The organism is Virgibacillus sp. LDC1 (assembly GCF_025792345.1).
In the GTDB taxonomy this organism is placed as follows: domain Bacteria; phylum Bacillota; class Bacilli; order Paenibacillales; family Paenibacillaceae; genus Paenibacillus_AQ; species Paenibacillus_AQ lautus.
In genome coordinates this window covers 346,027-576,712 of record NZ_JAOXLZ010000002.1, presented here as the reverse complement: position 1 = coordinate 576,712, position 230,686 = coordinate 346,027, and the positions used below count along the sequence as shown (strand labels likewise).

204 protein-coding genes, 1 pseudogene and 2 riboswitches (2 of these 207 running past the window's edge) are annotated in these 230,686 nt (G+C 51.7%); of the genes and pseudogenes, 77 read left to right on the top strand and 128 right to left on the bottom strand.

What is annotated here, in order from left to right:
• Nucleotides 1-251, bottom strand: partial view of an oxygen-insensitive NADPH nitroreductase gene (gene nfsA / locus OHJ21_RS23190; protein WP_326119075.1) — the 5' portion only. The gene continues 490 nt to the left of window position 1, outside the view; 251 of the gene's 741 nt are visible here — the first part of the coding sequence; it begins with the start codon at nt 249-251; its stop codon lies beyond the left edge, outside the window.
• Nucleotides 252-439: 188 nt separating this feature from the next.
• The gene (locus OHJ21_RS23185; RefSeq protein ID WP_100539966.1) at nt 440-643 is read right to left on the bottom strand and encodes a cation transporter; all 204 of its coding nucleotides are present in this window, start codon (nt 641-643) and stop codon (nt 440-442) included.
• Between the two features lie 299 nt (nt 644-942).
• Here OHJ21_RS23185 and OHJ21_RS23180 point away from each other — a divergent pair, with 299 nt between their 5' ends.
• The 8 genes from OHJ21_RS23180 (at nt 943) to OHJ21_RS23145 (ending at nt 8,377) form a co-directional block, all read left to right on the top strand.
• Nucleotides 943-1,560, top strand: a complete 618-nt coding sequence (locus OHJ21_RS23180; protein ID WP_100539965.1) for a DUF5317 domain-containing protein — start codon at nt 943-945, stop codon at nt 1,558-1,560.
• A 268-nt stretch (nt 1,561-1,828) separates the two neighbouring features.
• Nucleotides 1,829-3,685 (top strand): bifunctional diguanylate cyclase/phosphohydrolase, encoded by a 1,857-nt coding sequence (locus tag OHJ21_RS23175; RefSeq protein WP_100539964.1) that lies wholly within the window; start codon nt 1,829-1,831, stop codon nt 3,683-3,685.
• Between the two features lie 99 nt (nt 3,686-3,784).
• Nucleotides 3,785-4,015 (top strand): hypothetical protein, encoded by a 231-nt coding sequence (locus OHJ21_RS23170; RefSeq protein ID WP_100539963.1) that lies wholly within the window; start codon nt 3,785-3,787, stop codon nt 4,013-4,015.
• A gap of 178 nt (nt 4,016-4,193) precedes the next feature.
• Entirely contained in the window at nt 4,194-5,294 is a 1,101-nt protein-coding gene (locus OHJ21_RS23165) for an ArnT family glycosyltransferase (protein WP_326111416.1), read from the top strand.
• Nucleotides 5,295-5,467: 173 nt separating this feature from the next.
• Nucleotides 5,468-6,094 carry a hypothetical protein gene (locus OHJ21_RS23160; protein WP_486021248.1) on the top strand — a complete coding sequence of 209 codons (627 nt, stop codon included), beginning with the start codon at nt 5,468-5,470 and terminating at the stop codon, nt 6,092-6,094.
• A gap of 145 nt (nt 6,095-6,239) precedes the next feature.
• Nucleotides 6,240-6,434 (top strand): stalk domain-containing protein, encoded by a 195-nt coding sequence (locus OHJ21_RS23155; protein WP_486021317.1) that lies wholly within the window; start codon nt 6,240-6,242, stop codon nt 6,432-6,434.
• Nucleotides 6,435-6,632: 198 nt separating this feature from the next.
• Nucleotides 6,633-7,133, top strand: coding sequence for a sigma-70 family RNA polymerase sigma factor (locus OHJ21_RS23150; RefSeq protein WP_486021246.1), 501 nt, complete (start codon nt 6,633-6,635; stop codon nt 7,131-7,133).
• Nucleotides 7,130-8,377 carry an anti sigma factor C-terminal domain-containing protein gene (locus tag OHJ21_RS23145; RefSeq protein ID WP_486021245.1) on the top strand — a complete coding sequence of 416 codons (1,248 nt, stop codon included), beginning with the start codon at nt 7,130-7,132 and terminating at the stop codon, nt 8,375-8,377. Before OHJ21_RS23150 ends, OHJ21_RS23145 begins: the two co-directional genes overlap by 4 nt.
• A gap of 202 nt (nt 8,378-8,579) precedes the next feature.
• Here the strand turns inward: OHJ21_RS23145 and OHJ21_RS23140 are convergent, their stop codons facing one another.
• The gene (locus OHJ21_RS23140; protein WP_100539958.1) at nt 8,580-8,774 is read right to left on the bottom strand and encodes a hypothetical protein; all 195 of its coding nucleotides are present in this window, start codon (nt 8,772-8,774) and stop codon (nt 8,580-8,582) included.
• A 289-nt stretch (nt 8,775-9,063) separates the two neighbouring features.
• Between OHJ21_RS23140 and OHJ21_RS23135 the strand changes: the two genes are divergently transcribed.
• The 4 genes from OHJ21_RS23135 (at nt 9,064) to OHJ21_RS23120 (ending at nt 14,564) form a co-directional block, all read left to right on the top strand.
• Nucleotides 9,064-11,547, top strand: coding sequence for a UvrD-helicase domain-containing protein (locus tag OHJ21_RS23135; protein WP_486021315.1), 2,484 nt, complete (start codon nt 9,064-9,066; stop codon nt 11,545-11,547).
• A 274-nt stretch (nt 11,548-11,821) separates the two neighbouring features.
• Complete coding sequence (locus OHJ21_RS23130) at nt 11,822-12,229, top strand: VOC family protein (RefSeq protein ID WP_486021243.1); 408 nt, start codon at nt 11,822-11,824, stop codon at nt 12,227-12,229.
• Nucleotides 12,230-12,475: 246 nt separating this feature from the next.
• Nucleotides 12,476-13,978 (top strand): MDR family MFS transporter, encoded by a 1,503-nt coding sequence (locus OHJ21_RS23125; protein WP_100539955.1) that lies wholly within the window; start codon nt 12,476-12,478, stop codon nt 13,976-13,978.
• A gap of 4 nt (nt 13,979-13,982) precedes the next feature.
• On the top strand, nt 13,983-14,564 hold the full coding sequence (locus OHJ21_RS23120; protein WP_394058015.1) for a PadR family transcriptional regulator: 582 nt from the start codon (nt 13,983-13,985) through the stop codon (nt 14,562-14,564).
• A 106-nt stretch (nt 14,565-14,670) separates the two neighbouring features.
• Here OHJ21_RS23120 and OHJ21_RS23115 read toward each other — a convergent pair whose 3' ends face one another.
• Nucleotides 14,671-15,501 carry an aldo/keto reductase gene (locus tag OHJ21_RS23115; protein ID WP_326119070.1) on the bottom strand — a complete coding sequence of 277 codons (831 nt, stop codon included), beginning with the start codon at nt 15,499-15,501 and terminating at the stop codon, nt 14,671-14,673.
• A gap of 209 nt (nt 15,502-15,710) precedes the next feature.
• On the opposite strand from OHJ21_RS23115, the gene OHJ21_RS23110 reads away from it, so the two are divergent.
• Nucleotides 15,711-15,902 carry a hypothetical protein gene (locus tag OHJ21_RS23110; RefSeq protein ID WP_100539952.1) on the top strand — a complete coding sequence of 64 codons (192 nt, stop codon included), beginning with the start codon at nt 15,711-15,713 and terminating at the stop codon, nt 15,900-15,902.
• Between the two features lie 104 nt (nt 15,903-16,006).
• On the opposite strand, the gene OHJ21_RS23105 is transcribed toward OHJ21_RS23110, so the two are convergent.
• Together OHJ21_RS23105 and OHJ21_RS23100 are read right to left on the bottom strand one after the other, a co-directional pair.
• A complete protein-coding gene (locus OHJ21_RS23105) occupies nt 16,007-16,378 on the bottom strand; it encodes a hypothetical protein (RefSeq protein ID WP_100539951.1) in 372 nt (123 codons plus the stop codon).
• 101 nt (nt 16,379-16,479) lie between these two features.
• Nucleotides 16,480-17,064 (bottom strand): nitroreductase family protein, encoded by a 585-nt coding sequence (locus tag OHJ21_RS23100; RefSeq protein ID WP_100539950.1) that lies wholly within the window; start codon nt 17,062-17,064, stop codon nt 16,480-16,482.
• Nucleotides 17,065-17,364: 300 nt separating this feature from the next.
• Between OHJ21_RS23100 and OHJ21_RS23095 the strand changes: the two genes are divergently transcribed.
• A complete protein-coding gene (locus tag OHJ21_RS23095; RefSeq protein ID WP_100539949.1) occupies nt 17,365-19,365 on the top strand; it encodes an alpha/beta hydrolase family protein in 2,001 nt (666 codons plus the stop codon).
• 107 nt (nt 19,366-19,472) lie between these two features.
• Here OHJ21_RS23095 and OHJ21_RS23090 read toward each other — a convergent pair whose 3' ends face one another.
• The 13 genes from OHJ21_RS23090 to OHJ21_RS23030 all read right to left on the bottom strand — a co-directional run bounded on the left by OHJ21_RS23090 (nt 19,473) and on the right by OHJ21_RS23030 (nt 34,670).
• Nucleotides 19,473-20,633, bottom strand: coding sequence for an N-acetylglucosamine-6-phosphate deacetylase (locus tag OHJ21_RS23090; protein ID WP_486021241.1), 1,161 nt, complete (start codon nt 20,631-20,633; stop codon nt 19,473-19,475).
• Between the two features lie 14 nt (nt 20,634-20,647).
• The gene (locus OHJ21_RS23085) at nt 20,648-21,385 is read right to left on the bottom strand and encodes a glucosamine-6-phosphate deaminase (protein WP_326111428.1); all 738 of its coding nucleotides are present in this window, start codon (nt 21,383-21,385) and stop codon (nt 20,648-20,650) included.
• A 45-nt stretch (nt 21,386-21,430) separates the two neighbouring features.
• A complete protein-coding gene (locus OHJ21_RS23080) occupies nt 21,431-22,705 on the bottom strand; it encodes a Gfo/Idh/MocA family protein (RefSeq protein ID WP_486021240.1) in 1,275 nt (424 codons plus the stop codon).
• Complete coding sequence (locus tag OHJ21_RS23075) at nt 22,698-24,818, bottom strand: alpha/beta hydrolase family protein (protein WP_486021239.1); 2,121 nt, start codon at nt 24,816-24,818, stop codon at nt 22,698-22,700. Before OHJ21_RS23075 ends, OHJ21_RS23080 begins: the two co-directional genes overlap by 8 nt.
• Nucleotides 24,815-26,056, bottom strand: coding sequence for a Gfo/Idh/MocA family protein (locus OHJ21_RS23070; protein WP_100539944.1), 1,242 nt, complete (start codon nt 26,054-26,056; stop codon nt 24,815-24,817). Before OHJ21_RS23070 ends, OHJ21_RS23075 begins: the two co-directional genes overlap by 4 nt.
• Nucleotides 26,057-26,072: 16 nt before the next feature.
• Complete coding sequence (locus tag OHJ21_RS23065; RefSeq protein ID WP_009591862.1) at nt 26,073-26,903, bottom strand: carbohydrate ABC transporter permease; 831 nt, start codon at nt 26,901-26,903, stop codon at nt 26,073-26,075.
• The gene (locus tag OHJ21_RS23060; RefSeq protein ID WP_090910407.1) at nt 26,896-27,777 is read right to left on the bottom strand and encodes a carbohydrate ABC transporter permease; all 882 of its coding nucleotides are present in this window, start codon (nt 27,775-27,777) and stop codon (nt 26,896-26,898) included. Before OHJ21_RS23060 ends, OHJ21_RS23065 begins: the two co-directional genes overlap by 8 nt.
• Nucleotides 27,778-27,856: 79 nt before the next feature.
• Complete coding sequence (locus OHJ21_RS23055) at nt 27,857-29,170, bottom strand: ABC transporter substrate-binding protein (protein WP_486021238.1); 1,314 nt, start codon at nt 29,168-29,170, stop codon at nt 27,857-27,859.
• Nucleotides 29,171-29,504: 334 nt separating this feature from the next.
• Entirely contained in the window at nt 29,505-30,542 is a 1,038-nt protein-coding gene (locus OHJ21_RS23050) for a LacI family DNA-binding transcriptional regulator (RefSeq protein ID WP_100539942.1), read from the bottom strand.
• Between the two features lie 315 nt (nt 30,543-30,857).
• Nucleotides 30,858-32,078 carry an asparaginase gene (locus tag OHJ21_RS23045; RefSeq protein ID WP_486021237.1) on the bottom strand — a complete coding sequence of 407 codons (1,221 nt, stop codon included), beginning with the start codon at nt 32,076-32,078 and terminating at the stop codon, nt 30,858-30,860.
• Between the two features lie 470 nt (nt 32,079-32,548).
• Nucleotides 32,549-33,364: a hypothetical protein gene (locus OHJ21_RS23040; RefSeq protein WP_100539939.1), complete on the bottom strand. Its 816-nt coding sequence runs from the start codon at nt 33,362-33,364 to the stop codon at nt 32,549-32,551.
• Nucleotides 33,354-33,896, bottom strand: coding sequence for an RNA polymerase sigma factor (locus tag OHJ21_RS23035; protein WP_486021236.1), 543 nt, complete (start codon nt 33,894-33,896; stop codon nt 33,354-33,356). The genes OHJ21_RS23040 and OHJ21_RS23035 overlap by 11 nt, the downstream gene beginning before the upstream one ends.
• A 159-nt stretch (nt 33,897-34,055) precedes the next feature.
• Nucleotides 34,056-34,670: a TetR/AcrR family transcriptional regulator gene (locus tag OHJ21_RS23030; RefSeq protein WP_486021234.1), complete on the bottom strand. Its 615-nt coding sequence runs from the start codon at nt 34,668-34,670 to the stop codon at nt 34,056-34,058.
• Nucleotides 34,671-34,899: 229 nt separating this feature from the next.
• Here OHJ21_RS23030 and OHJ21_RS23025 point away from each other — a divergent pair, with 229 nt between their 5' ends.
• A complete protein-coding gene (locus tag OHJ21_RS23025) occupies nt 34,900-35,106 on the top strand; it encodes a cation transporter (protein ID WP_100539936.1) in 207 nt (68 codons plus the stop codon).
• Between the two features lie 25 nt (nt 35,107-35,131).
• A complete protein-coding gene (locus OHJ21_RS23020; protein ID WP_394057991.1) occupies nt 35,132-35,470 on the top strand; it encodes a TipAS antibiotic-recognition domain-containing protein in 339 nt (112 codons plus the stop codon).
• Nucleotides 35,471-35,543: 73 nt separating this feature from the next.
• On the opposite strand, the gene OHJ21_RS23015 is transcribed toward OHJ21_RS23020, so the two are convergent.
• On the bottom strand, nt 35,544-36,935 hold the full coding sequence (locus OHJ21_RS23015) for an MATE family efflux transporter (protein ID WP_394057989.1): 1,392 nt from the start codon (nt 36,933-36,935) through the stop codon (nt 35,544-35,546).
• 156 nt (nt 36,936-37,091) lie between these two features.
• Between OHJ21_RS23015 and OHJ21_RS23010 the strand changes: the two genes are divergently transcribed.
• Both OHJ21_RS23010 and OHJ21_RS23005 read left to right on the top strand, forming a co-directional pair.
• Nucleotides 37,092-37,961 (top strand): AraC family transcriptional regulator, encoded by an 870-nt coding sequence (locus tag OHJ21_RS23010; protein WP_127593753.1) that lies wholly within the window; start codon nt 37,092-37,094, stop codon nt 37,959-37,961.
• Nucleotides 37,962-38,144: 183 nt separating this feature from the next.
• The gene (locus OHJ21_RS23005; protein WP_164817478.1) at nt 38,145-38,297 is read left to right on the top strand and encodes a hypothetical protein; all 153 of its coding nucleotides are present in this window, start codon (nt 38,145-38,147) and stop codon (nt 38,295-38,297) included.
• A 144-nt stretch (nt 38,298-38,441) separates the two neighbouring features.
• Here OHJ21_RS23005 and OHJ21_RS23000 read toward each other — a convergent pair whose 3' ends face one another.
• From OHJ21_RS23000 to OHJ21_RS22985, 4 genes are all read right to left on the bottom strand, one after another.
• Nucleotides 38,442-38,843, bottom strand: coding sequence for an ester cyclase (locus OHJ21_RS23000; RefSeq protein ID WP_100540248.1), 402 nt, complete (start codon nt 38,841-38,843; stop codon nt 38,442-38,444).
• A gap of 68 nt (nt 38,844-38,911) precedes the next feature.
• Nucleotides 38,912-39,259, bottom strand: coding sequence for an ester cyclase (locus OHJ21_RS22995; RefSeq protein WP_326119056.1), 348 nt, complete (start codon nt 39,257-39,259; stop codon nt 38,912-38,914).
• Between the two features lie 49 nt (nt 39,260-39,308).
• Nucleotides 39,309-40,358 carry an SGNH/GDSL hydrolase family protein gene (locus tag OHJ21_RS22990; protein WP_486021232.1) on the bottom strand — a complete coding sequence of 350 codons (1,050 nt, stop codon included), beginning with the start codon at nt 40,356-40,358 and terminating at the stop codon, nt 39,309-39,311.
• 270 nt (nt 40,359-40,628) lie between these two features.
• The gene (locus OHJ21_RS22985) at nt 40,629-41,180 is read right to left on the bottom strand and encodes an NADPH-dependent FMN reductase (RefSeq protein WP_326111446.1); all 552 of its coding nucleotides are present in this window, start codon (nt 41,178-41,180) and stop codon (nt 40,629-40,631) included.
• Nucleotides 41,181-41,431: 251 nt separating this feature from the next.
• Here OHJ21_RS22985 and OHJ21_RS22980 point away from each other — a divergent pair, with 251 nt between their 5' ends.
• Nucleotides 41,432-42,199 (top strand): ArsR/SmtB family transcription factor, encoded by a 768-nt coding sequence (locus OHJ21_RS22980; protein WP_486021231.1) that lies wholly within the window; start codon nt 41,432-41,434, stop codon nt 42,197-42,199.
• 151 nt (nt 42,200-42,350) lie between these two features.
• On the opposite strand, the gene OHJ21_RS22975 is transcribed toward OHJ21_RS22980, so the two are convergent.
• From OHJ21_RS22975 to OHJ21_RS22925, 11 genes are all read right to left on the bottom strand, one after another.
• Nucleotides 42,351-43,934, bottom strand: coding sequence for a response regulator (locus tag OHJ21_RS22975; protein ID WP_486021230.1), 1,584 nt, complete (start codon nt 43,932-43,934; stop codon nt 42,351-42,353).
• Nucleotides 43,909-45,834: a cache domain-containing sensor histidine kinase gene (locus tag OHJ21_RS22970; RefSeq protein ID WP_486021229.1), complete on the bottom strand. Its 1,926-nt coding sequence runs from the start codon at nt 45,832-45,834 to the stop codon at nt 43,909-43,911. The genes OHJ21_RS22975 and OHJ21_RS22970 overlap by 26 nt, the downstream gene beginning before the upstream one ends.
• Before the next feature lie 183 nt (nt 45,835-46,017).
• Nucleotides 46,018-47,682, bottom strand: coding sequence for an extracellular solute-binding protein (locus tag OHJ21_RS22965; protein ID WP_326111451.1), 1,665 nt, complete (start codon nt 47,680-47,682; stop codon nt 46,018-46,020).
• A 137-nt stretch (nt 47,683-47,819) separates the two neighbouring features.
• Complete coding sequence (locus OHJ21_RS22960; protein WP_326111453.1) at nt 47,820-48,701, bottom strand: carbohydrate ABC transporter permease; 882 nt, start codon at nt 48,699-48,701, stop codon at nt 47,820-47,822.
• Nucleotides 48,702-48,732: 31 nt separating this feature from the next.
• On the bottom strand, nt 48,733-49,722 hold the full coding sequence (locus tag OHJ21_RS22955) for an ABC transporter permease (RefSeq protein WP_100539925.1): 990 nt from the start codon (nt 49,720-49,722) through the stop codon (nt 48,733-48,735).
• 337 nt (nt 49,723-50,059) lie between these two features.
• Nucleotides 50,060-50,233: a hypothetical protein gene (locus OHJ21_RS22950; protein WP_165789739.1), complete on the bottom strand. Its 174-nt coding sequence runs from the start codon at nt 50,231-50,233 to the stop codon at nt 50,060-50,062.
• Nucleotides 50,234-50,421: 188 nt separating this feature from the next.
• Complete coding sequence (locus tag OHJ21_RS22945; RefSeq protein ID WP_071222231.1) at nt 50,422-50,658, bottom strand: cold-shock protein; 237 nt, start codon at nt 50,656-50,658, stop codon at nt 50,422-50,424.
• Nucleotides 50,659-50,754: 96 nt separating this feature from the next.
• Entirely contained in the window at nt 50,755-50,955 is a 201-nt protein-coding gene (gene cspD / locus OHJ21_RS22940; RefSeq protein ID WP_006207896.1) for a cold-shock protein CspD, read from the bottom strand.
• A gap of 303 nt (nt 50,956-51,258) precedes the next feature.
• Nucleotides 51,259-51,723, bottom strand: a complete 465-nt coding sequence (locus tag OHJ21_RS22935) for a pyridoxamine 5'-phosphate oxidase family protein (protein ID WP_100539924.1) — start codon at nt 51,721-51,723, stop codon at nt 51,259-51,261.
• A 28-nt stretch (nt 51,724-51,751) separates the two neighbouring features.
• Entirely contained in the window at nt 51,752-53,392 is a 1,641-nt protein-coding gene (locus OHJ21_RS22930) for a glycoside hydrolase family 5 protein (RefSeq protein ID WP_100539923.1), read from the bottom strand.
• Between the two features lie 225 nt (nt 53,393-53,617).
• The gene (locus tag OHJ21_RS22925) at nt 53,618-54,799 is read right to left on the bottom strand and encodes an acyltransferase (RefSeq protein ID WP_100539922.1); all 1,182 of its coding nucleotides are present in this window, start codon (nt 54,797-54,799) and stop codon (nt 53,618-53,620) included.
• Between the two features lie 147 nt (nt 54,800-54,946).
• On the opposite strand from OHJ21_RS22925, the gene OHJ21_RS22920 reads away from it, so the two are divergent.
• From OHJ21_RS22920 to OHJ21_RS22895, 6 genes are all read left to right on the top strand, one after another.
• The gene (locus OHJ21_RS22920; RefSeq protein WP_100539921.1) at nt 54,947-55,720 is read left to right on the top strand and encodes an amino acid ABC transporter ATP-binding protein; all 774 of its coding nucleotides are present in this window, start codon (nt 54,947-54,949) and stop codon (nt 55,718-55,720) included.
• A gap of 105 nt (nt 55,721-55,825) precedes the next feature.
• Nucleotides 55,826-56,635: a glutamate ABC transporter substrate-binding protein gene (locus OHJ21_RS22915; protein WP_100539920.1), complete on the top strand. Its 810-nt coding sequence runs from the start codon at nt 55,826-55,828 to the stop codon at nt 56,633-56,635.
• A 136-nt stretch (nt 56,636-56,771) separates the two neighbouring features.
• Nucleotides 56,772-57,431, top strand: coding sequence for an amino acid ABC transporter permease (locus tag OHJ21_RS22910; protein WP_100539919.1), 660 nt, complete (start codon nt 56,772-56,774; stop codon nt 57,429-57,431).
• Between the two features lie 42 nt (nt 57,432-57,473).
• A complete protein-coding gene (locus OHJ21_RS22905; protein WP_100539918.1) occupies nt 57,474-58,124 on the top strand; it encodes an amino acid ABC transporter permease in 651 nt (216 codons plus the stop codon).
• Between the two features lie 266 nt (nt 58,125-58,390).
• Complete coding sequence (locus OHJ21_RS22900) at nt 58,391-58,888, top strand: hypothetical protein (RefSeq protein ID WP_100539917.1); 498 nt, start codon at nt 58,391-58,393, stop codon at nt 58,886-58,888.
• Between the two features lie 146 nt (nt 58,889-59,034).
• A complete protein-coding gene (locus tag OHJ21_RS22895; protein ID WP_100539916.1) occupies nt 59,035-59,469 on the top strand; it encodes a DUF6376 family protein in 435 nt (144 codons plus the stop codon).
• A gap of 84 nt (nt 59,470-59,553) precedes the next feature.
• Here OHJ21_RS22895 and OHJ21_RS22890 read toward each other — a convergent pair whose 3' ends face one another.
• From OHJ21_RS22890 to OHJ21_RS22805, 18 genes are all read right to left on the bottom strand, one after another.
• Nucleotides 59,554-60,660: a hypothetical protein gene (locus OHJ21_RS22890; protein WP_243390911.1), complete on the bottom strand. Its 1,107-nt coding sequence runs from the start codon at nt 60,658-60,660 to the stop codon at nt 59,554-59,556.
• Between the two features lie 167 nt (nt 60,661-60,827).
• Nucleotides 60,828-61,457: a nitroreductase family protein gene (locus OHJ21_RS22885; protein WP_100539915.1), complete on the bottom strand. Its 630-nt coding sequence runs from the start codon at nt 61,455-61,457 to the stop codon at nt 60,828-60,830.
• A gap of 22 nt (nt 61,458-61,479) precedes the next feature.
• Nucleotides 61,480-61,884 carry a DoxX family protein gene (locus OHJ21_RS22880; protein WP_090910112.1) on the bottom strand — a complete coding sequence of 135 codons (405 nt, stop codon included), beginning with the start codon at nt 61,882-61,884 and terminating at the stop codon, nt 61,480-61,482.
• A gap of 290 nt (nt 61,885-62,174) precedes the next feature.
• Nucleotides 62,175-64,580 (bottom strand): arabinan endo-1,5-alpha-L-arabinosidase AbnB, encoded by a 2,406-nt coding sequence (gene abnB, locus OHJ21_RS22875; RefSeq protein WP_100539914.1) that lies wholly within the window; start codon nt 64,578-64,580, stop codon nt 62,175-62,177.
• 276 nt (nt 64,581-64,856) lie between these two features.
• On the bottom strand, nt 64,857-66,080 hold the full coding sequence (locus OHJ21_RS22870) for a family 8 glycosyl hydrolase (RefSeq protein WP_100539913.1): 1,224 nt from the start codon (nt 66,078-66,080) through the stop codon (nt 64,857-64,859).
• A 324-nt stretch (nt 66,081-66,404) separates the two neighbouring features.
• The gene (locus OHJ21_RS22865; RefSeq protein WP_100539912.1) at nt 66,405-67,430 is read right to left on the bottom strand and encodes a zinc-dependent alcohol dehydrogenase; all 1,026 of its coding nucleotides are present in this window, start codon (nt 67,428-67,430) and stop codon (nt 66,405-66,407) included.
• A gap of 21 nt (nt 67,431-67,451) precedes the next feature.
• Entirely contained in the window at nt 67,452-69,692 is a 2,241-nt protein-coding gene (locus OHJ21_RS22860) for a helix-turn-helix domain-containing protein (RefSeq protein WP_100539911.1), read from the bottom strand.
• Between the two features lie 65 nt (nt 69,693-69,757).
• Nucleotides 69,758-70,639, bottom strand: coding sequence for a carbohydrate ABC transporter permease (locus OHJ21_RS22855; RefSeq protein ID WP_009595681.1), 882 nt, complete (start codon nt 70,637-70,639; stop codon nt 69,758-69,760).
• Nucleotides 70,633-71,598, bottom strand: coding sequence for an ABC transporter permease (locus OHJ21_RS22850; protein ID WP_009595687.1), 966 nt, complete (start codon nt 71,596-71,598; stop codon nt 70,633-70,635). The genes OHJ21_RS22855 and OHJ21_RS22850 overlap by 7 nt, the downstream gene beginning before the upstream one ends.
• 79 nt (nt 71,599-71,677) lie before the next feature.
• Nucleotides 71,678-73,285 carry an extracellular solute-binding protein gene (locus OHJ21_RS22845; protein ID WP_009595683.1) on the bottom strand — a complete coding sequence of 536 codons (1,608 nt, stop codon included), beginning with the start codon at nt 73,283-73,285 and terminating at the stop codon, nt 71,678-71,680.
• 510 nt (nt 73,286-73,795) lie between these two features.
• On the bottom strand, nt 73,796-74,728 hold the full coding sequence (gene sdaAA / locus OHJ21_RS22840; protein ID WP_100539910.1) for an L-serine ammonia-lyase, iron-sulfur-dependent, subunit alpha: 933 nt from the start codon (nt 74,726-74,728) through the stop codon (nt 73,796-73,798).
• Nucleotides 74,725-75,408, bottom strand: coding sequence for an L-serine ammonia-lyase, iron-sulfur-dependent subunit beta (gene sdaAB, locus OHJ21_RS22835; protein WP_100539909.1), 684 nt, complete (start codon nt 75,406-75,408; stop codon nt 74,725-74,727). Before sdaAB ends, sdaAA begins: the two co-directional genes overlap by 4 nt.
• A 39-nt stretch (nt 75,409-75,447) precedes the next feature.
• Nucleotides 75,448-76,530 carry a dihydrodipicolinate synthase family protein gene (locus tag OHJ21_RS22830; RefSeq protein WP_100539908.1) on the bottom strand — a complete coding sequence of 361 codons (1,083 nt, stop codon included), beginning with the start codon at nt 76,528-76,530 and terminating at the stop codon, nt 75,448-75,450.
• Complete coding sequence (locus OHJ21_RS22825; RefSeq protein ID WP_100539907.1) at nt 76,530-77,546, bottom strand: NAD-dependent epimerase/dehydratase family protein; 1,017 nt, start codon at nt 77,544-77,546, stop codon at nt 76,530-76,532. The genes OHJ21_RS22830 and OHJ21_RS22825 overlap by 1 nt, the downstream gene beginning before the upstream one ends.
• A gap of 205 nt (nt 77,547-77,751) precedes the next feature.
• A complete protein-coding gene (locus tag OHJ21_RS22820; protein ID WP_279300474.1) occupies nt 77,752-77,886 on the bottom strand; it encodes a hypothetical protein in 135 nt (44 codons plus the stop codon).
• Between the two features lie 171 nt (nt 77,887-78,057).
• Nucleotides 78,058-79,152 (bottom strand): DUF4349 domain-containing protein, encoded by a 1,095-nt coding sequence (locus OHJ21_RS22815; protein WP_100539906.1) that lies wholly within the window; start codon nt 79,150-79,152, stop codon nt 78,058-78,060.
• A 467-nt stretch (nt 79,153-79,619) separates the two neighbouring features.
• On the bottom strand, nt 79,620-80,951 hold the full coding sequence (locus tag OHJ21_RS22810; protein ID WP_100539905.1) for a hypothetical protein: 1,332 nt from the start codon (nt 80,949-80,951) through the stop codon (nt 79,620-79,622).
• Between the two features lie 352 nt (nt 80,952-81,303).
• On the bottom strand, nt 81,304-81,756 hold the full coding sequence (locus OHJ21_RS22805; protein ID WP_100539904.1) for an SRPBCC family protein: 453 nt from the start codon (nt 81,754-81,756) through the stop codon (nt 81,304-81,306).
• Nucleotides 81,757-81,967: 211 nt separating this feature from the next.
• Here OHJ21_RS22805 and OHJ21_RS22800 point away from each other — a divergent pair, with 211 nt between their 5' ends.
• Both OHJ21_RS22800 and OHJ21_RS22795 read left to right on the top strand, forming a co-directional pair.
• Nucleotides 81,968-82,768 carry a helix-turn-helix domain-containing protein gene (locus OHJ21_RS22800; RefSeq protein ID WP_100540246.1) on the top strand — a complete coding sequence of 267 codons (801 nt, stop codon included), beginning with the start codon at nt 81,968-81,970 and terminating at the stop codon, nt 82,766-82,768.
• Nucleotides 82,769-82,787: 19 nt separating this feature from the next.
• Entirely contained in the window at nt 82,788-83,246 is a 459-nt protein-coding gene (locus OHJ21_RS22795) for an SAM-dependent methyltransferase (protein WP_100539903.1), read from the top strand.
• A gap of 128 nt (nt 83,247-83,374) precedes the next feature.
• On the opposite strand, the gene OHJ21_RS22790 is transcribed toward OHJ21_RS22795, so the two are convergent.
• The gene (locus OHJ21_RS22790; protein WP_486021227.1) at nt 83,375-85,006 is read right to left on the bottom strand and encodes an ATP-binding protein; all 1,632 of its coding nucleotides are present in this window, start codon (nt 85,004-85,006) and stop codon (nt 83,375-83,377) included.
• A 411-nt stretch (nt 85,007-85,417) separates the two neighbouring features.
• Between OHJ21_RS22790 and OHJ21_RS22785 the strand changes: the two genes are divergently transcribed.
• Complete coding sequence (locus tag OHJ21_RS22785) at nt 85,418-85,855, top strand: hypothetical protein (protein WP_486021226.1); 438 nt, start codon at nt 85,418-85,420, stop codon at nt 85,853-85,855.
• Nucleotides 85,856-86,021: 166 nt separating this feature from the next.
• Here the strand turns inward: OHJ21_RS22785 and OHJ21_RS22780 are convergent, their stop codons facing one another.
• The 3 genes from OHJ21_RS22780 to OHJ21_RS22770 form a co-directional block, all read right to left on the bottom strand.
• Nucleotides 86,022-87,452 carry an aspartate ammonia-lyase gene (locus tag OHJ21_RS22780; RefSeq protein ID WP_486021313.1) on the bottom strand — a complete coding sequence of 477 codons (1,431 nt, stop codon included), beginning with the start codon at nt 87,450-87,452 and terminating at the stop codon, nt 86,022-86,024.
• A gap of 249 nt (nt 87,453-87,701) precedes the next feature.
• Complete coding sequence (locus OHJ21_RS22775) at nt 87,702-89,066, bottom strand: sensor histidine kinase (RefSeq protein ID WP_326111484.1); 1,365 nt, start codon at nt 89,064-89,066, stop codon at nt 87,702-87,704.
• Nucleotides 89,063-89,782 (bottom strand): response regulator transcription factor, encoded by a 720-nt coding sequence (locus OHJ21_RS22770; RefSeq protein ID WP_100539898.1) that lies wholly within the window; start codon nt 89,780-89,782, stop codon nt 89,063-89,065. Before OHJ21_RS22770 ends, OHJ21_RS22775 begins: the two co-directional genes overlap by 4 nt.
• Before the next feature lie 162 nt (nt 89,783-89,944).
• Between OHJ21_RS22770 and OHJ21_RS22765 the strand changes: the two genes are divergently transcribed.
• Entirely contained in the window at nt 89,945-90,676 is a 732-nt protein-coding gene (locus OHJ21_RS22765) for a hypothetical protein (RefSeq protein WP_486021225.1), read from the top strand.
• A 102-nt stretch (nt 90,677-90,778) separates the two neighbouring features.
• On the opposite strand, the gene OHJ21_RS22760 is transcribed toward OHJ21_RS22765, so the two are convergent.
• The 10 genes from OHJ21_RS22760 to OHJ21_RS22715 all read right to left on the bottom strand — a co-directional run bounded on the left by OHJ21_RS22760 (nt 90,779) and on the right by OHJ21_RS22715 (nt 101,741).
• Nucleotides 90,779-91,705, bottom strand: coding sequence for a polysaccharide deacetylase family protein (locus tag OHJ21_RS22760; RefSeq protein WP_411829531.1), 927 nt, complete (start codon nt 91,703-91,705; stop codon nt 90,779-90,781).
• Complete coding sequence (locus OHJ21_RS22755; RefSeq protein WP_326111487.1) at nt 91,671-92,993, bottom strand: MFS transporter; 1,323 nt, start codon at nt 92,991-92,993, stop codon at nt 91,671-91,673. Before OHJ21_RS22755 ends, OHJ21_RS22760 begins: the two co-directional genes overlap by 35 nt.
• A gap of 145 nt (nt 92,994-93,138) precedes the next feature.
• Nucleotides 93,139-94,170: a copper amine oxidase N-terminal domain-containing protein gene (locus tag OHJ21_RS22750; RefSeq protein ID WP_486021224.1), complete on the bottom strand. Its 1,032-nt coding sequence runs from the start codon at nt 94,168-94,170 to the stop codon at nt 93,139-93,141.
• 166 nt (nt 94,171-94,336) lie between these two features.
• Nucleotides 94,337-94,936 carry a TetR/AcrR family transcriptional regulator gene (locus tag OHJ21_RS22745; protein WP_243390909.1) on the bottom strand — a complete coding sequence of 200 codons (600 nt, stop codon included), beginning with the start codon at nt 94,934-94,936 and terminating at the stop codon, nt 94,337-94,339.
• A 28-nt stretch (nt 94,937-94,964) separates the two neighbouring features.
• Nucleotides 94,965-96,413: an MDR family MFS transporter gene (locus OHJ21_RS22740; protein ID WP_411829534.1), complete on the bottom strand. Its 1,449-nt coding sequence runs from the start codon at nt 96,411-96,413 to the stop codon at nt 94,965-94,967.
• Nucleotides 96,414-96,777: 364 nt separating this feature from the next.
• The gene (locus OHJ21_RS22735) at nt 96,778-97,497 is read right to left on the bottom strand and encodes a glycerophosphodiester phosphodiesterase (RefSeq protein WP_100539891.1); all 720 of its coding nucleotides are present in this window, start codon (nt 97,495-97,497) and stop codon (nt 96,778-96,780) included.
• Nucleotides 97,498-97,742: 245 nt separating this feature from the next.
• Nucleotides 97,743-98,603, bottom strand: coding sequence for a carbohydrate ABC transporter permease (locus tag OHJ21_RS22730; protein ID WP_100539890.1), 861 nt, complete (start codon nt 98,601-98,603; stop codon nt 97,743-97,745).
• Nucleotides 98,593-99,549: a carbohydrate ABC transporter permease gene (locus OHJ21_RS22725; RefSeq protein ID WP_486021223.1), complete on the bottom strand. Its 957-nt coding sequence runs from the start codon at nt 99,547-99,549 to the stop codon at nt 98,593-98,595. The genes OHJ21_RS22730 and OHJ21_RS22725 overlap by 11 nt, the downstream gene beginning before the upstream one ends.
• The gene (locus tag OHJ21_RS22720) at nt 99,549-100,886 is read right to left on the bottom strand and encodes an ABC transporter substrate-binding protein (RefSeq protein ID WP_486021222.1); all 1,338 of its coding nucleotides are present in this window, start codon (nt 100,884-100,886) and stop codon (nt 99,549-99,551) included. Before OHJ21_RS22720 ends, OHJ21_RS22725 begins: the two co-directional genes overlap by 1 nt.
• Nucleotides 100,887-101,186: 300 nt before the next feature.
• Entirely contained in the window at nt 101,187-101,741 is a 555-nt protein-coding gene (locus tag OHJ21_RS22715; protein WP_100539887.1) for a glycerol-3-phosphate responsive antiterminator, read from the bottom strand.
• A gap of 581 nt (nt 101,742-102,322) precedes the next feature.
• Between OHJ21_RS22715 and OHJ21_RS22710 the strand changes: the two genes are divergently transcribed.
• Together OHJ21_RS22710 and OHJ21_RS22705 are read left to right on the top strand one after the other, a co-directional pair.
• Nucleotides 102,323-103,384 carry a LacI family DNA-binding transcriptional regulator gene (locus tag OHJ21_RS22710; RefSeq protein ID WP_326119645.1) on the top strand — a complete coding sequence of 354 codons (1,062 nt, stop codon included), beginning with the start codon at nt 102,323-102,325 and terminating at the stop codon, nt 103,382-103,384.
• A gap of 13 nt (nt 103,385-103,397) precedes the next feature.
• Nucleotides 103,398-105,095 carry an NPCBM/NEW2 domain-containing protein gene (locus OHJ21_RS22705; RefSeq protein WP_486021221.1) on the top strand — a complete coding sequence of 566 codons (1,698 nt, stop codon included), beginning with the start codon at nt 103,398-103,400 and terminating at the stop codon, nt 105,093-105,095.
• Nucleotides 105,096-105,237: 142 nt separating this feature from the next.
• Here OHJ21_RS22705 and OHJ21_RS22700 read toward each other — a convergent pair whose 3' ends face one another.
• The 9 genes from OHJ21_RS22700 to OHJ21_RS22660 form a co-directional block, all read right to left on the bottom strand.
• Complete coding sequence (locus OHJ21_RS22700) at nt 105,238-105,708, bottom strand: DinB family protein (RefSeq protein ID WP_486021220.1); 471 nt, start codon at nt 105,706-105,708, stop codon at nt 105,238-105,240.
• A gap of 148 nt (nt 105,709-105,856) precedes the next feature.
• Nucleotides 105,857-107,932 carry an amylo-alpha-1,6-glucosidase gene (locus OHJ21_RS22695; protein WP_486021219.1) on the bottom strand — a complete coding sequence of 692 codons (2,076 nt, stop codon included), beginning with the start codon at nt 107,930-107,932 and terminating at the stop codon, nt 105,857-105,859.
• Nucleotides 107,933-107,957: 25 nt separating this feature from the next.
• Nucleotides 107,958-110,087, bottom strand: a complete 2,130-nt coding sequence (locus OHJ21_RS22690) for a glycoside hydrolase family 3 N-terminal domain-containing protein (RefSeq protein WP_486021218.1) — start codon at nt 110,085-110,087, stop codon at nt 107,958-107,960.
• Between the two features lie 26 nt (nt 110,088-110,113).
• Entirely contained in the window at nt 110,114-110,938 is an 825-nt protein-coding gene (locus OHJ21_RS22685; RefSeq protein ID WP_100539881.1) for a carbohydrate ABC transporter permease, read from the bottom strand.
• Between the two features lie 5 nt (nt 110,939-110,943).
• Entirely contained in the window at nt 110,944-111,888 is a 945-nt protein-coding gene (locus tag OHJ21_RS22680; protein ID WP_326119641.1) for a carbohydrate ABC transporter permease, read from the bottom strand.
• 186 nt (nt 111,889-112,074) lie between these two features.
• On the bottom strand, nt 112,075-113,322 hold the full coding sequence (locus tag OHJ21_RS22675) for an ABC transporter substrate-binding protein (protein ID WP_100539879.1): 1,248 nt from the start codon (nt 113,320-113,322) through the stop codon (nt 112,075-112,077).
• A gap of 173 nt (nt 113,323-113,495) precedes the next feature.
• Nucleotides 113,496-115,052 carry a response regulator transcription factor gene (locus OHJ21_RS22670; protein ID WP_486021311.1) on the bottom strand — a complete coding sequence of 519 codons (1,557 nt, stop codon included), beginning with the start codon at nt 115,050-115,052 and terminating at the stop codon, nt 113,496-113,498.
• 7 nt (nt 115,053-115,059) lie between these two features.
• Nucleotides 115,060-116,862 carry a sensor histidine kinase gene (locus OHJ21_RS22665; protein ID WP_486021216.1) on the bottom strand — a complete coding sequence of 601 codons (1,803 nt, stop codon included), beginning with the start codon at nt 116,860-116,862 and terminating at the stop codon, nt 115,060-115,062.
• Between the two features lie 38 nt (nt 116,863-116,900).
• Nucleotides 116,901-117,644: a helix-turn-helix domain-containing protein gene (locus OHJ21_RS22660; protein ID WP_100539877.1), complete on the bottom strand. Its 744-nt coding sequence runs from the start codon at nt 117,642-117,644 to the stop codon at nt 116,901-116,903.
• A 111-nt stretch (nt 117,645-117,755) separates the two neighbouring features.
• Between OHJ21_RS22660 and OHJ21_RS22655 the strand changes: the two genes are divergently transcribed.
• The 4 genes from OHJ21_RS22655 to OHJ21_RS22640 all read left to right on the top strand — a co-directional run bounded on the left by OHJ21_RS22655 (nt 117,756) and on the right by OHJ21_RS22640 (nt 122,584).
• Nucleotides 117,756-120,047 (top strand): glycoside hydrolase family 65 protein, encoded by a 2,292-nt coding sequence (locus OHJ21_RS22655; protein ID WP_486021215.1) that lies wholly within the window; start codon nt 117,756-117,758, stop codon nt 120,045-120,047.
• Nucleotides 120,048-120,233: 186 nt separating this feature from the next.
• Entirely contained in the window at nt 120,234-120,908 is a 675-nt protein-coding gene (pgmB, locus tag OHJ21_RS22650; protein WP_100539875.1) for a beta-phosphoglucomutase, read from the top strand.
• 166 nt (nt 120,909-121,074) lie between these two features.
• A complete protein-coding gene (locus OHJ21_RS22645) occupies nt 121,075-122,037 on the top strand; it encodes a phosphotransferase enzyme family protein (protein WP_486021214.1) in 963 nt (320 codons plus the stop codon).
• 25 nt (nt 122,038-122,062) lie between these two features.
• The gene (locus tag OHJ21_RS22640) at nt 122,063-122,584 is read left to right on the top strand and encodes a hypothetical protein (protein ID WP_486021212.1); all 522 of its coding nucleotides are present in this window, start codon (nt 122,063-122,065) and stop codon (nt 122,582-122,584) included.
• A gap of 58 nt (nt 122,585-122,642) precedes the next feature.
• Here the strand turns inward: OHJ21_RS22640 and OHJ21_RS22635 are convergent, their stop codons facing one another.
• Complete coding sequence (locus tag OHJ21_RS22635) at nt 122,643-123,749, bottom strand: GIY-YIG nuclease family protein (protein WP_486021211.1); 1,107 nt, start codon at nt 123,747-123,749, stop codon at nt 122,643-122,645.
• A 275-nt stretch (nt 123,750-124,024) separates the two neighbouring features.
• Nucleotides 124,025-124,891 carry a helix-turn-helix domain-containing protein gene (locus OHJ21_RS22630; RefSeq protein ID WP_486021210.1) on the bottom strand — a complete coding sequence of 289 codons (867 nt, stop codon included), beginning with the start codon at nt 124,889-124,891 and terminating at the stop codon, nt 124,025-124,027.
• Between the two features lie 125 nt (nt 124,892-125,016).
• On the opposite strand from OHJ21_RS22630, the gene OHJ21_RS22625 reads away from it, so the two are divergent.
• The 8 genes from OHJ21_RS22625 to OHJ21_RS22590 all read left to right on the top strand — a co-directional run bounded on the left by OHJ21_RS22625 (nt 125,017) and on the right by OHJ21_RS22590 (nt 135,685).
• Complete coding sequence (locus tag OHJ21_RS22625; protein ID WP_394057899.1) at nt 125,017-126,306, top strand: Gfo/Idh/MocA family oxidoreductase; 1,290 nt, start codon at nt 125,017-125,019, stop codon at nt 126,304-126,306.
• A gap of 116 nt (nt 126,307-126,422) precedes the next feature.
• Nucleotides 126,423-128,240 carry a cache domain-containing sensor histidine kinase gene (locus OHJ21_RS22620; protein WP_394057897.1) on the top strand — a complete coding sequence of 606 codons (1,818 nt, stop codon included), beginning with the start codon at nt 126,423-126,425 and terminating at the stop codon, nt 128,238-128,240.
• A complete protein-coding gene (locus tag OHJ21_RS22615) occupies nt 128,215-129,813 on the top strand; it encodes a response regulator (RefSeq protein WP_486021209.1) in 1,599 nt (532 codons plus the stop codon). The genes OHJ21_RS22620 and OHJ21_RS22615 overlap by 26 nt, the downstream gene beginning before the upstream one ends.
• Nucleotides 129,814-129,935: 122 nt before the next feature.
• The gene (locus OHJ21_RS22610; protein ID WP_009595490.1) at nt 129,936-130,850 is read left to right on the top strand and encodes a carbohydrate ABC transporter permease; all 915 of its coding nucleotides are present in this window, start codon (nt 129,936-129,938) and stop codon (nt 130,848-130,850) included.
• A gap of 5 nt (nt 130,851-130,855) precedes the next feature.
• A complete protein-coding gene (locus OHJ21_RS22605) occupies nt 130,856-131,695 on the top strand; it encodes a carbohydrate ABC transporter permease (RefSeq protein WP_486021208.1) in 840 nt (279 codons plus the stop codon).
• 69 nt (nt 131,696-131,764) lie between these two features.
• A complete protein-coding gene (locus OHJ21_RS22600) occupies nt 131,765-133,081 on the top strand; it encodes an ABC transporter substrate-binding protein (protein ID WP_486021207.1) in 1,317 nt (438 codons plus the stop codon).
• A gap of 21 nt (nt 133,082-133,102) precedes the next feature.
• Nucleotides 133,103-134,749 (top strand): MGH1-like glycoside hydrolase domain-containing protein, encoded by a 1,647-nt coding sequence (locus tag OHJ21_RS22595; RefSeq protein ID WP_486021206.1) that lies wholly within the window; start codon nt 133,103-133,105, stop codon nt 134,747-134,749.
• Nucleotides 134,750-134,773: 24 nt separating this feature from the next.
• Entirely contained in the window at nt 134,774-135,685 is a 912-nt protein-coding gene (locus OHJ21_RS22590; RefSeq protein ID WP_394057890.1) for a glycoside hydrolase family 43 protein, read from the top strand.
• Between the two features lie 144 nt (nt 135,686-135,829).
• On the opposite strand, the gene OHJ21_RS22585 is transcribed toward OHJ21_RS22590, so the two are convergent.
• Complete coding sequence (locus OHJ21_RS22585; protein ID WP_071222294.1) at nt 135,830-136,849, bottom strand: Gfo/Idh/MocA family protein; 1,020 nt, start codon at nt 136,847-136,849, stop codon at nt 135,830-135,832.
• 25 nt (nt 136,850-136,874) lie between these two features.
• Entirely contained in the window at nt 136,875-137,648 is a 774-nt protein-coding gene (locus tag OHJ21_RS22580) for a sugar phosphate isomerase/epimerase family protein (RefSeq protein WP_100539863.1), read from the bottom strand.
• A gap of 139 nt (nt 137,649-137,787) precedes the next feature.
• On the opposite strand from OHJ21_RS22580, the gene OHJ21_RS22575 reads away from it, so the two are divergent.
• Complete coding sequence (locus OHJ21_RS22575) at nt 137,788-138,615, top strand: helix-turn-helix domain-containing protein (RefSeq protein WP_486021310.1); 828 nt, start codon at nt 137,788-137,790, stop codon at nt 138,613-138,615.
• Nucleotides 138,616-138,734: 119 nt separating this feature from the next.
• On the opposite strand, the gene OHJ21_RS22570 is transcribed toward OHJ21_RS22575, so the two are convergent.
• From OHJ21_RS22570 to OHJ21_RS22525, 10 genes are all read right to left on the bottom strand, one after another.
• Nucleotides 138,735-139,166, bottom strand: coding sequence for a hypothetical protein (locus tag OHJ21_RS22570; RefSeq protein ID WP_486021205.1), 432 nt, complete (start codon nt 139,164-139,166; stop codon nt 138,735-138,737).
• 142 nt (nt 139,167-139,308) lie between these two features.
• Nucleotides 139,309-140,559, bottom strand: a complete 1,251-nt coding sequence (locus tag OHJ21_RS22565; protein WP_486021204.1) for an MFS transporter — start codon at nt 140,557-140,559, stop codon at nt 139,309-139,311.
• 192 nt (nt 140,560-140,751) lie between these two features.
• Nucleotides 140,752-141,627: an arylamine N-acetyltransferase gene (locus OHJ21_RS22560; RefSeq protein ID WP_326111523.1), complete on the bottom strand. Its 876-nt coding sequence runs from the start codon at nt 141,625-141,627 to the stop codon at nt 140,752-140,754.
• 139 nt (nt 141,628-141,766) lie between these two features.
• On the bottom strand, nt 141,767-142,834 hold the full coding sequence (locus tag OHJ21_RS22555; protein ID WP_394057884.1) for a bifunctional transcriptional activator/DNA repair enzyme AdaA: 1,068 nt from the start codon (nt 142,832-142,834) through the stop codon (nt 141,767-141,769).
• Nucleotides 142,835-143,246: 412 nt separating this feature from the next.
• Nucleotides 143,247-144,116 carry a carbohydrate ABC transporter permease gene (locus OHJ21_RS22550; RefSeq protein ID WP_071219105.1) on the bottom strand — a complete coding sequence of 290 codons (870 nt, stop codon included), beginning with the start codon at nt 144,114-144,116 and terminating at the stop codon, nt 143,247-143,249.
• 18 nt (nt 144,117-144,134) lie between these two features.
• Nucleotides 144,135-145,010, bottom strand: coding sequence for a carbohydrate ABC transporter permease (locus OHJ21_RS22545; protein ID WP_076322415.1), 876 nt, complete (start codon nt 145,008-145,010; stop codon nt 144,135-144,137).
• A gap of 45 nt (nt 145,011-145,055) precedes the next feature.
• Nucleotides 145,056-146,381 carry an extracellular solute-binding protein gene (locus OHJ21_RS22540; protein WP_100539857.1) on the bottom strand — a complete coding sequence of 442 codons (1,326 nt, stop codon included), beginning with the start codon at nt 146,379-146,381 and terminating at the stop codon, nt 145,056-145,058.
• A gap of 98 nt (nt 146,382-146,479) precedes the next feature.
• Nucleotides 146,480-148,051 carry a response regulator transcription factor gene (locus OHJ21_RS22535; RefSeq protein WP_486021203.1) on the bottom strand — a complete coding sequence of 524 codons (1,572 nt, stop codon included), beginning with the start codon at nt 148,049-148,051 and terminating at the stop codon, nt 146,480-146,482.
• A 22-nt stretch (nt 148,052-148,073) separates the two neighbouring features.
• The gene (locus OHJ21_RS22530) at nt 148,074-149,852 is read right to left on the bottom strand and encodes a sensor histidine kinase (RefSeq protein ID WP_486021202.1); all 1,779 of its coding nucleotides are present in this window, start codon (nt 149,850-149,852) and stop codon (nt 148,074-148,076) included.
• 416 nt (nt 149,853-150,268) lie between these two features.
• Complete coding sequence (locus tag OHJ21_RS22525; protein WP_394057875.1) at nt 150,269-151,339, bottom strand: copper amine oxidase N-terminal domain-containing protein; 1,071 nt, start codon at nt 151,337-151,339, stop codon at nt 150,269-150,271.
• A 310-nt stretch (nt 151,340-151,649) separates the two neighbouring features.
• On the opposite strand from OHJ21_RS22525, the gene OHJ21_RS22520 reads away from it, so the two are divergent.
• The 4 genes from OHJ21_RS22520 (at nt 151,650) to OHJ21_RS22505 (ending at nt 157,890) form a co-directional block, all read left to right on the top strand.
• Complete coding sequence (locus tag OHJ21_RS22520; RefSeq protein WP_394057873.1) at nt 151,650-151,802, top strand: hypothetical protein; 153 nt, start codon at nt 151,650-151,652, stop codon at nt 151,800-151,802.
• 431 nt (nt 151,803-152,233) lie between these two features.
• Nucleotides 152,234-153,124 carry a streptogramin B lyase Vgb(C) gene (gene vgb(C), locus OHJ21_RS22515; protein WP_326119615.1) on the top strand — a complete coding sequence of 297 codons (891 nt, stop codon included), beginning with the start codon at nt 152,234-152,236 and terminating at the stop codon, nt 153,122-153,124.
• Between the two features lie 159 nt (nt 153,125-153,283).
• The gene (locus tag OHJ21_RS22510) at nt 153,284-154,933 is read left to right on the top strand and encodes an SWIM zinc finger family protein (RefSeq protein ID WP_486021201.1); all 1,650 of its coding nucleotides are present in this window, start codon (nt 153,284-153,286) and stop codon (nt 154,931-154,933) included.
• Nucleotides 154,930-157,890, top strand: coding sequence for a DEAD/DEAH box helicase (locus OHJ21_RS22505; RefSeq protein WP_486021200.1), 2,961 nt, complete (start codon nt 154,930-154,932; stop codon nt 157,888-157,890). The genes OHJ21_RS22510 and OHJ21_RS22505 overlap by 4 nt, the downstream gene beginning before the upstream one ends.
• A gap of 1,003 nt (nt 157,891-158,893) precedes the next feature.
• Here the strand turns inward: OHJ21_RS22505 and OHJ21_RS22500 are convergent.
• The gene (locus OHJ21_RS22500; RefSeq protein WP_486021199.1) at nt 158,894-159,733 is read right to left on the bottom strand and encodes a helix-turn-helix transcriptional regulator; all 840 of its coding nucleotides are present in this window, start codon (nt 159,731-159,733) and stop codon (nt 158,894-158,896) included.
• A 136-nt stretch (nt 159,734-159,869) separates the two neighbouring features.
• Here OHJ21_RS22500 and fabF point away from each other — a divergent pair, with 136 nt between their 5' ends.
• The 4 genes from fabF to OHJ21_RS22480 all read left to right on the top strand — a co-directional run bounded on the left by fabF (nt 159,870) and on the right by OHJ21_RS22480 (nt 163,998).
• On the top strand, nt 159,870-161,111 hold the full coding sequence (gene fabF / locus OHJ21_RS22495; protein ID WP_326111536.1) for a beta-ketoacyl-ACP synthase II: 1,242 nt from the start codon (nt 159,870-159,872) through the stop codon (nt 161,109-161,111).
• Nucleotides 161,112-161,312: 201 nt separating this feature from the next.
• The gene (sigV, locus tag OHJ21_RS22490; protein WP_326111537.1) at nt 161,313-161,825 is read left to right on the top strand and encodes an RNA polymerase sigma factor SigV; all 513 of its coding nucleotides are present in this window, start codon (nt 161,313-161,315) and stop codon (nt 161,823-161,825) included.
• The gene (gene rsiV / locus OHJ21_RS22485; RefSeq protein ID WP_486021197.1) at nt 161,825-162,706 is read left to right on the top strand and encodes an anti-sigma-V factor RsiV; all 882 of its coding nucleotides are present in this window, start codon (nt 161,825-161,827) and stop codon (nt 162,704-162,706) included. Before sigV ends, rsiV begins: the two co-directional genes overlap by 1 nt.
• A gap of 176 nt (nt 162,707-162,882) precedes the next feature.
• Entirely contained in the window at nt 162,883-163,998 is a 1,116-nt protein-coding gene (locus tag OHJ21_RS22480) for a DUF3298 domain-containing protein (protein ID WP_486021196.1), read from the top strand.
• 179 nt (nt 163,999-164,177) lie between these two features.
• Here OHJ21_RS22480 and comJ read toward each other — a convergent pair whose 3' ends face one another.
• From comJ to OHJ21_RS22460, 4 genes are all read right to left on the bottom strand, one after another.
• On the bottom strand, nt 164,178-164,663 hold the full coding sequence (gene comJ / locus OHJ21_RS22475; RefSeq protein WP_486021195.1) for a competence protein ComJ: 486 nt from the start codon (nt 164,661-164,663) through the stop codon (nt 164,178-164,180).
• A 34-nt stretch (nt 164,664-164,697) separates the two neighbouring features.
• On the bottom strand, nt 164,698-165,348 hold the full coding sequence (locus OHJ21_RS22470; protein WP_486021194.1) for a hypothetical protein: 651 nt from the start codon (nt 165,346-165,348) through the stop codon (nt 164,698-164,700).
• Between the two features lie 85 nt (nt 165,349-165,433).
• Nucleotides 165,434-166,033, bottom strand: a complete 600-nt coding sequence (locus OHJ21_RS22465; protein WP_100539843.1) for an SMI1/KNR4 family protein — start codon at nt 166,031-166,033, stop codon at nt 165,434-165,436.
• Nucleotides 166,034-166,373: 340 nt separating this feature from the next.
• Nucleotides 166,374-167,012: a carbohydrate-binding family 9-like protein gene (locus tag OHJ21_RS22460; protein ID WP_486021193.1), complete on the bottom strand. Its 639-nt coding sequence runs from the start codon at nt 167,010-167,012 to the stop codon at nt 166,374-166,376.
• 195 nt (nt 167,013-167,207) lie between these two features.
• Between OHJ21_RS22460 and udk the strand changes: the two genes are divergently transcribed.
• On the top strand, nt 167,208-167,843 hold the full coding sequence (udk, locus tag OHJ21_RS22455) for a uridine kinase (RefSeq protein WP_127596504.1): 636 nt from the start codon (nt 167,208-167,210) through the stop codon (nt 167,841-167,843).
• A 294-nt stretch (nt 167,844-168,137) separates the two neighbouring features.
• Here the strand turns inward: udk and OHJ21_RS22450 are convergent, their stop codons facing one another.
• The 6 genes from OHJ21_RS22450 to OHJ21_RS22425 all read right to left on the bottom strand — a co-directional run bounded on the left by OHJ21_RS22450 (nt 168,138) and on the right by OHJ21_RS22425 (nt 175,572).
• Nucleotides 168,138-170,459 (bottom strand): histidine kinase, encoded by a 2,322-nt coding sequence (locus tag OHJ21_RS22450; RefSeq protein WP_486021192.1) that lies wholly within the window; start codon nt 170,457-170,459, stop codon nt 168,138-168,140.
• Between the two features lie 2 nt (nt 170,460-170,461).
• Nucleotides 170,462-171,088: a potassium-transporting ATPase subunit KdpC gene (gene kdpC, locus OHJ21_RS22445; RefSeq protein ID WP_486021190.1), complete on the bottom strand. Its 627-nt coding sequence runs from the start codon at nt 171,086-171,088 to the stop codon at nt 170,462-170,464.
• A gap of 81 nt (nt 171,089-171,169) precedes the next feature.
• Nucleotides 171,170-173,203, bottom strand: coding sequence for a potassium-transporting ATPase subunit KdpB (kdpB, locus tag OHJ21_RS22440; protein WP_394057853.1), 2,034 nt, complete (start codon nt 173,201-173,203; stop codon nt 171,170-171,172).
• A gap of 21 nt (nt 173,204-173,224) precedes the next feature.
• Nucleotides 173,225-174,904, bottom strand: a complete 1,680-nt coding sequence (kdpA, locus tag OHJ21_RS22435; RefSeq protein ID WP_486021189.1) for a potassium-transporting ATPase subunit KdpA — start codon at nt 174,902-174,904, stop codon at nt 173,225-173,227.
• A 30-nt stretch (nt 174,905-174,934) separates the two neighbouring features.
• Nucleotides 174,935-175,003 (bottom strand): potassium-transporting ATPase subunit F, encoded by a 69-nt coding sequence (locus OHJ21_RS22430; protein WP_353057785.1) that lies wholly within the window; start codon nt 175,001-175,003, stop codon nt 174,935-174,937.
• 158 nt (nt 175,004-175,161) lie between these two features.
• Nucleotides 175,162-175,572, bottom strand: a complete 411-nt coding sequence (locus OHJ21_RS22425) for a hypothetical protein (protein WP_100539837.1) — start codon at nt 175,570-175,572, stop codon at nt 175,162-175,164.
• A gap of 130 nt (nt 175,573-175,702) precedes the next feature.
• Nucleotides 175,703-175,870: riboswitch (cyclic di-AMP (ydaO/yuaA leader) on the bottom strand.
• A gap of 541 nt (nt 175,871-176,411) precedes the next feature.
• A riboswitch (cyclic di-AMP (ydaO/yuaA leader) is annotated at nt 176,412-176,585 on the top strand.
• Between the two features lie 133 nt (nt 176,586-176,718).
• Here OHJ21_RS22425 and OHJ21_RS22420 point away from each other — a divergent pair.
• Nucleotides 176,719-177,183: a hypothetical protein gene (locus OHJ21_RS22420; protein ID WP_486021188.1), complete on the top strand. Its 465-nt coding sequence runs from the start codon at nt 176,719-176,721 to the stop codon at nt 177,181-177,183.
• A 60-nt stretch (nt 177,184-177,243) separates the two neighbouring features.
• Here the strand turns inward: OHJ21_RS22420 and OHJ21_RS22415 are convergent, their stop codons facing one another.
• Nucleotides 177,244-178,164: a proline dehydrogenase family protein gene (locus OHJ21_RS22415; RefSeq protein ID WP_100539835.1), complete on the bottom strand. Its 921-nt coding sequence runs from the start codon at nt 178,162-178,164 to the stop codon at nt 177,244-177,246.
• Nucleotides 178,165-178,367: 203 nt separating this feature from the next.
• Here OHJ21_RS22415 and pruA point away from each other — a divergent pair.
• Nucleotides 178,368-179,905, top strand: a pseudogene (pruA, locus tag OHJ21_RS22410) (L-glutamate gamma-semialdehyde dehydrogenase).
• Between the two features lie 67 nt (nt 179,906-179,972).
• Here pruA and OHJ21_RS22405 read toward each other — a convergent pair.
• The 7 genes from OHJ21_RS22405 to OHJ21_RS22375 all read right to left on the bottom strand — a co-directional run bounded on the left by OHJ21_RS22405 (nt 179,973) and on the right by OHJ21_RS22375 (nt 187,612).
• Nucleotides 179,973-181,382: a serine hydrolase domain-containing protein gene (locus OHJ21_RS22405; RefSeq protein ID WP_486021187.1), complete on the bottom strand. Its 1,410-nt coding sequence runs from the start codon at nt 181,380-181,382 to the stop codon at nt 179,973-179,975.
• A 75-nt stretch (nt 181,383-181,457) separates the two neighbouring features.
• Complete coding sequence (locus OHJ21_RS22400; RefSeq protein WP_326111559.1) at nt 181,458-182,219, bottom strand: polysaccharide deacetylase family protein; 762 nt, start codon at nt 182,217-182,219, stop codon at nt 181,458-181,460.
• On the bottom strand, nt 182,216-183,052 hold the full coding sequence (locus OHJ21_RS22395; protein ID WP_100539831.1) for a carbohydrate ABC transporter permease: 837 nt from the start codon (nt 183,050-183,052) through the stop codon (nt 182,216-182,218). Before OHJ21_RS22395 ends, OHJ21_RS22400 begins: the two co-directional genes overlap by 4 nt.
• Nucleotides 183,052-183,927, bottom strand: a complete 876-nt coding sequence (locus OHJ21_RS22390; protein WP_100539830.1) for a carbohydrate ABC transporter permease — start codon at nt 183,925-183,927, stop codon at nt 183,052-183,054. Before OHJ21_RS22390 ends, OHJ21_RS22395 begins: the two co-directional genes overlap by 1 nt.
• Nucleotides 183,928-184,090: 163 nt before the next feature.
• Complete coding sequence (locus tag OHJ21_RS22385) at nt 184,091-185,344, bottom strand: ABC transporter substrate-binding protein (protein ID WP_100539829.1); 1,254 nt, start codon at nt 185,342-185,344, stop codon at nt 184,091-184,093.
• 164 nt (nt 185,345-185,508) lie between these two features.
• A complete protein-coding gene (locus OHJ21_RS22380; protein WP_100539828.1) occupies nt 185,509-186,468 on the bottom strand; it encodes a LacI family DNA-binding transcriptional regulator in 960 nt (319 codons plus the stop codon).
• A gap of 232 nt (nt 186,469-186,700) precedes the next feature.
• Nucleotides 186,701-187,612, bottom strand: coding sequence for a DMT family transporter (locus OHJ21_RS22375; protein WP_486021185.1), 912 nt, complete (start codon nt 187,610-187,612; stop codon nt 186,701-186,703).
• Between the two features lie 123 nt (nt 187,613-187,735).
• Here OHJ21_RS22375 and OHJ21_RS22370 point away from each other — a divergent pair, with 123 nt between their 5' ends.
• A complete protein-coding gene (locus OHJ21_RS22370; RefSeq protein WP_486021184.1) occupies nt 187,736-188,593 on the top strand; it encodes a LysR family transcriptional regulator in 858 nt (285 codons plus the stop codon).
• Nucleotides 188,594-188,660: 67 nt separating this feature from the next.
• Here OHJ21_RS22370 and OHJ21_RS22365 read toward each other — a convergent pair whose 3' ends face one another.
• The 4 genes from OHJ21_RS22365 to OHJ21_RS22350 form a co-directional block, all read right to left on the bottom strand.
• Nucleotides 188,661-189,485, bottom strand: a complete 825-nt coding sequence (locus OHJ21_RS22365; protein ID WP_100539825.1) for an alpha/beta fold hydrolase — start codon at nt 189,483-189,485, stop codon at nt 188,661-188,663.
• A gap of 14 nt (nt 189,486-189,499) precedes the next feature.
• On the bottom strand, nt 189,500-190,009 hold the full coding sequence (locus tag OHJ21_RS22360) for an SRPBCC family protein (RefSeq protein ID WP_486021183.1): 510 nt from the start codon (nt 190,007-190,009) through the stop codon (nt 189,500-189,502).
• A 78-nt stretch (nt 190,010-190,087) separates the two neighbouring features.
• Nucleotides 190,088-190,420, bottom strand: a complete 333-nt coding sequence (locus OHJ21_RS22355) for an ArsR/SmtB family transcription factor (RefSeq protein WP_326119593.1) — start codon at nt 190,418-190,420, stop codon at nt 190,088-190,090.
• Between the two features lie 279 nt (nt 190,421-190,699).
• Complete coding sequence (locus OHJ21_RS22350; RefSeq protein ID WP_326111565.1) at nt 190,700-192,349, bottom strand: glutathione ABC transporter substrate-binding protein; 1,650 nt, start codon at nt 192,347-192,349, stop codon at nt 190,700-190,702.
• A 160-nt stretch (nt 192,350-192,509) separates the two neighbouring features.
• Between OHJ21_RS22350 and OHJ21_RS22345 the strand changes: the two genes are divergently transcribed.
• The 4 genes from OHJ21_RS22345 to OHJ21_RS22330 all read left to right on the top strand — a co-directional run bounded on the left by OHJ21_RS22345 (nt 192,510) and on the right by OHJ21_RS22330 (nt 197,584).
• Nucleotides 192,510-193,406, top strand: a complete 897-nt coding sequence (locus OHJ21_RS22345) for an ABC transporter permease (protein ID WP_486021181.1) — start codon at nt 192,510-192,512, stop codon at nt 193,404-193,406.
• Between the two features lie 19 nt (nt 193,407-193,425).
• Nucleotides 193,426-194,349, top strand: coding sequence for an ABC transporter permease (locus OHJ21_RS22340; protein WP_012818632.1), 924 nt, complete (start codon nt 193,426-193,428; stop codon nt 194,347-194,349).
• Between the two features lie 1,220 nt (nt 194,350-195,569).
• A complete protein-coding gene (locus OHJ21_RS22335) occupies nt 195,570-196,583 on the top strand; it encodes an ABC transporter ATP-binding protein (RefSeq protein WP_394057841.1) in 1,014 nt (337 codons plus the stop codon).
• The gene (locus OHJ21_RS22330) at nt 196,580-197,584 is read left to right on the top strand and encodes an ABC transporter ATP-binding protein (RefSeq protein ID WP_394057839.1); all 1,005 of its coding nucleotides are present in this window, start codon (nt 196,580-196,582) and stop codon (nt 197,582-197,584) included. Before OHJ21_RS22335 ends, OHJ21_RS22330 begins: the two co-directional genes overlap by 4 nt.
• Nucleotides 197,585-197,712: 128 nt before the next feature.
• Here OHJ21_RS22330 and OHJ21_RS22325 read toward each other — a convergent pair whose 3' ends face one another.
• From OHJ21_RS22325 to OHJ21_RS22310, 4 genes are all read right to left on the bottom strand, one after another.
• Nucleotides 197,713-199,032 carry an FtsW/RodA/SpoVE family cell cycle protein gene (locus OHJ21_RS22325; RefSeq protein ID WP_394057837.1) on the bottom strand — a complete coding sequence of 440 codons (1,320 nt, stop codon included), beginning with the start codon at nt 199,030-199,032 and terminating at the stop codon, nt 197,713-197,715.
• A 314-nt stretch (nt 199,033-199,346) separates the two neighbouring features.
• Nucleotides 199,347-200,669 carry an FtsW/RodA/SpoVE family cell cycle protein gene (locus tag OHJ21_RS22320; protein ID WP_486021179.1) on the bottom strand — a complete coding sequence of 441 codons (1,323 nt, stop codon included), beginning with the start codon at nt 200,667-200,669 and terminating at the stop codon, nt 199,347-199,349.
• Entirely contained in the window at nt 200,669-200,998 is a 330-nt protein-coding gene (locus OHJ21_RS22315) for a PadR family transcriptional regulator (protein ID WP_486021178.1), read from the bottom strand. Before OHJ21_RS22315 ends, OHJ21_RS22320 begins: the two co-directional genes overlap by 1 nt.
• 442 nt (nt 200,999-201,440) lie before the next feature.
• Complete coding sequence (locus OHJ21_RS22310; RefSeq protein ID WP_394057833.1) at nt 201,441-201,977, bottom strand: NAD(P)H-dependent oxidoreductase; 537 nt, start codon at nt 201,975-201,977, stop codon at nt 201,441-201,443.
• Between the two features lie 164 nt (nt 201,978-202,141).
• Between OHJ21_RS22310 and OHJ21_RS22305 the strand changes: the two genes are divergently transcribed.
• The 7 genes from OHJ21_RS22305 to OHJ21_RS22275 all read left to right on the top strand — a co-directional run bounded on the left by OHJ21_RS22305 (nt 202,142) and on the right by OHJ21_RS22275 (nt 209,602).
• The gene (locus tag OHJ21_RS22305; protein ID WP_486021177.1) at nt 202,142-202,843 is read left to right on the top strand and encodes a dihydroorotate dehydrogenase electron transfer subunit; all 702 of its coding nucleotides are present in this window, start codon (nt 202,142-202,144) and stop codon (nt 202,841-202,843) included.
• Complete coding sequence (locus OHJ21_RS22300) at nt 202,824-203,756, top strand: dihydroorotate dehydrogenase (RefSeq protein ID WP_394057831.1); 933 nt, start codon at nt 202,824-202,826, stop codon at nt 203,754-203,756. The genes OHJ21_RS22305 and OHJ21_RS22300 overlap by 20 nt, the downstream gene beginning before the upstream one ends.
• A gap of 158 nt (nt 203,757-203,914) precedes the next feature.
• Nucleotides 203,915-204,823 (top strand): FMN-binding protein, encoded by a 909-nt coding sequence (locus OHJ21_RS22295; protein ID WP_100539814.1) that lies wholly within the window; start codon nt 203,915-203,917, stop codon nt 204,821-204,823.
• A gap of 50 nt (nt 204,824-204,873) precedes the next feature.
• Nucleotides 204,874-206,757, top strand: a complete 1,884-nt coding sequence (locus OHJ21_RS22290) for an FAD-dependent oxidoreductase (RefSeq protein ID WP_486021176.1) — start codon at nt 204,874-204,876, stop codon at nt 206,755-206,757.
• A gap of 106 nt (nt 206,758-206,863) precedes the next feature.
• A complete protein-coding gene (locus OHJ21_RS22285) occupies nt 206,864-207,301 on the top strand; it encodes a hypothetical protein (protein ID WP_326111585.1) in 438 nt (145 codons plus the stop codon).
• 32 nt (nt 207,302-207,333) lie between these two features.
• Complete coding sequence (locus OHJ21_RS22280) at nt 207,334-208,338, top strand: polyprenyl synthetase family protein (protein WP_486021175.1); 1,005 nt, start codon at nt 207,334-207,336, stop codon at nt 208,336-208,338.
• Between the two features lie 85 nt (nt 208,339-208,423).
• A complete protein-coding gene (locus OHJ21_RS22275) occupies nt 208,424-209,602 on the top strand; it encodes a PCYCGC motif-containing (lipo)protein (RefSeq protein ID WP_486021174.1) in 1,179 nt (392 codons plus the stop codon).
• A gap of 108 nt (nt 209,603-209,710) precedes the next feature.
• Here OHJ21_RS22275 and OHJ21_RS22270 read toward each other — a convergent pair whose 3' ends face one another.
• The 5 genes from OHJ21_RS22270 to OHJ21_RS22250 are packed head-to-tail and all read right to left on the bottom strand — an operon-like array spanning nt 209,711 to nt 213,149.
• On the bottom strand, nt 209,711-210,502 hold the full coding sequence (locus OHJ21_RS22270; protein ID WP_326111590.1) for an energy-coupling factor transporter transmembrane component T family protein: 792 nt from the start codon (nt 210,500-210,502) through the stop codon (nt 209,711-209,713).
• A 36-nt stretch (nt 210,503-210,538) separates the two neighbouring features.
• Nucleotides 210,539-211,396 carry an ATP-binding cassette domain-containing protein gene (locus tag OHJ21_RS22265; RefSeq protein WP_486021173.1) on the bottom strand — a complete coding sequence of 286 codons (858 nt, stop codon included), beginning with the start codon at nt 211,394-211,396 and terminating at the stop codon, nt 210,539-210,541.
• Nucleotides 211,345-212,217 carry an energy-coupling factor transporter ATPase gene (locus tag OHJ21_RS22260; protein ID WP_486021172.1) on the bottom strand — a complete coding sequence of 291 codons (873 nt, stop codon included), beginning with the start codon at nt 212,215-212,217 and terminating at the stop codon, nt 211,345-211,347. Before OHJ21_RS22260 ends, OHJ21_RS22265 begins: the two co-directional genes overlap by 52 nt.
• Nucleotides 212,218-212,233: 16 nt before the next feature.
• Nucleotides 212,234-212,779, bottom strand: coding sequence for a Gx transporter family protein (locus OHJ21_RS22255; RefSeq protein WP_486021171.1), 546 nt, complete (start codon nt 212,777-212,779; stop codon nt 212,234-212,236).
• Complete coding sequence (locus tag OHJ21_RS22250; RefSeq protein ID WP_486021170.1) at nt 212,763-213,149, bottom strand: NusG domain II-containing protein; 387 nt, start codon at nt 213,147-213,149, stop codon at nt 212,763-212,765. Before OHJ21_RS22250 ends, OHJ21_RS22255 begins: the two co-directional genes overlap by 17 nt.
• A gap of 153 nt (nt 213,150-213,302) precedes the next feature.
• Here OHJ21_RS22250 and OHJ21_RS22245 point away from each other — a divergent pair, with 153 nt between their 5' ends.
• Complete coding sequence (locus tag OHJ21_RS22245) at nt 213,303-214,367, top strand: FAD:protein FMN transferase (protein WP_486021169.1); 1,065 nt, start codon at nt 213,303-213,305, stop codon at nt 214,365-214,367.
• A gap of 22 nt (nt 214,368-214,389) precedes the next feature.
• Nucleotides 214,390-215,139: a Crp/Fnr family transcriptional regulator gene (locus tag OHJ21_RS22240; protein WP_486021167.1), complete on the top strand. Its 750-nt coding sequence runs from the start codon at nt 214,390-214,392 to the stop codon at nt 215,137-215,139.
• A 120-nt stretch (nt 215,140-215,259) separates the two neighbouring features.
• Here OHJ21_RS22240 and OHJ21_RS22235 read toward each other — a convergent pair whose 3' ends face one another.
• A complete protein-coding gene (locus OHJ21_RS22235; RefSeq protein ID WP_486021166.1) occupies nt 215,260-215,766 on the bottom strand; it encodes a hypothetical protein in 507 nt (168 codons plus the stop codon).
• Nucleotides 215,767-216,095: 329 nt separating this feature from the next.
• Between OHJ21_RS22235 and OHJ21_RS22230 the strand changes: the two genes are divergently transcribed.
• From OHJ21_RS22230 to OHJ21_RS22215, 4 genes are all read left to right on the top strand, one after another.
• Complete coding sequence (locus tag OHJ21_RS22230; protein ID WP_394057817.1) at nt 216,096-218,900, top strand: glycoside hydrolase family 3 protein; 2,805 nt, start codon at nt 216,096-216,098, stop codon at nt 218,898-218,900.
• A 269-nt stretch (nt 218,901-219,169) separates the two neighbouring features.
• The gene (locus OHJ21_RS22225) at nt 219,170-219,703 is read left to right on the top strand and encodes an RNA polymerase sigma factor (RefSeq protein WP_326111597.1); all 534 of its coding nucleotides are present in this window, start codon (nt 219,170-219,172) and stop codon (nt 219,701-219,703) included.
• Complete coding sequence (locus tag OHJ21_RS22220; protein WP_394057815.1) at nt 219,690-221,339, top strand: DUF4179 domain-containing protein; 1,650 nt, start codon at nt 219,690-219,692, stop codon at nt 221,337-221,339. The genes OHJ21_RS22225 and OHJ21_RS22220 overlap by 14 nt, the downstream gene beginning before the upstream one ends.
• Before the next feature lie 217 nt (nt 221,340-221,556).
• Nucleotides 221,557-222,003 (top strand): carboxymuconolactone decarboxylase family protein, encoded by a 447-nt coding sequence (locus tag OHJ21_RS22215; protein WP_009593821.1) that lies wholly within the window; start codon nt 221,557-221,559, stop codon nt 222,001-222,003.
• Here OHJ21_RS22215 and OHJ21_RS22210 read toward each other — a convergent pair.
• Nucleotides 221,972-222,871: a sigma-70 family RNA polymerase sigma factor gene (locus tag OHJ21_RS22210; protein ID WP_486021165.1), complete on the bottom strand. Its 900-nt coding sequence runs from the start codon at nt 222,869-222,871 to the stop codon at nt 221,972-221,974. The two genes, OHJ21_RS22215 and OHJ21_RS22210, sit on opposite strands and share 32 nt — an antisense overlap.
• Before the next feature lie 306 nt (nt 222,872-223,177).
• Here OHJ21_RS22210 and OHJ21_RS22205 point away from each other — a divergent pair, with 306 nt between their 5' ends.
• From OHJ21_RS22205 to OHJ21_RS22195, 3 genes are read left to right on the top strand one after another with little or no spacing between them, the layout of a single operon-like run.
• On the top strand, nt 223,178-224,053 hold the full coding sequence (locus OHJ21_RS22205; protein ID WP_326111600.1) for a GGDEF domain-containing protein: 876 nt from the start codon (nt 223,178-223,180) through the stop codon (nt 224,051-224,053).
• 44 nt (nt 224,054-224,097) lie between these two features.
• The gene (locus OHJ21_RS22200) at nt 224,098-224,241 is read left to right on the top strand and encodes a hypothetical protein (protein ID WP_326111602.1); all 144 of its coding nucleotides are present in this window, start codon (nt 224,098-224,100) and stop codon (nt 224,239-224,241) included.
• Nucleotides 224,234-225,529: a glycosyltransferase family 2 protein gene (locus OHJ21_RS22195; protein ID WP_486021164.1), complete on the top strand. Its 1,296-nt coding sequence runs from the start codon at nt 224,234-224,236 to the stop codon at nt 225,527-225,529. Before OHJ21_RS22200 ends, OHJ21_RS22195 begins: the two co-directional genes overlap by 8 nt.
• Before the next feature lie 117 nt (nt 225,530-225,646).
• Here the strand turns inward: OHJ21_RS22195 and OHJ21_RS22190 are convergent, their stop codons facing one another.
• Nucleotides 225,647-225,874, bottom strand: a complete 228-nt coding sequence (locus tag OHJ21_RS22190) for a DUF896 domain-containing protein (protein ID WP_326111604.1) — start codon at nt 225,872-225,874, stop codon at nt 225,647-225,649.
• A 329-nt stretch (nt 225,875-226,203) separates the two neighbouring features.
• Here OHJ21_RS22190 and OHJ21_RS22185 point away from each other — a divergent pair, with 329 nt between their 5' ends.
• Nucleotides 226,204-227,559 (top strand): sodium-dependent transporter, encoded by a 1,356-nt coding sequence (locus tag OHJ21_RS22185; RefSeq protein WP_326119579.1) that lies wholly within the window; start codon nt 226,204-226,206, stop codon nt 227,557-227,559.
• Nucleotides 227,560-227,684: 125 nt separating this feature from the next.
• On the opposite strand, the gene OHJ21_RS22180 is transcribed toward OHJ21_RS22185, so the two are convergent.
• The 3 genes from OHJ21_RS22180 to OHJ21_RS22170 form a co-directional block, all read right to left on the bottom strand.
• Nucleotides 227,685-228,398 carry an ABC transporter permease gene (locus tag OHJ21_RS22180; protein ID WP_394057807.1) on the bottom strand — a complete coding sequence of 238 codons (714 nt, stop codon included), beginning with the start codon at nt 228,396-228,398 and terminating at the stop codon, nt 227,685-227,687.
• A gap of 8 nt (nt 228,399-228,406) precedes the next feature.
• Entirely contained in the window at nt 228,407-229,255 is an 849-nt protein-coding gene (locus OHJ21_RS22175) for an ABC transporter ATP-binding protein (protein ID WP_326119577.1), read from the bottom strand.
• Between the two features lie 162 nt (nt 229,256-229,417).
• Nucleotides 229,418-230,686: the 3' portion of a LytTR family transcriptional regulator DNA-binding domain-containing protein gene (locus tag OHJ21_RS22170; RefSeq protein WP_411829530.1), read on the bottom strand. It continues 69 nt past the right edge of the window; 1,269 of the gene's 1,338 nt are visible here — the last part of the coding sequence; the start codon falls outside the window, past its right edge; it ends in the stop codon at nt 229,418-229,420.

The window sequence follows — 230,686 nt, the reverse complement described above, 5'->3', positions numbered from 1 at the left end:
TACAGATCCGCGCACCACACCAGAAATACCGGGCATTCCACAATATACGCCTGATTTCCCGCTAAAGCGGCCAACCGCTGCTTCTTCTCCGGATTGGTAACGGCAATCACGCTGTATGCCTGGACGTTGCTTGAGGTTGATGCCATCTGACCTGCTGCCACAACTGTCCTTAGCTGCTCCTCGGACACGGGCCGATCCGAATATTTACGAATCGATCGATGGTTCATCAGAAGTGATATGGTATCATTCATCGGGTATCCACTCCTTAGGCTCTTAAAGAATTGTTCCATCTATTATGAAACTTCGGCTTGGGCAGTGCAAGCTTAAGGCGGCCAGCGACCGAAGCGCAAAAAAACCGGCTTGCTGTCGATCGCCTTCAGCAGCCGGCTCCTATTTTAGCCAAAACTCGCGGCTTTGGATTGTTCCAGGGAATCTTACGTTAGGACACGATATCGTAGCCTTGCTCTTCAATCGCTTCTTTCAATGCTTCAAGGGTGACCTTGGTTTCGTCGTATTCGACGGCCACTGTATTGGATGCAAGATCGACTTTACCAGAAGCTCCCGCATTCTTCAGCGCGCCTTCCACCGAGTTCACGCAATGGTTGCAGGACATGCCTTCCACTGTCAATGTCACTTGTTTCATGTTGTCGTCCTCCTATCATATAATGTTGTACCATTTAACCTTACTATACCCCCCATAGGTATGTAAAGTTCAAGAATTTGCTCTTTTCTGCAACAGAAACACGAAAAAAGTAGGAAGATTTATCCTTTTAATCTGTTATAATGTACATAATTCATTAGATTCATACAGGAAGGGACAAGCTTTTTATCAGACCCTTACATTTTTTTCATAAAATTTGATTTTTGTTGAAGGAATTTCCAATTCGCTGTCGAACTATCTTAATTACAGAGATAATGAACTATGAAAGTAGGAATTCTATCATGGTATTTGACGGCATTATACTCGGGTTAATTGTCGGACTGATACGTGGCGGACTCCGTCATGGACTGCAGCAATTCAGTAAGATTCGTCTGAAGGGCGGCTTAATCTTCCCTATACTCCTGATTGTGCAGCTGCTGATATTCCGCTTTCAAGTGAACTCTGATTGGTTGGCAGCCGCAAGCGGCTACGTCTTTATGTTCATCTATGTTGCCGGCATGATCTTTCTCTGGATGAACCGGGATCAGAAAGGTTTTGGCAGCATCTTGGCAGGTGTCTTTCTGAATTTCCTTGTCATGGCAGTGAACGGTGGCAGAATGCCCGTTTCCATGAGCGCAGCTTCCGTGCTGGATCCCGTTTATGTGGACATGCTAATGGATGCCACAGCTACTACCAAGCACTATCTTATGGACGCTTCTACCCGCCTGTCCCTTCTTGGTGACATCATTCCATTATCTCCACCCTATCCAAGAACGCAGGTAATCAGTATCGGAGATATTATCATGAATATCGGTATATTCCTCTACATTGTCCATTTTATGACTTCCGGGAAGAATACCAATGTTCAAACCTTAATGCGCAAATCCGATACGACTGAACATGCTGAACCGCAGAATTAATCATACATCATACCACCTGGAAAGGAGGGAGAACTATGAAGAAAACTGATAAAATTAAGTATTCCCGCATCGTATTGAATGCGATCATCGTTGCTTCCGTTGTTGTCGCTCTGACTTCCGGATACAGATTGGGATAACATAAATATCTAAAAAAACAGGCTGGAATGCTCAGCCTGTTTTTTTACATCTTTTTCGTTGTTTTGCGACGCAATATATCTTAAAATGTGGAGAATACACACCATGCTTTTTTAATTGAGGAGAAACCGTTATGTCCATATTCAAGCGTCCTAAGATTTCCAGGGAACTTCCGGGACAGCTGTACTTTGTGTTCATTTCACTTATGGGCTGTATAACCTTTCTACTAGTACATCAAGGAGAATTTATATACTACTCTCCTTCACAGTGGGTATGGGTTTATGCAATGTTAGGCGCCGCCCTAATATTAAATTACTTCACCTTCCAGCTGCCGCCTGAGGGTAATTTGCAATCTATGGATTCTTCCGTTTATTTAGCTTGCATATTTATATATGGCGCCCCCTTTGCTCTTTCGGTAATCCTATTCAATACTCTAGCAACAGCACTGTATGACAGGAAGATCCCTTTTTGGAAGCATTTTGTCAACTTCTCCATATATACACTCATGATCGTTGGTTCCTCGCTTGTTTTTAAGGCTGCAGGAGGACAACCGGGCCCCATCATCAATGATCATTTTGGTGCTTATCTTGGCGCCCTGCTCGTCTATTTTATTATTAACGTGTTTCTGCTTGGATTTTATTATTACTTGTTATATCGGGGATCTTTATACGACATTCTGAAGTCCTTCATTAAAGACACCCTGCTCGTGTATTTAAGTACACTCATACTGTCGCTCGTCCTCTCCGTTCTTATCGTACATAACGGCGTATTCGGTCTCACCTTATTCATAGGCCTGAGCGTGATGCTCTCTTATTCCTTTAAACAGCTATTCACGATGTATAACGAAGTACAGGAAAAAGCAATCAAGGATCAACGGACAAGCCTGTATAATCACAGTTATTTTGAAAGCCTGCTGGAAGACGAGATCAAGAAAGCCAAGGCTAATGAGACGCCATTGTCGCTGGCTATGATCGATATCGATGATTTCAAGAAATACAACGATCAATTCGGACACCTGAAAGGGGACATGCTGCTAGGATTTCTCGGCAATTACCTCAAGGTGGAATCCGAAACGGCCGAGGTGGTGGCTTCCCGTTTCGGCGGTGAGGAATTCACGATTCTAATGCCGGGTTACGATGACAATAAGGCCCGTTCCTTCATTAACAGGCTCCGCAAAAAACTGAACGATACCTATTTTGACGGCGTCGAGATTTTCCCCTCCGGGTGTCTCTCCTTCTCTGCCGGCGTTGCGTCCTATCGGATTGATATCCATGACAAGTCACAGCTTGTCGAGCTTGCCGATCAGGCGCTGTACTATGCCAAGAAGCAGGGTAAGAATAATGTGCATGTATACGGGAGCGGCGCCGAAAAAGAATCCGAGATCGACTTCGCGGAAGATGTCCGCGATATTGAGCAGCAGCTGAAGCTGTTCTTGTATAAAGATGTAGATACGTTCAAACACTCCAAACGGGTATTCCGCTATGCCATGGACATCAGCGAAGTGCTCGGGCTTGATAGTGTGGAGCGACGCAATTTTGTACTCGGCGCACTCATTCACGATATCGGCAAGCTGGAGATTCCTTGGGGGATCTTGAACAAACGGGACAAGCTCACGGCCGGCGAATGGGAAACCGTCAAACGGCATGTCAGCTGGGGTAAACGCATTGCGGAAACGAACGAGAAATTCAAGGAACTGGTTCCTTACATCGAATTGCACCATGAAAGATATGATGGCGGCGGATATCCGCACGGCTTCAAAGGCAGCCAAATCCCCAAGCTGTGCCGGATGCTGACCATTATCGATTCCTTTGACGCGATGACAACGGAACGGCCTTACCAAAAAACGAAAACCTTCGAGGAGGGAATTGAGGAATTGCTCCGCTGCTCGGGCACGCAATTCGACCCGGAGCTTGTTGAGCTCTTTATCCGTTATTTAAGACTCAAAGCAGAAGCGCAGCAGCAGCCTGCAGCCGGTTCGGAGACGTCTTAATAAGACCTATGCCCCCTCCCGTTATCACCTCTCCATGTTTGATACTTCCCCAAATAAGGTATAAAGGTAGTATCACAACGATAAATGAGGTGAGCAACGGTGGCTGACAAGAAAAAGGATCTACCGCTTCACAACGGTCCCGGCAACATGGATCACCCTGAACAATATCCGACGGAACAAGAAAGCCTGTTCGATATGCACGAGAGCGAGCAGCATGTGGACCCCATTCCGATGGAGGACGCCAGGCTGGAGCGCCAGGAAGAGAAGCAGCGGGACGGGACGTCAAAGAATCGTTCATCCAGTAACGATAAGTATCACAGCGGCTTTTAATAGTGGGCTGACCCTGTCGCTGCAGCTTAACTTGAACTTATGGGCTCCGTTTTGGCGGAGCCTTTTTATTTCATCGTTTTTTCTTTAATATATAAGAGTATGTATGATGATTTGAACCCTAGAGATTATATAAAAGAGTGGAGTGGACCCTTTGTTTTCCATATGGACGTTAAACCGTGTGCAGCGAAGGATGCTGCTGGTACTGATTGCAGCGGTTCTGGTTATGTCATGTCTGCTGGTTCTTACCGGTCTTCATGAACGTTCCCCGAGCATAAGCAGCGTGATTGAAGAACGATATATTCAAAGTGCGGCCATGATCAGCCACCCCGGTGGAGACCTGGAAGTCCATGCCTCCAGCGTCATGCCCGGTGTGCCGCTTATGATTGCCGGACTTACCGCCTTATTCGGAAGCATGGATGCTGCCCTGATTGCCTACCAGCTGCTCCAATGCGTCTTTCATGCAATTTCCGTCTACTTGGTTTTCGTGCTGTCCCGCTACATGTTTAATACGCGAATCGCTTTTCTGTCATGTTTGATTTACGCGCTGTTCTGGCCGGCTTACGGCGCAGTCCGGCTGATCCTGCCGGATACGACCATGCAAACCTTGATGCTGCTTCTGGTTTGCGCCGTCATCGGAGCGCTTGAATTGAAGCAGGCTGGCTGGTACGCGGCTGCCGGCGCGCTTACGGCGCTTATGGCATGCTACAACCTTCAGGCGCTGCTGTACCCTGTACTGTTCATTCCCTTTTGGATCAAGTACCGCAGTCCGGTCAAAATCGTAACCGGCGGGCTCGTTCTTATTAGCGCGGGTTATTTGCTCATCTTGTCTCCATGGTGGCTGAACATCCCGCTGTTCAATCGTTTGATGTATATGTCCGGTCCGTGGAACCTTGCCTCGCTGTGGCTGGAATCGAGATACATCGAAGGCAACCCTCTGGTTCATCTCTTCCGGAGTATATTTGCCGGCCGTACCTCCAAATATGCAGCAGCGATCGGAAATGAGGAGGCAAGAAAGGTCGTACAATCCGCATTGGACGCCGTCCGTCTCGTCATGCTGTTTGCCGGGGTTGCCGGCGTTATCTGGTCGGTTTGGAAATATCGTCTGAAACGGCAGCTCCCGGTGCTGCTGACCCTACTGTATTTTATTGCCGCCGAATGGTTGGTTCCCAGCCTGGACGGTACCGGATTTCCTTATTCGGTCTTCCTGCTCCTCTACGCTGCTTTTCTCACGGACAAAGCGATTATCTATGCACATAAGACCCGCCTGCTTCGTAAGTAAGCTTCAACGCGAAGTCTATCATTCCATCATCATGAGCCTTCTGCGCCTGAAAGCACTTTGATCCGTGCCTTCAGGCGTTTTTTCATATTTATCCAGAACCTTTCAGGCTGATGAAACGTCTATAATATAACTTCGTTTTCATATATCCCAGCCAAGAGAGGTGTCAGGTAGGTATGAAAATAAACCGTAAATATATCACCATTCTCAGCATCGCTGTGGCAAGCGTCCTGACGGTAAGCATCATACTATTCTTTACGGATGCTTCGCATCGCTCGGGCCAGAATGACCGCATGAACGACACTATGAACGGACAGGCGCTGATTCAAGTCGGTTCCACCTACATCACGCATACCAATTTAACTGCCTATAAGAATAACCTCGCGCATAGCACCGCGCCCCTTCCTGATGACTCCACGCTTCTTAAAGAAATGGCAACAAAGGAATTGATGCTTCAATTGGCCGACGAACAAGGCGTCGCGGCGAGTCTGGAGGATGGAATTCAAAGGGCCAACGCGCTTCGGCAAACGCTCCAGACCCAGCCGCGACAGGTGCAAGAACAGCACCTGCGCATACTGGATACGATGGGCATCAGCGAAGATCAGTACTGGGAAGACTACTCTCCGCCGGAATATCGGGATATGTTATCGATCGAACGATTAGTGAATAAACTGACGACGGATATGAAGACAAACCAGTCTGACGTCATAACCAGCACACAGCAACTGAAGGATGAACTGCTGCACACCGCGTTGGATGAACAGCGGATTATCGTGTTGGATCCAGATATTGAATTGAGGTAACGCCGAATTGGTATATAATAGTGTAAAAGTCTACCGCCATGGGAGGATAATATGAAAAAACGTTTCTTGTCGGCGTGGCGGTGACAGCCGGCACGGCCGTTGGCGCTGCTGCTGTTTTCTAAAAGCCGTACCGTCCCATTCCAAAATCCTGGTCAACGGATCGGAAGCCAAGCTGTCCGAGTCCCCCGTTGTCATTCAGAACAAGCTCTACGTCCCCTTGCGGGACTTCTCGGAAGCGCTTGAATATCAGATCGGCTCTGTCGGTGCCGATGCGATCGGGATGATTCCCAAATCCTCGAATGGAGAGGCAACAGCTTACATAAACAAGAACAGCAAGTGATTTCCGAATGCTGCACGGCGCGTGAGCCCCCAATTACCGCATTCCCCCTTTCGATGCAGCACTTCATATTCTATCGGAAGCCCGCTCACCTGGCGGGCTTTTACTTTTGCGGTTTTCGGGATAAACCCAGTACCATGTTTCACAGCCTAACTGTAACTTTATGCCCTGGTTATACGTGTGTTACATAGAGGGGAGGACATGAAACTGAACAGTCTGGAATCGATTTATCAATATTACGTGAAAGACGTTTATCGTTACTTGTACTCCCTCTCTTACGATCACCATACGGCCGAAGACCTGGTACAGGAAACCTTTTACCGGGCATATCTGTATCTCGAGGATTGGAAGGAAGAACGAATCAAGCCATGGCTATTTCGGGTTGCCCATAACGCTTATGTGGATTATCAGCGCAAAGCGAGCCGAAGCATCGTCAAGGATGCTGTTTTTTTCGAGCAGATGGTTGACCGGAACACCCCGGAGAATGCGCTGCTCCAGCAAGAAGTCCAAAGAGAAATCGGACGGATGTTAACCGATATTCCGGAGAAGCAGCGGCAAGCGGTGCTACTGGTGGATTTTCATCAGTTCTCATACCAGGAGGCGGCGGATATTATGGGCATCACCTTATCCCATATCAAAATCACGTTATTTCGGGCCAGGCAGCGGCTGCGGGACATGAAACGAAAGGACGGGACGTTATGAGCGAAGAATTCAAACAGCGGCTGAGGGATTATGCAGATGGCAAGCTGTCTGACGAGGAAAAAATCGAAATCGAACGGGAAATGGAGAAGCTGGAGGAATACCAGTCTTACGTGAACGAAATGATGGATAACGAAGGTTCGAGCGATGCCAGCCCTCCACATGCCGCTGACGATCAGACCGGCCTTTCGCCCAAGAGAGAAAAGCGAATCGTGCGCCGGGGCAAATGGCGAGCTCGGATTTCTAATACGATGACGGTGATATCGGCGTTTCTGGCTATATTGGTCATCAGCTCGATCATTACGGCGCTTTTTTACGGGGTCGGCGATCCCAGCCGCAACGATAAATACCGGGATGCCATTGCTTCCGCCATCTCAATCTCAAAACCTAATATCGACGTTCGTCTAAACAGTCAGGTCAGAACCTTCTTCCGTCAGGAAGTGTACGGGGACATGGACAAACAGGTGGGGAGCGAACGAGTAACTATCGGCGAATACACCGTCAACTTCCTGTTCGGGCTGCCCACCGTCGATGTGGATTGGAATAATGGCAGCTCGGGTTCATCGCAGATTTTCTACCGTCCGAATAGTCAACCGGAGACTTCGTCTGCGAATCCGGAGAAAGCTCGTAAAGAACAGTCAAAAGAACAACCAGATTCCTCTTCCGCCAAGAGCGGGGACTGGGCCAGGCTTGAAAAGCTCCCCGAGGGTACCGTGGCCGAGGCTTATGTATCGTTTAACCGCTTCTTCACGACCGACGAGCTGCTGAAGCAGTTCGAGAACCGGAATATGGAGGCCGTCTGGTTTGCCGTAGATACCGGACCGGATGAACGATTCGGCGGCGGAGACGATGTGATCTCCAATCCTGTCGGCTTTCCGTCTTATCCCGTCTGGCATCATGATGATTTGACGATTACCTCCTATAAGGAAGAAAAACGCGGTTGGTTTGGCAAAATCGTGTCCAGCGGCGGACATTACCCTTCAATAGAAACCTATGGAGACGGGGAACTGCGGAATGAGCACTTCATCAAATCGCTGCGGCTGCTGCAAGAGTATGACCTGATTGCCAGCGGGGTGGCTCCGTTTGTTGACGTAGATGCTTCGTTAGCTTACGTGGAACAAAACGGCGTTCGTCTCTATGGTGCCGTCATTACCGGCCCTGTTAAGGAGCTGTTGACCCTGCGTGAGGTATCCTGGGTCCGCGACCTGCGGGTCGGAGAAGTGCGGCTGTGGAACTGGACCCAGTGATGGTCTTCTGGCGAATGCCGTATACTTCAACAGGCTTGCTGACATAAATAATGTCAACAGCCATCCAGGCCTCCCCCCGACCACGCACCGTGCACCACAGGGAGCCGTGCACACGATGTGGCAAATCACATAAGGGCAACAGCTATCCCGGACTCCCCTATTTTGAGCCCGGGATTTTTGTTATTCATATAAATGATTCAGGTCATGAATGATCTGCGCTGCCTGCGCTTGCCTCATGTGACCATAACTCCATTTGCTGCTTCCTCTCCCGCTCCTCCCGGATCCGGCGGTCCCTCTCCATCGCTTCAGCCATATAGTCTCGCGGCTTCAGCTTCCCGTTGATGTTCAGCAAAATGCCTATCATAATGAGCTGCAAAATAGCAATAACAACCAGCATAAGAGTCCTCCTTGAACATGGTCTGTTCTTTTTTTGCTCTTCTAAAAGCATTCCTAAATGATATAACACTTTCCCCGGGTGTAAAGTTGGTTCGTATCCATGGGTTGGGCTGACAGATGTGTCGGAACAAATCAGCTCAATTCTGGCGTGCGCCTCTGAAATTCACATCATGAATTCATAAGTGTTCGCATCCCGGGGTTCTTATCCATATCCTGCGCTTTGCCAGACTTCCGAGAATCCGGTAAACTGGTAGAACGATAACCGAAATACGAAATGATTGGTGAATTTCATGACATCCATACCCTTTTATAAACGCCCATACGGCGGTGAGCGTCAGGATATTCCGTTTGCCAAGCTGGCTACCTTCGAGAACAGCCAGGACCTGATCAGCGATGACGCGCCGGATGCGGCTTTTTTTCGCGGCTTGGAATCACAGGGGCTGCTGCTTAATCGCGCCCAAGTCCAGGCTGTACGACATACGCAAGGACCGCTGCTTACGCTTGCAGGCGCGGGTTCCGGGAAGACCTCCGTGCTGGTCAGCCGGACAGGCTACCTCATTGCGGCCAAGAAGATCGATCCGTCTTCCATCCTGCTTGTCACCTTCTCATCCAAGGCGGCAGCCGAGATGAAGGAACGCATCATGGCGCTTCCCGGTTTACGGGCTAGCGAAACCGCCAAAGTAACGGCAAGAACCTTCCACTCCTTCTTCTTGTACTTGCTGCGCACCCGCGGCTACAGGCAGGAAATCCTGAGCAACGCCAGGCATCAGCAATTTATTATGAAGCGGATCCTGCGGGAAATGGGCTTGCAGGATAGCTACGAAGCCGAGACGCTGCTATCGCTCTGGTCGGCCCATCGAATGAGTATGACCGGACTTGACGAGCTGCCTGTCAAAACACCTGCGGAAGTGGAGCAAAGGCAAATCTTCGCCCGTTATGAAGCGTGGAAGGAAGACCACGGCCAGATGGATTTCGATGATATTCTGGTCATGTCCCACCGTCTGCTGTCTCAGGATCCCGGATTGCTGGCCTCCCTTCAAAGGCGGTACCGTTATGTGATGGTCGACGAGTTTCAGGATACGGGACTGCTGCCCTATGAGCTGCTAAAGAAGATGGTCGCCCCGCATCGCAACCTGATGGTTGTCGGTGACGATGACCAGACCATATATGGCTTCAACGGGGCGCGAAACGAATTCATTCTCGAATTCGACCAGACGTTTCCCGGGGCCAAGGTGGTGACACTGGATATCAATTATCGTTCCCTCTCCTCGATTGTCGGGCTGGGGAATGAAATAATCCGCGTCAATGAACGCCGCCGTCCCAAACAGCTGCGGTCTACCCGCAAGAGCAGCAGCGTACCGCTATACCTTCGTCCAGGCGATCCCGACCAAGAAGCGGAGCTGCTGCTGACTCATATTACCGAACAGATCCGGGAGCACGGAAAGCAGTACCGCGATCATGCGATTCTGTACCGAACCGCGAACAACAGCCGGGCTATTTTCGAACAGCTCGTGATGCGGGAGATTCCGTTCATTCATTACGAGAATGGAGATCTGTTCTACGAGCAGTGGATTGTCAAACCGCTCATGGACCATCTGCGGCTGTCGCTGGACCGGCGCAATTTTACGGCAATGGAGGGCATGCTCCATACGCTGTACATGAACCGGGACAAAGGCATGGCTTTCATTCGGCAGCAGGATGCCCCGCGTCCCAAGAAGGGCCCTCTATCTCATCTTCTATCCTTTCCTGGCCTGAAGGATTTCCAGGTCGAGAATATTAAAGATCGCACAAAGCTCATTAAGGGACTAAAGGCGATGGAGCCCCTTCAGGCTATACAGGAAATGAGACGGCAATTCTATGACAAGTTTCTGGAAGCAGACGAGCGGCAGGAAATCACCCTCCATAAAGAATTCATACAGGAAGGACTAGATGAGTTGGAGGCTTCGGCGAAGCGCTTTGGCGATATAGCTGAGTTCGTCGAATTTGTTGATCGACTGATCATCATTCATAAGGAAATGGCGGCTATGAAACGGGACGAGCAGGCCGATGCCGTCCGGTTAATGACGATCCATAAATCCAAAGGGCTGGAGTTTCCCTCGGTATGCCTGATCGGGGCAAGCGAGGGCATTCTGCCGCATACGTCCGCTTTGGACGCCGAACGCAGGGACGATCAGCGTCCGCTGTCGGACAAAGAGGATAAGGCACTGGATGCGCTGGAAGAGGAGCGCAGATTGGCTTATGTCGCTATCACGAGGGCACGGGATGAACTGATTGTCAGTTCGCCGGGCTTTTATCGGGGGCGAAAAGCGGAGGTTTCCCGCTTCTTCCGCGATGTGTTTGTCACGGACGAGCAGAGCAAACAAGGCAACAGCATACAAAGCAAAAGCATACAAAGCAAGGGCGGCGGGTCGACGGCGCGCTCGTCGTTTACGCCAAAACGCACGATCCGCATAGAGACCTCTACCTCAGCCTCAACCTCAGCCAAGCGCTCATCCCTGCCTTCATCTGCTGGGCGGACAACGGTGAGCGCGGCCAGTCAGAGGAGCCAACCCATCGGTACAGGCTCCTCTCCCAGCTCACAGCATCAGGCTGCACCCGCTGCGACGGAGATCGTCGACGTGTGGTTATGCACCAGCGCCAATTGCAAAGGCTGGCAGCGAGTCAACCAGAGAATCCCTGCTGGTACACGGGATCGGGAGAGCAAGGCCTGTCCTTTATGCCAGTCGCCTATGAAACAGGGGCGTAAAGAAGTTCCGGTGCATCAGAGGCGTTAGGGACCAGTAGTTCCTTGAATTACCGAAAATCATGACATCGATCATTTTTCTGCAATCATGAATTCGTATCCTAGTAGATTGCTATCCAATATACAAATAAGGACCGACCCTTTTCGTTCTTCAGCGAACGTATCAGGTCGGTCCTTTTACTCTTCATTGTTTTATTACCCCGATTTTGTAAATATATATGGAAGCGTATACAGAATAAGCTACAATAGACTTATGAATACGTCTGATCCTTAAGCTTCAATGCATACCAAGGAGGAATGCCGTCATGATTAAAGGTATCGCCCATCTGGCGTTCGATGTCGCCGATATGGAGAAGTCTCTGCATTTTTACTGTGATATTCTTGGTTTCACCCGTGCTTTTGATATTCCTAACGATCAGGGCGAGCCCTGGATCGAGTACATTAAGGTGCGTGAAGGACAGTTTATCGAATTGTTTTACGGTGGGCAAAAGAAACCGGAGCAAGTGGAGCGGCCCGTCGGATTCTCCCATCTCTGCCTCGAGGTGGAACATATCGAGCGTATCGCCGAGCATCTCCGCGATCAAGGTGTGAAGCTGGACGTCCCGCCGGTCCAAGGAAAAGACTTCAACTGGCAGTGCTGGGCAAGGGATCCGGACGGCAACCGGATCGAATTCATGCAGTTGGATCCCAAATCGCCGCAGATGAACAGTTAGAGCCTTAATTGGCACAGCTAGCAGCGCGTTTGGCGCGAAGGCTTTCCGGCAGCTGACTCTTTATGATCGCAAGGTCATCCCGTAAGCTTTGGGTTGGCCTTGTTTTTTCTTGTCCAGAATGTAGAGAAAGGCTGTGTCATTAAACATCTTGCCAACATCTGTTAATCCGGCTACAATATAACCACCGAATTATTCAAATTTGAATAATATGTACATAGTTGAATATGGAAAAGGAGTATCCTTAACATGAATGCACAACAAAGCAACATCAAATTGGTTGTGGCTGGTCTGCTGCTCGGCATCTTCATGGCCGCCATCGATAACACGATTGTAGCGACCGCGTTATCGACGATTATCCGCGATCTCCAGGGCTTCGACCAAGTCGTCTGGGTAACCTCGATTTACATGGTTGCCGTTATGGCCGGCACGCCGATCTTCGGCAAGCTGTCCGATATGTACGGACGGAAGCGGTTCTTTATATTCGGGCTGGTTGTCTTCCTGATTGGTTCCGCCCTCTGCGGGATGGCGAACAACATGACAGAGCTTATTATTTACCGGGCGATTCAAGGAATCGGCGGCGGTGCTCTTATGCCGATTGCGTTTACCATCGTCTTTGACCTGTTCCCGCCGGAGAAGCGCGGTAAAATGACGGGATTGCTCGGTGCCGTATTCGGTACCTCCAGCATTATGGGACCGCTGCTGGGTGCTTTTATTACCGACAGCATCGGCTGGGAATGGATATTCTATGTCAATGTTCCGATCGGGATCGTATCCTTTATCTTCATCATGACTTCCTACAAGGAGTCTCGTTCCCATGCCAAGCAAAAGATTGACTGGACGGGGGCTGCAACGCTTGTAGGCGCGATCATCTGCCTGATGTTCGGTCTGGAGCTGGGCGGGCAAACCTATCCATGGGATTCACCGCAAATTCTGGGCTTGTTCGGGGGATTCATTGCTTTGTTTATCGTGTTTCTATTCGCAGAGACCCGAGCAGCCGAACCTATTATTTCGTTCCAAATGTTCCGTAAACGCCTGTTTGCTTCGAGCAATATAGTTGCATTGTTCTATGGAGCAACCTTTATCGTGGCAACCATCTACATTCCGATTTTTGTGAGCGGAGTGTACGGTGGATCGGCAACCAATTCGGGCCTCATTCTGATGCCGATGATGCTCGGCAGCGTATTCGGCAGCCAAGGCGGCGGTATGCTGACGACCCGGACTTCGTTTAGAAACATCATGATTCTGTCCGTCTTGTGCTTTATCACTGGCATTTTCTGCCTGAGCACGATCAGCCCGGATACGCCGCGCTACCTGTTAACGCTCTTCATGGTCCTGACCGGCTTTGGCGTCGGGTTCTCGTTCTCCACGCTCAGCATGGCCTCCATCCATAACTTTGATGCCAGACAGCGCGGCGCGGCAACATCGACGAACTCCTTCCTTCGCTCCTTCGGCATGACGGTGGGGATTACGATCTTCGGGATCATCCAGCGCAACGGCCTGAACAACCGGCTCGCGGAAGCCGGAGGAAACGCGCCGGCCGGTGCCGAGTTAAATGCGGATGCCGTCCTTTCACCTGAAGTGATGGGGCAGCTCCCGCCGAACGTGCGTGAACAGATCACGGCTTCCTTGGCGGATTCCATTGCGAATACGTTCTTGTGGGCGCTTGTGCCGGCGGTGCTGGCTCTGGTGTTCGTGCTCATGATGGGCAACGAACGGGTGACCGTTCCTGCCAAGGCCAAGGGAGCCTAATGGCATGTCAATGAAGCTGGCCATCCTGGGCTTGCTGCTGGAAGGAGACCATCATCCGTACGAGATCCGGATCAAGATGAAGGATCGCGGCATGGATCAGTATACAAAACTCCAGATGGGCTCTCTCTATTACGCGGTAGACCGGCTTGCCGAGGACGGATATATTGAGGCAGTGGAAACCATACAGAGCGATAGCCGCCCGGACAAAACCATCTACCGGATCACGGATGCCGGACGAAAGCTTTTTGAGCAGCTGCTGCTCAAAAAATTCAGGGACATCGAGCCCGTGCACCACCCGCTCTATATTGCGCTGCCGTTCTCGCGGCACGCGGACCCGGCCGTTCTTGCCCCGATCCTGCAGTCCCGTATCCGGGAGGCAGAGCATCGGGTGAACCAGTCATATCAATTATACGTGGAACACCAACATATCGTCCCCCGCAGCGCCCAGCATCTGATGATCGGGATGTATGAACATGCCAAGACCGACCTGAACTGGCTGAAAAGATTGCACGAAGATCTAGTACAGGGAAAGCTCGGTACGATTGGTGAACCATTGTTTCCGGAGGATGGGCCCGAAGATAGATAACGGTAAGAGTTCTCCATCCTGATAATGAAATCTCTGAATGCGTAAAAAAAGAGCGGGCACTTCCCTCATTCCGGGTTGTGCTCGCTCTTTTTATAGGGAAACGAAATTAGAACAGGACTTCATCCGGATTGGAGCCAAAACGTTTGTTTTGGTTCAAGCCGTCAATAGCTGCCATATCCTCCGCCGAAAGCTCAAAATCGAAGATGCCTGCATTTTCGCGAATACGATGCTCTTTAATCGATTTCGGAATGACGATGACACCGTTTTGAATATCCCAGCGCAGAATGACTTGCGCCGTGGTTTTTCCGTATTTCTCCGCGATCTGCGCGAGCACCGGTTGATCAAGATTGCCCTGCATCAACGGACTCCACGCCTCCAGGACGATACGGTTCTCACGTGCATACCCCAGCAGCTCCTTCTGGGAGAGCAGCGGATGCAATTCGACTTGGTTGACAACCGGTACGACACCGGTTTCCTCGATGATATGCTGCAGGTGGCGAATCTGGAAGTTGCTGACGCCGATGGAACGAACGAGTCCTTCTTTTTGCAGATGAATCAATGCTTTCCACGTGTCGAGGTATTTATCTTTTCCCGGCCAGTGCACGAGATACAAATCAACGATATCCAGCCCGAGCTTCTTGCGGCTCGTCTCAAACGCTTGCAGCGTCTTCTCATACCCCTGGTCATCGTTCCACACCTTGGTGGTGATGAACAGCTCGTCCCGCGAAACTCCGGATTCGCGAATGGCTTGCCCTACGCCCTCTTCATTGCCGTAGATGGCAGCAGTATCAATGCTGCGGTACCCTGCAGCGATTGCTGATTTTACGGACTGAATAACCTCTTCGCCTTCTTTGGTCTTCCATACGCCAAGGCCCAGCCATGGCATTTTTACGCCGTCATTCAAAGTAGGTCCATCGGTAAAAGTTTGATTGGCCATTCTGAAATCCCTCCTGTTTATGTAATGCAGCGGTTGTAAAGCCGCTTTCTACAGTATATCAAAATCCCAGTATCCCGCTCAACGTTACGCTACTTAACAAGGTTGCTTTCATTTTTTAACTACTTTTAACCGGGGTTTAAACTTCATCCGTTACAATGGAATCTATCTTATACACCATTAGCAGCTTAAACAGGAGGATTCACAAACACATGGAAACCGTTACGCTCATCGTTGCGATCACCGCACTCGCTCTCATCCTCATTCTATTCATCGGTAATATCATCAACAACGGACTCTCCGCCGCCTTCAACCTGAACATCCGTGCCAAAAAGTACGCCGTGGTGCTGTTAATCATGTACGCGGTGTCGATCAGCGGCTTTGTCCTTCTCACCCGGTGGTGATCCGTCTCCAATAGAAAAAGGGCCGTCCCTGTCAGAGGTATGTCGCCTCCGGGTTCAGCCCTTCATCCCTATCACTCCATATGCAAAAGCAATGCGCCGCGAGTCTAGTACTTGCGTCTAAAAATACCGAAGCTCAGCAGTCCGCATGATGCCAAGAACAGATACGGCCCCGCGGCCGCCCCTCTTATCGTCTGGCCAAAGAATTCTACGGTCTTGGATGACACGTACATCATCGTCAAAAAAATTGCGACCAGCGCAAAGGCGTATGCTATGATTTTATTCATCTTCTTCTCGCGAACCACTTTCAAAAATGGATAGATAAAACATACGATAAAAAACACGCCGCCCTGCAAAAAACCATTCTCTGCAGCCACGCCGATATCCAGCCATTTAAAAAAGAAAGAGGCCATCGCTAAACAGGTGGCTATAAAAATCAACTTGCTCCCCAGATCCCACTGCTTGAACCGAAATTTCATCCATGTACACTCCCCTAGTGTCAATCGCCCGGATGCCATAACATCCTTTAAACAAACTTAGGGTTCATTATACCGGATTTTTGCGGCTGAGGGTAGATCAACTACAGGTCTGCAGCACTATTCAGCCATACCGTTTTGTTCGCTGCCGGTTGACGTTTCCCCTGCTTAGGTTCCATATCCGGATATCCGATGTACAGGAAACCTAGCATCTTATCTTCAGGCTTCAATCCGAACGCTTGATTCATCAGCGTATGGAAACACGGCTCGCCCGTTCTCCACACGGCACCCAGACCCAGCTCATGAATTTGCAGGAGCATATTCTGAATGCCGGCGAATACCGCTCCGTACTCTTCAAGCTCGATCACCTTGGGATCCGGGGACGGTTCAACCGCCACACCGATGACAACCGGAGCCCGGTATGCCTTCGTACGTCCCGACTCGCGCGCTGCATTTACAGCCTCTTCACTCGTATCATCGCCGCCTGCCGCCTGTATGTCACCAAGGGCGTTGCCGAGCACGTCGCGTCCCTCCCCTTGCATGACAAAGAATTTCCACGGCTCCGTGAGCTTGTGGTTTGGCGCCCAGGTTCCTGCTTCTATGATCTGTTCAATCCATTCCTGCGGCACGGCGTCAGGCTTGACCTTGCCAAGGCTGCGGCGCGTGCGGATCGCTTCACTTACGTTCATATCTCATTTCCTCCCGAGCTATATATAGTTGGTGTAATTTGCATACTCCTAATTGAGAGCCTGTCTCAATTATAACAAAAAGCACACCATATCGCTTCTAAATTGACCAGTTGAAAATTAATGAGCTGTTTTCACTTCTAAATCCTCCTATTACAATCTAGAAATATTGTAATTAACCCTCTATTTTACTAGCATTTGGTACGAAACATTCACATTTGCTCTCTCATTTTTTATCTAGATTTCCATGCCATTATCTGGGATAATGAGGTTTAACTCACAAGAAGATTAGGAGGATGATTCATGACTGATAAGCGACTCATAACGCCAGAGGATTTGTACCGGATGCATTGGGTAAATGACCCTGTCGTCTCCCCAGCTAGTGGAGCCATAGCCTATGTACATAAATCCGTCAGCGAAAAGTTCGACGGTTACCGTTCCCATATCCGTCTGCTTCCTCCAAACGGAGACCAGGACGTTCCCTTCACGTCCGGCGAGGCGGATACAGCACCCGCTTGGTCCCCTGACGGGTCGGAGCTTGCCTTCTTGCGCAAAAAAGGCGATAAGCCGCAGGTATGGATCATGCCTGCCAACGGAGGGGAAGCAAGGCCGGTTACCGACATGAAGCACGGAGTCAGCGCCTTCAGATGGTCTCCGGACAGCGCACGCCTGCTCGTTAGAAGCGAGGTAGAAGCTGCAGAACCTACGGAAAGCCAAGAATCAGACAAAGACGGTAACAACAAGCTGCCTGAGGAAAAGATCATTAATCGCATTAAATATAAAGCCGATGGCGCCGGATTGTGGAATGAACGTCGACATCATCTATACCTCGTGAATCCGGCAACGGAAGAGTCCAAGCAAATTACAGAAGGAGATTTTGACGTATATGCCTTCGCCTGGTCACCGGACGGTGCCCGCATCGCATACAGCAGCAGCCTTGCCACGGAGCAATTCCCGGATCCGGATCTTCGTTTGACCGGCGATGTGTTCGTCATGGACCTTGCCAGCGGATCCGTAACCGAATTGACGGATGGAACCCTCTCGATCGGCTCCATTGCATTCACCCCGGACGGGCAGTATATGCTCATGCTTGCCAGCGATCTCAGCTGCGGTTTTGCCACGCTGACCAAAATCCACCTGGTCCCGCTCTCGGGCGGAGCATCCCGCGTCCTCTTCACGGACATGGATATTCAGCTGGGGCACGCCGCGGTCAGCGACATGAGAGCCGGAGCCGGAACGCCTCCTCTGTTCAGTAAGGACGGTCAATCCGTATACATCCAGCTCAGCCAGGATGGCGGCGTCCATATTGGACGTTTTGCCCTGGATGGTTCTTCTTACGAGCTGGTGGTATCGGGTGAACGCGAGGTGTACCAATTTGCTCTGACATCGGAGGAGAACGTGGTGTTCGCCGCTGCCGACCCGCTGCAGCCCGGCGATCTGTTCAGCTTCTCTATCGCCAAGAACGAGGAGAAACGTCTGACAAACTGCAACGAGGAGCTGTGGAACGAGCTTACGTTAAGCACGCCGGAGTCCTTTACGTTCCGGACGTCGGACGGCTGGCCGATCCAAGGGTGGATCATGAAGCCAGCCGGCTTCACGGAAGGCGCGAAAGTCCCGGCCGTGCTGGAAATTCACGGCGGTCCGCAAGCCATGTACGGACATACGTTCATGCATGAGTTCCAGCTGCTTGCTGCAGCCGGCTATGCGGTATTCTACACCAACCCTCGGGGTGGCCACGGGTACGGTCAGGTACACGTCAATACCGTTAGAGGCGATTACGGCGGTCGGGATTACCAGGATCTGATGGAAGCGGTAGATTATGTTCTGGATACCTACACCTATGTCGATGCCTCCCGTCTTGGCGTAACCGGCGGCAGCTACGGCGGCTTCATGACCAACTGGATCGTCGGTCATACCGACCGGTTCCAGGCTGCGGTAACCCAGCGCTCGATATCGAACTGGATCTCCTTCTACGGCGTCAGCGATATCGGCTATACCTTTACACAGGATCAAATCTGGGGCAATCCTTGGGACGATCTCGAGAAGCTGTGGAAGCACTCCCCGCTCGCTTATGTGAAGGACGTCAATACACCGCTGCTCATCCTTCACGGCGAACAGGACCTCCGCTGCCCGATCGAGCAGGGAGAACAGCTGTTTATCGCGTTGAAGCGACTGGGCCGGGAAACCCAGCTGATTCGCTTCCCTGGCGCGGATCATAACTTGTCCCGAAGCGGCCATCCTCATCTGCGGGTTAAACGCTTGAGTCATATCGTCCGTTGGTTTGTGGAGCATATCGAAAAATAACATAAAAAGAAAAACCATCCCTGTGCGAGCTGGCGCAATGAATGCTCGCATCAGGATGGTTTTTTTATATTGGTTTTGCGCAAAACCATGCTCCTCTTGATCTTTCATCAAACAGGACCGTACACCGTCTCGCCCGCTACAACGGTCTCCCTGACCAACATGCCCGAACCGTCCGCACCGCAGTCGAACAGCGTCAGGTTCGCCGGGTTCCCGATCGCAAGACCGCCCAACTGCGGCATATCCAATACCATAGCCGGGCGGTCCGTGACCGCGCTTACCGCTTCCGCCAGCGTCATATCCGTATAGCGGATCGCATTCGCAATGCCAACGTCCAGCGAAGAAGCGGATCCGGCCAGTATCGCCGGATTCGCTACCGTATGCAGGCGCCCGTCTGCCGTCAGCTCCACTTCGCCTCCGATGAGGCTGCTGTAGCGACCGGGAGCCATGCCGCCGAACATGACGGCATCGCTGACAAGCACCGCTTTGTCCCGTTTCGCCCGCAGCATCGCTTTCAGCACAGGGGGCGCCAGATGGTGGCCGTCCGGTATAAAGGTGGCCCATAACCGGTCGTCCGCCAACTGATGCCAGATATAATTGGGGTGGCGCGGCATAACGGGCTGCGAACCGTTTCCCAGGTGCGTCGAAAGCGTCGCCCCCGCCCGCACCGCTTGATCGATCTGTTCCCCTGCAGCCATCGTATGCCCGATCGCCACGACCACGCCCGCCTGGACCAGCTTCTCTATAAAAGGAACCGAGCCTTCGCGCTCCGGCGCGAGGGTCACCATCCGGATAAGCCCGCCGGCTGCATCCTGCAGCCGCTGAAACTCGTCCCAATCCGGATTCCGGATATACTCCCTCGGATGCGCCCCTCGACTTCCATCTTCACCGGATAGATAGGGGCCTTCCATATGAATGCCGGCAATCGAGGCGCTTCCAAGCTGTTTGGACTCGGCATACTTGTACAATCCTCGAAATGCCTGACGCATCCGGTCATAGCTGCCCGTGATGACCGTCGGCAAGTATGTGGCAACCCCTCTGCGGTGCAGCGCCCGCGTAACGCCTTCAATATCGCTCGGCGACGTCACGGTTCCATTCAAATCGTATCCGCCGAAGCCGTTAACCTGCACATCGATCCAGCCGCTGCTGATCCAGGGCAGCGCCGCCGTCTTCTCGTCTTGCCCCAACCGCCGGATAGCCGTAATCCGACCGTCTAACGCTTCTACCTCCACCGGCTCACCGGTATGCGGGAGCTTTCCACGCCACATCATAGGCATCCCCCTAACTAAGCCCATTGATAAATCGGCGCTGCCGATGCTTTATCCAGATATAGCATCCAGCTGGGATGCGTCTTCAGGATGGTAGCCGGCACCCGGTTATCCACCCCGCCTTGAATCGTATTCTGAATGGCTGCCGCTTTCGCCTGATGGGGCACGACCGATACGATATGCCGGCTCTTCAAAATCTGTTTGACCGTCATCGTAATCGCCTGTTTAGGCACATCCTCATTCGATGCAAACCAGCCTTCCCTTACCTGCTGGCTCTTGCATGTATCGCTGAGATTCACGATCGTATAAGGCGAATCGTTATCAAAATCGGCCGGCGGATCATTAAAGGCAATGTGCGCATTCTCCCCGATTCCGATCAGGGCCAAATCCACGGGCGCTTCGACGATCTCCTCATTCAGCCGCTTCACCGTTTCCTCGGGATCGCCCTCCCCGTTGATGAGCCAAGCTTGGCCGACGCTCACATATTTCAGGAAGCGCTCCCTCAAGTACTTGCGAAAGCTCGCAGGATGAGATTCCGGCAGCGCGATATATTCGTCCAAATGGAACATTTCGATTCTTTCCCATTCCAGATTCAGCTTCACGAAGTGCGACAAAAACTCGAATTGCGACGCGCCCGTCGACAGGACGATGCGCGCTTTTCCTTTGTCCGCGATCGTATCGCGGAGAATGGCCTCGCAAGCGCGGGCCGCCTCCAAACCTGCTTGATCCGCATGTTCCAAGATGTTCAACTGCATAATGATAATTCCTCCTTGTTGTACAGCGTTATCGAACGGCAAGCCTTAAACGAGAACGCTGCTATTCAGAAACTCCTCCAGCCTCACCATGCGCTTCTCTACGCGGGAACGCTCGGCGGCAAAGGCCATCAAATGACTCTGTATCGACGCTTGGGCAGAGGTTGAACTGTTATGCCGTCCCTGAGATTGGACCGACTTCACAAAATCCGCAATCAAACGCATATCCCCGCCGCCATGGCCTACATGACCTTCGGGATCGACGAGTCGGATGACTTCCTGCTTCCCGCTGCCGAAGCGGCGGATCTCGATCTCGTTGGTTTCCATTGTGGCCCGAATCTCGCCCTCGGTCCCCATTAGCTTGATGGTACGGTTACATTTCTCCGTGAACGCGCTCATCGTGAACACCGCCGTTATGTCATGCTCGAATTCCATACTGACGACCTGATGATCCACGACATCGTTATCGCAGTGGTAGACGCACCGGCCAAAAGGGCCCTCCAGCATCGCTTGGTAACGCGCTTCGTAACTCGGGTCGTTGCTCGCGGCCTCGCCTTTCCAGCCCGCATTCTCGATCAAATACGTATTCGGCGCATAATACTGGCATTCGTGCGATACCGGGCATCCATCCAGGCAGCGCTTCGGCGCGCCCGGCGGAGCCGATTCCGGTCGAAAATGGGACAGATGTCCATAAGAGGCCACGCTTAGGCATTGGCCCCCCGCCAGCCATTGCATAATGTCCAAGTCATGGCAGGATTTGGCCAAAATCATCGGGCTGGATGACTCACTGTTATTGAAATATCCCCGCACATACGAGTGGGCCTGGTGCCAATAGCCGACGTTCTCATTGTGCTGGATCGACATCAAGCGGCCGATCCTTCCCTCATCAAGCAGACGTTTAAGCTCTTGGAAAAAAGGCGCATACCGGAGAACATGGCAAATCGTTAAGGTGCGTTCGTAGGCTTCCGCCTGCCGGCCCATATCGATGCATTCCTGCCATTCCGGCGACATCGGCTTTTCCAGCAGCACATGGTACCCGGCTGCCAGCGCCTTCATGGTCGGCTCATAGTGGTCACGGTCCCTCGTACAGATGAAGACCGCATCCGATTGACGGGGTCCGGCAAACAGGTCATCCCAGCTCGTGAAGCACTTCTCATCCGCTATCCCGAACTTCGCTTGGCAGCGGCTGCGCCGCACCTCATCCGGATCGGCAACGGCAACAATCTGCATTTCCTCCGGCCGCTGGATCGCATAACCGCTGTAGATCATGCCGCGAAGGCCGGCCCCGACCAGCGTGACCGTCAATGGTTTTGGTTTACTCATGTTCTTCCACTTCCTTTCCCTCTAGTCGCCTGCGACTTTCTCCCCGCGATTGGTTCAGCTCGGAGGGATCAAGCACCTTGAAAATACCGGGAAACACGACGCTCATCGCTTCCTCCTCCTCAAGCTGCCGTGCCCTGACCAGATCAGCCGCGCTGCTCACAGGATGAACGGCCGTAATCTTCCCGATTCTTCGGTCAACCTCCGCGGCAAGCTGCACATACAGCCCTTCCCGACCCACGGTATAGAACGGGATCGCTCCCGCCTGCCACTCATCAAAATGCGAGATGACCTCCATACACCGGAGGACATCGTGTGTGCGCAGCGCAGCCAAACTGTCCCCGAGCCAGATCAAATCATCGGCAAGCTTATGCAGCACGCCAAAGTAGGAATGCGCTGGTTTCCCGTATATCGGATAAGGCTCATGGGGACCGACGCCGGACGTATTCAGCACCAGTACCGCACGGCCGGATCGGCAGGTCTCCCGAATCCAGGCCCAGTGATCCTTCAAGCGGCGGGTTCCACCACGCCAAACCGCAACGGTCAGCGGCTGCCTTCGTTCGACTGTAACCCCGGCCAGTCGGAATACATAACCGCTGTTCATGATGCCTTCCTGCGACCACCACAAGCGATAATCGGCCTCAAGGCCCTCCACTGCGCCCAATCCAATAATGCGCGGGTTCAATTCGCAAGGCTTGCGGAAGGCACAGATTTTCTCCAGCAGCCACTGCCTTGCTTGATCCTGTCTTTGCTGCGTCGGCAGCAGCGAACGGGCTGCTGCCAGTTGGTCGTAGCGATCTGCATTGAAGTCCCGGATCGTCCTTGCATCAGCATTATCCCGATACACCTGACCGCTGGGACTGCACCACAGTTGTTCCGGAGGCAGCGCCTCTATCTTCATGGCATCGTTGGGAGCAGCCTTCACCTCAAGATGCCGGACGAAGAATTCCGCCGCCGCCGCGGCCAGCCGGTCCGTATAGCGGTGCGTCGAGGCATCGGTCACAAGCTGCAGGTCATTCGGGTGACCGAGCAGCTCCCAAAAGCGCCTGCAGCGATCAACGGTGCGCCGCGTGCCTTCGATCGGGAAAAAATCGTATTCCGCCGCCAGCACGATTAACGGCTTCGGCGCAAAAGCGATGAGCAGATCCTCATGGTCGTAACCCAGCCCGGACAGGCCCGGCCATACCTGCTCGGCATCCTGCACGCCGCCAGCATGCATGTACAGCTGCCGGTTCATGATGAAGGTGGCCGGAGCCGCTGCCGCAATACGTTCATCGCTGACCATCAGCATGGCCGTCTGCGTTCCGCCGCCGGAGTTTCCCGTTACGCCGATCCGCGACGAATCGACCTCGGGCCGCTCGCACAAGTAGTCGATGGCACGCATGGCATCGTGAACGAAATAACGGGCTACGCTGTCGCCGAGCATATGGCACTGAACGCCGTACTGCTGATGCTCCTTCGTTCCCCATACGAAGCCCCCTTCCCGATCCTCGAAATCATGAAGGCTGAGGCGCTCGCCCTGCCCGATCGGATCAATGGCCAGCACGATGATGCCTGCCCGGACGAAGTGCTGGATGACGCGCTGATAATAGGCATCATGCTTCGCCCCCAGCTCGTGCCCGCTCAGAAACAGGACGGCCGCGGAGCGTTCTTCCCGGTGATCGGGCAGATACAGATTCGACGTGACATCATACCCCGGAAGGGACTCGAACATGACCTTCTCTACTTGAAAGCCGGTTCCGCGAATACTTCCCGTCGTGCGTCCGTTACGAAGGGAATCGGTTCTACCACCTGACATGTTACCGGCGTTCCCGGCGAACCAGTGCGAACGCTCCTTAAGCGGAGAGTTGTCAGGCGATGTTTCCTCCCCGAAAACCGGCCCTTCCTCCCTTTCCGGGTTCGCGAATGCATTGGGAAGACCACCGATGGATCCCAGGAAGGCCGCCCTTATGTCCTCCTGCCGCTTTCTTGCCGCCTCGGCCGTGACGATGGCGTCCCGAATGGCATCCCCGGCGGCAAATGCGGCATCGGAACGCTCGAACACATGCGCCTTCAATTGATCCCGCGTGTCGTATAACGTGCAGATATACTGCTCCAGTTCCTGAACGCTGTTCATCTCGATGAACTCCCGTTGACAAACGTCGGCGAAACGTCCGGAAGCTTCATCGCCCGGCCTTCGGCAATGGAGCGATTGGCTGTGGCGCCAATCAGAAGGGATTCCGCGCCTACCGAGCTGTCGGCTTGTTGGCCTAGCGGATCCTCGATCCCGCCTTCGAACAGTGCCTTGCGCAGCTTCGCATCCCCGCCGCCATGACCGGCGGCCGATGTATTGACCTCGACCAGCTCTTCCGTGCCATCGGCTCTGAAGATATGGATCCGGCTCGCTTCCCCTTGCTTCATATCCGCGTTGCTGTATACATTCGAAACCTCGATCCGGCCTTTGCTGCCGTTGATCGCGGCGCGCCAACCCTCATACGGGCTATAGGCGACGAGAGAATAGGTCAGCATCGCATCATTGTCATACCGGACATTGACCGACATCGTGTCACAAATGTCGATACGGCCGTCAAACAGGCACCGGTCCCGCAAATAGCCGTCGGCTTCTTCCGCCTGGCGATAGTATTTTTCAAGAAACGGATCCTTTTCGATATCCATATAGAACTCGCACTCGCCTTTCCGGTGGCAAGTCAGGCACCGTTCTCCGTGATCCTGCCGGTCGTCCCCGTACACCCGTCTCGTCCCGAACGCATGAACTTCCGCGGGACGGCTGTTCATCCACCAGTTTACGATGTCGAAGTGATGCGTGGACTTGTGAACCAGCAGCCCGCCGCTGTTCTTCATCTCGGCGTGCCATCTGCGGAAATAGTCCGCGCCATGCCGGCGGTCCAGAAACCACTCCAGATCAATATGGTAAACATCTCCGATGACTCCTTGCAGCAGCAGTTCCTTCACGGTCGCAAAATAAGGCGCAAACCGAAGGTTGAACGTGACCGTCACCTTCTTCCCGCTCTCCGACTCCGCCTGCAGGATCTCTCGGCACTTGTCCTCGTCAATCGTCATCGGCTTCTCACTAATGACGTCGCAGCCTGCCCTCAAGGCTTGCACGATATAGGTATGATGCGTGTAATCCGTACTCGCCACGATTACGACATCCGGCTTCGCGGCGGCGATCATTTCGTCAAAATCATCATACACGGGTATTCCCCCGCACTCCTCGCTCAGAAAGCGCGCCCGCATGGGATTGGCATCATACACGCCTTCAAAGGCAAGGACGCCTCTCCAGTCAGTAACCATCGGCTTAGCAAACATATACAGCGCTCTCGATCCAGCGCCGACCAGCACGTACTTCTTCATGTCGTAAGTTCCTCCTTCAGCCTTTCATCCCTGTCGAAGCGATGCCTTGAACAAATTGCTTCTGCGCGAACAGATAGACGATAACGACCGGCAGCGTCGTAATAACGGCCCCCGCCATCAGCAGCGCTTGATTGACGTTCTCCGATTTCAGGTAGAGCAAGCCGAGCGGCAAAGTGTACAATTCCTTGTCTTGCAGGTAAATCAGCGGGCCCAGCGTGTTGTTCCACGCGCCCATGAAGGTGAATACGCCCAGCGCCGCCAGCGCTGGCTTGCACAGCGGCAGATAAATTTTGAAGAATATGCCCGGCGGGCTGCAGCCGTCGATCGTAGCAGATTCATACAGCTCTTTGGGCAAGGATTTAATGAACTGATGCATCAGGAAAATACCGAACGCCCCGCCCAGAAAGCTGGGGACGATCAAAGGGTAATACGAATTTAACGCCCCGAATTCCTTCCAGATGAAATAGGTCGGGATCATGGTCACTTGCGACGGAATCATCAGGGTAGCCAGCATGATCATATAAATGAGCCCCCGCAGCCGAAAGGTAAACATCGCCAGCCCGAAGGCCACGAAAGCGCTGGAGACCAAGGATCCCACCATCTCGATCGAGACGATGAAAAAGCTGTTCAAGGTATATCGACCGAAGTCGACTTTATTCCATATCGTCACATAGTTATCCCAATTCAGTGGATTCGGGATGAGCTGCGGCGGCATCTGCGAGATGGCGCCAACCGTCTTCAGCGATGTGGACAGCATCCATATGAACGGGAACACCATGAAAACCGCACCGGCAATCAGCAGCAGGTACATCAGCACCTTAAGCAAGGGGTGAGTCGTCTTAGTCATAGTGCACCCACTTTTTCTCGAAATACTTCTGAAACAACGTGAAGCTCAGGATGATGACAAACAGCAGCCAGGCCGTTGCCGATGCCGGTCCCATTTTGAAGAGCAGGAACGCGTCCCGGTACACCAGCAGATTCGGCACCATATTTCTCTCCGGTATGCCCGTGGTGATGGAACCGAACAGACCGAGGAACACGTCGAACGCCTGGAATGCCGAGATGGTAGACAAAATCATGACGAGATACACCATCGGCGTTACCATCGGGAATACCACCTTCGTCAGCTGCTTCCAGCCATTGGCGCCATCGATCTGCGAGGCTTCCAGCACCTCTTTCGGAACGTTCTGCATGCCGGCCAGAATCATGATCATGGATTGGCCCACGCCCTTCCATACCTGAACGATCGCGATGCTGGAGATGACCATCAGCCAATGGCTGCTGTCAATCCATTTGACGGGGGCAAGCCCGACAGACTCCAGCACCCAGTTGATCACGCCGTATTGATAGTTGAACATCCACACCCAGACCACGCCGCCGGCGATCCACGGAGTCACAACGGGCAGGAAATAGAACAGCCGGAACAAGCCCTTGGCCCGGATGGCCTGATTCAGCATAAAAGCGATCACGAACGCCATTAACGTCTGAATCGGCACGAAGATGAGCGCAAACACAAACACGTTCCGGATGGACACCCAGAACTCGTGCTTGTTCAGGACCCGCACCCAGTTGTCCAGCCCGATCCACCGCGGCGGGTTAAACAAATCCCACTCCGTGAATGAAATATACGTGGAGAAGAGGATCGGAAATAAGAGAAACACCACGACATTGATGACAAATGGCAATGTGAAGATATAACCCCAGTATCCTTGTTTCTGCATGACACACCTGCCTTTCGTTAACGGAGCAGGGATGCAGTCCGATACGTCGCCAAGACTGCATCTCCCTGATCCATGAAAGTTATTTACCGGAGTCCAGCACATCCTGAACCTTGGCATGAATATCCTTCACGCCGTCTTCCACCGAAACATTGCCTACCATGATTTCATTGACCACCTGCTGCACCAGAATGCGCCATTCGCTCCAGGTAGCATTCTCATCCAGGGTAACGCCGCCTTCGTTAATGCCGTCCGTGAAAGCCGCTTTGTTCAGAGGTTTGGCGGTGCTGTTCTTCAATTGATCCAGCGCCGACTTTTTTACGGGCAGCGTGGATCCCGTCTTGACGATGATATCCTGCACTTCATCGCTGAGGTAATATTTCAGGAACTCCCAGGCGGCATCCTTCGATTCCTGCTTCGCTCTGGAGGAGACCAGCCACGTGTTGGCTACCATCGGAACATAGCGCTTGCCGTCAACCCCTTTCGGAATTTTGACGACATCCCAGTTCGTATCGGCAAAGCTCTCGTTCATATTCACCTGCAGGCTGTATTGAAGGAAATACATCGCGGCCTTGCCGCTCGCGAATACTTCGAGCTCGCCGCCGTTCGCTTTCAGGAAATCGATATCGGCAAAATAGCCTTGATCCAAACCGTCATACAGCTGCTGTAATCCGGCCGCGGTTTTGGGGTCGTCAAACCGCGATTTCGTCAGGGTGTCGTCCAAGGCGGAGCCGCCTGCCTGCTTGATCCAAGGAAACCAGCCGTTGGTTATGGAAAAGGAACCGATGAATCCGAATTGGCTGGTTTGGTCTCCTTCCTTGATCGTCAACTGCTTGGAGGCCTTAATGAGGTCGTCATAGGTCCAGTCGTCGGTCGGTACCGGCACGTCGGCCTTCTCGAAGACATCCTGGTTATACGCCAGCGCAATCGGGTTAATGCCGTGGGGGACACCCCAGATCTTCCCTTCCGGCGTTTTGGCGGAGAACAGGCCGTCGATGTATTCGTCCGCTTTCAGGTCGGCATCAATGTAGGAGGACAAGTCCTCTGCCACGCCTCGTTCCCCGTAGCTAAGTATGGTGGCGTTCTCCTGGAACCAGACGTCCGGCATCGTGTTGCCTGCAATTTGCGTGGCGATCTTGGACGTAAAGTCCCCCCAAGGCGCCTCTTGGATTTCAACGTTGATGTGGGGATGGGACGCAATAAAGCCGTCGATAATCTCCTTACTCGTCACCTCGTAGCTGCCGGGTAGCCCAATTTTGAGCGTCACTTTGTCCTTGCTGCCTCCCGGTTCGCCCGGCGGAGTTTCCCCGTCGGTTGACCCGCCGGATGAGGAGCACGCGGTGAACACCATCATAAACGCAAGCATCAGGGTGAATACCTTTACCTTTTTTGACATTGAAAACCCTCCTTTTTGAGTTACAAATAGAGATTGCGTGTTTTCTGCTCCAGCTCATTCCAAAGGTATCCATTTTATAGTAATCGATTTCTGTAACGAGTATAGCATGGAAGCCCTTTCTTGAATAGCGTTTTCTATGCTCCCAACGATTATTTTTACAATAAAAGTCTGAATTCAAGCGCTATATAAGGCATTCCAAGGTTCAGCATGAATTGTTTTCCATTCGCTAAATCAAGAAACAGATAGGAAAAAAGTTAGTAATCGATATCTTTTACTACAAACAAATAAAGCCCGAGCAGTTGTGTTATGCCCGGGCTTTATGCCATCCTTGTATTTACTTGATCTCCCGGATATCCCGGACCGATTTTCTCTCCAGCAATTTAGGCTGCAGCATCACATCAAACATCGGACTATCGTCGCCCTGCATCATATCCAGCAGCATTTTGCAGGCCATCTTCCCCATCTCGTAATCGGGCTGCTTCATCGTTGTGAGCGGCGGATGAATCATCTGTCCCACATCAATGCCGTCAAAGCCCATCACCGAAATTTGCTCCGGCACCTGGATGTCGCGCTGCGACAATTCGTTGATCACCCCAAAGGCCATCATGTCGTTGCACGCAAATATCGCCGTCGGCTGCGGCGAATGTTCCAGTAGTCTCTGCGTGAGCTGCTTACCCGTGTCGAATTCGGTGATAGCATTATACACTTCCTCGGTCGGGGACTCGACCACCAGCGGCTTGAGACCCGCGTCCTTCATCGCCGACATATAGCCCTGATGAATGCTTCGGCGGCTTGGGCGATCCAGCTTGGAAGTGACGTAACCGATGCGCGCATGCCCCTTCTCCTGCAGATGCTTGGTTGCGATGTAACCAGCTTTGTGGTAGTCGAACTCAATCTGGTTAATGTTGTCCTCATCGATCTTCTGATCGATGGCGATGACGTTCAGGCCAAGCTTCATCAACTGGATCAACTGGCTCTTATCCTTGGAGATCGAGGAGATGATCAGGCCTTTGACCTGTTTCTCCATGATCGTCCTTAGATACTCGTCTTCCAGCGATGGATCTTGCAGGGAATTGCATACGATTACCGTAAAACTATTCTGCCGAGCCACCTCTTCGATCCCGAAAATGACGGAAGAATAAAATGGGTTCACAATAGAAGGAATGATGACTCCGATCGTATTACTGCTATTCTTCTTCAGCTGCTTGCCAAGCATATTCGGAATATAATTGGACTCCTTCGCGATTTTCTGGATGCGCTCTTTAAGCTCCTTGCTGACAGGATAACTGCTGTTGCTTAACACGCGCGAAACCGTCGCCGAAGAAACATTTGCCATCTTCGCTATATCATGTATCGTGGTCGGCTTCTTCATAGGATCCCTCACTTATAGTAATCGTTTACTATTGTAAAGTATACAAATAGCTGACATAGAAAGCAATAAACCGATGAAAATATCCTTAACGCTCATGCCCGATCCGCAGATCCCGCATTTCTCGGCTATAATCCCATTGGCAGAAACGTTATATTTAGCCGCTGAATGTGACGAACGCCAATATCGATTAGTTTTCCGTGCCGCTTGCAAACAAAAAAAGACCGCCGGGTCATCCCCGGCGGCAAATATATTGGTGGAAGGAATTTCATGGTTCAGTAGGAATAAGGAGCAGCTAAAAAATGACTGAGACTGAGATTACACTTCAGGTGTTCCGTAGGTTGCAAACCAACCCTTAATGGTATTGAAATCATCCGTAAAGGACAGGGAGAGCAGCAGCAGAACGCGGGCTTGCTGAGGACTCAGGTTGTCACCTGAAATGATGCCTTCACCGCCGCCGTATACGCTGCCGGAGCCTGTACGGGTCGTTGTTACGAAAACCACCCCCTTCTCAATGGCTTCCTTGCGGGCCGCGCTCATCTCTCTCGAGATGCCGCCTGCACCGGTACCGGAAGTAACAATGCCTTTAGCTCCGTCTGCCACAAAGCCTCTAATCGCACCACCGCCGGCTTCCTGATAGGAGATTGCAATTTCAACCTTCGCCAGGTCCTCTTTCGTGATTTTGCTCAGATCAAATACCGGTTTGCCTTCCCCTTCCGCCTTCATCGCTCGAAGGGGAGCACGGTATATTCGAATATTCTCATCATCGATATATCCGACGGCGCCCAGCATAGGCGTTTCAAACGTGTCGGTACGGTAGTCATTGGTCTTGGTTACGCCGCGCGCCAGATGAATCGTATCATTCAGCATAAGCACCGTGCCGAAGGATTCCGTGCGGCCGCTTCCAGCCAGCTTGATGGCATTGTACAAGTTCGCCTGCGCATCGGAGCCGATTACCGTCCAAGGCCGCATGGAGCCGGTAATGACTACAGGCTTGTCGCTTTGCACCGTCAGATCAAGGAAGTACGCAATCTCTTCCATCGTATCCGTCCCCGTCGTTACCACGACACTGTCATAGACCTCAAGCGCATGGTCCACCGTCTGGGACAGATCATACAGGTCCGCCATCGTATACGCGCTTGATCCGGAATTGCCGAACTGGAGCGTGCTGATATCCGCGATCTTGTCCGTATTGGGAAGCTCGCCCACCATATCTTCGATCTTCAGCGTACCTGCCCGATAAGATTGGAAGCTGGTGGCATCCGTCGATTGGCCCGCCAACGTGCCGCCAGTCGCAACCACCAGCACGTTGGGCTTGGTCGATTGCTTGGAAACTTCCGATAGAGGAGGTACCGTCGTATTCCTTCCCGGCGCTGCAGAGGTCTGTACGGGTGCAGCCGTACTAACCGTGCCTTTCACTTCCGTTACCGTGGTAGCATGTGCCGCATAGGTTCCAAGAGGAGATAAGGAAATAACAAAAGCGGTGAATGCAGCGGTACTCCAGACCGCTAAAGGACGTTTGGACTTTGGTTTCATCATGGCACTCTCCCTTAATGTTATAATATGTTACATATAAATATGTATTTGTTAGAGTTATTCTATTTAATGTTATTTAATATAACAAATCGAACATATGATAGAGAAAACGTTTACAATTAAAGATAAACATCAATATCATTGAATTTTCACACTTTTTCAATGAATTTAAAATATTATATTCCAGAATAAGGGAGTGCTTAAATGATATGATAGATGCGGATTGTGTAACATAACATTACATATGGATTAGCCACTCAACTTTTTAAACCGATCCTTTGAACACAAAAAAGGATAGCCCCTCATCATACGATTGGACTATCCTTGTACATACTGTCGTTGGTTATCGATCTAAGTTCATACCGGCATCATCATGCGTCATAGGCCATAATGTTATCAACCACGATGTGACTGATCGAATAGGAGCTCGCTACCGCGCGTTCTCTTAAAAGAAATCAATGAACTTAAGCTCCCTACGCACCGTCAGACTCTGCATTGGTATGGGTCGTTATATGGAATTCCTTCATCATGTTATGGAAGCGTGCACCGAAGCCTTCGGCGGCCTCCAGGAAATACTGCTGCTTCACGACAAAGCTGCCGCCCTGCCCGTTATCAAAAACGTAATATCGTATCACCGGATCATCCCACGCTTTACCGCCGGTTCCGCCTACTGCACGCACCTCCCAGCCTTGAATCGGTTCATCCACCAGATTCGTCTCGACCTTCGGATACTCTTGCAGTTCCGCCTGGATCTGCTCCGCAGCGGTCTTCGGATCCATGCCCGCCTGCGAAATTTCCATGAACACGTCCGGATAGCGGTCATCCGTCGGTTTCTCCTTCAATTCGATGCGGTCCACGCCCGATTCATGGACCATTTTAAACCGGCTCTCATCAATATAAATCACATAATCCGCACCCTCATGCAGCTGATCTACGCTCGTTTCCGGCGTACCCTCAAGCTCCTGCTCGACCGTTTTCTGAGGAGCAAACCATTCCTTCACCTGATCAATAAACGCCTGAACCGGTGCCGTCTGGAAGCTGACGGTCAGCACAATGGCTGCCGCAGCGGCGGTTCCCGCAATCCATCCTGCCGATCTTCGACCGGAACGGCGGCGTCCTTTCGATTCCCGCGGAGCAAAGGCTGTTTCGGCTTCCACTGGCCGCTGGGCTTGCTCGCTATGAATCCGCTCCTTAATCGCCGTCCAAATTTCGTCTTTTTGTCGCATCGCGTCATCCGTACCCTTTTTCAAGCCGTCTTTAATCTCTTGATCCAATGGATCACGTCCCATGCTGATTCCCTCCCCTATTCTGCAGCATCCATTCCTTCAACTTCTTTCGGGCTTTGAACAATCTGGACTTCACCGTGTTAACATTCAGCTCCATCATGTCCGCGATATCCTTCTCGGCAAAATCATTCAAATATTTCAAGATCATGGGAATCCGGTGCTGGTCATCCAGCCGCTGTACCATCTCATATATCTCGCCGTGCCGGTCAAAATCGTAGGTGTCGGTTTCCGCGGGAAGATCCCTCTCCTCCGATATCTCGGAAGGCACCACTCTCGCATGTTTCTTCAAATATCGGTTGCACTCGTTATAGAGAATCCGGTTGAACCACGGGTCAAAGGGTTTGCTTCCATCATAGGCACCGAGGTTTCGGTAAACCCGGATAAACGTTTCCTGGACCACGTCGGCAGCGCTTGCCGGACTTCCGGTTACTGCGGTAGCCGTTCGAATCGCCCGATCCGCGTATAACCGGTAAAGTTCTTCGAACCATTCGTCACTGTATTCCGTCTTTAGTCGTTGTATAAGGTCGTGTACCAAACCGCGCTTTCCTCCTTTCACTTGGCCAATCACTTACAATACCCCGCCATGCGGGTAAAAAGTTTTCGAATGCGTCATTTTTATAGTATGGCAAAAAAAGGATACCCCGATTACACGCTGTTCGGAATATCCTCTACACCATATCGATCCTTATACAGATTAAACCTTCCCCGCTTCAATGCCATACAACTGCCTTACTGCACTGCCAAGAATATGGGTAATCATCAGGGCAATGCTGCTTGGAGACTGTTGCATCCCGCTTTCTATCCAATGCAGGAGAATGCTAAGGTTCGAGGCAGCAAAATAAGCGATCATAAAATCCTTCGGCACAATCGTCTCCGCTAAATCGGGCCTGAGATCAAGTATTTTAGAAATATGCTGGGTCTGCAAAAACTCCTTGATTTGTACCGCAAAAGCAGGGTCGCCCTTAGGACCGAGAATCACCCGAAAAAAATCGGCATGTTCCGCATAATATTCGATCACGTTCACCATGGCGGGATCCGGCTCGCTCCTCGCTGCATAGGACAAATATTCATAAGGATTCAGCTTTTCCATTCTACTCCTCAATCCCTCCCACACTTCACCTTTAACTTGTGAGAGCAGATCGACTGCATCCGTATAATGCAAATAAAAGGTGCTGCGGTTAATGTCGGCTTTTTCAGTCAAATCGCTTACGGTGACACGGTCCGGCCCCTTCTCCTCCATGATCTCAATTAATGCTTTACGCAGTTGCTCCCTTGTCCTTGCTTTACGGCGATCCAGTTTCTCTGACATGGCGCAATCTCCTCTTTTAAAAAAAGTCATTTATAAGAAATTAGACAGTTCCGGATGAATGTATCTACTATGCAACACATTGAAAAAGATTGCGGATTGATCCCATGTATTCCCTATTATATGATCCCATTGTAGTCAATAATCAACATCAATGTCGATTAATTCGATTAGAAAAAGCAAATACCTGAATGTTCGAATGTCCAAATCTTCGATGAAGGAGGGGCAGGTTATGAAAAAAGCTGCATTACAAATTGAAGGTATGAGCTGTGAACTGTGTGTCATGTCGATCGAATCCGCGCTGCGGGAGCTAGGGAGCAAAGGTTCTGCAGATTTGGCAAGCGGTACAGTAACGGTAGAATATGATGAAAGCCAACAATCCCTGGAGAAGATAAAAGAAGCGATTGAAGAGCACGGATATAAAGTCCTGCAGTCATGAAATCAATCCAATGGAGGTGACCCGGATGAGCAGTCCGTGGGAATACTTTACGCCGGAGCAGCAGAACAAATTAAAACAGAAGTTCGAGCAATTCGACCCGGAGCAGCTGAAGCGAATGAGAAAAGAATCCAATGAAATCCTTGGTAAGCTGCGAGCCGGATTGGAAGCAGAGATACCGCCAACCGACCCAGCTATCGTCTCATTCGCTCGGCTTCTTGAGGAGCAGAAAGCGCTCTTTCATGATCATGATCCTGAATATGAACGAGCCATTGAACGTTTTCATCTAGAACACCCCCATCAGGAAGATCACGGAATCGACTTAAGGTTTTATCAATATATTCAAAAGGCCGCATCAGCCCGGTAACGTTGTGAAACAAAGGGATATCTCGAGCCAAAACTCGGATATCCCTTTGTTGTTTCGTATAGATGGTTAATACTCAAGCATGGACTGGGGCAGGTTCCATCGGCTGTGCCTGATGGCTCACCGGCTCGACCTGCTCTGCCTTTCTCAAGTGCTTCTGCCCGCGCCAGCGGAAGAAGGACAGCACGCCCCGCAAATACTCGTCGGCAATCATGCAGGAGTATATGCCGATGAGCCCCCACCCCATGTGAATACCGAGTACATAAGAGAGCACGGTCGCGACCAGCCACATCGAGCCAAGGGAAATATACATCGTAAACCTTGTGTCTCCGACCGCATTCAGCGAGTTGCCGAGTGCCATGTTGAGCATTTTGCCAGGCTGGAGAATCAGATTCATGCCCAGGAGCGATGCACCGATCGCAATGATGGTTTTATCGTCCGTAAACAGCCCCAGCAGCTGCTTCCCGAACACATACAGCAGGAAGGCATTGACGACAACGTAAATAGCCCCGATGCCCAACGCGCGGTACGCGCTCCGATAAGCCTCCTTGATCCGGCCTGCGCCGAACAGATGCGCGATCTGAATCTGGGCAGCCATCGCGATCGATGAGCCCAGCAAGAAACAGAAGGATTCCAGGGTATTCATATACGTACGTGCTGCCAGCTCGGCAGCGCCCAGCGTTGCAATGAAGGAATAAATGATCAGCTGCGTAAACACCCAGCAAGACATATTGATGCCGAGCGGCCATCCAATCTTAAGGATTTCGCCGAACAGCGGACGGTCAAACACCCGGAATTCGTTCCATTTGATCCGGTATTCAAATGAACGAAGGAATATATACAGCAGTAAGAGCACAGCGAGCAGCCGGCTGACCACCGTCGAAATGGCGACGCCGGTAAGTCCCCACTGCGGGAAGCCGAAAGCGCCGAAAATAAACCCATAGTTCATAATGACGTGAATGATATTCATTCCGATCGCTACATACATCGGCGCACGCGTGTTGCCGGTGTTCCGGATGACGGTGCTCATCGTAGCCATCATGGCAATCAGCACCATCCCGCCGCCGACAATGGAGATATACGTTCCGGCTAGCGGAAGCAGGTGATCCGGCAGCTGGAGAATCGAAGCGATGGCCTCCGGCATCGCAAACAATATGACGCTGCACACCAATCCGATGATCGTGGTGGCACTCACCGCCATGATGCCGATCGTTCGGGCATCGCCCGTTTTATGCGAACCGATCTTCTGGGCGATGAGAATGCCGGCACCGCTGGCAACCGTCATGAACAGCGTTGTCATGGCTTGAAACAGCTGATTGGAGAATCCGACCACCGCAACCGCATCATCGGAAATCCGGCTGACCATCAATGTATCCACCGCTCCCAGCAAAAACTGCAGGAACAGCTCGATGAATATGGGCCATGCAAGAACCCATAATGTAAATTTGTTTGTGTTTTTATCCAACATTCCAACCTCCACCCATGATGTAAGGGTTAAACACAATTCATGATGAAACGGTCTTTAACCTTCTCAAATTATAGATGGTATACTGGAGTTATAATATCATTTTCCGAACGAAAACTATCAAAATTCAAACCTCACGAATCACGAAAGGGCTTTCTTATGACGATCCTGAATTTTACCGTTCCGCCGCTGCCGGAATACATCAATAGCGGGCTTACCCGGGCCCCCATTCACAGTGGACATCCCAACCGCAAGAACATTGGCATCTTTGATCTGCTCGTGGTCATGAAGGGGCAGCTCCATGTCACGGAGAATGGCAATCCTTATGAAATCAAACCTGGCATGTTCCTCATCCTGCGTCCCGATACGCATCATTTCGGCACGAAGGGATGTACGGAGGAGACCGATTATTACTGGCTTCATTTCCAAACCTCCGGGGACTGGCACGCGGACGAAGCCTGCCAATCGCCTAGAAGAGAAGAGGCTCCGGAACTGAAGGCGATGACGCCGAACTATTTTTCCGTCAACATCCCCCAATTCGGTACCCTGCCTCAACCGGAAAAGGCCTTGGAGCTTCTGGCTACCATGTCTTCGTTGGTTCAGTACGGTCACCAGGCCAAATTTCTGTGGCGGCAGCAGGTGGTGTTCCAAGAGCTCATCGAGCAGCTGGCCGCCGCACTGGATACGCCGGTGTCCTCCCCTTCCTCCGCTTGTGCCGAGCGGGCCGCGGCTTATCTGCGGAAGCATTATCGCGAAGAGTTCAAGGTGCAGGAGCTGGGTGAACGTATTAACTTCCACCCTGTTTATATCGCACGCTGTATGCAGAAGGAATTCGGCTGTTCGCCCGTTGAATATTTGCAGCGTTACCGGATCGAGCAGGCCAAAATGCTCCTCATGCAGACCGACTTCAGCATCAGCCGGGTTGCTGAAGAGGTTGGTTTCAATCATGCAGCGTACTTTACCTCCTGTTTCACAAAGCAGGAAGGGATCTCACCGCGTAAATACAGGCAGCGGTTCTTCATGAATTAATTCATTTTTACGCAAAATCTTAGAAAGTGGCTTGCAACCTGTGCGGGAAGTCTTTATAATGAGAATTAACCATATGATAATGATTATCATTACCGGACAAGTGAGAATGTGTTGAGAATGGACGTTTAAGCTCCTACACGCTTCGCTTGGAGAGTTTATATATAAAGGAGAGCCGATTGACTTATGAAGACGACTTCCCGCCGCTGTTCTCTGCAAATCGATGATTATTTGGACCTGCTGAACCTCGCCATCCAGCTTGGAGACGTGAAATGGCAGAAAGAAATCACCCGCAAAATGGAAATGACGCTGTCTACGCTGGAGACTGCAACTCAATAAATAATATCATAGGGATTACATAATCCTGCATATAGGAAGACACCCGATCGCGAATTCCAGGCATGTCCCAGGAAAGCCGATCCGGTGTCTTTTTTTCTGCGAATAGAATAAACGATCCAGTCACGGGACTGGATCGCCGGTTCTTTAGCTGCCTCGAATTTGGCGCCACATCGTCACCATATCGATCCAACCGCGATGTTCGGTTATTTTACCATCGGATACCCGATATTGACGGTACAGCGTGACATCAATGGTATTCCCTGTTGGAGAGCTGCCAAAAAACATGCCGGTATGCGTACCTTTTACACCCATTCTGACTAATACCTTATCCCCTTGGGCGATCATCTGTTCCACGTTATAGTGTTTATCCGGAAATGCCCCCAGTATGGTTAAGGCAAATTGTTTCAGACCTTCTTTCGATTGATAAGAATGCTCTTGATAATCGGCCGATAAAAATTGATCCGTGCTGTCCATATCACTCTGATTCCAGAAACTCTCGATAAACGCGGATACCGTTTCCATATTGTTCTGTTCTATTGTTTTCATCATATAACATCTCCTTTGTTCGTTGGGCTTTCCGATTGCTATGCCTGCTATGCCGTTAACATCCGCAGCTACTTTGCCTGGATTTGGGGCAGCAGCGTCCCTGTATCGAACCAACCGCTTTGATCTGCAATCTTCCCATCTACGATATGAAATTCCCGGAACTGGGTAATCTGAACGGATTTGCCCGTCGGCGGGTTTCCTGCAAAGTTGCCGTTATGCGTTCCTGTAATAACGATCCTTGCTATGACCTTCTCCCCTTGGGCTAAGGTCTCGGCTAGTATATAGTGTTGATTCTCGAAGGCTTCTGCCATCTGTTCAGCAAAAAACTGATCCGTATGATAAATATCCCCTTTATTCCACATCTCCTCAATCTTTGCGGTCACCATTTCGATATTGTTCTGCTCTATGGTCTTCATGAAAAACATCTCCTTTGTTGGTTATTTGCATTATGAAGCAGGCTGCTCTTTATCCCTCAAACAGAGACAATGGGATACTATCAGCTAATGCCTTATATCCTTCATCGCTAAGATGCAGATGGTCGCCAAAATCATAGGCGGGAAGCAGTTCGTTGGGAGCTTCGGGATTAGCTAATGCCTTGTCAAAGTCAAGCATTCCATCGAATACATGTTGAGTACGGATCCACTGGTTCACTTCTCGGCGAACCCGTTCCTTTTCCTCTGAGTAATACTCTGCTTTGCCAAACGGAGTGAGGGTACCTATATAAATGCGCACCCCCTTCCTTTTCGCTACAATAGCCACCTCTGTCATGCCTGCCACAATTTGATCTGCGGTCGCATCCCCAGAGCCGATATCGTTAATGCCCTCAAAAAAGATCATGTCTGTAATTCCCGGATGAGAGAATACGTCGCGATCCAAGCGTGAAAGCACATGTTCTCCAGCTACGGGTAGACCAACGTCTGGACCGCTCTTTAGAATCTGATTCCCGACGATGCCGGAATTAAGGACCGAAATTCCCCGGTCAGACCATTCCTGAACAAGACGATCGTAAAAAAAGTCGGGCCAACGGTGGTTAGCATTTGAGGTGGACGTGCTCCCTTCTGTAATCGAGTCGCCCAGGGCAACAATCACACGTGAATCCCATTCCTGTGACAAAACCTCCATACCGGATATCCAGTAGCAGGAGTGGGTCTTTTGCTTAAAGAAATCGGCACTGCTATCCGAAGCGTGGTCCCCATCGGCAATATAGGTCGATTGAGGTGGAGAAAAATGCCACGTGGAAGTTTTAGTTGGTTTAGGTACATATATACTTATGGCCACATCCACAGCTCCGCTCACGTTAAGATCCACGGGGTCGGTATAGATTTCTTGACCGGCCGGAATGATGATTGTGGCTTTCCCATCGATTGTGACATGTCTATTGCTGCCTGGAACCGTATGCCCATCTTTAATGGAAAGCGCTACGTTAACACTGCCGAATAAAACCTGTTCGGAACCATACAGATTGGATAGCTTTAATCGTATGGTCGAGCCGGCTGAATGGGGGTGTACAATCATGCGGATGGTCTGGTTATCAAATGTGTCGATGGCGAATCTTGCATCGTAGTAGGTCTGACTTGCAAACCAAGCCCAACCAACGATTGCCCGACTCTACAATGGCTGCTCCCGTCTTCCTTATGCTTGGTTGAATAACCTCCAAATGAATCCTCCTTTCCGCTTGATACGTTACTATATAGTCACGTATTGGGCGCGTCGTTATCAAGTTACCTGTAAATGCGCAGTTACCCTCAGCACGATTCGCGGATTTGGAATCCGCCAAGTCCTGTTTTACCGTAGTGACATGACATCAACAGTAAGCATCCGGGTCAGGTCCAGGAACTTCTCCACAGCACCTTCAACCCTCTCCCTCATCCCCGCATCTAACGGAACACCATCCGGATCAAAACCGTGGGATCCCGCTCCGATAGAGATCCACTCCGGACTGTTAACCCCGTGCAAATTGCGTATAATACTCTGTAGATGAGTCAGCGAACTCACTCCGACCGGTCCGCCCGCAGAACTCACGGAAAGCACCGGCTTACCCGATACATGACTTGCATTCATGTAATCCAGGGCATTTTTGAGCACCCCTGAAATCGAGCCATGATATTCCGGCGTTGCGAGGATCAACCCATCCGCGCTTTTGACCATTTCCAATACATACTGGACGTTGGGATTCAGTTCCTCAGTGTCAGGCGAATATAACGGTAACTCCAATTCCTTCAATTCAATACATGTGACTGAAATTTGGTGACCTTGCAGCAGCCTCCCGATATAGCGAAGTAAAAACGTACTTGTGGCTCCTGCGCGATTACTGCCCGCGATCATAACAATTTTCATATGTTTCCTCATCCTCCCTGTACTTTTTAACCCATATGGATTCTTAATCATCCAGACCTATGCAATTTGCTATTCTGCTTCGTCACTTTCTTACCTCCCTATTAGTCCATTCAAATGCCTTAAGCTGACAAATGATTCGGTGTATGATAATATGTGACTATACTGTCACGTTTATAATACGTTACCATTTAGTCACGTGTCAATAGCCATTTAAATTTTCTTAGCATGCTGTTAAGAAGGAGATGTCACGATTGGAAAATGAAATCTTTAAAGCACTGGCGGATCCCAGCCGGCGAATTCTCTTGGATCTGCTGTATAAATCAGATGGGCAAAGTTTAAGCGAACTGTGTGTTCCCCTGGAGATGACCCGATTCGGTGTCATGAAACATCTTCATATACTGGAGGAAGCCGGTCTTATCACAACGAGAAAGGTCGGCAGGGAGAAGCTGCATTATCTGAACTCCGTGCCGATCCGTCAAATATACGACCGGTGGGTCAGCAAATACGCTGAGCCCTGGGCCCTGGAATTAACATCCCTTAAAAATGAATTGGAGCGTGAGCCGAATATGGAACAGAAACCCCGGCATGTAAACCAGATTGCTATTAAAGCAGCACCCGCGCAAATATGGCGCGCCATTACCGATCCGGCCAAGACATCAAAGTTCTGGTACAACTGCTCCATCCAATCCACCTGGGAAATCGGTTCTCCTTTCGAACTTAAGAACCCCGAGGGCAAGGTACAAGCAGAAGGGAGCATTATAAGCTTAGATCCTCCGCATAAGCTGGTCCTGAGCTGGAGGATGTTAATAAATGATGATACTGCCAGCGAGAATCCCTCACGCATTACGTGGGAAATTGATCCCCATGCTGAGCTTGATGGTGTGACCCTTGTAACGGTTATTCATGATGAGTTTGAGCAGGCCAAACATACGGCGAATACGCTCAAGCTAGGCTTGCCGATTGTACTGTCGGGATTGAAAACCTTACTTGAAACGGGTTCAACGCTTACTAGTCCATAATGGCATCAACGGTGAAAAACGGATTCGAATGTAAAATAACAGACGCCATTTCATATTAGAGGGAGAACCCTGCCGCTTGACGGTCAAGATTCTCCCTCCTTGTATAAGACAATATGATTATTGCTGCCATGTCCTCCCGGCATTTTCCAAACTACCCCTGCTGCAATCCCGCACCCGTTTGTACCTTGATCCGGTATTCATGCGGCGAGATCCCTTCCAGCTCTTTGAATACGCGCGAGAATTGCTTGGTGTTCTCGAAGCCGACCGCTTTGCCAATGTCCGCAAGCTTCATGGTACCGTCCAGGAGCAGATCCTTGGCCTTCGTAATCCGCAGCTTTTTAAGATAAACCACAAAGTTCTCACCCGTATGGGCCTTAAACGCTTCACTGAAATAAGAATAATTCAAAGACACATAATTGCTGACCATCGCCATGTTCAGCGGCCTGTGATAATTCTCCTCCATGTAACTCACCGCTGCCTTGATCTCGGAATGCTCACTGTGGGCGGAACGAATCCCTTTAACATATTCATTCACATGCAGCAGCAGATGCTCCAGATTCCTGAAATACGTATGGAAATGACGGTAATTGTCCATTGTCCCTACCTTGCGGTACAGCTTCAACACTTCTACCATGGATTCCCCGTACACGCGGAACACCTCATCCAGCACCTGCTCATTGATTTGCTTGCTGACATGTTCCAAATAATCGATAGCCACATGCGGCATATCCCCGATATGAAAAATATCCAGCAGCAGCGCCTTGATCTCCCGCTCCCGCTCCGTGCCGAGCATGTTGCCCAGCTTGCGGATGCTCTCTTCCGGCACTGGATACGTGCGCAGCTCCCCCTGAATATCATCATGGCTCATCAGCCTGACGTTGGGATGGATGAACGTATAGCTCAGAGCGGTCAGCGCCTGAATGTAACAGATCCGAATATCTTCGATCCGGAAGCCTTCCCGGCTAATGCCCACGAAAAGCCCGTCCATCTCCCGTTCGGTAAACTGCCGTGCCAACTCCTCGAATTGTCCGTCCGGACTGCCGATGAGCACGATCCTCCCCTTGCTGTCCAGAAAGCAAGCGTTGATCCGTCCCTCCACTGAAGCCCTCATGTTATCAATCAATTGCTTCAGCTCATCCTTGTTCATGGGATTGCCGTCTTCGTACTTATATTTCATCACAGCGACTCGGAATGGCTTCACGAACGAATCAAACCCGATTTCGTTCGCAGCAGCCCCCATGTCCATCCCCTGCCCTTGGGGCAGCTCCAGCAGCTCCTTCAGCCGATGGGTCTGCAGCTGCTGAAGATACACCTCGCTGGCAGCCACCCGGTTGTGCACTTCCGCTTGCCGGATCAAAACTTCTTCTGTCTTTCGGAGGGCAGCGAACAGCTCATCCCGTCGAATCGGTTTAAGCAGGTACTCCTTCACCTGGTAGCGGATCGCCGCTTTCGCATATTCAAAATCGTCATATCCGCTCAAGATCAGAACGACGGGTTTCATCTCCAGTGTTCCTTCCAGTTCAGCAAGTGCCTCAATGAGGCGGATTCCGTCCATGACCGGCATCCGGATGTCCGTAATGACGATATCGGCCGGTGCCTCGCGGAAGGAATCCAGCGCTTCCTGCCCCTGGGCAGCCATGCGGATCTCGTACTGATCCGGGAATTCCCGTTCAATCATCGTTTTCAATCCATATCGGATATTCTTCTCATCATCCACGATCATCAGACTTCTCATGTCCACTGCCTCCTCCTGTTAACAGAACTTTAGGGAATGTCATGGTCACCTGCGTGAACTCCCCCTCTTGACTCTTCACTTCGATTCCATATTCATTCCCGTAGAACAACCGGATTCGCTGGTGCACATTCCGAAGCCCGATTCCTCCAGCCTGCACGCCGCCGCGCCCGTAATCTACGGAGGGGAGTTCCTCATTGTCCGCCGTTCTCAGAATCTCGCCCAGCCTGCCCAGTCGATATGGCTCGATCCCGATGCCGTTATCCGTGACGTTAATCGTGATCCGGTTCTCTTCCCATGCAATGGCATCAATCTTGATTCGCTTCTCCTGATCCGGGAACTCGGGCCAGGCATGCTTGACGGCATTTTCCACGATGGGCTGCAGCGACATTTTCAATACCTCGAGCTCCATGAATTCGGACGGAATGTTGAGTTCAAGCCGAATCGGCTCATCGAACCGGATATTCATCACATCGATATAGTTGCGAATATGGCGAAGTTCATCCCTAAGCTTGACATACTCCCCCGACCATTTGAAGTTGTAGCGCATCATCCCGCCAAGGGAGGTCAGCGCGTCCGAAATCGTGCGCTGCCCTTCGATTTCGGCCAGCATCTTAATATTTTCAAGCGTATTGTATAGGAAATGGGAGTCAATCTGGCTGTGCAGCGTTCGCAGCTCCGCTTCCTTGGTCACCGCTTGCTTGCGGATCCCTTGGGCAATCAGTTCATTAATGGTTCGGATCAGTTTGTTAAAATGATGCGCCAGTTCTCCCACCTCGCCGCCGCCTCGAATGGCAATAGTCGCGGTCACTTCTCCCTTGCGGACTCTCTTCATCGTTTCCGTTAAACGACGCAGGCTCTTCAGGATAATGGAATTTAGATAATAAGTAATGATCGACAGCAGAAAAATCAATACAATGTTCGCCGCTATAATCTGCCACTGGGCCTTGGATACGTTATTCAGTGCCCCCTCCAGGGAAACGACATTCAGCACGTGGGCATGAAGCCGCTCCATCGGCGTCGCAATTAGCAGGAACGAGGAACCGTCCAGGCTGAATCTGGCATGTATGGTCTCCTCCGTGTCGCCCCCCTGCAACTTCAGCTTTGCGAATTGAAGCTCCACCTCGTCCCGGAGTCCCTCGTGACTGGTCATGAACGATTGGCTTCGGTCCATGAACAGCTGCCCTTCCTGATCGACAATGACCATCTGCGAGCTGTCATCCACGATACCGGCAAAGGTCTTCGGAGCAAAATACTTGAGCAGCATATCCACCTGGATCACGCCACTGTAACTCCCGTTAAGGACTTGGCGAATCAAGGACACCTTCGGCAGCTCCTCCGACACGTCCGCTGCATAGCGCTGCAGGATATCAGGATCGCGGTGGTTGAACACCCACAGTTCTCCGCCATCCAAATCCTTGACTTTAGGGAACCAAGGCTCTTTAGCGATCCGTTTCTCCTGGAAAATAATCGGCCACATTTCCGTCACGTTTGAGTTGTTTGTATATAACCGAAGGTGCGTAATATTCGGATTGTTGGTTTGGATCCGCTGGATATCCTTAAAAGGCCCCCAGGCCAAATTCATCAGCCACGCCGGCTCGGGTTCTTCATGGATTCGGAGATAATCCTTGATGCCGTCATCCGAGATCGCCAGCTGTGCCGCCATTTCAATCGCCTCAATCTGATTCAGCATGTTCATCTTCTCGATTTCCAGTAGGAATGAGTTCTGGTTGAGCGCATCGCTGATATAGGTATCCCGAATCTGCTTGAAAAAATAGTTCGACACGATCATGCTCGGAATGAGCAAAATCAAGATATAGGCAGCAACCAAACGGCTCTGCATCGACCTGCGACCAAACCAATACGTAAACGATTGAATAAGCGATCTCATTCGCGTGATCATGACTGTCACATCCCGTTTTCATGAAATGACCGTAACCGAGTCCTGGATGGAAAGGCAGCATAGCTGATCGGATACCATCCTATATTAGCTCGTGATGCGACAAAAGGCACCCTATTTCGACAAAATCGATCATAGGGTACCTTGCGCCTGCATTCTGTTTTTTTCACGCTCGAGCGAAAATCCTTACTTCAGGAACTCCTCAAGCTTCTTGACGTTCTCTTCGTATTCTTTCTGTCTGTATTCCTGAACCTTCGCGAAACCGAGGGATTCACGTTTCGCTTGGTAATCGTTCCAAATTTGGTCGAACTCGGCATCGGTTTTGGCAAAGATCAGCTTCGGCAGGATTTTACCCCACTCGTTCAATACCTTGTCGTTAATGATGCCTTCCTCGGAGCTTGCATCCGGATCCAGTTGATCGAATTGCGAGAAGCTCTGGGTCTTGCCGCGAGTCCAGTCTTCCATCTGCTTGAACGGCTCCACGGCCGGAGGCGCCCAAGCCGGCGTAATGTTGGTATCCATCATCATCCAGAAGGTATGGGATGCGCCATACTTCTTGTCGAACGCGCCGCGGTCGCTGTTCAGCAGTTCTGCAACCTCAGGCAGGAATTGATCCTTGCCGTCAATCGTGTCCCATGTCACGCCTTTTTCACCAAGATAGGTATCACGCTGACCTTCTTCGGAGATCAGGTAATCCAGGAAGCGGATGGCGCGCGCTTTGTCTTTGACGTTCTTGGAGATCAGGGTAACCGTCCAGCCGGAGATTGAAGGACCCGACAATGTCGGCTGATCCAGATTGGAGTTAGCCGGTCCGTCCACTGCGATGTACACGGAGTTCGGATCGTTTGCATACAGCGCGTTCTGCTGGTTCGCCATATCGCTGCGTTGATATAGCATGGCGAAATAGCGGCCCTGTGCGATTTTTTCTTCCATCTGCGGACGTTTATCCACGAAAATATCCTTGGACATCAATCCTTTTTCATTCGCCATACGGAACGTCTTCAACCATCTTACATATTCCGGATCCGTGCTGCGGTCATACAGCTTTCCCTCTTTATCCTGCGGAATGGCGAGGAAGTTCTGCAGGTAGCCCTCGAGGGAACTGTTGCCTTTTTCATGGAAATCATGCAATCCAAACGGAATGAGCGGCTGTCCGTTCACGTCCGGGAACATTTTCTTGGCGTCCTCAAGCGCTTTCAGGAAACCTTCCGGCGTACGCATATCCGGGCTTCCGAGCGCCTCATACATGTCTTTGCGGACCAGGAACGTTTGGTTGGAGGTAATGTTATCGCCAAACTTCTCATAGTCCTTCGGTGAAGAGGAGGCATTCGGGTAACCGTAAATGTTGCCGTCATCCTTGGTGTACCACGACACCTTCGCAGGGTCGGTGACTTTATAGAAATACGGATCGTATTGGTCGGCCAGTTCGTTCAGCGGCAGAACGAGGTCTCCTTCGATCATTTTTTTGACAGCGTCTTCATACCATCCCAGCGTAATAAAATCAGGCAATGTGCCGGAAGCAATCATCGTATTCATCTTCTCAGCTTCGTTCCCTGCCGGTACGATGAAGTTGACATTCACTCCCGTCTTCTTCGTTACGTATTGGGAAGTAATGTCCTCGCCCCATTTGTTCGGGAACCAGGCAAAGTTGATGTACCAGTCAAATGTAATCGGGGATGTGTCGACTTCCCATCCCGGCTGATCCTGAGTCAATTTTACTTCTTCTGCCGGTTTGTCTTCCTCTTTTTCCGACGCGTTATTATCACCGCCGGACGAGCATGCTGTTGTAAAGGCCATGACCAGTGCGAACATCAACAACAGAAGGCTCTTTGGCTTAAGCATCTTGCTCATGTGTTTACCCCTTTTCTTATTTAGAAATATGATTATATAGAACTCCCGCCGGATTAGGCAAGAGAAGCTACCTGTAAAATATCCCCTCTCCCGGATGTTCCCGGGAGAGGGAATGCTGCGTTATCAGAGACCGAGAATTAACCTTTAATGGAGCCGATCATCATCCCTTTAACGAAGTATCGCTGCAGGAATGGATAAACGAATACGATCGGCGCCGTCGTTACGACCATGGTTGCCATCTTGATCGATTGGGAGGTGACTGTTTTGGCCACGCCGCCCGGCACCTGGGCCATCATCTGATTGGAGCTGGATTGAGCGACGACCTTATACAGATACGTCTGAATCGGCTGCAGATCCGTATTGTTGATATAGATGACGCCGGTGAAATAGTCGTTCCACTGAAACACCCCATGAAACAAGGCAATCGTCGCGATAACCGGCATGGATACCGGCAGCACGACCCGGAGGAAGATGGACCAGTCATTAGCCCCGTCAATCTTCGCCGCCTCCTCCAGACCGTCCGGAATTTCCCGGAAGAAGGTCATGAAGATGATGAGGTCAAAGAAACTGAACATGGCCGGTATGATGTAAACCAGGAAGCTGTCGAGCATATTCAAATCCTTGATCAACAGATAAGTCGGAATTAGTCCGCCGGTGAAAAACATCGTCACCGTTCCGAGCAAAATATAGAATTTGCCGCCGATCAGACCCTTCCGCGAGAATGCATAAGCCACCATGGCGGTGAAGAGGACATGGATGAACACACCAATGACGGTTTTGGCTACGGTAATGCCCATCGCCGTCATGATGCCGGAGCTCTGGAACACCGCGCTGAAATTCTCAAGGCTGAACATCCTCGGCCACCAGTAGATTCCTCCGCGCATGGCGTCCTGCCCGTCATTGAAGGCATTTACCAGCACGTACCAGATCGGGTAGATCGTCAGAAAGCATACGATCAGCATGCCGAAATTATTGAATATATCGAAGAAGGCTTCGCCTTTGGTTCTGCGCTTAAACATGGATTATTCGTCTCCCTTCTCGCTGCTCTCGCTAGAATAGTGATGTGTCGTTCAGTTTTTTGGTTACCTTGTTCGCGATCAACAGCAGGATAATCGCAATGACGGATTTGAACAATGCGACGGCTTGCGCATAAGAGTACCGTCCGTTCTGCATCCCGGTGTGGTACACAAAAATATCGATGACGTTGCTCGCGCTTTCGTTCAGCGAGTTTCGGAGCACCAAAATCTGATCGAAGTTGGAGTTCAGCACACCACCAACCGCAAGAATGAAGAGGATGGATATGGTCGATTTGATGCTTGGCAGCGTGATATACCACATTTTCTGAAACCGGCCTGCGCCATCAATCGTCGACGCCTCGTACATTTCAGGCGAAATGCTGGCAATGGCTGCCAGATAGATAATCGCGGACCAGCCAAGCTCCTTCCATATATCCGAAGTGATAATAATTCCCCAGAAGTATTTCGGTTCGGCCAGATAGGTGATCGGCTCATCGATAACATGTAGAGCCAGCAAGATATTGTTGATAATCCCGATATCCGCAAGCCAGGTCATCAGAATGCCGCCCAGAATGACCCATGACAGGAAGTGAGGCAGATAAGAAATCGTTTGAATGGTCCGCTTGTAGCGAACGGACCGGATTTCGTTCAGAAAGAGTGCAAAAACGATCGGAAGCGGAAATCCGATAAACAGCTTCAGCAAGCTGATCCCGAGCGTGTTCCGCATGACGTTTGTAAAGTCCTCGTCCGAGAAAAACTCCTTGAAGTGCGCAAGCCCTACCCATGGAGCTTCGCCAATGGACTTCACGATATTGAATTCTTTAAATGCAATGATGACACCGTACATGGGAATGTAGTTAAAGATGATCATCCACGCAACGCCGAGCAGCGCCATAATTTGGAGATGTCGTTGGCCGTAGAGCTTTCTGAGCCATCTTTTTCTGTCAAGCTTCTTCTGTACAGAAGGCTCCATTGAGGGACCGACACCGGTTTCGGAAACGTCGGCATGAAGTTGATTTTGCATGGTTATGACCTCCAGGTTGATCCTATCATTTTGAAAACCTTTACATTCTCTATGTTTATATTGTAGATCGTCCTTTCTCTGCACGAAAGGTTTCAGATTTCGTTTCAAGGGGCTCATTTTTCGGGTAGACTGCGGCATTTACGAAAAAATATTTCCCCAAAAGCGAAATATTGCGCCCTGCGCTCATTCAAAGGCACAAAAAAAGGCATGAACAGCAGCCTCCATAGCTGCCATTCATGCCTTCCCTCTTACTAACGATCTTTCGCCACAAGCGATCCATCGGATCGTCTCACGGCGGTATCATTTTTTTCCTTACGTATATCAAACGGTTTCCCCGTTATTCCCCTTTGTCTTCCCCGTGCTGTTCCTGTTTGCTTTCGTGTTCCTGTTGGTATTTCTCACGCATCAGCTTCTGCATGATGAATTTCTCCTGATCGTTCAAGCCGCCTTGGTTATCCTGGATGATCATGTTGTCAATGTTTCGCTTCAGTACCTCGGTTTGCGTGTTCAATACATTTCACTCCTTTGAATTTTGCGTCCCTTATGATGTAACATCATTCTGAATCAGAATGAAAGGGTACACGTATTACTAACCATTCTCCTTCCAATGAAACAGAAATAGACGGATTTACCATAAAATCCGAAGGTAGCTTCAAGAAGAATTTGTGTTTGCCCAGCGCTTTCTCTAGGTATTAGCTGCTATTTGCGCTCGATCTGAATCCCCTTAGCCAGAGATTTCTGTTGTTTATTGGTATTAACTAGCTGCGGCAGGCTTCTCGTTTCCTTGACCATGGGGGATTGACACAAATGGCATACCGGTTCCGTGTCGAACGCAAAATCGTCCCGCATCCACCCTTTGCAGTCTTCCTTTGTGCATGCCCAAACTTCCGTTATTTCTTCAGGAATACTCTCCATCGAGTTTTTACGCGAATACATGAACGCTCCTCCTTATTCTCGTCTTAGAAAATAGAAACGCCGTATAAAAGAAAACTGCCCTTAATGTCACACATTAAGGGCAGTTTTCAATTGTAATTACAATTTAACAACGTTCTCAGCTTGTGGTCCACGGTTTCCTTCAACGATGTTGAATTCAACGCGTTGGCCTTCGTCAAGCGTTTTGAAGCCGTCGCCTTGGATCGCGCTGAAGTGAACGAATACATCGTTACCGCCTTCAACTTCGATGAAACCAAAGCCCTTTTCAGCATTAAACCATTTAACAGTTCCTGTTTGCATGGGGGAATCCTCCTTGATATATATTTACATGACCTTTTTTCTTCGCAGACGGAATAAAAAAATTCACATATTGCACAAGGTTACCAGAAATGACAACCCTCTACAATATGTGAATTCAGGTCGATTTCGATATTCATATCTTAACACATTTGACTGCCGATAGCAAATACCAAAGCAAAAGATTCTGCGGAAAAATTAAAGTTATTTTATTCGGCATCATTCCGATTAAGCACAAGCAGGCATATACAACTCCCGGCATATGCCGGGAGCTGGATCCGGAGCAGGTTTTTTACGCGTAAACGTTTACTTTCGCAATTCCTCCAGCGTTTCCTTCCAGCGCTGCAGGACTTCATCCGGGTCGTGCAGCTGAAACTTCACGGCCGATATAATATCCGCATACTTCGCGATATCCTCGCGAACAGCCACTACCTCGGCATCAAAACGCTGCAGCGGATGCCGGGCGTCCGGCAGATCGGGAAGCGCTTGAAGACGCAGCCGAACATAATGGGCCGCTCCATCATGGATCGCCACCAACGTGCCCTGTCCGGTGCGAAGAAGATTGCCAGTCGTAACCGTTCCCTGCCATAATGCAAGTCGAAGCCGGCTCCGGTCTAAAGCCAGCACCTCCCCCACGCTGAGCATGGCCGTATTCGGCCATCCATCCTCGGTTACGCTCAATAGCATCATCGCTTCATACTGTTTCGACTCCAGATCCGAGCCATCCAGCCATTGGCACAACCCTTCTGATATTGCCGCCTGTTCCGTCACAGCGCCCTCTCCCCTTCAGCTAATAAATTTAACGCGCTTCGGTAAATTCCAGCCAATCCAGCTCGATTCGGCCCTTATTCACCATCAACACCAGATCCACAGGGCCTTCCTCCATCGGCATAGCCTCAGCCACCCTATGGATGTCCCACTGTCCTTCGCCAGAGTCGGACAAGGAGATAAGCTCAGGCTCCCGGTCCCCGATCTGGAGCATAATATCCACCGTTCCCTCGGGAATCAGGGCCCGCATGTCCAGATGAAAGACATCTACAGAAGCGCAATACGCATCATAAGCAAGCCAATCGCCTTCCCGGAGCTGAACGCATACCAGGTTATCCTCTACCCATGGCTTGCCGCCTTCCGGAGCGTAGCTTGGTTTCTCCGCCTTGCCCGTCATCATCCGCATCGGAACGCCGTCAGAGATCCGGAAGCCGATATCCTGGCTGGCCTTCGTTTCAATATGATAAGAAATGCCCTCGCCCCGATATCCGTAAAACTCCGCCGGAATCTGAATGGGCAGCCGGCGCAGCAGCGACCGGGATACGTTCGGGTAAGCATCGCAGGCTGCCAGCGGAAGACGGTCCAGGTATTCGTCAAGAATCGCTTCGGCTTCGGCTGAAGACGGCTTCTCACCGCCTTCCAGGTAACCCGTCAGTTTATCCCAGCCTTCCGGCATGCGGATCGAGAACGGCGAATTCTGGGTGTTCATCTTCTTCCAGGTCCAGAAGTTCCAGGATATGTTGTGGTCCTCGAACATCCGGAAGGCCCCCGTATACCACTGCGGGTTGTTCTCCCCGCCTTCTCCCATGAAGATCGGCACATTCCACTCCTCGCGCAGATCGATATACTTCTGAATGCTCTCCGTGTCGGGATTGTTCCAATACTTATGGAACTGCAGCATCAGGTTATCATCGAATGTATCGTCAAAAATGCTCCAGTCCGTAGACCAGTGCACGCCTTCCAGAATGATCATATGACGCTTGTCCACTTCGCGTATAGCCGCGGTGATTTCCTTATACAGCGGCATCACCCGGTCATTATACTTGCTGAACCAGTCAGGCAGCGGTTCGTTAAGCAGGTCGTAACCGGCAACGATCCACTCGTCTTTATATCGTTCCGCCAGCATACGCCACAGCGCTACGGTCCGCTCCGCGTTCAGTCGATCCGTGAACAGCTCCGGCAAATCCCGCTCGGAATCGTCGATATTGGCGCCGGTCTGTCCGCCGGGCGCGCCATGCAAATCCAGAATAACATACAGCGAATACGTCCTGCACCAATCGATCACCTGATCGATGAGCTTCAAATGTCCTTCGTGGAATACAAAAGGTGGCTGCTGTCCTTCCTCCATCATAAACCTGGCATTGATCGGTACCCGAATGGAGTTAAAGCCCTCAGCAGCGATCTGCCGGATGTCGGCTTCTGCGATATACCGCTCGTAATAGGTCTCCCAGAACACGGATGCCTTCTCCTCGCCGATCAGATCCCTGATCATGCCTTCGATGCGCCGCGGGCGGTCCCCCTGCTCCGGCATTTTCCACATGTATCCTTCCGGCAGCAGCCAGCTGCCAAGTCCGACTCCCTGCAGCAGAATTTCCTGCCCGTCCCCATTCACCACGCGTTTGCCGTCTGCCTTAACAAAACCGCTTACCAAAGGATTTCTGCTATCATTCATATTGGCATTCCCTCGCTTCCATGTCTGTAACGAATGTAATTGACCTGTCCATACCAATGACGACATGCGTCCTACAGGCCAAACATCAAACAAAATATAACATGTCATGCCGGGCAATAAACCTCATTCCGAAAATCAGGGAACCAATCTGAAATATCGGCCACCGGCCAAAAGAAAAAGGCGCTCTCCTCTTATCGAGGATAACGCCTTTCCCGTCTACCAAGATTATGATGATACCTCCGCAACCGGCTTGGCCGGAACTGAAGGACTTGATGCTTTACCCTTCTGCAAGCTGCCCGGCAGTTTACCGAAGAAGATCCAGGTCCAGCCTCCCAGGCGGCTCATGCTGTAGACCACTATATAAGAAACCGCCACCGCGCTGACAAGACCGCCGGCATACCACGCGAGCAGCAGCCAGGAGTTCTCCGTCTGCGGAGGAAAATCCCGGTAGAGGAGCAGCACCAGCGGATGCACTAGATAAACGCCAAAAGAATACACCCCGAGCCGCCGGAACCCGTTCAACCACCAAACTCTCTTATTCCCGAAGAGCAGCGCGACCTGAAGCATGACCAGGGCGGTGGTTAACGTATGCACATTCCAAAAAGCATCGTAGAGCAGCGGATGATATTCCGTCCCCAGCAGCCTCTGATTATATCGAAGGCCGATATGCACCAGCGCGGCGCCCAGCCATACCGCCCAGAGCGAGATCCAGCCCAGCTTGCGCAGCGCCGGTCTTGCAGCATGCTGCGCAGATGTCAGCCAATCCTTGACCCGGTCATAATAAATGCCGGTCCATGCTCCGAGAAAATAATACGACAGAAACGACAGCGACCAGCTGTTTCGGTTCGTTACGTCCCACCAGGCATCATTGCCGAAATAGAAGAGCCACTGCAATGCAATGCCCACCAGCACGCAGACCGCCGCGAAGCCGCGGAATCGCTTCAGCAGCATCAGCACGAGCGGGAACAGCACGTAGAACTGAATGTTAATGAAGATGAAATATAAGTGCGTGTAGGATTTTCCCGTTGCCAGCTTGGGCCAGAAGCTCTCCAGCATCGCCGCCAGATCGGGCTCGCCCCCGCGATGATACCAGGCCACCGTAAAGAACAAAACCGAGAACAGCAAATACGGCACCAGGATATACATCAGCCGGTTTTTGAAGAACCGCGCAAGGTCACGGCCCTTGAACGGACGGTGATAATAATTATAGAACAGCACGAAGCTGCTCAGAAATATAAAGGTCGTCGTTCCCACCTTCGAAAATATGTTCAGGAAGTTATACAAGCCAAAAAAATCGTCCCCGCGCATCTGAACTGTGGCGAACGACGTTGCATGCACCATCAGCACGCCCATCATCGCAAAGCCCCGAACCAGGTCGATTTCGGTTAATTTTGTACGTTTCTCCATGTTGCCTCCTCCATATGATTACGCCCCCTATTATATCTCACTCCCCAACGCTTGGATACTAAATTTTCCTAAAAGTGGCATGGAACAAGCTCCCTTTGCCATACCAGTGTAAAAAGGGCCTGGCACCCAAACAGGACAATAGCTTACATGCATGCAGGCGTCCAATTCGAAGTGAATAGGAGGGGATTTCTACTGATTGAATTTAGCCGCGTCAATAAATTTTTCGGAACCTTCCATGTTCTGAAAGAAATCGACCTGACCATTTCCCAGGGGGAGGTCGTTGTCATCGTTGGACCTTCCGGCTCCGGTAAAAGCACGCTGCTGCGGTGCATCAATCGGCTCGAAAGCATTACGGATGGGGAGCTTGTCGTGAATGGCGTCAAGCTGCATGAAAGAAAGATCGACATTAATACATTCAGGCGGAATATCGGGATGGTCTTCCAGCATTTCAACCTGTACCCGCACAAAAAGGTGATCGACAACATCATTCTCGCCCCCATGAAGGTGCTGGGGATGTCCAAAGCGGAGGCGACGGAAAAAGCGATGACGTACCTGCAGCGGGTCGGCATCGCGGACAAAGCGGACAGCTATCCATCCCAGCTCTCGGGCGGCCAGCAGCAGCGGGTTGCGATTGCCCGCGGATTGACCATGAACCCAAAGATTATGCTGTTTGATGAACCGACGTCCGCACTCGACCCGGAGATGATCGGCGAAGTGCTCGACGTCATGCGCTCACTCGCCCACCAAGGCATGACCATGGCCGTGGTTACCCATGAGATGGGCTTCGCCCGCGAAGCCGCGGATCGAATCGTCTTTATGGACGAAGGCCGGATTATCGAGGATGCGCCCGCCTCCGATTTTTTCAATCAGCCGCGGGAAGAAAGAGCACGGGCCTTCCTGAGTCGTCTGCTGCATCACTAACCCGGACTTCGTGCGTAGGGGCGGAAAGGATTGAACTTCCGCAATGCTGCTCTTCAGGGGCTTGCTCATGAAGAGAAACTATACTTTTTAGGGGGAACTGGGGATATGAAAAGAAAATTTACGAGGACCTTCAGGTGGAGCGCGGCTTTATTAGCGTTAGTGATCATGCTGATCGCATCCGGATGCGGGGGCTCCGGCAATACGGACACCCTCGAGGCGATTAAGAAACGGGGCAAGCTTGTAGCCGGCGTAAAATATGATACCAAGCTGTTTGGACTGCAGGACCCTGCCACCGGCAATGTGGAGGGTTTCGATATCGACATCGCCAAAGCGCTGGCCAAAAAGATTCTCGGTGACGAGACCAAGGTCGAGCTGAAGGAAGTTACCTCCAAAACCCGGATCGATATGCTGAAGAACGGGGACATCGACATCATTATCGCCACGATGACCATAACGGAGGAGCGCAAGGAGCAGGTGGACTTCAGCGATGTTTACTTTGAGGCCGGCCAATCGCTGCTGGTGAAGAAGGGAAGCCCGATCACGGGTCTGGAAAGCCTGAACAAGGATACGAAGGTGCTCACGGTAAAGGGCTCTACCTCTGCGCAAAATATCCGCGAGAAGGCGCCCGACGCGGTCATTCTCGAATTCGAGAATTATCAGGATGCCTTCACCGCGCTTAAAGCGGGACAGGGGGACGCCCTGACCACCGACAATTCCATCCTCCTCGGCATGCAGCAGCAGGACCCGAGCTTTGAGCTGGTCGGCGGCAACTTTACGGATGAACCATACGGCATGGCCATCAAAAAAGGAAACCCGGAGTTTGTGAAAACCGTCAACGAGCTGTTGAAGGAGTTGAAGGATAGCGGCGAATACGACAAACTGTATGAGCAATGGATGGGCGTGAAACCGGAATGACCGCAAGCATGTAATGGTCGGGCCGGTCCTAAAGTGTCATGGCTCCAATCAGGTTCCTCCCTTTTACCCGGGCGGGACTGCCTGGCTGCTTTCGACCGGCTAAACGACCATCATCCCCCATAGGAGGTGAAGCATAGTGACCTTGTGGGATTTCAACATTCTGGCCCAGCATTGGGATCAATTCATGGCTGGCCTGGGCCAGACCATTCTCGCCAGCCTGCTTGGGCTGATCGGCAGCTTGGTGCTGGGCACCTTGATCGCCATCTTGCGGATTGCCCCATTCCGCATATTGAAAGCCATCGGCGCCATCTATGTAGAGTTTATCCGCAACATTCCGCTCTTGGTGGTTGTCTTTTTCTTTTTCCTGGGCCTGCCCTCTCTCGGGATACCGGTTGATCCGTTCACCTCGGGTACGCTCGGGCTGATGGTGTATACGGCTGCCTTCATTGCCGAAGCCATTCGGGCGGGGATCCAGGCGGTACCCTCCGGACAGTCGGAGGCTGCTCGCTCCTCCGGGCTGAGTTATATCCAGAACATGCGCTACATCATTCTTCCGCAGGCGATCAAAATCGTACTGCCGGCCATCGGCAACCAATTGATCAATTTGGTCAAGAATTCCTCGGTCCTGGGCGTTATCGCCGGACTCGACCTGATGTATTACGCCGATCTGATTAACTTGAGCACCTTCAAAGGCATTCCCGTCTATACGTTTGTAGCCCTGTTCTACCTGCTCCTGACCATACCGCTCAGCTTGGCCGTCCATTACATGGAGCGCCGCTTTGCGAGAAGCAATTGACGTTAACACGAAGTTTGCCTAATAAACAGGAGGTGGCATGAGATGGATTTTATCGGTGCGTACTCCTGGCCGAATCTGCGATATCTCCTTCAAGGCTTTTGGATCACGGTGCAGGTTGCCGGCTTATCCATTGTATTCAGCTTTATCATCGGAACCGTGCTCGGGACCGTGAGGTATACGAAAACCCCCTTCCTGTCGAGGACAACGGCCATATTTGTGGATATTATCCGCAATTTGCCGCTGCTGCTGATCATATTCTTCATCGGCATGGTTCTGCCCCAGACCGGGATTCGAATCCCCACCTTCTGGGCGGCCGTCGTCGGCCTGAGCATTTTTGAAGGAGCCATGATCGCCGAAATTATCCGCAGCGGCCTCGTATCGGTGGATAAAGGCCAGATCGAAGCGGCCCGGGCCTCCGGTCTCTCTTATATGCAGACACTGCGGCACGTGATTCTCCCGCTGGCGCTGCGCCGAATGTCCCCGCCCATGGTGAGCCAGTTCATCTCGCTCATTAAAGACACATCGCTCGCCGTGATCATTTCACTGCCTGAGCTGATGCGCAACGTGCAAATTCTTAGCGGTTCCAGCTATGCCTATGTTATTCCTGCCCTTGTTTTTGCGTCCTTGCTGTACTTCACGCTGAATTATCTTCTGTCCATTATCGCCAAACGGCTGGAAGCAAGACAGATCTAACCTGGTCTGCTGTTCCCGCTCCTGTCCTGGACTACTAACCATTATCGTAAAAAAACAAACGGCCCGCCATAAGCGTTTACGTCCAATCTGCTCCGCAGCCATTTTGGCTTGCGGAGTATTTGCATTTCTGGAGCACCTGCGAATTCTAGAACCCAAGCTTCCCGCAATGCAGCCATATGGGCATCGGATTTATTTCCAAGTACGCTGCAACAATGGCGAAACCCTCCTCGTCTAAATACATAATCATCCCGAAAGGAGACGCCGATATGAAAAAAGGCTTTATCGCCATGATCGCTCTTTCCCTTACTGTTGGACTATGGCTTGGCGCAGATCAATCCACGGTATCCGCCTTGTCATGCGCGGAGCCTCGAAAGGCTACCGAGGAGTTAAAATCCTCGGACGCAGTATTCAGGGGGACGTTGGCCTCGTCCAATCCTAAAGCCGATATATCCAAAAGCAAATATGTATTCCTGGTTACCGAGTGGTGGAAAGGAGAATCGGATTCACCAACCGTCACCCTTTATTCCAATGGCTGGGAATCCTTTGCTACAGGCAAGGAATATATCGTATTCGCCGAGAAAAGCGGGGAAAAGCTCAAACCCCGTCTATGCGGAAATACCGGTCCCTCCTCATCCGTTGACGTGACTTCGCTGGGGGAAGGCATCCAGCCCGAGAAACCGGCTCGATCAGCCGAAAGCCCAAAGTCCGGCAGTATCCTGGCGGGTTTGATTGAGCTTGTTCGCTACCTGCTGGGGAAATATTAATCCCTTCCCAGCCTTCTCAGGAAATGTTGGCTGTTTCAGGGTTGCTTGAAAATACCTGCTCCTTCGCGTGAAAAAAATACAACCATTCTCCATGCCATACGTATACAACGTATAAGAACTGCTTTTAAACGACAGGAGGATGAGAAATGATCAAAAGATTATTGTTGATATCACTTGTTCTGGGAGTTCTCTCCGGCTGTTCCTTGGTGGACAGCGTGAACAATTCCTTGGATTATACGAAAGAAGCCACCACTTTTATAAATGATGCCTCCCAATTTGCCGAGTCCATTCCGGAGCTGGCCCAACAGGCCGCCACGAATACAGATGCCAAGGAAACGCTGACCCAAGAACTCGAAGCGATGAAAACCCGGATCTCGGAGTTTAATGGCATCGAAGCCCCTGCTTTTGCACAGACCATCCATGAACAGCTGGTCGCTTTAAACGACACGCTGCTGACCGACATCAACGGCTATATGGATCAAATCCAGAACGGAGTGACCGACTTCCAGAATTCCAACATCGTTCAAACCATCAATAAAATTAACGAAACGATGGATATGCTCCAAAATCTTCAGCCGTAATCAGGCAAACTCTTGCCGACAATATAGCAGCCCTGCTCTTCATGAGCAGGGCTGCTATATTTGTCTTTGCTATGTATGTATTCCTCATTTAAAAAAGGATTCGAGGTTGGCGGTAAGCGTCTGCTTTACGACATATCGCGTTCCGTCTTCGCTAGGCGCCATAATCCAGTATGTCCCTTGGTAGCCCGCTTCATCCTTCGGGTCCCAAGCCACAATGAATTGCCATGCATCGCCAAAGCGTTCATTATATTCTTCTCTATAACTCGCGGCCATATTTTCCCGCGGAACCGATTCGATTGGAATATGCTGCACGCTTTCAAAAGACTTCATCCATTCCGTAAATTCCACCATGTCCCGGGCGTACTGACCCGAAAAGTATCCCTCGCTCCCACCCGACATCGCGTAAAAGGTATCCGCATCCTCCGCCTGCGCTGCCTGATACAGCAGAGAAACGGTCTGCACCGGCTTCCATACAGGCTGCTTCGCTTTTGCGGCAAGAAATGCCCGGTCTTCAGCCGTATGCTGAATCTCTATAGCGATAAGCTCTTCCATCGTCGCTTCCCTTCCAAGCTCGTAAGCCCCGGGATAAACCGTGGATTGCTCCACCACTTGAAGTCCATCCGTGAACGCCGTCACAAACCACAGGTTATGATCGCCCTGACTGAGCTCCTCCAGCACAATCTCGGCTTGGCTGCCGTACGTGAGAGATAACAACTGGCGGCTTTCCCGATCCAGCCCCTCTCGATCAAAAAGCTTGAATCGTTCCGGTCTCACTTCACGCTTGCCGGCCTCTTCGAATAACACCTCCAGCTTGGCAGGGGACATACGGACGCTCGGAATGTCAGCATGGCGGAAATACGTGGCGGAATCGTTAGCCTGAAGCGCCTCATACATGTCGAGAACCGCTTCAATCGGATTGTGGTTGGACTCCCCCTCCGACGGCTCCGGTTCTTGCTTAACCTGGTGATTGCTTTGATCTTCCGGCTGGAATGCCATACGCAAACTTTCCGCTGCTGCTGGCATTTCCGATTGATTCCCGACTTCTCCTACACTCGGCACGGCGGCAGTCGATCTATTTTGCTGTATGGATCCCGGCACCTCCTTCGTGCATGCGACCATTAGCATAATCGTCATGAAAGTCAGAACCAGGATCTGTCCGGATCGCTGATTCGGCTGCTTCCTCGTCTTCATTTCGTTCACCCCCATATATAACGAGTACAAATGTATTTTAGGATTGGCGCTGCACCGATCTCTTTATATTCATCATCGTCATAATAGAGAGGAATGTTTATCATTGCGGATGAAAAAAGCTCCCGCCAGATCTAAAGACCTGAAGCGGGAGCTCCTTCTCATATGCATTAATTAAATTGATTATAGCTTACAAATTCCAATACTGGCTTGCGATAGCCCCGGGGACGAGGTTTTCTTACATCTTCCTTGCCAATCGCGATCAGCATGGCGGGCACATAAGAGTCCGGAATGCTCAGATCCTTCTGCAGAACCTCGGGATCAAATCCGATCATCGGGCAGGTATCCCATCCCTTGTCCTTGGCTACCATCATCAATAACATGGCGGATAGACTGGCATTGCGAATGGCTTCATCCCTCATAAAGGTTTCTCCGCCCGCTTCATAAAAGTTCGTGACCGATTCAACCGTCATGTCATATTCAAGCTTGTCGATCACGCCCAAATTCAGAAAGCCCTCGTTCATTCTTCCGATATCCTGGTAGGCCTGCTTATTCCCCAGCACCACGATGACGGCCGACGCGGTGAGTATCTTATGCTGCTTGTTGGCGGCTTCGTAAACCTTGTGCTTGATATCGGGATCCTTAACCACCACATAGTGCGTGTGCTGTAAATTAAATGCCGAAGGAGCATATTTAACTTCATTAAAGATATCATTCAAATCCTGATCCGGGATTTCAATCCCTTCCATAAACAGATTAGCCGATCTCCGGCTCTTAATTAATGTTGTCAGATCATTCATATCTGCACGCCCCCATCATCGATTAGTTAAAGATTACCGCATCCAGTGAATATGCGCCTGCACCCGTGAGTGCCAGTGCAACGGCCACTGCGATCAACAGCAAATTATACTCGTATCCATTCGCTGTGGACCAATACCCGTTCCGGCCATGCACCTTCACAATTGCGCCCAGCATCGTCAGCGTGATCAGCGCGGCGCCGAGCACCGTGAGAAATCCGGCCGCCAGCAGCAGCCCGCCAACCAGCTCCATCAAACCTGACAACACCGCGATCGCGACCCCAGGCTTAATGCCCACCGATTCCATCCAGCCGCCTGTCCCTTTCGGCCCGTAACCGCCAAACCATCCAAACAGCTTCTGCGCGCCGTGCGCCATGAACGACAACCCAACCACCAAACGAAGTATCAACAATCCAATATCTATAGCCATTTTGTACGCCTCCATATTCATGTTCATTATTTATAGAAATTCATCGACCCTGTTCATTAATATCTTAATATAAAGATATATAGGTGTAGAATGATTAACCTGCTTTACTTTGCTAACGTTTATACACTTTATACTTACTCCTTTCAATTGACTAACTTTTATATAGTCGCTTAACTTAATATCAAGATATATGATATCGGTTCTCCTGTCAACCGTTATTTTTAAACGCCATTACAAAAAGCGTGCAGACCGTAGTCTACACGCAAAATTCATGATTGCTTTTTATAAAGTCATTCCGCCAGCTTCCTGATTTCATTGTCGGTCAGCGCCTTGTTATACATCCGCACCTCATCCAAGCTTCCGTTAAAGTAAGGGTCGGCCGCAAACCGGCTTTTACCTAAATAAGCTTCCGTTGTCAGCAGTTCATTCGGATTCAGCTTCATATGATCTCCGGCTGCCACGACTTGACCGTTCACGTACAATTTGCCCGTATCCCCTTGAAGGGTCACGGCTACATGCGTCCATGCATTTACCGGAAGCGGCGCGCTGCTAAGGAGGCTCTGGTCTCCGCCATTACCGTGAATCGTAAACTGGAGGACGCCGGCGTGCTGGGTTGGCGTCAGGAACATATGCCTAGCGAGCCCGCTGCCGGCATCCAGCACTCGCTGCCATGGTGCTCCACCCTTCCAATATACCCAAGCAGCAAAGGTAAAGTCCTCTGTATCCGTAACCCGATTCGGCAGTTCAATATAGCCGTCCGAGCCGTTAAAGTCCATTCCGCCTCCCTGCCAGCTCTTCTCATTCCACTGGACCCCACCATGAACCTTCCCATGAAATCCGTTATCCGAGGTGTCGAACACCGTGCCTTCTTTATTCTCGCTGAATGGATAGTTCAGCAGCAATGGCCCTGCCGACTGCTGCAGCACGGTCACGTCAAAGGCTTTGGAAGTTTTCGCTTTGCCTTTCGTAATCTGGGCGATCAGCGTAACCTTCGCGTCCCCCGCCCCGGCTGCAGGACGATTCAGCTTACCCTCCGTCGATATGACCTCGGGATGAGAGGAGGTCCAGCGAATGACGGCACCGCCGGAAGCTTCGGACGGCAAAGCCAGATCGTAGAAAATTCCGCTCACATCCCCAAGGGACAGGTCCTTCTTCACGGCATCCACGAGTTCCCTGTCGCTACGATCAAGCTGACGCGCACCCCACACCGCTGTACCGTCCGCCGAAAGGGCCGTAAAGGTCATCACCTGCCGCTTCGCCTCCGGGTCCCACTGCAGAGTCAGTACGCCTTTATAACTCTTCCCATCCAGATTAAGCATTACATCCCGCTTTCCACTGATCTTCCATGTCCCGGATGCCCCACCCGTCACTTTACCGTTCTTATGAAGCTCAATCGGCACTGATTCTTTGATGACGGACGAAATATCTTTACCGTGTTGAATCAGCTTGTAGTCTCCAGCCGCATCATTCGGCGTAATTTTCTTGGATTCCTTGGCCTCCTCGCCCGCATAGCGGTATGGAGCCGATACCGGCCAGCCGTCCTGGTTCATATACAATTCATGCACCCGGATTTCATGCTCTTCTCCCCGCTGCGGGAAGCGGCTGTGAAAGATAAGGAATGTCCTTCCTCTCCGCTCATCGTAGTAGACGGAGTTATGGCCCGGCGACACGGCCCCGGTGCCGATCCCCGTTCCCGGATCGCCAATCAAGCGCTTGAACAAGTAATTTCCCATCAGCTTTACGCCATACGGCTCAATCGACCGGTCATCAAAAAGCGGAAGGGACGGATCGGCCTTCACCTCTGTCATATCGTTGCCCTCCGCATCGTAGAAAGGACCATCCGGATTTTTGGAGCGGACGACCCGCATATTGTAGCCGCCAACTGCATCCAATCCCCCGTAGGACAGATACAGGTAATAATAGTCCGTGGCAGGGTTATAAAGCATGTAAGGCCCTTCGATCCGGCTGTGGTTCCCCCCCAGCAGCTTCTTGCCGTATCCTTGCCCAGGCAGCGGTTTTCCGGTCTTGGGATCCATCTCCATAATGAAAATGCCACCGGAATAGGAGCCGTATACCATCCACAGCTTGCCGTTCTTATCGAAGAACACATCCGGATCGACGACATTCGGGTGCTTTGTTGCATCATAGATGGTTCCATCTTCACTGATCTCGTCCCACATGCCGGATTTCAGAATGATGCCGGTATCCTTATACGGGCCTTCGATCTGATCGGCAACGGCGATCCCCATGGCGGATCGCGGGGAATCCCCTTTGCAGGCGTTATAGTACATATAGAATTTGCCATCTGCCAGCTGAATCACGTCAGCCGCCCACAACGTATCGCTTTGCGCCCATTCCAGCGTTTCTTTTAGCTCTTCCGTTACGTTCGGAATCAGTGGATTGCCGGTTGCGACTCCGGACGCGACCATATCCCAGCTCATCAGGTCCTTCGATTTGGCCGCAGCCAGATGGGAACCGAACACATAGTATGTATCTCCTGTTTTGATCACGGACGGATCGTGCACGGAAGCCTCCCGGAATACCGGTGCCTTCTCCCCCTTCTTCAGCGGGGCTGCCTCCGCGTAAACGTCCGGACTGCTTGATGCGGGCCCTTGGCCTGCAGTGCCTAAGCCCCCAGCCATCAAAACTGCGGCTATCCCTGCCGCAGCCGTCTTGCGCAGCATGCTCTTGTTCATACGCTTCTCCCTTCGTTTCGCTCTTTTTTGTAAACCCTTTCATAAATAAAAAACAAGATGTCCATTACGATAAAACCTCTGGTTGTTTAATTTAGAATAATATAAAATGTTTTATATTTGATAAGATATTAACACTGCTCAACATAAAATATCAATGCGAATTTTTATCATTTTTTGCTATAAATCAATTATTGGTAGGAAAGTCCTAAAAAACCCCGATCCAATACGGATCGGGGTTTTATTTTATATTTACATGAAGTTAAACAGCGTAATGTTTTAATATGTCCACCAGTTACCCGACATGACGATCATCGAGAACAGCTTAATGCTTTCCTCATAATATCCCTCTGCAGATGCGTTCGCCGTGTAACTCCATACCGAATTCAGCCAGCTCTGGTGGCTGGACGAAGTCATCGCACTTACGCCAAAAGGAGCATAGAACGCCCCACTGTTATAGGTCACCAGCGCGGTGCCGTTCAGGTTATACCCTGCCTTGACGTTGGCAGGATTACTGCTTGTGGCTGATTTAATGAATGTGTTCATCTTGTTCAATTGATTCAGCGCGCGCGTATCGCCGGTCATCAGATAGTCGGTCGTAATCCGCCAAGGTGTCCGGGACGAATTGTAATAGTATTTTCCATCATTCGCCCCTTCCAGGAATCCCCCTTCCGCCGGCTGATAATTGCTGCCCGACATGACGACGAAATCCGGAAGCAAGCCGGTATTGGAGCTGTAGCCGTTATAAATGGAGTTGATGATGGTATAGGTTTTGTTAATGACGTTATCCCAACGGGCATCGCCGGTAGCCGCACGGAATGCCTTCATATGGTTCAGCATGAAATCCGATGGCCGCGTGGCGGTGTCGAAAATGCCGCTGGTTGCCCAATCGCCTAAGCGCAGCGTCCACTGCGACTGATTCACGTCATTGCTCATGATCGCATTGATTATATCCTTAGCTGCCTGGAGGTAATTAATCGATCCACTGCTTCCCCACTGCTTGTCCGCCAGCAGGAGTGCATAAGCAATGTCCATATCGCCGTCCGTTGCCGAATTGGCTCCCCCTATATTCTGAAAGCTGCTGTTCTGCTTCCAAGCCATCAGGTACGGATTGTTATTACTCGGATGCGCCTTGTAATAGCGATAAAGTCCGTCGAAATACGACTGTGCGTTACTGTCGTAACCCGCCATCAGAACAGTGAAGAGCATCCCGTAGCCATGAGCCTCGGACACCGTCTCGCCCGCCGAATTGTATTTTACGTAATATTGCCCTGTCGCTGCAGGCTTCAAGAAAGACCCTTTCCAGCTGTTCCATTTGCTCTTGACCGCATTGTCCATCGCTGACTGCGTCACATGGTTTGGTTTAATCGAACCGCTCGTATACGACGTATGTTGGGGAAACGGCTTGTTGGCCGCCAGAGACAATCCGGCTGGCAAGATCAGTAGAACAGCACAGAACAACACAGCCGACTTACGGATGATCGAATTTCGGAATACTTTCATCACGCTTCGCTCCTTTGTTTTTCGAATTGGAAAGCCATTACCACTACAGTCTGGTAAACCGGTTTCGAATAAACCACCACCCTTCCAATGATCGATGGAAACGAGGGAACTGCCGCTTGTATGTATGAACAAGAAGAATAGATATGTAACTGTCTCCATATAAAATGAGATATTATCCATATCTACTACTAGTATAATAGAATTGTATATTATTGTAAATTAATAGTTTCGCAGACAGGATTCGTCCACAAGCAAAAAAGCCGCCTTTCCGCTAGCAGTATTCACTGCCCGGAAAGACGGCAATCACTATTCCGCTTGGCCTCTCTAGTCGGTCCCCGCACCGACCGCCTCCGAATCGTATCTAAATATCGTCCCCAGCGTCGTTGATCCGGGGCCATACCGCTCATAAGCCTTGCCAGCTTCATCCACGGGGACCACATGCGAGATCAGCGGTTTGACCGAGATTCTCCCCTCGGCCAATAAACGGATATATTCCGCGATGTTGCGACCTTCCGTCCAGCGCACAAAGCCGATCGGATAATCCGTGTTACGGAGTTCATAACTTGCGTCGTACCGGCCCGGACCGCCGGCCCGCGATATGAGCACCTGCGCTTCCTTGCCAAACATCCGGTCCCGCGCGTACGTCATGGATAAATCGCCAACGATGACGATTTTCCCCTTATCCCGAATCCATGTCATCGACGCGTTGATGAGCTCTTCCCCGGGACCGCTTGCGCACAGAATGACGCTGTCGGCTCCATGCCCGCCCGTCATTATGCCAATCTGCTCCTCAAGCCGTTCCTGATTGTCATAGGCATAAGGAATATGCCGCTTCAATCCCTGAACCCGCTCCGGATTCAGATCAAATCCCGCAACGGGACAAGCCGCCGCGTGAGCGATCTGGGCAATCATCTGCCCCAGGATGCCAAGCCCGACCACCACGGCCGATTCGCCGAAGCGCAGATCCGCTATCCGCAGGGCATGGATCGCAATCGCTCCCAGTCCCGCAAACGCGGCTTCCTGCGGGTCTACTCCATCCGGAACGATCGCCGTCAGGTTCGAAGGCACGGTAAGCCACTGGGCATGGCGCACGTAAGGTGCTCCATAGCAGGCCACCCGTTGACCGACGGCAAGTCCCTTCACGCCTTCTCCCAAGTCTTCGACGATCCCCGCGGCGCTGTAACCCATAATGACTTTTTGATCCGATGCTCTTCGTATAAAGATCATCTCCGTGCCCGGGCTGACCGCCGAGTATTCGGTACGAATCAGCACATGACCTGCCGGCAATTCGGCCGGCTTCTCGATTTGATCAACGATCACTTTTCCATGAATCGTGGCAACAGCCTTCAATATGAACCCTCCTGCTCCACCTTATTTTCCTGATGCTTTTCGATATTCGCTCGGCGATACGCCGCTATACTTCTTAAACGTTGTCGTAAATGTGGAAGAGTTCGAATACCCCGTTTTCTCTCCGATTTCGGCAATGCTGAGATCCGTGTTCCGGAGATATTCACGTGCGTGCGATAGTCGGACCTTGTTCAAATACTCCACATAATTCACGCCGAATGTTTTCTTGAAATAATTCGAGAAATATTTGGAGCTTGTATCCAGCACCTCGGCCATATGGTCCAAATACAGATTCTCCATATAATGAAGTTCGATGTATTGCGAGATGAAGGCGGGATTCAGCTTGCTCCGCGGATCATGGTTCCGCGTGTTGGCCACCACGCGCATCACTTCCATCAGCGCCTTCTGAATCTCTTCATAGGTAAAGGCTTGGTCAACCTTGCGGATGAAATCACTCTCCAGCAAAAACAGCTCGTTGCGGTCAACGGACGGCGAATCCGCCTGCTTCATGACCAGAAAGAACATGCTCTTGGCAATATGCACCATCTGATGATGGTGGATGTGAAGATCCGCATTCTGCTGAAAAATGTCACTCACGATCTGCAGGCCTTCATCCACCTTGCCGCTCAGCATGCAGTTGCTCAGCTTCTCAATCTTCTGAAGCGGATAATAAATATCCGGGACATAACGGATTTGCTCCGTATCGACCATATCCGTGTCCGCATTCACGTTCCGGTATAACCGGCCATCCTTAATGTTCCGGTATGCCTCGCAGCAGTTGCTGATCTTGGATTCATACGTACGGCTTACGCAGCCCCACACCGTGAACATATCCGTATACTCCTGGTTGCACAGGCGGATATACTCTTCGAATTTCCGTAGCAGCTGTTTGCGGTCCGAGGGCTGATCCAAACCGATGAGCGCGAGGAACCTCAGCTCTTCGACATGATAAACCACCACATGTTCATAGCGTCCCTGCAGGCTGCTTCGGATCTGGGCCGTCAATTCCTCCAGGACAAAATCCGCCTTGGATGCTCCCTTGCCGGCAGGCTGCAAATACACGGCCGCCATCATGAAATGCCGGCACTGAAAAAAATGCGTGTAATGCTTCTGCATCTGCATTTCCTGCTCGCGCGAATGGTGATGGCCGTCCAGCGTTTGCAGAAACACGCCGCGGCGAATATCTTCATCCACCAGGTCCATCTGCTTCTTCAGGGATTCATTCTCCCGTTGGACCTTGATGATGCCGCTCTGGATTTTTACAAAATCATTCCCTTTCAGAGAACTTCCCCCGAGCAGCTGCACGATGTTCTTCACGGGCCGGTACAGATAAATGCTGAGCAGCACCGACAGAATGACGTTCAACGCAATCGCGCCGTACATGATCCACGTATTGGCATTGGTAACGGAATCGATATTTTGAAACTTGTACGGCAGCTTGTTGATATATATAAAACCGTTATAGTCCGACTTGTAAAAATTGTACTCAAAATCGTCATGCGTGAGGGAGGCTTCCTGCGACGGGTTAAAGTATACGTCGTTTAGAATCCCTACCAGATCCAGATCCTTCTCGGTGCTCAAGATGACGTTCCGGTTCGCATCCAGCACGATGAGCGAGGCTCCCGGAATCATCGAATTCAGATCGATCCCTTTAAGCAATCGGTTCACGTTAATCAGGATCATCAGGTTTTTGTTCGACATTCTGACCTTGTTGCCGTCTACGGCAATCATCAGGTTCCGGCCGTACCCGCTGCTCTGATCCGCATAAACCTCCGCTGGAAAAACCGTAAGCTCGTGCTCCGATCGGGTAAACGTCTTCCAGAACATCGAGTTGAACTTCTGGGATTTGTATCGCCTGTCAAACAATGCGTCCAGATTGCTGGTTCCGCGTGTCGTAATGGCCAAATCGTGATTGTCGAACGAAATGACCACATCTTCCACGATATCCACGTTGGATACGATGCTGGTGACGCTGTCCTGCAGAGAGATAACTTTCTCCATGTCAAGTTTGCCGTTATCCAACTGCATCCGGTCCGAAGGAAGCGCATGAATGTTAAAAATCAAATTGTTAATGGAGGAGAAACTGGTATCAAACGACTGAATAATATTTCTGATCACCATCCGGTTGTTCTCGCTCACCTTGTCGTAAATTCCGGTAATGGAATTCTTGTACACGATGTAATTGAATATGAACATGATGCCGATGACCAGTTGCAGAGCGAAGAAAATCTGGAGCAAGCCTCTGTTGGCGATCAATCGATTCATACGGATTCACCTCTCTTGGATGTCATCCCTTCATATTCAACATGATAGCCCCCGGCACCTTCCCATCACCCCTTTTCGGAACCGAGCATGACCCCTTTGGCAAAATACTTCTGGGCAAACGGATAGATCAGCAGCACCGGAATCATCGACAACACGATCGTTGCGTTCTTCATGGCCTGCGGAGCAAGCGCCGACGCATCCACCAGGCTCGGATTGCTTCCGTTCTCGCTGAAAATCAGCATATCGCGAAGCACGACCTGAAGCGGGTACATATTCGCGTCGTTCAGGTAAATCAGCGGGATAAAAAAGCTGTTCCAATGGCCCATGAAATAAAACAATCCGATCGAGGCCAGCGCCGGTTTGGACAGCGGAAGCACAATCTGGAACAGGATGCGGTACTCGGAAGCGCCGTCGACGACGGCTGCCTCGCGCAGGGATTCCGACATGTTCTCGTAGAAGCTTTTGAGGATTAACAGCTCAAAGGTCCAGATCGCATTCGGAAGCACGAGTGCCCATACGCTGTCCAGCAGGCCAAGCTCGGATACGATCAGGTAGTTCGGAATGATCCCCGGATTCAGGAACATGGTCATGATGATTGCCAGCAGGAAAAATTTGCGCCCGAAGAAATTTTTGCGAGCGAGCGGATAAGCCGCTACCGCCGTAAGCAGCAGGTTAATGGCCGTACCGAGCGCTGTATAAAAAATCGTATTCAGATAGGCGCGCGGCACCCGGTCGTCGTTCAGCACCTGGGCATAGGCGTCGAGATTAAAACCCTTGGGAAACAAGGTGATATTCCCCTGCACCACTTCGGAGGTCGCGCTGAGGGAAACGGCGGTGATATAGACGACGGGGTACACGGTAATAATGGCAAGGCATGTCAGAATCAGCGTGTTGATAATGCCGAATAACGAGATGTTTCGAAGGCTGAATCGTTTGTTGTTTACCATAGTCCGCTACCTCCCAGTCGCTTGCTGAAGTAGTTGGAGGACAGCAGCAATATCATGGCGACAACGGCTTCGAACAAGCCCACGGCCGCGCCATAGCTATAGTTGCTCTCCAGAAGGCCTTTCCGGTAGACATAAGTCGAGAATACGTCCGCCACCTCGTAAGTCATCGGATTGTAAAGCAGCAATACCTTTTCGTATCCGATCCGAAGCATCGACCCGGTCTTCAAGACAAACATGATAATAATCGTTGGAAGAATGGCGGGAATCGTGATTTTAAAAATCATGTGGCGCCTTTTGGCACCATCCACCTTGGCCGCTTCGTAAAGCGACGGGCTGATCCCTGCAATCGCAGCCATATAGATGATAGCCTCATAACCGACGGTTGCCCAGATATCCGATGAAACATAGATGGTTCTAAACCAGCTCGGCTCAATTAGAAAATAGGTCTTCTCGAAACCTAACGCCGCGATCAGCTGGTTAATGATCCCCTGATTGGGCGACAGGAAGTCGATAATCATGCTGCTTATAATGACCACGGACAGGAACGAAGGCAGATAGCTGAGCGTTTGAACCGACTTTTTGAACCATTTCACTCTGACCTCGTTAAGGAGAATCGCCAGAATGATGGGAAAAGGAAAGCCGAAAATCAAATTGTATACGCCAAGAAGGAGCGTATTCTTGAACAACAGCCAGAAATCCGGACTGCCGAAAAATTTCTCGAAATGCTTGAGCCCTACCCATTCGCTCTCCATGATGCCGGTAAATACGCTGTAGTCCTTGAAGGCAATGATCAAGCCGTACAGGGGCCCGTATCGGAAAATAACATAAAACAACAGGCACGGGATAAACAGAATCAACAGCTGTCTGTCCCGCTTCATATGCTGAAAGGCCGAAACCATTCTTCTCCCAAACCCGCCGCGGGGTTTGGCGAGATTTGTCTCTGTCCCTGCACTTGACATGGTGTTCCCTCCTTTAGATGATGAGCAGCACCCGAGCGTTGTACCCGGATGCCGCCATCACTCCTATTTCTTCTGCGGATTATTTCGTGGCTTCATCCAATCTCTTCTGGGCTGCGTTGAAAATATCGACGATTTGCTTGGCTCCCTGCTTCTCAGCCTGTGCCTGCCATTGCTGCCACTGCGCATCGCCGTAGTTTTTGTTGAGAATGTATTTGGCGTTAAATTCATCCGCCAATTTCTTCAGCGAGGTTTGGATTTCCGCAATCGTTGCGGTTTCGTCATCCGTAAAGTTCACGACCGGATCCAGCGGCTCGAATTTATTGCCGTTCAGGAGCTTATCCTGAGCCTCCTGCTCCTTCTCCGTATAGTTGAAGTACACGCTGCGCTTGTCGGAATTGACATACACTCCTTGCAGCCACAGGCCATAGCGGTCCTCCAGCACGCTGATATCCACCAGAGGCACGTCGGTCAGCTCCGGATAGACGGCTTTATCGCCTTCCATCTTGAACGTCTCGCCTTCCACGCCCATCGTCACCAGCGTGGCGCCGGACGGGCTCGTCAGGTAATCGAGCAGCTTCAGGGAAGCTTCCTTGTTGTCATTGTTGGCTACCGCGATGCTGAAGCCGTTCGTAATGCTCTCAATCGTCTTGCCGTTTCCGGTCGGCCCGACCGGATTGCCGTATCGCAGATCATAGTTCGGATTTTGGTCCTTGACCTGGTTGTAGAACAGGTCCAAACGTCCGATCCAGTCATAGGTCACAAAGGATTTGTTGCCTGACGTCATTTTCGCCGTCCAGGAATCGTCGGTGTCCGTCATGAATTCCGGATCGAGGAGTCCCTCGTTGTACAGCTTCTTCATGAAATCGAGCATTTCTTTATGCTCGGGCTGTATGGTAGCGTACTTCCATACCTTGGCCGTCTCGTCGTAATACGTCGGATAGTTGGCTCCGCCGATTCCCCAGCCGAAGGCCCAATCGCGGAAAATGTGCTCTTTCGTTTTGGAAGCATAAGGATAGGAGTCGGGATAAGCTTCTTTCAATTTTTTGAGAGCCTGGTAAAACTCATCGGTATTCGTCCATTCCTTGATGCCCAGCTCATCGAAGATGTCTTTGCGGTACAGGAAGCCGTGGTTCACGTCACGGTTGATGTTTGCAACCGGCCAGGTATAGATGTTGCCGGATTCGTCTCCGTAGGACGGAATGACCCAAGGATTCTCGTCCACATACATTTTTTTGAAGTTCGGCAGCATGTCGAGATATTCGTTAATAGCAACGACAGCTTTCTGTTTGCCGATCTTCTTCAGCTCCGGAGGCGTCAATCCGTGGATGATGTCCGGGAGCTTGCCGGATGCAACGGTTACTTTCAGCTTGTCTTGAAACGTAGCCGAAGAATAAGCTTGGAAATTCACTTTGATTCCGGTTCGCTTCTCGATCTCCTTGGCAAACAAGGAATCATTCAGGTTGGTTTTCTCGCTGACGACCATCCAATTGATCGTTGTCGGTTTATCGACCAGCGGAAGCGCGAGACCGCCAGTATCCCCATATTGATCTGGATCTGCCGGTGCCGTTGGAGGTGCTGTTTCTCCGTCCGTTTCGGGAGCTGCCTCTTTATTTCCTCCGCTGCATGCGGCCAAGATCGAAATGATTAATGTGAACACGAGTGCCATACGAAACCACTTCTTTGTCATGTGCGTTCCTCCTCTAAATCCATCATTTGATTGTGGCTGACTGAATCTGTGCGATCGCTACTCTACCCCCGTCATTTCTTCTCATCTGTGTGTCTTTGCTTACTTATACGGTCCTCGTTACAAATTAAGATGCTCCCTATCATTCCTCCTTGTTGACGAAGATCCCAAGCTAAAGCGCAGGGAATATTCTAAAATGATCGGGTATCCGATACCGATCGTCCGGCACGGAATTTTCTACCCATCCACATCATAAAAACGCTTCCACGATTCGTAAAGAAGCGTATTTCGGCGAGATGCTGTTTTTTCTCATCCAAGCGGATAAAATGCCGAAAACCCGCATAGTATCAGGCTTTTTGAGCGTGTGGAAATTGCTAAAGCGGTAGAAATAGATAAAAAAATAGAGGGATTTCATAACGAAATCCCTCACGGAGCATGTTAAATTTCTTCTCTTCCTCATCGTACCTTAAAGAAGCAGAACGTCTTAGGCGTTATAGGAAAATGGGTGTGAAATCAATCACCAGTTTCATCTTTCTTGGCTTTGGCACCCTTTTCCCTTAATTTCTTGCCTTCCTTGCCGTACAGATCCTTCAGGATCTTCTTGCCGGTCGGCGTCTGCGCAAGTCCGCCTTTCGCCGTTTCCCTGTGCTTAGACGGCATGGCCGTGCCGACTTCCAGCATCACGTCGATCACTTCGTCGGATGGAATGACGCTGCGCACGCCGGCCAGCGCCATATCCGATGCCGCCAGCGCCGTCACGGCGCCGAAGCCGTTGCGCACGATGCAAGGAATCTCGACCAGCCCGCCAACCGGATCACAGATGAGTCCCAAGGAATTCTTGAGCGCGAGCCCCACGGCATGAACGGCCTGCTCCGGCGTACCGCCCCGCAGCTCTGTCAATGCGCCTGCCGCCATGCCGATAGCCGATCCAACCTCTGCCTGACAGCCGCCCTCCGCGCCGGAAATAAACGAGTTGTTGGCTATGACGTAGCCGATCGCGCCTGCGCTGAACAGCCCCATCACCAAATGCTCGTCTTCCCAGCCGAAGCGTTCCTGGGTGCTGACGAACACCCCGGGAATAATGCCGCATGAGCCCGCTGTCGGCGTCGCCACGATGCGCCCCATGGAGGCATTTACCTCGGACACGGACAGGGCGTAGGCCAGCGCCGTGCAAGCGTCGGTACCGAGCGCGGGTACCCCGCTGCTCATATATTGATGGACACGCACGGCATCGCCGCCGGTCAGGCCGCTTTTGGAAGGGACGGGTTCATGGATCCCCCGGTGCACCGCTTCCTTCATGATGCCGTAGTAATCGGCCATTTGCTTGAACGTCTCGTCCCGGCTTTTTCCCGTTTCCTTGATCTGTTCATTCAGCATCAGCTGGCCGATCGTAACCTGATCCTCCTGGCAGCATGCGATGATCTGCTCCAGCGTAGAAAACTTCATGACTGCGCCTCCTCTACTGTCAAATCCGCAACGACGACGCGGTGCACGCTCGGCAGTCCTTCGATATGCTTCATCAGCTCGGCCGGAACCGCTTCGTCCGACTCCACCACCGTCATGGCATCGCCGCCCCTTCCCTTGCGGTCCACGTCCATATAGGCAATGTTGACGCCGCCGGCCTCCAGGAGCCGGGTGATATGCGCGACCATGCCCGGCGTATCATCATGAAAGACCAGCAGCACCGGATAATTCATCGTAAACTTGACGTCAAAGCCGTTCACGCGCAGCATTTCCACGCTGCCTCCGCCAATGGAAGCGCCTGCAATGACATCGGTATGATCACCGTCCGTCAGCCTCAGCTCCACGGTATTCGGGTGAAAAGCCACATTCTGTGCCGTCTTGAATGTAAGTTCAATGCCTGCCGCTTCGGCAAGCTCGATCGAATTCCGGATGCGCATATCGTCCGTGGCAAAATCGAGCAGTCCGCCCACCACAGCCAGATCGGTGCCATGGCCGCGGTAGGTTTCGGCAAAGGATCCATAGAATACAATTTCCGCCTGATCGGGGAATGCTCCAAATATGCGCCGCGCAGCTCTTCCGATCCGCACGGCCCCAGCGGTATGAGAGCTGGACGGCCCCACCATGCTGGGCCCAATAATAGAAAACACATCTTTAAACCGCATGCGCGATTCCCCACTTTCGACTATTCTGCCCTCATTGTATCAGTCCGCCAGCCAACTTTCCAAGTGCTCCCGAATAAAATCGTCATCGTTCAGATGCGGATAGTCTCTGTAGACTCTGTCAATCTCTTCTGATTGGCCGGGAGACAACGTTTCATGCGGATTCAGGCACCATGTGCCTTGCAGCAGCCCCTGCCTGCGGAGCACCTCATGGATGCCCGGAATACAGCCTGCAAACTGATGCGCGGGATCGAAAAAGGCGGCATTGGCGTCGGTAATCTCCACATTGCGTGTCAGCCATTCCTTTGCGAATCGATCCTGTGTGCGGGCCTCCTTGATCTCTTCCAGCAGCTCCACCGCCTTCTTGGTCCAGACCGCCCAGTGACCGAGCAGACCGCCGACGATAGGCTTGGCGACCAACGTTCCGTCCACCTGGAATTGATACGTCGTAAGCAAATCATTGACGATGTTATCATCGTTCCCCGTATAGAGCGCAATGTCATCTCTGCGGCTCGAATAACAGACGGCACGAACGACGTCAATCGTCTGGTAGCGGTTGAAGGGAGCCATCTTGATCGCAACGATATTCGGAATTTCGGCGAAGGACCGCCAGAAGTCAAAGGAGAAAATCTTGCCGCCAACCGATGGCTGAAGATAGAAACCGATCACCGGCATCCTCTTCGCAATCTCCTCCGTGCGCTCCAGAATATCCTCTTCGCTCCAGCCGCTTAACCCGCCCATGCTGAGGAGGACGGCATCATAGCCGAGCTTGCGGGCGATCTCCGTTTCCTCCACGGCCTGATCCGTTTCGCCGCATACGCCGGCCACCAACATGAAGGGCCGGTCAAGCTCTGCCTTGCGGACCTCTTCCGCCGCGAGCCGCAGCACGGGTTCATACAAGTCAATGCCTTTGTCGCGGATCTCGAATTGGGTCGAATGAACGCCGACCGCCACACCGCCCGCACCGGATGCCGCATAATAGCGGGTTAATGCCCGCTGGCGGCGTTCATCCAGCTTCCGGTTCTCGTCCAAAGCCAGCGGGTGCGCCGGAATGACGAGCCCTTCGTGAAGGGCTTTAAGCTTCTCGGGGGCCAAACGTTGAGTTACAGGAACCTGTCCGCTCATTAGAATTTCCCCTTTCTCTCTTGGAAGTGAGTCGGCTTATTCCAGCTCTCACCGCCGGATTGCACCCATGCTGCGGTCCAGTCCAGCATCTGCAGCAGAGACACCTTCGGATAACCGAACAGCTGGTGGGATTTCGCAGCATTGTTCAGAAGTGCGGTCTCGGATTCCGTACCCGTAAAGGTCACTTCCTTGCCCATCCGTGCCGCCAATTCCTGTGCCGCCCAGCGAATCGACATCGTCTCCGGTCCGGTGATGTTGATGATTTCGGGAGGCGAGCTGCAATGCAGGAGCGAACGGAGCGCCATCTCGTTGGCATCCCCTTGCCATATAATATTCGCATGCCCCATCGCCAGGTGAATCGGGCGGTCCTCGTGGATCGATCTGGCGAGCTCATGCAAAACGCCGTACCGCATATCGATGGCGTAATTCAGACGGTAAATGGCCATCGGCGTACCGTTCTGGTGGGAGAAATATTCAAAGACGCGCTCTCTGCCGAGACAGGATTGCGCATATTCCCCGACCGGCTCCGGCGCAACGGATTCGTTGACTCCGCCGCTGCCCACCGGCGAGAACGGATACACATTCCCCGATGAGAACACCACCATGCGGGATTGCTTGAATTTCTCGGCCACCCGGCCCGGCAAATACGAGTTCATCGCCCAAGTAAAATATTCGCGGCCGGTCGTGCCGAATTTGTTCCCGGCCATATAGATCACGTTCGGAGCCTCGGGCAGCTGCTGCAGCTCCACGTCGTTCAGCAGGTCGCACGAAATCGTCTGTACACCCGCCTCCTCCAGCTCGCGCCTGGCCTCCTGGTTCGAGAACCGGGATACGCCGATGATCCGTTTGCCGCCACCGCCTTCGCGTACGGCGTTGGCAGCCAGCCTTGCAAGACTTGGACCCATTTTTCCCCCGACACCCAGGACAAGGATATCCCCCTCCAAAGACGCCAGATCGGCAACAAGCTGTGCTGAAGGCTCAGCCAGCTTCGCTTCTAATTCTGCAACGGTTAACATGAACAATCTCCTCCTCCGATTAATGATTCATCTTCATCATACGGCCCCGCTTGATATAAAGACAAATCTTTAAATCGTCTTTAAATAGATAGAGATGCACTAATCCGTTTCGGCGGCTTACCAGCGAGAAATGGGGATTTTACCGGGACCGCTGCTACAGACTCATGACTCATCATGACAATACATAAAAAAAAGCCCCCTGATGTCAGGGAGCAAACGAAACGTTCAGCACGATGTATCGAAGCACGAAGAAGGCAATGATAAAGGAGGCTGCCAATCCCAGCATCGTGAAGATGACCATTTTCTCAAACCGAGTAAATTTGACCTTAATTTTATTCATCACGATCACCTCACCTTCCATTATAGTACATATCTGATATCCTATTCCAGAAAGTTGAATCTGAATATTTGCCTTGGCCGCCTTCCCCTGGATTTTCGGCTGTTTCTAATTTCGCAAACTAGAGGTGATTGCCACAATGAAGCTCAAGTCGTATTCGAATCTGCTCCTGCGTTATTCGTCTTCCAATCGTTTTTCCTCGTTCTCATGGCCTTCCACACGCCCTTGCTCAGATGTCGGCCCGTTATTGAGCAACTTTCGTATTCGGGCTGCCTCTTCCCTTTTCCGCTGACCCGATTTTCGCGCCAGCCATAGGATGATCAGAACGAAGGCCGCGATGACCAATACGGGAAGCGAGCCTGAAAGGATGACGATAATCCATTGGACGATGATGGTGATCACGTCGATGCTGCCCTGAAAAGCTTCGGAAACCCGCTGCCCGAGCGGCGCCTGAATGGCGGACGGTTTGGGATCATCCTTTTTTTGAGGCGTCTCGTAAAGCCGGATTTCCACCGTGGAGTAAGACACGTTTTGGTCAATGTAACGCATCCGGCCTTTCATCTGCTCGATTTCCGATTGAATACGCTCCAGCTCGTTGGCAAAAGCGACAAGGTCAGTCGTTTTGGTCGCTTTTTTCATGAAGGCGACGAACTGCTCCTCCATGATTTGCTTTGCCTTGAGCCTGGATTCCAAATCGACGTATTCCTCGGTCACGTCCTGCCCTTCGATGCTTCGCTGCAGGTTTTCATGCGCAATGTTCTCCAAACGGTTTAAAAAGGAGGAGAAACCGTTTGCAGGAACTTTCACAATAAACGTGCCACCTTTTTCGCTGCTGGACTGGGTTTCGCTGAAATTAACGATATAACCGCCGGAGAGCGTCACCGAGTTCCGGACTTCCGACTGCGCTTTTCCATAGTCCTGAATCTCCATCACGATATTTGCTTTGTACATCAGCTTTTGGTTGAGTCCGCTTGACAAATCCTGCGAGTTAAAGCCAGTGCCGGAAACCTGGGCAGACGATGGCATATTCGGAAGCTGGGCATCCGCCGATGCCGGCTCCTCGACGCTGGTCTTGCTCGTAACCGCCGTTTCGCTTTTGGCTTCCGCCTCACCTCCATCTGTTTTGTTTGAGGCTTGATCGGCCGATGTTGCTTGCGGTTCGACGACCGCGGCACCTCCGGCGCTTTTGTCTTGAGAACCCGAAGAGCAGCCGCTGACCAGCAATACGATAAGCATCAAAGCAGCAATCCATGAACCCCGCTTTCCCATACTTCAACCCCCTGTAGATAAATATTTTCCATTTTATCTACTAACGGTTCCATCATCTGGAAGGTTGCGAGCACGCTAAAAAAATTATTAAAGCGGGGCCATTACTTCGAGAAACCCTTGCCCGCTCCATGTATCGCTTCGCCGTATACGGTAAGTACGAAGGTCATTGTCAATGCACACCGGCATGTTCAAACTGGCCTGCAGCTTTTCCGGAACTCTCCTGGCAGATAGCCTGTCATTTCGCGACTTTGTTTCCGAACAATCGGCATCAAGCGATAGAGGAGGAAAATCATGAAACTAGAGTTTATCGCGACGAATTAACGGACACCATATTGGCCGACCTGGACCGTATTTGACATGTCGATATGGCACCACCGCGCCTTTTTCGTTAGAAAAACGGTGCAGGAAAAGCGCCTCCTCCGTCGCATAACGGAAGAGGCGCCCGTTCCCAAAGCAATTTCGCAGCGCTACTCCAAAAACGTAAATCTGAAGATTTGCCTTGGCCTTCCTCTAGGCACCTTCTCGATTCCGGCAACCTCGACCAAATCATTGTCGGTCCACAGCTGGAGCAGCCGATGTGCACTGCGGACGGTAATGTCCAGCAGGTGAGCGAGCTCATGGACCTTGTATTCATATTTACCCGAACGGGCACGCTGGTTCAGCAGCTTGCTTAAATAGGCACTCGTCATTCCGGCATCCTCTGCCCGCTTGATCAGCTCTGCATCCGTAAAAGACAGTACTTCCTGTACAGGATCTGCCATCTCCAGCGGTCCTATCAGCGTTCCATCCTCTCGGACAATAAAGCAGGCGTTGCCGCCAACCTCCTTTGATTTCCGCATCGCAATGCGTGCATTGGTTCCCGCCATGCTCGCCGATTGGCCGAAACCCATGCCGATACTGAGCGAAATACCATAGGTTTTGTTCACGTCTTTGGCCAAGGGAATCGTTTTGTAGCCGCCGGTTTCCCGTTCAAAGATGCCGCGCGTCGTGAAGAACAGATACTCGTCCCCACCCAGATGGGTCAAATAACCATCCAGCGATTCCACATAATCGAGCACCATCCGGTGAATATCCAGCTTCAGCTTCTGCACCTCGTGCTCATTATTCCGTCTTAACGCCTGGGTTCCAAAATCATCTATATTGATCATCCCGACCACGATCTGACCTTCCCTGCTCCGGCGGGATGCCGTGGACAGCAAAGCCCGCTCCAGCGATACCACGATATCCTGATCGGAAGGCAGCAGCCACTCATTAGGGACCCCGAGCCTCGTCAGCTCATGGGCCACCGATTCCACACCCGTGAATGCAACGGAGCACCCGCCGGATTCATATTGAAGACGGTGAAAATCAATCAGCTTCCCCTTCGGGGCATAAGCCGGTCCATCGTAAATAACAGCTTGTACAGCTGGGATACCCAGATCCCTTATCGTCCGGACCACCATCGTCTCCGTTAAAGTATCCACCGATATGCCGCCACCCAGTCTTCCCCGCTGCCCGGCATGAAACAGCGCTTTATATAAACCCGCGTCCGTGACGGGGACATAATGCACAGGGATCGAGACCTGCCCAAGCTCCTTCACCTTGCGCTGAGACAGCGGATCCGAGAGGAACAACACCTCAACCTCGCCTCCGATCCGCTCAGCCAATGCCGGCGCTTCGCCATCATCCTGAAAAACAAGCGGCACGGGGTCAAAGGAGGGAAAGGATTCAATAACCTTCAAGATTTTATCAACGATCGTCTGGGTTCCGATAATACCGATACGAATTTGCTGGACAGGAAGTTGCCTCCGCTCCGTCACGTTTCCTTCACTCCCATCTTTCCCATTTCCGACAGGCCGCTTATCGGCAAGCCGGCATGGATACCTAAATCATACCCGCTATCGAAAATTTGGCAAGTGAAACGCGGTCCTCCCCGCATAAACGAATGCACCCTGCGTACTGCCCGAGCGTTGACTTGTTGTCTCATGCGATAACCATCATGACACCGCGAGCCAGAACAAACACATACCCAAAAGCAACAAAAAAGAGCCATTACGGCTCTTTAATAGGCTTACTATCCTGGATATATATCGAATTCATGAATCATGGCAGGTGCACGGTCCGGGTATGCTTGGATGCTATTGACCATATGCCGATTATTCACACATGAGGCTACCAGCCCAGATCCAGAGTCTGTCCCGTCTCCGCATAGGTCTTCAAAATGCTCATGACCATCCACCAGCTGTCCGCTGCCTTGGCGCGGGACGGATGATCCGGCGTGTATTGATCATTGACGAGCGTCAGCTTGGTACAATTCCCAACCGGCTCGAGGGTGAACGTAATGCGGGACTCCAACTCCTCATGATTCGCGTAATACGACGGACCCGGATGCTCGGAGAGACTCAGTGTCTTCTGCGGCTCATAAGCCAGAACATTCCCATAGACATGAACCGTCTCCTCCCCGTCATTCCCCGGTCCCACATAAGCGTAAGGCTCCCCTACTTGAAAAGAAGACCTCAGCTCACTCCCGAAAAAGGTGGCCCGCGTTCCCTCCGGCGAAGTTAAGACATCCCATACCTTCTCCGGCGAAGCTCCGATATAAAACTCATATTGTAACGGCTCCATGCGGCTTTCTCCTCCTAATATCCATAAAATGTGCAGGAAGACCGGCTTGTCCTCCTGTGATATGATGATGTTATCAAGCAGCTGTGATCCAAGTATTGTAAAAATGCGACAATCTGCAACCTGTGGAATCACTTCAAGCTCAAGTCACATACGCGGGCTAGCGGTCCATCGATTTAGATCTGCTACGGAGATATTGGAGGTGTTTATGTCCATGATTCAGCATCCTCATCAGCCCAGTCTCGGCATCTTGAACATGAAAAGAGCCGAAGAGAAGTTCCAGCTCCTGCGAGTTCCCCCATCCAGGGACCTTTCCTATTTCATCAAGCATTACTGGATCATTCATTGGGATTTAACCGATCAAGAGCCTCATCTGCAGGATGTTGTTCCTAATCCTTGCGCCAACTTGGTTGTTCAGCCTTATCGAACCGCTTTCTATGGCGTATCCAGCACCAGGCACTCCCACCATCTGGAGGGCAGAGGGCAAGTATTCGGAATCAAGTTCAGACCCGGCGGATTCTATCCGTTCGTGAACACGTCCATGGACCGTCTGACGGATTCCTCCATAGGAACCATGGAGATTCTCCAAGTCGAGCCCCATACGCTGGAGCAGCAGCTATTGACCGCAGAGGAGCCGGAGCAAAAGGTTAGGTACATGGAGGAGCTTATTCGCCGCATTCTTCCCGAAGAGGATGAACAGATCGAACGGATTCATACCATGATCGATCAAATTCATCACAACCGGGACATCATTCGGGTCGAGCAGGTTAGCGAATGGTTCCAGATGAGCCCGAGATCACTCCAGCGCCTGTTCAAGCAATACGTTGGAGTAAGCCCTAAATGGGTGATTCGCCTGTACCGGCTGCAAAACGCCGCTGAAATCCTCGAAGGCCTTGATCATCAGGATGTGCTGGAGTTGGCCATGGATATGGGGTATTATGACCAGTCGCATTTTATCCGGGATTTTAAAGCGGTGATCGGTAAAACGCCGGAAGTTTATATGAAGGAACGATAAATCTGAAGGAGGTAACCGCATGTATACGATACAGGCGATCGGAACGATCCATAACGAAAGAAAGGCGATTCAGGATGATTACTGGGGGGACGTCATCTCGGAGATCAAGCTGGGCGAAGAATGGGATGAAAGCTCCCTGGATGGGATTGAAACGTTCAGCCACCTTGAAATCATCTATGTATTCCATCTCGTCCAGGACGACAGCATCCAATACGCGGCGAGACATCCGCGAAATAATCCGAGCTTTCCCAAGGTCGGTATCTTCGCCCAGCGCGGCAAGAACCGCCCCAACAAGCTAGGAGCTACCATAGTGGAGTTGGTAAGCAGAGAGGGCAGGTCCGTTTTCGTTAAAGGGCTGGATGCCATAGACGGGACTCCCGTCGTTGATATCAAACCTGTCATGGAAGAATTTTTGCCGAAGACGAAGACCAAGCAGCCCGAATGGGCTACAGACATCATGTCCCGTTACTGGGAATAATGATGAAGTACTTCATCCTACAGAAACAACAGCGCTGCCGCGCCTGTCCTTGAGGTTCAAGGGACTGGCTTGGTCAGCGCTGTTTCTGTTGATCACATCATTCTGCATAACCTTAATCGTTAATCAGCTTAACTAGACGGGCTCTGACTCGAGATCGGCAGACTTATCTCAACCGATGTCCCCCGCTCTTCCTCGCTCCGGATGACGATCCGGCCATTGTGGCTCTCCATGATCCGGTGGACAATCATCATGCCAAGGCCATTGCCGTCCGGCTTAGTCGTATGAAAAGGCTCCCCAATCCGCTGAAGCACATCGTCCGTCATGCCGGAGCCGTTATCCGTAAAGATCACGCGTTGATATCCTTCCTGCACATCCAGATGAATGTGGATGTTCCCGCCATGCGGCAAGGCTTCCATCGCATTCTTCAGAATATTAAGAAAAACCTGCTTAATCTGGTTCCGGTCACATAGAATCGTTGCATTCTGCCCTATGTTTTGGGTCATCTCGATCCCGCCAAGCTCCGCCTGAATGGCAAACAAGTGAAGCACCTCTTCCAGAATTTCACCGCAATCCTCAAGCTTACAGACCGCAGCCTGGGGCTTGCCCAGAATCATAAATTCCCCTACCATCAGATTGGCCCGCTCCAGCTCGGACATGATCAGGTCATAGTGCCGAAGACAGGCGTCCTTATTCGCTAGCTGGAGTAATCCCTTCACCGTGGTGAGGGGATTGCGCACTTCATGGGCTATGCTTACGGCAACCTGTCCGGCAAACACCAGCTTTTCCGTATTCCGCAGCACTTCCTCCGTACGCTTCATCTCTGTAATATCACGAAGAAAACCGACCACCCGCATGAGCTGTCCCTCACGGCCATATGCAGGCTGAACATCAAGTATATAGTGATTCATGGTTCCCGATATCTCAAGCGAAAGCTCTTCTCCGATGCAGATTTGCTGCCGGTGTATCACCCGCTCGTAATACTCGCCAATCGGCTTAATACCGAACACCGTGCGGCCCACATATCGAGTGCGGTTCCGGGTGCTGTCGTCCGGGCACAGCAGGCTTAAGCTCGTTTCGTTCATCTCCAGAATCTGGCCCTTTGCATCGGTAATGATCACGCCATAATGATTCGTTCCGAGGAGCACCTGATTCAAGGTTTGCAGCTGCGTGTTCTGTTTGCGGGTAACCATCTCCCGTTCCAGGGAATCGGCCATCGTGCACAACAAAGCATGCAAATGCGGGTGAACAAACTCCCTGTTCGTCATTAGAGAGATCGTTCCTACGATCACCTTCCCATCTTCACCGTGAAAGGGGGCCGAATAACATGCCATGCGGTGAAGAATGTGATGAAAATGGTCCTCTCCTATCAACGTAAACGGCCGTTCGTACCGGAGACAGAGATCAATTGAGCTTGGACCGTCTTCTTTGGAATAGCCTTTGCCCTCGATGATCCCCAAATACCGGGCTGTTTCGATGATGGTCGGGTCCCCTTCCATATCAAGAATGAACCCCTCGTTATCCGTAATCGTAATCACGACAGGATTTCCTGATCCGGAGGAAAGGAACTTATTCACGAAAACTTGAATCACTTCGATGTATTCTTTATATTTTGCACGCCTTGCGGCCAATACCTCATCATTCAATCGATTCGTATGTGTTGGAAGAAGCTCCGGGTTCATCCCCTTGTCTATACACTGCTGCTTAGTTCGCTGAATGATCTCCTGATCGGTTATTTCACCACATCGATTATCCAAAATCACATACCCCTTTTTATCATACTGCCACTTAATGTAACCTAACGTTTATTCTATCACTTTTATCGGCAGATGGAGCCTGCCAGTAAACTTAATCGAATGTGAATATGGCAGCCTTCATCTTACCATTTATGAAGATATACGGGATAAGCAGGCGATTGGAATTATATTCCTATCCTTTTCTCCTGTTTATGTAACTCTTTACTGGAAATATCCGTTTAGGATGTAAAGGAGATGAGAATCCATGTTCAAACCCAATATGGCTTATTTGTTCCTCATGGCCGTTCTATTTCTTGTAACAGCCTGTTCGAGCAATCAAGTCGAAGCCCCGGCTCCATCATCTGAACTCCGACAACTGCAGTGACGGACTACAACAGTACGGCGGAAAACGTATTTTCATTATATGAAGGAGAAGACATGAGTACCGAGGATAAAGTCACGAACATGCTTGCTCGATTGGAAGGCATGGACTGGACAGAATACAACCGCCTGAGCAATGGCAAAACATTGGAGACTCTGGAGCTGCTGTATACCCACCGGTCCCTTATCAAACCCGAACACTACAGGAGCCTGTTCATGGCAACCACCAATCTCGACGGTGCCTCTGCCGAGCAATATGCCGCCATCGCAGGAGAATTGTTTACCAAAGACATGGAGGGCGTAGTTCAAACACTCGCCGATTTGAGTGACGATGCTAACAGGCAAAGCGTCATTTCCAGTATTGCGTATCAGCTCGGTTACCAGGATGTTTCACAGGTGAAACAAAAACTCGATCAGTGGCAAACGGAAAAGGAGCTGGATGATCCCGAGAAGAACGTCATCGCCTCCCTTATATCTGCAATCAACCATCCATAATACCATTCCCCTTAACCTGCCGGTATTATCTTTCAACTGGACTCAATCGGTTTCATAAGCCCTTATCTATGTCATCCGCCAAAGATAACCGACAGCACCAAAAAAAGAGCCGATCCAAGATCTACATCTTGGTCGGCTCTTTGTATCGATAAAACAATGGTACACGTTATTGATTTAGCAGGAACTCTTCTCCGGCAATGCCCGGGGATGTCATATGGTAAGGGTCCAGAATGACCTGGATCTGTTCCTCTGTCAAAAGACCCTGCTCCAGAATAATCTCCTTGATGCTCTGGCCTGTCTTCTGCGCTTCCTTCACCAGTCTGGAGGCTACGTCATAACCCAGATGCGGGTTCAACGCCGTAATAATGCCGTAGCTGTTATCGACGAAGTACTTGCAGCGTTCCTTATTCGCTGTAAGATCGACCATCAGATCCTTGTAGAACACATCCATGCCGTTCTTCAGGATTTTGAGGGAATGCATCAAGTTGTTCGCTGCGACCGGAACCATGACGTTAAGCTCAAATTGCCCGGCTTCGCATGCCAAACTGATCGTATGATCATTGCCGATAACCTGAAACGACACCTGGTTCATGACCTCGGCCATCACCGGATTGACCTTGCCCGGCATAATCGACGAACCCGGTTGTCTTGCCGGTACGTTCAATTCGTTCAAGCCCGCTCTCGGACCGGAAGCCATCAAGCGGATATCGTTGCACATTTTCGAGAAGTTCACGGCACACACTTTGAGCGCAGCCGACAATTCCATATACGCATCGGTGTTCTGGGTGGCATCGACCAAATCTTCGGCTTGCTTCAAGGAGAAGCCTGTCTGCTCAATCAAATGCTGGACGACGCTGTGCATATAGTCCGGTGTTGCATTAAGCCCCGTGCCTACCGCGGTCGCGCCCATATTAACGACTAACAAGCCTTGCGCGGCACGCTCGATCCGGTTAATGTCACGCGTCAGAACATTGGCATAAGCCCCGAACTCTTGTCCGAGTCGAATCGGTACCGCATCCTGCAGATGCGTGCGCCCCATCTTGATGACATCGTCAAATTCCTTGGCCTTCTCCTGAATGCCGGCAACCAGGGTCCGGAACACCTCAAGCAGATCCTGCGTCAGACGGTAAGACGCGATGCGGATCGCCGTCGGGATGGCATCATTCGTGGACTGCGACATATTAACATGATTATTAGGATTGCAGTAGAAATACTCGGCCTTCTGTTTTCCCAAAATCTCCAGCGCTCGGTTTGCCAACACCTCATTCATATTCATATTGATCGAAGTGCCTGCTCCGCCCTGGATGGAATCGACAATAAATTCGGAACGAAGATTGCCCGCGATGATCTCGTCTGCCGCCTCTATAATGGCACTGCCTATCTTTTTCGGCAGCAGGCCAAGCTCCATGTTCGCCAGGGCTGCGGCTTTCTTAACTTCGCCCAGTGCAGATATCAATTCTGCATGGATGGGTACCCCGCTGATCGGAAAGTTCTCTACCGCCCTAACCGTATTAATCCCGTAATAGGCTTCCACAGGAAGCTGTTTTTCCCCCAGAAAATCTTTTTCAATTCGATACTGCGTATCCATGGACAACATCACCATCGCCTTTTGATTATTTTGTATCATGCTTGTCACCTGTTATCATCCAGCTTGCCCGGATATATACAGAATTCTGCCTTCCCACTTGAAATCCTCTATAGCTTACGCGTTTTGTTAGAGAATATTGAATGTTATGTGCGAATGCGCAAAAAAAGAGACCATATCTAAGTATAATTACCCAGAAAAGGCCCCTCTTACCCCATCGTGATGATTCTGTCTGTAGACCATGATGGGGACACACCTGAACTAGAAGACGGCGGTCTTCCTAAGCGGAGGGAAACCTACCGAGATGACGGCCCCTCCCTCTGTTCGATTCCCTGCCGTGATCAGACCTCCGCAGCGCTCCACAATGGCGCGAGCAATGGCCAGACCCAGACCGGACTCCCCATTCTTGCCCTTCACAAACCGGTGGAACAAATACGGAAGCAGTTCCTCGGATATGCCTTCGCCATCATCGGAAACGGTGAGGAATACCCGGCCATTTTGGATACCGGCTTGAATGTATATATGCTTGCTCGCGTGCCTTGCTCCATTCGAGACGATGTTCAGCAGCGCTTGCAGCAGCTTATCCCGGTCAGCATACACCATTAACGATTCGTTATCGCCATAGGAAGGATGCACGAACAATCCTTTTTTCACCAAGACCGGATTGACTCTTTCGATCGTTTCCTCCACGAGCTCCTTCAAATTGACCGCCGTTGCCTTAAAGATGTCGTCCTCGCTGTCCAGCTTCGCGAGCAGCGTCATCTCGGTCACGATATTGGTCATGCGGCTGCTCTCACTCATAATGATATCCAGGCCTTTGCGAATCTCCTCCCCTTCGAATACCCCGTCCCGAATTCCCTCCGCATACCCGGAGATGGACATGAGCGGCGACTTCAGCTCGTGGGATGCGTTCTGGAAGAATTGCTTCTGCACATGATTGTACCGCTCCAGCTCACCCGCCATTTCGTACACAGACTCTGCAACTACGCCGATCTCTCCGCTTGCCGACACCCGCTGAACCTCGGAGAACTGACGCTCTTTCACCTTCTTCAATTCCTCCCGCAGCAGCATGAGCGGCTTAATCAATCTCTTGGTGATGAACAAGCTTAAGATAACCATGATTACGCCCCCCACAGCAAATACGAGCATCAAACGCCCCATCAGCGCCTGCTCGATGGCCTTGATCTTGCTGATCGGCGTGATCAGCGTCATCGTCCCTTGGGGAACCGCCGTCACCTCGGTGAGGAATTGTCCGCTCCTCGCTGCAGATGAGTACGAAGCCACATAGTCCGGACGGATCGCCTGACTTACCATGAACTGGGCGGAGGGAGTTACCGGAGTCGAGCTGACCACATTCCCTTCGCTATCCTGGATGATTACGCCTACCTCCGCAACCTGTGCCGCGGTCAACCCGCTAACAGCCAATGGAGCACTCTCTATAGGAATGCTCTGGGCGGCCGCGGTTTCGAGTTTTGCCGTCAGCTCAGCCCCTATGGTCTGCATGTCCTTTCTCTGCGTACCGATAAAATGGTCCATCAGCACATAATGAATCACGACCGCCGTCACAGAGAGCACGAGTATTAGCGATAAGGCAAACGCAAGATTGATCTGATGCACCAGCTTCATATCGATGATTCCTCCCCATCCATTCTCATTCGATATCCATGCCCCCAGATGGCCTCGATCGGAAGCTGCTCCACCTTCTTGCGAAGCCTTTTAATGAGATGGTCGACCGCACGGTCGCTACCAAAGTAGTCGTCGCCCCATACGGAGGTAAGCAGCTCATCCCTTGTAAACGCACGGTTCGGATGCTCAGCGAACACTTTCAGCATCTCGAATTCCTTGTTGGTCATATCCACTTCTTCCCCATCCCAGAACACGCGCCGCTCCTCCAGCATTAACTGAAGCCTTCCGTTGCTAAGCTCCGGGGAAGCCGCAGCAAGCCGCGGAACACGCTCCTCCTGATGGAATTTGTACCATCGGTTTAGCTGCCGTTTGATTCGGGCAACCAGCTCGCGGGGGCTGAACGGCTTGACCATGTAGTCATCGCTTCCCAGCTCAAGCCCCAGTATTTTATCCACTTCGCTATCCTTCGCAGAGATCATGATGATCGGGACCTCGGCCTCTGCGCGTATCCGCCGGCACAATTCGAAGCCGTCCATGCCAGGCAGCATAATATCCAGCACCCACATATCCGGCGGGGTCGTTCTCCACATCTCCCAGCCTTCCTCTGCCGTTGCAAGGCCCACCGTCCGATAGCCTTCCTTCCGCAAATAAGCTTCCACCAAATTTCGTATATGCTGATCATCGTCAACCACGGCGATGAGATAATTTTGGTTCATATATATAGACCTCCGGGCTTCATCTTCCCTCAGTATACCAAGCTGCGGGAATCGAATGGGGATTGCCATTATTTTTCCACAAATACACCAATGTTCTGCCAATGCTGACTCGTACACTGGGTACTGTAAGACAAACCAACCCGATAAGGAGTGTTATATTCGATGAAATACAAACTGTTTGGCAAGCTCGCCCTTTCCGCCGCCCTGCTCGGTACAGCCGCTCTCCCCGTACATGCTTCAGGCGCTGACACAAGTGATGTGCCGAAACCACCAAGCAAAAGCGCACCCGTTGCAACCACTGCCACCATTTCCGTTATGCCGAATCCGCTGGAATTGGCTGAGAAATACGCGCCGGAAACGGTTCAGGACTGGAAGGAATCGCTGGAGAAATACGGAAAGCTTGCCGGAGCCGAGGGAACATTCTTTTTCTCGGAGGCTACGGCTGTCGCTGCAGATAACGGTGATGCAAAGCCGGTTACGGCAGATGGTGAATTCGGAATTGCAATTGCCGTGAGGGCTACTCCGGCTGCAGATATCCAAGGGTCCGTGGACAGCGGGGATATTAAGCAATTCAAAGCAGCCCAGATCAAGGAGTTTTCTCCACTGGAAGGTACGGCAATAGAAGTGGCCGAAGTCGTTAAAACCGATGCCGGCGTAGTGAAACACGACGTGATCCATGGCGAGGCAGCAATTTTGGAGGCCGTGAAGATCAGCGATGCAGCAAGTTTTGATGCAGTGAAGATCAGCGATGAAGATCTGGCGTTCATCCATGCCAGAATCGACCTCTTTAAAGCCGTGGGTTCCAAGGACTCGGATGCTATTAAAGAAGCACTGGCGAAGCTGCTGAACCAATACAAGGAGCAGATCGCCAAGCTGGAAGCTGAAGCGAAGTAACTTATACGGAGTTGCATGTGCCGGCGAAAGCCAATCGTACTTAAAACACAAAGCAACCCTGCCGGTGCCGCGGCAGGGGTTGCTTTGTGCTTACTAGGGGACTTATCGGGTTTTCTTCGCCATAACCTTTATCAGCTTAACGGCCGAGCGCACGCGGGGCCGCTTCAAGTTCTCCTCCACATAGCGGTAATCCGTCAGGATCACTTTGGCATCCCGCAGTCCGTAAGCAAAATCGTCATCGAACAGCAGCCGGTACTCCCATACCCGCTTCTCCCAATTCGGAATATTCGCCAGCATCCATTCATCCTCCGCTCCGGGATGGACATAGGTTTCGCTGACCCCTTCTGGGAGTCTGTACAGCTTATCAATCAGCGATTGCTTGAAGCTCTCATAGCTCTCCCCCTCGACAACAGGAAACGGATGCGAGAGCAGATAATCCGGGATCGGCACGCCAAACGTATCAGCAAGGCCTGCGGCGAGCGCGACCGGACGCTCGATATTCGGCAGCGAGCTGAGCAGCGGGTCCTCCGGGTGGATATAGCGGAATAGTCGTGCGGGGAGGCGCCAACGCGAAGTCTTCCACAGCATCTGCGGAATGAGGCTCCGTCCCGTTTCCATCCCGTACAGGCTGCCCATATGATTATCCACATGGCTGATGCGGATGCCGGCCTTGCTCGCCAGCCGGTACTGCGCCTCCAGCTCTTTTAGCACAGCCCCCGGCTCCGCTCCCCGTTCAAACTCCTGAACGGTCCGGTATTGATGACCGCTGGCATCATGAAGGGAGGGATGCCCCGTCAAGCTGCGCCATCGCAGAGCCTCAAATTCGCTCGTCAAGGTCAGATGCAGCCCCACATTGGGTTGGCGCCGGCGTGCGGCCCAGGAGGCTGCCTCTTCAAAGCCGGGAGCCACGGTCATGATGGTTGCCGAGGAGACTTTGTTCTCCTCCAGCAGATGCCGGATCGCCTCATTCATGGCCTTGCTTTGTCCGAAATCGTCACAGTTGATGATCAGTCTTCGTTCCATGTTCATGCCCGCCTCCTATGGTTTTAGAGAATTCGATTTTGGTTGCAAACGATAGCAGGAAGGAAATGGCCAGCAAGCACAATGGAACGACACTGATCAAATACCTGAAGGTCGATTCCGGGTCGTTTCCCGGATTGTCACCGCTTTCATACCCGAATATCATGCCGACAACAAAAAATGCCAGGGCAGAGATCAATCCGCTGGAACGCGTAATAAATCCGCTGACAGCCGTATAGATCCCCTCTCGGCGCAGCCCCGTCCGCTCCGCATCCTCATCGATAATGTTGCCGCTAACCATGGCCGGCGTTACCAGAAATCCCGCCAGACCGAACCCAACGCCGATGCCTGCCAGAATCCCGCTGATCAGATCGTAACCAAACCAGAGCGGAATGACCGAAAGACCATACACGCCAAGCGACAACCGCCAAGCTCTCACACCATCCATTCTTCGGATCATCCAATACCAGACGAATACCAGCGGAATGACCGATACAAACACGGCTGCCAGCAGAATGGATACTTGATTGTCAGGGATCCTGAGCACGTATTTTGCATAAAAAGGGATCGTCGAGCTTATTAGTCCGTTTACCGTCTGGGCAAATGAATTGGCGATATTAAACACCCAGAACTTCTTATTGCGCAAGGTTTCGCGGAATGCTTGGACAAGCTTTAGCGGTTCGCTTGCACTGTACACCTCTTGCTCCCGCACGCTCATCATGCAGAGGAACATGAACACCCCGAACAGCAGCGCGTACAGAATCGCCATATTCGAAAATCCCATGGCGTCATAAATAATCGGGGTCAGCGCGGTACCGATCAATAGCGCCACAACCTGGTAGCCCTGCTGGATGGCCGAGGCTTTCGCCCGGATGCGGTCTCCGCGGAACAGTTCGGGGAACAGTGCTCCATAGTTGACCCATAATACGGTCGCTACCGCTTCATACAGGATAAGGGCAACCAGGAACCACATGAACAGTCCGTTCTGCGATAATCCTTCCGGCGGCGAGAACACCAGCACGAAGGTCAGCATGAACAGCGGAATGGCGCCGAACACCCACGGCCTGCGCCGCCCCAGCCGGGTCTTGGTGCGATCGGACCAATACCCCATCAGCGGATTGTTAACCGCATCCCAGATGAGAAATACCGTGCGTGCCAAAGAAGCCAATCCTATGCCAAGACCCAAGGTATCCACGTAGAAAAAGATGTAAAAGGAGCTGAACGCCTGGCTCGGGACCATCATGGCAAACATGCCAAGCGAAAATGAATACGGCGAATTCACCCAACTGCGCTTCATCCGTTTCCCTCCATCCGTTATGGACGATTTTGTTGTACAGTATTCTGCGCATGGCAAGAATATACCTGCTCATCAGGAAGGTAAGGAGGTCGTCAAACGACTAAAGAAGCCTGGCGTCATCCGCCAGGCTTCTTATTTACATTCCTTATTGAAGAACGATTTTGATAGCATTGCCAATTGGCGGCAGACTCTTGGTCAGTACCGGGCTGTAGTATCCGATAATCTCCGCCTCTCCAGTCAGTTCACTGGACTTCATAGTTTTACCTTCTTTATTTACGATCACCGTCTCCGGCGTCAGATTCAGGATCACTTCGCTCGGCGATTGTTCCGTTAATCCCTTGCCCTTAATCGTTACGCGCAGGTTACCGCCATCGGCGTTGATATCCGTAATGGCACCAGCTGTAGCGAGCTGCTCCGTCTCTTCATTGTCCGGTTTCACGCTGATTTCATAAGCATAGGTCTGAGGAGGCAGGCTCATGGTCATCGCCATGCTGTGAACGGCTTCAATCTCCATCCCTTTCGCAAGATCCTTTAACTCGATCTTCTTGCCTTCCGCATCGCGGATGATCGTGCTCTCATCCACATTCAGCACGATTCCCTCGGTTCCCGTGCCGTTAATGTGAACGGCTTTGCGATCTTCATTATTCATAATTTCACTGATTGTACCACTTACGGTTTCCTTCTTGATCTCTTCTTCGGACGAGATGCTCACCTTCGTGCCATCAACCGATACGTTAGCATGGAGCACTTCGCTGAAGAAATTAGCCGGAACATAGAGCGTGCTCTTCACGTTTACCGGCGCAGCACCGAGGGACTTGTACATTTTGTTAATCGTATACTGGTCTTTACCTGTTTGCACAAGGGTCCAGATCGGGGATCCCGATTTTGTCAGCTCCGCAGAGCGGTCCTGTTGATTCCACTCCAGTTCGAATCCGAGCGCCTCGGATACGCTGCGCAGCGGGATCATGACCTGCTTCGCATCGGCGTTCATATAACCGGCGCCCGCCACTTCCTTACCGTTAACCAGAACTCCATAATCAATGACAGCCGAGATCACGACTGGTTTTTGTTCCTGGCTGCCTCCAGCCTGGGGTGCTGCATAAGCCGCTGCGCCACCGGAAACTGCCATGGCCGCAACCATCAGCGTCGCCGCTTGCTTCTTCCATTGTTTGTTCATGTTCATCATCCTTTCTAGGTGCCTTAAATGATCGTGTACTACTATACTGACGGGCTGTATTTGCCAAATGTTGCAATGAAATGATAAGTAAACGTACCGATAGACGCGAAAAAGGCCGCTCCGGGATAGACTTATCAAGTCTCCCAAAACGGCCTCTTTATCTGGCTTAGCGATGGATAAACAGCGGGTCAACAAAGCTTCTGCAATATTCCTCCGCAATCTGCTCCGCGCTGTATCCCATATCACGCATGTACAGAATGATATCCGCGCGCGGCAGAGATGCGAGCATCACAGAGGTAAACTGAGGGTCAAGCGGCATCAGTACTCCCTGCTCCGCCGCAAGCTCCAGCAGGCGCTTGATCTGTAATCGCAAAAACGTGAAGGGCGGGTTCTCGCACATAATGTTCTTGGTGTCCTCCAGACGGTCAGAGGTCAGCATCACCCTTAGCCACTCCAAATCTTCATTGAAATGCAGAATGACCTTTGTGATCACCGTACGCAGCCGATGAGCCACCGGTTCACCATCGCTGCTCTGAAGGTAAACGTCCAGCCCTTCCATAAACCGATCGATCTTGGCTTCCATCAGTGTGAAGCAAATCTTGCTCTTGCTGGGGTAACGGCGGTACAAGGTGCCTTGCCCGATCCCGGCCGTTTTCGCCACTTGATGCATGGAGACGTCCTCGACTCCGTATTTATTAAATAAAGCCTGAGCCGTATCCAAAATCTTTTGACCCAACTCGTCATTCTCTTTCGGCAATGCACGCATCCCTTTCTAATTTGAACACACGGGAACCTTATGCAGCAGACTGTTCTTCTTCAACGGGTGAAGTTGTACGTTTAACAAATAAGCCCAGTACTAAGGCGATGATTGCAAGAACGAGTCCGATTACGAAAGCATTATGAAGACCGGCAACCATGCTCTCTACCGGATTGAGATCCCCGGTTGTTTCAACGTAATTTTTAGCACCTGCTGTCATGATGCTGATAAATAGCGCCATACCTACGGCCCCGGCTACCTGCTGCAGTGTATTCATGATGGCTGTTCCATGCGGATACAGCAAGCGCGGCAGCTGATTCAAGGCTGTAGTCTGGGCCGGCATCATAACCATCGAAATCCCTATCATCATCATAACATGAAGGAAGATGACATAACCACCAGTCCATGAAGAGTCGATGCCCGAGAACAGGAAGATGGCGACGCTCAAAAGAGCAAGACCAGGGATAATCAGAACCCTAGGTCCGAATTTATCGAACAGCTTTCCTGTGATCGGCGCCATCAATCCGTTGATGATACCGCCAGGCATCATGACCAAGCCTGCTGCAAGCGCCGTTAAGCCCAGTGCGTTCTGCAGGAACAATGGCAGCATGATCATGGTGGAGAACATGCTCATCATCAGCACCAGCATCAGCACGGTTACGAGCGAGAACATCGGAAATTTGAAGGTGCGCAGATCCAGCATCGGTTCCTTCATCTTCAGTTGGCGCCATACGAAGAGCAGCAAGCTGATAGCCCCTGCCGTAATGCACCATACTACCTTCGGATCAGACCAAGTGCCTTCTCCGGCACTGCTGAATCCGTATACGATACCCCCAAAACCGATAGTAGACAGAATAATCGAAATATAATCGACCTTCGGCTTGGTCAGTATCGATACGTTCTTAAGGAAAGCCGCTGCGAATGCAATGGAGAACGCAGCAAGCGGAATGACCAGATAGAACAACCAGCGCCAGTTCAGGGCGTCCACGATCAAACCGGACAGCGTCGGTCCGATCGCCGGGGCAGTCATGATGACAAGACCGATCATCCCCATGGCGGCTCCGCGATTCTGAGGCGGATAAATACTAAGTATCGTGTTCATCAGAACCGGCAGCATAAGCCCCGTTCCGATCGCTTGCAGGATACGTCCTACCAGCAGCACACCAAACACCGGTGAAAATCCGCAGACAATCGTACCTATAAGAAATAGCGACATGGCGCCTATAAACATCTGTCTTGTCGTGAACCACAGCTGCAGCAGCGCCGTGACCGGCACCAGAATACCGACAACCAGCATGTAGGAGGTTGAAAGCCACTGCACCGTCGACTCCCCAATACCAAACTGCTCCATCAAACTTGGGAAAGCGATGTTCAGCAGTGTCTCATTCAAGATGGAAACGAACGCGCCAATAATCAGTGCGGCAACAATCGGCCCTCTCTTTATTTTGCTTAAATCAATCTTGGCCGAACTTGGCCCCACTCCCATATCCAAGACCTTATCCTCCCTTATCTCTGTATACGGACAATTGTCCGGTAATGCGTTTTTCATTTTAACGGACAATTGTCCGCAGGTCAACTGAAAATTTTCATTTAATTTTCAAAATTGGCAGCAAAGATGAATCCTGCAGCGTTATTTGCTGGGTTCAGTAGCAGAAACACGCAGGATATCGGATATTCAAGCTATTAATAAAAAAAGATCTGCCCCTAATCGCGACTAAGGACAGATCCTTATTCTATACACATGCCGACTGTAAGGTTTACTTCTAAAGATCCCTGACGTTTCAAATGCAAGTGTCCTGTATACGCTATACGTCACTCAGGTAAGCAAGTCAGCCCCTGGAACCGTTACGTTACGCGTTCAGCGCATTCTTCTCCTTGTAAACTCTGGCCCAGCCCTCCAGATTGTTCGTTACAATCAACAGGTCGGGGTACTGGGCAAGGGAAGCCAGCACGGCCTCATCATCCGGCGTCCAGACAATGAGCTGGATCCCCCGCTTGCGCGCCTCCTCCATAAACGAAGGGGTCACGTACACATATTTGACGGAAACATAGCGAGCGCCGATCTCCTCCAGGTAAGGAAAGACCGATGGCGTGGCCCCATATATCACTAGACCCAGCTCGATGTCAGGATCAAGCGTGCGAGCCCGTGCAATGGAATAATGATCGAAGGAGGTCAGGAATACCTGCTTCTCCATGCCCGTTTCCTTTATCACGTCAATGACCTTCTGTTCCAGGCCGGGGTAGGTATCCCCCATCTGCTTCAGTTCAATGTCAACGATCATCCGATCCTTGGCAAAACGCAGTGCTTCCTCCAGAGTGGGAATGACTTCTCCCTGGCCTGCATCCAGCTTGCGTATTTCCTCCAGCGTGAAGTCACTGATTGCTCCTGTTCCGTTGGTCGTCCGGTTTACCGTCGGATCATGGATCACTACGGGCACGCCGTCCTTCGTCAGCTGGACATCCAGCTCCAGGTGCGAGAAGCCAAGCTCCAACGCTTTCCGAAAGCCCAGCATCGTGTTCTCCGGGTATTTCAGCGGATACCCTCTATGGGCCAATCCACGTACTTCCATGTGCCATTCCCTCCATATATAAGTCGATTGATGGCCTCGATCACACTGTCGCCACAAAAGGGCGGACTTACGTGATCGAATCGCCGTTTGAAGCTCTATAGAACTGTTCGCCATGAACTTTCCGATCCCTGCTGTCTGCAGCAGATCATAACCTTCGGGAGAAAACGAAGAGACGGTATGGCGGTGTATCCTTACCCACCATTTCCACACCGTCTGGGATACCTGCTTAATCACGGTTATACGAATTATTTAAACGTCGAATTCGCCATCGCGGCCACGATATGCTTCTGCATGACCGTAAAGACCAGCACGATCGGGATAATCGCCATGACGCTGGACGCCATAATGACATTGAAGAACATGGCTTCATTTCCGGCGATAGAATCCCTCAGCATCGCAATGCCTACGGTAAGCACGCGCATGTCGTTGTTGTTGGTCATGATCAGCGGCCAGAAATACGAGTTCCAGGACGAGATGAAGATTAACACGCCCATGGTAACGATCGTTGGCATCGCCATCGGGAACAACAGCTTGTACAGAATGGAGAAACGACCGGCTCCATCCACGCGCGCCGCTTCCAGCACGTCGTTGTTAATCGTTTTGAACGCCTGCCTGAGCAGGAATATCGCGTAGGCGGAAGCCCCGTGAGGCACAATGAGCGCCCAGAACGTATTCAGCCAATCCAGCTTGGACATCATGACGTATACCGGAACGAAAATAACCTGCTCCGGCACGATCAATGCGGCGAGAACGAGCAAGAACAGCGCGTCCCGTCCCCAGAACTTCCCCTTTGCAAATGCAAACGCCGCCATAAGCGCCACATTCAGCTGCAAAATAATGGTTCCAACCGCCATGAGCAGCGTATTGCCGAAAAATCTTGCATAAGGGATAACCCGGAAGGCTTCGGCAAAGTTCTGCCAAGCAAAGGTTTCCGGCCAGAATGTAGGTATGGCCATCCGCATCTCAGACTGCGTCTTAAGCGCGCTGATCAGCAGCCAATACACCGGAAAGAACATAAAGAGCGTCACGATCACGGCTCCGATCATGCGGAGCGTCATCAAGGTCTTTCGGTTCTTTGCGGATCCGGCCATATAATTATCCTTCATAGTGCACCTTCTTCCTGCTGACCACCCATTGTACCAATGTTAACAGCAATATGATTACAAACAGAATCATGACAAGCGCCGATGCTCTTCCTGTTTTGAATTCATCAAAGGCCATCGTATAGATCCAGTACACAATCGCATTCGTTGCCTTGAGCGGACCGCCGCCTGTCATGACGTCGATCGACTGGAACACCTGCATGGAGGAGATAAAGCTGGTGATGACAAGAAACAGGGTCATAGGCGACAAGAGCGGCAGCGTAATGTTGCGGAACTGTCGGAACTTGCTGGCTCCATCAATCGAAGCTGCCTCATAATACTCGGCCGGAATCCCGCGCATGCCTGCAATAAAGAGAATCATGGCAAAGCCGACGCCCTTCCAGACCGAAACGGCAACCAGTGCCGGCAATGCCGTCGAAGGGTTGGTCAGCCACTCGACCGGCTCCATGCCGAACCAGGAAACAATGGAATTCAATAGCCCGTATTGTCCATTGTAAATCCATGTAAATACCATGGCCGCGACAACCATTGAGATGTAATAGGGCATAAAAATGACGCCGCGCATGAAACCGAACAACCGTGACGACGACACGTTGAGCAGCAGGGCCAGCAGCAGCCCGATGACAAGCGTGAATACAACGTCCATGACGGTATACAAGAACGTGACCTTCAAGGAGTGATAGAAATCCGGGTTCGACAGCAAGCGCGTATAGTTATCGACACCCACGAACTTCTTCAGGGGTCGCGTCATGTTCCAGTTCGTAAAGCTGATGTACACGGAATAGCCCAGGGGATAATACAGAAATACGCCCATGAATAACAACGCCGGGACCGCGAACGAAAAGTCCTTCCACTTCTCGATCAACGTATGGGACATCCGTTTAGAGACCGAAGCGGTCGCCCGATTGGACGCCGCCTTTGTCACTTGTTTATTGGTCTCCATAGGCATCACTCATAGTCAGCCAGAATATCGTTGATCTTCTTGGCTGCATCCTGCATAAGTGGTATCGGATCTTTTTTGTTCAGCACCATTTCCCCTATGACTTCTTTGTAAACTTCGCTGAATTCAGGGTAAGCCGGGTGCTGCAGGCGCGGCGTTACTTCGTCGAAGTGCTCGTATACCGCTCTGTATTGCGGCCATCTTTCGAAATATTGATCGCCCTCTTCAGACTCGATCGCGGATTTTCTTGTCGGCAGGTATCCAACGGATTCAGCCCACTTAATGTTATGCTCCGCCGAAGTCATGAACTCGATGAATTTCCAAGCCGCTTCTTTCTCCAGATCCTCGGCACCGTCCATCATGACGATCCCCGCGCCGCCAATGTTGGAGGTCCGCACTTTATCTCCAGGGATAAAGGATACGCCAACCTCAAAGTCCGCATTCTCGCGGTACATCTTGAGCAGAGCCGATGAATGCTGCACCATGGCGATTTCTCCGTTCAGGAACATCTGGCGCATATTATCGGAAGCTCCTTTACCGAAGCCCATATGCATACTGCCTTCATTTTGCCACTTGTAGAAGTTCTGGAGGTACCGGAGAGAATCCTCGGTCTCAACGGCCGAAGCACTCAGGTCCTCGGTCAGAATTTGTCCGCCGCCGTTAATGTTCCACGGATCGTAGTACCACGTATCCCAGCCTGGAACGGAGAAGGCATAACGCGTCGTTTTGTCGCCTTCTTTTTTCGTTACCTTTGCATTAAAGTCATCGATCTCATCCCACTTCTGCGGCGGCTCTACACCCAGCTCGTCCAGCATCGTTTTGTTGTATACAAACACGCTGGTACTGACGATCAGAGGGAATCCATATTGCTTGCCATTGAATGCATATGCATTCAGCATCCCTTTGGCGAAATCGTCCATCTTCACTTCATCGCGCTTAATCCATGGGCCCAAATCAGAGAACACGCCGCTGTCCGCAAAGTTTGGCAAGGACGCAACCTCAACATTTGTTACAGCAGGCACGTCATTCGCAGCCACGGCAGCCGACAATTTTTTGTGAAGATCAGGATAACCGCCTTGGAACACCGGCTCTACCGTAATATGCGGATACTTCTTCTGAAACTCTGCGATCATGTAGTTCAAGCCTTCCAGCTGGGCATCCGCGTGGGCATGCCAGTACTGAATTTTAACAGGCGTTGTATCATTCTTCATATCCATCGAAGCGGCTTCCACATCATCGAGCGAAACCTCGCCTCCGGCACTTTCACTACCACCCCCGCCTCCGCAAGCCGTGGTAATCACCATAAATATGGTCAGTAACATTAACAACCATGTTTTCTTTTTCATAGATGATCTGTTGTCCCCTCTCGAATCTATTCACCATTCATCCTTCATCACTGCTGTCTATCCACTTCATCCAATAGCCGGTTCAACGGCACGCGGATCCTAAAGGAATGAGGGAATTCTCCCATCCAATCAACCCGTCTACCCTTTAAAAAGCGCACAAAAATAGAGACGTCAAAAGAGCGCAACCTAAGAGCCACCACCTCCTATAAAAGCTAAAGTAGCTGCTACTCGGGTTATCTCATCGTCTCCACCCCTAGCAAATATGTAATTATAGTTAATCCATCAACCGTACAGGGAACCTTACGTCCAAAAACGGGTATCGCCTGTAGATACGAGGTCTGCACCGTTGGCCAGCGCCTCATCGATTTCTTCCTCGCTTCGTAAAAAACCTCCCACAATAAGCGGACAGTGAATCTCCTTTTTCAGGTCGCGGATTACACGGGGCATGAGTCCCGGCATTAATTCCACCTCATCCGGACGGGCTTGTCCGATCATTTTCACTGCGGTTCTTAAAGCAGTCGTATCAATGGCAAACACTCGCTGTATCGAGCTAATGCCCGCTTGGCGCGAAGCCAACACCGTATTGGTCTTCGTCGTAATGATTCCGTCGATCTTGTACGAATCCGCCAAATACTGTACAGCCGAATGATCCCGGCCAATGCCGCTTACCATCTCCAGATGAACAAACACTTTTTTGCCTGAGGAGTGTAGTCGATTAACGATATCTCTGAGTTTTAAGATATCGCCTGTCATCAGGTTCACCCGTTCCACCGTGCTGTTCACAGCCGCATCGATCTGTTCCAGCTTGGTAATCGAAGCGATTACGGGAAGACGCCGTGTCCTTTGATCTGCCATAAGTGCGTGTCCCCCTTTTACCGAACACACTTTATGATAAGGCGATAAGATCATGACAGTATTAACGATTTGTAAAACCTGTGTTAACGACGCTCATTAGGACTTCGATGTATCATGTATACGCTTACCATTCCGTCAACAACAGATTCTACTATATCCCTGGTTTGGTGGATTCCCCCTAGTCTTAGGATCATTCGATTCAGCGAAGATTAGGATAGCGCTTTCAGAATAGCTTGCCAATCTATTTAATATCTATCATAGAGGAATGATTTGGCCATAGTCTATAGCGAAATTTGTATTATTTTGTCGAATTTAAAAGAATATCAACTCAATGTAACAAATATCATGGCGCGAACGGCGAATTCATGATACCGCATCAACTTAAAGACCACGCTAACACCATCTCACTTCGATACATTCCCGGACCGGCGGGATCTGCCAAGGTTATCGGGGACATTTGCAGCAAAAAAATGAAAAATTGCGCAAAAAAATGTTGAATAATTTTCCAATGTAGAATAAGATGGCGACAAAGGGAACGGTAAGCGCTTTCCAAAATTTCAATAGACAGGTGTTATGCCGAAATGAAAATAACTTTAAAAGACATTGCCGACCATGCAAATGTATCTATTTCTTCTGTATCGAGGGCTTTAAACAACGCAAACTCAACAGCACTTGTAAACGACCAAACGCGTCTGCGCATTATTCAAGCTGCCAAGGACCTGGGTTACCATAAGTTTAACAATTCACTGCAAAAAAATGAAAATTTTTCAGTGAATAAAAAAGTTCCAAAGAGAATAGGACTCGCTTTATATGATGTAAAAGATAAATACCAAGATCCGTATTTTTCAGAGATCATTTACGGGATCGAAAGTGAATTGCTTGATCAAGAATGTATATTGGACTTTACATTTGAGGTGCAAGATATTTTCAATTTCAATTTATTTGGGGATATGAACGAGATTGACTTAGGAGTTATTTGTATCGGACCGCTTAAGCATGATTTCATAAATGAGCTTAATAAGCGGGTTCCATTTGTCATATCGGTGGGCGGAATCCCTAAGCTGGACATTGATTATGTTACGGTGGATTTTCGCAATGCGGCAATGCAAGCAGTTCAATATTTGGTGGATCTTGGTCATCGCAATATTGCTTATATTGGCGGAAGCTCTCAAGTTGGAATGCCGATTGATCAAGAAGAACGTTTCTATGGTTTTAAAGAAGCGATGGAGTTGAACCAACTTGACATTGTTCCGGAGTGGGTTCAAGACGGCTGCTTTGATCTGACCAGGAGTTATGAAGCCATGAAAAAAATTTTAAACACGCAGAGTCCGCCCTCGGCCGTATTTACAGCTAGCGACAAAATGGCATTTGGGGCGTATAAGGCAATTGGTGAATATGGGCTATCGATTCCAAATGATATATCTGTTGTTTCTTTTGATAATGTCGAAATGTCAGAATTCATTAACCCTCCGTTAACAACGGTACAGGTCCACAAGGAGGAAATGGGGAGAATCGCAGTCAAATTGCTGCTTCAGCGCATGGAAGGGGGGATACCTTTGCCATTGATCAGCTATTTGCCGACAAAACTAATGGTCCGCAGTAGCTGCCGAGAAAAGCGAAGTGAAAACTATATGAACGTTTGAGGAGGGTATAATAATGAAAAAAGTAATGGCTTGTCTCGGTTTAGCCGCTTGTATGCTTTTCCCCTTGAGTGCTCCGGTGCACGCGCAATCAGCCCAAGAGGACATCCATGCAAATGAAAAAAAACCAAAAGCAACCTTTCAAGTGATCAGTGACCTGCATATCAGGGATACATCGTTCTCTCATAACAAGCTTTCGAAAGCGCTTCACGACCTGCATTCCATTGACCCGCTGGCGGATGCTTTGGTCATCAACGGAGATATAACGAATAACGGTTTTCCCGAAGAATATGCAAAGGCTCGCGAGCTTCTTGATCAATCGCCTAAACCGATGAATCTGTATATGACCATTGGGAATCATGAGTTTTTTAATGGAGCTGGAAATGAAGTGAACACCCGTCGGTTCGCAGACTTTATCGAAGAGGAGCAGGTGTATTACGAGAAAATGGTGAACGGCTATCCTTTTATATTCCTTGGCTCTGAAAGCTGGGGGCCTGTCGATTCTCCCGCCAAAGACGATGCCTATCTGAGCGACGAGCAGTTGAATTGGCTGGAAGATACTTTGGAGAAACGCAGCAAGAGCGAAAAGCCTATGTTTGTTTTTCTTCATCAGCCCCTTTCCGCCGTATATGAAGCAGCAGAAAAGCGTCTAACCGATCTCTTCTCGAAGTATCCGCAAGTTATTTTATTCTCTGGCCATACCCATCGGGATATGCGACTGCCAAATATTAACCTAATCCAGAATGAATTTACGAGCATCAATACAGCTTCTGTCTATTATACAACCTTCGCACCGACAGTAAACTGGGACGAAAGCCAAGGATTGTATGTGCAAATTTACGATGACAGGGTCGTAGTCCAAGGACGTGACTTTTACCGTAAGCAATGGATTCCCGAAGCGCATTACACGATTGATGTCCAATCGGCAACCACATTTTCTTATCGTAATCACTACGTTATTCCGGGTGAAACCGCCCTATTAACCACGAAATTTACAAATTATGGACAAAACACAATCGAGGCCATCCAATTGGACTTAACGGCCCCTGATGGTTGGAGTGTAGAGGCAGTGACGGATCCTCTGGTCACCCATCTTTCGCCTGGAAGTTCGATTGAAACAGATTGGCGTGTGACGCCCCCTGATACTGCTGAGCCTGGATTCGCAAAATTAGATGCAGCCGTCTTATTTGAATATGGGGAAAATAATAAGCAAACAGAATGGAGTGCCGACTCTATAGTCTGGATACCAGAACGGCTCCCAGCTGCCGATTCTTATGTAAGTGATGTGGAATGGATTCATTCCGCAAATCATTGGGGGCCCGTGGAACGGGATCAAAGCAACGGTGAAAAAGCAAAAGACGACGGAAAAACCATAACGATTGGCGGCGTAGAATATACGAAAGGCTTAGGTGTGCATGCGAATGCTGAAATTGCTTATTATATAGGCGGCAGCTTCTCTACATTTACTGCAGATATCGGAATCGATGATGAAGTGGGAAATAGAGGATCGGTCGTCTTTCAAATTTGGGCAGACGGCGAGAAGGTCTATGACAGCGGGCTTGTTACCGGATCTGATTCCGCCAAAAAAGTTCATGCTGATATCTCCGGCGCAAACGTACTGAAACTGGTCGTCACTGATGGCGGAGACGGCACTGGCTACGACCATGCGGATTGGGCAAATGCCCATATTGCCAAATCCGATGTAAACAGCTAGAAAGGCTAATAAAAAGGGTTAAAAGGCACCCCATTTCCGGTCATTTCCGGATTTGGGGTGCCTTTTGCATACCTTGAATTACATACGAATCCCATAGGATTCGTTGCGTGTTCCCTCCTTTAGCTCCTCTTCCGGGCAAAAACTATTCGAATAACGGTACCTTCGGATCCTTCCCGTTACAATGAACCAGCATCGCATGCAGCTGCCCTCTGTGGTGATACATATGCGCCACGATTTCGAGCAGCCATTCGTACCTCGAATAGGTGGCACCCCAGTAGGACGTCATCTCCTGATGGAGCTCTTCTTCCGTCATCTCTCGATAAGCCTGCTCCAGATTAGAATAGTTGCTTAATAATTCAGCCTGTAAATCCTTCAGGTTATTTAACGATACACCTGCATAATAGGCGCTCATCTCCTCTTGCGTGGCTCCTCCGGATATGTGAAAATCGGCCCGGCAGATTACGGCGATATGCTTGAGCAGCTCTCCAACGGAATGCTTGCCCTCCGTCGGCTTGACGAGCAGATCCGCTTCATCCAGCCTATCGATGATCGCGACAATCGAGACGACAGCCACCTCAATCTGATGTAAGGTATATGTACAATAGGAATTCATATGTTCTCTCCAATCCAATATGTATACACTAATATGTTCGAACTCGCTCCATCATTATAGAACATACGTTCCTCATATTTCAACAAAAAAACAACCTGCCCCTTAAACACTAAGAGACAGGTTGTTCCGCCATACGTCTTATGACCGATCAGCCAACGAGATGAAATCCTGTTGTGTTCTCAAGCACTTCCACGTGGAACGCGCTGCTGCCGTCAGCCTCGCGCACGACGCTAACCGAAAGGTGCCCGTTTCCGATCGCAATCTTCTCGGCCTTCAGTTCGTTCATCCCTTCCGGAAGGAACGGGGACAACGCGATTTCCTTCTTCGCCCCGTTCGGATACAATCCGAGCATCGTCTGCAGGAAGACGATCGAGGTTCCGGCCGCCCAAGCCTGCGGCGAACAGGTTGTCGGATACGGAACCGGATGGCCCAGCTTCGCATCATGCCCGCAGAACAGCTCCGGCAGACGCTGGTACTCAAAATGAGCCGATGCCTGCAGCAGGCCGGAAATCACCTTCCCCGCCTCCTCCTTGAACCCTTGCTTGCCGAGTCCCAGCAGAATCATTGCATTGTCATGCGGCCATACGCTGCCGTTGTGGTAACTCATCGGGTAATATCCGGCGGAGTCCGTGCTCATCGTGCGGATGCCGTAACCGTTAAACATGTCGTTTCTAAGCATCCGCTCGGCTTGCGCCTTCGAGCGGCTCTCTTCCGGCAAACCGCTCATAAGCAGATGCCCGGGATTCGAGGACACGCTGCGTACCTGGCGCAGATCCTTATCCAGCGCGATGGCGTAACACTGCTCATCCTCCATCCAGAAGCTCGCTTCGAAACGGACGCGAAGCTCCTCGGCTTTCGACTCCAGCTTGCGGGCCAGTTCCGGCTCGCCCAGCTCCGCGAAGACGGGTACCAGTGACTGCTTCGCTTGATACACATAACCCTGGACCTCCGACAGTGCGATCGGGGATTCCGCATACTCGCCGTTCTCATGGATGATCGAGTTGGCGGAATCCTTCCAGCCTTGGTTCGGGAAGCCTTTCTCGGCTTCCTGCTTGTAGGCCATGAAGCCGGAGCCCGCTTCCAGCGCGGCATCGATATAATCCAGTGCCCGCAGCATGTTCGGCTTGAGCTCCTCCGCCAGGGAGAGATCGCCCGTCCAGCGGTAATACTCGCCGATCAGCGCCAGGAACAGCGGCGTGGAATCGATGGTGCCGTAGTACGGCGAGAACGGGGACTGATTCGTCGTGACCAGCTCTCCGTAGCGAATCTCATGCATGATTTTGCCCGGCTGCTCATCCCGCCATGGGTCCGTCTTCTCGCCTTGATAAGCCGCCAGCGTTCTCAAGGTTCCTTTGGCAAGCTGCGGGTTCACCGGAAGCATGAACAGCGCCGTGATCAAGCTGTCTCTGCCGAATGGAACCGCGAACCACGGCAGTCCCGCGACCGTTGTATCACCGAAGCCCACATCGGTCGTCAGCATGCGCAGATCCTGCAGTCCTCTCTCGTACAAGCCGCTGAACAGCGCGGAATCCGATTGGACCCGCGAGCTGTTCGCGTACCAAGCTTCATAGGAGGCTTCGAGTTTCTTCAGCCCCTCTTCGTAGGTCAGCGGCGTCCCTGCGGAATGCTGCTCCGTCATCGGCGTGACAAAGAACGTAATCACCTTCTGCTCTTTGGCTTTCAGGGACAAAGGGAACGAAACATTCCCGGCTTGATCCATTTGGCCGCCGTCCGCATCCCAAGCAATGCGCGTCTGTCTTCTCAGGTTGTCAGCGCCGACATAAGCCAGTGTCATCTCTTGATCGCCTGTCTGTATACCCTCCATCTTGCCGACTTCCCCTGTACGGTATTTGCGCACCAGGAACATATCCTGAAAATCGGCATCAAAGGACGCGGCAAACTCGATATTCGAATCGGTCACAAAGTAATTGGTCAGCGTGCAGCGCTCATACAGGACGCCATCATAGATGAAACGCTCCCGAAGTACTTCAATCGCCCCTTCATCCTTGGCATCCTTCATCAGGCGGAAGGAGGCCACATAGCTTTTATCCCCCGTGGAGGACAGGAGCGAAGGCTTCTGGCCATCGATGAACAGCTCCATGCGGCTCAGGAAACGGGTATCCTTCGTATACAAGCCATGGCCCTGATCGTCCCCTTGGACGATATCTCCGTTAAGTCCAGTCAGAAAGAATAAATCTCCTTCTTTAATTACACGGTAGTCCATGTTTAAATCCCCCTTTGATTCCGGTTTATTCAACAACCGCAAGCTCAGCCTGCAGTCCTTCTTCCGAATGCGGTCCGACCCAGACATGGAACTTTCCGGGCTCTACCGTAAAATCAAGCCTTTCATCCAACAGCCCCAGCTCTTCACGTCCCAGCGTAAAATGTACCTCCCTGCTTTCACCCGGCTGCAGCTGTACCTTGCGGAATCCCTTCAACTCTTTGACCGGCCGGGTAGAGCTTGCCACCAAGTCGCGGATATACAGCTGCGCGGTCTCCTCGCCGGCTCTGGATCCGGTATTCGTTATGCTTACGGATACATGCACGGTCCCGTCCCGGCCAATTTGATGCCGATCCAGCTGCAAATCCGTATATTCGAATGTTGTATAACTGAGGCCGTACCCGAACGGATACAGTGGAGCATCGTCGCAATCGATATAATCTTCGTACAAATGAGGACGTCCGGTATTCTTCCGGTTGTAATACATCGGAATTTGGCCCGTTGCGCGCGGAACGGTAACCGGCAGGCGACCGCTCGGATTGTGAGCGCCGGTCAGCACATCCACAAGCGCAAGGCCTGTGGCGGTTCCCAAATGCCAAGCTTCCACTACGGCGTCTGCATGTTCATGCAGCCATGGAGTGGCAAGCGGACGGCCGTTCATCAGCACGACGACGATCGGCGTGCCGGTCTGCCGTTTCAGCTCCTGAATCAATCGCTCCTGACAGGAGGGAAGCGTAATCGAGGTCACATTGTAGTGTTCGCCCGTCATTGCTTCGGATTCACCCACAACGACTACGGCGACATCACTCTGTCTAGCGAGCTCCACAGCCCGTTCCACTCCCCCATCCATTTCCTCCAGAATCCCGCTGCCCTCCTCGTAGAACACCTCGGCCTTCGGTGCGATTTCCGATTGAAAAGCGTCCCATACCGTGACAACGTCCTCATCCCGGCCTTTCCAAGCCCAGCAGCCCATCGAGTTGTGGCGGTCATCGGCCAGCGGCCCGATCAAGGCCAGCTTTTTGTGCTTAGCGGTATCCAGCGGCAAAATCCCGCTGTTATTCTGCAGCAGCACGATCGATCTCCGGGCGCTGTCCCTGGCCTGAGCCAGATGTGCCGCAGGAATGGCTTGCCCTTTCAGCGGATCTCCGGCTTCTTCTGCGTCTTCGCTTACATACGGGTTCTCGAACAATCCGAGGCGGATTTTCACCCGCAATATGCGAAGCACCGCATCATCCAACAGCTTGAGCAGCTCAGGGTTATCCTGGACCAGCGCCTCCAGATGATCGAGATAGACGCCGGAATGCATGTCCATGTCGACCCCGGCGTTCAATCCCTTCCGCGCGGAATCCTTCCGGTCTTCCGCATAGCCGTGGTAGATCAGCTCTTCGATCGATTCCCAGTCGCTGACCACCATGCCGTCAAAGCCCCACTCCCGCTTCAAGATATCCCGCAGCAGATAACGGCTTCCTGAAGCAGGAACCCCGTTCAGTTCGCTGAAGGCGCTCATCACGGACAGAGCCCCTGCCCGAATCCCGTGCTCAAACGGCGGCAGCACGGTTTCCCGCAGCGTCCGCTCCGACATGTCCGTCGTATCGTAGTCCCGGCCGCCTTCAGCCCAGCCATAACCGGCAAAATGCTTCACGCATGCCGCTACCGTCGGGTAGCCATCCTTATTCGGACTTTGAAATCCTCTAACCTTCGCGGCAGCGGCCAGGGAGGACAGATAGGCATCCTCCCCCGTACTCTCCGCGATGCGGCCCCAACGGGGATCACGCGTGATGTCCACCATCGGGGCAAAGGTCCAGCGGATGCCTTCCGCCGCGGCCTCTATTGCCGCCATGCGGGCGTTTTTCTCCATCCCTTCGAGATCCCAGCTGGCGGCTTCCCCGAGCGGAATCGGAAAGATGGTACGAAAACCGTGAATGACATCGTCCCCGATGAGAAGGGGAATCCCCAGCCGCGTTTCCTCCACGGCCAGCCGCTGGAGCTCGTTGATCTTTTTCGGACCAAACACATTCAGCAAGGACCCGATCCTGCCTTCGGCAACCAGCTTCAGCTCCTGCTCCTCGCATCGGCCGTACTGCACCGTTTGACCGATCTTCTCGGTCAAGGTCATCTGCGCGAGAATGTCCTTTGCGCGCTGTTCCACGTTATCCATGTCTAATCCCTCCCGATGCTTCTTTATCAGCCTTTGACCCCGGCGTTCGAAATCCCCTCGATATATTGACGCTGGAACAGGAAGAAGAACAGGATGATTGGCAGCGTGGACAGCACGACCCCGGCCATAATCATCGGCGTATTCTCAAAGAACATATCCTTCACGCTGTTCAGACCCACAACCAGCACATACATTTCCGGCGTATTCGCCAGCGTGCTCGGAACGAGGTAACTGTTCCAGGTTCCGGCAAAAGCAAGAATCGACATCGTAATCAGCGATGAACGGGCCAGCGGATACACGATCCGCCAGAAAGCACCCATCTTTGTCAGGCCATCCATCCGCGCAGCCTCCAAAAACTCATTCGGAACCGAGATAAAGAACTGACGAAGCATGAAGATGTACAAGCCCTGATACAGGAAAGGTACCGTTAACCCCCAGAACGTGTTCAGCCATCCAAGCTGTGCCACATTCACGTACACCGGGATCAGGATCATATGGTAAGGCACCATCATGGTAGCCACGACGATCCAGTAAATCAGGCCTTTCCCCTTGAAATTCAGCTTGGCTAGCGCAAAGCCGGCCATCGGGTTAATGATCAGGTTCCCGATGACAACGACGCCGGTCATGATCACGGTGTTCAGAAACCATCTCGGCACGTTGTACGCATCGTTCGTGAAGAAGATTTTAAAGTTCTCGAACGTCCAGTTTGCCGGCGACGTCAGCGTATTGACGTGGCGCATCGGGATGATGGACGTATAGATGGTATAGAGAAAAGGAAGGGCGAATAAGAGCCCCAGAATGATCGTGCCGATATACAGAAACAGCCGACCGTTGTTCGTACGGGTCAACATTACTCTCACTCCTTCTCATCCAAGAATTTTTTTTGCAGGTACGTAATCAGCATGATGATCATGAAGAACAGCACCACCGCCGCGCTTCCGTAACCAATGTTCATGTAACGGATCCCGTGCTGGTAGAAATACGTGACCACCGTACTGGTAGCGCCTGCAGGCGAACCGAGTGCGCCATACCGGGAAATCGCCGCAATTTGGTCGTAAATCTGGAAGCCGGCAATCGTCGATACCGACACGATGAAGAACGTGATCGGCTTCAGGAACGGCACCGTAATGTAGCGGAATTTGTTCCACTTGGACGCTCCGTCAATCTCGCCCGCTTCATACAGATCCTTCGGAATTTCCTGCAGACCCGACAAATATACAATCATGGTGAAGCCCGCTTGCTGGAAGATAAACAGAATACATACGAATAAGAGCGCATAGTGGGTATCCGCAAACCATGTCACATTCCCGAAGCCCAACGCTCCGAAAAATTCCGTTAGAAAGGTTCCCTGCTTAAACAGCATCATGAACACGGTTGTGATCGCGATTTGCGAGGTGATATACGGAATGAAGAATACCGTCCGGAATATCCCCTTGCCCTTCAGCTTCTGATTGACCAGGATCGCCAAGAGCAGACCGAGGACGGTCTGAATCGGAATCGAGATGACCACAATTTCCAGGGAATGAAGCAGCGCCCGGAAGAATTCTTTATCTTGAAGTATCATGACATAGTTTTCTAGGCCGATGAATTTCGACTGGTCCAAGGCAGCGAAATTCGCATCCTGAAAACTTCTTACGAAAGACTGGATAAATGGATAGAGAAACCACCACGCCCACAATATCAAAAAGGGCAGTGAAAACAACCAGCCCAGCGTCTTGTCGGAGTCTGCCAACGAACGGAACCAGGATTGCCTAATCTTGTTTCCTTTCAAATCAGCGTGCTTGCTGCTGTAATCGGACATAAGTTATCCCCCACTCCCATACTCAATTTGGATGGATCACGAAAATACCCCCACAAAGTGGAGCCTATACTACGTTGCTTATTCCAAATACTTTGCGGGGACCCCAAAAAATTTATAAATTCTAGTATGTGAACAAAGGCTCCCGCTCCCCTGAGAACAAGGAGCGGGAGCGGGTGTTGCCTTTTTTTATTTGAATTGGCCTTGAATATCGTCGAGAATTTGCTGAGCCGTTTTACCGGAGCCGCCAAGAATCAAGCCTTCCAATTCTTTAACGAGCTCATCCGTGAAACGCTTGGTATCTGTCGGATAACCATAGTCTGTGCTGTACTCCAGCGCAGGCTGCAGCGCCTTGAATTCAGGGTTTTTCTCGAAGTACTGCTCGGACAATGAGGCTACCGCCGGATTGAAGCCAAGCTCCATGAATGCGGTTTGCGTATCGTCATTGGTCATGTAATAAGCAGCTTTGAGCGCAGCTTCTTTGTTCTTCGCGTCTTTCAGTACCATGTAAGCGTCAGAGCTCATGGTGCTGCCGTTGGTTGTTCCTTTTGGTACCGGAATAGCTACCATTTTGAGGTCCGGATTTGCATCCTTCAGGTAACCTTTGTACCAGTAACCACCTGTACTCATAGCGCCCTGCTCGTTGCTGAATACTTCGCCGTCCCAGCCAAAGCCAAGGGATTTAGGAGTTACAGCAAGTCCCTGATCATACATATCGATGATCATTTCCAGCGCTTTTACGTTCTCTGGGGAGTTGATAGTCTCACCGTTACCCCAGCCGCCGCCGAAGCTCTTCACGTAGTTCGTAATATGGAAGGCATCCAGATTGACGATGATGCCCTTCACATCCCCTTTGTTCAGTACTTTCGCTGCTTCGATCACTTCATCCCAAGTGGCTGGGTACTCGCCGAGGCCAGCATCTTTCCACATTTGCTCGTTGATGAAGAACATCGCAGGCATATCACTGTTAGGCACACCGTATTGTTTTCCATCCACGTTCCAGATGTTCTTCGATGTATCCGGGAAACGGTTCATGTCGACGCCCGTGGCTTGAACCAGGTCATCGATTGGCGAGAACAATCCTTTGTTGATGTACTCGTAAGCACCTTCGTTGGACATTTTAATGAAGTCCGGCGCGACGCCGGCAGCGATTTCACCCGGAAGCGTGTTCCAGAACTGCTCGCTGCTTGGATATTGTTTGATTTTCAGTTCGATCTCCGGATACTGCTCGGAGATGGTGTCCGCGGCTTTCTGATAAATCTCCAAATCCTGCGCCGTACCCCAGAATCCGAAATTCACCGTTACTTTTTCAGCAGCGTCTCCGGCTCCGTTATCTGTATTGTCAGCGCTCTTATTGCCGCCGCAAGCGGTTAAACCAACAACAAGAGCCAGGCACAACACCAGCATGGCTGAAAACTTCTTGTTCCATTTACCCATGATGCTACCCCCCACGTTTCTTTTCGTTTTACCTTGCACCTTCATCATATAGACCCGAGACAATAAAAAAAATTAATCAAATGATGATTAATTTTTTAAAATTGACTATTTTTTTATAAATAGATTGCACTGCAAGAGTGTTTTTATGAAAAATCACACTTTCTTTTCGAATATCACACTTCTTCTTTCCTATACTGTTTAGGAGAAAAGCCTGTGTATTTTTGGAATACAATGGCAAAATGGGCCTGGTTATTAAATCCTACCATCTCGGCAACGTCATAGATTTTGTAGCGGTAGTCCTTGAGCAGCACCTTCGCCTTCTCGATCCGGAGCTCATTAATATAATCGAATAGTCCTTGACCGACCTCTTGCTTAAACAACCGGCTGACATAATTCGGGCTGACATGGAACAGCTCCCCGAACAATTTCAAGGAGAGGCTCTCCGGGTAGTGCTCCTCCGTATATTCCATAATATTGCGCGTGAGCTGGCTGTAACCCTTATGCTCCAGCTGATAGCGTTGCTTGAACCGCTCCTCGAACAAGGCCCGGTATGCGGCCGACAGCTGCCCAAACTCATGGATCTCTTCAAAGGCCGATGTTTCTTCTTGAACGTCTCCCCCGTCCGATACGCCCGTGCCCTCCCCGATCATAAACAGCAGACCTTCGTATACCTTGCGGACATCCTTCTCTTCCATGCATTCTTCTTGCGCCAGAAACTTCTCCCACTTGGACAGCAGCTCCATAAACCGGTCGTTGGCTTCTTCCCGGAGCGCAGACTTCATCTGGCCTAAATAGGCATCGGCCTGTTTATAGACATGCTCACCCTTCTGCTTCAGATGCTGATAATAAAAGATCGACGTATCCGGGTGATAAAATTGATGGGATAGTGCCTTGCCCGCTTGCTCGCACCCCGTCCGAATGCCGTCGAAATCGGCAAACCAGTCGCTGATGCCCAGCACGATGTCGATATTGACAAACCGTTTGAGCGCCGAGCTGATCATTTGCACCATTTTATTAACGCGCGTCAACGAGGCCAGCAGGCTCTTCAACTCACTGTTGCTGATGAATACGGCACTGCACTGTTCATCCAGCTGAAGGTACTCGACTTCCTTCTCCGTGGACAGAATCTCGCTGACGACGTTCTGCACCGTATTCGGCAGGATCGACTCGGTTTCCTTGGCATACCTTTTGATGACCGAGTGATAATTTTTGATTCTGAAAAGGACGACATACATATTGCCCTCTTTGAGCCCCGTTTCCTGCAGATCATGAACATGGCCATGGAGAGCGTCATATAAAATCTGCTCCTTCCGGTTGCCCGCTGCATTCGGCCCTATTTGAGCAGGAATCCCCCGGCTCCCATACTGCTCCCGCACGCTCTTCAGCATCGCGGTCAGCTCACGTTCATTCATGTCAGGTTTGTGGAAATAATCAAAAGCACCCAGCTTCAACGCTTCCTTCACGTACGCAATATCATCAAAGCTGCTCAATACGACCGTTTGAACCGGGAGCTGCCGGTCCTTGATCGACCGGAGCACCTCGATCCCGTCCATTTTCGGCATTTTGATATCCAGCAGTACCACGTCCGGCGCCGTTTCCGTTATCAGACGCAGCGCTTCTTCGCCGTCCCCCGCTTCACCGACAATCTCCACGCCCTGGGCTTCCCAGTCAATCGCCGATTTGATCCCGATCCGAACGAGCGGCTCGTCATCTACTATAAGTATTCGCACTTGCTTATCACCCTGTTTCTTCTGTGATGATCGGAACCCGCAGCCATGCGACCGTTCCGCCATGCTCTCCCCTCTTGATCCACAGGCCGTATTCCGGCCCAAAATGAAGGGATATCCGGTTCCGTATATTGTTCAATCCGATCGAGTTGAAGGTATCCTGCGGACCGCCCTGCTCCACCTTCGCTTGTCCGCCCTCCGGAAAACCGCGCCCGTTATCACTTACTTTCATTATCAGCATATCCGATTCCTCATAAATCGATATGATCAGGCTGCCCTTGTAATCGATGCCTTCAAAGCCGTGGAACACCGCGTTCTCCACAAGGGGCTGAAGCAGAAACTTCAAGGTCCTATGATTCATTACGGCCGGATCCACCTCGTATATGACATCAAATTTATTAAAATAGCGGAAATCGAGAATTTTCGTATAGTTCTCCATGAATTCGACTTCCTCGGCAATGGTCACGTAGTCGCCTTCCTTCTTCACCGTGAACTTGATGACCGAAGAGAAGGCCTGCAGCGCTTCTTCAATGCCGGTTGCCCCCTGGATCTTGGCCATCCACTTGATCACGTTCAGCGTATTATATATAAAATGCGGACGGATCTGCGACTGCAGCGCATTCATCTCCAGATTCCGCTTCTCCTCTTCCTCCACATAGATCCGCTCGATTAAATCACGAATCTCGTGCAGCATCTGGTCCACGGTATGGCTGATCACGCCGATTTCGCCGTGCTGCCTCGTATCAAAGCTTACGTCAAGCTGACCTTGGGAGACAAGCTTCATTTTGCTGTTCAGCACCGCCAACGGCTTCATGATCGTGGTGGCGATCCGGGCCGAGATCAGGATGGACAGCACGAGCAGCAGGATCAACGCGCCGATCAAGATGGCGACCATAAGATAAACAATCGAGAACAAATCCTTCTTCGGTATGACCGTAACCGCCTTCCAATTTGCCATGGAAGAGGAAGAAGAAATCATGTAGGTATCCCGATTGATCTGCGTGTTGACTTGGCCGTCCGCGTTATATTGAAAGTCGCTCCCTAATACCTCGGACGCCGCCCGCCCGATTTCCTCAGGGTGAACGCTGTGCACGATATGATCGGTTTCGTCGATCAAGTAAAATTTCGTATTCTCGGAAAATGCCGACTGGCTCCACAGCGTCTTGAGTTTATCCACCGAAATATTAAAGAGGATAAAGCCGAGATCCTCCTTCGTGTACGGATCCATGATGGCCCTGCCCACCGACACGACCGGCATTCCTTTCGTCGACAGCAGCCGCTCCTTATGAATTCCTACAGGAACAAAGCTGCCGTAGGCTTCCCGGATTTTTTGGACAAAAGGCTCGCGGGTAAACTGATCCTTGAAATAACCGAAGTTCATATATTCCCGGTTGCTTCGGCCGATGATGGACCGGCTGTTCTCGTGATAGATAACCACCGAGTCAATCAAATCGGAATACAGCATGATCCCGCTCTGGATCAAGCCGTTCACTTTATCGAAATCCTGCCCCCGTTCAAGCAATGGATACGTCACCTTGCCGTAATCCTTGCGCATAATGGCGTACACCGTGGAATCCTGAATCGGGAACATGGACAGTCGCAGCAGCGGCTGTAAAGAGGTGTCGATATTTTTAATAATTTGTTTGTTGTTCTCAACGGCGGCATCAATCATCGTACTTCGGTTATTCTCCACGTAGACCCAGGATACGATGCCCCCGATCAGAAGGAGGGGAACGATGATAAAGGCGGAGAACGCCGCAATCAGTTTTTTCTCCAGACTTAAGTGAAGCATGTTCTGCTTTAGTTTCTTCATGAGTGTCTCTCTCTTCTCGTTGCTCGATAGGATCGTCTTTAACGCGCCGTCCCGCTTATTCGGAATTTTCTCGGCGTCATCCCCGTAAAATTCTTGAATAATTGCGTATAATAACTCTGGCTGCAGAACTTGAACGTAAAAGCAATTTCGGATATCGACTGATTCGTATTGGCCAGCAAATGCTTGGACTCCTCAATCTTCCGCCGATTAATAAAGGTGGTTATGGATACGCCCGTCTCCCGCTTAAAACGATCGGACAGATAGCTCGGGTGGACTTTCAAATATTCCGCAACCCTCTGCAGGGTCAGCTCCTCAAAAATATGCTCCCTAATGTAATAGATCGCCAGGTTCACAATGTGAGAGAAAGACACGTCCTCCTTCTCGGAGCGTATCATCGACACAAACTGCACCAGCATCTCATATTCAAAATGAACCAGCCGCTCCACATCGCTCATTCGCTCGATCTCCAGGATCAGCGTGTCACTTAAATGAAATGCAATTTCAGGATCCACGCCGCCTTTGATAATCGCCCGGGTAAATAAGGTGCAGGACGCAATCAGGGCATTCTTCTTCGACCGAAGCGGATACGTCGCCAGCACAGCCGCTTCCAGCTCGTTAATCTTGCGCAGCATGTCCATGGCTCTATTCTCATCGCCGAAGCGGATCGCTTCCAGAAGTTCGTGCTCATAGTCAAACGGGGGATGGATAAAATTCTCACGCAAATAATGCATGCGAGAAGACAAGTAAAAAGGACGGTTTCCCGAGCGTGAAGGCTCTTTCATTATTTCCACACCACCTAAAAATATTGATAAAAACCTTGATATTTTAGTATAACATAACCCCGATTGGCTCTAAAATTCAAGCATAACCATGCTAGGAAGGAAGTGTAGACCATGACCTGGAATATATCAAATCCTGATTTGTCACAGCAAGCCTTGCTGAATATGGAAAGTATTTTTGCACTCGGAAACGGTTACTTGGGTGTACGCGGCAATTTCGAAGAAGGCTACGGAGAGAGTTTGTCCACCATTCGCGGTACGTATCTGAACGCTTTCCACGACGTGATTGAAATCCCTTACGGCGAGAAGCTCTTCGCCTTTCCCGATACACAGCAAAAACTCGTTAACAATATTGATGCCCAAACGGTCTTGATCTATTTAGGCGACGAAAAAGAACCTTTCCGCCTCGATCACGGCACGATCACTTCGCATGACCGCCGCTTGCATATGGACAAGGGGTACTCGGAGCGAATCGTGCAGTGGAAATCGCCTGAAGGCAAAGAGATCAAGCTGACCTTCCGCCGCCTGGTGTCCTTCACACATCGGGAATTGTTTGCAATCCATGTAAGGATCGAACCGGTTAATTTCAACGGGCAGGTCCGTATCGTCTCCACCGTGAACGGCAACGTGAGGAACTACACCTATGCCAATGATCCCCGGGTCGGAGCAGGACATGCGGAACGGATGACCGTCATCGATGCCGGCGTCAAGGGCAGCGATGCCTATGTTGTTGACGAGACGATGACGTCCAGGCTGCGCGCTGCCTGCGTGACCCGTCACCGCTTGGATGCCGATGCCGACATTCAGCTCGAAGCTGGAACCGGAGAGGTTACGTTCACGGCTACCCTTCCATTGACCGGACCGATCCACTTTACGAAATACAATCTGTATACCGACAGTCTTCGTCACGGGCAGGAGATGATCGAGCGTGGCATTCAGCTGCAGGAGGAGTTGAAGGATACTTCGTTCGAGGACTTGCTTGCCGGGCAGACCCAGTATCTGAACGCCTACTGGAAATCCGCCGATGTGGTGATTCAGAACGATGGCCAGCTCCAGGAAGGCATCCGCTTCAATCTATTCCAGCTGCTGCAATCCGCCGGTCGGGACAAGCACAGCAATATTTCCGCCAAAGGATTAAGCGGCGAAGGTTATGAAGGCCATTATTTCTGGGACACGGAAATTTACATGTTCCCTGTATTCCTGATGACGCAGCCGGACATCGCGCGCCAGCTGCTGCTGTATCGCTATTCCACGCTGGAGCAAGCGAGAGACAGAGCCCGGGAAATGGGCCACCGGCAAGGCGCTCTGTTCCCGTGGCGCACGATATCGGGAACCGAATGCTCCTCCTTCTTCCCATCGGGAACAGCGCAATATCATATCAGCGCAGACATCGCATACAGCTATATTCAGTATTATCTCGCCGAGCAGGACCGGGATTTCCTCTTGTCTTACGGGGCCGAGGTGCTGATCGAAACCGCCCGCTTGTGGGCCGACATCGGCCACTATTATAACGGCGCTTTCCATATTGATGAGGTGACGGGGCCGGATGAATATACCTGCTGCGTGAATAACAACTATTACACCAACGTCATGGCAAAGCATAATCTGAAATGGGCTGCCAAGAGCTGCGCCATTCTGGAATCCTACGATACGCAAGGCTTCAAGTCCCTGTGTGACCGACTTGGCGTAACCGAGGATGAAATTTCAGCTTGGGCCAAAGCCGCAGATGCTATGCTGCTTCCGTATGATGAAGCACTCGGCATTAACCCGCAGGATGATACATTCCTCCGCAAAGCGGTATGGGATTTCGACAACACGCCGGAGGACAAATATCCGCTGCTGCTGAACTACCATCCGCTGACCATTTACCGTTACCAGGTGTGTAAACAGGCGGATACGGTGCTCGCTCACTTCCTGCTCGAAGACGAGCAAAGCTTGGAAACGATACAGCGTTCCTATGACTACTATGAAGGCATCACGACGCATGATTCGTCCCTGTCCTCCTGCATCTTCAGCATCATGGCCTCGAAGATCGGCAATATGGACAAAGCGTATGAGTATTTCATCGAGACGGCACGCCTTGACCTGGACAATACGCACGGCAACACGAAGGACGGCCTGCACATGGCCAACATGGGCGGTACCTGGATGTCGATCGTCTACGGCTTTGCCGGCATGCGTCTGAAGGAAAGCGGACTTTCCCTCTCCCCGGCCATTCCGAAGGACTGGGAGAAGTATGCATTCCGCCTGAACTTCCGCGGCCGCCTCATCGGCGTATCCATCGAGAAGGACGGCGTGACCTTGGAGATCGTGGAAGGCGATTCCATTGAGATTAAGCTGTACGACGAGGCCGTAACGCTTGAAGCCGGGAAGCCCCTGAAACATGCGCTTCAGAGCAATTCATGATGTTTATGTCTTGAGGTGATTGCCCTCTCTATCCGTAGGGCATCACTCCCGGTTTACGAAGAAAACGATCTATCAACATATATTCCATGAAGACAGACTGCGATAAGCTGTCATTTTTCTTGCGATATCCGGAAGGTCCCTGTTTCGGCTTATGCTTTCCGATATCTCAAAAAGGAGCCATACGATATGAACGAAACACGCAAGCTGAAGGCTGTCATCTTTGACTTGGACGGCGTCATTACCGATACCGCAGAGTATCATTATCAGGCATGGAAAGCCACGGCAACCGAGCTTGGCATTCCCTTCACGAGAGAGTTCAACGAGAATCTCAAAGGGGTATCCCGCATGGATTCCCTGAAACTCCTCTTAAGCCAGGCAAAGACGCCTGTAAACTATTCCGATGAAGAGCTGGTACAGCTGGCTGACCGCAAAAATAAGCTGTACGTCGAGCTGATCGAAACGATTACGCCAGCCGATCTACTGCCGGGCATTACGGAGTTTGTGGCAGACATCCGGTCGGCCGGCCTGAAGACCGGCATCGCGTCGGCCAGCAAGAACGCCATTGCCGTGCTTACCCGGCTTGGCGTCATGGGCCAGTTCGACGTGATCGTCGACGTGACCAAGCTGAAGAACAACAAGCCGGACCCGGAGATCTTCCTCACCGCTGCCGCAGAGCTTGGCGTAGAGCCTGCCGACTGCATCGGGGTGGAGGATGCCGCATCCGGTGTTGACGCCATCAAGGGCGCCGGCATGTTCGCCGTCGCGATCGGCAACGCAGCCCATTTCCCGCATGCGGATATCGTGTTGTCCAGCACGGCGGAGCTGGACTTCCGCGAGCTGGCGCAGAAATTCGAAGGTTGATAAAGAAAATGTAAGGGTGCTCCTAAGGGAGCGCCCTTTTTCGTGTGCCCTCCCATTTTTTGCAACCACTCATTATCTTCGTTAGACTGTAGTTGTTGGTAAATAAAAACTTATCCGATATGTACGCATGAGCATCATATCGAGAATACGATAAAGGGGACTTTCCATGGAACAGGCTGTCTTGGATCAAGGGGCCGAACGATTCGGACGAGGTACTTATTCGCTGATGTTACTTGGGGGATTCGATCAGAATGTATTTGAATACAACGGTGAAGACGGACGCCACTTCATTATGAAATTTTTGGACGCGTCCAAATACCGCAAAGCCTCCATCATTCGCGAGCTGACGTGGATGGCCTATCTCGCCGAGCAGGGTCTGAACATAGCGGAGTCCATTCGATCTGCTCAGGATCTTCTTATTGAAGAGGTAACCCACGATTCCAAACAATATCATGTCATCGCTTTTACGAAGGCTCCCGGCAGCCCGTTAACGGATGTAACATCGGATTTTGCGATGATCAAGCAGTGGGGGAGCGGGATGGGCCGTATGCATAAACTCGGCAAAAAGGACGCCACCGCAGCTTCGCTCGTTCACCGAATGGCCTTTCCCAAGTGGAATGATCATGTAGTCTTTACCGATGCGTTCCCGGAGGCTGCAGGTGAAAGAGTCCATACGCAGTGGAAGCAGTATATTAACGAATTGGAGTCCCTCCCGCAGGATCAGGAAGGCTACGGCATCGTCCACAATGACCTCCATCATCACAACTTTCACGTACATAACGGGGAGATTATCTTTTTCGATTTCGGGGATGTCTCGTACCATTGGTTCGCCTATGATATCGCCATCGCCATCTATCATGCGGTCCAGACGGTTCCGGAAAACCGGAAAGCCGAATTTGTGGCCCGATTTCTCGACTCGTTCTTATCCGGCTATCTTCAAGAGAATACGCTGAGCGAGGAATGGATCCAGCGGATCCCGTTGTTCGTCGACTTCCGCAATATCTACTCCTATGTCTACTTTGCTAAATTCGTAAATTGGAACGAGTTGGATGAACGTACTCGGAATTATCTCTTAGGGATGAAAGCCGATATTGAGGCAGGCAAATCGGTTGTGAAGCTGTCTATTTAATTTAGAGAAGGAAGATTGCTCAACCATGAAAATAAAATCCAAACCTCTCCGCAGGCTCTGCTATTTGGGACTGGGGCTGCTCCTCTCGGCCATCCTTCTATTCCTGCTGTTCCTTCGCCCTACGCCCATCAAGGTGGGTGGATTTACATCCTTTACGGATGAAAATGCCATGATCTTCGAGGTGATCAATGAAGGATTCGCCGATGTGGAGCTCCTGGACGTGCGGGTGAATGATGGCATGAAGCCAGCCAAGGCCGAGCTGGGCGTCAGTTATTCCCTTCATCTGGTCGGCGGCGAGGGCCTTGATGAAGATCCCGATATCGAATTCGTCGATATTCGGGAGGTGCCGTTAAAGCCCGAGCTCATGCAAGACGAGAAGAGAGCCGCGCTCGATCAAGGTTCGCGGATTCCGCTTAATTACGGCATCCGTCTTTATAACGATAAGCCCATCACCCAAATTGAAGTGAAATATAAGTATGGGGGGATCACGTTTACGAGGGAGATGCCGATGGGGCGATTTTTCCGGGATAACGTCTCCTCAAAATAAGATTGGAGATTTATGGGCGATAAAAAACCGGGCTGCAGCAGCCCGGTTCATTCTCAAATTAAGATGACGCAACATAATGATTCAAAAAATCCCGCAGCGCAGCCTCCATATCAGCCTCCCCCTCGTCTTCCATCCATGAATCCTGAAGAACAAGATAGCGGCAGGCGCTGCTCTGCAAATAGCTGTAGATGATTTGTGCAGCATCGATATCTTCCCGGGTAACCTCGGCAGCATCGCATTCCATATCCCTCGTGAAATAGCTGAGAATCAAGGCTTTGACCCTCCGCCTCAACGATTCAATGTCCACTGTTGCAGCCACAGAGTATCTCTCGCTGTGCAGCACAACGTTCCCCTTAATCAGAAATAACTTGATCGTATCTTCGTTTAAATACTCGTAGACAACAATGCTGTGATTCTCTTCGGCGAACTCGATCACATGCCGCTTACTTAAGAGCAAGTTCACCGCCTCCATGCCGTCCCTGTATTTTGCAGCCTGCTCAAAATCGAAACGCTCTGCGGCGCCCAGCATGTTTCGCTCCATTTCATCATATAAACGTCGGTCGTCCCCTTGAAGCAGAGCAATGAATCGATCCATGATTTCATCAAATTGCCGCGCGCTTTCGCCGCCAAGACACTTGCCAAGACAGAGGCCTATCGAGTAATTCAAGCAGGGGGTATTTGCCGAAGAAGCGGCAGGTGTATGATTGCAGGCGATTTTACAGCACTCCTTAACCTTCTGCACTGAATGCTCAAGACTATGTCTGCTGGCTGTATAGGGGCCGAAACAACGAGACGGTTCGTGACTGCCTTCATCCAGCGTATCGGTAATTTCCAGCCATCGCCAATCTCGCTTTTGCCGCAATACGATATAACTATAACCTAGCGGATTTTTCATCTTGCGGTTATACATCGGCTTTATATCCTGAATAAGCCTGCATTCCAGCATGAACGCCTCAAACTCCGTGTCGGTGACGATATGCTCCAGGTCTTTGACATGCTGAACCAGCCTCTTCACTTTTGGGGAGTGCGATTTATTGTTGTAAAAATACGATTGTACTCTCTTCTTGAGACTTTTGGATTTGCCAACGTAAATGACCGTTCCCCGCGAATCTCTCATAAGATATACGCCCGGTGACAGCGGCAGCTCTTGTATTTTTGTTTTCATTTTGACTGTCGATCCTCTCAACGAATCTATCAAACATGGCGTTTTTCGTTCAATTCCAAGATACCATATACACATCAAAAAGCACCACAGTCACGGGCTGATCCAACTCGATGAACGTGGTGCCTCTATTAGGGACTAGAGCTACAGCCTAGCGATAGAAATCTGAGCCATACACAAAGTCTGGGCTAGCTCCTCGCTGAAATAAAATAGAAACTATCATTTCAATACAGCTTTTTCTAGTGAACCAGAAAGAAAGAAGACAGTGCCATATCCCTCTAACTTCGCATTCGATACTGCTGCCTGTAGGCTCTCGGCGACAGCTGAACCGTCCGCTTGAACATCTTCCCAAAATGGGAGAAGTTGCTGAAGCCCGATCGCCACGCGATATCCGTGATGGAATCATCGCTCTCCCGCAGGAGGCGCTGCGCTTCCTTAACCCGAAGGAGGTTGAGATAATCGCTAAAGGTAAAACCCGTCGTCTGCTTGAACAGCCGGCTGAGATAGTGCGGGCTGATTCGGAACGCCTCCGCTACCTCGGGCAGCGTTAAGGACTTCTGGTAGTTGTCGTTAAGATACCGGACGACCGCCTGGGTCTTCGGATGAAGAATGGGCTCGGTATCGGCGGAACGAACCGTGCCCAGATGCCGGCTGCGGTAGGCGAAGAGCAGCAATTCAACCGTTCGGTGCCGAAGCAGCCAGCTGCTTCCCGCTTGGGGATGGATCATCTCATTCACCATTTCGCCGACCATTCGCTCCACGACTTCACCTGCTTGCGTAGGAAGCCTTAGAATCGGAACATCCCAGCCGAACGGCTCCTTCAGCCCTTCGGCCAGATCAGGCGGCACGGCCAGTTCCGCGAACAATTCCGGGCTTATATAAAGGACAAGCCGATCATGATCGGGCCGGCCGCTGTCCAGCGTCTTATGAACGGCATTCCGGTCCACGAAAACAAGATCACCGGCCCGGACCCGGTAAGAACGGTCCTTAATGAAGTAGATCCGCTCACCCGATAACAGGTAATACAGCTCATAATGACCGTGAAGATGGTCAACCGTCATCGAGAAATATCCAATGCGGCGGTCATATTCAATGTCCAAATATCCGGTGGGATCATGGTAATCCGCTCGAAACGGCTTCGTCATGTAGCTGCCCCCTTTTCTTGGATTATAGCAAAATATGCGGCATTTGAAAGCGATTACGCATAAAATGCGGCGAAAGCAGTGCTCCCTTGTTATAGGCTAGAGCTATATTCAAGGAGGCGATAGAGATGAGTGACAAGAAACGCTATGTATTGGTCGGAACCGGCGGCCGGGCCGAATTTTTTTATGGCGCCTTGGCCCGGAGTTTCCGCGACAAATCCGAGCTTGCTGCCTTTTGCGATATGAACCAAACCCGCATGAATTACGCGAATCAGCTACTGCGGGAAAAATATAAGTACACCGAGGTGCCTACCTATCCAGCGGACCAATTCGATCAGATGATCGAGAACGAGAAGCCCGACTTCGTCATCGTAACCAGCATCGACCGGACCCATCACAAGTACATTATCCGCGCGATGGAGCTTGGGTGCGATGTCGTGACCGAGAAGCCGATGACCATCGATGAGGAGAAATGCCAAGCCATCCTGGATGCCGCCAAGCGGACCGGACAAAATATCAGGGTCACCTTTAACTACCGTTACGCTCCCCACCATACCAAGGTACGGGAATTGATCATGAACGATACCATCGGCCAAGTGACTTCGGTTCACTTCGAATGGCTGCTGAATACCCGCCACGGCGCGGATTACTTCCGGCGCTGGCACCGGGACAAACGGAACAGCGGCGGGTTGCTCGTTCATAAGTCCACCCATCACTTCGATTTAGTCAACTTCTGGATCGGTTCCCATCCTGAAACCGTTTTCGCCTTCGGAGATCTCATGTATTATGGTAGAGAGAACGCGGAAGCGCGGGGCGTTACGCAGTTTTACAATCGTGCTACCGGCAACCCAGTTGCCAAGGAGGACCCTTTCGCGCTCCATCTGGATTCCGATGCTCATCTCAAGGCCATGTATCTGGATGCCGAGCCGGAGGACGGCTATCAGCGGGATCAGAGCGTCTTCGGGGACGGCATCAACATTGAGGATACGATGGGTGTCCTCGTGCGATATCAGAACAAAGCCATTTTGACCTATTCGCTAGTCGCCTACCAGCCGTGGGAAGGATATCGCATCGCTATCAACGGCACCAAAGGCCGGATTGAGATGAACATCGTTGAACAATCCTACGTGAATTCGCTGGGCGACAAGAACCAAGAAGGCGCGTTAATCGGCAAAACGCTGCGGGTGCTTCCGATGTTCGATGCCCCGTACGAGGTTCACGTCGAAGAGCAAAAAGGCGGGCATGGCGGAGGCGACCCCGTTCTCCTGAATGATCTGTTCGGGGAACCCGTGGAAGATCCGTACGCCCGTGCGGCCAACCATATCGATGGAGCGAGATCCATACTAACAGGAATTGCAGCCAACCGCGCCATCGCAACCGGTATGCCTGTACGAATCAACAATCTGGTTCGTTTCTAAGCCGTACAAGGCGGCTTCAAGCAACTTTTCCAATCAAAGGCTGCGTATTTTCGCGCAGCCTTTTTTCACATGTCGCAGACCGCCTTGAAATTCGCTTTTCGTAAAGGAGGAAATCGATGTTCTTCTCATTAAAAAGCCGTCTGATCGCCTTTATCGTCGCACTCTTCGTCCTCTCTTTCGGCACGCTCTCCTTCCTGCTATTTACGGAATCACGCACCGTGATCCGCTCCTACATCGAATCCTCGGCTCTTGAAAAGATGGAGGAATACGGTTCCTATGTGGATATGGTCCAGATGCAAATTTATGATGTCGCTTCCCTGGTCTTCAACAGTGACACGGCCAAGAACTGGGATAACGCCATCCGCGATCCGCAGCTGCCCGAAGGCGAGAAAATGCTCGCCAACCTTGCCATGAGCCGCTTCCTGACCCAGGCGACCAACAGCTACACCAGTATCTCCGATGTATCCATCTACCGGCGCAGCGGGCTTCGGATCGGCGGCGAAAACCAAGTCGTAAGTGACCCTGCCTTTTTGCGGGAATCGTGGTACACAAATTTCTTCGCGTCCGGGGACCGATGGCTGCCAGCGCATATGGATCAACATGAACGCGTCCGGGATCACGGTAATCCCGTCGTCAGCCTGCTGATGCCCATCGGAACCTTCCATCATGCCACGGCCCAGAACGTGATGAAGGTTAACGTCAGCGAGTCTTATTTTCTGGAGCCGCTCAACCGGATCCATCTGGCCAAGAACAGCACGATTTTTCTGTTGAACGAGCAAGGAAACCCGATTTTATCCCAGCAGGCACATGAACTTGGCGCCGGAGCCCTATCGGAGATCGATCGCATTCGAAGCGGCCCGCTGAAATCGGGCGTCGTCTATCTAACCAACGATGAGGGACAGCGAGACATTCTGGTATACAAAAAGCTGGGGCGCACCGGCTGGATGCTGGCCGGCCTGGCGCCGGAAAAGGAGCTGTACTCTTCCCTTCACAAGCTTCAGAGCACGATTATGGTGGTCACGGTCGTTCTGATCCTGGTCTCCCTGTTTGCCGCCGCATGGCTTTCCTATGGCGTCACCAAGCCTTTAACGCGCCTGGTTCTGGCGATGAGGCAGGTGCAGCGCGGAGCATTCGACCAGGCGGAGTCCCTTCTGCCCCCTGACAAAAACGTAAAAAGCGAGGTCAGTTACGTCATCTCCACCTTCCGCTATATGGTCAGCCGCCTGCGGCAGCATATCCAGAACGAATTCGAGCTGAAGCTGCTCCGCCAGCAAGCGGAATATAAAGCGCTGCTCATGCAGATCAATCCCCACTTCATGTTTAACACCCTGGAGCTGGTGAGCAGTCTTGCCATCCAGCGCCGGACGGACGATACCGTGCAGGTGATCGAAGACCTGGGCAAAATGATGCGCTTCTCCATGAATACCAGCGACGACCGGGTCCCCCTAGCCGAAGAGCTGGCTTATGTCCGCCGCTATATCTCCATTCTGCAAACCCGCTTCGGGCATAAACTCGACATCACCGTCCACGAGGAAGGCCGGCTGGATTCGCTGGTGATAATCAAGTTCATTCTCCAGCCGCTGATCGAGAATGCGGTCAAATACAGCTTTCAGCATCAGACCACGGCACAGGTGAACATCAGGATCAGCAGGCAGGGCACCCGCCTGCATCTCCACGTCGCGGATAACGGTCCCGGCATGCCCCCCGAGATCATCCGCAAGCTCCAGGATCCCGCGGCGGCCTCCCAATTGGAGCCGATCCTCCGAAGCGAGAGCTGGCACATTGGACTCGGCAACGTGATTGCACGCTGCCGCTTGCATTACGGCGACTTATTTGCCGTTGATATCCGGAACGGGAACGAAGCGGGCACATGCATCGAACTGATTCTACCGGTACAGGAGGAATATCATGTACAACGTATTGATCGCAGATGACGAGATCGAAGTTCGTGAAGGACTGAAGCTGAAAGTCGACTGGGAAGGCATGGGCTTTGCCATTTCGGGGGAGGCCGCGAACGGCCTGGAAGCCGAAGAGCTCTTGAAATCCCATTCGTATGACCTGCTCATTACCGACATGAACATGCCCGTCATGGACGGCGTCCAGCTGCTGGACATTTGCCGGAGCTACAATCCGTCCATCCAGATCATCATCATTACCGGATACGAGGATTTCCAATACGCCAGAGCGGGTGTCCGCAGCCAGGCCATGGATTACTTGCTGAAGCCCGTCACCCGGGACGATCTGAAATCCGCCGTAAACAAAATCAAACAGGAATTGGATAAGAACCGCAAGGTACGGGACGATTCGGAAATGATGCAATGGCGGCTATCCCAGTATTACAAAGAAATGAAGGAACGCTTCCTGCTGGATCTCGTGCACGGCAGCCGCCTGCCCCCCTCTTCCCTGCCGGAACGGATTCGACTGTTCCACCTGGAGGATTGGCAGGACGGCCGCGTATGCTTCATCACCGCAGGCATGAGGGAATCCGGCATGCAGAAAGCGCCTCAAGGCCGCGCGCCCGAGCAGCTCCGCCTTCCGTTCGAATTGGTCTGCCATGAAATCGCCGAGTCTTATCCGGGCGGCGTTCAAGTGTTTCATGATGCAGCTCATCCCGGCATCATGAATTTCATTGCGCTTGACGGCATTCAGCACGAATTCGCGGACAAACTCGCCGCGCAGGCGTCATCGTATTTAACTATAGGGGTGCAGGTGGGATTGGGACTGCCCGTCCTGGGAATTGAGCGCTGGAAAGAGGGTTATATCCATTCCCTCCTGGCCTGGAATCTGGCAGGACGCCAGAACGGACCCGATCGGGCACCCGTAACCGACCAAAGTCCGTTGCTGTCGGAAGAAACAAGCCGAGCACTTCATCGCTGCCTGATCCGGGGCGAGCTGGAATCCTTCCGCAGCATGATTCGGAGGGAGCTGCGCGAGGCATTCCGGCTATCGCCTTCCCGCTTGGTACGAAGCCTTTTTCAAATCACGCTGATTATGGAATCCGCCGCTGTGGACTACATACGGCATTCACAGGGTGGGGAGCCTCTATGGATTTCACCTGAATGGGTTTTATGGCTGGAAACCCCGGAGCAGGCGGAACGTCTGCTGATGCAATGGGCACAGGATTTTGTGGAACAGCACCAGGAATCCGGAGACAGAGGCGCTACCCTGATTGAATCCGCCAAGCGGTATATCGAGGAGAATTACATGCAGGAATTGTCGCTGACCTCGCTGGCCGAGCAGTATAACTACCACCCTACCTACTTCTCGGAAATGTTCAAGGAAGGGGCTGGGGTCTCGTTTATTCAGTACGTTACGGAAGTTCGGATGAAACACGCCGTACGCCTGCTGCAGGAGACCCGATTGACGGTATGGGACATAGCTGAGCTGACGGGCTTCTCTTCACCCGGCTATTTCAGCTCCAAATTCAAAAAAATGTTCAATCAAAGCCCTTCCGAGTTCCGACTATCGCAATCCGAAAAAATCGAACACGATGATCCGAAGAAATGAGATTCCGGCCTCTCTCCTTCCCCGGTATGATGAGTTTATTAGGCGAACTGCCACACTATTGTAAGCGGCTTCAATCCACAAGGTAACCGCCCATTCTCATCCATCCTGAAGGGAGGCACATTATGAGAAAGCTGTCCAAGCCCTTATACGGCCAGCAGAATAAGACAGCCTACTTGTTTCTTCTGCCTTGGCTCATCGGTTTCTTCTGTCTGACGCTGGGGCCGATGATTGCATCGCTGTACTTATCCATGACCAAATTCAACCTGCTGTCATCGCCGACTTGGACCGGACTCAGCAATTATGTTCAGATTTTTACCGAAGACGATACGTTTCAAAGATCCTTGTGGCTGACATTCTACTACGTGTTCTTATCCGTGCCGCTGAGACTTGCGTTCGCGCTGCTGATCGCCATGGCCTTGAACAAGGGCATACGCGGACTCGGCATCTACCGGACCGTATATTACATTCCCTCCCTATTGGGAGGCAGCGTTGCCATTGCCATCGTCTGGCGCCAAATCTTTGACGGCAGCGGACTGGTCAATCAGTTCCTCGGCTGGTTCGGCATCACGGGCCCCTCGTGGATCGCCCACCCCGACTATGTGGTGTATACGATTATCACGCTGTCCGTCTGGCAGTTCGGATCGGCCATGGTTATCTTCCTTGCCGGTCTGAAACAGATTCCGACGGATTTATATGAAGCATCCGGCGTAGACGGTGCCGGAAAGATCCGCCAGTTCTTCGGCATCACGCTGCCGATGCTGTCACCCGTTATCTTTTTCAACCTGATCATGAGCATGATCAATTCGTTCCAAGCCTTCACGCCCGCCTACGTCATCGGGGACGGGCGGGGAGGACCACTCGACGCCACGATGTTCTACACCTTGTATCTGTATCTGAAAGGCTTCTCGTTCTTCGATATGGGTTATGCCTCGGCCCTGGCATGGATCATGCTGGTCATCATCGGGGTGTTCACCGGAATTGTTTTTCTTACATCAAAATTCTGGGTCTTCTACGGGGATAACCAGGAAGGGAGGTAATGGATATGCCGCTTAAGCGACAACTGGTTCAAGCCGGGAGGCATGCCGCCATTATCCTCCTCGGCATGCTCATGCTGTATCCGGTGCTGTGGCTCGTCTTCAGCTCATTTAAACCGAATCATCTCATCTTTACCAACAGCAGCCTCATTCCGACTGCCTTCACGCTGGATCATTACGTGAACGGCTGGAGCGGACTTCAGGGCATTTCCTTCGGCCGATTCTTCGGCAACTCCGTGCTGATCTCGGTCATGAGCGTCATCGGGAACATCGTCTCTTGTTCCCTTGCAGCCTATGCCTTCTCCAGATTGAAGTTTAAGTTCAAAGGCCTGTGGTTCAGCATCATGCTGGTGACGATTATGCTGCCTTACCACGTGACGCTCGTGCCCCAATACATTCTGTATAACGAACTTCATTGGATCAATACGTATTTTCCGCTCATTCTGCCCAAATGGCTGGCGCATGACTCCTTCTTCATTCTGCTGATGGTTCAGTTCATCCGCGGCATTCCACGGGAGCTGGACGAGAGCGCGACCATTGACGGCTGCGGACAATCGCAGATCTTCTTCCGCATCGTGGTGCCGCTTCTCGTTCCTGCACTGATTACGACGGCCATCTTCACCTTCATCTGGAGCTGGGACGACTTCTTCAGCCAGATGATCTATTTAAGCAAGATTGATTTATTCACCGTACAGCTGGGGATCCGATCCCTGTTCGATCCTTCGGGGCAATCGGATTGGGGGGCGCTGCTCGCCATGTCCACGCTGTCGCTGCTGCCTGTGACAATCATCTTTCTGGTGTTTCAACGGTATTTTCTCGAAGGCATTGCCACGACCGGCCTGAAATAGTCTCAGAAGCTCTGTCGTGCGAAGTCATGCTGCAAATGAACCAATTATGATTAGACTGGGGGATTATCCATGTTGAAAAAATGTTTCGTTGGAATGTTGGCTTCACTCCTGTTATTCGTCACCGCCTGTTCCGGAACGGATCACACGGGAGAAGCCGGGAGTACGAACGCAGGGGCTGAGCCGACCGGCCAGGTCGAGCTGCGTTTGATGTGGTGGGGCGACCAGAAACGGGCCGATATTACGAACGAAGCCCTGAAGGTGTTCCAGAACAAACACCCGAACATCAAAATCGTCGGCGAATTCTCGCCTTCCTCTGGATATTTCGATAAGCTGAACACCCAGCTCGCTTCCGGCACCGCCCCGGATATCTTCTTCCTGGGCGGAAACGTGGTGGACTATGCCAAAAAAGATGTGCTGCTGAACCTGGATCCGTATGTCGGCAGCGAACTGAAGCTGGACGGCATGGATGCCACCATGGTGGAATACGGCCGGCTGGACGGGAAGCTGCAGCATATTTCGGCCGGCGCAAACGCCCGGGGAATCGTCATCAACAAGGCGCTGTTTGAAAAGGCAGGCATTCCTCTGCCGGAGCAGGATTGGGATTGGGAGGAATTTGCCGCCATCAGCAAAGAACTGTCCGACAAGCTCGGCGACGGCGTATACGGCACCTATAATTTCACCGTCGACGGAATGGATATCTTCCTGAAGCAGCGCGGAAAACAGCTGTATGATATGGAGAACGGAAAGCTCGGCTTCGCGAAGGAAGACATTCAGGAATGGTTCGAGTATTGGGAGCAGGCCTCGAAGGCCGGCGGTGTCGTTATGCCTGAACTTCAGGTGTCCAATCCGCACGATGATACCAGCAAATCATTGTTGATTACGGGCAAAGCCGCCATGAGCCTCCTCCCTTCCAATCAGCTGGCTGCGTTCCAGAGCCTGACGGAAGATCCGCTCATTCTCCATCCGGTACCAAGAGGTCCGAAGGGTACGGGCGTGGTATTCGAGTCCAGCCAAGGACTATCCGGATATGCCAACACCAAGCATCCGAAGGAAGTCGCTACGCTTATGGACTTCTGGATCAACGATCCCGAAGCGGCCAAAATCCTCGGCAACGACCGCGGCGTGCCGGTAACGGAAGCCAATCGCAACCTGCTCCAGGAGGAAGCGGGTCCTGTGGAGGAGATTGTGTACAATTATACGAGCCTCGTATCGGAAGCCACGAAGACCGAGCCTTTTGACGTGAGTTATAATCCGCCGGGATTCGCCGAGTTCTCCAAGCTGGCCCAGACGACGACCCAGGAGATCGGTTTCGGCCGGAAAAACGTCGAGCAGGCCGTTGCGGACTTCTACAACGGCACCGTGCGCATATTTGAATCGAATCAATAACAAGCTTTCAAGGAGGCGGACATGACAGAAGCTATGCTGGACCGGCTGCGCCGGATTTCGATACGGGATCAGGTGCAGACGGGCAAACCGGAAGACCGGAAGCTGCTGCAGGAATGGCAGGCCACAGGCGTCCGATTCGCGGCAGCAGGCGGACAGCTGGAAGCAGCTTATTATACCGCACTGGAGAAGCTGCTGGCCTGCATTGTGCCGATGAACGGCAGCGATCCGATTCTGCAAGAAGGAGGAATCTATCTCGGCTGCTGGCTGGAGAGCACCGGCACCATCAACGCGGAACTGCTATCGCGACTGATCCCCTCGGTATCGAAAACAACCTACCTGGCGTTTGCGGATCAGCAAAGAGAGGATGGGCTGCTCCCTTATAAACTGACGGAGAACGGGCCGTCGTTCCGCCAGATCCAGCTCGTCACGCCGCTGGCACGCTGCGTCTGGAACCACTACGAGCTTCATGGAAGGGATCTCCCCTTCCTGAAGACCATGTACCAAGCCATGTCGCGTTACGACGACTGGATCGCGCGTTACCGCAACAGCCGGGGGACCGGCTGCGTGGAGGCTTTCAGCACCTTTGATACCGGGCATGATCTGTCGCCCAGGTTCTGGCATGTTCCGGATACGCCCTATAGGAATGATGCCGCTGCCTTCCACCCGGACTCCCCGGTGCTGCCCTTCTTGGCACCGGATTTGACCGCCAACATCTACTGCCAGCGCCTGTATTTGGCCCGCATGGCCGAAGAGCTCGGCGAATCCGGAGCCGATTGGAGGGCCAAAGCCGAAGCCAGCCTGGATAACCTCCTCCGCTACTGTTATGACGAGGAGGATCAATTCTTCTACGACCGGGATCGGAACGACGAGCTGGTCAGGGTTCAATCCGACGTGCTGCTGCGCGTGATGGCCTGCGAAGTGGGCGACCGCGGGCTGTTTGACGACATGCTGCACCGGTATTTGCTGAATACGAGCAAATTCTTCGCCAAATATCCGTTTACGTCCCTGGCGATGGACGATCCGCGGTTCGATCCATCCTCCTCTTATAACAGCTGGGGCGGTCCGTCCAATTTCTTGAGCTTGATCCGGGCGCCGCACGCCTTTGAACATCACCATCGCTATGTCGAGCTTACCTGGGTACTGCAGCCGATTCTGTCCGCCTTGTCCAAGGCGAAACGCTTCTCGCAAACCTTGAGCCCCTGGACCGGTGAAGAGGGCTTCACCGAGACGTATTCCCCTTCCATTCTGTGTCTGCTGGATTACGTGGAACGACTCTGCGGCATCATGCCGATCGGATCGAATCGGCTGTGGTTTACGGGACTGCTCCCGGTCGACATGGACCATGGAGAAGAAGTTGCCGGAAACACGGCATATGGCCGAACCGTGAACGGGCTGCACTACGAACTGGTGAATACCCCGGACAACGTTACCGTATTCCGGGAAGGCCGCGTTCATATTCAAGGCCCCGCCGGGATTCGGCTGGTCACGGACCGCAGCGGACAATTGGAGGGCGTGATCGGCATGAGCGTGCGCACCATTGAAGGCGAGCTTCGCTATCAAGGCACGTCCATACCGATCCGGATCAAAGGCAATGAAATGCAGCTGTATTCAGACGGAGATTTGAAGACGGAGAGGGATATCGGCATCATCTATCCTTCCTATCGTTAAATTGAAGGAGGTGAACGCTTACGCATGAAAACTGGAGACATTCAGCTGCGGGACCCCTACGTACTGCCTGATCCGGAACAACGAATATACTATATGTACGGCAGCACCGACAAAAATATATGGAGAGAAGGAACCGGCTTCGATGTCTATATAAGCCGGGATCTAAGCGATTGGGAAGGCCCTTATACGGTCTTTCGCAAACCGGACGATTTCTTCGCTGACGTGAACTTCTGGGCGCCGGAAGTCTACCCGTACCATGGGCGATACATCATGTTTGCCACCTTCCGCCGAAAAGATAACGATCGGCTGGGCACCGCGGTCCTGTCGGCAGATGAGCCGACAGGCCCTTTCTCCCTCCATAGCGAGGGGCCGGTGACCCCCGCCGACTGGAGTTCCCTGGACGGCACGCTGTATATGGACGAAGCGGATCAGCCGTGGATGGTGTTCTGCCACGAGTGGCAGCAGGTCGGCGACGGTGAGATCTGCGCCATGCGCCTGAGTCCCGATCTCACAGAGGCCGCCTCGGAGCCCGTGACCCTGTTTTGCGCCTCCGAGGCCGATTGGGCCACGCCGTTCCACTCGCCCCGCTTTCCCGGATCGGGCAACTATGTGACGGACGGCCCGTTTCTGTTCCGGACAACGTCGGGAAGTCTGCTCATGGTATGGGCCAGCTTTGTGGATGGCCGATACGCGCTCGGCGTTGCCAAGTCGCCAACCGGCAAGCTATGCGGGCCTTGGCTTCAAGAGCCCGAACCCTTATATTCCAGCGACGGCGGGCACGGCATGGTGTTCCGTACTTGGGAGGGGGAGCTGATGCTGACCGTGCATACCCCGAACCGGACGCCGGATGAACGGCCGATCTTTATCCCCGTCGTGGAGGATGGAGACAGCATCAAATTGGATGGGATGTATCGGGAAACACGAAGGGCCGAGTAAAATCTTTATACGAAAAAGCCGCTCTCCATGAAGATGGCAGAGCGGCCCTTTTTTATAGGTTTTTGTTTCCCGAAATCATGCTTTACTATCCTGTATACACCAAAGGGAAGCCGTACGCGTACGGCCTCCCTCTACACTCATTTATTACAGCTTCACGATTTTACCGGTCTCTTGGGACTCGAATGCACCCAGGATCACGTTCAAGGAACGCAGTCCTTCCTCACCGGAAATGCTAGGAGGCGTGTTGGTGAGAATGGATTCGACAAAAGCGTCGATGACGCCGCTCGGAACCTGCTTCTCATTAGTTGCCATGGCGCCGACCTTGTAAGTTTCCACCGTACCGTCGGTCAGCTCCACAACCACCTCGTCACCGTTAACGGTACCGATCTTCATGGCACCTTTCTCGCACCACAATACCGTTCCGTTATCGCCGGATCTGTAATGCGTCCAGCTTGCCATCAGCGTGCCCACGGCCCCGCTCTTCATGCGAACGATGCAAGTCGCGTTGTCGTCCACATCAGTTCCTTCTTTATGGACCGTACCGATAAAACCGGCCACTTCCACGATTTCATCGTTCAATAAATAACGGATAAAGTCGGATTTATGCACGCCGAGATCGCCCATCGCGCCCATAATCGCTTCTTCTTTGCGGAAGAACCAGCTGTCTCGTCCGTCCAGACTCCAGCTCTCCGGACCGCCGTGGCCGAAGGAAGTACGGAAGGTAAGCACCTTTCCGAGTTTGCCGGAATCCAGAATTTCCTTCGCTTTTACGTGCGGAGGCATGAGACGCTGATTGTGGCCGACCATCAGGTACACCCCGTTCTTGCGGGCTGCCTCGATCATTTGCTCTCCCTCTTCAGCCGTTGTTGCCATCGGCTTCTCCACCAGCACATGAAGGCCGGCATTCGCAGCCGCGATGCTCATTGGAGCATGCAGATAGTTCGGCGTACATACGCTAACGGCGTCGAGCTTCTCGTTCTTCAGCAGTTCTTGATAGTCTGTATAGGCTTTACCGCCATACTGGGCTGCCATCTCTTCAGCGCGTTCCTTTACCGGATCGGCAAAAGCAACCAGCTCCACGTTAGCATTGTTCGCATATTCAGGAATATGTCTGCGCTGGGCGATTGCGCCGCAGCCAAACACAGCCACTTTAATTTTACTCATTGAAAGTCTCCTTTGTGCTAATAGATTAAAATTGGTTCAGGTAGTTCTGCTTCAGCCAGTTCATGCTGTTCTCCACGCTTACCAGCGGCGGATTCTGACATACGTCCTGCTCGACGATCAGCCACTCCGTGCCTGCGTCGGATGCAGCCTGAATGACACCTGGCAGGTTAACCGAGCCTTGGCTCAGCTCCAGCGTCTTCATGTTGCCTTCCGCATCCTTGCTGAAGTCTTTCAGGTGAAGCAGCGGAAGACGTCCAGCGTATTTCGGAATGTAGGCAAGCGGATCTTGTCCGGCGAATTGTACCCAGCATACGTCCATCTCCACTTGCACGGCTTCCGGCGTCGTTGCGGAATACATCGCATCAAAGACGAACTGGCCATCGACCTCGGCTTCGAATTCAAATGCATGGTTATGATATCCAAAGATCAATCCCTGCTTGCGAGCTTCAGCCCCTACTTCCTCCAGGAAGGAGAAGAGGTTCTTCCAATCCTCGGCATCTTTACGATCTTCTTCGGCTACATATGGACACATCATATATTTAGCACCAATGGTTTTCAGGTAATCAATTTCCTTCTGCAGATCTGCACGAAGCAGATGCAGGCCTACGTGACTGCCGATCGCTTTCAGGCCAAGCTCTTGAAGAAGCGTTTTCATTTCCTCGGCTGGAATGTCTCCATACCCTGCGAATTCCACGCCTTCATAACCCAATTCAGCCACTTTGCGGAGCGTACCGCGGAAATCCTGTGCCGTTTCATCGCGCAGCGTATACATTTGCAAACCAATGTTCATTCTTCTCATTATAGCGCACCTCGATTCCAAAAATGAGTTACTGCTCTATCTGCTACTATCATACATGCAAATAGGCTAAAATGAACATAAACAATATTGCTGCAACATGAACTATCTGCTTATATTTTTTCTGGGGGTTGTTACCATTATGGAAGCAAGGCTGCTCATTTGCGACTATTCCTATCACTTTCAGCAATTCAGCAACAGCCATCGGGGCGGATTGACAACTTATCTGTTCCGCCTCCAAACCGAAGGCTCCTGCGAAATCTACTGCAACGGCATCGAGCACCACGTGCAGGCAGGCGACCTGCTGCTGCTGAAGCCCGGCGATGAATACGAGCTGCGTGTGAAGGAAGACGGCGAGGATGGCCGCGTGTCCAGCGGGGATTATTTTATATTCTGCGATGGCTCCTGGATTGATGATTGGTGGAATCGGATTTCCCGCCCTGTCGTCAGTCACGTCGGGCTCGACGATTATTTGCTGGGTCTGTGGAGACAGATGCTGCTGGAGAAGCGGCGCGGACTTGAAGGGGAAATCGGGGAGCTGACCGACTACCTGCTGCGCAGTCTCTGCCTCTGCCTGGACCGCGCCATTTCCGAGATCAAGCCGACCGATCGCCTTGCCTTCACCGCCCTGCGGCTGAAGCGATTCGTGGAGGAGCATGCCACCCTAACCTTCAAACTGGAGGAGGCTGCTTCCCATGTCGGGCTCAGCTTATCCCGGGCGGTTAAACTGTTCAAGGAGTATTACGGAAAAACCATGATTCAGTATGCCTTGGAGATCAGGCTGAACGCAGCCGTCGAGCGTATCAAATACAGCACGATGACGCTGGAGGAAATCGCGGAAACCTGCGGCTTCGCAAGCTACTCCTATTTTCACCGAGTATTCCGAGCCAACTATGGCATGTCCCCGGTCAAATTCAGGGAAACGGCAACGGTGCCGGCAAGGCCGGCCCAGGAGAAAAGCCCCCGATGATTTTTTTCTTCTATAATATAAAGAAGCAGCCCATGCTCATCCTTGAAGGTAGGAACTAGGCTGCTTTGCACTTTAGTAACTCGAAATATGCTCCAACTGCTTTTTCCGGCCACATCCATTCATAGCATCGCGGCCCCGGCGGCAGCGAAGACCAGCATGAAATAAACGCAGACCCATACCAGATGATTGCGATTCCACTCCCGCGGCTTGATCTCGACCGCGTACGGGAGCAGCCAGAGGAAGCTGGCGACAAACCATGCAGCGGAGACTATTCCGATAAGCAGCAGTTTCTTTCCTTGCTCGTATTGCAAGACAGGGTCCATCCCGTTAAAACGGATCAGCGAGCCGCTGGTCAAGGTACAGGAATAAGCCAACACCATGAACACGGCCACAATCAAAAGCGTGCCGATAACCTTGAGCCCGTCCGGAGCCAGGAAATTCGGCCGTCTCCCTTTTTTTCCGGAAAAGCCGATCAAAAAGAATACAAATCCGACCAAAATAGCCACACCTGCTCCTGAAGCGACAATGCCTCCGGAAATGGCAGCTGCCAAGGCTAGAATCGAAACCATCATCTCGTCTTTCCCTCTCTTTCGTACCTGCTGAACCGTACTGCGTGTGCTTGAAATTGAAATCGTGTGAAGGAGCACTAAATTTCCATAGGTAACGCACAATGACTGTGCAGATCGTATCGATCTAATTACTCACATCCGTCGTATCATCCATCCGGGCAGCCCGCATCGGTGAGAACACTAACCAAACTCCGACTACAGCCAGTCCGGTGATAACAACGCCTAATGCAGTGCGAAATCCATATACATCAGCGATTAAGCCACCCAGAGGCGCTCCAATAACGATCATACTGCGGTTGATAGACCTCATGGTGGCATTCATACGCCCATGCAAGTGTGCAGGTGTGATCGTCTGCCGGTAACCCATCTCAATCGGACCCTCAATGCCTAATGCAAATCCATAAAACAGTTGCCCAAATCCGATCAAGAGGAAGGTCTGAATCGACAGATTACCGTCGTCAGTGGATGGTGCCAGAACCATGAACAGGACCGCAGGTGCATACAAAAGTCTGGCAAACGTGATGCTGCGTCCTATTCCAAATCGCTTGCTGACCCGGGTTGATAACGTCGTGCCTATAACAGCGCCAATCCCGGCTGATGTCATGACCAGTCCCAGGGTTGACGCGCTAAACCCTAATTCGGTGAGAGCGTAAGTTACCAGCACCGTACCCAGCATACTGTTAAATAGAAACCACACATGGGTATTGAGTGCCAGCGTGCTAAGAAACGGATGCCGGTAAACCCAGCGCAATCCTTCCTTTATCAATTCAACTATGCGTTCATTCGAGGCCTTTTCCTGCATGGGCTGATGTTTAATGAAAGCCATAACCAGCCCTGAAAACAGATACGAAGCTGCGTTAACCAAGATGGCAAACGGAGCGGTAATGACGGAGACTAATAAACCGGCAGCTGCGGGGCCGCTGGTTTCCGCAACGGCTGCGCTTTGCTCCAACCGTGCATAAGCGGGCAATAACAACCTTCTCGGCACGAGTTGGGGCACAATAGATTGAGATGCAGCATCATTGAATAACGACATCGTCCCGAAGAGTATCATGATGATCATCAGAATGCCCACATGGATTCCATCGAATAATGCCAGTAGGCAAATCGCTACGAGCAAGATCCCCCGTCCCAAATCGGTCAGTACCAGGATGTTCCGACGACTGACGCGATCAATAATCACTCCCGCCACCAATCCCAGCAGCACATAGGGTAGCCACCTCGAGGAATTGATCCAGCCCACATCAACGGTACTGCCTTCCAGGTTAACCACCACCAGCACTTGGAGAGCAAGTGTGGTTATATACGTGCCAAAATATGAAATGGTGGAGGCTAACCAAAAAAATACGTAACTCTTATTGTTGGTGAGATTCATCTCTAACCTCCATCTGAGCGCCGTATTTTTCGGGTTAATTGTATATTGGAGTCACCGCTGAATGAAGTCACGAGCGCTATAACTAGTTAGATTGTAGCATATCTGTAACAGATAGAGTCGTACTCATTCCAATCGTTCCACGATCAAACCAGGGGGCGACTTATCGAGAATGATGTGTATGTTTCTAACGATCTACTCCAAGGAATTCGTTATAACGTTTCCCTTAAAAATATCATATCCGAGTTCCTGCAGAACCTTCACAGCATCTTCAACAGGCAGCTTGGGAAGATGAAACTCCTGATCGATGACCTCTCGCAGCTCGCTGAGATCGGATAAAATACGCTTTTCCACCTTCCCGTTTGCATGCCGGATACTCAGCACATTGTCGACCAGGGACAGCGAGCGCTGCTGATCCAATTGCCACAGCTGACAGCGTAATGAAGAGGTGAAGAGATCATTCGGTTTAAAATAGGCAGCAATGGCCGGTTGGAAATCATCGAATTGATACGTTTTCCTCGTATCGAACGACCAAACCAATTCTGTCAGCAGCCGACCATCCACATACCGATAGTACGTATACGTTCCGGGTTCATCCCCTTGGCGCAATCTGACTTCAATCCCGGCATATCGGGAAACATGATCGGGATCGGTCTCCAAACGAACGGGTTCGAAAAAAGGTGCGGAGTTTCCACAATCCACGTACACTTCTTCGCTTTCGTTGGGCAGACGAACAAGCAATCCAACATGCCCTCCGCCCAGCAACGTATAACGGGTTTGGAAACCAAGCTGGTTCAACAGCTGATGAAGACTGCTGTTGATCATATAACAAGTACCTCCCGCATTCAGCTGCCAAAGCTGATTTACAAACCTCCGCTCATCCTGCTCCAGCCTGCCTTTTTGATGATACTCTTGATACTGCAGCAACGTGGTCATGTTCTCGAAAGGAATCCGCTGATGATGCGCGGTGCAAATTTCAGTCAAATATTCCAATGAAGGTTCCTTTACCGGAACTTGAATATATTGCAAATAATCGGTGGCCCATTCAGGTAATCGCTCTTGCTCCGTCACGAGGTTCACGCTCCCTTATCAGATGTTGATATATTCTCTATTTTAAAGATTTCGCATCTGAATACCTCGTACGAACGACGGTTTGATCTATACAAAAATGGTCTTACCTATAGGTAAGACCATCTTTTACGACTAAAGTCTAACATTCATGTATTCTTGCGGCACTCATGGATTTCTCGTGATTTAAGAGCCATTGTTTACGGGATAGTCCTCCGCCGTATCCGCCCAATTCGCCGCTCGTATTGATCACGCGGTGGCATGGGATGACGATTGCGAGCTGGTTGGCGCCATTCGCTTGGGCAACGGCACGATAGGCGGTGGGTCTTCCCATCGTTGCTGCGATCTCGCCGTACGAAGATGTTTGCCCAGGCGGAATCTGCAGCAGCTGGTCCCATACTTCTTTTTGAAATGGCGATCCCAACAGGAACAAGGGCGTTTTGAATTCCGTTAAATTCCCGTTAAAATACGCGCCGAGTTCAAGCTCAATCGAGCGGATCGGGGCTGTGTAACCCGGAATGATTGCCGACTTGGTCCTCACCCTTAGACGTTCAACCTCTCGCTCCAAGCCCCGGCGATCTACGAATTCAAGCAAATACAGCGCTTCTTCATCTGCGATGGCCATCATCGGTCCTAGACGCGTGTCGAGCCATGATGCTTTTAAAACATGGTGATGCCCGGGCCGGGTAGGCGCTGCGCCCATAATCCGCGAAAAGGCGTCCCGGAATCCGCTGCTGGACTCATAACCGGTTGACAGCTGCGCATCCATGACGGTATGCCCCTCCCGGATTTGCTTCAGGGCAAGTCCCATCCGCCGGGCCCGTGCATATTCGACAAACGTCATCCCAAACCGCTTTTTGAATTGGCGTCTTGCCGTTGAGGCATCCACGGACAACTTCTGAAAGTCCTGGTTGGTCCATCTTTTCTCCGGATTCTCCTCTACCGCGTCTACAAGCAGCCGGACAAGTTCCGATACCTGATTGGGATGCGAAAGCGGACGGCATCGTTTACAGGGACGGAAGGAAGCAAGCAGCGCTTCTTCAGCCGTCTCATAAAATTCGCAGTTCTCGATTTTGGGTTTCCTCGCTGGACATGTCGGGCGGCAGAATACACCGGTTGTCTTCACACCCACGTAAAAGACACCTTCGTACTCGGTTTTCTTATCCAGCAGCGCCTGGTAATATTCCTGTTGGTTCGCGGCTGATATCATGTTTGGTTCCTCCCTGTATCTTTTGTTCACTCTATATGGCGATAATGATGTGTGCTGTGCTTCTCCTATTACAAATCAGGTGCCTTACCTTTGTGTTCCTATTATATTTCTTTTGCCTGCATGACGTAGCCGAAAATCGTGCATGAATTTTTTTCGGTTGGCAACGCAGACTTACCACGATCACGAGCGAATAAGAAAAACGTCTATCGACGTACCTGCACAGATGACAGACCGCAGTTAGAATAAGTTTTTCTTGCGATATCAGGAAGCCACAAGCTTCGAAGTTTATACTTTCTGATATCTTAAAAAAGCCTCTTCCGAATGCATCGGAAGAGGCTTTTCATGGCAAATATGAAGTGGATTATCCTTAGGACAAACTCCGCTTTACGTTAAAATCGGACGTGCTGGCGATTTAACCTTTGATGGATCCTGCCACCATACCCTTCATGATCTGCTCCTGCAGGATCAGGTAGGCCACGATCGTCGGAATGACCGCGATCGCCATCGCTCCCATCGTCAAGCTGTAATCCGTGCCGAAGCCGTCCGAGAATAAGGACAAGCTGAGCGGCAGCGTCTTCAGCGCCTGCGTATTGATAAATACGAGTGCGAAGGAGAAGTCATTCCAGAATCGGAGAAATGCCAGAATCGATATCGTTGCCACGATTGGCGTACAGAGCGGAAGAATCATTCTGCCGAAGATTCCCCACCAGCCGCTGCCGTCAATCATGGCTGCTTCTTCAATCTCTCTTGGAATGGATGACATGTAGGCCATCGCCAAGAATATTGCGATCGGCAGCTCAAATGCCGTATAAGGCAGAATGAGCGCACCGTACGTGTCGAGCAGGCCGATATTTTTCATCATAATAAACAGGGGCACCAGCGTACTGTGAATCGGAATCAGCAGCCCGGTCGTAAACAACACAACCACCAGCTTTTTGAACCGAAACTCGAATCTGGACAGTACATACGCCGCGAGTACACTGAGCAGGATGGTCAGAACGACGGCTGTAATCGTCACAACCGTTGAATTCAGCATCGCTCTGCCCATATTTCCAAGCTCCCAAGCCCGGAATAAATTCTCGGTCATCCACTCCTTCGGCAAGCCGTAAGGGTTGGTGAAAAAATCCTGATTCGATTTAAACGCGCTCGTAAAAAGCCAGTACAAGGGATAGAGCGTAAGAATCGCATACACAATCAGCAGCAATTTTACGAACCCGGTTAACCCCTTCGTGATGACGCGTTTCCCTGAGGCACTTCCGGTCCCGGTCGTCTGTAAATTCACATCGCTCCCTCCTTCATGTTAACTTGACTTTCTGCGCGTTGCGAAATAGTTAAGCGCGATAAGAATGGCGCTGACGATCATAATCATCGTGGAAACGGCGGAGCCGTAACCGTAACGGTACACGCTGAACGTGCTGTTGTACATATAAGTAGCAAGCAGTTCCGTCGATTGCGCAGGTCCGCCGCCCGTCATGACGATGACATGGTCAAAAGCTTTCAGGCTTCCCGAGATACAGAGCACAATGGTTACGACAACCGTGCTCCAGATCATCGGCAGCGTGATTTGCATCAGCTTGTTCCAGCCGGTGGACCCATCGATTTTGGCCGCATCATGGATTTCCGGTGAAATATTTTGCAGTGCTGCGATAAAGATGACCAGATAAGGGCCGATGTTCGCCCAGTTAATCGGGATCGATATCGCCAGCATATTGACTTTTGGATCGGACAGCCAGGCACGGGTCCAAGACTCCAGACCGAGCATCTCCAGTACATAGTTGGCGATCCCGAACTGAGGATGGTAAATGTAACCCCAGATAAGACCAACGACAACCGTGGAGAGAACCATCGGCATGAAGACGGCAGACCGGATGAACCTGGAGAAGAACGAATTCTTGAACAATACAATAGCCAGAATCAACGCGATTGGAACCTGGCCGATAATGGATGATACGACCAGAATCAGGTTGTTTCGAAGCGCCCGCCAGAAGATCGGATCCTTGAACATCTCTTTATAATTATCAAGGCCGATAAAGGTGGCGTCTCCGAACCCTTTCCAACTGAAAAATCCGTAGTATGCTGACCAGAAGACCGGAATAATGACAAATATCAGAAACAACAGAAGCGCAGGAAGAAGAGCTATGGCTATAAATCCTTTGCTTCTCATTGCTGTAGGCATGGCAGCCTCCTCCCTCCTAATCCTTATGCAGTGGTGAACCTTTTCTTATGGAGTAGCGGATCGGGCTTGCGCATCCTGTAGCTTCTGGGCCACACCTTCGACGGGACCGCCCATCATAATTTCCTGCAGACCGTTGTTGATGACTTCAGCCGCTTCTGCAGACAGATAAGCATCGTATACCGGCGTAATGCCTGTGGATTTCACCAGGTTAAAGGCTTTGTAGTACAAGGAGGTAACTTTGGACTCATCAATTTCGGTATCGTACATGACCATGGAGTTGCTCTCGGCAATCGCTTTTTGCGCTTCCGGTCCGCTCACGGCATAAATCAGTTCAAGCGCCAATTCTTTTGCTTTCCCTTCGGTTCTGCTGCTAAGGGCCAGACCGCCGCCAGCGCCGCCGGAGATGGTGTTAGCCTCACCTTTACCACCAGGAATTGAAGGCAGCGTAGTGACTTCAATATCCTTCATTTGCTCCTCCGAGGAAGAAGCCGCCAGGTTCGTGAGTGTCCATGCACCGCTGATCATCATCGCTGCATTGCCTTGGATGAAATACTGCTCGGCTTGCGTGTTGTCGATGCTGTTGGCACCTTCTTGGAATGCTTTGTTGTCGACGAGCTCTTTGAAATAACCAAGCGCTTCGATAAACTCAGGATCGGTGAATTTCGCGCCATCCTGTGCTGCCGCTTTCTTGAACCATTCGGTGCCTGTCACACGGTCGGCAATCGATCCGATAATGGTGGATTGCGCAACCCATGGTGCTTTGTTTCCAAGCGCGATCGGCGTAATGCCGTTATCGTTGAACGTTTTAACCGCCGCCATCATTTCTTCCCAAGTCGTCGGAACTTTTACGTTATGTTTGTCAAACATTGCTTTGTTGTAGTAGAGAATCGAAGTTGCGGACATGCCTAGTGGAGCGGAGTAGATCTGGCCGTCCTCGAACTCGTATGGATCAAACGCTCCCGGCAGGAATTTATCTTTCCAATCCGAATGAGCATCCAGCACCTCTGTAATCGGCTGAAGCAGTTTCGCCTGATGAAGCTCGGCTGACTGGCTTCCTGCATATACAAAGAATACATCCGGCATTTCATTCGCAGCCGCAACGGTGCTCAGACGTTGACGGTAACCGTCCGGCGGAATCGCTTGTGCATCGAGCGTAACTTCAGGATGATCCTGAGCAAACTGATCGATAAAACTTCGGACTGATTTGGCACGCAGGTCATCACCGGCAAAGTTATGCCAAATGGTCAGCTTGACCTTCTCTTGATTCCCCTCATTTCCCCCCGCCTGCTCCTTGCTTTGCCCGCCTCCGCAAGCTGCAAGGACCAGTGACATCATCAGCAGTACAAGACCTATTTTACGTTTTGGTCTCATGGTCAATCCCCCTTTTTAATATACGAAAATGATGAAGCGTCTTAAGATGATTAGTCCAAGTATATAAAAGGATATAACGCTTACATAGGGGATATAATTCAGTCCATAGAGGGACAAAATTCAGGATTTGCCCGATACTCCGACGGGGTTTGTCCCGTCCATTTCTTGAACAGGCGGTTAAAATACTTAATATCCTCATAACCGATTTCATTCGCGATTTCACTGATTTTGGCTGGCGTTTCCCGCAGCAGGTGCATCGCTTTTCGCAGTTTCGCCTGGGTCACGAATTCGATATAATTCTGCCCGGTTTCCTTCTTGAACATCTCGCTGAAATAGTTGGGGTTCATATGGACATGCTTCGCCACTTGTTGAAGCGACAGGCTCTGCCCCAGATGCTCATGAATGAAGGATATGGCTCGCTGGACAGGACTGGTTGTTGAGACCATATCACGATACTGCTTCATGATGAGCTCAAGGGAATCGACCAGCACCTTCTCCGGCGTCTTTGTCAACTCGCGTATATCGTAAGTCTCTTCCACTTTCACCGGACTGGCATAGCCGATAGACGTAGCAGCCCGTATGAGCCAGCGCTGTGCCGAGATGATCAGGGAATGCAGGTAAGCCTGAACCGAGCCGGGCGTCGCCTGGCCCTGGCTTTGGATGCGTCCCAGCAAATCCGTCACCCATGCCCGCAAGTCGGCGGATTGTCCAGAACGCAGCAGGGAGGACAGCTCGGTTTCTTCTTCCACCGAACATACCGTTCGGATGCCTTTACGTCCTTCGATATCTTCATAACGGATATGCCGTTCCGAATGCAGCAGCCACTCGTACGAGCTGGCTTCCACAGCGGTGCTCAGCGCAACAGGGAGTTCCCGGACACTGGAAACCGGCCGACCGCTGGCTGCCGTAATACGGCAGTCGTGCGCAGATTCCATCTTCCGAAGAGCGGAGTCTACTCGTCCCCATCCACTATTCGGTTCGGTTCGCACCAACAGAAGCAGGGAACCATTCCACTCCAGCCACGCACCATGCAGCCCTTCGGCCATCGCTGTACCGATTAAGCTATGCAGCTCGCCAAGCGCAAAGCGCTCCTCTTCCTCTTGATGTAACGGATGCACCGATAGCATCCAGATCTGCAGCACCGAGCCATTCGTTTCCAATCGCAGCTGAGGATATCGCTCCCATAATTCCGCCTCGGCTTGCCCATCCGGCGGAGCACCGGACGCCAGCAGTCTTCGCAGAAAGCCCCGGCTGACCACCAATTCCTGCGCCTTTCCCTTCGCTTGGCTAAGTCTTCGCTGTATCAATCGCTCTCTTGCTTGTACCGCAGCCTCGATAATTTCCCCGGGCCTGCTCGTCTTCAGCAGGTAATCGCTCACGCCTTCCCGCATCGCCTGCTGCGCATATGAGAATTCATCGTATCCCGAGATGACAATGATTTCGATCTCGGGATACTGCTGCTTGACTTCATGCGCCATATCCAGTCCGCTCAAGCCCGTCATGCGAATGTCGGTAAAAATAATCTCGGGCATTTCAACGGGAATACGCTGAAGGGCTTCCTCCGCTGAAGCCGCGGGCGTCAGCACCGTAAAGCCGTTATCGGCCCAATTGATCACTGTACTCAGACCATTTCGAATGATCACTTCATCATCAACGATCAGTACCTTCAATGTCGCCATCCCCTTTGCTGGATCATTCAGATTGTTGAATTTCAGGTAAATCAGGTATCGTAAACATCACCCGTGTTCCGGCTCCTTCCGTGCTCTCTACACGCAAGCCCGCATCCTTACCGTAATGCAGAAGCAGCCGCTTGTGGACATTTCGCAGCCCGTAGCTTCCGCGCGGGGTCTGCCCCTTCTCGTACTGCAGCGGATTCTCAACCAGCTGATCCTGAAGCCACTTCAGGCGCTCCGTTGTCATCCCAATGCCATCGTCCTCCACCATGAAGTGGATTCCTTCAAATTCACGGTGTCCGCAAATCGTAATCGTCCCCATCCCGTCACGGCTCAAAATACCATGCAGCATGGAGTTTTCAACCAACGGCTGCAGCAGCAGCTTTAACATGGTGTGCGGATACAGCTCCTCCTCCACATGAACCTCAAACTTGAACTTTTCCGGATAGCGGATGGTTTGAATATTTACGTAATGTCGGACATGCATTATTTCCTGCTGAATCGTGCAGTATTCCTGCCCGTTATTGAGACTGAACCTCAAGAAATCGCTGAGCGATCCCACCATCTCGGCAATTTTCACATCCTGGTTCATCAGCGCCAGCCAATGGATGGATGACAGCGTATTGTAGAGGAAATGCGGATTGATCTGCACCTGCAGCGCATGCATATCCGCCTCCTTCTTCAGCGACTCGTTCAGCTTCACTTCGTCGGTAAGCTTCACAATCCGGGAGCTGAGCCGGTTGTAACTAATAATGAGCTGCCCGACCTCATCGACCGTCTTCACCGGGAGCGCAGGCAGAGGCTCCTCCGGGCTTGAGTTCTTGAGGAACTTCGTTAACACGGACAGCGGATTCGTAATTTTCTGGATCAGGAAAAGAACGAGTATAATGGCCAGCAGAATGGCCACGGTGACGGCAACCGCCGTCAATTTGATGAAGTATTGGTTTTGGGAACGGTATTCCTGTGAGGGAATAATGCCGACCAGTTTCCAGTTCACGCTGGACATTTTTTTATAGAGAATGGTCTTCTTGTTGCTCCCCTCGCCATAGTCTATATTTCCGCTGAGCCCCTCAAACTCTCCAATCGAAGGATAGTAGTCTGCAAGCGTAAGATTGGTCTCCATATCCGGCGGACCAGCAATAATCCGGTTATTCTCGTCAAGAAGAAGGACAAACCCGGTCTTCTCCAGGACGGCCTGCCGAAATTGATTGGCAATGACGCCCTGGTCCAGGTTGATCTGCAGATTCCCGATCGGCTTATATTTATCCGTGCTTCGGATCGGTCTGGCCAGCGTAATGACTTTCCTAACGCCTTCAAAGGTCCACTGCCGATGAACAAAGGACCACCATTTGGGATGATGCTCGTAATAGTCGGGGACCATCTCGGTAATATTCCGGAACTCGGAGCGTACCAAGGATTTGTGCGAGATAGCATCTTTGCTGCCGAGCGGTTCGACGATGATATTAGCGATATAATCTTTGGAAAAGGCCAAGTTCGTCAAAAAATTAATAACCGTCGTCTGCTGGACGTAGTTGCTCTGCTCGGTCTTCAGATAGGCTTGAACACCGGTATGCCCGATGAGAAAAAGCGAGATATTCTCCACGTCTTTGACCATCGTATCCAGGTAAGCTTCCAGCTGCCGAAGCGTATTCATTCCTGTAATCTTGGCCTTCTCCTCAGTCAGGCTCTTGGCTATGTTAAAAGAGAAAATACCGAGAAACAGCAGCGGCACCAGCGTTGCGATAATAATAAGTAACGACAATTTATGCTTCAGCGATTTCCCAAGCCATTGCTGCATAAAAACACCTCGTTCAAAGTCCCTATGGTATGGGCTTGTTATATTACTTGACATTGAATGCGTTTACTTCCAATCCACTCTCTTTTACTAGCAAAAATGTGTCAGGTTTATTAACTATCTTAGAGGAATCTTAAGACTCAAGTAAATGGTAATAAAGTCCTATGAAAAGGGGTGGAATCTTCTTGCATATGTTCTATAGGTACCATTCCTACTGGTTCCTTTTCGGAGATCATGGAGGGGATAAATCGGAGGTGTTGGATTAAAAGAAACACAAAAAGGGCGCAGCAGCACCCTTTTGATTAACGAAGCACATCTTTCTATCAAGCTTTATGCTTCTAGTCCATGATCATAACATCTTATCAGATATGCGTTTATATGTAGATCTAAAGTTTTACATCACTAAACCGTTACTTCCCCTATTCTTCCAGACTACTATACTCCATGCTATCCACCACAAACTGATTCAACTCTTCATCAAATCGGTATGTTATTTGCAGATCCCCGGCGAAGCCGGCCGGACTGATGCTTCCCGCAGCTTGCGTAACAAGCCGACCTTCCTCTAGTTTGTGTCTGACAACGGCCCCGAAGCCAACCTTATCATATAAGTAGCTTTTATCCTTGGAATCATCCTCGATCCTTTCGACATACTCCTTCCCGTCGATCAAAAGCTTGATAACAAAGTGATCCGCATACTTCTCGATGTTGGATTGCACATGGCTCAGTACCGCCTGCTCCAATGATTCGATAGGAATTTCCCTCAGCGTCTCGACGTCGACTACATGCATTTCCCCCATGTAAAGCCCCGTTCCGGTCCCGTCCACATAGAACACCACAACGTCAGGCTTGCCATCGCCTGTAACATCCTGATATTGAATGACGGGTTTCCGCGTACCGTCTCCGCCGTTCCAGTCTTCAAAGACCCGCTTCCTTCCTTCGACCTCGATCACCATTCCTTCATATCTGCCATATTTCGTTGCGCTTACCGGATACAGCTTCACATCCCGGTTCTCCTCTGCCGTTGAAACGTCCACATCCGGCGTATAGATGTAAACCATTCTCTCCTTCGTATCCCAGCCTACTTCTGCATCATACAACTCCGCTAAAAATCGGATCGGCACCATAACGTGGCCATCCTTTAACTCTGCGGGAATGGATAGTGAATATGCCTTCCCTTTTCCCTTCGCCTTCAGGCTTCCCATCTCTAATGTGACTTGATCGGCACCTGTGTTGATGGTTACCGTCTTGTTCTTGTTGTTCCAGTGAAGCTGCATAGGTTTCATGTAGTACTTCATTATGCGCAAGGGAACCAGCGTTGTCTGATTCACGATGACGGGATTGACATCCGTCGTAACAATCCAATGATTGATGTTTAATTCCATTTCCTTCTTGGGTGCAGCTTCAGCCTGATCCTGAACGAAAGCACTCATCAGCATCGTGGCCGCTATGGCGCCGCTTACTGCTATTCTTGTCCATTTCCGGGTGATCATGTCCTCTAAATCTCCTTGGCTTGTGATATTCGGTAATGCTTATATAACTAAAACGCATCGTGACCGGGATTGGTTCGTTCATATCAATAAATGATATCCATACTTCCTCTGTCGTCCCCTTCCTGCCAGGCCTCCAATTATTCACCCCATTCAATGTCAAAAATCATGACCACGCTCCTTCTGTTATGTTAGAATCAGATATGATTGTTATATTATGGAATAAATAGTTCGAGGTTATCATTTCGGTTCCAGGAGAACCCTGCTAGGAAAATGTTGAAGGGAGGCGAGCCATATGAATATAGGTAGTTCCATGTTTCATTTATGGCCCATGTTGATCTTAATCATAAACGGACTTTTTATGCTGCTTGGTTTGTATGCATTGTATCTGCTCATTAAACTTTTGATTCGCGCCATAACAGCTGTCGAGCTCTACATCGATGAGAAAAGAAACCGGCGGTTGTGAAGGTAAACTTCAGTTAATTCAGGGTTGAAACCACTGAATCTCCTGTGGTAAAGTCTAGGCAACCAGAAATGAAAGGGTGAACCAAAAGCCAATGATCCACTAATCCTGTCCCAAACATTGGAAAAACACTTCGTTACGAGGTTTTTCGGGATAGGATTCGTGCGGCTTTTTTTATATGTGACGGGTAGATGCTTGAAGCTTCTTTACAAATGAAGCCGGTATCTTCTTTTGTCCGTATTCAGCCTCCTATTCCGAAATCTCGGAGTGGGAGGCTTTTTTTTAGAGTAAGAAAGCATCAACTTCAGAGACCTGTCATCCTTATCTCGCAAGAGCAGCTTCCACTATACGCGGAGACTTGGATATGCTCAGACCCATGAAGAATCCGTCTTAAAGCATTCCTAACAACTTTCTATACAAGGAGGCATATTTGCATGCAGATCATAACACAGGAGTACAAGACAGCGAATCGGGAGTCGGGACCTTATGGTATTACGACAGGACAAGATGGGGCCATATGGTTCACGGAGCATAAAGGAAACCGGATCGGACGGCTCACCAAGAATGGGGATATGCGCACGTTCGAAGTGCCGACTCCGGATGCCGGGGTTATGTCCATCCTATCTGCCCGTACCGGTGACCTCTGGTTTACGGAGTACAAAGCGAATAAAATCGGAAGAATGACAATGGAAGGAACATTTACGGAATTTGAACTGCCTGAAGCCAACTCGTCTCCTTACGGCCTGACGGAGGGTCCGGATGGAGCCATATGGTTCACCGAGCTAAATGGCAACCGAATCGGAAATATAACGCCGGCAGGCGTTATCACGGAATATGCCTTACCACGCGAAGGCTCGTACCCTTCCTATATTACAGCGGGTCCGGACGGCGCGTTGTGGTTCACGGAAAACCAGAACAACTCCATCGGACGGATTACGGTGGACGGGGAGATTACCGAGTACCGGATTCCAACGGAGCAATCCGGCCCGGTCGGCATCACGACAGGTGCCGATGGCGCCCTATGGTTTGTTCAAATCAACGGCAATCAAATCGGACGAATCACAACGTCCGGGAACTTCACCGAATATAAGATCCCGTTTGAAAACGCAAGGCCCCACGCTATCACGGCGGGTACTTCCGGAGATCTCTGGTTTACCGAATGGGGAGCCAATCGAATCGGACGAATTACCTGTACCGGGGACATGACCGAGTACCCGATCCCAACCCCCTCCGCTGAACCTCACGGTATTACCGTGGATTCCGGGGGCGAGGTCTGGTTCGCCGAGGAATGCGATCAGATCGGCCGGTTTACGATTCAATATTAGGTTTAGGAAGCCAACCTATTGCTCCGCCCCTAAAAGAAAGCCCGTGCAGCTTGTTGCCGGGCTTTTCCAGCGTGAAGCTGCCCCGGCTTGTTTCTTCATCTATGGGAATGTGATAGATTAAATGGATACTTAGAATTATTTCTCTTAGGAGACCGTCCGATGATGAACCCAAATCAAACGTTAGATGATATACAATGGCAGACACTAATTCAACAAACCGCAGGTTTTTTCAGCGATTTGACCATTAAACGGGGATTTCAGTATTACAAGCAAGGCCGTGTTCACGCAAGCGAGCTGATAGATCCTCCCGGGATGATCGAGGCTGCCGTAGATGGAACGGAAACCTACCGTGTCAAGCTTCATCTTCACTCCCTGAGTGACAGCGAGTGCAGCTGCCCCGTTAACGAAGGCTGCAAGCATATGGTGGCTGTTCTGCTTGACTATGCCCAGCTTCAGGGTCGTTCCATTCATGCCCTGGTTAATGCGCATTCCACTACGTATGCTCCCACCTCTTCCTATGACCGAAGCGATTCCGACTTCAGTCCAGCGCAGGAACGGCCATCTGCCGGAGCATCGAAGTGGAGAGTCAAGGCGGACCATTTGCCCGAGCTGCCCATCTCCGCATGGCATGAGCTGTTCGAAGTTTGCACGGCTTCGCTGGGAGCGAATACGCAGAATTCGTTCTACGCCAAAAATGCACTGGCCTCCCTCCATCACATCAAACCGCCCATGCCACCGGATATGGAGTCATTATACGAGCTTCATGCCCATCTCTTTATTCTCGAGAAGCTGGTCAAGCAGCCCGCCAGTGCCTGGAATTCCTCCGGCTCCTACATTGGCTATCATACGCAGGTAGCAGCCGATCATATCCTGGCCAGAATCGAGCGCATCTTCCATGAAGGGCTGGAAGACAGCGAAGATGGAGAGGCATTCAAGCAGCGACTTACCGAGACGATCTCGTTTGTCCGGCGGAGCATGCTGGGCGAGCCGCGGAACCGTAAATTTTACGCGCAGGTCTATATGCAGCTCTGGATGTACTGGATCTATCCGTTTGCGAAAAAAAGCACCCGCTTAATCGAGGCGGAGTTAGAGCAGCTGCAGGCAGCCGAAGCCGAATTCGGCAGCACCCTCTCGCGTGCCTCGTGGTATATGGCACAGGGCTTAATGTCCTTCTACCTCGGACAAGATGAAACGTCTTGGAGCCTGATCAGAGAAGCAGACAAGGTGAGCAGTCTGTCCCCGGCTTCCGTCCTGGGCTTCTTCGACATGCTGCATTCGGGGCAACAATGGGAACGCTTAGCCCGCTGGCTCCCGGAGATCGGCCCGCTGCTTGGCAGTCACCGCAGCGAGCATCTCAGCAGCTATCAATTCTACTGGGATGCCGTCATAGCGCACCTACCCGAGGAGGCTGAACGGATGTGGAGCAGTCTTGCCGACATGCTTCCTTATTCGAAGGACATCTATCAGAATGCCTTGATCACACACGGCAGATGGCGGGAATGGATCGACTACCAAATAAGCACAGGCAGGGAGCCGCTGGAACTCCGGGTCAGCGAGCTCGCTCCGATTGAGAAGAATGCGCCCGAGCTGCTGCTGCCTTTTTACCATCAGGCCGTCGAGCGGTACATCCTTCATAAGAACCGAGCCGGCTATAAAGCAGCCGTCAAGCTGCTCAAACGCTTGGCCAAGCTATATAAAAAGCTCAAGCAGCAGGAGCGCTGGGATCTGTTCATGATCTCGTTGTCCGTACGAAACAGCCGGCTTCGCGCATTCCAGGAAGAGCTGCGGAGAGGAAAGCTGATATCATGAGCAGACACACCGAAACCATCACGGTTCACATGGCACTAAGCGAATACGGAGATGCCGTCCTATACGGATCTACCGTCATGCGGGGTTACGTGTCCGGACAATACCTGAAGCACCGCTTATTCGCCTGGCACGAAGCTTCCTTCTACGGAACAGAGCTTACCGTGCAATCCGTTCAGGATATGGAAGTGGTCATCCTGCCTTCCGAGCAGGTCATACCGTTCTTTGCGGATGCACGCCTGCTCGAACATATTGAGTGGATATGGGACGAGGATTGCCTTCCCTTCATTGAAATTGCACCTTCGCTGGCAGCTTGCATTCAGGACAAGCAATACGCGCCGAGCCTGAGCGCCTTCAAATCGGGAAGGCTGCAATGGATCTGGGATGCGGAGGCGTTCACAGCGGAAGAGTTGTCCCGTCTCTCCCTGCTGGATGCAGACGAGATATGGAATGAGGGCTTACGGGCGGCGTTCTCTGCCGCCGTTGAAGATCAATGTTACGGCAGCGAAGAGGCCGCGGCTGACCTGCGCAGGGAATACCCCCTTCTCTTCTCGCCGAACCGAACGGCAGCCGAAGGCATGGACGACAAGTCCTGGCTGATCGCTATCGGATGGCGACCGGATACCGCTCCGTTCCGGCCCCTCCTGCAATTGCTGGAACCGGACGAAGAAGAAACCGAGTGGCGTCTTCAGCTCGTATTGCAGGACAAGCAAGACGCCGCATCGCTTGCAGCCGTTCGTCTAGCCGAAGACGGGCAGGCATACGGATCATGGCCGGAGACTTGGACGGCTCATATCAAGGAGCGATCCTCCGGCTGGCTCCAAGGTTTGCAAGCAGCACTGCCCTCACGTATGCTTCACGCTCCCGCTGAAGACGTGCTCGGTACGCCTCTGTCCGACGAGGCGGCATGGCAGTTCCTGACCGCGGACAGCCAGCGGCTGCTCCAGTCAGGCTGGCTGGTCCTGCTGCCCGCTTGGTGGGAAGCCGCCAGCAAGAAGAAGCCCAAGCTGCGGGCGAAAGTGCGCTCGGGCGAAGGCGAGAACGCCGAGCGAAGCAGCGGCGGTTCCCTATTCGGTCTGGACGCGCTGGTGAATTTCGATTGGCGTATCGCCATCGGCGAAGCTACCCTTTCCGAGGCCGAATTCGCGGAGCTTGTTGCCCGGAACGAACGGCTTGTGCGGTTCCGGGGCCAATGGATTCCGCTGGACCCCGCCCTGGTCGCCCAAATCCGCCAGATGATGGCGGGCGTAGACCGTGAGGAAGGTCTATCGTTTCAAGATATTCTGCACCTTCACCTGCTTGGGAACAACGATGAGTCCGAACAGACTCAGCAGGATGCGGAGGAAGCGCGGGACCCGGAACGGATCAAGCTTGAGGTGGAGCTGAACGAGCACCTCGTGAAGCTCATCGGCCAGCTCGGCCGGCAAAGCGAGTGGCCGAACCTCCCTGTCCCCGCCGGGTTGAAGGCGGAACTGCGGACTTATCAGCATGACGGCTTTGCTTGGCTTGCCTTTTTGCGGCGTTACGGGCTTGGGGCATGCCTTGCCGATGACATGGGTCTTGGCAAAACCGTGCAGTTTATCGCCTACCTGCTGCACGTGAAGGAGACAACGATGCAGCGGGAAGAGCGACGCCTCCCTTCTCTGCTGATCTGTCCCACCTCGGTGCTGGGCAATTGGCAGAAGGAGCTTGAACGGTTTGCCCCGTCGCTCCAGGTCATGCTCCACTACGGCGGCAAACGAAGCAGCAGCGAGGATTTCTATAAAGAGGCTTACCAAGCCGATATTATCCTGACATCTTATGCTACCGCCACGCTCGATCAGGAAATGTTAAGAGACATGAAGTGGGAAACGATCGGCATCGACGAGGCCCAGAATATCAAGAATGCCGACACCAAGCAATCCGCCGCCGTGCGAAGTTTTCCGGCAAGGCATCGCGTTGCCTTAACCGGCACACCGATTGAGAACCGGCTGTCCGAGCTGTGGTCCATCTATGACTTCATCAATCCCGGATATCTCGGCAGCCTGCGCGCGTTCAATCTCCGGTTCATTCAGGCCATCGAAAAAGATAAAAACGAGCAGCGTACGGCCGATCTGCAAAGGCTGATCAAACCCTTCATGCTCCGGCGTAAGAAGAAGGATCCCGCGATCCAGCTCGATCTGCCGGACAAAAACGAGATGAAGACCTATATCCATCTCACAGCCGAGCAGGGTGCGCTTTACGACCAGACCGTGAACAGCCTGCTGGAACGCATGCAAAAGCTTGAGGGCATCGAGCGCAAAGGCGCCATTCTGGCAGCTCTTACGCAGTTCAAGCAGCTCTGCGATCATCCGGCGCTGCTCACAAAGGAGCCGCTCCCGGAATTGCCGGGAGGCGGCGGCTTGCTTGACACCGAAGCCGTCGTCAGCCGTTCGGCCAAGCTGGAACGGCTGCTGTCCATGGTGAAGGAACTGCGGGACGAAGGCGAACGCTGCCTGATCTTCACCCAGTATATCGGCATGGGCGAGATGATGCGGCAGGTGCTGCATCAAGAACTTGGGGAGCCGGTGCTATACTTGAACGGCAGCACGCCCAAGCGGACGCGCGACCGCATGATCGAGCAGTTCCAATCCCAGAAGCTGCCGCCCGAAGAGCAGCCGAACGTCATGATCCTCTCGATCAAGGCCGGCGGCGTCGGCCTGAATTTGACCGCCGCGAATCACGTGTTCCACTTCGACCGCTGGTGGAACCCCGCAGTGGAGAATCAGGCTACCGACCGCGCTTATCGGATGGGACAAACCAAGGATGTCCAGGTGTACAAGTTCATCTCCATGGGGACGCTCGAGGAGCGGATCGATGAGATGCTGGAGAGCAAGCAGCAGCTAAGCGATCAGGTTATCGCAAGCAGCGAAGGCTGGATTACCGAGCTGTCTACCGATGAGCTGAAGGATCTGTTCACGCTGCGGCGCGATTGGGCTTAATTGTCATTATCAGGAGTAAACGAATAGTCGATCGTGGACACTCGCCCCCGAAGAGATGGAGCACAGCGGAATCCTGTGAAACTTCTGGGAGGGGCACAAGGTGTCGCTCTACAACGACGATATCGTTGAATAGCAGAAAGCCCCGTGTGCGGACACGGGGCTTTTGTTATTTGGAGGAGTTTAATACTTAGAGTAATTTCGTTTTGTTTACGCGCATGAAGCTTATATGGCTAAGGTTTCTAAATCCAAACCAGTTGAAGTACTTTGTCTTGGGTAATCCGTTGCAACCTGAGGTGCTTTCGCTTATGAAGATAATCCGCCTCAACTTGAGGTACTCTCGATTACGCGGGTAATCCACTCAACTTAAGGTACTCTCGATTACACGGGTAATCAACGCAACTTAAGGTACTCTCGCTTACGTAGGTAATCCGGCAACTTAAGGTACTCTCGCTTACCCAGGTAATCCGGCAACTTAAGGTACTCTCGATTACGCAGGTAATCCGTTGCAACCTGAGGTGCTCTCGATTACGCAGGTAATCCGTCTCAACTTGAGGTACTCTCGATAACGCAGGTAATCAACGCAACTTAAGGTACTCTCGATAACGCAGGTAATCCGGCAGTGTTGAAGTGCTTCACTTACAAGGAGAACTCCGATTCATCCGCACAAGATGGCCGGCACCAGAACGTTTGGCAACCTGCTGGTAATTAGGTAGGAGGAGAGTGATTCTTTGTATTAACGGACTCAGAATACGCTATTTAAGACAAATTCATCATTTTTAGCGACTGAACGGACATAGGATCCGTTATTTGTGCCAATACAGCATAAAAATGCCGGATATGCGCCCAATAACGGATCTTGTGTCCGCTGCGGTTTAAATTATGGCGTGATCTCATCATATAACGGAACTGGAGTCCGATAGGAACAGCGAGTAGTTGACTACTTCAAGAACAGTAAATGCCGACGCCGGATCGGTTTTTCCGGCCTGCCCCCCACTCCCTCCGCTTACTTCTCTTCCATCAGCTGCCGCAGCTTCGCTTCCGTAGTCGAATCGGGGGCGGGGGTATAGATGCTGCACCGCAGGTCATCATTTCCGTACACTTTGAGTGACGTGAGCTCATAAACCATTTTCCCGGCCTTGGCATGCCGGAATTCCAGATGTACCTCCGGGGCATAACTGACCTGGCTCTGCTCCCACATCCGGTTGAAATCCGGGTGCCCGTTCTTCATCTCCTCCAGAAAACGGTCATACCACTCATCCTCGACGTATTGACCGTAATAGGACCGGAACATCGACAAGAAGCCGCTGGCGAACTGCTCCCAATTCACCGCCAGCCGTTGAAACTCTCTGCGGGTGAAGAGCAGCCGGATCATGTTCCGCTCCTCGGGCGGAATGCGGTCAAAATCCAGGAACACGTACGCAGCCGCACGGTTCCACCCCACGATGTTGCACATCCGATCTGATATCATGACGGGGCAATATTTCAGCTCGGTGATGATTTTTTGCAGGGACGGGCTGATCTGCACCGCTTCTTGTTTGAGCGTATAAGGCTCCGCCCCGCTCTCCAGCGCCAGAGAATACAGATATCTGCGCTCATCCGCGTTCAGCTGAAGCGCATTGGCGACGCAGTCCAGCACGGACGACGACACCTGGATGTCGCGTCCCTGCTCGAGCCAGGTGTACCAAGTGGTGCTGACACCCGCCAGCTGGGCGACCTCTTCCCTGCGCAAACCCGGCGTTCTCCGTCTAGTCCCGGGCGGCAATCCGACGGACTCGGGCGAGATTTTGGCACGCTGTCCTTTCAGGAAAGCCGATAAAGCTTGCAATTTAACCTGAGAATTCATCTTATGGGCCTCCTTCCGTTATTAAGGATAGCAGTATTTATACTAGGATAAACGGTATCTTGTAATAGGATACTACACGTGACATTATAACCTTAAGATTGACAAGTTATAAAGTCTTAAAGGAGGCTGTTGATCCATGGAAAGAGTCGTTATCACCGGTATGGGCGTCATATCGCCGCTGGGCCACGATGTTGAGACGTTCTGGTCCCGGCTGGTACGGGGAGAGTCCGGAATTACACATATAGAAACTTTAGATACATCCAAACAGAAAGTAAAAATAGCAGGTGCCGTGAAGGAGTTTGACGCAAACGCGCTGTTTGGCGTTAAGGAAGCCCGGCGGTTGGACCGCTTCTGCCAGTTTGCCTTGGCTGCGGCCGATCAAGCCATAAGTCAGTCGGGACTCAATCTTGATCAGATCGATCATGAGCGGATGGGGGTATACGTTGGATCTGGCATCGGTGGTATTCAAACCTTAATGAATCAGAGCGACACGCTGTCTTCCCGAGGACCCGAGCGGGTGAGCCCTACCCTGGTTCCCATGATGATTCCCAATATGGCGGCAGCGCTCATCAGCATTAAATACAAGGCCCTGGGCTCTACGCTTGCGCCGGTTACCGCATGTTCGATCGGCAATACGGCGATCGGCGAGGCTTTCTTTAACATCCAAGCGGGCCGCTCCGATGTGATTATTGCGGGAGGCTCCGAAGCGGCGTTGACCGATATCTCGCTGGCCAGCTTCGCGAATGCAACCGCCCTTTCCTCCCGCAACGATGAACCGGGCCGGGCCAGCCGGCCGTTTGATACGGACCGGGATGGATTCGTCATGGCGGAAGGTGCCGGCATCCTCGTTCTGGAGTCCCTTTCCCATGCCTTGGGCAGAGGCGCCGAAATTCTAGGCGAAGTCATCGGATATGGTGCCAGCTCGGATGCCTATCATATGGTCGCCACGCCGGAAGACGGCAACGGCGCGGCACGGGCAATGAAGCTGGCCCTGACCGAGGCGAACCTCTCCCCGGCCGACGTGGATGTGATCAGCGCCCATGCCACAAGCACGGTCATCGGTGACCGTTCGGAGACAGCGGCCATTAAGCAGGTGTTTGGCGAAGAGGCGTATCGCATACCGGTAACAGCTAACAAGTCGATGACCGGACATATGCTGGGCGCATCCGGCGGCGTGGAGGCCATTGCGCTCGTAAAATCCCTGCAGGAAGGCATCATTCCACCGACGATCAATCTGGAGAATGCCGATCCGGCATGCGATTTGGATTATGTACCCAACCAGGCGAGAAACGCCGAGCTCCGGATTGGTATGTCGAATTCCTTCGGCTTCGGCGGACATAATTCGGCGATTGTTATCCAGAAATATGAGCATGAGTAACCTTGAGCCCCGGACCCCAGTGAAAACTGGGGTCTTTTTCTTGTTGCGATTCTGGAAGGATGGGCTGAATAATGAGACAGAAACGCTTTTTAAATTTTTTTTCGCAGAATCAAACTTTTTGAAAGACTCACACGTCTTGCTTCCGTAAGTCAATTGCAATTGATGGTTACCCGCGCGGGCCCAAAGGAGTGTCATATTTACATGAGTGGCGGCCGGAAGCTTGAGAAGCTTCTTATCCAATGTATAACCGAAAATCAGAACAGCGCCTACCGGCTGGCATACAGCTACGTTAGAAATAAAGAGGATGCCCTCGATATCGTTCAGGACGCGATCCACAAAGCATTTTTATCCATGGAAAAGCTGAAGCAGACGGGTTCATTAAAAAGCTGGTTTTTCCGAATTATTGTAACAACCTCCCTGGATTTCATTAGAAAACAGAAAAAAGTCCACGTCATGGACGACGAGAACCTGGAGGTTATATTACCCGGCAGCCATGATCACTATCCGAATCTGGATCTGGCTCAATCTTTGGAGGAATTACCCGACAAGTATCGGGTCATCATCATTCTCCGGTTTTTTGAAGATATGAAGATTGACGAAATTGCCGAAGTGCTCCACGAAAATGTCAGCACGGTGAAAACGAGATTATACCAAGGACTACAGAGACTGCGGGTGAACTTAAGCGAGGAAGATCAAGAGGAGGCACAACGATAATGCATGACAAGCTGAATAGGATGAAAGAGCAGTACGAGAGCATTCCTATTCCTGACGAACTAAGCTCCATTGTCAACAAGACCATAGCAACCAGACGAAAAAAAAATAGAGCGCTGCCCTGGCTCGCTAGTAGCGCGGCTGCATGCTGCCTACTGTTCGCCGGAGTGAATACAAGCCCTGCCTTCGCCCAGACCATGTCCGATGTGCCGGTTCTGGGCCATATCATCAAAGTGATCACCATCCGTGAATATGCCGAGACAGACGATAACACGGAAGTGCATATCGAAACACCCGGCATTGCCAACCTAGGAAATACGGAGCTTGAGCAAACCCTGAACAACAAATACCTGGAAGAAAACAAGAAACTGTATGAGAACTTCAAAGACGAAGTCGCCCTGCTAAATAAAGAAGGCGGCGCGCATCTCAGTCTCGATAGCGGTTATGAAGTGATCACCGACAATGAACAGCTGCTGATACTTTCGCGCTATATTGTCGAATCTGCTGGAAGCTCTGCCGAATCCAGAACATACGATACGATCGACAAGAAGAACCAGATGGTGATCACACTGCCAAGTCTGTTCAAGGATGATCGTTATATCCAGGTCATCAGTGACAATATCAAGGAGCAGATGCGCCAGCAGATGCAGAATAATCCGGACAACATCTACTGGGTGGAGCAGCCCGGCGTGGAGTCCGATGTACCGGAGGATCTGTTCCAAACGATCGCCAAGGACCAAAACTTCTACATCGACCAAGACGGCAAACTGGTCATCAGCTTTAATGAATACGATGTTGCGCCCGGCTATATGGGCGTCGTGGAATTTACCATTCCAACGGAAGTGATCGCAGACCAGCTCGTCAGCAGCGAATACATTCGATAGATCAGCCGTACATCTCAACGAATGCAGATCGTCCTTCCGATCCCATTGCCCCAGATTTTCTTTAGAATCTTTTATGATCAGTGGAAACCGGGGACATAGGGACCGCTTCGCTTCTCCAGAACGCTTCTGCCTTCTCCGTTGTAGATAACAAATCATAAACCTGGAGGTAATATATCATGAAAAAAACAATGAAGCACACAACCCCAATAACCAAAACCCTGGCGGCTGCCGGATTAGCGGGCATCCTTATGATATCGGCTTCGGGTCTGCCATCCGCTCATGTCCATGCCGAAACCAAAGCTGCAGCGAACGTGGATCGGGTAACCGCTCCAACCGTTGCCCCGCAACGGGTAACATCCAAAACACTGCAATCCAAGGAAAAATGGCTCGAAACAAACATTAAAATCCCTGTATTCCAAGGTCTGACCGACACCAAATATCAAGATCAGCTAAACGATATCATCGAATCCCATGCCTCCAAGGATATCGCCAAATGGGAGCAAGAAGCCACCGAGGCTGCGGCAAATGCTCAAAAGAACGGCTATACCATGCGCCCTTATCAGCTAACGATCACCTATGAGCTTACATCGGATGGCAAGGACGACAGCTTGATTTCCCTCAAGGTCATCACCGAAGGCATCGGGATGAACAATGGCGATCCCCGAGTGGATACGTACAACTTCACGAACAAAGCCGAAGCACAGCGCGTGACGCTCGAAGACCTGTTCGGTAAGGATTACAAATCCATCGTGGATAAGGCGGTCAAAACGGCGATTGCGGCGGATCAAGACCATTACTTCGCGAATGAAGACGGATTTCAAGGCATAGATGCGGAGCAATCCTTCTATGTCGCAGACGGAAAAGCCTATATCGTATTCCAAAAATACAGCATTGCCCCTGGATCTACAGGCATACCGGAATTTGCCGTAAAGCTGCCGGGTAATTCATCAGACAAAAAGCCTGCTGCAGCCGTATTGAAACCAGGCGCTTATTACAAAGATAACAACGGCAAGCTCATGGTTCAGGTATCCGTGCTGCGCCAGCTGCAATTCAATGTCAAGTGGAGCGGCAAGAGCAAAACCACAGAAATCTCCAAGGAAGCCGTCTGGAGTGCGGTGACGCTGAACAAGGATGCTTATACTTTGGGTAAAATGGCTCCACGTTCGCTGGGCTCGGCTCCTGTCATGAAAAAAGGCCACGTCTATGTCCCGCTTGCTTTCCTGACAGACGTTCTGAACCTGAAAGCAGATCAAGGCAAGCATGGCGAGATTACGCTGACAGCTGGAAAATAACTAGATCCACTCACTTCAAAGTCTGCGCCTCCTGCACATCATCTTCCAAAGCAGGGACAGCGCAGCAGGCGGTAAAAAAAAGAGGCCCTCTCCAACACGGAGACGGCCTCTTCTTCTATCAATGATGGGATGATTACCTTATGAGGCCTTCAGTACCCTCGTTATAGTGCAGCATTCCGTCAACAATACCCCTCCGACAACGCTTCTCCTGCCTTGCCGCCCCATTCATCATCCATCAGATACCGGGCTTGAACCCTCTCACCCTCATGTACAAACGTGAAGCGATAATACACTTCTTCATCCTCGCAAATCTCAAAATACAGTGCATATCGCCCTGCTTGCAGTGGGAGCTCAATAACGGCGTCCGACATGACGGACAACAGCTCCAGCTTCCCGGGATCCAGAACGTCAAACGGCACGACCATCCGCCGCTGCGCGTTCGGATCTTCGATGAATGCTTCTTTCAAGGCCAGCTTCACCCAAGCGCCGAAAGCATCATCAGGGATGGGATCAAAGGTCAGATATCCCGGATGAATGACAACGCCCTGCTTGATATTGGTTTCTCCCCATTGGCACAACTCCTCATCATAGTCCCGTGAGCGGACTTGAATCTGGTGATGCGAGATGGTAAGATCCACCTCTTGGGCCATTTTCGCATGCTGCATAAGTAAAGCACCTCGCTTTTTAGATACCTATATTCTATTTAAGCCGCTCCAAATGGATCGTGGCCAGCCTGCGTTCCGCATCCACCTGAACCCGCAAGCTGATGCCCAGCTTCTCCTCGAACAATCGGGTGACATTCAGATACTTGTCCTCTACGACTCCCGACCCTCCTCGGCCGTTGGAACGCGTCATGCCTGCGGTGATAATCTCCTTCACCATATCCCCATCCGCTTTGGCTTCCGGATTATATGTAAATACAGGTTCCTTACGATCGTTATAAAAGATCATGTCCTGCCGGTATTCCTTTGCGTTCACGTACTCTTTTCGCGTCACAAAATAGTCGCTCTCCAAATGGTCATACTGGACCCTCCCTGCCAGGAACGGATTGTCCTCGGAAGCTTCCACCTTGAATTGCCCATATGCCAATTGATGCAGCATGTTAAGGTCCGACCCTTCCAGCCTGTAATACAACGGACGAAGTTCCCCTTGCTTATCGGTTGCGGCGAAACCGGCCAGCAGCGGCCAAGCATCCACTGGTTCACCATCCACATCAACGGCCAGCTGGTATTTGGTCAGGACCACCTCATTCTGAAAAAGCCCATACGTGCGCGCAATAAAATAACCGGGTATCAACAGCGTGGCTGCCACCAGTATGATCACTCCCCAGAGGACCCTCCTGCCTTTCATGCTGTCACCTCCCCCGCTAGTTCTTCCTCAGATCATTACGCATGGCGCATTGTCAGCATCAAGAGCGCTTTTTCCTGGTGTTCCATCAGTAGTCTACCTCTTCAATCTCGGTGCGCAGATTGCGATTGGACGCCCGAAGGAGCTCTGTGAAGGAAGGCGCGATATAATACACAAAATCAGGATCATGCACGTACATGATGATCTGCCCGGACGTTCCCGGCTCCGCCGGATCGAAATCCAGCATCAGATACAACGACCCGCCTGCCATTGTGGCAAACGGATACCACGCCTTGTGAAACAGGTAAGGTTTAATTTCCGGATCAAGCTGCTGAATTTCCTCCGAACTATAATACGCATCCAGCCGTTCGTCCCGCTCGCAGAAATAGGATTTGACCTCCCTCATCTCATCCAGACTCATCAGGTAAAACGGCGTGTATTCCCCATCCCCCTCGTTCCCGGGATAGAGCACGTGAAACCCGTACCCGCTGCCGTTCTTCTTATTGTAAAACGAACGAAAGTCCTGCGGTAACCTGATCCCGAACTCCGCTTCAAAAAGCTGCAATTGCTCAGGAGCCGCCCCCTCCAATTGTTTATATTCATCCAGCAGATCCCGAAGATCTTCGGCGACCTTCTCCTCCAACTGCTGCTCCAGCTCGAGCATCAGTCCATCGATGACAGCATTCATAAAATAACCTCCGTTGATTGCATGTTCACTCAAAGCCGAGTGCTTCCCTTTACTAAAAAGTATATAGAACGCTGCAATGAAAACAACATGTCCTGCGGCATGCAAAAAAAGGGACAAAATCCCTCTTGAGATGTTCGTTTTGGTTCTTTTATGAAAATACCCCGGGTATTTACGGCCGCTGAAGCGCAGCTATTTCATGCCCGGAATCGGCTCATTCGATACCAGGGATAGGCATTGTGGGATAGGGGTAGCCCGCTCTCCTGCCGGAGGAATAACACAAGAATGCCGCACAGCAGATATGAAAATCCACGGATGCGGCATCCTGATTTAGATTGATATGTTAAATGACATCGACAAACTCCAGCTTCCCGAAACGCGAAGGAATATGGTAATTCACCTCACCGGTCGGGCTCCACGCCTGATACTCCCGGTTTCCTTCGGTGTCCTCATCAATGCGGTAAAAATTCACGTCCCAGCTTTTTCCCGCTTGCGGAGCGTTCTTGAAGTTCGCAGCCGGGATGCGAATTTCATATATCAAATTTCCCTTACCGTCATGTTCTACCGAGGTTTGAAGACCGGTAAGATCCCAATGAATATCGCTGCTTGTGATCGACTTCCCGCCATCATTACGGATCAGGGCGTCGAATATAACATTGTTCGGACTAACCTCAAGCTCGATATATTCCGTTCCCGTTCCTGTTTCGTCTATAAACAGTTCCACGACATCCTGTTCATACAGCGGATCATCCCGATGCTGATACTCCGATACGATATGAGAATCCTGGCAAACAAACCGTACATAAAAGTATTCGGAGCTCCAGCAGGCGCGAACCTCGGTCGCTTCCTTCGCAGCAAGCCCGGTCACGGTATCACTTAGAGCCACCGCTTCATAACGATCCCAATCGACGTTCCCCTGATGCTGCTCTCCCTGCTGGATGTATAGGGCGGGCTTGCATGGGTAAATTGCCGTATAATGCATAATCATCCCTCCGAAAAATTCAATTGGTAGTCTTTCCTCTATGATAAGACATACAGATTCGGTTCGCTATTCCGTGGTAAGAATAAAGAACATACGGAAATCCCATCTTTTGCTCTATGTCCCCATAGTGAAAATAAGCGCATGCTGTGCTACAATAATAAAATTGCAAACTCTAGGGAGGGTTATGGATTCGCCATGCTCATAATTGGTATCGCCGGCGGCACCGGATCGGGCAAAACGACGGTTGCCCGCTCTGTCATTGACCGACTTGGTTCAGATAAAGTCACGTTTATTTCGCAGGATAACTATTACAAGGATCATAAGGAGCTCAGTTTCGAGGAACGCGAAGCGATTAACTATGATCATCCGTTTGCTTTTGACAACGAGCTGCTCGTCGAACATCTCGGCATTTTAAAAAGCGGACAACCCGCATTCGCACCGGTGTATGATTTTACCGCTCATGCCCGTTTCACGGATCAGACCATCGAGCTGAAGCCGAACAACATCGTTATCATCGAAGGCCTTCATGTGCTGTCCGATGAGAACCTGCGAAAGCTGCTTCACATTAAAGTGTTTGTGGATACTGATCCTGATGTACGCCTGCTTCGCCGGGTCGTACGCGATATTGAGGACCGCGGCCGGACCATCCAGTCGATCCATAACCAGTACCTGACAACCGTCAAGCCGATGCATGAGGCGTTCATCGAGCCCTCCAAGAAATACGCCGACCTGATCATTCCCGAAGGCGGAGAGAATGAAGTTGGCATTCGCCTGCTCTCCATCTTGACCGAGAAATATTTGACCGGCGACCGCACGCTGTCGGGGGAATAGGACAAGCCTGCGAATCGGCCATTTGCCAGTGTAGGCAGCATGGAAAAAGCCCGCGGATCTGTAATTACAGGTCCGCGGTTTTTTTGGTGTTATCCGTGTCGCTTGAGCTTGTATTGCCTAACCTGCGCGTATTGCTTGCGTTCGTGCGCTTCCGAGTGTGCTGCGTTCTCGGTCTTCTTGTTTTCGGGGATGTGGCGTTATCCGCGTTTTCTGCACTTCCTGGACTTTCAGCATTTCCATCGTTTCCTGACTCACCGGTCCTTTCAAAGCATTCAGCTCCCGGCAGTTCAGCCGTCAAACATGCGGATCGTAATCCGTAACCACGAGCACGTCCATATGCCTTGCGTTTCTTAACAGGCTCCTGATCCATTTCAGCCGGGCGAACAGCTTCCATCCGGCCATCTGCGGCTGGCCGATAATCAACTGGGTGGCCTTGGCCTCATCTGCTGCTGCGACCCATTGAGAAGAAAAGGCGCATGCTGGCCCCCTTTTTACCGGCAGCATCGTGAAGGTTCCCCCAAGTCGCTCCGTTAATGTCCGAATCGCCGTCAGGCGCTGCTCGTCGTCAGGGGACAGACTGTGATGACGCTCCAGAGGAAACGCCACATACCAGTTCGCCTTCAGCCGATGAGCGATCCGGAAGCCGCGTCGAATGAGCCGCTCCGCTTGCGGGCCCCTGCCAACCATGACATAGATAACCTCCTCGCGCCGCCACGGCCCCCGAAGCGAGCCGCTGCGCTGCCAGGATTCCAGTCTCTCGTCCACATCATCGGCAATTTCCCTTAAGGCAAGCTCTCTTAGGGCAATCAGGTTTCCCGTCTTGAAAAATTGGCTGAGTGCCTGATGCACCTTCTCCTTCGCATAAATGTTCCCGTCCTTCATTCGCTGCCGCAGAGACTCCGGCGTCACGTCGACGAGCTGGACCTCAGCGGCCGATTGCAGAATATGATCCGGTATCGTCTCGCGGACGCGGACGCCTGTAATCTGCTCGACAGCATCATTCAAGCTTTCCAGATGCTGCACGTTCACGGTCGTAATGACGGAAATGCCGGCCGACAGAATGTCAAGCACATCTTCATACCGTTTCTTGTACTTGCTTCCAGGCACGTTCGTATGCGCCAGCTCATCCACGAGGACCACGTCCGGTCTGCGACGAATGATCTCATCGGTATCCATCTCCTCAAGTCGCGTTCCCTGGTAGTCCATCACTTTTCGCGGAAGAACCTCCAGATCAGCTACCTGTGCCCGTGTATCCTTCCGGCCATGCGTCTCCAGCAGACCGATGAGAACCATAAGGCCCTTCTTCAGCAGATCGTTGCCTTCCCGCAGCATCGCATAGGTCTTCCCTACGCCCGGGGCGGCGCCGATATAAACCTTGAACCGTCCCCGCTTAACCCGCTCAATCTTCTGATCCAGCTCCTGTTCATTCAAGCGATGAAATGATCCCGAAGGGAGCCGCTGTGGATGGAGCCGTGCAGGGATGATCCGCTCCCCGTCATGTTCCGCCCGATCCGCAACTATAAAAATATCCATCCCGCGCGTTTTCTTCAGCAGATCCTGAATGATCGAACCCTGCCACAGCTCCTGCCAGCGCGTCTGCTTCGAATGGCCAAGAACAATGCGGGTAACATGATGCTCCAGCGCATATTGAACCAGCACGTCAGCCAGCTTCCTCCGCGAATGAAGAGGCAGCTCTACGAGCTTGGCGCCGATCCGCTGCGACAGCTTTAGTAAAGATCGCTTGAAGGCGGCCTGTTCTTTGGTAAGCTCTAACCTCGGATTTACAAATGTGACGGCCAACAGCTCGCCGTTTAGTCGCTTTGCGATCTGCTGCCCGCGCCGCATATAGATGGACCCGTTCCAATGATATTGGGTAGATACCAGTATACGCTCATGGACTCCCGATGGGCCGGCGAGTCCCTGTTCCTTGCGGTACCGCTCCAGCGAGTGGCTCACGCCTTCGGCAACGAGGCGGAGCGTCAACTCCCGGAGCACGGCCAGATTGCCCTGCTTCCATATGCTGCCCGCTCCAAGCAGGCCGTCTTGTGCCCGGTCCAGCATCGTTTCAGGTGTTACGTCAATGAGCACCACCTCATCGACGCTCTCCAGCGTATCGGCCGGTACCGTATGGCTGGCTTTAATGCCCGTCAACTTGGCGGCAATGCCCTGCACGTCCTCCAGCTCATACACATTGACCGTCGTGATGACGCTGATTCCCCGGCTTAACAGGAATCGGATGTCATCCAGCCGCGTGGCATGCCGCGCTCCCTTCCGGTTCCGATGGGCAAGCCCATCGACAAGCACCACCTCCGGGTTGCGCTGCACCAGCAGGTCCAGATCAAGATCCTTCTTCTCTACGCCGTCCTCCACCCAATGAATGCTGGGCACCCGCTCCAAATGCCGGACCTGCTCCACCGTTTCGGGACGCTGCATCGTGGATACGGCGGATATGACGATATCGATACCTTGCAGCCTCAGGGTCTGTCCTTCGCGAAGCATATGATAGGTTTTTCCCGATCCGTTCACAGCCCCGATATATACCTTGAGCCGTCCCTGATGTAGCTTTGAAATCGACTGCAAGATTTCCTCCGGCGATTTCCTCCGAAAGGGATCCATGATCAGTTAAGAAGCTCTTGGAGAGCCAGATTCAGCTTCAACACATTCACGCGCGGTTCACCGAACACGCCCAAATCCCGTCCCTTCGTATGATCCTTTACCAGCTGATCAAGCTCTGCCTCCGCAATTCCGGTCAGCTTGCTGATCCGCGGAACCTGAATATCCGCGGCCTGCGGGGAGATGTGAGGATCCAATCCGGAGCCGGAATCGGTTACCAGATCCATCGGCAACTCGCTCACCGGAACGCCCGGGTTGTTCTCCTTCCACGCTTCAATTGAGGCCTTCGTTCGTTCAATCAGGTCCGGGTTGGAAGGTGCATAGTTATTGCTGCCGGAGCCGGCTCCGTTGTATTCAATGCTGGACACCCTGCCGTGAAAATATTGAGGTTCTGTAAAATTCTGACCGATCAATTCCGAGCCAACCACGTTTCCGTCCCCATCCGTGATCAAGCTGCCGCCGGCTTGCTTCGGCATGAGCAGCTGCGCCGCCCCCGTCGTAACCAGCGGATAGAGAACTCCGCATAACACGATAAATACAAGACTCATTCTTAGGGCAATGCCTAAGGGAATACGGGCAGCACCCACCTTGGCATGAGGCGCCGGTGATGTTTTTTGCAATGGATTATTCATTGGTTCCTCGATCCTTTCCTTCATATCTTCCGCGTAAAACAACTTCGAGTTATATCTATCTCCCCGGTATGATTATCCTATCTAAATCCAAAGATGGACGATCATATCGATCAGCTTAATCCCGATGAACGGCACAATCACGCCGCCTAATCCGTAGACCAGCACATTGCGCTGCAGCAGCTTCGCCGAGCTCATCGGCTTATAAGCCACGCCCTTCATCGCAAGCGGAATCAGCAGCGGAATGATGATGGCATTAAAGATCAGCGCCGAAAGAATCGCCGACATGGGAGAACCCAGTCCCATGACGTTCAGAACATTCATGCTTGGAATGGCGGCCGCGAACATCGCCGGAATGATGGCAAAATATTTGGCGACATCGTTGGCGATGCTGAACGTGGTCAGCGCTCCCCGCGTCATCAACAGCTGCTTGCCGATGGCAACCACCTCGATTATCTTCGATGGATCCGAATCCAGATCCACCATATTGGCCGCTTCCTTGGCCGGGGTGGTACCGCTGTTCATCGCCAGCCCCACATCGGCCTGCGCCAGCGCAGGGGCGTCGTTCGTACCGTCACCGGTCATCGCAACCAGCTTGCCTTCGGCTTGTTCTCGGCGGATGACGGCAATTTTATCCTCGGGCTTGCTCTCCGCGATGAAATCATCAACGCCCGCTTCACGGGCAATTGTCGCCGCGGTGAGCGGATTGTCGCCCGTGCACATAATCGTCTTGATGCCCATCCGGCGCAGCTGGTCAAACCGTTCCTTCATGCCCGGTTTGACGGTATCCTTCAGGTAGATCAAACCATAGATGCGGTTATCCACGGCGACAGCGAGCGGGGTTCCGCCCTCTGTCGCAATGGCGTCACTGTTTGGCGTCAAATCCGAAGGGAGGGGGCCTCCTTGCGACTGCACCCACGCCTTGACGGCATCCACCGCACCCTTGCGGACCTTCCGGCCATCCTTTAGGTCCATGCCGCTCATCCGGGTTTCCGCCTTAAATTCGATGAATTCCGCCCCGTCCGTCATGCTTTCATCTATTTCAATGCCTTCCTTCTTCAGCAGCTCCAGCACGGAACGTCCTTCCGGCGTTTCATCCAGCAGCGAGCTCACGCCTGCCCATTGTGAAAGCGATGCTTGCGTTGCGCCGCCGACAGGAATCAACTGGCTGGCCATCCGGTTCCCGAACGTAATGGTACCCGTCTTATCCAGGATCATCGTATTGATGTCACCGGCGGCCTCCACCGCCTTGCCCGACATCGCCAGCACATTGAACTGCGTCACCCGGTCCATGCCGGCAATCCCGATCGCCGACAGCAAGCCCCCGATCGTGGTCGGGATGAGACATACCAGCAGCGAGATCAGCACCGGAACGGACAGCTCGATGCCAAGATACTTCGCGATCGGAGCGAGCGTAACAACCACGATCAGGAAGATCAGCGTTAAGACGATCAACAGCGTGTTCAGCGCAATTTCATTCGGCGTCTTCTGGCGGGAGGCTCCTTCAACAAGCGAGATCATCCGGTCGATAAACGATTCCCCCGGATCGCTCGTAATCCGGATGCGGATCGTATCACTGACAACCCGGGTCCCCCCGGTGACCGAGCTGAAATCGCCGCCGGCTTCTTTAATGACGGGGGCGGACTCCCCGGTAATCGCCGATTCGTCAACGGATGCGAGGCCCGCAATGACTTCCCCGTCCCCGGGAATCATCTCGCCCTGCGTAACGATCACGAGATCCCCTTTGCGAAGATCCGTTGACGGCACAGATTGAACCCCTCCGTTCTCCATTACTTTATGGGCCGCCATTTCCTGCTTCGACTGCTTAAGGGAATCGGCCTGCGCCTTGCCGCGTCCTTCGGCAAGCGCCTCTGCGAAGTTAGCGAACAGCAGCGTAAACAACAGGATGACGAATACGGTCAGGTTAAATCCGATACTGCCCTCGGTACCGAAATAGGACGGAAATATCGTCATCAACAGAACAACCAGAGTCCCGGCTTCCACGACAAACATGACCGGATTTCTCATCATCAGGACGGGATTCAGCTTCGTGAAGCTGTCCCTCAGCGCCTGACGTACCATCTCTTTGGACATTGCTTTTTTTCTCGTATTATTCATGGAAATAGGCCACCTTTTCTATTAACGGATCGTCAGATGTTCGGCAATCGGGCCGAGCACCAGCACAGGCAGGAAGGTCAATGCGCCGATAATCAGGACCACTGCGATAAGAATGCCGGCAAACAGCTTATTATCGGTCCGGAACGTCCCGAGCGTCTCGGGAACCCATTGCTTCCGCATCAGCGAGCCGCCCACTGCCAACAGGGCAATCATCGAAATGTAACGCCCGAATAGCATGACCAGTCCGGTTGTAACGTTCCAGAACGGCTTGTTATCCGACAGACCCTCAAATCCGGAACCGTTATTGGCCGCGGATGACGTGTATTCGTAAAGCACCTGTGAGATACCGTGAAAGCCCGCATGGGCAATGCCCGCCTGCCCCGCGTCCGTCATGAGTGCAAGTGCGGTCGGAGCCAGGATGATCAATGGATGTACCAGAATGACAATCGCAATCAGCTTCATCTCCCGGGCCTCGATTTTTCTGCCGAGAAACTCGGGGGTTCGGCCAACCATAAGACCAGCCAGGAACACCGCCAGGATCGCGTACATGAGCATGTTCATCAGGCCAACACCTTTTCCGCCAAAAACGGAATTCAGCATCATCAGGGACAGCGGCGTAATCCCGCCGAGCGGCGTGAGCGTATCATGCATGTTGTTAACCGACCCGGTCGTGGCCGCGGTTGTCACCGTCGTAAACAGGGAGGATTGGGCGATCCCGAACCGGACCTCTTTGCCCTCCATGCTGCCCTGCGAAACGTCGATGCCCAGGCGGTTCAACGCCGGATTGCCGTTGGTTTCGGCGGCATAGTTCAGCGACAGGAATCCGATAAATAAGGTCATCATTACCGAAAAAATAATCCAGCCCTGTTTGCGGCTCTTGGCGAACAAACCGAACGTATACGGGAGCGCCGCCCCAAGACTCCACATGCACAGAATTTCGATCACATTGGTCAGCGGGGACGGGTTCTCGAATGGATGCGCCGAGTTGGCTCCCATAAACCCGCCCCCATTGGTGCCCAGATGCTTGATCGATTCGAGTGCAGCCACCGGTCCTACCGCAATTTGCTGCTCGCTTCCTTCCAGCGTCGTGACGCTGAGCGTAGGCTTTAACGTCTGCGGTACCTGCAGCGCCACCAGCACCATCGCAATGATGAACGCTGCCGGGATGAATACCCGGGTGTGGGCCTTAACGAAGTCCTCAAAGAAGTTGCCGACGGTCGTGCCCTTGCTGGTTACCGCCCGGATAAAAGCAATCGCCACGCACAGCCCGGTCGCGGCGGATGTAAACATCATCATCGTAATGACGGCCATCTGGGCCATATAAGACAATCCCGACTCCCCGCTATAATGCTGAAGATTCGTATTGGTCATAAAGCTGATGATCGTGTTGAACGACAAGGTCGGTTCCATATGACCGATACCGTTCGGATTCAGCGGCAGCACCTTTTGCAGCCGCAGAATCAAGTACCCCGCCGCAACCAGCACGATATTCGTTAACACAAAGCTGACGGCATACCCTTTCCATGTCATCCCTTTGCGTTCTTTCAAGCCGATCAGAGCGAAAATCGGTTTCTCCACCCAGGAGAACCATCTGTCCGTTCCATTGCTTTCATTGCGAAACACCTGGTATAGATAAGTTCCCAGCGGCTTGACCAGCAGCACCAGAACGAGTATAACGATGGCAATTTGTAAAATGCCCATGACGAATGCCTTCCTCCTTCAGCCGTTTCCCTAGAATTTTTCAGGGTGAATCAGCGCATAAATCAAATAGAGAAAAATAAAAATCGTGAATATCAACATGATCATCACGGCTGATCAGCCTCCGGTTCCGAAACCACACGCCCGCACCAGGACATAAACAGCATGAGCAGTCCGTAGGTTCCTCCCAAAATAAGCAACATAACTAAATCCTGCATGAATACAACCTCCCGAAACTCGTTGTGAAATCAGCCAAACGCTTAACTGCCAATAGACGCTATGAGAAAGGCCACGTGACGATGGTTCGTATGAAGCACCACATCAGCACCCAACCCTTTGTATATCAATCGCGGATTGCTGGAATGGGTGATCACATAAATCGACTCTGCGGTCCAAGTCCGGCAAATCCGTAAATAGCGACAGCACAAATTCAAGCTGCTTTCGAACAGAAACACCTTGCTGACGGAAAACTCGGGAATGATCCAGGTTTGCTCGTCTCTTGTATCAATCAGAATAATGTGTTTGCAGCCCAGATCCAGCAACCTCTCCTGCTCAGCCCGGTTGTTGGCTATGGCCGCAAACGAAACATGTTTTTGAATCAACTGGCGGACGAATTCCTCCCCGGCCTTGTTCGGCGCGGATACCAGGATGAATTCCTGCGGTTTCTCCATCTTCTTTTCTCCTCCTAAGGTCAGAAAGAGAAGGCAACAACAAAGAAGCCCGTGGAAAGAGAAGAACTCTTCCCGCAGGCTCCTTAATAGGACACGGTGAAATACACCATGGCCCAAGTCCACGACAATCGTTGCCTCTCTCGATACGCTTACGAGGTTAGCTGACGGATTCGGGCGTGAGAGTCGCCCTACCCATAGACCGTTATCTTGTCCATGGGATTCACCCCTGAGAGATAGATTCATCTCCCGACTGGTTCCCCCGTTCCTTTTCCATTCAAGGACTCAGCGAAAATTGAAAACGAGTAGCATGTTATTCTATTAGCCATTGACTAAACATCCAGGTCCAGCAAAACAACACAGCATCAGGTTCGAGCGGTGAGAGTCGCATCATCCTGCAATTTCAGTGAAGGCCTATGGTGCCTTCTCCCGAGATTCGATCCATAAAAGAGCCCAACTGAGCTCTCACACTGTCTGTAGGCCTTCATGGATCGGCTGCCCATTTGCCTGTCTCTGATGTCCGTCAATTCATAGTTCGTATCATACGTCTGGCCCTGCAGGAAGTAAATGTGAGCAAAAACACATGTGGCGTTATGTCGAACAGGAACGGACCAATTCCGGTCCATTATCTCCAGAATACTGCTCTATACTATGTATTTCTCTTGTTTTCTTATATTTATCGTAATCTATCGAGATACCGAGATTTTGCCATGATAATAGATGACACGACCCAATGTACACGTTTTCTTTTGCGGTTTTTATCGATTTTCGGAATGTATCCGTCCCATATGGCCATTTACTTTTAGATTCCTCCGGCGTATGATTCATCCATCTATTCGAAACATTCATTTACGCTGAGCTCCCGACAGATCGGGAGACGGGGGAACCAAAATCGCCAATGGGGCTTCTGTTGGTGAACGGGGTGAATCCGCAGGCCTGATGGTCAGGCGCTGCGGTAGGGTGCTCTCAAGCCCGAATCCGTCAGCTAACCTCGTAGGCGCGTTTTGAGAGAGAACACCACCCGAGCCTTAAGCGGAAGCGGCCACTGGAGTAGGGCCTCTAACGATAAATAGGCCTGGAGAGCGGGGTATCTCTGCTCACCAGGCCTTTTTGCCGTGCATATAACATTCCTATAAAGGAGCGTAGATCATGACGAAACTCATCGAGGCCGCACTGGCACCCGTCATCGAAACCGCATCGCCTGTAATATGTGAAGAGCCCATCCGCAACATGGAGATGTTCCGTTTCGACCAGAGCTCGGCTGAACGCTTTATCCCCTCGAGCGATCAAGGCTGTAACTGCGGTTTGTTTAAAATCAGCTGCGAAAACGCGGCCGGGTATGCCGAATATGCACTGCCAAGCACGGGAGAGTTCGCGGATCTGGTCCGCTGGGCATCCGTCTTTACAAGGCTGAGAGGCATGCCCGTGACGGAGGCCGTTCGCTATGCCCAGAAGCAGCAGCAATGGGGATCTGTACGGATGCAACTCGCCGTATCGGCCCTCGCCGATCTGGAGGCCAATCTGCAACAGCACATCACCCGTAAGCGGTTAGGTAGCCTTCCGCTGGAGCGTTCCTACCTGATGAACTGCTCGGAGGCGTATTATTTCTTCTAGGACGGCAGCTAGAAAGAGCTACCGTCCTCGCTTCCATTGCAATTGGTTGTTTTCCCCCGCTCACTTGAACATATTTTTGAGCACCATCATCAGGTTAGCCGGCTTCTCTGCCAGCCGCCGGGTGAAATACGGGTACCACATCGTTCCGTAAGGCATATAACACCGGATGCGGTAGCCGTCCTGCGCAAGCGCAGCCTGATCGTTCATCCGCAGCCCGTACAGCATCTGAAACTCAAATTCCTGTTTGTCTATGCGGCTCTGCTCGGCAAACACCTTCACCCAGTCGATGATGTGGTCATCGTGCGAAGCAATCGCGACGTAGGCGCCCTGATCAAAATGCATTTTGATCAATTTCTTATAGTTGTCAATAACCTCCCGCTTCTGCTGAAAGGCAATGGTTCCAGGCTCTTTGTACGCCCCCTTCACCAACCGCAGATTAACACCGGCATGCATTAAATTCTTGACGTCCTCCTCCGTACGGAACAAGTAGGCCTGCATCACAGTCCCCACATTGGTCAGCCCCTCTTGATGGAGCCGCAGTGTCATGTCAATCGTGGCCTGGGTGTACGGGGAATCCTCCATATCCAGACGAACGAAGTTCCGGTGCTCTTTCGCCTTTTTCGCCACCAGCTTGATGTTCTCGTAAGCCATCTCGGGGTCCAGTGCCATACCCATCTGTGTCGGTTTCAGCGATACGTTCGATTTCACTCCCCGCTTGGCAATCCCTTCCACAAGCTTCAAATACTCCTCCCTGTACCCGGCCGCTTCATCCAGTGTCGTGATACCCTCCCCCAAATGATCGAGCGTGACGAGAATGCCCTTCTCGTTCAGCCTCTCAATTTCATCCAGCGCCTCATCCAAGGTATCGCCGGCTATGAATCTGCCCGCCAATTTCCGGCCGTACTTGATCGACAACCACTTCACGAATTTATTACCGGACACCGTCAGGATCACTTTACGGTAAAGCTCGGTTCCGTCCATGCGTGCGCCCCCTTTGCAAAAGGTAAACCAAAATGCACTCTATCTTAACTCATATGCAAAAATCATGACGGCATGCAGGAAGACATACATATCTAACATAGAGCTTCTCACCAGAAGATCCTAAACACCCCACCATGATGCATTCAGCAGCTGGACCATAGACCTTAAGCTTCGATTCATATCATGTTAAGGAGGGGCCTCCCATGCGCGTACCTTTTCGGAACGAACCATTTATGGATTTCAACAACGAGTGGAACAACAAGTTATACGATGCGGCGTTATCCGGGGTCGAAGCCGAGCTTGGCCAATCGTATCCCTTGGTTATCGGCGGTACCAAAATCTATACGGAGCGTACCGCACAATCGGTCAATCCGTCTCGGAAACGTCAGGTCATCGGCATTGTATCCCAAGCCGATACCGAGCTTGCCGAACAAGCTATTCAGACCGCAGCGCGTACCTTTGAGACGTGGAAGCACACCGAGCCGAGCGAACGGGCACGATATCTGTATAAGGCAGCTGCGATCATGCGGCGGCGCAAGCTCGAGTTCTCCGCGCTGATGACGCTGGAAGCCGGCAAAACGCGTGCCGAGGCGGACGCGGATACGGCCGAAGCGATCGATTTCATGGAATTCTATGCACGCGAAATGCAGCGTCTAAGCGCGCCCCAGCCGTTGACGGTTCACGAGGAGGAAGAGAATCATCTCTATTACATCCCGCTTGGCGTCGGCATCGTCATTCCGCCGTGGAACTTTCCGCTCGCGATTATGGCAGGCATGACCACAGCAGCCATCGTCTCGGGCAACACCGTTGTGCTGAAGCCAGCGAGCACCACGCCGGTCATCGCCGCCAAATTCGTGGAGCTGCTGGAAGAAGTCAGCCTGCCTCCGGGCGTCGTCAACTTCCTGCCGGGACCGGGCCAGGAAGTGGGCGATTATCTGGTGGATCATCCGCTGACCAGGTTCATCAGCTTTACGGGATCCCGCGACGTCGGACTGCGGATTCAGGAACGCGCGGCCAAAACGCAGCCGGGGCAGCGATGGATCAAGCGCGTCATCGCCGAAATGGGCGGAAAAGACGCCATTATCGTAGACAGTGAGGCGGATCTGGATCTCGCGGCGGATGCGATCACCGCTTCGGCATTCGGCTTCTCCGGCCAGCTTGCTCCAGAGCCATCGTGCATGAAGACGTCTACGATGCCGTACTGCAGAAGGTCATCGAACGCTCCAAGAAGCTGGTGATCGGTTGTCCGACTCACGCCGAGATTCAGGTAGGGCCCGTCATCGACGATAAGGCCTACCGTAAAATTCTGGACTATATCGAAATCGGGAAAGTTGAAGGCACGTTGGTACTCGGCGGTTTGCCTGGCGATCCGGAGGGGTATTTCATACAGCCGACAATCTTCGCGGACGTGGCCAGCACCGCCCGTATTTCCCAAGAGGAGATCTTCGGCCCGGTGGTCGCCTTCACGAAGGCCGCCTCCTTCGACGAAGCGATCCAATTCGCCAACAATACTGACTACGGGCTGACTGGCGCGGTGATCTCGAACAACCGCGAGCACCTGGAGCAGGCGCGCCGCGATTTCCACGTCGGCAACCTGTATTTGAACCGGAAATGCACCGGCGCCTTGGTGGGCACCCACCCGTTCGGCGGCTTCAATATGTCCGGGACCGATTCCAAAGCCGGCGGGCGCGATTACCTGCTCCTGTTTACGCAGGCAAAGGCGGTGTCGGAGCGATTCTAATTACGGCATGCAAACAAACCTCTCCATGACGATGGAGAGGTTTTTAATGTATCTTGGTTTATTGGCTTCACGCCGTAACCTTGCCCTTAATCTCCCGGACCACCTTGCCCTGGAACGATTGATTCATCCAGTACGCAAGATGAATGCCTTCCTCACCGAAGGTGCATTCCGTGGTTAAGTAGAATGGCGTCTCTGTCAGTCGGATGGTCAGCTCCAGCGTCCGATCGTCCTTCCAGGTCATGGAGGCAGCATACTCGTTATCCGCCATCATGATCAGTGAGGTGGTTCCCGACTTCCATTCGCCCCTGCCCAAGGCAATCGAGTTGACGCCACGTTCCCCCGCAAGCTCCATCACCGCGCCATCCTCTTCAAAACGAATGGAGAACGATTGCAGCTTCTCCTCATTCTCTTCGAGGTCATAGACGATCCCGGAGACGTCCTTCTCGACCGGGGATGCCGCCTCTTCGCTTGGCGGATCCAGCTTTAGCGCTTGCAGCGTTCCAGTAAGAGAAGCCTCCGCTCCGGTATCGGCCGGCAGGGCATCAGATCCCATCGCCGGCTGCAAATGCTCCCACACTTCATTCAGCACGGCCTGCATGTCTCCTAGTCCGGAGGTAATCGCAATCACCGCATCCTGATCTGGCAGCACGATGCAATATTGCCCAAATGCGCCATCACCGCGGTAGGCCCCGTGGCGGCACATCCAGAATTGATAGCCGTACCCTTCGGTCCAATCCGAAGAGGAATCCGCAAGTCCGTTGGATATCTGCTTGGAGGTTGCCTCTTCAATCCACGCTTCCGGAATCAGGCGCTGGCCTTCCCACACCCCCTTCTGAAGATAAAGCTGACCGAACTTGGCAATGTCCTCGGTCTTCAGCTTAAGTCCCCATCCGCCGGTGTTGATCCCCTGAGGACAGCTTTCCCAGGTGGCTCCATGAATGCCGAGCGGCTCAAACAGACGGGGCTGCAAATAATCCAGCAGCGTGATGCCGGTGACCTTCTGCAGAATCGCCGAGAGCATGTAAGTCGCTGCGCTGTTATATACAAAGTGTGTGCCGGGTTCATGCTCAACCGCTTGTTTAAGAAAATCGGCCGCCCAAATATCGGACGGCATGGCAGGCTCCTGGGCGTGTCCCGTTCCCATGATCAGCAAATCACGAATCGTCATCGCGGACAGATTCGGCGAGGGATCTTCAGGAGCGTATTCCGGAAAGAAGCCGATCACCCGATCCTCCAGCGCAATCTGTCCCTCTTGGGTCAGCAGTCCGATCGCGGTAGAAGTAAAGCTCTTGCTTAACGAGAACAGCATATGCGGTTTGTCCGCTTGATACGGCTTCCACCAGGCTTCCGCTACGACATGTCCATGCCGTACCAGCATGAAGCTGTGGAGTTCAAGCTGTTTCTCCTGAATCGATCCGATAAAACGCTCAATGGACTGAGATGAGATTCCTTGGTTTTCGGGGGTACTTCTTGGCAATAATTGAACCGTATTCATGTTCATCCTTTTCCGCCTCTCCCTGTATAACAAGATAAATTCATCATGACCCTTCCATTATACACCAGGCAATGGTAACGCTTCATCATATCGTATAGCACGAAAACCCAGTCGCTCACTAATGTCATTCAGGTCTTCCCGCGCAAGAAAGGAAGCCTCCTGATCGCGTCCTCGCGCCAGCGCTTCCCCATCCACTTGAGCATTGCCGCACTGCACCATTTCCTCCGAATACCGTGCCGGATGGGACAGAAAGAAGTACTGGTCTTCCGTCAAGCCGCCAAGAACCCTTTCAAACGACTCGATCCCGTCCGGAACGCCGCCCGGGAAGAAGTTGTAATAATAGCGATGGTTGATAAGTCCCTTCGCTTCCATCCAGCGGTCCAGCTCTTCTTGCAGCCCGGGTATGAAGCGCTCCGGCAGCATATGAGAATCGACATAAGAAATGCTGAAGCCTGCTGCGGTCAGTTTATCAAGCTGCGCTTCGCACTCTAGAAGGATCTCCTGCAGCGATGGCGGATGATCCTGGAACAGGATCGGGTCCTGATAGAAATATCCCGCCCGATCGACAAGCGAAGGAACCTGTTCCTTCGCGGCAACAGGTCCCCAGCGTACGTTATCCCATTCCGCGTTCAGCGTCATATGGAAGCCGAAGCAGATGTCCTTGCGATGCGCCAACAGCTGCGCGGCCTCGGCAAGATAAGGACCGGGCGCCATGATAGACACGTTTTTAATGAATCCGGCCTCAACGGTCCGGGCAATCGCAGCATTAGCGGAACGGCTGGAAGCATAATCGTCGGCCCTCGTAATGATCCGCCTCATTTTACCGCACCTGCCGCAATCCCTTTGATGATGTATTTCTGCGCGAAAATATAGAAAATGACAACCGGAATGATCGTCAGCGTCAAACCGGCCATCGCCTGGTTCCACACAATCGTGAACTCCCCGAAGAAATAGAAGGTCGAGAGCGGAATCGTTCGCAGCCCTTTATCCGACAGCGTCAGCGATGGAAGCAGGTAGTCGTTCCACAGCGCGATGACGTTCAGGATCGCGATGGTCACGCTGATGTTCTTCAGCAGCGGGAACACGATTCGCCAGAACACGCCCAGCTTGGAGCAGCCGTCCAGCGTAGCTGCCTCCTCCAGCGCAACCGGTACGGATTTGATGAACCCGTGGTACAGGAAGACCGCCATACTGGACGTAAAGCCGACGTTCATATAGATCAAACCCTCATGGGTGTTGAGCATCGGAATGTGCAGATTGGTGCGAATCCAGTCCATCACCTGCATCAGCGGCATCATCAGCGTTTGGAACGGAATCAGCATGGTCGCCACGAAGGTAAAGAAAATAACTTTGCTCAGCTTATTATCCGTCCGGACCAGCATCCATGCCGTCATGGATGCGAGCACGATGACGATAATCACCGAGATGACGGTGACATACAGCGAGTTGCCCAGAGCGGTGAAGAAGTTCATCTTCTCCATCGCAGATTTGTAGTACTCAAAGCTGAAGGAAGAAGGCAGCGCAAGCGCATTCTCATACAGCTCGGCACGATCCTTGAACGAGTTGATCAGCATGATGAAGACCGGAGACAAGAAGACCAGCGCAGCGAGGAACAGCAGGATGTCGAGCAGCCATTTCCCTGATTTCTTCATTACATCTGCACCTCTCTTCTCTTCGTGATGATGACTTGCGTCAGCGTGAGTCCGGCAACAATCAGGAAGAAGATGATCGCTTTCGCCTGACCTAAACCATAATTACCGTAAGCAAAAATCTCATTGAAAATATTCATCGCAAACATCTCCGTTGCATTGCTCGGACCGCCCTTGGTCAACGACAGGTTCACGTCGTAGATTTTGAACGCACCAGAAAGCGTCAGGAACAGGCAGATCGTGAACGAAGGCATTAACAGCGGGAATACGATGCTCTTCAGACGCTGCCACAGGTTGGCGCCATCGACCTTGGCCGCTTCCATCAGCTCATCCGGAATCCCCTGGATGCCCGCGATGTAAATGATCATCGTATAACCCGCCAGCTGCCAGGTGAATACGGCGACGATGGCGTACAGCGCAAACTGCGGATGCAGCAGCCAGTTAAAGAACACGCTGTCAAATCCGGTCTTTTCGCCCAGGAAGCTGAAGGCATCCGTAAAAATAAACTGCCAGATGTAACCCAGAATCAGGCCGCCGATCAGGTTCGGCATGAAAAACATCGTCCGGGCCGCATTTCTCGAGCGGAGCTTTGTCGTCACCAGCAGCGCAAAGCCAAGACCCAGAATATTGACGCATACCAGTGCGAGCAGCGTGAATTGAACCGTATGCCAAGCCGATGACAGGAATCGGTCGTCCTGGAACAGCTGAACGTAATTGTCGAACCCTACGAATACTTTGGGATTTGCCGGAATGCCGTCCCAATTGACGAAGGAGTACACAATCCCGATAATGAACGGGATGAGAACCACGGTCGTGAAAATAAACAGAAGCGGCACCGTAAACAGGGCAAACCAGGCTTTATCCTTTCTTTTGCTCATAATCCATACCTTCTTTCCGTTCCGGATGATTCCCGCAAGGCGGCATCAAACCTTGAATTCGTGTTAGAAAAAACAAAAGCCTAACGCTCATCATCAGAACGTCTGAGGCTAGGCTTTCGTTTTCATGGAATTGTTATATCAGATGACGGTCGCTCGGCCTCGATTATTTCGATGCTTTCGCCCACACTTCATCCAGCTTCTGCAGGAACTGCTCGCCTGTCATGCCCGGATTCATGAAGTACTCCTGCGTAGCCGGAGCCAGGTCATTGGTGATGATTCCTGATGGGAAGTAGTTCAACGCCCAAGTGATCGTCTCACCCTTCGTTGTTGCTTCGTGCACGGCTTGAGACAACGGATCCAGATCGCCTGCTTCAATATTCGTTAAAGCCGGAATGAATTTGAAATCGTCTACGATGGCTTTCTTGCCGCTGTCGCTGGTAAAGAGCCAGTTCAGGAAAGCGTTTGCGGCTTTGACTTCCTCAGCATCGGCCTGATTGTTTACGACCCAGTAGCTTGCCACGCCTACGGCGATTTTGTCGTTGCCGGCGAGCGGGAACGGCATCATGCCGACTTTGGAGCCGAAGTCACCGAAGTCCGCAAGCATGGAGTAACTCCAGTTGCCTTGATGCACCATAGCTGTTTTTTCCGTAGCGAAGTCGCCCATCTGGCTATCATATTTCACTTCCAGCGGATTCTTGGTGTTGGCCTTGATGACGTCCATGAATTTCGCCCACTCTTGGAACTCCTTCGTGTCGGCCATCTTCACTTCGCCCTTGTTCAGCTGGTCGATGAAGGCCAACGGATCGGATTGAAGCGCAAACGGCGTGTTGATGATGTGTCCGATCAAGAAGTAAGCCTCCTGGGACAAACTCAAGCCGTTCTTGCCGTCAGCTTTCAGCTGCTCCAGTGTCTTGGTGAAAGAATCTAGGTCCTTCATGTTAGCCGGATCTACCAGATCCTTGTTGTATACGAGGCCAAAACCTTCTACGCCGTATGGAACGCCGACGGTTTTATCATCGACCTTCAATTCCATGTCAGGCGCAATGTTCTTAACATACTCTTCACCGCTCAAATCGGAGAAATAGGATTTCAGCTTCTCGGACTCGGGCCCTGGAGCCACGCTGAATATGGTCGGTCCCTGGTTGCTGCTGAGCTTCGCTACCAGCTGCTGCGAATAAGCATCACCTGCGGCACCCCATACCTCAACCTCATTGCCGGTTTCTTCTTTATAGGTTTTAACCAAAGCTTCAAGAGGTTCTGTAATTTCAACTTTCGATTGGAAGAGTGTAATTTTCTTCAGCTTATCTCCCCCGGATGCTGCTCCAGAATCATTGTCAGATGTACCACCACAGGCTGCAAGTGTCGCAACCAAAGCCGTTGCTGTTAGTATGCTTAATACCTTTTTTACTTTTTTCAAGTGACACGCCTCCCCCTTAAGGACTCTATAAAGTAAAACGTTTACAAACCCATCATAGGGCGGTTTACCTAGAATGTCAATAAAAATTGTACGCGTTTTCATAAAAATACTAAGTAAAAAAACTAGTAAAATTCTTGATATTTTACTAGTCACAATCGTAAAGTTTATCGCACCGTTTTTCTCCACTGAATGGTGGCATTCAGCTTAAAGGGCTCCCTGCCCGTTGTGCCCTTGATCATCTCAAGCAGCTCCTTCGCCGCCAAATAACCGCTTTCATAACGCGGGATCGCAATCGTGGTCAAACCGGCCATCGCCGCCGCATCCGAATTATCGAATCCGGTGATCGAGATATCCTCCGGCACCCGTATTCCGTTCTCTTCCAAAGCTTTGATCGCGCCCAGAGCCATATTGTCATTTGCACAGACCAGCACTTCAGGCAAAACGTTGCTCAGGATCAGTATTTTGGCCGCCTGATATCCGCTTTCCTCGCTGTAGTCGCCATGAAAATAATTGCGGCGGTCAAACACGATGCCATTCTTCGCAAGCGTATCCATAAATCCGGCGAATCGCTCCTTGTGATCCAGGGTAAACTCCAAGCCGCCAATGTATCCAAAATTCGTAAACTGTTTATCCACCAAGGCCTGGACCATTTCACACATCACGGGGTAGTTGTCCACGATCACGCTTTTGGTGTTGGCGTATTCGTTATCAATAATCCGGTCCATGAGAACGACGGGGAACTGCGGCGTGGCTACCGAGACTAAATATTCGTCCGTCATATTCCGATCCAAACTTATGGTACCGCTTGCAAATTTGCTGCGCATAAAATTGGTGCTGGATTTATTCGTACAGATGATAAGGTCGTATCCATTCTCCGTCAGGCAATGGCTGATCCCCTTGATGATCTTTAAATAATAATCGCGATCAAAGTCGCTGAAGACAAATATAATCGTGTTGCTTTTATCGGATTTGGTTGACTTATGCGGAAAATAGCCGTGCTCCGAGCATAATCTCAGCACCCGCTCCCTCGTCTCCCGCCCCACGTTCTTGCGCCCGTTCAACACGTTGGACACTGTAGACACCGAGACATCCGCGAGCTTTGCAATTTCTTTCAAACCACTCATGAATCCTATCCCCTCTCCAAAGGCGTTAGTAAATTTAATATAACATGGATTTATTTTTAATAAAATTTACTTATTTTGCTGGGGCGAGATTTTCCCTGGAACATCATTCTTGTCGCTGCTTGTCATGATACCCACTCAGGCCAGAAAACCTTTGGTCGTCACAGCAAAAAGCAGGCCACGCGAATCCATCGCCGTGACCTGCTAATTCCGAATATATTAGATTTCTTGCCCTTTATAAGGTACCGCACCGCTCCTTGATCGTGAATGGATCTCTTGTTGTATCCACTCGTCCAGGCCGATTCACCAGATAAATGCCAAGCCCAATACACATTGTGCCGGCCAAGGTATACCAATGCAGCTGCTCGCCTAGTATAAGCCATCCGGATAATACGCCAAACACGGGAATGAGGAACAGATACACGTTCGCTTTATTGGGATCGCTATTGCGCAGCACATAATACCAGGTAACGAACTGAGCAATCGAGCTCATCAGGATCATCCAGCCCAGAACAAAGAGCTCCTTGACGATCTGGGACGAATCCCATACAAAATGCGGCTGCTCCAGCAGCGGACTTGCGATGAGTAGAAGGATGCCCCCGATCAGCATCTGATAGGCAGCCATGACCCAAGCGTCAAACTCCTTGCCCCAACGGGAACTTAGCAGCGTCGCCATGCCCCAGGCCATCCCCGCACCCAGCGCAAACCAGAATCCGCTCTGCATCTGCATCTCTAAGCCTTGCGTAATGAATACGCCGATAAAACCGATGATCACGCCCGCCCACTGAAGAAGACGGTACCTTATACCGAAGATTAGGAAGCTGAACACGATGAACCAGATCGGGTTGCTGGAGGACAAAACCGAAGAGCTGCCGGAGGAAATGGTCTGCATGCTCAGGTAGATGCCACTCATCACGAGTCCCGATTGAAACAGACCAATCGTTGCCAGCTTCAGCCAGGCAGCGCTGCTCCTGGGATGGGCCCGTCTTACAATGAAGGGCAGCATCAGAAGACCCGCGCCCACAAACCGGATCGCCAGCAGCACGAATGGGGAACCGAAGGACAGCGCCATTTTGCCGATCGGGAAGTTAAGTCCCGCAACCAGCATCGTAAATATCGTCAGAAACAGCATACGCGGTTTGCTCATGCCATGAATCCCCCTCTCCTTACCAAGTGTATCCTCAGTTTATTCCGACCTTTATATCATGTAAAATAATTAAATAAGATATAAGCCATCACTGTGAATGATGGATATAAGGAGGCTGCTAAGGTGGAAAGTGGGGATCTGAAGATATTCCAGGCTGTTGCCCGTGAAGGAAATATAACCAAGGCTGCAGCCAGCCTTGGTTACGTGCAATCAAACGTGACCGCTAGAATCCGGCAGCTTGAATCCGAGCTGAACACGCCTCTGTTCTATCGGCTCAGCCGCGGCGTTGCCTTAACTTCGGCCGGCTGTAATCTGCTCAAATATGCCGATCAGATTACGCTTTTGCTTGACGAAGCCATGAAATCGACTAAATTCTCGGAAGAACCGTCGGGGCCGCTGCGGATCGGCTCATCGGAAACCACGGCCGCGGTCCATCTTCCCGGTATCATGCTGGATTATCATAGACGATATCCTGACGTGAAACTGTCATTAATTACAGGCCACAGGGCTGACTTGATCCGAGCCCTGAACGAGTATGAACTGGACGGGGCATTTATCAGCGGACCTCTGGATTACCCGGACTTTGACGAAATCCGAGCCTTTGACGAGGAGCTTGTCCTCATCTCGGAACCCACGGATGCTGCGCTTCGCGATTTGCTCACCAAACCGCTGCTGTTCTTCGGCAAGGGCTGCTACCACCGTAAACGGTTGGAGCAATGGCTTCATGAAGAGAACGTCGGGCCCATGAACATTATGGAGTTTGGCACGTTGGAAGCCATCATGGGCGGTGTGGCCGCCGGGCTGGGCATCTCGCTGCTAACGCGTTCTTCCGTTAAGGACTGGGTGGATGCCGGGAAATTACAGGCTTTCCAAATCCCCAAACGTTACCGCAGCTCCAGGGTCCATTTTATATTCCGGCGCGACTTGTTTCGCACCAGCGCCTTTAATCATTTTATTGAGCCGTTTCAGAAGTCCGAATGAATACTTCGACCGGAACGTGAAAACCCGTGGCCCTAAGGGTCACGGGTTCTTTGCGCGACAGGCTCTTTTATCTCGGTATTCGGTCTGCCGAAGGCTGCAGAAATCCCGATACCTCGGGAGCCAGCACTTCCGGCGCCATCACGACGGCAGAATGGTCCTGACCAGGCAGCATTCGGTGCTCGCACTGAGGGAGCAAGTCGACCAAAGCGCTCGCGGCCCCATGGAACACAGCTCCGCTGTTCTCGCCCGTCATCACCATCACCGGGACATCAACATCCCAGCGATCTGCTGGCAGCGGTTGGCCGGATTGCGTGCTCCCCATGATCATGCCGTCATAGGCCAATGTATGCGCCATGCCCTCCATGACCTGCCAAGAAGGATCTGCCTTCATGAATTCTATATATTCCGCGGGGATTCCCAGCGCTGCCGTCATGAAATATTCTACGGCTTCGCTGCGCCTGCTCCCGGCCATCAGCGCATTCAAATGCTGCACGTATTCCGCCGGTACGGGCTCGCGGCTATCGTCAATGATAAACGGCGGCTCGTATAGAAACAGTTTTCTAACTTTACTGCTTCCGAGTTTGCTCGCCGCATCCAGAGCCAGAACAGCGCCCGATGAACTTCCGAATACATACGCGCTGCCGCCCGCCTCCTGAATAAGGGCATCGATATCTTCGACCTCACGTTCAATCGCATACGGAGCCGTATCCGTGCTGCTGCCCCGTCCCCGGCGATCATAATTGTAAACGGTGAAATGTTCGGACAAAAGCCCCCCTAGGCGCGTTGTATCGTTGTGATCCGAAGCTGCTGCAGCTACAAGAATGACAGCCGGACCAGTCCCTTTCTTTTCATAAAAAATACGGGTACCGTCATTAGACATCACGTAGTTCATGATCATCTCTCCTTTTATCTTCCTTTTATGTACAAGCTGATTTCATCCTCGAACCGTTCCAGCGTATCTGCGTATCCTTCCACCATTCCCATGCCTTCAGCAGCCTCCAGCTGCTCTACGCTAGCAAAATGGGTGATGATGCTTAGCCTGGTCCCTTCCCCGGCCTCTTCAAACGTAACCGAGGTTAACATGTCACTGCCTGCCACGGGGCTCCAGTCCTGATCCGTAAATGTATCCGTATAGACGAGCTTCGATAACTCCACCACTTCGGAGTAGGTCGCCTTGCAGAAGGCTTCTTCCCCTTCTCCCGCCGCATCGGGGGCCAGTCTATAGCGCCATACGCCGCCCGGTCTGACATCCATCTCAAATACCGTGGCATTCCAGTTCTTTGGCCCCCACCAGCGTTCGATGTGTTCCGGCTTCGTCCATCCCTGCCAGGACAGCTTCAGAGGTATCGATACGACACGCTCCACGGTCAGCTTCCGCTGCTCCCGGTCTTTCATGATGGTGGTTTTCCTGCCCATGTGAGTTCCTCCTATCTGTGAAATCGGCTCTGCGTGCAGAGCCGTATCTTCCTGTGGAGCTAGTTATAAAAAATTGGTTTAACTCTCCTTTCCATTGAAGTCGCTCATATAGTCCTCGAACTTGTCGAGTCTCTCTTCCCATAGTCGACTGAACGAATCGAGCCAGTCGTCCAGCTCCTGAAACGGCTGGGCTTCAAGACTATAAATGCGCTGCTGTGCGTTCTTACGGACTTTCACCAGCCCGGCCTCGCTCAGTATCCGCAGATGGCGGGATACTTGGGGCTGGCCGATTCCCAGAGTCTCTACGATGTCGCTGACCGATCTCGACCCTTGCTTTAAGAGTTCGACTATGTTGAAACGGTTCGGCTCCGAGATCGTGAACAGGGTTAGTTGCATAGCTGAAGTATTCATGGTTTTAATATACACTTAAGTGTATATACGTGTCAACGTATATATTATATTCTTTTCAGCATTCATTTGACGAAAAAAACGCGACATCCATTTCATCCACTCGGACATGCTGCATAATCTATTCAGATGCTCAACGAACGCAGCTTATGATCCATGGGGCGTCCTATTCATTTGTCCCGGCACGCTAACAACATCAAAAAAGAGACCCCAGTATAGGGGCCTCTTAATATAAACCTCTTTATCATATCGATACAAAGCTATAAAACTTTCAGGACATCCTTATGGCTGAATGGACACTTGATGCAGCTGCATGATACCGTTCGGATGCCGCCAGAAGCCCTCCACCTTGCTGCTGACTCCGTTTAAATACTCCTGATGATGGATATACAGCATCGGCGCTAACTCAACCAGCTTCTCCTGCGCCTGCTTATAGATGAGCTTGCGTTGTTCCGGATCGTTCTCTTTACGCCCGGCATCCAGCAGTTTATCCAGTTCCGGATCCTTCGTGAAGGTACGGTTGCCCGGCTCCCCTACATTTTTGGAATGGAATAATTCATACATGCCATAGTCGGCATCGGCCGTTACCGTGGACCATCCGAGAACAAACATATCATGTTTGCCTTCTGCGGTTTGGGCCAGATATGCTCCCCACTCCACCACTTCGATTTTGACTTCAACATTCAATTCCTTCAGCTTGGATTGTACGTACTCGGCGATCTTAATCCGTTCCGGATTGTCATTGGTCCAGATGGTCGTTGAGAAGCCCCCCTCATAGCCGGCCTCCTTCAACAGCTCTTTCGCTTTGTCGATGTTATGTTCGATCGGCTTGACGGCAGCATCATAGCCGTTCACGTCCGGTGCCAGCGGACCGACGGCAGGGATGCCCGTGCCTTCGTAGATACCCGAGATGATCTCATCCTTATTGATGGCCATCGATAAGGCTTGCCGTACCCGCACATCGTTGAACGGCTCTTTGTTATTGTTAAACCCGATATACGACAGACTCAGCGATGCCTGACGGTTCAGGGACATGCCGTCCGTGCTTTCAATGCGGCTGATGCTGCTCGGCGACACCGGATCGATAATATGCGCATAGCCGGTTTCCAGCTCCGCGATCCGCGTCCCCTCTTCGCTTACGACCTTAAACGTGACCCGTTCAACCTTCGCTTTATCTCCCCAGTAATCCGCATTCGCAACCAGCTTCACTTCCTGTCCGGGGTTCCAGCTCTCTAATTTGAATACGCCTGTACCTACAGGGTTCTGTGACAGATATGCGCCTGCCTTCTCACCTGCCTTCAGCTTCTCGTAATCCAGCTTGATGGCTTCCGCACTAACCATGCTCACCGCAGAATGGGCCAGATGGGCAAGCAGCGGCGAGAAGGCATATTCGGTCACGAGCTGCACCGTGTATTCGTCAACGACTTTAACCTCTTTGATCATGCCGACAAGCGATGCGCGCGGAGAAGCAACCTCCGGATCCTGCATACGATCAATGTTGGCTTTGACCACCTCTGCATTGAATGGAGAGCCGTCCGTAAACTTCACGCCCTGTCTCAGCTTGAACTCCCAAGTCAATTCATCGACCGCTTTCCAGCTCTCAGCGAGCCCCGGCTGAATATTCAGATCCTTATCATGAATCACCAACGTGTTATAAATATGCGTTGTCATTACGCTCGTTTGCTGGTCCGTCGACATATGAGGGTCCATGGATGGCGGATCAGAAAGCCAGGCAATCACAAGCTCATTCGCACCGGTGTCGGTTGTTCCTTCGGGAGGATCTTTGGCCCCCGGATCAGGAGTTGGCGTATTGCTGCCGTTTGGCGGCGTTTCGGGGTTACTGCTCTTGCTTGGACTACTGCACGCAGACATCATTACGGCAAGTATGACCAAAATGCAGACAAGCCACTTTAATCTTCTATTACCTGTCATGTGAAACAAACTCCCCCTTCTCAATCAAAATAGGAAAATATTTCATGCACAGTTAACATATATTTTACTATTTGATATTTATACCAGTAGAAGCCAGATTTACCTCACGTTTCTACGATACCAATTCTGACATCCATACTTGGAGAAAGGATGATTTCACGTGCCTAACATGACCGCTGATGCCAGAACACAAGAATCGCTCCCTAGTGGAACCCGCCTCGTACAATGGAAATCTTTCTACCACCGTCTGAAGAAGAACAAAGCGGCCTTATTCGGGGGTTATTTTCTCCTGCTGATGATTCTTGTCGCGATCATTGGCCCCCTGCTCACCCAGTATGATCCGACCAAAGTGGATTATTCTACGAAACTGCTGAAGCCGTCCGCTGACCATTGGTTTGGTACGGACCACAACGGGCGAGATATTTTCACAAGGATTATCCATGGCATGCGTCTTACGCTCTCGGTCGGTTTTATTTCGGTCATTATCGGAGCAGCCTTTGGTGTCGTGCTCGGAATCATATCCGGCTATTACGGGGATAAATGGGATGCGCTCATTATGAGAATTACCGATGTTATGCTGGCGTTTCCCGGCATTCTGCTGGCATTGGCGGTTGTCAGCGTTCTTGGAAAAAATCTGTTCAACGTGATCATCGCTGTCAGCATCTTCTCGATTCCCACCTTTGCCAGAGTCGTGCGCGGCTCGACGCTGGCCGTGCGCAAGCTCGAATATATTGATGCCATGCGTTCGCTGGGCGCGAGCGACGGTCGAATCATCTTCGGGCATATTCTGCCGAATATCACATCCCCTATCATCGTGCAGGCTACGCTGCGGATAGCTGTTGCCATCCTGACCGCCAGCGGCCTGTCCTTCCTCGGTCTTGGCGCGCAGCCGCCGACGCCGGAGTGGGGAGCCATGCTGAATGATGGGCGCAACTATATTATGGATCACCCCCATGTTGCCCTGTTCCCCGGCTTGTCGATCGTGTTTGTTGTCATCGCATTTAATCTGCTGGGTGACGGCTTGCGGGATGTCCTTGACCCGAAAATGAAAAAATAATGAAGGGAGCTGCCGGGCCATGCTCATCTATTCCATTCGAAGGCTGATTCAGACGATACCTGTTGTCATTGGCGTTACCATCGTCGTTTTTCTGCTGATGCACCTCATTCCGGGAGATGCGGCGCAGGTCATTATCGGGGAAGGGGCACCCAAGGAGCAGGTGGAGAAGATCCGCGAGAACCTGGGATTGAACGATCCGCTGCCGCTTCAGTATTGGAACTACGTCAGCGGCTTGCTGCAGGGGGATTTGGGAGATTCGATCCGCAGCAGCCGTCCCATCGCCGATGAAATATTCAAAAGCCGGTTCTGGATTACCGTCGAGCTTGCCGTGTACTCTACGATTCTGGCTGTATTCCTCGGCATCCTGGCCGGCATCATCTCCGCCGTCAAAAAAAGCTCGCCTGCCGATATCGGCGTCATGTTCATCGCCCTGTTCGGACTGTCGATGCCAAACTTCTGGCTGGGGCTTATGCTGATCCAATATTTTGCCGTGGATTTGGGCTGGTTCCGTCCCTCCGGCTGGGGCACGTGGTCGCAAACCGTCCTTCCCGTGATCACGCTCGGGACAGGCGGCGCCGCGATTATTGCCCGAATGACCCGATCCAGCATGCTGGAGGTCATCGGCCAGGATTACATCCGAACCGCTCAAGCCAAGGGCGTCCGGGAGCGCGTCATTATCTACCGGCATGCCTTGAAAAATGCCATGATCCCGGTCATTACCGTCATCGGTCTGGAATTTGGCGGCCTGCTGGGCGGGGCGGTGCTGACCGAGTCCGTATTCGCCGTGAACGGCATGGGACGATACGTCATCGACTCGATCCGGGCAAGGGACTTCCCGGTCGTACAGGCAACCGTGCTTGTGCTCTCAATCATGTTCGTGCTCGTGAACCTGCTCGTGGACATCTCCTACCGTTACTTCAACAAGCGCATTGATTTCGATTGATTGGCGATTTTCAACTATATAACTTGCTGCGATAGTGGATATCATGTCCTCATAACTTCACTAACAGGCAGAAAACAAGGTAATAGCGGAACTACAACCCTCTAATATCATCAAATATCGCTAATCCAGACCAATCCAGCTGTTTGGGAGTCCACGCGGACACATGATCCGTTATTTGCTGAGAATCGATCCATTTGGGAGCCCATGTGGACACACAATCCGTTTTTTACCGAAAACCGATCCATTTGGGAGTACATCCGGACACAGGATCCGTTATTTACCGATAACCGATCCATTTGGGAGGCCATCCGGACACAGGATCCGTTAATGTACCCTAAATCGCGAATTTAGCACGCAACATCTTGCGATAGCGGATCTCATGTCCTCATAACTTCACTAAAAGGCAGATAACAAAGGAATAGCGGAACTACTGTCCTCAAATATCAACAAGTATCGCTAATCCAGACCAATTGAGCTAATTTTGAGTCCATGCGGACATACGATCCGCTAGCAAATCAGCACAGACCTGCTACTTTGCTGAAATCGAGCTGATTGTGAGCCAATGCGGACACACGATGCGCTATTTACCGCAAATCGATCCATTTGGGAGACCAGCCGGACACAGGATCCGTTAATCAACCCAGAATCACGAATTTAGCATGCAATATCTTGCGATAGCGGATCTCATGTCCTCATAACTTCACTAAAAGGCAGATAACAAAGGAATAGCGGAACTACTGTCCTCAAATATCAACAAGTATCGCTAATCCAGACCAATTGAGCTAATTTTGTGTCCATGCGGACACAGAATCTGCTACTTGCTGAAATCGAGCTGATTGTGAGCCAATGCGGACATATACGTTCCACTATTTACCGAAAATCGATCCATTTGGGAGTCCAGCCGGACACAGGATCCGTTAATCAACCCAGAATCACGAATTTAACCCTCAATATCTTGCCATAGCGGATCTCATGTCCTCATACCTCCGCTAAGAAGCAGAAAATCAAGAAATAGCGGAACTATAGTCCTCTCAAAATCACCAATCCAACCAATTGAGCTAATTTTGTGTCCATGCGGACACAGAATCTGCTACTTGCTGAAATCGAGCCAATTGTGAGCCAATGCGGACACACGATCCACTATTTACCGAAAATCGATCCATTTGGAGTCCATGCGGACGCACGCAAGACCAATTATAAGCGAAGGGAGCTTAGACAAGATGGAACAGCACGCATCAAGTTTGCTTACGATCAAGAACCTGCAAACCTCTTTTTTTACCGAAATGGGCGAAGTGAAAGCGGTGGATGATATCAGCCTAACCGTGCACAAGGGGAGGACGCTCGGGATCGTGGGCGAATCCGGTTCAGGAAAAAGCATATTGTCTCTGTCCATCCTGCGGCTGATCTTTCATCCGGGACGAATCGTCGGTGGCCAGATCCTGTATAACGGTGTGAATCTGCTCGAACAATCAGACCGGCAGATGCGCAAAATAAGGGGCAATCAGATCTCGATGATCTTCCAGGAGCCGATGACATCCCTCAATCCGGTCTTCACCGTCGGCGATCAGATCGCGGAGGCCTACCAAATCCATGAGAATCTGAGCAAAAAACAAGCGATGGACAAAGCCGTTGAGATGTTGAAGCTGGTCGGCATCCCCTCCCCGGAAAAAAGGGTCCGGCAATACCCCTTCCAGTTGTCCGGGGGTATGCGCCAACGTGTCATGATTGCTATGGCGCTGGCGTGCAATCCGGATCTGCTCATTGCAGATGAGCCGACCACGGCGCTTGACGTGACCATTCAGGCTCAAATTCTGGAGCTCATGAAGGAACTGCAGCGAAAGCTGCAGATGTCGATTATTTTTATCACCCATGACCTGGGCATCGTCGCGGAAACCTGCGATGACGTAGCGGTTATGTACTGTGGAAAAGTGGTGGAGTATACCGATGTACGGACCCTCTTCAAGCATCCGAAGCACCCCTACACCATCGGCCTGATGAACTCGCTACCGCGGCATGATATCGATAAAGAAACACTGGAGCCGATTAAAGGCTCTGTTCCAAGCCCCTATGATCCGCAAGAAGGCTGCCGCTTCGCCCCCCGCTGTCCCCATGCAGCCAAGCTGTGCTATGACAAACTGCCGGAGCTTCAGGCTCTGTATGATAACCAGCAAGTCCGGTGCTGGAAATATACCGATCAATGGGAGACGGAAAGCGAGGTGAACGTTCTGCCATGAGCAAAGAGCTGTTAACGGTAAAGAATCTCAAGCAGTATTTTCCAATCAAGGGCGGCATCCTGGGCCGTACCGTCAACGTCGTAAAAGCCGTGGATGATATTTCGTTCTCCGTAGATAAGGGGGAAACTGTCAGTATCGTGGGCGAATCCGGCTGCGGCAAATCAACCACGGGCCGGGCCATCCTGAGGCTGGACGAACCAACGGCCGGCGAGGTTTTATTCGAAGGGACCGATCTGCTCTCCCTGAACAAAACGCAGATGACCCGAAAGCGCAAAGATCTGCAGATGATTTTTCAGGACCCCTATGCTTCGCTGAATCCTAGAAAAACAGCGCTGCAAGTCCTGGAAGAAGCGATGGACATTCAGAATGTCGTTCCCAAAAAGGATCGGCGAGGACGGGCCATCGAGCTTCTGGAAACGGTCGGCCTGGCCGCCTATCAAGCTAATCGGTACCCGCATGAATTCAGCGGCGGGCAACGGCAGCGGATCGGGATTGCCCGCGCCTTGTCCGTGAATCCCAAGCTGATCATCAGTGATGAAGCGGTCTCTGCGCTTGACGTGTCTATCCAGGCACAGGTGCTCAATCTGATGAAGTCGCTCCAGAAGGAATTTAAGCTGACCTATCTGTTTATCTCCCATGATCTCGGGGTCGTTCGGCATATTTCCGACCGGATTATCGTGATGTATCTGGGAACGATTGTGGAAATCGCGGATAAGCACTCCCTCTTCCGGCGCCCGCAGCATCCTTACACCCGCGCTCTGCTGTCGGCCATCCCGACGCTGGATCCCGAGCGTAAAAAGAAACGCATCATTCTCAAGGGGGATGTTCCGTCCCCGATCAACCCGCCTTCCGGCTGCCGGTTTCATACCCGCTGCATGTATGCCACGGATCGCTGTCGATCCGAGGCTCCGTTGCTTCGAGAAGTCGATGAGCGCGGAGGTCATCAGGCGGCGTGCCACTACATCGAAGAAATCGCAGCCGGTGCACTGGAGAAGGTGTAGCTTACGCCGCCGAACGGATAACGGCACCTCTCTATAAAAGAGAAAAAAGCGAGAGCCCAAGGTCTCGCTTTTTCTTTTGCAAAACTTTAGCCTGCTAGTCGAAATCGAAGGATGATCTTCAGCTTCCACTAAGCCACTTTCATCGGGGCCGCTTCTCCCACCTCGCTTGGGACCATGTTTTTGCGTCTGTAGATGGAGAGGAGTAGGCCGACTGCTGCCATGTCCAGGATTTGGTTCATCCCGCTGTAAGAGAAGAAGGGTGGTTCCAATGTAACCTTTGGAAGAATACCCAGCCCCATGAGCAGCGGCCAAAGCAGCCGAAAACCAAAAACAACGATGAGTACTGCAGCGATATGCTTCGCATAAGGATCCTTGTGAACCGTAGAAATATTCCATAGTCTAACGAGGAACAGCAGAATCAGCACGCCAACTACTATCCCAAACAACCAGCCGAAGCAATAGATGAGGTATGGAAACACGTTATCATAAAGGACATATGGGATCCTCGGTGTAGCTTGACCAAAACCTTGCCCAAACCAGCCTGCTGCTTGGATGGCATCCGCGTTATTTCCCATATACCACATTTCTTTGGCAGAAGGGTTCATAAATTCTCTCCACCGGAGCAGTAAATGATCTGTCTGGGTGCTGAGAAAAATAGCTACTCCGACAAGAGGCAGCGCCGCGATCATAGCGAATTGTTTCAAGCTTTTACTTGTTCTCCATGTCAAAATCAGGAACCCAATCACATAGATGTACGTGTAGATAATAGAGCTGCTTATGCTATAGAGGACCACAGGCAGTACTCCTCGATAGAGGATGTTCAATACCGTCTCCCACCGTCCCCACTGGCTGGCAGGCTTCATCCCTGCCAAAGCGAGCAGAAGCGGTATCAAGGAGAAAGTGATTATATTGACTCCAATGGGACCTATGTTGATATAGTCAGTTCTCCTATCGTGCAGTTGTCCATATACCAATGAAATGACCATTAGAATAACAATAAGGAAAAACACAGGGGCCGAGTATTTCTTTAGCTTTCGATAATCCAGAAAGTAAAAACCTATCAGGAATAATACTCCGATTCCGAAGCAAAACAACTTCCTCTCGACTAGGCTAACGGAATACCTTTCATCCGCGAAATAAACACTCACCATGCCAACCAGTCCAATGATTAAGAACAGGGCCAGCATAACGAGCAGCTTCCAGTCCAACTGAGGCCGATGAGCCACATGCAGGCTTTTGCCGATATCCCCCGGATCCCCCATTTGTTTCACTGCTTCCTGTACAGCGAACTCTTCAGGATGTCCCTCCAGCATCAACAGTTCGACCCGATCCTCAATATGACCTAGCAGCTCCTCTCGGATCTCATGATGCATTTGCTTCGTGCGCACTTGCTTGCACACCCGGTCCAAAAATTGCCGGACAACCATATTCTCCTCCATTTGGCGCATGTGGTTCCTCCTTGACCAGAATGTAAGTTATCGTTTGAATTGCCATAAGTTTGATGGCATTCCTCGAATATAGATAGGGGTTATTAGTTAAAACATGAATCTTTTTACAGTCCTTTACGATAAAAAAGATAACTCTCCTCAAAATGGGTCTGGCGTTCAATCGTACCTCGGATGAACATCCGTGATATATTGAATCCCGTTCCTCCTTAACCAATCCGAAGAGAGTTATCTAGTATCATGTAAGTTAAAAACAGCAGGTGTTGTACGATAAGTCTGTCCGATTAAAATAGAGGCTGCCTAGATAGACCATTTAACTAAGCCACCTTCATCGGGGCCGCTTCTCCCACCCCGCGTGGGATCATGTTTTTGCGTCTGTAAATGGAGAGGAGCAGGCCGACGATGGCAAAATCCAGCATGTTGTTGACGCCGCCATACGAAATAAAAGGAAAGTCCAGGCTGATAACAGGTACCACTCCCAGTCCCATAAGGATCGGCATGAGCAGGCGCAGCCCCATTACCACGATGACACCCGTCACGATATTTTTCCCGTAGGAATCGTGAAGTACATTGGATATACTCCACACTCTGGCGAGGAACAAAAGAACAACCATTCCAACCGCAATGCCAAACAACCAGCCGAAGCAATATATCAGATAGGGGTATATGGAGTCGCTATAAACGTACGGGATCCCCGGATTCGGCGCAGCAAAACCTTGACCGAACCAACCGGCAGAAGAAACGGCATCCGCGATGACCCGCATGAAATAACCACCGTCCCCCTCACGGTCCGCGAGCCCCTCAAGTCTCCACATGAGGTATACCCTTTTTGTAAACAAGATATAGGCTAATCCAAAAAACGGCAGCAGCGTTAGTATCGCAAATTGTTTAATATTCCTTTGCGTCGTCCAGGTCAGTACCAGGAACCCTAACAAATAGATGAACAAATACACCATGGAACCGCTCAAGCTGTATAGTATGATCGGCAGCACACCTCGATATAGGATGTGGAATACACTTTCCCATAGCCCCCACTGACTCGCAGGCTTCATGCCTGACAAGGCGATAAGGAGAAGAAAAACAGATGCTACACCGAGCATGGGGATCATAATTGGGCCGAAATCCAGGAATATCGTTAGTCCATTGACGTCAACACCCCGAATCAACGTAAATGCCATAAGGCATAACGTGATAAAAAACAACACCCCCGAGCACCTCTTAAGCTTTCGGTAATCCAGAAAATACAGACCGACGAGTAGGATCAGTCCTATACCGAAGAATGCGGCTTTTCTCACAAAAAAGTCCGATACGACTTCCGTACCCGAATAATCCACGCTCAGTGCCCCGAACAACCCAATCAGCGAGAGCAAGGCCAGCATAACGAGCAGCTTCCAGTCCAACTGAGGCCGATGAGCCATATGCAGACTTTTGCCGATATCCCCCGGATCCCCCATTTGTTTCACTGCTTCCTGCACCGCAGGCTCCTGCGCATTGCCCTCCAACATTAGAAGCTCCGTCCGCTCCTCGATATGGCCGAGCAGCTCTTCGCGGATTTCCGGATGCATGGCTCTTGCGCGTACCTGCTTGCACACCCGGGCCAGGAAGTCTTGGACAACCTTGTATTCTTCAACCGGTCGCACTAGCTTCCCTCCCCGATGACCGTATCCACCGCCGTACGGAATTTGACCCACTCCTTGGTCTTCTCATGGAGCTGTTCCCTGCCGCGCTCGGTAATCCGGTAATATTTCCGTTTGCGTCCATCATGCTGGCTCCAGGAAGAATCCAGCCAACCCTCCGCCTCCAGCGTGTGCAGAATCGGGTATAACGTCCCTTCCTTCATCAGGAACACCCCTTCCGAACTTTGCTCGATCTCCTTGATCAACTCGTACCCGTACATTTCCCGCTTGTTTAATACGGTAAGCAATAAAATGACGGTACTGCCTTTCAGCAGCTCCTTGTTAATGCCCATTCGCCCTATCACTCCAATACCTAGATAATCTATGTATCGTAAATCTATGTATATGAGTATAAAATAAGCGTCTCCACAATGCAACGAATGTTTTCGAGTCATTTGGCAATTCCCGCATCTACATTCTAATCAATAAATCGTGGCGCTCTTCGCACCTACCTTTTTTATGAGAACAGCAGCATACCCTAAGCACAGCAGTCCCAAGAATCTCCCCTGATCGTTCGAAATATGCCGGAATCCGCGGAAATTCGCCAGTACCACCGAAAAGCCCAGCAGCTTCCGCCGCCAGGCTAATTTATCAGCAATTCAGTTCTTCACTTTTCAACGGGCTACCGCCTCCATATTCACCATTTGGAGTTAGGAGCTTACAACCTGTCCTTTTGCCCACCCGTCAACCATAAATCGAACCATCACTGCAGCTGCACGCTTTCAATAGTAACCCTTACCTGGATCTCACCGCTCCTGTAACGTGCAACGCAAAATCCTCCGCATGACGCTGCAGCTCTTCATCCGTCAACTGCATGGCATTATGAACGGTAAATACCGGCAAGTAGATCGCGCCTACCAGGCTCGCCGTCACTTCATAGGGCCGTGTCAGCTCTTCCACCGTGTAGCGGTTGTATCCTGCACTGCCATAGGCTTCCGCGGCTCCGCCGGTTGTAACGGCTACGCCCCACTCTTTTCCCTGGAGCTTGTCACCGCCCGGCCCATACGCCCATCCGAAGGTCAGCACTTCGTCGAACCAATGCTTCAGCAGGGGCGGTGAGCTGTACCACCAGAAAGGGAATTGAAACACGATGCGGTCATGCTGGAGCAGCAATTGCTGTTCGGCCTCGATATCGATGCCTCCATCCGGATACCGCTGATAGAGGTCATGAATCGTCACCTCATGATTATGTCTCACCGTTTCGGTTAGTTCGCGATTGATCCGTGATCCCTCATGCAGACCCGGATGTGCAACGATCACCAGTGTTCTCATGTATGATCCCCCACCCTTTTCAGTCTCGTGTATGTATACAAAAGGTATCAATCCCGGATAACGCCCGAATATGAGAAATGTCACAGGTAGCGTTATCCGTCTGTGATACTGTAGCAAGGAACATAGCGGGCGGAAAAAGTACGCCAAGGGAGGAGAATGAGAACGTGGCCCTTGTTATTCAAAATGTCAGATTGGCCCATCGCATATATCGACTTACCGTTCAAGGCAGCTATTCGGCACGAATGGGACAGTTCTTCATGCTTCGCTGCTGGGATACCTATCCCGTGCTGTCACGACCGATCAGCGTTCATAACCAGACGGAGGACTCCGTTTCCTTCTTATATCGCGTGCATGGAACAGGCACATGGCTGCTATCGGCGCTTCAAGCGGGTGACAGGATTCAGCTGGAAGGACCTTTCGGGCAAGGATTCCCCGAGCCCCAAGGCCGGACGGCACTGGTAGGAGGCGGTATTGGAGTAGCCCCGCTGCTGCTGGCGGCTAAGGAAATACCCGAGGCCAGCGTATATCTGGGATACACCAGCGTCCCTTTCGGAGTCACCGGATTCCACGAGTTAGGCCGCAATGTCACCGTCAAATCCGGCGGCACCATTGTCGACGCAGTGGACCCGAGCCGCTATGATACGATATTCGCATGCGGACCGGTTGCCATGATGCACAGTCTGGCCCAAAAAGCGGAAGGTACCAGCGCCAAGCTCCACGTCTCCATCGAGAAGCGAATGGGCTGCGGCATCGGGGCATGCAACAGCTGCACGTTAACCTCCGCTGGCTCTAGCCGCAAGGTATGCACCGATGGCCCCGTATTTCCGGCGAAGGAGGTGAACTGGAATGATCTCCATCGATTGTGAACTGGCGGGCGTACCGCTGGCGAACCCGATTTTGGCGGCATCGGGCACGTTTGGATTCGGCAAACCGTATGCGGATCTGTATCCGCTTCGCAAGCTTGGAGGCATTATCTCCAAGGGACTGACCCTGACTCCACGAATTGGAAATTCAGGGACAAGGCTTTATGAAACGCCATCCGGCATCATGAACAGCATTGGCCTTGAGAATCCGGGCATCCCCGCTTTTCTGGAACATGAATTATCCGAGATGACCTCGCACGGGACGGCGGTCATCGTCAATCTTGGCGGCGGCACCATACGGGAATATACGGAGGGCGCCGAGCTGCTTACCGAAGCCAGTCTCAAGTTACGGTCATCCGGCAAACGAGCCGTCGACATGATTGAGCTCAACATCTCCTGCCCCAACATCAAGGAAGGCGGGCTGGCCTTCGGCGTTGAGAATGAGCAGGCTCAAGAGGTGGTTCGCGCAGTCCGGAAAGCGACCACGCTGCCTCTGCTCGTCAAGCTCTCTCCCGGTGCAAGGGATTTGAAGGAAATGGCACGCATGTGTGAAGCCGAAGGCGCTGATGGTCTTTCGCTCATCAATACGATCCAAGCGATGGCGATTGATATTCGAGAACGGCGAAGCGTTTTTGACAGAGCCTACGCGGGGCTGTCCGGTCCGGCAATTAAGCCGATCGCGCTCCGCATGGTCCATCAGGTGGCACGGTCGGTATCCATCCCGGTCGTTGGAATCGGCGGCATCAGCAGCGCCGAAGACATCCTCGAATTCATTATGGCTGGCGCCGCTGCCGTACAGATCGGAACCTACAACTTCATCAACCTGCGGGCCGGCGATACCCTGGCCGATGAATTGATTGAATTGATGGAAAGCGAAGGCATCCATTCGCTGGATGACATTCGAGGCATTATCTAACCTATGAACCTGCATACACAATCAACAGGATCATGCCGAACATGAAGCACCGAGACTCTTTGTGATTTTTTTCACCGATAACTATTCTTTTTAAGAATAAAATGAACTCAAGAACAATATTTGTGAAGTAATTCACAAAATCATAGGAGGAAACCAGAATGAAAAGGACACTCTCTCTATCCCTCTCCGTCATGTTGATGTTTGCGCTGCTCGTAGGCTGCGGAGGCAACGGAGACAAAGAGCCTGTCACCACGGACAAACCGGCAGAGAGCCAAAACACGGATAACGCAAGTAATACAGAACAGCCTTCACAAGAAGGAACCCTGCAGGACGGCTTATATTATGCCGAAGGCGATTTTGCCGAAGACTCCGGCTGGAAGGAACTTGTAGCGATTAAAGTCGAAGGCGGCAAGATCGTCAGCGCCAACTGGAACGGACTTCATAAGGACGGCGGCTTGGACAAGAAGATGTTTTCCGAAAAAGGCTTCTACGGCATGAAGGAAAAAGGCGGCGCTCAAGCGGAATGGCATGAGCAGGCAGCCAAAATGGAGGAATACCTGGTGGCTCAGCAGTCGATTGAAGGCTTGACCTTGAACGATGAAGGCCGCACGGATGCCGTGTCCGGGGTATCAATCCATGTCAACGGTTTTACGGAACTGGCAGCAAAAGCGCTGGCGGCGGGACCTGTTGAAGCAGGACCATACAAAGACGGCAGTTATCACGCAGAGGCAGCTGACTTCGATGCCAAGTCCGGTTGGAAGGAAACCGTCGACGTTACCGTTATTAACGGCAAGATCGCCGCGGTCAGCTGGAACGGCGTTCATAAAGACGGCGGCACCGACAAAGTCACCCGTTCCAAATCCGGTGAATACGGCATGAAGAACGGCGGAGCTCAATCCGAATGGCATGAACAGGCTTACCAAGCCGAGCAGTATTTGATTGAAAAGCAAGATCCGCAAGCTATCGTAACGGCGGAAGACGGCAAAACCGATGCAATCTCCGGTGTGTCCATCCACGTCAACGGATTGGTAGAGCTGGCAACAAAAGCACTCGAAGGCGCCAAATAAGCCACAAGAGCGATAGATAGAAGACAACTATTCCTTGAGGGGAGATTCGCATGAAACAGATTATCGTGCTGGGCGGCGGATATGGCGGTATACTTACCGCCAAGAAGCTGGCTAAACGACTGCGCAAACAGAAGGATTTGCGGATAACACTCATCGACCGCAAGCCGTATCATACGCTGCTGACCGAGCTGCATGAAGTGGCCGCGAACCGGGTCGAGGAGGATTCCATCAAAATCGACCTAAAAAAAGTGTTCTCCGGATTCCGCAATGTAGACGTGGTGCTGGATGAAATCGGCGGCATTGACTTTGACGGTCAAACACTCCGTGGAGAGAAACAAACCTATAACTATGATTATCTGGTCATCGGAACAGGCAGCAAGCCAACCTTCTTCGGCATACCGGGCGCAGATCAACACGCCTTTACCTTATGGTCGTATGATGATGCGGTCCGCCTGAAGGAACACACCCTGAACATGTTCCGAAAAGCCGTGCTGGAGCGCGACCCGCAGGTCCGCAAAGAAATGCTGACCTTTGTCGTGGTCGGCGGTGGATTCACCGGGGTCGAAATGATCGGCGAGCTGGCCGAATTCACTCAACAATTATGCAAAGAGTTCTACGTCGATCCAAGCGAGGTTACACTGCATGTCGCCGACATGGTCGACAAGATCCTGCCGATCCTGCCCGAACCGTTAATCCGCAAAGCCGAGAAACGGCTGCGCAAAATGGACGTCAATATCATCACAGGCTCCAAGATTACGGAAGTGAAATCGGACGGCGTTACCGTCGGCGGAAGCGACATTAAATCCCGTACGGTTATCTGGACCGCAGGGGTTGAGGGTTCCGACGTGGTCGGCAATATGGATGTCGAGCAAAAAGGCCGCAAGCGTATTTTGACCAACGACAAGCTTCAAGTTCCTGCCCATCCGAACGTTTATGTCGTCGGGGACAATATTTTCTACATTCCTGAGGGAGCGGCTGCACCCGTACCTCAAATGGTGGAAAATGCGGAACTCGCAGCCCCGGTCATCGCGCATAACATCGTGGCTGAACTATTGAGCAAACCGATGAAATCCTACAAACCGACGTTCCACGGAACGATGGTCTGTATCGGCAGCCGCTACGGGGTAGCTAATGTGGGTGTGCCTGGCCACATGTTCAGGCTCAGCGGCTTTATGGCTATGCTGGTCAAACATATGATCAATATGCTCTATCTGTTCCAGGTTTGCGGCTTCAACAAGGTATATCACTACTTGCTGCATGAATTCTTCCATGTTCGGAACAATCGCAGCTTCGTGGGCGGACATTTTGCCAAACGGTCTCCGAATTTCTGGCTCGTTCCGCTGCGGATTTTTGCCGGATGGATGTGGCTCTCTCAGGGATGGGATAAGATCCATAAGATTATCGAGGATCCGAATAAGGTGTTCCTTATTCCTGCCAAAGCAGCCGATGGCGTAAGCGCAGCGTCTGCTGCCGGCGCCGATGCTGCCGGAGCAGCCGGAGCTGGAGCGGCTGACGCGGTCTCCGCCGCCTCCGCTTATACCGCAGAAGCGGTATCCGCCCTGCCGGTTCCGGGTTTCATGAAATCCATTGTCGATTGGTCGATGGACCTGATGTTCTACACCGGCGACGGCGGCTATACTTCGCTCGCCTATGTGTTTCAGACCTCGATGGTCCTGGCTGAGCTGATCGTCGGCATCCTGCTGATCGTCGGATTGTTCACGGCACCTGCAGCCGTAGCCAGCGTTGCTATGGGCGCGATGGTTTGGGTATCGGGTATGGCACCTAACGAAATGCTGTGGTATCTGGCAGCTGGGATCGCCCTAATCGGTGGATCGGGCAGCACGTTCGGACTGGACTACTATGTATATCCTTGGCTGAAGAAGGTATGGAAACGAATACCGATCGTAAGGCGATGGTACGTGTATACGGACTAATCTTCCACCATTCGCGAGAATCGGCTTATCTTATCATGCTTGCCGATTCGGTTCATAGGCCGTTCTGCGGGATTCAACACGAGCCTTCCGGAAGGAGTCAATAACGATGGATATGAAGCTATTACAGGATACGATCGACCTGCTTCGGTCGCATATCGATTCCGGAACGGATATCGATTGGATGGAGATGGATAACAGGCCGGTGAGAGACATTGCCGATATGATCAACGCTTATGAACTGGCCTATTCTCGTAAAATGACGGTGCTGGCATGCAGCATCCTGATTCATTCCGCACTAAGCAAGCACGGCAAGCTGCAGGCACAGGACAACGAGAGATTGACGCGCATGCTGCTGGACGGCGATTATTTGACCGGGCTCATGTACCGGATTGCCGTCAAACGGAAGGAATGGAAGCTGCTGTCCCGGCTTCTCCCCCTCCATAAGCGCATGCAACTGAAACTAATGAAGAACGTTTCACCCGAAATCCTGCTTAAAGAGCTGAAACGTGAAATCCGCAGCTATCTGGAGCAACGGAGCGCGTAAGGAGTTATCTGGGGAAAGGAGCGCTGATACAGATGAACCTTCATAACCAAATTGGAGTGGATCTCGCTTCCTTTGATCGCTTGCTCCGGGAGGTGGTCACCTCAGACCGTGACCTCACTCCTCCCTCCGTTGTGCTGAGCAGCGTCATGGATCTCATTAACGCCGGCGGCAAGCGGCTGCGCCCGCTCATGGTCGTGCTCGGCAGCCGTTTCGGGGAAAGCGGGCATGAGCCGGCCGTCATGAAAACGGCCGTTCTGCTTGAATATTTACACATGGCCTCGCTGGTACACGATGACATCATCGATCAATCCGATATGCGGCGAGGCATGCCAACCCTGCATGAAACAACGGATGTCCAGACGGCCGTGCACATTGGCAACTACATGATTGCCCGCGCCATCGAATGGGCCGCGGGTAATCCCAATGACGAGTCAGGCAGGAGCAGCGAAGATGTCTCCGAAAAGGATGCCTACCGGTTAGCCGAGCTTGCGGCTCTGGTCACCGAACTCTGCATGGGAGAATACGATCAGCTGCACCACCGCTTTAATTATGATCAAACACTGGAGCAGTATTTGGAGAAAACGCGCTGCAAAACCGCCCTGCTGATGGCCCACTGCCTGAAAGCGGGCGCGGAAGCAGCCAAAGCAGACGCACGAACCGCTGAACGGCTCTTTCAATTCGGGGAGTCGCTCGGCATGGCATTTCAAATCCGGGATGACCTGCTCGATTTCACGAAGCCCAAGGAGGCCATCGGCAAGCCGGCTGGCGCAGACCTGCGAAACGGCAACATTACGCTGCCGGTGCTTTACGCCCTCAACGATCCAGCTCTTGCACCTGGAATCAGGCAGCTCGGTCCCCATTCTGCGGCGGCTGACATGGATGAGGTCATCCTCCACATCGCCGCAAGCGGGGCCATTATGCAAAGCGAAGAGCTTGCACGGTCTTATGCGGAACAGGCTCAGCGGATGATCGGCGACTTTGCCGATCATCCCGCCCAGCATGACTTGCAGGCCCTGCTCCATTATTTTCTGCCCTAAAGACATGAATCCATATACTCCAAATGAACAGGGATACATCCATCATGGATGCATCCCTGTTCGATATGAAAGGATGTTATAGAACATGAACCGCACACGAATCTGGCGGTGGAAAATGGCGCTGACGTTCTTCCTGATCCTGCTTGCTGCAGGGGGCTTCATGCTGTTCAAGACATCCCCTCTCGGAAAGCAGGGTACCGGTGACACGCAAGTGAGCTCTATCGCCATCTTTGCGCTCAAGGGCTGCGGCGGCTGTTCCAAAGCGCTGGGTGTGATGGAACAGATGGAAACTGCCTCGCCAGCCTACCGTTACCAGTATTTCAGCATTTCGGAGGATACGGAAGCCGTTAACCGGTACGGCATTACAGAGCACCCGACCATCCTGTTCCTGAACGCTCAGGATGAAGAACTCGGGAGACTGACCGAAGATATATCAAGCGACAAGATCCTGCGCGAACTGGAAGATCTCGCTGCGAACGGTGCACGTCCGCCCAAGGGGACGATTCTTTCCGCTATCCCCAGCACGATGCCCAGCGTAACCCTCCATGCCTATGACCCGCATTCCGGTTTATTCACGCCAGTATCCCAGTACGTGCAGACAGATACATCCGTCCGCTATCCCAAGGTTAGTGCCATGTCCATGCTGACCCAGCTTGGAGATCTATTACCGCCTGAACTTGAAAGCGCCATCCCTGACGGCGTAACCTTCGTTGAAATCCGGACCGAGCATGGCGTGACCGTGGTTGAGTTGTCCCCCTCGTTTCGTGCTTTTACCGATTCAGAGGAGGGAAACCGGGCGGAACAAGCCATCGCGCTTACACTGCAAACCTTCGAAGGCGTGAATGGAGTTCAAGTGGTAAGCGGTGCATATCGCAGCGACATCCTGTATGCGGAAAACCTTGCAGGCCGATCCGACGGAAAAAGCGACTACCTGCTGAATTCCGATGCGCCTCTTCCGCATATGTCCAGTGTGAAGGAATATAATGCAGCCATCCTCCACGCCAGCCATTTGGCCTTTATGCCCTGCTTCTGCGGATGCGGTGATGCAGGCCACAGCAGCAACCTCAATTGCTACTATGCTCAAGAGGACGATGGCCGGCTCACGCCAACCACGCACGCGAAGTTCTGTCAAACCTGCCTGGACGTCACGAACATGTACCTGAGCGGCAGACAGCAAGGTCTTAACATGAAGGAAATCCGTCAATCCGTGGACCAGGCCTACCAGGGGATCGAGCCGACGAATACGCCGATGCCGTCGAATTAATATGTATGACAGATAACACTGTTCCTATATGGAACGGTGTTTTTTCAATTTCGAGTAAAATAACCGCAGTCCTTAAGGACTGCGGTTTTCATTTTCATCAAGCCCCAATTACAGCAGCGCGGCCGCGGCCACAGGCAGCAGGAACAATGCGACAAACAGCGTGTCCGCCCGCTTCCACACAAAGGCCCTGAACCTGCTTCGCGGCGCACCCAGCCGGTAGCCTCTGGCTTCCATGGAATCGGCAAGTCCGATGGCTCGCCGGAATGCGCCTGTCGTTACGGGCACCAGCAGGGCAATGATCAGCCGTGCCTTTTCCTTGAGCGACCGCGACGACAGGTCCAGTCCCCTGGACTGCTGAGCCTTCCACAGCCGCTCGGCTTCCTCGAAGATGGTCGGAATGAACCGGAGGGCAATCCCGAGCATCAGCACCAGCCGATCGGTCGGCACACCGATGTAGGTCAGGGGCCGCAGGAGGCTGCCGAGCCCCTGGGCCAGCTGCTCCGGCTGGGTCGTGAAGGTCAGCACCGCCGCCAACATGATGAAGAGTCCCATCCGTGAGGCGGACACGATGCCTTTTTCCAATCCGCCGGCATACACCTTGAACGCGCCCACATCCAGCAGTTTCCCGCCTCCCGCATCATAAAGAAGGTGAAATACCAGGATGAACAACAGCAGGAACATCAGCGGCTTCATGGCTCGGATGAAATAACGGTACGGGATACCCGTAGCCCGGATCACCGCCGCAGTGAACAGCAGCAGCGCAAGGACCCCCATATATCCGTCTACCAGGAACACGGCCACCATAAAAAGCGGCATGACCGCCGTCTTGGCACGCGGATCCAGACGGTGAATCCATGAATCACCTTCCATATATCGGCCCAGGATGATTTTTCGTTTCATCCATGCTTCCTCCTCTCGCCTCTGCTTCGCCCTGCCCTACATTTCAAGCTGCCCCGCGTACCAATCCGCCAACGCCGCCGCATCCGGCGGCATCTCCGGAGGCTGTACTCCAAGCTGTGCTGCCAGCTTGCCCGCCATCCGCACGGACGACGGGGCCATCAGTCCCGCCTGTTCCAGCACCTCCTGTCGGTGTACCAGTTCCTTGGCCGTTCCTTGAAATACGACTTGGCCATCTTTAATTACAACGAACTCGTCCGCATAGGCCACAATTTCCTCCAACCGGTGGGTGACGATGAGTACCGTCTTGCCTTGGGTCCTCGTTAATCCATGCAGCCGCTCCATCAAATCCTCGCGACTCGCAGGATCGAGGGAAGCCGTAGGCTCATCCAAGGCCAAAATGTCGGGGTCCGCCGCCAATACGGCTGCGACCGCCGCTTTTCGCATCTGGCCCGAGCTTAACTTAAAGGGACTCTGTGTCAGCAGCTCCTCGTCCAATCCGACGAAGGAAGCCGCTCTGCGGACCGCCTCGGCAGCTTCGGCTGGACTCCGCCCGAAATTAAGCGGCCCGAACAGCAAATCTCTCTCCACCGTCTCTTCGAACAGCTGCTGCTCCGGGTATTGGAACACCAGACCGACGCGTTGCCGCAGACCGGCAGGGACTTTCTTGCCGTCACCCGATTCAAGACGGAAATCCAATATGCGAATCAAGCCCTCATCAGCCCGTATCAATCCGTTCAGATGCTGGAGAAGCGTAGATTTCCCCGAACCCGGCGCACCGAGAACAGCAATCATTCTACCTTCCTCCAGCTCCAGATGAAGACCGTCGAGTCCAAGAATAGGGCTCATCCCCCGGTCCCGGTAGCGGTAAGAGACCTCTTCGAATGATATGACCATAACGCCTCCAGCACCTCCTTCTCCCTAACCAGCTCGCCGATATCAATCCCCCGCGCTTTCAGTTCCCTGCATAGCTGGAGGGCAAACGGAACCTTTAGCCTGCAACGCTGGAGCAGCTCTTCCTGCAGCAGCAGCTCCCTTGGGCTTCCGTCCGCCGTCACCATGCCGCCATCCAGCACGATCATCCGGTCGGCTTCGGCCATCTCCTCTACGTCATGGGTGATGGAGATGATCGTGTATCGGCCTTCGTTATGCATAGTTCGCATGAAACCCAGCAGCTCATTCTTAGCCTTCTCATCCAGCATGGAAGCTGCCTCGTCCAAGACAATGATAGAAGGCTCCATCGCCAGTACGGCGGCAATGGCAGCGCGCTGCTTCTGACCGCCGGATAAAGTAGCCGGATGGCGATGGAGCAGATGGACCATATCCAGCCGCTCCGCATAGGTCCGAATCCGCTGCAGCATCTCTTCCCGGCTCAGGCACAGATTTTCCAGGCCAAACGCGATATCATCCTCTACGGTGAGGCCGACAAACTGATCGTCAGGGTTGGCAAACACCATGCCGATATGACGGCGAATCTCCCCCAGCGTACGGCCGTTCAGTTCCAGCCCATCGATAAGAATGCGCCCCCGGCTCATGAGGAGCAGACCGTTCAACAGCCGCATCAGCGTAGACTTGCCTGCCCCGTTCCTTCCGGCGATGCATACCCACTGCCCATGGGGAATCGTCAGCGAGACGTCCTTGAGCACGTTCGTGCAGCCCTGTCCGTAATATACGTGCTTGAGCTTTACTGCATGCTCTGACTTATCCATTGTGCCCATGCCTAACGCCTCCTCCTTAGGTTTCCGTGTGAAACATGCCAAACGGATCGATACGTCGCAGGGATTCGATCAGATGTTTTGCAGCCCATCCTACAAAGATGCCCGTCACGACACCCGCCCCGAGCAGAAATGGCAGGTAATAATAAATTTTGGTTGTTCCCAATACCAGCGAGGCTGCCGTTAATTGGCCAATATTATGAGCGATGCCGCCTGCAATGCTCACGCCGGTTAAGCTGAAATTACGGCCCCCGAGCCTAAGCATGACATACATCACCAAATAACTTGCCAGCGCGCCGAACATACTGAACAGGAAGGTCGAGAAGCTTCCGAGTATAAAGGCAGTCAGCAATGTCTTTAAAACAATAAGCCACAGGGCATCCCTGCCCCCTAGGCAGACTAGACAGGTCAGCACCAAAATATTGCCAAGTCCCAGCTTGGCACCGGGTATCGTGACCGCGAATGGAATCAAGGCTTCCACAATGCCAAGCACCACCGATAAGGAGGCGCAGATGGCGATCACGACCAGCTTGCGGAGTGCATAGGGATCAGGAGACAACGGCATCCGGCTCACTTCCTTCAACTTGATCTCCGGTCACTTCTACAAACACCCGATTGGGCAAACATACGATGGTATCATGATCATCGTGAACGTGACCGAACCCAACGCAGAGCTGATCCGGACAATCCGACTCCACCATCTCGATACCCTCGCGGGAGACCCTCAAGAGGTTATATCCCCGCTCTGTCCGGATTTCTATATCTCGGGGCTCTTCCGTAAGCGCCACCGTATCATAATGCTTTCCATTCACCTCGATCATGGCATAGGTTCCCTTCGCCGCTCCGTCTTCTCCCATAAACTTGGATATTCCAAACCAGGCGACAACCGCTATCAGCACGAGCGCTATTCCAATATCTCCGCGTTTCATCAGCATCTCTCCACTTCGCTTTGCTTATCTTCATTATCAGGGCTGCACCAAGTGCCAGAAATGATTTTTCTCACATTCAGCAAGGTAAGGGTCTGATACGCTGAGATCATCGGAACTCGATTGAGAACAGCATCAGAACTGAAAAGAGGAGGCACTGTCATGTATAGGAAGCTTCTTTCCTACAGCAGCCTGTTGATCATGCTCACCCTGTTGATGACGGGATCGATTGGCTGCACAACCACAGCAGATCAGAAGGTAGCCGCCAGCAGCGAACCGGCAACCGAACGTTACTTTATATTCGATACCATTGTAAGTCTCCGCGTTTACGATGAACGGATGACGTCCCAGCATTTCGATGAGGTAGGCGCACTGCTGGATCGGATCGACCAACGCATGAACCGGCAGCTGGCGGACAGCGAGATTGATCGGGTCAATCAAGCGGCGGGTAAGTCCGAAGTGAGCGTATCCGAGGAAACCTTCAAGGTTGTCCAAACCGCCATCGATTACGCGGCGGCTTCCGGCGGACATTTCGATCCGACCGTAGGCCCGCTTGTCGACCTCTGGGGCATTGGCGGTGAACACCCCGCTGTGCCGGAAGAGGATGAACTGGATGCAGTCATGAAGCGAATGAACTACAAGGATGTTTTTTTAAATCCTGCATCCCATGCCATTCTGCTGAAGAAAGAAGGAATGTCGCTGGATCTGGGTGCCATCGCGAAAGGGTATGCAGCGGACGTCATCGCGGATTATTTGCAGCAGCAGGATTTCCATTCGGCCATCATCGACCTTGGGGGCAACATCCTTGCCATGGGATCGAAACCGGACGGTTCACCGTGGAAAATCGGCATCCAGGACCCGGGGGAAAAGCGCGGGCAGCATCTGGGAACACTGGAGGTCGTCAATAAGACGATCGTAACCTCCGGCGTGTACGAGCGCTTCTTCGAAGCAGACGGAAAAGTGTATCACCATATTCTGAGCCCCTTCACCGGTTATCCGGTCGATAACGACCTGCTCAGCGTAACCATTGTGACCGACACGTCCATGGACGCCGACGCCATGTCAACTTCCGTCTTCTCGCTTGGACTAACGGAAGGGCGGCAGTTCGTCGAGAGCCGCGACGATGCCGAAGCTATTTTCGTCACCACCGACCATCAAATCCATCTCACCTCAGGTCTGACCCATGCATTTAAGCTGACCAATGGCGATTATCAACTTGCCGAATAACCTTATGGAAGGAGAAGATCGTATGAAACAGAATCGAACTGCAAGGTCCGATGCGTGGGATGGAGGGCTGTTTCCAGCGGGCACTTCCTCCGTCTATTCACAACCGCATCTCGCTCTGATCCGGGAAATGGCCGAGCCTGTCCGTTTGTTTGCCGGCGATTATCTATACCAGGAGAACGATCCTGCGGACCGGCTGTACTTTGTAAACCGTGGAAGCTTGAAGGTATCCAAGCTGCTGGAAGGCGGACTGTCTGCCACCTTATCGCTTCACATTCCCGGCGATCTGTTCGGTGAACCCGATCCGTTCGGACGAGCCGTTCACCAATTCGAAGCCAAAGCCTTGGAGGATAGTGAAGTCGGAATTGTGCCGCAGACCGAACTGGATAAAGTCATCCGCACCAACGGGGACTTTGCCATGGAATATATGGGCTGGATGGCACTCATGCAGCGCACCACGCAGAGTAAATTACGTGATCTGCTGCTGCATGGTAAATCAGGCGCCCTGTGCTCACTGCTGCTGCGACTGTACAATATGTACGGCACGAGCGGGACAAACAAGGATGCGCGCGCCATCATTGGCAAGCGGATTACGAATTTGGAAATGGCGGAGATGATTGGTTCCACCCGTGAAAGCGTTAACCGGATATTGAATGAGCTTAAGGATCTTGGCGTGATTTCTACCGAACGGGGACGCATCGTTCTCATTGATCCCGACTATTTGCGGAATATTTGCCACTGCGAGGACTGCCCCAAAGAGATTTGCCGAATGTAACGGACAAAAGAGAAGAAACCTCTCACGAAGAAACGAAAGGCGCTTAAGCATTCCTTTCATCGGAGAGGTTTCATATTCATATTTCCTGCGTTCATTTTAGTGGTTCATTTCCTACAGCTTCTAAGTTACAGGCATTCTAACAGCTTTTTCAAAAAGCCATGTGGATAGCTGATCAAAAACCTCCGCTTCCCGATCAACCATTTTATATATTTTCTTCCCTCCTCTTAGAACATAACCTTTTTGATTTATATCCAAAAAATAATCATTGATTTCTCCATCACGATCACGGTAAAAAATAATGAATGCAAATGTAGGCCCCCCATCATTTCTTATGTTTTTGCTAAAAAACGATCTGGGCGATCTCGTATACGACACGGAGTCTAAAATGCTCATCCATTGATTAAGCTCTTCATTTTGGTCTTCGAATTCCGTAAGGTAAGGTGTCATGTTAGTTCCTTTCAGGTATAGAAAAGAGATCCTTTCTATTTTAGTAGAATGGGCAATGACGCTTGTAGAAGGCAATCGAACCGAATAATAGATAATCCCCATAGTAGCTGCTAAGAGCACCACTGCTATTGCAATTATGAGTTTCTTTGCTCTTGGAATAAAATCACTCCTCTCTTTCATTCATTTCATTAATTTAAACGCTTGATTTAATAACTGGGTTACACAAGGTACAGGGAGATCCCCAGCAGCCCGTTCATCCTCCGGCTTCCTGGAGCCCTTCCCAATCATCAAACACCAGATTGCCGGCTAAGGCGATGAGGTCATCAAATCAGTTATCCGAAGGAATCGAAATTTTCACATGAAAACTGCGCTAATTCTCGGTGTATTACGGCTCCGCTTTGCACGCTATGATGGAGTTGGATTAACCGTTTTAAGAGAAGCATGAACTTATCGCAAGTATAACTGAGAGCGTTTCCATTCCAACTATGTTTAGAAATGAGGTTTTGCTCATGAAATATCCATTCCAGAATCCTGATCTTTCGCTGGAAGAACGGGTTAACGATCTTGTATCCCGATTGACCTTGGACGAAAAAATCGAGTTAATGTGCCAATACCAGGCGGAAATCCCCCGCCTCGGCGTGCAAAAATATAAGCATGGCACCGAAGGTGCTCACGGCGTGGCATGGCTTGGCGAAGCGACCGTGTTCCCGCAAAATACCGGGCTTGCGTGTACCTGGAATCCCGAGCTGATGCGGGAGATCGGTTCGGTCATCGCGGAGGAAGCCCGCGTCTATTACCAGCGCGACCGGGCCATCAACGGACTGACCATCTGGGCGCCCACGGTGGATCTGGAACGCGACCCTCGCTGGGGACGCACGGAAGAAGCCTACGGGGAAGACCCGCACCTGACCGGGGAACTCTCCACCGGGCTTGTGAAGGGCATGCAGGGAGACCATCCCTTCTACTACAAAACGGTAGCTACCCTGAAGCACTTCTACGGCAATAACAACGAAGTTGACCGCGGCAGCGCCTCGGTAAGCATCGATCCGAGAAACAAACGCGAGTATTATCTGAAGGCTTTCGAGGCTCCGTTCCGGGAAGGGAAAGCCGGTTCCATGATGACCGCGTATAACGGCATCAACGGCACGCCGTGCAACCTGAACCATGAAGTGAACGACATCGTCAAAAAAGAATGGGGCATGGATGGATTCGTGGTAGGAGACGCCGGTGACGTTCTCGGCACCGTCATAGACCATCATTATGTCTCTTCCTATGCAGAGGCCGTGGCCGGCTCCGTTAAAGCCGGAATCGACAGCATCACCGACGACCAGGACATCTCCTTCCGCGCTCTCCGCGACGCATTGGAGCAGGGATTATTGGAAGAGCAGGATCTCGATCACGCCCTCCGCAATTCCTTCCGTGTCCGGTTCCGTCTCGGCGAATTCGATCCAGAAGAACGGAATCCGTACAGCCATGTGCCGGAGACGAAGCTCTGCGCGCCCGAGCATGCCGAATTATCGCTGCGTGCCGCCCGGGAATCGATCGTGCTCCTGAAAAACGACGGATTGCTGCCCCTTAAGCGTGATCCGTTGAAATCCGCTGCTGTCATCGGTCCCCTGGCTAACGAAGCATTTACGGATTGGTACAGCGGTACGCCTCCATACCGGATTACGCCGCTTCAGGGCGTGCGGGAGAAAATGCGGGACGGCCGCGTCCATTTTCATACGGGATTAGACCAGGTGCGTCTTCGTTCTGCTGTTAGCGGCAAATATATCACCTTATCTTCGGAAGAGGATGGCGGGCTGCTTGCAAGCACGGCTGAGCCGTCCGGAGCAGCGGTGTTCGAGCGGAACGATTGGGGCTGGGGCTCCGTGACGCTCCGCCTTGTTGGCAGCGGCAAATTCGTAACCGAAACCGAGACGGGACTGCACGCAACGGCTGACGAGGCTCGCGGCTGGTTCGTGAAAGAGGCTTTCAGCTTCGAGGCGTTACCGGATGGAAGCTTTATGATGAAGAACTGGGAAGGCAAACCGATCCTACTTGATGAGCACGGACGCCTTGTGGTAGGCGGCAGCGAGGATATGGGAACGCCAATTGCCATCGAAACGGTTCAGGACGGCATCGCCGAAGCCGTCGCGGCGGCAGCATCGGCTGAAACCGCCCTGGTATTCGTGGGGAACAGTCCGTTCATTAACGGCAAGGAAACGATCGACCGTCCCGACATCACCCTTCCGCCTGCTCAGCAAGCCTTGATTCAGGCGGTTTACGAAGCTAATCCCAATACGGTGGTTGTCATCGTAGGCGGATATCCGTTCGCGGTGAACTGGGAACAGGAGCATGTGCCCTCCATCCTCTTTACGTCTCACGCCGGGCAGGAGCTGGGCCATGCGGTGGCCGACGTTCTGTACGGAGATTACAATCCGGGCGGCCGCTTAAACATGACGTGGTATAAGTCGACCGAACAGCTTCCGGACCTCATGGATTACGACATCATCAAGGGGAAACGGACCTATCAATATTTCGACGGTGATGTACTGTACCCGTTCGGTCATGGTCTCAGCTATTCCCGCTTCCAATACAGCGGTCTGTCGCTAAGCCAACCGGAAATCACCGCCGATGGCAGCGTCATCGTCACCGTTACCGTGAGGAATGAGGGCCAGCTAGCCGGGGATGAGGTGGTTCAGCTGTATGTGAGGGCTGACTCCTCCCGCGTCATCCGTCCTCTCAAAACGTTGAAAGGCTTCCGTCGCATCCATCTGTCTCCAGGCGTTTCGGAAGTGGTAAGCTTTGAGCTCAAGGCGGAGGATCTGGCGTTCTGGGATGTCACCCGGGATCGCTACTGCGTTGAAAAGGGGACCTATACACTCATGGCTGGATCGTCCTCCAGTCAATTGCCGGAAACCGCAGTCCTTCAAGTCGAAGGTGAGACGATCCCTCCACGCACGCTGCGAGAATCTGTTCGAGCGGTGAACTATGACGACTACCAGGATGTTTTCCTGGATGAATGCCGTGAAGGCGGGGAAAGCATCCGTTTAACCGGCGACTCGGGATGGATCGCCTTCCATGACGCCGATCTCGGCGATTCTTCGGCAACGTTCGAGGCCAGGGTGAGCGGACATATCAAGGGCGGCGACATCGTCATTACGACCGGCAGCCCGGATGGTCCGACAGTCGGAAGCTGCAAGGTTCTGCCGACCGGAGGACGCCAGGCCTGGACGACGGTTCAAGCCGAACTGACGGGGTTAACAGGACGGGCTGACGTCTTCCTCATCCTGAAAGGCGAAGTGCAAATCAGCTGGTTCCGCATAGCTTAAGCCAAAGCGATAACCTCCTATAAGCAAATGCCTAATCGTTAGGCTCCAATTGAGCCTGTCAGCGGCTTCTCATCTTACAGACATCCATAGAACATCTGCCCTTCGTTTTATACGGTGGGCAGATGTTCTTTTTTGTTAGAATGAAATCAATTAACCGTTACGGAGACGGACTCAGACCTTCGCTGCATGAGCGGCAGCAAAAAAAGATGAACCCTTTCCAAGGGTCATTTGTTTATTAGACATAACGCAAAAGAAAGGAGTGCCTTGGATTGACGGAACGCGAGTTATTCGATACTTACAACAAGGATGTGTACCGTACCTGCTACTACATGCTGCGGAACGCGCAGGATGCGGAAGATCTCTGCCACGACGTATTTGTCACCGTATTTCGTCAGGATTGGAGAAGCGTTGAGCATACACGTGCCTGGATCATGCGCATCGCGATGAATCATTGCCTGAACCTGCTTAGAAGAAATCAGACCCAGCGTGACAAGCAAAGTCAGGTCGAGTGGCTCCACGAGCAGACCACGGCATCGGTTAAATCCGTAGACACCATCGTATTGGAAAAAGCAGCGGCGGCGGAATGGGAGAAACTGCTGCGGCAGCTTCCGGACAAGCTGATGGCCGTTGTCACACTCCGCTATATCGGTGAGCTGTCGATGGCGGAAATCGCCGAAACGCTGAAGATTCCCGTCGGGACGGTTAAATCAAGGCTTCACAAAGCATTGAAAATCATGCGCAAAAAGCTCGAACACCATAACGGCTTTTGGCTGAAGGGAGAGAAACAATTTGGAACGTTTTGAGAACAATCTGAAGGACCAGATGAAAACAGCGAATAACGTGTCTTATCCTGATTTTGACCGCATGTGGAGCAGCATCCAGCAGAACGAATTGAAGGTGGCCGGGGGTGAGTCGGTTCCGCTTCGTCCGCGCAGACGAAAACGGATTGCGATCATCACGGGGATATCCGTCGCTTTGATGGCAACGCCGGTCTATGCGGCCCTGAACTATGATTGGTCCAATCTTCTATCTTACAGGGCCGGGATCCAGACTGCATTGGAGCAGGGGCTTGGCCAGACGATTGAGCAATCCGTTACGAGAGACGGCATCACCTTAACGGTGCACACGGCGTTTATCGATGAGAACCGGACGTTCCTGCTCTACAGTCTGGATCCAGGCTCAACACGAGCTGGCGAGCAAGTAGCCTTTGATCATATTGGGCTTAAAGATAAGGAGGGCCATTCCATCGAGGGCCGTTATTCCCATCAGTGGAATGAGGAGCTTGGCGTATTCCAGGGGTATTTTGAGACCGATTGGGTTGCGGATGGCCAAATGGCGGATATCGAGTTTGCCATGGAGAATATCCGTTTTACCGGCGATGGAAAACAGTCCATCAGCTACGACCCTCAAGATCCGAATACGCAGGTATTCCCCATTCAAAAGGATGGCATTGACAGCGTGACCCTGCAGTCTTTTGAGCAAGCCGAAGGAAATGTCCTGCTCCAATCGGCCATTACCTTTACGGATCCCGAAATGAATAGCAGAAGCTGGGTACGAATTCAAGCGACCGATGACAAGAAAGAGATGATTAAGGAGGTTGAAGCTCCTACTTTTGGAACCCCGGCAGCCTCCGGGGAATACCTGAGTCAGCAAGTATTCAATTCGGACTCCTTGCGTGCTGAAGGTACGAGGTTCCAGCTGGCTTATGATCGCACACTCGGAACCGCAGACGGCACCTGGAGTTTAAATATGGCCTTGTCCAAAAAACAAATGGACAGCGGAACATTTAAGGAAGTGCTGAACATCCCTGTAGATCAGGTGCCTGGCGGAACAAAAATTCATGAGATGATCGTTACGCCAACCCAAGTCCGGCTGATCCTGACCCATGAAGAGAAATATACTCGTGTTCCTTACATGGACTACCAGCTGGATGTAGGCGGGACGCTGTTAAGCGGAGGCAGCTGGCATGTTCCCGGCCAATCAGGCAAGACGGAGCTGCGTTTTGAAATGACCGGACTTCATGCGGCCTCCCTGGCGAACCAACCGGTGTCTCTGATTGCCAAGCACCGCGTCGATGAATATGCCGGAGACAAGAATCCAATCCGCTTGACCGGCATTTCGGCTGAACCTCAAAGCTTAACGTCCAGCATTGCAGGTTATCCGATCACATGGACCTATTACATGAAGGACAACAATCTCTACGTAGAATCCTTAAGCTCCGATCCGACATTCGGCGGCGTCAACCAAACCTATTATCTTGACGGCGATGACCGAAGCTATGGAATGCCGGCCATGATCGGCCTGCTCGGCGATGACAACAACAAACATATAGACGTGTATAAGAATTTCGACAAGACCGAGCTTGAGGTGTACATTTCGAACTATACCACCCATAAGCGAGACGATGTCCTGCGCGTTCCGCTTAAGGCCGGAAAGTAACATTTAGAGCCTAATAAACGACAAAGAAACCCTCTGGATGTACATGAACGTTACCCGGGGCGGCGCTTCTGCCAAGAATCGCCGTTCCTTTTTCGTGCTTTCGTTCTCCACCTTTTAAGGGTTTCTTTCTTTTTTCCATTAGAACATGTCACAATTCTGACCGGCAGAATGTCATATGGGTGAACATCACCAATCATACCGTAAAGGGGAACTGAACATGGAACTTCGAATGAATTACCGATCGGCCAATCCCGAAGCCTTCAAAACGCTGCTTGCCCTGGAGCAAGCGGCCCAAAAAAGCGGACTCGATCACAAGCTGTACGAAATCATTAAGCTCCGGGCATCCCAGATCAACGGCTGCTCCTTCTGCGTGGATATGCATTCCAAGGATCTGCTCTCCATGGGCGAAAGCGTGGACCGCCTCCTCCTTCTGCCGATGTGGCGGGAGGTCCCGATATATTCCGACGAAGAACGGGCCGTCATCGAATTGACGGAGTGCGTGACCAAGCTGTCCGAGGCCGGCGTTCCTGCAGAGGTATACGAACGCGTCCGCAAGCATTTTGACGAGAAGCAATTCGTCGATCTGGTCATGGCGATCACAACGATCAATGCCTGGAACCGGATCGGTGTCGCTACAGGGCTGTTCCCGGGCTGTTTTGATTAAACAGCTGTAATTTATCCGGATTCACCACAAGAAAAATCTGACTGATGCGGGATAGGTCGGGTTCCCATTCTACCGTCAGCACCATGGAGACCCTACCGTTCCGCTTCAGCAACAGGCCAGGCTCTCCGTTTACGGAGACAGGCTCAAACCCTTCCCGAAACGAGCCTTTGGCAGATAACCCCTCGAAGAATGCGCGTACCCGTTCCACGCCCAATATCGGATTGATGGCTGCCTTCGCTTTGCCGCCCCCATCCGATAGCAGCGTAACCTCTTCCTTCAGGAAAGACAGCAGCGGCTTAAAATTCCCCATATCGGACGCGCGCAGGAATGCTTCAACGAAGCGTTCCTGTGTTTCCGTCCGGGCGTTTTCTCCCTTAGGCCTCTCCGTGGCCTGCCCCATTTTCTGCTTGGCACGGCTGAAGGTCTTGCGACAGCTGATCTCCGTCTTTCCAAGCATCTCCGCTATGATCGGATATTCAAGCCCCAGCGTATCCTTGGCGATATAAATGGCACGTTCCAGCGGCGTTAACCGTTGAAGCAGCACCAGGTAGGCATAACCAATCGTTTCGCGGCGTTCCGCAGGATCGGACCGCGCCAGCATGTCATAATCCGGCATCGGCTCAGGCAGCCAGGGACCGGTATACGTTTCGCGCTGGCGTCTGGACGATTTCAACAGGTTGATGCAGCGGTTCGTTGTCATTTTGGCCAAATACGCCTTATCGTTCCGTACTTCTCCCCGATCCATCTGCACGAATTGGGAAAAAACATCCTGCACGATATCCTCCGCATCCGCCGCACTCCCCAGCATCCGGTAGGCCAGGCCGAACATCATCGGCTTGTATTCGGTATAGATTTGATCCAATAACATCAGGCACACACCTTCTTATTCTGTATATTTTCGGCATGACAGCTACACCACTAATAAGACAAATGGGCGTTACCGCCTGTGACCTCATGAAGACGTTATTCTCTACTCTACCCCATATTCCCTGATCCCCGGAAGGGTCAGTTGAAAGGAGAATTCCAGGGTCAATGGACATTAAATTCGGTATCCCATATGTAGATTATGACAACGTTCGATAAATCTATCGACATTTGGGTAATTTTTAAATAACATATGGAATGGCCCAACTACAGCGATTAAAGGTTTAAGCGTTTAGAAAGTAGGTAAAACATGAAAAAATCCACCCCTTTACGTCGCGTCGAACTCGGTTATTTTCTGCTGATTGCTCTTGCTATTATCCAGCAGTTGTTCATATTCTGGAACATCTATGTAAATCAAAGTTTTACTTTCACAGAATTCCTGTTCAGCGTCGGTACACTGGCCGCCTTATTGATCGGTTTCTTTCTTCCGGTAGGCGTTTCGACGGTTGCCGTTTTTGTGTATCTGGTCACTTACTTCGTATGGTTGTCCACCCTAGCCCCGGTCAATGTGCTCACCCTATCCTGGATACTGCTGCTTCCGGCCAATACCGCTATTGCCATCTTCATCAAGCTAGCTCTGGTGCGAAGCCGAAGGTTCATAAGGCGTCTCGAGCAATTGAGGAAAACCAACCCGGATATCGACATCGACACCTCCCTTGGCAGCAAGGATGCTTTCGCAGATACGCTGGTGAAACAAGCCAATCTGGCCAATCGCTATTCGGATCAGTACAGCTTCTGCATCATGATGTTTAAGCTCGATTTTCTCCCCCTGACCAGGGAGTCTGTCGGATCACATCGTTTTGCCAAGCTAATGATGGAGCTGTCGAGCACGATACAGAAGCAGATTCGTTATGAGGACTATAAATTCTCCATTGGAGAAGGACGCTTTATCATTCTGTGCCCGCTCACCAAGCCGGAATATCTCAAAAGCCTTATGGAGCGCATCAAAGTCGCCATGATGAACGTCCCCTTCCGTGACAAAAAAGGCATGTCCCTCAAGCTTGTGGTCCGCGCCGGCGGCCTCGTGTTCCAGAAGGAGCAATTTAGCCGATACGAAAATATCGATGACGTCATCTCTGCATTAGAACGAAATACCGAAACCGACCTCATTGGAGAATATATTTAACCAAGTTAAGTTGCCATCATCCATCAAAAGGAGGCTTGCGGCCGATGTCATATACCCACTGGTTTATCCCTCTGTGCATCGGGGTCAGCATCGTGTTCTCCATAGCCATCATTATTCTGACGATTGCCACCTTAAGCTTCCGTTCGAAAGTCAAACGAAAATATGATCGGGGGAGGTTCAGTGACTGACTTTTTCCTGGTCATTTCCATCATCAGTATATGGATTGCCGTGCTGGAATCGATCATTATCATGGCAGGGGCCATCGTGTTCATTCATAAACAAAACCGGCAGAAGCTGGTGAATCCGAGCAATCTGGAGGATTTTCCAACCGTGACGGTCATGGTGCCCGCGCATAACGAGGAATTGGTCATCCAGGCAACGGTAGAGCACATTCTGCAGATGAATTACCCGCATCACAAAATGCAGGTGATTGTCATCGCCGACAATTGCAAGGATCATACGGCTGATCGCTTAAGGGCGCTGAAAGCCAATGAACGTTACCGCGACCGCGACTTTCTTATTCTGGAGAGAACCGGAACCGGCGGTAAATCGGGCGCCCTGAACGACGCGCTCAAGAAGGCAACAGGCGAATGGATCTGTGTCTACGACGCGGATGCCGCACCTGAGAAAAACGCACTGTTGTTCCTGACGCAGAAGGCGATGGAGCAGCCTGAACGCTACGGGGCTGTCTTTGGCCGCAACAAGGCCCGAAACCGCGGACAGAATTTTCTGTCCCGCTGCATCAATCTGGAGCTGGTGACCATTCAGCGCGTGCATCATACCGGGTTATGGCAGCTGTTTAAGCTGGGTACCATTCCTGGCACGAACTTTATCGTGAAAACCGCGCTCATTCAGGACATCGGCGGATGGGATGAACAAGCGATCACGGAAGATACCGCGATTTCGTTCGAGATCCTGACGAGAGGCCAGCTTATTGCGCTGGCTCCGCAAGCCGAAGCTTATCAGCAGGAGCCCGAGGATCTGAAGGTATACATGAAACAGCGCGAACGCTGGGCCAAGGGCAACTACAGCGTTGTCACGGATAATATTCATCATCTGTTTGACCGGACAAGCTGGCGGATTAAGCTGCATGTGCTGTATTACGCAGCCAGTTACTTCTGGTTTATGATTGCCATTATCATCTCGGATATTATATTTGTGACCAATATCGTATATCAGATCATCGCGCTATTTAATCCGGCCGTCGTCTCTCCTTTCCGGTTTGAGGGCGATGTGTATATGTATCTCATCATCGCTTGGGCCTTAATGTATTATATTTACGTCCTACAGATCAACCTGGCGCTCGCAACGGACATTGGCCAGAGCAACACGCGCAACTTCATTCTCTCCTGCGTATCGTACTTCACCTACGCTCAGCTGTTCCTCATCATCTCCATCAAGGCCTTCTACTCCATGATCGTGGACAAGATTACGGGCAGGGAGTCCAAATGGTACAAGACGGAGCGGTTTGGATAGAGGAGCCCGACATAACTAGCTTAAAATAAAGAAGAGATCACCATGACATGGCGATCTCTTCTTCTTGTTTCATTATGCTCACCATACTGTGTAAAGGCGTTACACAGTCACGGCAATTTAATTTTCTCTCAGCTTCTTCTGCTCATTTCGAAGTTTCTCAGGTGTCACGTCGTTTCCGTCGGGATCCACGATGCTTAATCCCGAAAAGGTACTTAGCACTTGGCCGCGGATCTCACGCAGATATTCCGTGCGCAAGACTTGCTGCTCGGCTTTCTCCGCAGTCGTGAGCACGCCCTCCCGCTGTTTTTTAGCCAATTCATTAATCCGGGTTAAGCTTTTGATCATGATATCCCTCTTTCCATATGATTTTGATTTGTTGTTTATCTTAATATAAAGATATAACAATCTAAGATATTTGTCAACCCCTGCCAACTTTCATTATCATCAGGTGCATTTGTGATTTTTTCCCTACCCAAAGTCTCTTCATTTCCTTAAACTTGATGTTTAAGGTTTATTTATTTACAAATCGTGGTTAATGTTAGTATTGAAAACTTTGCATTAACAGCATAATAAACATGCAGGTCCTTATCCCTTAGGAAAAATTACTTATGCCTTTCTGGCAGAACATGAAATATAATAGAGGAACTTAACTTTAATCAACTGGGGGAACATCTATGAAATCTCAGCTCAACAACCCAGCTTCACCGGGGAAAAGTGATCGTTTTTCCTCTGCTGGATTCATTCTGGCCGCGATCGGGAGCTCTGTCGGCCTCGGAAACATGTGGAAGTTCCCTTACATTACGGGAGAACACGGCGGTGCAGCTTTCTTCCTGCTCTTCATCATCTGTCTCATCGTGATCGGTTTGCCCGTCCTGCTGGCGGAGCTTGCCATCGGACGAGCTGGCCGCGGGAGTGCCGCGACTTCCTTCGTTAAAGCGGGCGGACCGAAAGTCTTCGGGCATCTTGGATTGCTCCAGGTTATTGCGCCGTTTCTCATTCTGACCTTCTATGTCATTGTGGCAGGCTGGACGCTTCATTATGCCGTCATGTCGTTTAGCGGCAATCTGTACAACAACACCGATTTCGGTGGTCAATTTACTACGTTTACGCAAGGCTACATGCCGATTGTATGGCAATTCGCCGCTATTATTATTACCGGGTTGGTTGTAGCCAAAGGAATCTCCGGAGGGATCGAGAAATTCAACAAAGTTCTGATTCCCGGCCTGATCATCCTGTTGATCGTGTTAATGATCCGTGCGGTAACCTTGCCAGGAGCCGGCGCAGGCGTATCCTTCTTCTTGAATCCTGACTTCTCGAAGCTGAGCCCGGAAGCGGCACTGGTCGCGCTGGGACATGCCTTCTTCTCCCTCTCACTGGGGATGGGGATTCTGTTGACCTACGGGGCTTATGTTGATAAACGGCAATCTCTGGGGCCGGCTACCCTGGCCATCGGTGCTGGCGACCTGATTTATGCGTTTATTGCCGGGCTCATTATATTCCCGACAACCGCTTCCTTCGGGATTGAGCCAGATGCCGGACCTTCTCTTGTCTTCATTGCCTTGCCGGCGGCCTTCTCGGCCATGCCGCTGGGTGCTTTTTTCGGGGGATTGTTCTTCATTCTGCTAGCCATCGCCGCATTAACCTCCTCCGTTTCACTGCTGGAGGTCCCAACCTCGTATGTCATGGACCGCTGGCATTGGGGACGCACGAAATCCGTAGTCGTTATTAGCGCGCTGGTTATGCTGATCGGTCTACCCTCTGCGTTGTCATTCGGCATCGTACCTGGGCTTACCGATATCGGCGGTAAAAACTTCTTCGATTGGCTGGATTTCATCACATCCAACATTCTGCTTCCGGTCGGAGGTCTGATCACCACCATCTTTGCAGGATACTTCTGGAAGAAGGCGGCAGATGCCGCTGGACTGAAAGCCGGCTGGTTCCGGGTATGGCTGTTCATGCTCCGTTATATCGCGCCAGTACTCGTATTTTTGGTGCTGCTTCATACCACCGGCGTGATCAAGTTCGATTAATTAGCAGCCAAGGCAATCTCATCGTCCATACGGGGGCGAATGGGGTTGCCTTTTTTCGTATCCACTGCATGTAAAAAGCCGCAGGGAGAACCATCGTCTCCCTCGCGGCTTATGGTTTGAGCAGACTACTTATCGAACCGTTTCCGGCTGTACACCGCTGCAGCGGCAGCGATCGAGATGACCATCCATCCGGCGCAAATCAGCAAATCTTTGGTCATTACGCCCACAGCTTCTCCTCTGCTGACACTTCCCATCACGTCGATAAACTTCTGCGTAGGCAAATAGTTTACGAAGCTCATCATGAATTCGCTGTCTAACATGGGAGCGAACATCGGGCCCATAACGAAGATAATGAGAACCGGTAAACCGATGATGGAGGACTCTTGTACGTTACGCGACATCAAACCGATGATTAACCCCAGCGCAATGAACATGATAAGCGAGATGAGAATCAGCAGGGACGGAATTCCCCAGCTCACCTCTGGCACTTCCGAGACGGCCACCGAAGCGATCACAGCGATCAATGTTAATACGAAAGTAAGAAAGCTTTTACCCATCAGAATCTCGGTTGTACTTGCAGGCGAGAGCATCAATACGCGCAGGGTGTGCTTCTCCTTCTCTTCCGCGACCATCATCGCCAGCACAAACGCGCCTGTCATCGATAAGGCGAGCAAAATCGGGAAGCTCAATATCATCATGTCATCGCCTGTTGTACCATTGGCCCCCATTCTACTGAACAGGAAGGCAAACAGGATCGGCATTCCCATCATCAATAGAATTTGCGGGTTACGGATACTATCTTTCCACTCTTTATTTATAATGGCTTGCAGTCTCTTCATGGAAAAGGTCATTGCAATTCCCTCCCTGTCATTTGTACAAAAATATCGCCTAACGTAGGTTCATTCGAATGGATCGATAATAGCTTGCCTTCTTGCATCCATTGCCCAATGCGCTGCGCACTCTCTTCACTCTGCTGCAGCACCAGCTTGCCCTCACCTTCTACCAGAACCGTCATCGATTGATCGGCATGCGCCAGACGCAGCTGCTGCGGGGTATCAATCGCTTTGATCACGCCATCATGGATAAAGGCTACACGATCACACAGACTCTCCGCTTCCATCATGTTATGGGTTGTCAGAAAAATGGTGGTCCCTTCCCGATTCAATTTCCGCAATCCCTCATGAATATGCAGGGCATTGGCCGGGTCTAACGCCGACGTAGGCTCGTCCAGGAACAAGAGGTCCGGCTTGTGAAGAATGGCGCGTGCCAGCATCACTCGTTGCTTCATCCCTTTTGAGAGCTTCTTCACCATCGTTTGACGGTCATTGGCTAGATTGACCTCTTCCAGTACTTCGGCAATCCGTTTCAATTCCACATCGTACAACTTGCAGAACAGTTCCAGATTGTCTTGGATGGTGAGTCTTTCATATAAAGCGCTGTTATCGGTCAATATCCCGATCCGGCGCTTATGGTTGGCATCATTCATTTTATGGATAGGTTGACCGAATACTTTAACGGTGCCGGAGGTTGGAAGCAGTTGGGAAGTCAAAATTTTTACCGTCGTTGTTTTGCCCGATCCGCTAGGACCCAGGAATCCGAATATTTCGCCCTGATTAATATGAAATTGGATATGCTGTAACGCACTCTTGTTTCCGAATGCCTTCAGCAGCTGATTGACTTCAATGATTGGTTGCATGCTTGATCCATCCCTTCGGGTTTTCGTTATCGCCTTACACACTTCATGTTATGGCAACGCCAGAAAAGCCGCATTATATAAGGGATGAAAGGAGTATATCTGCCATTGAAACCTGCGATTTCTCCCTTGAACGGAGCAGCAATTCGGATGAACAAACCGCAATTAAATGCCAATGATCTTCTTTAATTCATCATATTTACTCTTGGATAGCGGAATAGAGCTCTTGGTTTGGTCGTCCAGGATTAAGCTGTAGCTGTTCCGTGTCCATGTGATGACTTCGCGGACCTTCTGAAGATTTACCAGGTACGAGCGGTGACAACGATAAAAACCAAAACCTTTGAGTCTCCCTTCCAGATCGCTTAACGACATGGAACAGGCATAGGTCCCTTGAAGAACATGCAGATTCGCGACACCTTCATGACTCTCGATATAATCAATCTCCGTCGGATCAAACAGAATGAGCTTGTCTCCCACCTTGGCCGGAATCTTCTCAAAACGCATGGGCTGGACAAAAACAGGGACCTGGCTTCCCGCTGGCTCCGATTGTGAGTCTAGATCTACCGCCCCGACACTGGCGCCGGTTTCGGTAGACAACGATTTATCAGGTGAAGCGCTTATCTCGGCGTCTTCCGGCTTCGTTTCCATACCGGATTCCATCTCTGCTGTTGTATTAGGCCTAATCAACGTGACTTGGTTTTCTGCTTCTTCCGATTGAGTCTTCGCAAAAACCTCAGCGGATATGAAGTTTTTAGTAACGGAATCAGCTGCAGTGGGTGTACTTACCTGCTTCCCTACCATTGAAATAACTGGCTCTCTATCTCTATTTCTATCGTTTGGGTTAAGGAGATTTTGTTCTTCTTCCGCCGTCTCCAGCTTCTTAAATCCGGAATGGCTATATAAGTACACATCATTGGTCATGGAAATGGCTTGTTCCAGAACCATTGTCGTAATAATGATCGCTGTGCCTTCCTCCATCAGAGCCGGTATTAGATTGCGAATGATATAACTTGTCTCAAGATCGACGTTCTGCTCCGGATCTTCCATGAATAGAACCTGCGGATTATGTACGAGTGCGCGTGCGATAGACAATCGGCGCACTTCTGATGAAGTCAGCCGCGACACTCGGCTATCCCGCTTCTCTGCAAGTCCTAGCCGCTGCAATAACAGGTCCGTATCCAGCTCCGCCTCGTAGAGACGAGCGTAAAATTGAAGGAATTCGCTAACCTTCAGTCGCTCATAAGCTGTATCGGACAAAAGTTGAATCCCTATTTTCCTTCTAATGTCGCGTGTATTATGGGGGGTCAGCGCCTCTCCGTGAATCCATATGGAACCCTCAGATATCGACGTCTGCCCGATCATGGCGAGTAATAATTGATGTCCTAATTCATGATTACATTGAATAACAACGCATTGACCTGCTGTCACTTCAAG

Bases quoted from the DNA above. Each gene is read 5' to 3' on its own strand.
- OHJ21_RS22870 (WP_100539913.1), bottom strand. From the start codon at position 66,080: ATGAAAGTATTCCGAAATTCGATCATCCGTAAGTCGGCTGTGTTGTTC.
- OHJ21_RS22595 (WP_486021206.1), top strand. From the start codon at position 133,103: ATGACAGAAGCTATGCTGGACCGGCTGCGCCGGATTTCGATACGGGAT.
- OHJ21_RS22770 (WP_100539898.1), bottom strand. From the start codon at position 89,782: ATGAACCAAAATTATCTCATCGCCGTGGTTGACGATGATCAGCATATA.
- sigV (WP_326111537.1), top strand. From the start codon at position 161,313: ATGAGTGGCGGCCGGAAGCTTGAGAAGCTTCTTATCCAATGTATAACC.
- OHJ21_RS23105 (WP_100539951.1), bottom strand. From the start codon at position 16,378: ATGAAATTTCGGTTCAAGCAGTGGGATCTGGGGAGCAAGTTGATTTTT.
- OHJ21_RS22325 (WP_394057837.1), bottom strand. From the start codon at position 199,032: ATGCGCCAAATGGAGGAGAATATGGTTGTCCGGCAATTTTTGGACCGG.
- OHJ21_RS22905 (WP_100539918.1), top strand. From the start codon at position 57,474: ATGGATTTTATCGGTGCGTACTCCTGGCCGAATCTGCGATATCTCCTT.
- OHJ21_RS22605 (WP_486021208.1), top strand. From the start codon at position 130,856: ATGCCGCTTAAGCGACAACTGGTTCAAGCCGGGAGGCATGCCGCCATT.
- OHJ21_RS22280 (WP_486021175.1), top strand. From the start codon at position 207,334: ATGAACCTTCATAACCAAATTGGAGTGGATCTCGCTTCCTTTGATCGC.
- OHJ21_RS22920 (WP_100539921.1), top strand. From the start codon at position 54,947: ATGCATGCAGGCGTCCAATTCGAAGTGAATAGGAGGGGATTTCTACTG.
- OHJ21_RS22760 (WP_411829531.1), bottom strand. From the start codon at position 91,705: ATGAACATGGAACGAAGACTGATCATCAACTGTGACGATTTCGGACAA.
- OHJ21_RS23145 (WP_486021245.1), top strand. From the start codon at position 7,130: ATGAGCGAAGAATTCAAACAGCGGCTGAGGGATTATGCAGATGGCAAG.
- OHJ21_RS22530 (WP_486021202.1), bottom strand. From the start codon at position 149,852: ATGCAGCAATGGCTTGGGAAATCGCTGAAGCATAAATTGTCGTTACTT.
- OHJ21_RS22250 (WP_486021170.1), bottom strand. From the start codon at position 213,149: ATGCTGATGAAACGCGGAGATATTGGAATAGCGCTCGTGCTGATAGCG.
- OHJ21_RS23015 (WP_394057989.1), bottom strand. From the start codon at position 36,935: ATGTTGGATAAAAACACAAACAAATTTACATTATGGGTTCTTGCATGG.
- OHJ21_RS22625 (WP_394057899.1), top strand. From the start codon at position 125,017: ATGAGTGACAAGAAACGCTATGTATTGGTCGGAACCGGCGGCCGGGCC.
- OHJ21_RS23070 (WP_100539944.1), bottom strand. From the start codon at position 26,056: ATGAAGAAGTACGTGCTGGTCGGCGCTGGATCGAGAGCGCTGTATATG.
- fabF (WP_326111536.1), top strand. From the start codon at position 159,870: ATGGAAAGAGTCGTTATCACCGGTATGGGCGTCATATCGCCGCTGGGC.
- OHJ21_RS22850 (WP_009595687.1), bottom strand. From the start codon at position 71,598: ATGTCAAGTGCAGGGACAGAGACAAATCTCGCCAAACCCCGCGGCGGG.
- OHJ21_RS22510 (WP_486021201.1), top strand. From the start codon at position 153,284: ATGATGAACCCAAATCAAACGTTAGATGATATACAATGGCAGACACTA.
- OHJ21_RS22415 (WP_100539835.1), bottom strand. From the start codon at position 178,164: ATGGACGGAACCGAGCTTTACCGTAAAGTGATCCTGACGGTGTCCGGT.
- OHJ21_RS22615 (WP_486021209.1), top strand. From the start codon at position 128,215: ATGTACAACGTATTGATCGCAGATGACGAGATCGAAGTTCGTGAAGGA.
- OHJ21_RS22880 (WP_090910112.1), bottom strand. From the start codon at position 61,884: ATGGCTATAGATATTGGATTGTTGATACTTCGTTTGGTGGTTGGGTTG.
- OHJ21_RS22815 (WP_100539906.1), bottom strand. From the start codon at position 79,152: ATGGGAAAGCGGGGTTCATGGATTGCTGCTTTGATGCTTATCGTATTG.
- OHJ21_RS23185 (WP_100539966.1), bottom strand. From the start codon at position 643: ATGAAACAAGTGACATTGACAGTGGAAGGCATGTCCTGCAACCATTGC.
- OHJ21_RS22825 (WP_100539907.1), bottom strand. From the start codon at position 77,546: ATGTTAACCGTTGCAGAATTAGAAGCGAAGCTGGCTGAGCCTTCAGCA.
- OHJ21_RS22990 (WP_486021232.1), bottom strand. From the start codon at position 40,358: ATGATTGTACACCCCCATTCAGCCGGCTCGACCATACGATTAAAGCTA.
- OHJ21_RS22985 (WP_326111446.1), bottom strand. From the start codon at position 41,180: ATGAAAATTGTTATGATCGCGGGCAGTAATCGCGCAGGAGCCACAAGT.
- OHJ21_RS22470 (WP_486021194.1), bottom strand. From the start codon at position 165,348: ATGAAAGGCAGGAGGGTCCTCTGGGGAGTGATCATACTGGTGGCAGCC.
- OHJ21_RS23050 (WP_100539942.1), bottom strand. From the start codon at position 30,542: ATGAAGAAGCCGACCACGATACATGATATAGCGAAGATGGCAAATGTT.
- OHJ21_RS22315 (WP_486021178.1), bottom strand. From the start codon at position 200,998: ATGGGCATTAACAAGGAGCTGCTGAAAGGCAGTACCGTCATTTTATTG.
- OHJ21_RS23115 (WP_326119070.1), bottom strand. From the start codon at position 15,501: ATGGCCAATCAAACTTTTACCGATGGACCTACTTTGAATGACGGCGTA.
- OHJ21_RS23025 (WP_100539936.1), top strand. From the start codon at position 34,900: ATGAAAAAAGCTGCATTACAAATTGAAGGTATGAGCTGTGAACTGTGT.
- OHJ21_RS22715 (WP_100539887.1), bottom strand. From the start codon at position 101,741: ATGGCAGATCAAAGGACACGGCGTCTTCCCGTAATCGCTTCGATTACC.
- OHJ21_RS22855 (WP_009595681.1), bottom strand. From the start codon at position 70,639: ATGGTAAACAACAAACGATTCAGCCTTCGAAACATCTCGTTATTCGGC.
- OHJ21_RS22545 (WP_076322415.1), bottom strand. From the start codon at position 145,010: ATGCCTACAGCAATGAGAAGCAAAGGATTTATAGCCATAGCTCTTCTT.
- kdpB (WP_394057853.1), bottom strand. From the start codon at position 173,203: ATGAATAATACGAGAAAAAAAGCAATGTCCAAAGAGATGGTACGTCAG.
- OHJ21_RS22175 (WP_326119577.1), bottom strand. From the start codon at position 229,255: ATGCAACCAATCATTGAAGTCAATCAGCTGCTGAAGGCATTCGGAAAC.
- abnB (WP_100539914.1), bottom strand. From the start codon at position 64,580: ATGAACAAGAGCATGCTGCGCAAGACGGCTGCGGCAGGGATAGCCGCA.
- sdaAA (WP_100539910.1), bottom strand. From the start codon at position 74,728: ATGAAGTTTTCTACGCTGGAGCAGATCATCGCATGCTGCCAGGAGGAT.
- OHJ21_RS23045 (WP_486021237.1), bottom strand. From the start codon at position 32,078: ATGATGAAACCAAAGTCCAAACGTCCTTTAGCGGTCTGGAGTACCGCT.
- OHJ21_RS22775 (WP_326111484.1), bottom strand. From the start codon at position 89,066: ATGAAGCTGGTGCATCAGATCAATCTTGCGTTTGCCTTATCGCTAATA.
- OHJ21_RS22800 (WP_100540246.1), top strand. From the start codon at position 81,968: ATGATTCAGCATCCTCATCAGCCCAGTCTCGGCATCTTGAACATGAAA.
- OHJ21_RS22365 (WP_100539825.1), bottom strand. From the start codon at position 189,485: ATGAACTACGTGATGTCTAATGACGGTACCCGTATTTTTTATGAAAAG.
- OHJ21_RS22970 (WP_486021229.1), bottom strand. From the start codon at position 45,834: ATGATCACGCGAATGAGATCGCTTATTCAATCGTTTACGTATTGGTTT.
- OHJ21_RS23085 (WP_326111428.1), bottom strand. From the start codon at position 21,385: ATGCAGTTGAACATCTTGGAACATGCGGATCAAGCAGGTTTGGAGGCG.
- OHJ21_RS23180 (WP_100539965.1), top strand. From the start codon at position 943: ATGGTATTTGACGGCATTATACTCGGGTTAATTGTCGGACTGATACGT.
- OHJ21_RS22845 (WP_009595683.1), bottom strand. From the start codon at position 73,285: ATGACAAAGAAGTGGTTTCGTATGGCACTCGTGTTCACATTAATCATT.
- OHJ21_RS22590 (WP_394057890.1), top strand. From the start codon at position 134,774: ATGAAAACTGGAGACATTCAGCTGCGGGACCCCTACGTACTGCCTGAT.
- OHJ21_RS22665 (WP_486021216.1), bottom strand. From the start codon at position 116,862: ATGAAGAAACTAAAGCAGAACATGCTTCACTTAAGTCTGGAGAAAAAA.
- OHJ21_RS23030 (WP_486021234.1), bottom strand. From the start codon at position 34,670: ATGTCAGAGAAACTGGATCGCCGTAAAGCAAGGACAAGGGAGCAACTG.
- OHJ21_RS22655 (WP_486021215.1), top strand. From the start codon at position 117,756: ATGACCTGGAATATATCAAATCCTGATTTGTCACAGCAAGCCTTGCTG.
- OHJ21_RS22995 (WP_326119056.1), bottom strand. From the start codon at position 39,259: ATGAAGACCATAGAGCAGAACAATATCGAAATGGTGACCGCAAAGATT.
- OHJ21_RS22180 (WP_394057807.1), bottom strand. From the start codon at position 228,398: ATGAAGAGACTGCAAGCCATTATAAATAAAGAGTGGAAAGATAGTATC.
- OHJ21_RS22965 (WP_326111451.1), bottom strand. From the start codon at position 47,682: ATGAGCAAGATGCTTAAGCCAAAGAGCCTTCTGTTGTTGATGTTCGCA.
- OHJ21_RS22700 (WP_486021220.1), bottom strand. From the start codon at position 105,708: ATGAATTCCTATTGTACATATACCTTACATCAGATTGAGGTGGCTGTC.
- OHJ21_RS23135 (WP_486021315.1), top strand. From the start codon at position 9,064: ATGACATCCATACCCTTTTATAAACGCCCATACGGCGGTGAGCGTCAG.
- OHJ21_RS23130 (WP_486021243.1), top strand. From the start codon at position 11,822: ATGATTAAAGGTATCGCCCATCTGGCGTTCGATGTCGCCGATATGGAG.
- OHJ21_RS22425 (WP_100539837.1), bottom strand. From the start codon at position 175,572: ATGGAGAAACCGCAGGAATTCATCCTGGTATCCGCGCCGAACAAGGCC.
- kdpC (WP_486021190.1), bottom strand. From the start codon at position 171,088: ATGAATAATCCATTGCAAAAAACATCACCGGCGCCTCATGCCAAGGTG.
- OHJ21_RS22755 (WP_326111487.1), bottom strand. From the start codon at position 92,993: ATGAAGCGCAGTTGGGTGAATTCGCCGTATTCATTTTCGCTTGGCATG.
- OHJ21_RS22885 (WP_100539915.1), bottom strand. From the start codon at position 61,457: ATGAATGATCTGACAACATTAATTAAGAGCCGGAGATCGGCTAATCTG.
- OHJ21_RS22765 (WP_486021225.1), top strand. From the start codon at position 89,945: ATGAAATACAAACTGTTTGGCAAGCTCGCCCTTTCCGCCGCCCTGCTC.
- OHJ21_RS22600 (WP_486021207.1), top strand. From the start codon at position 131,765: ATGTTGAAAAAATGTTTCGTTGGAATGTTGGCTTCACTCCTGTTATTC.
- comJ (WP_486021195.1), bottom strand. From the start codon at position 164,663: ATGCAGCATGCGAAAATGGCCCAAGAGGTGGATCTTACCATCTCGCAT.
- OHJ21_RS22945 (WP_071222231.1), bottom strand. From the start codon at position 50,658: ATGTATTCGCGTAAAAACTCGATGGAGAGTATTCCTGAAGAAATAACG.
- OHJ21_RS22270 (WP_326111590.1), bottom strand. From the start codon at position 210,502: ATGAAACGAAAAATCATCCTGGGCCGATATATGGAAGGTGATTCATGG.
- OHJ21_RS22575 (WP_486021310.1), top strand. From the start codon at position 137,788: ATGGAAGCAAGGCTGCTCATTTGCGACTATTCCTATCACTTTCAGCAA.
- OHJ21_RS22420 (WP_486021188.1), top strand. From the start codon at position 176,719: ATGACGAAACTCATCGAGGCCGCACTGGCACCCGTCATCGAAACCGCA.
- OHJ21_RS22480 (WP_486021196.1), top strand. From the start codon at position 162,883: ATGAAAAAAACAATGAAGCACACAACCCCAATAACCAAAACCCTGGCG.
- OHJ21_RS22520 (WP_394057873.1), top strand. From the start codon at position 151,650: ATGTTTCATTTATGGCCCATGTTGATCTTAATCATAAACGGACTTTTT.
- OHJ21_RS22630 (WP_486021210.1), bottom strand. From the start codon at position 124,891: ATGACGAAGCCGTTTCGAGCGGATTACCATGATCCCACCGGATATTTG.
- OHJ21_RS22400 (WP_326111559.1), bottom strand. From the start codon at position 182,219: ATGAGGCGGATCATTACGAGGGCCGACGATTATGCTTCCAGCCGTTCC.
- OHJ21_RS22355 (WP_326119593.1), bottom strand. From the start codon at position 190,420: ATGAATACTTCAGCTATGCAACTAACCCTGTTCACGATCTCGGAGCCG.
- OHJ21_RS22890 (WP_243390911.1), bottom strand. From the start codon at position 60,660: ATGAAGACGAGGAAGCAGCCGAATCAGCGATCCGGACAGATCCTGGTT.
- rsiV (WP_486021197.1), top strand. From the start codon at position 161,825: ATGCATGACAAGCTGAATAGGATGAAAGAGCAGTACGAGAGCATTCCT.
- OHJ21_RS22205 (WP_326111600.1), top strand. From the start codon at position 223,178: ATGAAAAAATCCACCCCTTTACGTCGCGTCGAACTCGGTTATTTTCTG.
- OHJ21_RS23005 (WP_164817478.1), top strand. From the start codon at position 38,145: ATGAAGACGACTTCCCGCCGCTGTTCTCTGCAAATCGATGATTATTTG.
- OHJ21_RS23010 (WP_127593753.1), top strand. From the start codon at position 37,092: ATGACGATCCTGAATTTTACCGTTCCGCCGCTGCCGGAATACATCAAT.
- OHJ21_RS22735 (WP_100539891.1), bottom strand. From the start codon at position 97,497: ATGGAAGTACGTGGATTGGCCCATAGAGGGTATCCGCTGAAATACCCG.
- OHJ21_RS23125 (WP_100539955.1), top strand. From the start codon at position 12,476: ATGAATGCACAACAAAGCAACATCAAATTGGTTGTGGCTGGTCTGCTG.
- OHJ21_RS23110 (WP_100539952.1), top strand. From the start codon at position 15,711: ATGGAAACCGTTACGCTCATCGTTGCGATCACCGCACTCGCTCTCATC.
- OHJ21_RS23095 (WP_100539949.1), top strand. From the start codon at position 17,365: ATGACTGATAAGCGACTCATAACGCCAGAGGATTTGTACCGGATGCAT.
- OHJ21_RS22830 (WP_100539908.1), bottom strand. From the start codon at position 76,530: ATGAGCGGACAGGTTCCTGTAACTCAACGTTTGGCCCCCGAGAAGCTT.
- OHJ21_RS22185 (WP_326119579.1), top strand. From the start codon at position 226,204: ATGAAATCTCAGCTCAACAACCCAGCTTCACCGGGGAAAAGTGATCGT.
- OHJ21_RS22620 (WP_394057897.1), top strand. From the start codon at position 126,423: ATGTTCTTCTCATTAAAAAGCCGTCTGATCGCCTTTATCGTCGCACTC.
- OHJ21_RS22395 (WP_100539831.1), bottom strand. From the start codon at position 183,052: ATGAAGAAATCAGGGAAATGGCTGCTCGACATCCTGCTGTTCCTCGCT.
- OHJ21_RS22235 (WP_486021166.1), bottom strand. From the start codon at position 215,766: ATGAAAGAGAGGAGTGATTTTATTCCAAGAGCAAAGAAACTCATAATT.
- OHJ21_RS22240 (WP_486021167.1), top strand. From the start codon at position 214,390: ATGAAACAGAATCGAACTGCAAGGTCCGATGCGTGGGATGGAGGGCTG.
- OHJ21_RS22925 (WP_100539922.1), bottom strand. From the start codon at position 54,799: ATGGAGAAACGTACAAAATTAACCGAAATCGACCTGGTTCGGGGCTTT.
- OHJ21_RS22340 (WP_012818632.1), top strand. From the start codon at position 193,426: ATGCTCATCTATTCCATTCGAAGGCTGATTCAGACGATACCTGTTGTC.
- kdpA (WP_486021189.1), bottom strand. From the start codon at position 174,904: ATGGGCATTTTACAAATTGCCATCGTTATACTCGTTCTGGTGCTGCTG.
- OHJ21_RS22290 (WP_486021176.1), top strand. From the start codon at position 204,874: ATGAAACAGATTATCGTGCTGGGCGGCGGATATGGCGGTATACTTACC.
- OHJ21_RS22640 (WP_486021212.1), top strand. From the start codon at position 122,063: ATGAAAATAAAATCCAAACCTCTCCGCAGGCTCTGCTATTTGGGACTG.
- OHJ21_RS23060 (WP_090910407.1), bottom strand. From the start codon at position 27,777: ATGCAGAAACAAGGATACTGGGGTTATATCTTCACATTGCCATTTGTC.
- sdaAB (WP_100539909.1), bottom strand. From the start codon at position 75,408: ATGCGGTTTAAAGATGTGTTTTCTATTATTGGGCCCAGCATGGTGGGG.
- OHJ21_RS22190 (WP_326111604.1), bottom strand. From the start codon at position 225,874: ATGATCAAAAGCTTAACCCGGATTAATGAATTGGCTAAAAAACAGCGG.
- OHJ21_RS23040 (WP_100539939.1), bottom strand. From the start codon at position 33,364: ATGGGACGTGATCCATTGGATCAAGAGATTAAAGACGGCTTGAAAAAG.
- OHJ21_RS22335 (WP_394057841.1), top strand. From the start codon at position 195,570: ATGGAACAGCACGCATCAAGTTTGCTTACGATCAAGAACCTGCAAACC.
- udk (WP_127596504.1), top strand. From the start codon at position 167,208: ATGCTCATAATTGGTATCGCCGGCGGCACCGGATCGGGCAAAACGACG.
- OHJ21_RS22450 (WP_486021192.1), bottom strand. From the start codon at position 170,459: ATGGATCCCTTTCGGAGGAAATCGCCGGAGGAAATCTTGCAGTCGATT.
- OHJ21_RS23020 (WP_394057991.1), top strand. From the start codon at position 35,132: ATGAGCAGTCCGTGGGAATACTTTACGCCGGAGCAGCAGAACAAATTA.
- OHJ21_RS22465 (WP_100539843.1), bottom strand. From the start codon at position 166,033: ATGAATGCTGTCATCGATGGACTGATGCTCGAGCTGGAGCAGCAGTTG.
- OHJ21_RS22795 (WP_100539903.1), top strand. From the start codon at position 82,788: ATGTATACGATACAGGCGATCGGAACGATCCATAACGAAAGAAAGGCG.
- OHJ21_RS23075 (WP_486021239.1), bottom strand. From the start codon at position 24,818: ATGAACAGCGTTCAGGAACTGGAGCAGTATATCTGCACGTTATACGAC.
- OHJ21_RS23120 (WP_394058015.1), top strand. From the start codon at position 13,983: ATGTCAATGAAGCTGGCCATCCTGGGCTTGCTGCTGGAAGGAGACCAT.
- OHJ21_RS23065 (WP_009591862.1), bottom strand. From the start codon at position 26,903: ATGACTAAGACGACTCACCCCTTGCTTAAGGTGCTGATGTACCTGCTG.
- OHJ21_RS23090 (WP_486021241.1), bottom strand. From the start codon at position 20,633: ATGATGTGGCGTGGAAAGCTCCCGCATACCGGTGAGCCGGTGGAGGTA.
- OHJ21_RS22500 (WP_486021199.1), bottom strand. From the start codon at position 159,733: ATGAATTCTCAGGTTAAATTGCAAGCTTTATCGGCTTTCCTGAAAGGA.
- OHJ21_RS22610 (WP_009595490.1), top strand. From the start codon at position 129,936: ATGAGAAAGCTGTCCAAGCCCTTATACGGCCAGCAGAATAAGACAGCC.
- OHJ21_RS22525 (WP_394057875.1), bottom strand. From the start codon at position 151,339: ATGATCACCCGGAAATGGACAAGAATAGCAGTAAGCGGCGCCATAGCG.
- OHJ21_RS23175 (WP_100539964.1), top strand. From the start codon at position 1,829: ATGTCCATATTCAAGCGTCCTAAGATTTCCAGGGAACTTCCGGGACAG.
- OHJ21_RS22215 (WP_009593821.1), top strand. From the start codon at position 221,557: ATGGAACTTCGAATGAATTACCGATCGGCCAATCCCGAAGCCTTCAAA.
- OHJ21_RS22690 (WP_486021218.1), bottom strand. From the start codon at position 110,087: ATGGATAACGTGGAACAGCGCGCAAAGGACATTCTCGCGCAGATGACC.
- OHJ21_RS22265 (WP_486021173.1), bottom strand. From the start codon at position 211,396: ATGGTCATATCATTCGAAGAGGTCTCTTACCGCTACCGGGACCGGGGG.
- OHJ21_RS22805 (WP_100539904.1), bottom strand. From the start codon at position 81,756: ATGGAGCCGTTACAATATGAGTTTTATATCGGAGCTTCGCCGGAGAAG.
- OHJ21_RS22675 (WP_100539879.1), bottom strand. From the start codon at position 113,322: ATGGGTAAATGGAACAAGAAGTTTTCAGCCATGCTGGTGTTGTGCCTG.
- OHJ21_RS22390 (WP_100539830.1), bottom strand. From the start codon at position 183,927: ATGAGCAAAAGAAAGGATAAAGCCTGGTTTGCCCTGTTTACGGTGCCG.
- OHJ21_RS23140 (WP_100539958.1), bottom strand. From the start codon at position 8,774: ATGCTGGTTGTTATTGCTATTTTGCAGCTCATTATGATAGGCATTTTG.
- OHJ21_RS22380 (WP_100539828.1), bottom strand. From the start codon at position 186,468: ATGAGTGGTTTGAAAGAAATTGCAAAGCTCGCGGATGTCTCGGTGTCT.
- OHJ21_RS22780 (WP_486021313.1), bottom strand. From the start codon at position 87,452: ATGTTGTCCATGGATACGCAGTATCGAATTGAAAAAGATTTTCTGGGG.
- OHJ21_RS22725 (WP_486021223.1), bottom strand. From the start codon at position 99,549: ATGCCTATGGAGACCAATAAACAAGTGACAAAGGCGGCGTCCAATCGG.
- OHJ21_RS22540 (WP_100539857.1), bottom strand. From the start codon at position 146,381: ATGAGACCAAAACGTAAAATAGGTCTTGTACTGCTGATGATGTCACTG.
- OHJ21_RS22745 (WP_243390909.1), bottom strand. From the start codon at position 94,936: ATGCGTGCATTGCCGAAAGAGAATGACGAGTTGGGTCAAAAGATTTTG.
- OHJ21_RS22255 (WP_486021171.1), bottom strand. From the start codon at position 212,779: ATGCCGTTGTCTCCTGATCCCTATGCACTCCGCAAGCTGGTCGTGATC.
- OHJ21_RS22200 (WP_326111602.1), top strand. From the start codon at position 224,098: ATGTCATATACCCACTGGTTTATCCCTCTGTGCATCGGGGTCAGCATC.
- OHJ21_RS22710 (WP_326119645.1), top strand. From the start codon at position 102,323: ATGAAAATAACTTTAAAAGACATTGCCGACCATGCAAATGTATCTATT.
- OHJ21_RS22565 (WP_486021204.1), bottom strand. From the start codon at position 140,559: ATGAATCTCACCAACAATAAGAGTTACGTATTTTTTTGGTTAGCCTCC.
- OHJ21_RS22300 (WP_394057831.1), top strand. From the start codon at position 202,824: ATGATCTCCATCGATTGTGAACTGGCGGGCGTACCGCTGGCGAACCCG.
- OHJ21_RS22585 (WP_071222294.1), bottom strand. From the start codon at position 136,849: ATGAGTAAAATTAAAGTGGCTGTGTTTGGCTGCGGCGCAATCGCCCAG.
- OHJ21_RS23100 (WP_100539950.1), bottom strand. From the start codon at position 17,064: ATGAACGTAAGTGAAGCGATCCGCACGCGCCGCAGCCTTGGCAAGGTC.
- OHJ21_RS22915 (WP_100539920.1), top strand. From the start codon at position 55,826: ATGAAAAGAAAATTTACGAGGACCTTCAGGTGGAGCGCGGCTTTATTA.
- OHJ21_RS22295 (WP_100539814.1), top strand. From the start codon at position 203,915: ATGAAAAGGACACTCTCTCTATCCCTCTCCGTCATGTTGATGTTTGCG.
- OHJ21_RS23080 (WP_486021240.1), bottom strand. From the start codon at position 22,705: ATGAGTAAACCAAAACCATTGACGGTCACGCTGGTCGGGGCCGGCCTT.
- OHJ21_RS22955 (WP_100539925.1), bottom strand. From the start codon at position 49,722: ATGCAAAATCAACTTCATGCCGACGTTTCCGAAACCGGTGTCGGTCCC.
- OHJ21_RS22785 (WP_486021226.1), top strand. From the start codon at position 85,418: ATGAGTACCGAGGATAAAGTCACGAACATGCTTGCTCGATTGGAAGGC.
- OHJ21_RS22275 (WP_486021174.1), top strand. From the start codon at position 208,424: ATGAACCGCACACGAATCTGGCGGTGGAAAATGGCGCTGACGTTCTTC.
- OHJ21_RS22660 (WP_100539877.1), bottom strand. From the start codon at position 117,644: ATGAAAGAGCCTTCACGCTCGGGAAACCGTCCTTTTTACTTGTCTTCT.
- pgmB (WP_100539875.1), top strand. From the start codon at position 120,234: ATGAACGAAACACGCAAGCTGAAGGCTGTCATCTTTGACTTGGACGGC.
- OHJ21_RS22350 (WP_326111565.1), bottom strand. From the start codon at position 192,349: ATGACAGGTAATAGAAGATTAAAGTGGCTTGTCTGCATTTTGGTCATA.
- OHJ21_RS23150 (WP_486021246.1), top strand. From the start codon at position 6,633: ATGAAACTGAACAGTCTGGAATCGATTTATCAATATTACGTGAAAGAC.
- OHJ21_RS22695 (WP_486021219.1), bottom strand. From the start codon at position 107,932: ATGGACTACCGTGTAATTAAAGAAGGAGATTTATTCTTTCTGACTGGA.
- OHJ21_RS22330 (WP_394057839.1), top strand. From the start codon at position 196,580: ATGAGCAAAGAGCTGTTAACGGTAAAGAATCTCAAGCAGTATTTTCCA.
- OHJ21_RS23000 (WP_100540248.1), bottom strand. From the start codon at position 38,843: ATGAAAACAATAGAACAGAACAATATGGAAACGGTATCCGCGTTTATC.
- OHJ21_RS22230 (WP_394057817.1), top strand. From the start codon at position 216,096: ATGAAATATCCATTCCAGAATCCTGATCTTTCGCTGGAAGAACGGGTT.
- OHJ21_RS22960 (WP_326111453.1), bottom strand. From the start codon at position 48,701: ATGTTTAAGCGCAGAACCAAAGGCGAAGCCTTCTTCGATATATTCAAT.
- OHJ21_RS22895 (WP_100539916.1), top strand. From the start codon at position 59,035: ATGATCAAAAGATTATTGTTGATATCACTTGTTCTGGGAGTTCTCTCC.
- OHJ21_RS22975 (WP_486021230.1), bottom strand. From the start codon at position 43,934: ATGAGAAGTCTGATGATCGTGGATGATGAGAAGAATATCCGATATGGA.
- OHJ21_RS22705 (WP_486021221.1), top strand. From the start codon at position 103,398: ATGAAAAAAGTAATGGCTTGTCTCGGTTTAGCCGCTTGTATGCTTTTC.
- OHJ21_RS22285 (WP_326111585.1), top strand. From the start codon at position 206,864: ATGGATATGAAGCTATTACAGGATACGATCGACCTGCTTCGGTCGCAT.
- OHJ21_RS22740 (WP_411829534.1), bottom strand. From the start codon at position 96,413: ATGGGAGTGGGGCCAAGTTCGGCCAAGATTGATTTAAGCAAAATAAAG.
- OHJ21_RS22635 (WP_486021211.1), bottom strand. From the start codon at position 123,749: ATGAAAACAAAAATACAAGAGCTGCCGCTGTCACCGGGCGTATATCTT.
- OHJ21_RS22730 (WP_100539890.1), bottom strand. From the start codon at position 98,603: ATGAAGGATAATTATATGGCCGGATCCGCAAAGAACCGAAAGACCTTG.
- OHJ21_RS22460 (WP_486021193.1), bottom strand. From the start codon at position 167,012: ATGCATTATACGGCAATTTACCCATGCAAGCCCGCCCTATACATCCAG.
- OHJ21_RS22685 (WP_100539881.1), bottom strand. From the start codon at position 110,938: ATGTTGACCCGTACGAACAACGGTCGGCTGTTTCTGTATATCGGCACG.
- OHJ21_RS22645 (WP_486021214.1), top strand. From the start codon at position 121,075: ATGGAACAGGCTGTCTTGGATCAAGGGGCCGAACGATTCGGACGAGGT.
- OHJ21_RS22505 (WP_486021200.1), top strand. From the start codon at position 154,930: ATGAGCAGACACACCGAAACCATCACGGTTCACATGGCACTAAGCGAA.
- OHJ21_RS22820 (WP_279300474.1), bottom strand. From the start codon at position 77,886: ATGAATAAAATTAAGGTCAAATTTACTCGGTTTGAGAAAATGGTCATC.
- OHJ21_RS22860 (WP_100539911.1), bottom strand. From the start codon at position 69,692: ATGAATCGATTGATCGCCAACAGAGGCTTGCTCCAGATTTTCTTCGCT.
- OHJ21_RS22360 (WP_486021183.1), bottom strand. From the start codon at position 190,009: ATGGGCAGGAAAACCACCATCATGAAAGACCGGGAGCAGCGGAAGCTG.
- OHJ21_RS22720 (WP_486021222.1), bottom strand. From the start codon at position 100,886: ATGAAAAAGAAAACATGGTTGTTAATGTTACTGACCATATTTATGGTG.
- OHJ21_RS22750 (WP_486021224.1), bottom strand. From the start codon at position 94,170: ATGAACAAACAATGGAAGAAGCAAGCGGCGACGCTGATGGTTGCGGCC.
- OHJ21_RS22900 (WP_100539917.1), top strand. From the start codon at position 58,391: ATGAAAAAAGGCTTTATCGCCATGATCGCTCTTTCCCTTACTGTTGGA.
- OHJ21_RS22930 (WP_100539923.1), bottom strand. From the start codon at position 53,392: ATGAATGATAGCAGAAATCCTTTGGTAAGCGGTTTTGTTAAGGCAGAC.
- OHJ21_RS22555 (WP_394057884.1), bottom strand. From the start codon at position 142,834: ATGATATCAGCCGCGAACCAACAGGAATATTACCAGGCGCTGCTGGAT.
- OHJ21_RS22580 (WP_100539863.1), bottom strand. From the start codon at position 137,648: ATGAGAAGAATGAACATTGGTTTGCAAATGTATACGCTGCGCGATGAA.
- cspD (WP_006207896.1), bottom strand. From the start codon at position 50,955: ATGCAAACAGGAACTGTTAAATGGTTTAATGCTGAAAAGGGCTTTGGT.
- OHJ21_RS22260 (WP_486021172.1), bottom strand. From the start codon at position 212,217: ATGGGCACAATGGATAAGTCAGAGCATGCAGTAAAGCTCAAGCACGTA.
- OHJ21_RS22375 (WP_486021185.1), bottom strand. From the start codon at position 187,612: ATGAGCAAACCGCGTATGCTGTTTCTGACGATATTTACGATGCTGGTT.
- OHJ21_RS23160 (WP_486021248.1), top strand. From the start codon at position 5,468: ATGAAAATAAACCGTAAATATATCACCATTCTCAGCATCGCTGTGGCA.
- OHJ21_RS22680 (WP_326119641.1), bottom strand. From the start codon at position 111,888: ATGTCCGATTACAGCAGCAAGCACGCTGATTTGAAAGGAAACAAGATT.
- OHJ21_RS22210 (WP_486021165.1), bottom strand. From the start codon at position 222,871: ATGTTATTGGATCAAATCTATACCGAATACAAGCCGATGATGTTCGGC.
- OHJ21_RS23055 (WP_486021238.1), bottom strand. From the start codon at position 29,170: ATGTCAAAAAAGGTAAAGGTATTCACCCTGATGCTTGCGTTTATGATG.
- OHJ21_RS22310 (WP_394057833.1), bottom strand. From the start codon at position 201,977: ATGAGAACACTGGTGATCGTTGCACATCCGGGTCTGCATGAGGGATCA.
- OHJ21_RS22245 (WP_486021169.1), top strand. From the start codon at position 213,303: ATGTATAGGAAGCTTCTTTCCTACAGCAGCCTGTTGATCATGCTCACC.